Annotated in this window: 178 protein-coding genes, 1 tRNA gene and 1 pseudogene (2 of these 180 running past the window's edge); 88 read left to right on the plus strand and 92 right to left on the minus strand. The window is 62.0% G+C overall.

What is annotated here, in order from left to right; genetic code table 11:
• The 6 genes from flgG to flgB form a co-directional block, all read right to left on the minus strand.
• Positions 1–122 carry the 5' end (the start) of a flagellar basal-body rod protein FlgG gene (gene flgG, locus HA399_RS08915; RefSeq protein ID WP_054556613.1) on the minus strand. Its footprint begins 661 nt before the window's first position, so the window shows 122 of its 783 coding nt (coding positions 1–122); its start codon is at positions 120–122; its stop codon lies beyond the left edge, outside the window.
• Positions 123–148: 26 nt separating this feature from the next.
• The gene (locus tag HA399_RS08920) at positions 149–916 is read right to left on the minus strand and encodes a flagellar basal body rod protein FlgF (protein WP_404324711.1); all 768 of its coding nucleotides are present in this window, start codon (positions 914–916) and stop codon (positions 149–151) included.
• Positions 917–1,087: 171 nt separating this feature from the next.
• The gene (locus HA399_RS08925; RefSeq protein WP_317291989.1) at positions 1,088–2,488 is read right to left on the minus strand and encodes a flagellar hook-basal body complex protein; all 1,401 of its coding nucleotides are present in this window, start codon (positions 2,486–2,488) and stop codon (positions 1,088–1,090) included.
• Positions 2,489–2,620: 132 nt separating this feature from the next.
• Positions 2,621–3,310 (minus strand): flagellar hook assembly protein FlgD, encoded by a 690-nt coding sequence (locus HA399_RS08930; protein ID WP_131432086.1) that lies wholly within the window; start codon positions 3,308–3,310, stop codon positions 2,621–2,623.
• Between the two features lie 54 nt (positions 3,311–3,364).
• Positions 3,365–3,841 (minus strand): flagellar basal body rod protein FlgC, encoded by a 477-nt coding sequence (gene flgC / locus HA399_RS08935; RefSeq protein WP_054556609.1) that lies wholly within the window; start codon positions 3,839–3,841, stop codon positions 3,365–3,367.
• Positions 3,841–4,260, minus strand: coding sequence for a flagellar basal body rod protein FlgB (flgB, locus tag HA399_RS08940; RefSeq protein WP_404324712.1), 420 nt, complete (start codon positions 4,258–4,260; stop codon positions 3,841–3,843). Before flgB ends, flgC begins: the two co-directional genes overlap by 1 nt.
• Positions 4,261–4,613: 353 nt before the next feature.
• Between flgB and flgA the strand changes: the two genes are divergently transcribed.
• The 3 genes from flgA (at position 4,614) to HA399_RS08955 (ending at position 6,526) form a co-directional block, all read left to right on the plus strand.
• A complete protein-coding gene (gene flgA / locus HA399_RS08945) occupies positions 4,614–5,462 on the plus strand; it encodes a flagellar basal body P-ring formation chaperone FlgA (protein WP_404324713.1) in 849 nt (282 codons plus the stop codon).
• Between the two features lie 315 nt (positions 5,463–5,777).
• A complete protein-coding gene (flgM, locus tag HA399_RS08950) occupies positions 5,778–6,056 on the plus strand; it encodes a flagellar biosynthesis anti-sigma factor FlgM (RefSeq protein WP_404324714.1) in 279 nt (92 codons plus the stop codon).
• Positions 6,053–6,526 (plus strand): flagella synthesis protein FlgN, encoded by a 474-nt coding sequence (locus tag HA399_RS08955; protein ID WP_368449131.1) that lies wholly within the window; start codon positions 6,053–6,055, stop codon positions 6,524–6,526. Before flgM ends, HA399_RS08955 begins: the two co-directional genes overlap by 4 nt.
• A 188-nt stretch (positions 6,527–6,714) precedes the next feature.
• Here HA399_RS08955 and HA399_RS08960 read toward each other — a convergent pair whose 3' ends face one another.
• The 18 genes from HA399_RS08960 to fliD form a co-directional block, all read right to left on the minus strand.
• On the minus strand, positions 6,715–7,155 hold the full coding sequence (locus HA399_RS08960; RefSeq protein WP_404324715.1) for a flagellar protein FlhE: 441 nt from the start codon (positions 7,153–7,155) through the stop codon (positions 6,715–6,717).
• A gap of 232 nt (positions 7,156–7,387) precedes the next feature.
• Positions 7,388–9,484 (minus strand): flagellar biosynthesis protein FlhA, encoded by a 2,097-nt coding sequence (gene flhA / locus HA399_RS08965; protein ID WP_131432092.1) that lies wholly within the window; start codon positions 9,482–9,484, stop codon positions 7,388–7,390.
• 159 nt (positions 9,485–9,643) lie between these two features.
• On the minus strand, positions 9,644–10,984 hold the full coding sequence (flhB, locus tag HA399_RS08970) for a flagellar biosynthesis protein FlhB (RefSeq protein ID WP_404324716.1): 1,341 nt from the start codon (positions 10,982–10,984) through the stop codon (positions 9,644–9,646).
• A 235-nt stretch (positions 10,985–11,219) separates the two neighbouring features.
• Positions 11,220–11,978, minus strand: coding sequence for a protein phosphatase CheZ (cheZ, locus tag HA399_RS08975; protein ID WP_404326942.1), 759 nt, complete (start codon positions 11,976–11,978; stop codon positions 11,220–11,222).
• A gap of 143 nt (positions 11,979–12,121) precedes the next feature.
• Positions 12,122–12,511, minus strand: coding sequence for a chemotaxis response regulator CheY (gene cheY / locus HA399_RS08980; protein WP_131432094.1), 390 nt, complete (start codon positions 12,509–12,511; stop codon positions 12,122–12,124).
• 167 nt (positions 12,512–12,678) lie between these two features.
• The gene (locus HA399_RS08985; protein WP_404324717.1) at positions 12,679–13,887 is read right to left on the minus strand and encodes a chemotaxis response regulator protein-glutamate methylesterase; all 1,209 of its coding nucleotides are present in this window, start codon (positions 13,885–13,887) and stop codon (positions 12,679–12,681) included.
• A gap of 176 nt (positions 13,888–14,063) precedes the next feature.
• Positions 14,064–14,909, minus strand: coding sequence for a CheR family methyltransferase (locus tag HA399_RS08990; protein ID WP_279833766.1), 846 nt, complete (start codon positions 14,907–14,909; stop codon positions 14,064–14,066).
• Between the two features lie 71 nt (positions 14,910–14,980).
• The gene (locus HA399_RS08995; protein ID WP_404324718.1) at positions 14,981–16,777 is read right to left on the minus strand and encodes a methyl-accepting chemotaxis protein; all 1,797 of its coding nucleotides are present in this window, start codon (positions 16,775–16,777) and stop codon (positions 14,981–14,983) included.
• Between the two features lie 281 nt (positions 16,778–17,058).
• Positions 17,059–17,598 carry a chemotaxis protein CheW gene (locus HA399_RS09000; protein WP_404324719.1) on the minus strand — a complete coding sequence of 180 codons (540 nt, stop codon included), beginning with the start codon at positions 17,596–17,598 and terminating at the stop codon, positions 17,059–17,061.
• 75 nt (positions 17,599–17,673) lie between these two features.
• On the minus strand, positions 17,674–19,971 hold the full coding sequence (cheA, locus tag HA399_RS09005; protein ID WP_404324720.1) for a chemotaxis protein CheA: 2,298 nt from the start codon (positions 19,969–19,971) through the stop codon (positions 17,674–17,676).
• Between the two features lie 82 nt (positions 19,972–20,053).
• Positions 20,054–21,028 carry a flagellar motor protein MotB gene (gene motB, locus HA399_RS09010; protein ID WP_131432099.1) on the minus strand — a complete coding sequence of 325 codons (975 nt, stop codon included), beginning with the start codon at positions 21,026–21,028 and terminating at the stop codon, positions 20,054–20,056.
• 161 nt (positions 21,029–21,189) lie between these two features.
• A complete protein-coding gene (motA, locus tag HA399_RS09015; protein ID WP_176677172.1) occupies positions 21,190–22,059 on the minus strand; it encodes a flagellar motor stator protein MotA in 870 nt (289 codons plus the stop codon).
• A 299-nt stretch (positions 22,060–22,358) separates the two neighbouring features.
• Complete coding sequence (gene flhC, locus HA399_RS09020) at positions 22,359–22,925, minus strand: flagellar transcriptional regulator FlhC (RefSeq protein WP_054556600.1); 567 nt, start codon at positions 22,923–22,925, stop codon at positions 22,359–22,361.
• The gene (gene flhD / locus HA399_RS09025; RefSeq protein ID WP_348470909.1) at positions 22,925–23,353 is read right to left on the minus strand and encodes a flagellar transcriptional regulator FlhD; all 429 of its coding nucleotides are present in this window, start codon (positions 23,351–23,353) and stop codon (positions 22,925–22,927) included. Before flhD ends, flhC begins: the two co-directional genes overlap by 1 nt.
• A gap of 829 nt (positions 23,354–24,182) precedes the next feature.
• On the minus strand, positions 24,183–26,108 hold the full coding sequence (locus HA399_RS09030; RefSeq protein ID WP_404324721.1) for a hypothetical protein: 1,926 nt from the start codon (positions 26,106–26,108) through the stop codon (positions 24,183–24,185).
• Positions 26,109–26,299: 191 nt separating this feature from the next.
• A complete protein-coding gene (locus HA399_RS09035; protein ID WP_404324722.1) occupies positions 26,300–26,650 on the minus strand; it encodes a flagellar protein FliT in 351 nt (116 codons plus the stop codon).
• Positions 26,651–26,652: 2 nt separating this feature from the next.
• Positions 26,653–27,054: a flagellar export chaperone FliS gene (fliS, locus tag HA399_RS09040; protein WP_404324723.1), complete on the minus strand. Its 402-nt coding sequence runs from the start codon at positions 27,052–27,054 to the stop codon at positions 26,653–26,655.
• Between the two features lie 146 nt (positions 27,055–27,200).
• Positions 27,201–28,658 (minus strand): flagellar filament capping protein FliD, encoded by a 1,458-nt coding sequence (gene fliD, locus HA399_RS09045; protein ID WP_404324724.1) that lies wholly within the window; start codon positions 28,656–28,658, stop codon positions 27,201–27,203.
• Positions 28,659–29,090: 432 nt separating this feature from the next.
• Here fliD and rbsD point away from each other — a divergent pair, with 432 nt between their 5' ends.
• The 8 genes from rbsD (at position 29,091) to HA399_RS09085 (ending at position 38,746) form a co-directional block, all read left to right on the plus strand.
• Complete coding sequence (gene rbsD, locus HA399_RS09050) at positions 29,091–29,510, plus strand: D-ribose pyranase (RefSeq protein WP_303568072.1); 420 nt, start codon at positions 29,091–29,093, stop codon at positions 29,508–29,510.
• Positions 29,510–31,141: a sugar ABC transporter ATP-binding protein gene (locus HA399_RS09055; protein ID WP_404324725.1), complete on the plus strand. Its 1,632-nt coding sequence runs from the start codon at positions 29,510–29,512 to the stop codon at positions 31,139–31,141. The genes rbsD and HA399_RS09055 overlap by 1 nt, the downstream gene beginning before the upstream one ends.
• The gene (gene rbsC, locus HA399_RS09060) at positions 31,141–32,118 is read left to right on the plus strand and encodes a ribose ABC transporter permease (RefSeq protein WP_107334720.1); all 978 of its coding nucleotides are present in this window, start codon (positions 31,141–31,143) and stop codon (positions 32,116–32,118) included. The genes HA399_RS09055 and rbsC overlap by 1 nt, the downstream gene beginning before the upstream one ends.
• A gap of 145 nt (positions 32,119–32,263) precedes the next feature.
• The gene (gene rbsB, locus HA399_RS09065) at positions 32,264–33,169 is read left to right on the plus strand and encodes a ribose ABC transporter substrate-binding protein RbsB (protein WP_404324726.1); all 906 of its coding nucleotides are present in this window, start codon (positions 32,264–32,266) and stop codon (positions 33,167–33,169) included.
• 168 nt (positions 33,170–33,337) lie between these two features.
• Complete coding sequence (locus tag HA399_RS09070) at positions 33,338–34,357, plus strand: LacI family DNA-binding transcriptional regulator (RefSeq protein ID WP_404324727.1); 1,020 nt, start codon at positions 33,338–33,340, stop codon at positions 34,355–34,357.
• Positions 34,358–34,689: 332 nt separating this feature from the next.
• A complete protein-coding gene (locus HA399_RS09075) occupies positions 34,690–35,832 on the plus strand; it encodes an MFS transporter (protein WP_404324728.1) in 1,143 nt (380 codons plus the stop codon).
• Positions 35,833–36,144: 312 nt separating this feature from the next.
• A complete protein-coding gene (locus tag HA399_RS09080; RefSeq protein WP_279833538.1) occupies positions 36,145–37,356 on the plus strand; it encodes a dicarboxylate/amino acid:cation symporter in 1,212 nt (403 codons plus the stop codon).
• A 343-nt stretch (positions 37,357–37,699) separates the two neighbouring features.
• Positions 37,700–38,746, plus strand: coding sequence for a hypothetical protein (locus HA399_RS09085; protein WP_404324729.1), 1,047 nt, complete (start codon positions 37,700–37,702; stop codon positions 38,744–38,746).
• A 109-nt stretch (positions 38,747–38,855) separates the two neighbouring features.
• Here HA399_RS09085 and HA399_RS09090 read toward each other — a convergent pair whose 3' ends face one another.
• The 4 genes from HA399_RS09090 to HA399_RS09105 form a co-directional block, all read right to left on the minus strand.
• The gene (locus HA399_RS09090; protein ID WP_054556587.1) at positions 38,856–39,389 is read right to left on the minus strand and encodes a hypothetical protein; all 534 of its coding nucleotides are present in this window, start codon (positions 39,387–39,389) and stop codon (positions 38,856–38,858) included.
• Between the two features lie 355 nt (positions 39,390–39,744).
• Entirely contained in the window at positions 39,745–41,274 is a 1,530-nt protein-coding gene (locus tag HA399_RS09095; protein ID WP_404324730.1) for a c-type cytochrome, read from the minus strand.
• Between the two features lie 2 nt (positions 41,275–41,276).
• A complete protein-coding gene (locus tag HA399_RS09100) occupies positions 41,277–42,890 on the minus strand; it encodes a GMC family oxidoreductase (protein WP_192838864.1) in 1,614 nt (537 codons plus the stop codon).
• Positions 42,891–43,045: 155 nt separating this feature from the next.
• The gene (locus HA399_RS09105) at positions 43,046–43,594 is read right to left on the minus strand and encodes a sorbitol dehydrogenase family protein (protein WP_215822787.1); all 549 of its coding nucleotides are present in this window, start codon (positions 43,592–43,594) and stop codon (positions 43,046–43,048) included.
• Positions 43,595–44,174: 580 nt separating this feature from the next.
• Between HA399_RS09105 and HA399_RS09110 the strand changes: the two genes are divergently transcribed.
• From HA399_RS09110 to HA399_RS09125, 4 genes are all read left to right on the plus strand, one after another.
• Complete coding sequence (locus HA399_RS09110; protein ID WP_215822789.1) at positions 44,175–44,639, plus strand: carboxypeptidase regulatory-like domain-containing protein; 465 nt, start codon at positions 44,175–44,177, stop codon at positions 44,637–44,639.
• Between the two features lie 64 nt (positions 44,640–44,703).
• A complete protein-coding gene (locus HA399_RS09115; protein ID WP_279833526.1) occupies positions 44,704–45,438 on the plus strand; it encodes an AraC family transcriptional regulator in 735 nt (244 codons plus the stop codon).
• A gap of 190 nt (positions 45,439–45,628) precedes the next feature.
• Entirely contained in the window at positions 45,629–46,786 is a 1,158-nt protein-coding gene (locus tag HA399_RS09120; protein ID WP_404324731.1) for a DMT family transporter, read from the plus strand.
• Positions 46,787–46,946: 160 nt separating this feature from the next.
• Positions 46,947–47,939: a DMT family transporter gene (locus HA399_RS09125; RefSeq protein WP_404324732.1), complete on the plus strand. Its 993-nt coding sequence runs from the start codon at positions 46,947–46,949 to the stop codon at positions 47,937–47,939.
• Positions 47,940–48,083: 144 nt separating this feature from the next.
• Here HA399_RS09125 and HA399_RS09130 read toward each other — a convergent pair whose 3' ends face one another.
• The 4 genes from HA399_RS09130 to HA399_RS09145 all read right to left on the minus strand — a co-directional run bounded on the left by HA399_RS09130 (position 48,084) and on the right by HA399_RS09145 (position 53,150).
• Positions 48,084–48,413, minus strand: a complete 330-nt coding sequence (locus HA399_RS09130; protein WP_404324733.1) for a HigA family addiction module antitoxin — start codon at positions 48,411–48,413, stop codon at positions 48,084–48,086.
• A gap of 14 nt (positions 48,414–48,427) precedes the next feature.
• Complete coding sequence (locus HA399_RS09135) at positions 48,428–48,721, minus strand: type II toxin-antitoxin system RelE/ParE family toxin (RefSeq protein ID WP_248378087.1); 294 nt, start codon at positions 48,719–48,721, stop codon at positions 48,428–48,430.
• Between the two features lie 185 nt (positions 48,722–48,906).
• Positions 48,907–50,169, minus strand: coding sequence for a cytosine permease (gene codB, locus HA399_RS09140; protein ID WP_404324734.1), 1,263 nt, complete (start codon positions 50,167–50,169; stop codon positions 48,907–48,909).
• Between the two features lie 542 nt (positions 50,170–50,711).
• On the minus strand, positions 50,712–53,150 hold the full coding sequence (locus tag HA399_RS09145) for an FdhF/YdeP family oxidoreductase (RefSeq protein ID WP_404324735.1): 2,439 nt from the start codon (positions 53,148–53,150) through the stop codon (positions 50,712–50,714).
• A gap of 267 nt (positions 53,151–53,417) precedes the next feature.
• On the opposite strand from HA399_RS09145, the gene HA399_RS09150 reads away from it, so the two are divergent.
• Positions 53,418–53,858 (plus strand): hemerythrin domain-containing protein, encoded by a 441-nt coding sequence (locus tag HA399_RS09150; RefSeq protein ID WP_153635859.1) that lies wholly within the window; start codon positions 53,418–53,420, stop codon positions 53,856–53,858.
• Between the two features lie 356 nt (positions 53,859–54,214).
• On the opposite strand, the pseudogene HA399_RS09155 reads toward HA399_RS09150, so the two are convergent.
• Positions 54,215–54,895: pseudogene (locus tag HA399_RS09155) on the minus strand (spermidine synthase); the annotation flags it as partial.
• A gap of 443 nt (positions 54,896–55,338) precedes the next feature.
• Here HA399_RS09155 and HA399_RS09160 point away from each other — a divergent pair.
• Both HA399_RS09160 and HA399_RS09165 read left to right on the plus strand, forming a co-directional pair.
• Positions 55,339–55,692, plus strand: coding sequence for a hypothetical protein (locus HA399_RS09160; protein ID WP_248378081.1), 354 nt, complete (start codon positions 55,339–55,341; stop codon positions 55,690–55,692).
• 200 nt (positions 55,693–55,892) lie between these two features.
• A complete protein-coding gene (locus HA399_RS09165) occupies positions 55,893–56,747 on the plus strand; it encodes an SDR family oxidoreductase (RefSeq protein ID WP_404324736.1) in 855 nt (284 codons plus the stop codon).
• A 121-nt stretch (positions 56,748–56,868) separates the two neighbouring features.
• Here the strand turns inward: HA399_RS09165 and HA399_RS09170 are convergent, their stop codons facing one another.
• Positions 56,869–57,903, minus strand: coding sequence for an MBL fold metallo-hydrolase (locus HA399_RS09170; RefSeq protein ID WP_404324737.1), 1,035 nt, complete (start codon positions 57,901–57,903; stop codon positions 56,869–56,871).
• A gap of 229 nt (positions 57,904–58,132) precedes the next feature.
• Here HA399_RS09170 and HA399_RS09175 point away from each other — a divergent pair, with 229 nt between their 5' ends.
• The 3 genes from HA399_RS09175 to HA399_RS09185 all read left to right on the plus strand — a co-directional run bounded on the left by HA399_RS09175 (position 58,133) and on the right by HA399_RS09185 (position 62,728).
• A complete protein-coding gene (locus HA399_RS09175) occupies positions 58,133–60,040 on the plus strand; it encodes a TonB-dependent receptor domain-containing protein (RefSeq protein ID WP_404324738.1) in 1,908 nt (635 codons plus the stop codon).
• Positions 60,041–60,406: 366 nt separating this feature from the next.
• On the plus strand, positions 60,407–61,429 hold the full coding sequence (locus HA399_RS09180; RefSeq protein WP_404324739.1) for a patatin-like phospholipase family protein: 1,023 nt from the start codon (positions 60,407–60,409) through the stop codon (positions 61,427–61,429).
• Positions 61,430–61,642: 213 nt separating this feature from the next.
• Entirely contained in the window at positions 61,643–62,728 is a 1,086-nt protein-coding gene (locus HA399_RS09185) for a hypothetical protein (protein WP_404324740.1), read from the plus strand.
• A 52-nt stretch (positions 62,729–62,780) separates the two neighbouring features.
• Here HA399_RS09185 and HA399_RS09190 read toward each other — a convergent pair whose 3' ends face one another.
• Positions 62,781–64,322: a PLP-dependent aminotransferase family protein gene (locus HA399_RS09190; RefSeq protein ID WP_404324741.1), complete on the minus strand. Its 1,542-nt coding sequence runs from the start codon at positions 64,320–64,322 to the stop codon at positions 62,781–62,783.
• Between the two features lie 282 nt (positions 64,323–64,604).
• On the opposite strand from HA399_RS09190, the gene HA399_RS09195 reads away from it, so the two are divergent.
• The 8 genes from HA399_RS09195 (at position 64,605) to HA399_RS09230 (ending at position 74,542) form a co-directional block, all read left to right on the plus strand.
• Complete coding sequence (locus HA399_RS09195) at positions 64,605–66,098, plus strand: NAD-dependent succinate-semialdehyde dehydrogenase (RefSeq protein ID WP_213114896.1); 1,494 nt, start codon at positions 64,605–64,607, stop codon at positions 66,096–66,098.
• 109 nt (positions 66,099–66,207) lie between these two features.
• Positions 66,208–67,479, plus strand: coding sequence for a 4-aminobutyrate--2-oxoglutarate transaminase (gene gabT, locus HA399_RS09200; protein ID WP_404324742.1), 1,272 nt, complete (start codon positions 66,208–66,210; stop codon positions 67,477–67,479).
• Between the two features lie 457 nt (positions 67,480–67,936).
• Positions 67,937–69,361, plus strand: coding sequence for an amino acid permease (locus HA399_RS09205; RefSeq protein WP_404324743.1), 1,425 nt, complete (start codon positions 67,937–67,939; stop codon positions 69,359–69,361).
• Complete coding sequence (gene mmuM / locus HA399_RS09210) at positions 69,351–70,367, plus strand: homocysteine S-methyltransferase (RefSeq protein ID WP_303568090.1); 1,017 nt, start codon at positions 69,351–69,353, stop codon at positions 70,365–70,367. Before HA399_RS09205 ends, mmuM begins: the two co-directional genes overlap by 11 nt.
• 252 nt (positions 70,368–70,619) lie before the next feature.
• Positions 70,620–71,273 carry a DsbA family oxidoreductase gene (locus tag HA399_RS09215; protein WP_286989455.1) on the plus strand — a complete coding sequence of 218 codons (654 nt, stop codon included), beginning with the start codon at positions 70,620–70,622 and terminating at the stop codon, positions 71,271–71,273.
• Positions 71,274–71,412: 139 nt separating this feature from the next.
• A complete protein-coding gene (gene rihA / locus HA399_RS09220) occupies positions 71,413–72,354 on the plus strand; it encodes a pyrimidine-specific ribonucleoside hydrolase RihA (protein WP_404324744.1) in 942 nt (313 codons plus the stop codon).
• 110 nt (positions 72,355–72,464) lie between these two features.
• A complete protein-coding gene (locus HA399_RS09225) occupies positions 72,465–74,174 on the plus strand; it encodes a GMC oxidoreductase (RefSeq protein ID WP_404324745.1) in 1,710 nt (569 codons plus the stop codon).
• Between the two features lie 140 nt (positions 74,175–74,314).
• Positions 74,315–74,542 carry a glutaredoxin family protein gene (locus HA399_RS09230; RefSeq protein ID WP_107336525.1) on the plus strand — a complete coding sequence of 76 codons (228 nt, stop codon included), beginning with the start codon at positions 74,315–74,317 and terminating at the stop codon, positions 74,540–74,542.
• Positions 74,543–74,866: 324 nt separating this feature from the next.
• On the opposite strand, the gene HA399_RS09235 is transcribed toward HA399_RS09230, so the two are convergent.
• The 3 genes from HA399_RS09235 to HA399_RS09245 form a co-directional block, all read right to left on the minus strand.
• Entirely contained in the window at positions 74,867–75,385 is a 519-nt protein-coding gene (locus HA399_RS09235; RefSeq protein WP_404324746.1) for a hypothetical protein, read from the minus strand.
• Positions 75,382–76,419, minus strand: a complete 1,038-nt coding sequence (locus HA399_RS09240) for a hypothetical protein (RefSeq protein ID WP_404324747.1) — start codon at positions 76,417–76,419, stop codon at positions 75,382–75,384. The genes HA399_RS09235 and HA399_RS09240 overlap by 4 nt, the downstream gene beginning before the upstream one ends.
• A gap of 105 nt (positions 76,420–76,524) precedes the next feature.
• Complete coding sequence (locus tag HA399_RS09245) at positions 76,525–77,190, minus strand: GntR family transcriptional regulator (protein ID WP_404324748.1); 666 nt, start codon at positions 77,188–77,190, stop codon at positions 76,525–76,527.
• Positions 77,191–77,565: 375 nt separating this feature from the next.
• Between HA399_RS09245 and HA399_RS09250 the strand changes: the two genes are divergently transcribed.
• The 4 genes from HA399_RS09250 to madM all read left to right on the plus strand — a co-directional run bounded on the left by HA399_RS09250 (position 77,566) and on the right by madM (position 82,240).
• On the plus strand, positions 77,566–79,044 hold the full coding sequence (locus HA399_RS09250; protein WP_404326944.1) for a malonyl-CoA decarboxylase: 1,479 nt from the start codon (positions 77,566–77,568) through the stop codon (positions 79,042–79,044).
• Between the two features lie 100 nt (positions 79,045–79,144).
• Complete coding sequence (locus HA399_RS09255; protein ID WP_404324749.1) at positions 79,145–80,704, plus strand: malonyl-CoA synthase; 1,560 nt, start codon at positions 79,145–79,147, stop codon at positions 80,702–80,704.
• Between the two features lie 281 nt (positions 80,705–80,985).
• The gene (madL, locus tag HA399_RS09260; RefSeq protein WP_131432133.1) at positions 80,986–81,468 is read left to right on the plus strand and encodes a malonate transporter subunit MadL; all 483 of its coding nucleotides are present in this window, start codon (positions 80,986–80,988) and stop codon (positions 81,466–81,468) included.
• A gap of 10 nt (positions 81,469–81,478) precedes the next feature.
• Positions 81,479–82,240: a malonate transporter subunit MadM gene (gene madM / locus HA399_RS09265; protein WP_054556957.1), complete on the plus strand. Its 762-nt coding sequence runs from the start codon at positions 81,479–81,481 to the stop codon at positions 82,238–82,240.
• Positions 82,241–82,407: 167 nt separating this feature from the next.
• Here madM and HA399_RS09270 read toward each other — a convergent pair whose 3' ends face one another.
• Together HA399_RS09270 and HA399_RS09275 are read right to left on the minus strand one after the other, a co-directional pair.
• The gene (locus HA399_RS09270) at positions 82,408–83,259 is read right to left on the minus strand and encodes an alpha/beta hydrolase (protein ID WP_404324750.1); all 852 of its coding nucleotides are present in this window, start codon (positions 83,257–83,259) and stop codon (positions 82,408–82,410) included.
• Between the two features lie 104 nt (positions 83,260–83,363).
• Positions 83,364–85,535, minus strand: a complete 2,172-nt coding sequence (locus HA399_RS09275; RefSeq protein WP_404324751.1) for a TonB-dependent siderophore receptor — start codon at positions 85,533–85,535, stop codon at positions 83,364–83,366.
• Positions 85,536–85,818: 283 nt separating this feature from the next.
• On the opposite strand from HA399_RS09275, the gene HA399_RS09280 reads away from it, so the two are divergent.
• From HA399_RS09280 to HA399_RS09290, 3 genes are all read left to right on the plus strand, one after another.
• Positions 85,819–86,724 (plus strand): helix-turn-helix transcriptional regulator, encoded by a 906-nt coding sequence (locus tag HA399_RS09280; RefSeq protein ID WP_404324752.1) that lies wholly within the window; start codon positions 85,819–85,821, stop codon positions 86,722–86,724.
• 210 nt (positions 86,725–86,934) lie between these two features.
• Positions 86,935–88,260: an O-acetylhomoserine aminocarboxypropyltransferase/cysteine synthase family protein gene (locus HA399_RS09285; protein WP_404326946.1), complete on the plus strand. Its 1,326-nt coding sequence runs from the start codon at positions 86,935–86,937 to the stop codon at positions 88,258–88,260.
• A 413-nt stretch (positions 88,261–88,673) separates the two neighbouring features.
• Positions 88,674–89,801, plus strand: a complete 1,128-nt coding sequence (locus tag HA399_RS09290) for a hypothetical protein (protein WP_404324753.1) — start codon at positions 88,674–88,676, stop codon at positions 89,799–89,801.
• Between the two features lie 526 nt (positions 89,802–90,327).
• Here the strand turns inward: HA399_RS09290 and HA399_RS09295 are convergent.
• Positions 90,328–90,684: a putative quinol monooxygenase gene (locus tag HA399_RS09295; protein WP_404324754.1), complete on the minus strand. Its 357-nt coding sequence runs from the start codon at positions 90,682–90,684 to the stop codon at positions 90,328–90,330.
• 258 nt (positions 90,685–90,942) lie between these two features.
• Here HA399_RS09295 and HA399_RS09300 point away from each other — a divergent pair, with 258 nt between their 5' ends.
• The 8 genes from HA399_RS09300 (at position 90,943) to HA399_RS09335 (ending at position 100,799) form a co-directional block, all read left to right on the plus strand.
• Positions 90,943–91,854, plus strand: a complete 912-nt coding sequence (locus HA399_RS09300) for a LysR family transcriptional regulator (protein ID WP_404324755.1) — start codon at positions 90,943–90,945, stop codon at positions 91,852–91,854.
• 380 nt (positions 91,855–92,234) lie between these two features.
• Positions 92,235–93,212, plus strand: a complete 978-nt coding sequence (locus HA399_RS09305; RefSeq protein WP_347420987.1) for a DctP family TRAP transporter solute-binding subunit — start codon at positions 92,235–92,237, stop codon at positions 93,210–93,212.
• Between the two features lie 2 nt (positions 93,213–93,214).
• Positions 93,215–93,796 carry a TRAP transporter small permease gene (locus tag HA399_RS09310; protein ID WP_404324756.1) on the plus strand — a complete coding sequence of 194 codons (582 nt, stop codon included), beginning with the start codon at positions 93,215–93,217 and terminating at the stop codon, positions 93,794–93,796.
• The gene (locus HA399_RS09315; protein WP_054556959.1) at positions 93,793–95,082 is read left to right on the plus strand and encodes a TRAP transporter large permease; all 1,290 of its coding nucleotides are present in this window, start codon (positions 93,793–93,795) and stop codon (positions 95,080–95,082) included. Before HA399_RS09310 ends, HA399_RS09315 begins: the two co-directional genes overlap by 4 nt.
• A 3-nt stretch (positions 95,083–95,085) precedes the next feature.
• Complete coding sequence (locus HA399_RS09320) at positions 95,086–95,889, plus strand: aldolase/citrate lyase family protein (protein ID WP_404324757.1); 804 nt, start codon at positions 95,086–95,088, stop codon at positions 95,887–95,889.
• A 154-nt stretch (positions 95,890–96,043) separates the two neighbouring features.
• A complete protein-coding gene (locus HA399_RS09325; RefSeq protein ID WP_404324758.1) occupies positions 96,044–97,771 on the plus strand; it encodes a thiamine pyrophosphate-binding protein in 1,728 nt (575 codons plus the stop codon).
• Positions 97,772–97,911: 140 nt separating this feature from the next.
• Positions 97,912–99,282 carry a Zn-dependent hydrolase gene (locus HA399_RS09330; protein ID WP_404324759.1) on the plus strand — a complete coding sequence of 457 codons (1,371 nt, stop codon included), beginning with the start codon at positions 97,912–97,914 and terminating at the stop codon, positions 99,280–99,282.
• The gene (locus HA399_RS09335; protein WP_404324760.1) at positions 99,279–100,799 is read left to right on the plus strand and encodes an aldehyde dehydrogenase; all 1,521 of its coding nucleotides are present in this window, start codon (positions 99,279–99,281) and stop codon (positions 100,797–100,799) included. Before HA399_RS09330 ends, HA399_RS09335 begins: the two co-directional genes overlap by 4 nt.
• Positions 100,800–100,952: 153 nt before the next feature.
• Here the strand turns inward: HA399_RS09335 and HA399_RS09340 are convergent, their stop codons facing one another.
• A complete protein-coding gene (locus HA399_RS09340) occupies positions 100,953–102,035 on the minus strand; it encodes a LysR family transcriptional regulator (RefSeq protein WP_404324761.1) in 1,083 nt (360 codons plus the stop codon).
• A 187-nt stretch (positions 102,036–102,222) separates the two neighbouring features.
• Here HA399_RS09340 and HA399_RS09345 point away from each other — a divergent pair, with 187 nt between their 5' ends.
• The 5 genes from HA399_RS09345 (at position 102,223) to HA399_RS09365 (ending at position 107,770) form a co-directional block, all read left to right on the plus strand.
• Complete coding sequence (locus HA399_RS09345) at positions 102,223–103,650, plus strand: sodium:solute symporter (protein ID WP_404324762.1); 1,428 nt, start codon at positions 102,223–102,225, stop codon at positions 103,648–103,650.
• A 611-nt stretch (positions 103,651–104,261) separates the two neighbouring features.
• The gene (dctP, locus tag HA399_RS09350) at positions 104,262–105,251 is read left to right on the plus strand and encodes a TRAP transporter substrate-binding protein DctP (protein WP_192838901.1); all 990 of its coding nucleotides are present in this window, start codon (positions 104,262–104,264) and stop codon (positions 105,249–105,251) included.
• A gap of 10 nt (positions 105,252–105,261) precedes the next feature.
• Entirely contained in the window at positions 105,262–105,771 is a 510-nt protein-coding gene (locus tag HA399_RS09355) for a TRAP transporter small permease (protein ID WP_052384734.1), read from the plus strand.
• A 3-nt stretch (positions 105,772–105,774) separates the two neighbouring features.
• Complete coding sequence (locus HA399_RS09360) at positions 105,775–107,079, plus strand: TRAP transporter large permease subunit (RefSeq protein WP_054556964.1); 1,305 nt, start codon at positions 105,775–105,777, stop codon at positions 107,077–107,079.
• A 22-nt stretch (positions 107,080–107,101) separates the two neighbouring features.
• Positions 107,102–107,770 carry an RraA family protein gene (locus HA399_RS09365; protein WP_404324763.1) on the plus strand — a complete coding sequence of 223 codons (669 nt, stop codon included), beginning with the start codon at positions 107,102–107,104 and terminating at the stop codon, positions 107,768–107,770.
• A 152-nt stretch (positions 107,771–107,922) separates the two neighbouring features.
• On the opposite strand, the gene HA399_RS09370 is transcribed toward HA399_RS09365, so the two are convergent.
• Positions 107,923–108,174, minus strand: a complete 252-nt coding sequence (locus HA399_RS09370; RefSeq protein WP_404324764.1) for a hypothetical protein — start codon at positions 108,172–108,174, stop codon at positions 107,923–107,925.
• A gap of 473 nt (positions 108,175–108,647) precedes the next feature.
• Positions 108,648–109,154: an OsmC family protein gene (locus HA399_RS09375; RefSeq protein WP_404324765.1), complete on the minus strand. Its 507-nt coding sequence runs from the start codon at positions 109,152–109,154 to the stop codon at positions 108,648–108,650.
• A gap of 159 nt (positions 109,155–109,313) precedes the next feature.
• Between HA399_RS09375 and HA399_RS09380 the strand changes: the two genes are divergently transcribed.
• Positions 109,314–110,408, plus strand: coding sequence for a hypothetical protein (locus HA399_RS09380; protein ID WP_404324766.1), 1,095 nt, complete (start codon positions 109,314–109,316; stop codon positions 110,406–110,408).
• A gap of 189 nt (positions 110,409–110,597) precedes the next feature.
• On the opposite strand, the gene HA399_RS09385 is transcribed toward HA399_RS09380, so the two are convergent.
• The 4 genes from HA399_RS09385 to HA399_RS09400 all read right to left on the minus strand — a co-directional run bounded on the left by HA399_RS09385 (position 110,598) and on the right by HA399_RS09400 (position 115,239).
• The gene (locus HA399_RS09385; RefSeq protein WP_404324767.1) at positions 110,598–111,398 is read right to left on the minus strand and encodes a hypothetical protein; all 801 of its coding nucleotides are present in this window, start codon (positions 111,396–111,398) and stop codon (positions 110,598–110,600) included.
• A 210-nt stretch (positions 111,399–111,608) separates the two neighbouring features.
• Entirely contained in the window at positions 111,609–112,952 is a 1,344-nt protein-coding gene (locus HA399_RS09390; RefSeq protein ID WP_404324768.1) for a hypothetical protein, read from the minus strand.
• A 30-nt stretch (positions 112,953–112,982) separates the two neighbouring features.
• Positions 112,983–113,561: a hypothetical protein gene (locus HA399_RS09395; protein WP_404324769.1), complete on the minus strand. Its 579-nt coding sequence runs from the start codon at positions 113,559–113,561 to the stop codon at positions 112,983–112,985.
• A gap of 10 nt (positions 113,562–113,571) precedes the next feature.
• Positions 113,572–115,239 (minus strand): sigma-54 interaction domain-containing protein, encoded by a 1,668-nt coding sequence (locus HA399_RS09400; RefSeq protein WP_404324770.1) that lies wholly within the window; start codon positions 115,237–115,239, stop codon positions 113,572–113,574.
• A 413-nt stretch (positions 115,240–115,652) separates the two neighbouring features.
• On the opposite strand from HA399_RS09400, the gene speB reads away from it, so the two are divergent.
• The 4 genes from speB (at position 115,653) to HA399_RS09420 (ending at position 121,570) form a co-directional block, all read left to right on the plus strand.
• The gene (gene speB, locus HA399_RS09405) at positions 115,653–116,603 is read left to right on the plus strand and encodes an agmatinase (RefSeq protein ID WP_054556970.1); all 951 of its coding nucleotides are present in this window, start codon (positions 115,653–115,655) and stop codon (positions 116,601–116,603) included.
• Between the two features lie 340 nt (positions 116,604–116,943).
• Positions 116,944–118,260, plus strand: a complete 1,317-nt coding sequence (locus tag HA399_RS09410) for a YjiH family protein (RefSeq protein ID WP_216060727.1) — start codon at positions 116,944–116,946, stop codon at positions 118,258–118,260.
• A gap of 75 nt (positions 118,261–118,335) precedes the next feature.
• Complete coding sequence (locus tag HA399_RS09415) at positions 118,336–120,009, plus strand: 5-guanidino-2-oxopentanoate decarboxylase (RefSeq protein ID WP_404324771.1); 1,674 nt, start codon at positions 118,336–118,338, stop codon at positions 120,007–120,009.
• Positions 120,010–120,118: 109 nt separating this feature from the next.
• The gene (locus HA399_RS09420; RefSeq protein WP_404324772.1) at positions 120,119–121,570 is read left to right on the plus strand and encodes an aldehyde dehydrogenase family protein; all 1,452 of its coding nucleotides are present in this window, start codon (positions 120,119–120,121) and stop codon (positions 121,568–121,570) included.
• A 139-nt stretch (positions 121,571–121,709) separates the two neighbouring features.
• Here the strand turns inward: HA399_RS09420 and HA399_RS09425 are convergent, their stop codons facing one another.
• The 3 genes from HA399_RS09425 to HA399_RS09435 all read right to left on the minus strand — a co-directional run bounded on the left by HA399_RS09425 (position 121,710) and on the right by HA399_RS09435 (position 125,899).
• Positions 121,710–123,554: a SulP family inorganic anion transporter gene (locus HA399_RS09425; protein ID WP_404324773.1), complete on the minus strand. Its 1,845-nt coding sequence runs from the start codon at positions 123,552–123,554 to the stop codon at positions 121,710–121,712.
• Positions 123,547–124,902, minus strand: coding sequence for an FAD/NAD(P)-binding oxidoreductase (locus HA399_RS09430; RefSeq protein WP_404324774.1), 1,356 nt, complete (start codon positions 124,900–124,902; stop codon positions 123,547–123,549). Before HA399_RS09430 ends, HA399_RS09425 begins: the two co-directional genes overlap by 8 nt.
• 106 nt (positions 124,903–125,008) lie before the next feature.
• Positions 125,009–125,899, minus strand: coding sequence for an MBL fold metallo-hydrolase (locus HA399_RS09435; RefSeq protein ID WP_404324775.1), 891 nt, complete (start codon positions 125,897–125,899; stop codon positions 125,009–125,011).
• A 406-nt stretch (positions 125,900–126,305) separates the two neighbouring features.
• On the opposite strand from HA399_RS09435, the gene HA399_RS09440 reads away from it, so the two are divergent.
• From HA399_RS09440 to HA399_RS09490, 11 genes are all read left to right on the plus strand, one after another.
• Positions 126,306–127,709, plus strand: coding sequence for a sugar porter family MFS transporter (locus HA399_RS09440; protein WP_404324776.1), 1,404 nt, complete (start codon positions 126,306–126,308; stop codon positions 127,707–127,709).
• Between the two features lie 412 nt (positions 127,710–128,121).
• Complete coding sequence (locus HA399_RS09445; protein ID WP_054556976.1) at positions 128,122–129,123, plus strand: substrate-binding domain-containing protein; 1,002 nt, start codon at positions 128,122–128,124, stop codon at positions 129,121–129,123.
• Between the two features lie 143 nt (positions 129,124–129,266).
• Complete coding sequence (locus HA399_RS09450; RefSeq protein ID WP_054556977.1) at positions 129,267–130,535, plus strand: ABC transporter substrate-binding protein; 1,269 nt, start codon at positions 129,267–129,269, stop codon at positions 130,533–130,535.
• A gap of 205 nt (positions 130,536–130,740) precedes the next feature.
• Positions 130,741–131,589, plus strand: coding sequence for a carbohydrate ABC transporter permease (locus HA399_RS09455; protein WP_216060735.1), 849 nt, complete (start codon positions 130,741–130,743; stop codon positions 131,587–131,589).
• The gene (locus HA399_RS09460; protein WP_404324777.1) at positions 131,589–132,506 is read left to right on the plus strand and encodes a carbohydrate ABC transporter permease; all 918 of its coding nucleotides are present in this window, start codon (positions 131,589–131,591) and stop codon (positions 132,504–132,506) included. The genes HA399_RS09455 and HA399_RS09460 overlap by 1 nt, the downstream gene beginning before the upstream one ends.
• A 101-nt stretch (positions 132,507–132,607) precedes the next feature.
• Complete coding sequence (locus HA399_RS09465; protein ID WP_107334666.1) at positions 132,608–133,642, plus strand: ABC transporter ATP-binding protein; 1,035 nt, start codon at positions 132,608–132,610, stop codon at positions 133,640–133,642.
• A gap of 67 nt (positions 133,643–133,709) precedes the next feature.
• Positions 133,710–135,053, plus strand: coding sequence for an MGH1-like glycoside hydrolase domain-containing protein (locus HA399_RS09470; protein ID WP_404324778.1), 1,344 nt, complete (start codon positions 133,710–133,712; stop codon positions 135,051–135,053).
• Positions 135,053–136,339, plus strand: coding sequence for an AGE family epimerase/isomerase (locus HA399_RS09475; RefSeq protein WP_404324779.1), 1,287 nt, complete (start codon positions 135,053–135,055; stop codon positions 136,337–136,339). The genes HA399_RS09470 and HA399_RS09475 overlap by 1 nt, the downstream gene beginning before the upstream one ends.
• Before the next feature lie 347 nt (positions 136,340–136,686).
• Positions 136,687–137,982, plus strand: a complete 1,296-nt coding sequence (locus tag HA399_RS09480; protein ID WP_131432168.1) for a DUF3100 domain-containing protein — start codon at positions 136,687–136,689, stop codon at positions 137,980–137,982.
• 115 nt (positions 137,983–138,097) lie between these two features.
• The gene (locus tag HA399_RS09485; RefSeq protein ID WP_404324780.1) at positions 138,098–139,258 is read left to right on the plus strand and encodes a M20 aminoacylase family protein; all 1,161 of its coding nucleotides are present in this window, start codon (positions 138,098–138,100) and stop codon (positions 139,256–139,258) included.
• A 34-nt stretch (positions 139,259–139,292) separates the two neighbouring features.
• Positions 139,293–140,216, plus strand: coding sequence for an NAD(P)-dependent oxidoreductase (locus HA399_RS09490; RefSeq protein WP_404324781.1), 924 nt, complete (start codon positions 139,293–139,295; stop codon positions 140,214–140,216).
• On the opposite strand, the gene HA399_RS09495 is transcribed toward HA399_RS09490, so the two are convergent.
• Positions 140,188–141,114: a LysR family transcriptional regulator gene (locus HA399_RS09495; protein ID WP_404324782.1), complete on the minus strand. Its 927-nt coding sequence runs from the start codon at positions 141,112–141,114 to the stop codon at positions 140,188–140,190. The genes HA399_RS09490 and HA399_RS09495 overlap by 29 nt on opposite strands.
• 359 nt (positions 141,115–141,473) lie before the next feature.
• Here HA399_RS09495 and arfB point away from each other — a divergent pair, with 359 nt between their 5' ends.
• The 4 genes from arfB (at position 141,474) to HA399_RS09515 (ending at position 143,371) form a co-directional block, all read left to right on the plus strand.
• Positions 141,474–141,887 carry an alternative ribosome rescue aminoacyl-tRNA hydrolase ArfB gene (gene arfB / locus HA399_RS09500; RefSeq protein WP_043334927.1) on the plus strand — a complete coding sequence of 138 codons (414 nt, stop codon included), beginning with the start codon at positions 141,474–141,476 and terminating at the stop codon, positions 141,885–141,887.
• Between the two features lie 51 nt (positions 141,888–141,938).
• A complete protein-coding gene (locus HA399_RS09505; RefSeq protein WP_131432172.1) occupies positions 141,939–142,646 on the plus strand; it encodes an SIMPL domain-containing protein in 708 nt (235 codons plus the stop codon).
• 41 nt (positions 142,647–142,687) lie between these two features.
• Positions 142,688–142,990, plus strand: a complete 303-nt coding sequence (locus tag HA399_RS09510) for a helix-turn-helix domain-containing protein (RefSeq protein ID WP_043336855.1) — start codon at positions 142,688–142,690, stop codon at positions 142,988–142,990.
• A 78-nt stretch (positions 142,991–143,068) separates the two neighbouring features.
• Positions 143,069–143,371 (plus strand): hypothetical protein, encoded by a 303-nt coding sequence (locus HA399_RS09515; protein WP_404324783.1) that lies wholly within the window; start codon positions 143,069–143,071, stop codon positions 143,369–143,371.
• 387 nt (positions 143,372–143,758) lie between these two features.
• Here HA399_RS09515 and HA399_RS09520 read toward each other — a convergent pair whose 3' ends face one another.
• Together HA399_RS09520 and HA399_RS09525 are read right to left on the minus strand one after the other, a co-directional pair.
• Positions 143,759–144,043 (minus strand): hypothetical protein, encoded by a 285-nt coding sequence (locus HA399_RS09520; protein ID WP_404324784.1) that lies wholly within the window; start codon positions 144,041–144,043, stop codon positions 143,759–143,761.
• A 479-nt stretch (positions 144,044–144,522) separates the two neighbouring features.
• Positions 144,523–144,599, minus strand: a tRNA-Pro gene (locus HA399_RS09525).
• Between the two features lie 244 nt (positions 144,600–144,843).
• Between HA399_RS09525 and HA399_RS09530 the strand changes: the two genes are divergently transcribed.
• Positions 144,844–145,113: a hypothetical protein gene (locus tag HA399_RS09530; RefSeq protein WP_404324785.1), complete on the plus strand. Its 270-nt coding sequence runs from the start codon at positions 144,844–144,846 to the stop codon at positions 145,111–145,113.
• 278 nt (positions 145,114–145,391) lie between these two features.
• Positions 145,392–146,483, plus strand: coding sequence for a GGDEF domain-containing protein (locus HA399_RS09535; RefSeq protein WP_404324786.1), 1,092 nt, complete (start codon positions 145,392–145,394; stop codon positions 146,481–146,483).
• Positions 146,484–146,586: 103 nt separating this feature from the next.
• Here HA399_RS09535 and HA399_RS09540 read toward each other — a convergent pair whose 3' ends face one another.
• The 4 genes from HA399_RS09540 to HA399_RS09555 all read right to left on the minus strand — a co-directional run bounded on the left by HA399_RS09540 (position 146,587) and on the right by HA399_RS09555 (position 151,933).
• Positions 146,587–147,126, minus strand: coding sequence for a YaeQ family protein (locus HA399_RS09540; RefSeq protein WP_404324787.1), 540 nt, complete (start codon positions 147,124–147,126; stop codon positions 146,587–146,589).
• A 180-nt stretch (positions 147,127–147,306) separates the two neighbouring features.
• Entirely contained in the window at positions 147,307–148,566 is a 1,260-nt protein-coding gene (mtnK, locus tag HA399_RS09545; protein WP_404324788.1) for an S-methyl-5-thioribose kinase, read from the minus strand.
• Positions 148,567–148,781: 215 nt separating this feature from the next.
• Positions 148,782–150,209, minus strand: a complete 1,428-nt coding sequence (gene cls, locus HA399_RS09550; RefSeq protein ID WP_054556992.1) for a cardiolipin synthase — start codon at positions 150,207–150,209, stop codon at positions 148,782–148,784.
• 218 nt (positions 150,210–150,427) lie between these two features.
• A complete protein-coding gene (locus HA399_RS09555) occupies positions 150,428–151,933 on the minus strand; it encodes a fumarate hydratase (RefSeq protein WP_054556993.1) in 1,506 nt (501 codons plus the stop codon).
• 348 nt (positions 151,934–152,281) lie between these two features.
• Here HA399_RS09555 and HA399_RS09560 point away from each other — a divergent pair, with 348 nt between their 5' ends.
• Positions 152,282–153,250, plus strand: a complete 969-nt coding sequence (locus HA399_RS09560) for an N-acetylmuramoyl-L-alanine amidase (protein WP_404324789.1) — start codon at positions 152,282–152,284, stop codon at positions 153,248–153,250.
• A 264-nt stretch (positions 153,251–153,514) separates the two neighbouring features.
• On the plus strand, positions 153,515–153,829 hold the full coding sequence (locus HA399_RS09565; protein WP_404324790.1) for a hypothetical protein: 315 nt from the start codon (positions 153,515–153,517) through the stop codon (positions 153,827–153,829).
• Between the two features lie 204 nt (positions 153,830–154,033).
• Here HA399_RS09565 and HA399_RS09570 read toward each other — a convergent pair whose 3' ends face one another.
• The 8 genes from HA399_RS09570 to HA399_RS09605 form a co-directional block, all read right to left on the minus strand.
• Positions 154,034–154,735 carry an ABC transporter ATP-binding protein gene (locus HA399_RS09570; RefSeq protein ID WP_043336899.1) on the minus strand — a complete coding sequence of 234 codons (702 nt, stop codon included), beginning with the start codon at positions 154,733–154,735 and terminating at the stop codon, positions 154,034–154,036.
• A gap of 74 nt (positions 154,736–154,809) precedes the next feature.
• Positions 154,810–155,565 carry a high-affinity branched-chain amino acid ABC transporter ATP-binding protein LivG gene (gene livG, locus HA399_RS09575; protein ID WP_082388869.1) on the minus strand — a complete coding sequence of 252 codons (756 nt, stop codon included), beginning with the start codon at positions 155,563–155,565 and terminating at the stop codon, positions 154,810–154,812.
• A 127-nt stretch (positions 155,566–155,692) separates the two neighbouring features.
• Positions 155,693–157,018: a high-affinity branched-chain amino acid ABC transporter permease LivM gene (gene livM / locus HA399_RS09580; protein WP_082388855.1), complete on the minus strand. Its 1,326-nt coding sequence runs from the start codon at positions 157,016–157,018 to the stop codon at positions 155,693–155,695.
• The gene (gene livH, locus HA399_RS09585) at positions 157,018–157,938 is read right to left on the minus strand and encodes a high-affinity branched-chain amino acid ABC transporter permease LivH (RefSeq protein WP_043336883.1); all 921 of its coding nucleotides are present in this window, start codon (positions 157,936–157,938) and stop codon (positions 157,018–157,020) included. The genes livM and livH overlap by 1 nt, the downstream gene beginning before the upstream one ends.
• Before the next feature lie 293 nt (positions 157,939–158,231).
• Positions 158,232–159,332, minus strand: a complete 1,101-nt coding sequence (locus HA399_RS09590; protein ID WP_404326949.1) for a branched-chain amino acid ABC transporter substrate-binding protein — start codon at positions 159,330–159,332, stop codon at positions 158,232–158,234.
• Between the two features lie 652 nt (positions 159,333–159,984).
• On the minus strand, positions 159,985–162,012 hold the full coding sequence (gene uvrB, locus HA399_RS09595) for an excinuclease ABC subunit UvrB (protein ID WP_404324791.1): 2,028 nt from the start codon (positions 162,010–162,012) through the stop codon (positions 159,985–159,987).
• A gap of 66 nt (positions 162,013–162,078) precedes the next feature.
• Positions 162,079–162,513: an OsmC family protein gene (locus HA399_RS09600; protein ID WP_054556999.1), complete on the minus strand. Its 435-nt coding sequence runs from the start codon at positions 162,511–162,513 to the stop codon at positions 162,079–162,081.
• Between the two features lie 87 nt (positions 162,514–162,600).
• Positions 162,601–162,792, minus strand: a complete 192-nt coding sequence (locus HA399_RS09605; protein ID WP_054557000.1) for a hypothetical protein — start codon at positions 162,790–162,792, stop codon at positions 162,601–162,603.
• A 282-nt stretch (positions 162,793–163,074) separates the two neighbouring features.
• On the opposite strand from HA399_RS09605, the gene HA399_RS09610 reads away from it, so the two are divergent.
• Entirely contained in the window at positions 163,075–164,196 is a 1,122-nt protein-coding gene (locus HA399_RS09610; RefSeq protein WP_404324792.1) for a YgfZ/GcvT domain-containing protein, read from the plus strand.
• 132 nt (positions 164,197–164,328) lie between these two features.
• Here the strand turns inward: HA399_RS09610 and HA399_RS09615 are convergent, their stop codons facing one another.
• The 5 genes from HA399_RS09615 to HA399_RS09635 form a co-directional block, all read right to left on the minus strand.
• Positions 164,329–167,172: an EAL domain-containing protein gene (locus HA399_RS09615; RefSeq protein WP_404324793.1), complete on the minus strand. Its 2,844-nt coding sequence runs from the start codon at positions 167,170–167,172 to the stop codon at positions 164,329–164,331.
• 74 nt (positions 167,173–167,246) lie between these two features.
• On the minus strand, positions 167,247–168,014 hold the full coding sequence (locus HA399_RS09620; RefSeq protein WP_404324794.1) for a TatD family hydrolase: 768 nt from the start codon (positions 168,012–168,014) through the stop codon (positions 167,247–167,249).
• A gap of 139 nt (positions 168,015–168,153) precedes the next feature.
• On the minus strand, positions 168,154–168,636 hold the full coding sequence (gene mscL, locus HA399_RS09625) for a large conductance mechanosensitive channel protein MscL (protein ID WP_054557004.1): 483 nt from the start codon (positions 168,634–168,636) through the stop codon (positions 168,154–168,156).
• A gap of 387 nt (positions 168,637–169,023) precedes the next feature.
• A complete protein-coding gene (locus HA399_RS09630; RefSeq protein ID WP_153635928.1) occupies positions 169,024–170,613 on the minus strand; it encodes a peptide chain release factor 3 in 1,590 nt (529 codons plus the stop codon).
• Between the two features lie 132 nt (positions 170,614–170,745).
• Positions 170,746–171,576 carry a helix-turn-helix transcriptional regulator gene (locus HA399_RS09635; RefSeq protein WP_404324795.1) on the minus strand — a complete coding sequence of 277 codons (831 nt, stop codon included), beginning with the start codon at positions 171,574–171,576 and terminating at the stop codon, positions 170,746–170,748.
• Positions 171,577–171,781: 205 nt separating this feature from the next.
• Here HA399_RS09635 and HA399_RS09640 point away from each other — a divergent pair, with 205 nt between their 5' ends.
• Together HA399_RS09640 and HA399_RS09645 are read left to right on the plus strand one after the other, a co-directional pair.
• Complete coding sequence (locus HA399_RS09640) at positions 171,782–173,278, plus strand: Na+/H+ antiporter NhaC family protein (RefSeq protein WP_404324796.1); 1,497 nt, start codon at positions 171,782–171,784, stop codon at positions 173,276–173,278.
• 71 nt (positions 173,279–173,349) lie between these two features.
• Positions 173,350–174,081 (plus strand): aspartate/glutamate racemase family protein, encoded by a 732-nt coding sequence (locus HA399_RS09645; protein ID WP_404324797.1) that lies wholly within the window; start codon positions 173,350–173,352, stop codon positions 174,079–174,081.
• 82 nt (positions 174,082–174,163) lie between these two features.
• Here the strand turns inward: HA399_RS09645 and HA399_RS09650 are convergent, their stop codons facing one another.
• Positions 174,164–174,559 (minus strand): helix-turn-helix domain-containing protein, encoded by a 396-nt coding sequence (locus HA399_RS09650; RefSeq protein WP_404324798.1) that lies wholly within the window; start codon positions 174,557–174,559, stop codon positions 174,164–174,166.
• 167 nt (positions 174,560–174,726) lie between these two features.
• Here HA399_RS09650 and HA399_RS09655 point away from each other — a divergent pair, with 167 nt between their 5' ends.
• A complete protein-coding gene (locus HA399_RS09655) occupies positions 174,727–175,506 on the plus strand; it encodes a cation transporter (protein ID WP_404324799.1) in 780 nt (259 codons plus the stop codon).
• Between the two features lie 72 nt (positions 175,507–175,578).
• On the opposite strand, the gene maiA is transcribed toward HA399_RS09655, so the two are convergent.
• The 3 genes from maiA to hmgA form a co-directional block, all read right to left on the minus strand.
• A complete protein-coding gene (maiA, locus tag HA399_RS09660) occupies positions 175,579–176,229 on the minus strand; it encodes a maleylacetoacetate isomerase (RefSeq protein ID WP_404326950.1) in 651 nt (216 codons plus the stop codon).
• A gap of 145 nt (positions 176,230–176,374) precedes the next feature.
• Entirely contained in the window at positions 176,375–177,394 is a 1,020-nt protein-coding gene (locus HA399_RS09665; protein ID WP_404324800.1) for a fumarylacetoacetate hydrolase family protein, read from the minus strand.
• 109 nt (positions 177,395–177,503) lie between these two features.
• Positions 177,504–178,832, minus strand: coding sequence for a homogentisate 1,2-dioxygenase (hmgA, locus tag HA399_RS09670; protein WP_404324801.1), 1,329 nt, complete (start codon positions 178,830–178,832; stop codon positions 177,504–177,506).
• Between the two features lie 248 nt (positions 178,833–179,080).
• On the opposite strand from hmgA, the gene HA399_RS09675 reads away from it, so the two are divergent.
• The 5 genes from HA399_RS09675 to HA399_RS09695 all read left to right on the plus strand — a co-directional run bounded on the left by HA399_RS09675 (position 179,081) and on the right by HA399_RS09695 (position 183,411).
• Positions 179,081–179,599, plus strand: a complete 519-nt coding sequence (locus HA399_RS09675; protein WP_404324802.1) for a MarR family winged helix-turn-helix transcriptional regulator — start codon at positions 179,081–179,083, stop codon at positions 179,597–179,599.
• Positions 179,600–179,713: 114 nt separating this feature from the next.
• Positions 179,714–179,881 (plus strand): DUF2256 domain-containing protein, encoded by a 168-nt coding sequence (locus tag HA399_RS09680; RefSeq protein ID WP_082388858.1) that lies wholly within the window; start codon positions 179,714–179,716, stop codon positions 179,879–179,881.
• Positions 179,868–181,415 (plus strand): DASH family cryptochrome, encoded by a 1,548-nt coding sequence (locus HA399_RS09685; protein ID WP_404324803.1) that lies wholly within the window; start codon positions 179,868–179,870, stop codon positions 181,413–181,415. The genes HA399_RS09680 and HA399_RS09685 overlap by 14 nt, the downstream gene beginning before the upstream one ends.
• 155 nt (positions 181,416–181,570) lie before the next feature.
• Positions 181,571–182,842: an ATP-binding protein gene (locus tag HA399_RS09690; protein ID WP_404324804.1), complete on the plus strand. Its 1,272-nt coding sequence runs from the start codon at positions 181,571–181,573 to the stop codon at positions 182,840–182,842.
• A gap of 32 nt (positions 182,843–182,874) precedes the next feature.
• On the plus strand, positions 182,875–183,411 hold the full coding sequence (locus tag HA399_RS09695; RefSeq protein ID WP_043336058.1) for a response regulator transcription factor: 537 nt from the start codon (positions 182,875–182,877) through the stop codon (positions 183,409–183,411).
• A gap of 152 nt (positions 183,412–183,563) precedes the next feature.
• Here the strand turns inward: HA399_RS09695 and HA399_RS09700 are convergent, their stop codons facing one another.
• The 6 genes from HA399_RS09700 to HA399_RS09725 form a co-directional block, all read right to left on the minus strand.
• On the minus strand, positions 183,564–184,337 hold the full coding sequence (locus HA399_RS09700; protein ID WP_054557012.1) for a 3-hydroxybutyrate dehydrogenase: 774 nt from the start codon (positions 184,335–184,337) through the stop codon (positions 183,564–183,566).
• 224 nt (positions 184,338–184,561) lie between these two features.
• Positions 184,562–185,980 carry an ATP-binding protein gene (locus tag HA399_RS09705; protein ID WP_404324805.1) on the minus strand — a complete coding sequence of 473 codons (1,419 nt, stop codon included), beginning with the start codon at positions 185,978–185,980 and terminating at the stop codon, positions 184,562–184,564.
• Positions 185,977–186,639 carry a response regulator gene (locus HA399_RS09710; protein WP_215822920.1) on the minus strand — a complete coding sequence of 221 codons (663 nt, stop codon included), beginning with the start codon at positions 186,637–186,639 and terminating at the stop codon, positions 185,977–185,979. The genes HA399_RS09705 and HA399_RS09710 overlap by 4 nt, the downstream gene beginning before the upstream one ends.
• A gap of 147 nt (positions 186,640–186,786) precedes the next feature.
• Positions 186,787–187,677 carry a hypothetical protein gene (locus tag HA399_RS09715; RefSeq protein WP_215822921.1) on the minus strand — a complete coding sequence of 297 codons (891 nt, stop codon included), beginning with the start codon at positions 187,675–187,677 and terminating at the stop codon, positions 186,787–186,789.
• Between the two features lie 334 nt (positions 187,678–188,011).
• On the minus strand, positions 188,012–188,740 hold the full coding sequence (locus tag HA399_RS09720; RefSeq protein WP_054557016.1) for an LrgB family protein: 729 nt from the start codon (positions 188,738–188,740) through the stop codon (positions 188,012–188,014).
• Complete coding sequence (locus HA399_RS09725; protein ID WP_215822922.1) at positions 188,737–189,258, minus strand: CidA/LrgA family protein; 522 nt, start codon at positions 189,256–189,258, stop codon at positions 188,737–188,739. Before HA399_RS09725 ends, HA399_RS09720 begins: the two co-directional genes overlap by 4 nt.
• A gap of 313 nt (positions 189,259–189,571) precedes the next feature.
• Between HA399_RS09725 and HA399_RS09730 the strand changes: the two genes are divergently transcribed.
• Entirely contained in the window at positions 189,572–192,757 is a 3,186-nt protein-coding gene (locus HA399_RS09730; RefSeq protein WP_215822923.1) for an EAL domain-containing protein, read from the plus strand.
• 158 nt (positions 192,758–192,915) lie between these two features.
• Here the strand turns inward: HA399_RS09730 and HA399_RS09735 are convergent, their stop codons facing one another.
• From HA399_RS09735 to HA399_RS09760, 6 genes are all read right to left on the minus strand, one after another.
• Positions 192,916–195,018 carry an HlyD family efflux transporter periplasmic adaptor subunit gene (locus HA399_RS09735; RefSeq protein WP_404324806.1) on the minus strand — a complete coding sequence of 701 codons (2,103 nt, stop codon included), beginning with the start codon at positions 195,016–195,018 and terminating at the stop codon, positions 192,916–192,918.
• A gap of 3 nt (positions 195,019–195,021) precedes the next feature.
• Complete coding sequence (locus tag HA399_RS09740) at positions 195,022–196,320, minus strand: efflux RND transporter periplasmic adaptor subunit (protein ID WP_215822925.1); 1,299 nt, start codon at positions 196,318–196,320, stop codon at positions 195,022–195,024.
• 74 nt (positions 196,321–196,394) lie between these two features.
• Positions 196,395–197,207: an efflux RND transporter periplasmic adaptor subunit gene (locus HA399_RS09745; RefSeq protein ID WP_215822926.1), complete on the minus strand. Its 813-nt coding sequence runs from the start codon at positions 197,205–197,207 to the stop codon at positions 196,395–196,397.
• Between the two features lie 37 nt (positions 197,208–197,244).
• Positions 197,245–198,747, minus strand: a complete 1,503-nt coding sequence (locus tag HA399_RS09750) for a TolC family protein (protein WP_192838952.1) — start codon at positions 198,745–198,747, stop codon at positions 197,245–197,247.
• A gap of 256 nt (positions 198,748–199,003) precedes the next feature.
• Positions 199,004–220,165 (minus strand): VCBS domain-containing protein, encoded by a 21,162-nt coding sequence (locus HA399_RS09755; RefSeq protein ID WP_404324807.1) that lies wholly within the window; start codon positions 220,163–220,165, stop codon positions 199,004–199,006.
• Between the two features lie 281 nt (positions 220,166–220,446).
• Entirely contained in the window at positions 220,447–220,887 is a 441-nt protein-coding gene (locus HA399_RS09760; protein WP_404324808.1) for a low molecular weight phosphotyrosine protein phosphatase, read from the minus strand.
• Positions 220,888–221,249: 362 nt separating this feature from the next.
• On the opposite strand from HA399_RS09760, the gene HA399_RS09765 reads away from it, so the two are divergent.
• Complete coding sequence (locus HA399_RS09765; protein ID WP_404324809.1) at positions 221,250–222,632, plus strand: NAD-dependent succinate-semialdehyde dehydrogenase; 1,383 nt, start codon at positions 221,250–221,252, stop codon at positions 222,630–222,632.
• A 246-nt stretch (positions 222,633–222,878) separates the two neighbouring features.
• On the opposite strand, the gene HA399_RS09770 is transcribed toward HA399_RS09765, so the two are convergent.
• The gene (locus tag HA399_RS09770) at positions 222,879–223,745 is read right to left on the minus strand and encodes a cation diffusion facilitator family transporter (RefSeq protein WP_404324810.1); all 867 of its coding nucleotides are present in this window, start codon (positions 223,743–223,745) and stop codon (positions 222,879–222,881) included.
• 357 nt (positions 223,746–224,102) lie between these two features.
• On the opposite strand from HA399_RS09770, the gene HA399_RS09775 reads away from it, so the two are divergent.
• The 4 genes from HA399_RS09775 (at position 224,103) to HA399_RS09790 (ending at position 227,702) form a co-directional block, all read left to right on the plus strand.
• Entirely contained in the window at positions 224,103–225,032 is a 930-nt protein-coding gene (locus HA399_RS09775; RefSeq protein WP_404324812.1) for a DMT family transporter, read from the plus strand.
• A 95-nt stretch (positions 225,033–225,127) separates the two neighbouring features.
• Positions 225,128–226,234: an endonuclease/exonuclease/phosphatase family protein gene (locus HA399_RS09780; RefSeq protein WP_404324813.1), complete on the plus strand. Its 1,107-nt coding sequence runs from the start codon at positions 225,128–225,130 to the stop codon at positions 226,232–226,234.
• A gap of 87 nt (positions 226,235–226,321) precedes the next feature.
• Positions 226,322–227,086 carry a YiiX/YebB-like N1pC/P60 family cysteine hydrolase gene (locus tag HA399_RS09785; protein ID WP_404324814.1) on the plus strand — a complete coding sequence of 255 codons (765 nt, stop codon included), beginning with the start codon at positions 226,322–226,324 and terminating at the stop codon, positions 227,084–227,086.
• A 115-nt stretch (positions 227,087–227,201) separates the two neighbouring features.
• Positions 227,202–227,702, plus strand: a complete 501-nt coding sequence (locus tag HA399_RS09790) for a DUF1456 family protein (protein WP_054557257.1) — start codon at positions 227,202–227,204, stop codon at positions 227,700–227,702.
• Positions 227,703–227,792: 90 nt separating this feature from the next.
• Here the strand turns inward: HA399_RS09790 and HA399_RS09795 are convergent, their stop codons facing one another.
• From HA399_RS09795 to HA399_RS09810, 4 genes are all read right to left on the minus strand, one after another.
• Positions 227,793–228,128, minus strand: a complete 336-nt coding sequence (locus HA399_RS09795; protein ID WP_404326952.1) for a metalloregulator ArsR/SmtB family transcription factor — start codon at positions 228,126–228,128, stop codon at positions 227,793–227,795.
• A gap of 27 nt (positions 228,129–228,155) precedes the next feature.
• The gene (locus HA399_RS09800; protein WP_404324815.1) at positions 228,156–228,569 is read right to left on the minus strand and encodes an arsenate reductase ArsC; all 414 of its coding nucleotides are present in this window, start codon (positions 228,567–228,569) and stop codon (positions 228,156–228,158) included.
• 273 nt (positions 228,570–228,842) lie between these two features.
• Positions 228,843–229,859 (minus strand): substrate-binding domain-containing protein, encoded by a 1,017-nt coding sequence (locus HA399_RS09805; protein WP_404324816.1) that lies wholly within the window; start codon positions 229,857–229,859, stop codon positions 228,843–228,845.
• A gap of 488 nt (positions 229,860–230,347) precedes the next feature.
• On the minus strand, positions 230,348–230,686 hold the 3' portion of the coding sequence (locus HA399_RS09810; RefSeq protein WP_054557253.1) for a PA4780 family RIO1-like protein kinase. 525 nt of this gene lie beyond the right edge of the window; 339 of the gene's 864 nt are visible here — the last part of the coding sequence; its start codon lies beyond the right edge, outside the window; its stop codon occupies positions 230,348–230,350.

Genomic DNA, 230,686 nt, shown 5'->3' on the forward strand with positions numbered 1-230,686 from the left:
AACACCGCACGCGACTGCTTGAAACCATTGGTCGAGACGTTGGCCAGGTTGTTGGCCGTGACGTCCATCTGCATCTGCTGAGCTTCAAGGCCGCTCTTGGCTGTCCATAGGGCACGAATCATCAGGGGGCTCCGCCGTGATTACGGGGTCAGTCGGTACCAAGCAGGCTGTTGCCACGCTCGGCCATGCGCTCTGCCGTATCGATGCTCTTCATCTGCATCTCGAAACTGCGCGCGTTGTTGATCATGGCGACCATCGCGTCGGTCGCCGAGACGTTGCTGCTCTCCAGGGCGCCGGAGACGACCCGCACCAGCGGGTCGGCAGCCAGCGGTGGCGCGGCCTCACCCGCCGCAGTCGGCGGCTGACGGAAATAGCCGTCCTCGCCGCGCACAAGCGCCGGGCTGCCGGGAATGGCCTCGGGATTGACCAGCTTGAGCTGGGCCTGCAGCACCATGGTGTCAGGTGCATCCGCCGCCGAGCGCGCACTCACGCTGCCATCGGCGGAGATATGCACGATGGCGTTGAGCGGCAGCTCGATCGGCCCGCCATCGCCCATTACCGGCAAGCCGCCGGAGGTCAGGACACCATCGGCATCGATCTGCAGCGCGCCGTTGCGGGTGTAGAGCTCCTCGCCATTCGCGCCCTGCACGGCCAGCATGCCGGGGCCGTCCAGCGCGACATCCAGCGCGCGATCCGTGGTCTGGATCGTGCCCTGGGCCATCGAGGCTCCCGCGGTGGTCAGCTGACTGGAGACGCGTGTCGCCAGCCCTTCGCCCTGCACATCCACCGCCCGCGACAGTGTCAGCATCTCGCGAAAGCCGGTGGTCGATAGGTTGGCCAGGTTATGACTGGCGGCATCCTGAGCCGCCAGGCTGCGCTGGGCGCCGCTCATGGCGGTGTAGAGCATTCTGTCCATCCGCTATTCCCTCACACCTTGCCGTGTTGCCGTCAGCGCCCGCCCCTCAACGCCCGCTCTTGATGCGCTGGTTCGCCGCAGAGTACTGACGCTCGAGATGACCCGGTTCGCCTCGACATCTCTGCTGTTTTCATTGCAGAAGACGAACCGCGTCACATGTCAGGAGTGGCATTAGCGCATGTTGATGACGCTTTGCTGGACCTCGTCCTGGACCTTGATGGTCTGGGCGTTGGACTGATAGTTGCGCTGAGCGATGATCAGATCGACCAGCTCGGTGGTCAGGTCGACGTTGGAGGCCTCGACGACCCCGGATTGGACCTCACCGAAGACGCCCTCACCCGGCACACCGACCAGCGGAACACCCGAGGAAGCGGTGGCGACCCAGCCGTTGTCGCCATTGGGCTGCAGACCCTGCTCATTGGCGAAGTTGGCCAGCGCAATGGTGCCCAGTGTCTGCTTGAGTTCATTGGAGTAACTGCCGATCACGCGGCCATCTTCCTCGAAGGAGACGCCGACAAGACTGCCGGAGGTATAACCATTCTGGGACAGAGTTGTGACTTCAAAATCATTGGCATACTGCGTGCTGCCAGTGAAGTCGATACTGAAGCTAAGCTTTGCAGCACCATTATCAAGCTCATGATTTTGAAGTTGAGGCTCATAACTACTTAATTGCCCATTGCCTGCAAAACTTATTGTCTCAAGCTGTGGATCAAATAAAGCTGCTGCATCGGCCTCGGCCTGTTTAGCTTTTACAAGCTCTTCCTGCGCCTCATCCAACTCACTTTTCAATTGATCTACCAGGTCATCCAAGCCATTTTCTTCACCATCGGCAATACTTGCTTCCAGCTCTTCGACCTTCGCTTCTATAACAGTTAACTCATCAGATGCAGTTTGATACTCAGAAGCTTTGCCCGAAAAGTCCATTACATGGTGGACATCCCAGGAATTATTGCCTGTCTTGGCATAGAAGGACGTCACGACATGTTCATCGCCAAGACTGTCATACACCGTCATCGCCGAGGCGTAGTTGTAGGTCGCGGCATCCGTCGGATCAAAATCGGCAGTGGCCGGCTCAGGGTCCGCGGCATCCAGATTGAGCGCGACTTCAGCGCCATAGACCTCGAGAGCGATGTTGTCCTGCGTCGCTTTTGCCGCCAGAGGGGCTGTCGGAATCTGCAATACCACGGGTTCCCCGGTGACACCTTCACCGGAATAGCCTGTCAACTGGGCACCCTGGGCCGTGACGATATAGCCCTCGGCATCGATGTTGAGCTGGCCATTGCGCGAATAGACGATCTGACCACTGGTGTCCGAGAAACGCAGGAAGCCATCTCCGGAAATCGCCAGATCGAGATCGCGTCCGGTGGATTCCAGCGAGCCGGAAGTGAAGTCCTGGGCAACGGATGCCAATTGCACCCCGATCCCCGCCGCCTGTGAGCCGGCATAGATGTCGGAGAATTGCGCCTCAGAGGATTTGAAACCCACCGTTTCCGAGTTGGCGATGTTGTTGCCGATCACATCCAGATTGGTAGAAGCCGCACTCAAGCCGCTCAATGCCTGTGAAAACGCCATGGTCTGTCCCTTTGATCGCGATGAAGATGAAAGCCCGAGACCTGTCAGCGAGCTCGGGGGCGGCCAAACGGCCTGAAACTGGTGGCCCGTCCGGCGGGCTCGCTGGCGCTATCCCGACGCCATGGGCTCAACTCAAAGTACCTGACGCACGGCGTCCAGACTGACGACACCCAGCACCGGACCCAGGTCCAGCTGAGCACCGCTGTCGGTCTGGTTGACGCCACTGACCACGCCATAACTCAGCGTCTGCAGGTCGTCATAGCTCTCGCCTGCCCGCTCGGCCGTCACGGCCAGCTGGTAGGAGCCATCGGCGGCTTCAGTGCCATCATCCAGCAAACCGTCCCAGACGAAGCCATGAATACCCGCCTCCAATGCGCCCAACTCGAAGGTCTTGACCACACTGCCATCCGCGCCCAGCACCTCGACGGTGGCGTTGTCGACATCGTCGGCCAGCTCAAGGCCGAAGGGTGTCGAGGTCGCGTTGCCCACCAGCACCGCATTGCCGCCGACCAGCACGCCCTGATCGAGCAGACTGGCCGCCTGCAGCGCTTCACTGCTGGAAATCTGCGCCGTGATGCCCTCAAGCGTGGTGTTGAGTTCTTCGATACCACTGACGGTGCTGATCTGGGCCAGCTGCGCGGTAAGGTCGGAATTCGACACCGGGTCCATCGGGTCCTGGTTCTGCATCTGCGCCACCAGCAGGGTCATGAACTGATCATTGAGCTCCTCGGTACTGCTCACCGACTGCGTGCTGTCGGTAACGCCGGAGGTCGTGGTGGTCTGGTTGATGCTGTTGAGCACACTGGTGTCTAGCGTCGCCATGCGGTTACCCGAAATCAGAAGAAGCGGTCAGAAGGCCAAAGCCCTGAGCGAGGGTCATTCCCCCAGCGTCAGTGTCTTGCGCAGCAGGGACTTGGAGGTATTGAAGACCTCGACATTGGCCTCGTAGGACTTGGAAGCCGCGATCATGTCGACCATCTCGGCAACCGGATCGACATTGGAGAAGGTCACATAGCCCTGCTCGTCGGCGAGGGGATGATCGGGGCGATACTCCTGGCGCGCCGGGGCATCGCTCAGCTCCACCGAGCTGACCCTGACACCCCCGAGGCCTGCACTGCGTGACGCCATCTGTGTCGCCAGACCGCCACCGGCCAGATTGGCCGTCGCCAGCGAGGCATTGGCCTGACGCGCGAGGGGCGCGTATTCGAACACCACCTGACGCGCCTGATAGGGCTTGCCATCCGGGCCCGCCACACTGTCAGCGTTGGCCATGTTGCTGGCCACGGCATTGATGCGCTGCGACTGGGCCGCCATCGCGGAGCCCGCGACGTTGAAGATGCTGAACGCTGCCATCAACTGTTCTCCGATTGCATGGCCAGACGCAGGCCCTGGATCTTGCCGGTCAGAAGCTCAAGGCTGGCCTCGTAATGCAGACTGTTGTCCGCGAAATTGACCCGCTCCACATCCATGTCGACGGTATTGCCGTCCAGACTCGGCTGTGTGGGCACGCGATAGAGCAGGTCTGCGCCCAGCGACAGCCCCGCCCCGCTGGCGGCCTGGTGGCCCGACTGGGTCGTGTTCAGCGCAAGCGGCCCAGGCGCGGCATTGCCTGCCGTCGCCTTGGCCAGGGTGGCGGAGAAGTCGATATCGCGCGCCAGATAGCCCGGCGTGTCGGCATTGGCGATATTGGTGGCCAGCACCTGCTGACGCTCGGCGCGAAGGCCCAGCGCCTGCTGGTGAAAGCTCATGAGGGAATCAAGTCGATCAAACATGGAAGTGCCCCACTGTCGGCACCTCGCCCTGATGTGAGCGAGGGAACATCCATCGATCAGCTCACGCGTAGGGGAGCATGACGGAAAGCAGGACTGAGAATAGTCAGCCAGCGCCAGGATGAAGGTAAGAACAAGCCACTTTATCGCGGCTATTTCTGGCCATGCCGGTATCAGGGGCGGCTTACAATCTCTCGCGGCACTGATCCAGCGCCCTGTGCCTTGTGCCCTGAACCAGGGGCGCTTGACCCCGCCTTCCGCCCCGGACGCCACTCGCGATGAGAGACAGCATGCCGAAAATCAGCGTAGCGAAAGGCCTGACGGCGGCAAAAGCGCTGTCTTTTTCAAGAAGAGTGGTGACGGCAAAAGGACTGTGGCGCACCATCGCCAGCACCGGGCTGTTGGTCCTGCTGCCTGCGGGGGCCGCTGTGCATGCCAGCACCTCAGACGCGATCGGCTCTGCCATTCAGCCGTCTGCCGCCCAGGCATCAGCATCAGCCTCATCAATAGCCTCAACAACAGCGCTTTCAGCCAAGGACGCGCAGACACGCGCCGTCGAGGCCCTGCGCTGGCAATTGAGCGACTTCTTCACTGCCGAGGACAGCGGCCCCGTCAGAGTGCGCATGCCCGGCGAGCCGCCACTGAGCGCGCCCAGCGAGGCCTCCGTACAACTCGAGCTGCGTCGCCTGCCCGCCCGCCTGAAAGAATGCTCGGCGCCCCAACTGAGCCTCAACGCCGCGCTCAGTGACCTCCATGCACCGGGCCTCAAACGCCTGCTGCTGCTGTGCGCCAACGGCAAGCAACATATCGTCAGCGTTCGCATGGAACGCTACGCCTGGCGCCTGAGCACGCCACAGCCGCTTGCCAGCGGCACCCCACTGGCACCCGCGAGATTGACGTCGGTACTGACGCCGCTGGGCAAGTTGCGTGGCAATGGCTTCGAGAGCGCCGCGGCGCTGTCAGGCTTCGAGGTACGCCGCCGCCTGCGCGCCGGCGAGGTCATCACCCACAACAGCGTGCGCGCCATCCCGCTGGTAAACTTCGGCGATACCGTGACCTATCAGGTCAGCGGCACGGGCTTCAGCATGCAGCGCAGTGCGCGGGCACTGGAGGCTGGGGGGCTCGATGAGCGCATCCGCATCGAACTCGCTCCGGGCGACTGGGTGCGCGCCCGCGTCATCGGGCCACGGCGGGTAGCACCATGATGACTTCAGTTGAGATGAGATGAGCCGAGCTGATCCGCGCCGGGCCAACCCGAGTCATCCTGTTGACTGCGCACGTCCAGCCACGACACGCTGACGCACCGGAACGACACGCTGACGCTCGAAGGCCGAAATGCTTGATGCTGACAAGCCGCCACCCGCACCAGATACCTCATTCCTGAGGGACCATATTGCCTGTGTGGGGTAAAGCTTGTGCCGGCATGGCCGATAGTCGATTCAAGCGCGCAGATGACGCACGCAACCCATCCATGACAGGCTCGTCGTCGAGCCCGGCCCGACGGCCAGAGAGGACAGTCAATGAAGATTGAACATGGCGGCCCGATACAGCGCAGCGACACTCAAACCCCGCGCGAACTGCGTCCCGAGACGGCCAAGGACACCACCGCCACCACGGCGGCGACCTCCACGGCCGACTCCACCCAGGTCGAGCTTTCCAGCAGCGCGATCGATGCAGGCCAGGACATCGACCAGGCGCGCGTCGACAGCCTCAAGCAGGCCATCGCCGATGGCAGCATCAAGATCGATGTCGACCGCATCGCACAAGGGCTGATCGATGCCTTCGAAGGTGACGCATGACACTCGATGACGCCTCGACGGCCTTGCTGGGCGAGATCTTTTCCGGCCTCGAGCAGGAGCTGAATGACTTCATCGCCCTGCTCGAGGAAGAACAGCGCCTGCTGGGCCAACGCCTGCCGAGCGCGGCAGACCTTGAGGCCTCGCGCGAAGCCAAACTGGCCAACGCCGCCCGCCTGGAAGCGCTGGAGAGCCGCCGGCGCAGCTGGCTGAGCAACGCAGGACTCACCAATGACCCACTGGAACTGCATACGGTGCTCGCCAGCCAGCCGCTACTGGCTACCCAGTGGTGGCACCTGGTGACACTGACGCGCCGCGCTCAGGCACGCAATCGCCTGAATGGTGAGCTGATCGGTCAGCGCATGGCACTGCATAGCAAGATTCTCGACAGCCTGCATCAACGTGCGCCCGGCCATTACGGCGCCGATGGACGGCCTGCGGCGGGGGCCTCACGTCTGAACGTCTCGGCCTGAATGCCTAAGGCGTTAGGCTCGCGGGCTTCACACCCCGACTGTCTTTCCTTTTATTGACCCAGAAACACGCGAGGCCCGGCATTCTGCCGAGCCTCCACACACTGCTGCTGCACGCCACTCGCCAGCCAATCAGCCAGCGATCGTCAGCCATTCAAAGCCAGCCCCCCTTTCGCTGACAACGCTGCCAGTCACGCACCTTCCAGACTCTCGACGTCGATCACCAGCTGGATGTCATCCAGATGAGCCGCCGGCTTGAGTACGCCACGTCCATTGCGATAGACCTTCAGCGAGAATGGCGCCGTCGCCAGCTCTCGGGTGGGCAGGGTCAACTTGCCACGCCTCGCCGCAAGCATGGCGCAGCGCTCCTCCTGGCAGAGCATGACCTGCCATTCCCCCGGTGCCCGTGTGAGCGAATAGCGCCAATGAATCGCGGTGACGCGCGTCCTGTCAGGCGCCATCAGCCCTGAATCACGCACGGCATCTGCCACTGCCAGAGAGCGCATATACCAATGCCCTCGCTGAGCGATGGTCAGCGATTCGACGGACATCATCACCGCCGCGCTGGCGGCCTGCACCGGCGTGGACAGCGTCGCGGCCCACAGCGCTGCTGCCGTCATCAAGGCCGCCAACGGTGCCGTCTTGCATTTTGGCTCCGCACTCAGCTTCGCTCTCGACGCCACTCCCGCCCAGGCCTTCCTCCACCCTGTCGCCACTCGCTTTCTTCTCTGCACCGCTGACTCCTTCAGATCCGTCTTGCTGCAGACGCTCGACACACCCCTTGCCGGCGCCTTCCCTGTCGCACTTATCTGCCTTTGCGGCATGTTGTTGTCTTGCTCGGTGGTAAGCCGCGCTGCCCTGACGTCACGCCGCACGCCCTCCGATCATCTGGGTGACCCGCAGCTCGCGGTCATCGGGAATCTCTGCCTGGGACAGCACCGCCAGACTCTTGAAGCGACGACGCAGGAAGCGCCCCACCAGGGGTCGCAGCGCATGCCCGACCACCAGTACGCTGGGCTCGCCATTGGCGTCCTGCGCGGCGACGGCATTCTCGGCATGCTGCATCAAGGTATCGGCAAGGCCGGGTTCCAGCGCATTGCCGCTGCTCAAGGCCTGCATCAGCACCTGCTCGAGCTGCGCCTCCAGACCGATCACGCGCAAAACGCGCTCGGCGCCGAACCAGTACTGGGTGATGGCACGCCCGAGGGCGACGCGCACCATGGCAGTCAGGTCGTTGGGGTCCTTGCTGTGTGGGGCATGCTCCGCAAGCGCCTCGAGGATGGTACGCATGTCGCGAATCGAGACCTCCTCATCCAGCAGGTTGTGCAGGATACGCTGCAGGGTGCCCTGACTGATCAAGGCCGGCACCACTTCCTCCACCAGGCCACCATCCTGCGGGCCCAGCTTCTCGAGCAGCTTGCTGACCTCACTGCGCCCGAGCAGCTGATCGGCATGGCGAGTCATCAGGTGATTGAGGTGGGTCGTGATCACGGTCGGGGTATCGACCACCGTGTAGCCATAGACCTGGGCCTGCTCGCGGGTTTCCGGCTCGATCCAGGTGGCGGCCAGACCGAAGGCCGGCTCGGTGGTGGCCACGCCCGGCAGCTTGCCGGACACCTTGCCCGGATTGATCGCCAGCCAGCGGCCCGGATAGGCCTCGCCCCGCCCGACCTCGGCGCCCTTCAGGCTGATGACATACTGATTGGGCCCAAGCTCGAGGTTGTCGCGGATATGCACCACCGGCGGCAGGAACCCGATCTCCTGGGCGTACTTGCGACGCACTCCCTTGATGCGCGCCAGCAACTCACCGCCCTGACGCATGTCGACCATCGCGATCAGGCGATGACCGACCTCCATCGCCAGCGGCTCCACCAGTCGCACGTCATCCCAGCTGGCCTCGCTGACTTCCTGCACGGCCGCCGCAGGCGCGGGCGCCGCCTCTTCCTTCGCCTCGCTGCTGACCTCCTTCTCGCGCTGGGAGGCCCACCACCCAAGCCCCGCCAGCAGCAAGGTGAAGAGGATGAAGACCATGTTGGGCATGCCCGGCACCAGACCCAGCAGCCCCATCACGCCAGCCGCCAACCACAGTACCTGCGAGCTCTTGAACAGCTGGCCGATCATCTGCTGACCGACGTCTTCATTGGTGTTGACCCGCGACACCATCACGCCCGCGGCGGTCGAGATGACCAGCGACGGAATCTGGGCCACCAGACCATCACCGATGGTCAGCAGCGTATAGGTGCGCGCCGCATCGGACATGCTCAGGTCGTGCTGCCCGACCCCGATGATCAACCCGCCGATGATATTGACCACCATGATCACCAGCCCCGCCACCGCATCGCCGCGCACGAACTTGCTGGCACCGTCCATCGAGCCGAAGAAATCGGATTCCTGCGACACTTCCCGGCGGCGCTCGCGCGCCTGGTCTTCGCCGATCAGGCCGGCGTTGAGATCGGCATCGATCGCCATCTGCTTGCCGGGCATGGCGTCCAGCGTGAAGCGTGCGCCGACCTCGGCGATACGCCCGGCGCCCTTGGTGATGACCATGAAGTTGATGATGACCAGAATCGAGAACACCACCAGGCCGACGGCGAAGTTGCCGCCGACCAGAAACTGACCGAAGGCCTCGATGACCTTGCCCGCCGAGTCACCGCCGTTGTGACCTTCCAGCAGCACCACCCGCGTCGAGGCGACATTGAGCGACAGGCGCAGCAAGGTCGAGAACAGCAGCACCGCGGGGAAGGCCGAGAAGTCCAGCGGCTTCTGCGCAAACATGCTGACCATCAGGATCATGATCGACAGCGCGATATTGAAGGTGAACAGCAGATCGAGGATGAAGGGCGCCAGCGGCAACACCATCATCGACAGGATCATCATGATCAGCAGCGGACCGGCCAGCACCTTCAGCTGGCTGGAGGTATTGAGCCCCACGCGGTCAAACAGTGTCAGCAAGGTATTCATGCAAGCGGCTCATCGATCGTGGAGGGCGTTGCGCGTGCTGCGCAGCGGCCCGGGCTTGGGAAGCAGAAATGGCGGTCAGTCATGGGGTTCGGGCAGCAGCATCGGGCAGCAGGACGGTTATCAAGTTCGGGACTCAACTTCGATCATCCACGTCGGTCATCAACTTCCGACACGAGGATCCGTCGTCGCGTCACCGTCTGCCCCTGGCTTGGCGCTGGGCTGGAACACTGCCCCGGCATCGGCGTCATCAGAATCATGATCAGAAGACATCGCGCCTGCGGCTGATGCCTCAGCTTCGGCCGATGCCGCCCCATCATCGCGCTCGGCGCCTGGAGCACCAGCCTCCTCAGCCGCGCCTTGCGCCTCCTCGGGCACCTGATACTCATCGGGAACGGACAGATCTGCCGGCAGGCTCGGGCGCAGGCCACCCTGCTGGCGCGCCCGCTTGAGTCGCATCGCCCAGGCCAGCACCTCGGCGATCACTTGGTAGAGCGCAATGGGAATTTCCTGCTCGAGATCGACATGGGTGTGCAGGGCACGCGCCAGGGGCGGCGCACTCAGCATCGGCACCCCGTTCGCCTCGCCCACTTCACGAATGCGCAGTGCCACCTCATCACGCCCCTTGGCCACCACCCGCGGTGCGCGCATGTCGCCCTCGTGATAGACCAGCGCCACCGAGTAGTGCGTCGGATTGTTGACGATGACATCGGCAGTGGGTACGGCGCTCATCATGCGCGCACGCGCCATGGCCTGCTGCTGCTGACGGATGCGCGCCTTGATCTGCGGGTCGCCATCCGTCTCCTTGTGCTCGCGCTTGATCTCCTCGAGGCTCATGCGCAGCTTCTTGGCGTGACTCCACAACTGATACGGCACATCCATCAGCGTCGGCACGATCAGCATCAATATCGCCAGCGCCGTACAGCGCGCCACGATCGCCAGCGCATCCGCCATGGCGTTGCCCAGCGGCATCATCATCAACGCCATCAATTCCTGGCGCTGGGCATGCAGATACATCACCACCACGCCACCGACCAGTATCGACTTGGCGATGGTCTTGAGCAGCTCGGCCAGCGCCTGGGAGGAGACCATCCTGCCCAGCCCCTTGACGGGATTGAGCTTGCCCAGCGACGGCGCCAGCGACTTGGTGGAGAACATCCAGCCGCCCAGCAGCACCGGGCCGACCAGCGCCAGCACCATCAGCAGGGCGAACAACGGCAACAGTGCCAGCAAGGCCTCCTGGCCCAGCATCAAGGCATTGGCCAGCATCACGCGACTGTCGAGTGCCTGAGCGCGATCAAAGCCGAACGAGGCGCCCAGTACTCGCTCCAGGGTGTCGCCAAGCGGCCCCGCCAACAGCCACAGGCCTGCCGCACCTCCGCCCAGCAACAGAAAGGTCGCAAGCTCCCGCGAGCGGGGCACCTGCCCTTCCTCGCGGGCCTTCTGTATTCGGTGGGGCGTGGCGTCTTCTGTCTTGTCGTCGCTGCTCTGCTCGTCAGCCACCGGCTACTCCGCTTGCCTGGGATCGCATCTACCTGAACTGCCGAGGAGCATGACGCACGCTCACACTGGCGCGCACGGCGAACGCATCATGCCGAGAATGGGCCTCATTGTGCCAAGCACGGCAGGGATCAAAGCGCGGAATAGCGCCCAAAAACGCCCTTGCCCGCCACACGGGACGTGGACGGGCAAGGGGATGAAGCACAAGGACCAGCAGGTGCCACTACCGGGAAGACGGCTAGAAGCCGAGGCTATCCAGCAAGTCATCGACCTCATCCTGACTGGCGACCACCCCTGGTGCATCGGCTCGCACCTGAGGGCCATTGAGCAAGGCGCCAGTCTGGGCGCCCCCGTCGCCGGGGGTTGCCTGCTCATCCAACGCCGAGACTGAAAGCTCTGCTTCCGAAAGCCCCGCAGCGGCCGCCGTGGTGGCGGCCTGCCCGGAAGACGCCAGCGCCGAACGTGCATGGCCCTCCGGGACATTGTCGAGCAACAACTGCAACAGCTGCATCTCGATCTGCTGGATGACATCCATCATGCGCTTGATCACCTGACCGGTGAGGTCCTGGAAATCCTGCGCCATCATGATCTCGAGCAATTCGCTGTTGGTGGCGCTGGTCTGATCAGGCACCACGGCCAGATAGGCACGCGTATCGATCACCAATTCACGCGCCTGATCCAGAGCCACCGGCTCGGAAAACCAGGCATCCCAGCGCCCGCTGAGCGACTTCGCCTCACTGGCCAGAGCATCCTGCAGCGGCTGGGCCCGTTCACAGGCGTTGAGAGCACGATCTGCCGCCTGCTCCGTCTTGCTGGCCACGTAATTGAGGCGATCACGAGCATCAGGGATCGCCTCGGCAGCACGTTCGATCTCGCGATCCAGCCCCAGCTCACGCATGTTGTCGCGCAGCATGCGCGTCAGCTGGCCGATACGCCGAATCAGGTCTTCGCTGCTATCCCCCGTCCTGGCGAGGTCGGCTGCCCCATCGCGCGCCATCACACCAAGATCAGCGCCCGAGGATGACTGGGGTTCAGATGATGATTCCAGATGACTCATGACACCCTCCTTGATGTGACCAACTACGCTGACCGCGCCAGCCTTGCCTGACCAGCGCGGCCCGACCAGCGTGGCGCGATGGCTCAGAGGCCGTGTTTCTCGAAGACCTTGCCCAGCTTCTCTTCCAGCACCGCCGCCGTGAAGGGCTTGACCACATAGCCACTGGCACCGGCCTGGGCGGCGGCGATGATGTTTTCCTTCTTGGCCTCAGCGGTGACCATCAGCACCGGCAACGTGGCCGTGGCGGGATTGGCACGCACGCGCCTGAGCATCTCGAGCCCATCGAGGTTGGGCATGTTCCAGTCGGAGATCACCAGCTCGAAGCTGCCTTGATTCAGGAACTCCAAAGCCTGTTGCCCATCTTCGGCTTCCTCCACATTGGTGAAGCCGAGCTCCTTGAGCAGGTTGCGCACGATGCGACGCATGGTGGGAAAGTCGTCGACGACGAGGATTCGCAGGTTCTTGTCGGCCATCAGCGGTCGGGCTCTCTTCCAGAATCACATGAGGGAACGGCTGAAAATTCCAGCCTTGTGAGGGGGTTATCGGCCACGAGCCGGCAGACTTTACCCTTTGCGACCATCTTCTCCTTGCCGGCAACTCACACCCACTTAACCTCCACGCCCAGGCAGATCGAAGCGGTCTAGACGCGTTGCGAACGCCCGGCCAGCTGTACCAGGTGAAGCAGTTGCCCACTGATGCGACTCAACGGCAATACGCTTTGCGCGGCCCCGAGCTCGACGGCTTCCCGCGGCATGCCGTAGACCACGCAGCTTTGCTCGTCCTGGGCGATGGTGTGGGCGCCGGCTTCGCGCATCTGCAACAACCCCCGCGCCCCGTCGCGACCCATGCCGGTGAGGATTACGCCCACGGCGTTGCGACCGGCCACCCGCGCCACGGAATCGAACAGCACATCCACCGATGGGCGGTGACGATTGACCGGCGGACGCTGATCGAGGGTGACCACATAGTTGGCCCCGCTGCGCGACAGCGTCAGGTGGGCGTCGCCAGGCGCGATATAGGCGTGCCCGGGCAGGATGCGCTCACCGTGCGCAGCTTCCTTGACGGCGATACGACACAACCCATTGAGTCGCTCGGCGAACGAGCGCGTGAAGCCCGGCGGCATGTGCTGAGTCACCAGGATGGCCGGCGCATCCGCCGGCAACGACTGCAACACCGCGCGTATCGCCTCGGTCCCGCCGGTCGAGGCCCCCACCGCGATCAGCTTCTCGCTCGACAGCAATGGCCGGCGGCCGGCAGCAGCGGTCGCAGGCGGACTGACCGTGTCCTGACTGACCGAAGCGGCGACTGACCTGTCTGCCAGACTGGACTGATATGGATTGGACTGAGGCAAGCTGGACTGAGTCGGATTGGACAGGGTCGAATTGGACAGAACCGAGACGGCCTGTACACCGCCAGCCGATGGCGACGTCACAGCGCGACCCGCAGGGCGCACACGCGCCCGCGCGGCGGCGCGAATCTTGTCTGCAATCGTCTCGGCATACTCGAGCATGCCGCCACGTATGCCCAGACGCGGCTTGGAGACGAAATCCACCGCGCCCAGCTCCAGCGCGCGCAGCGTGATTTCCCCGCCGCGCTCGGTCAGCGAAGACACCATCACCACCGGCATCGGCCGCAGACGCATCAGGCGCTCGAGAAAGTCCAGCCCATCCATGCGCGGCATTTCCACATCCAGCGTCAGCACATCCGGCTCGTGACGCTTGATCAGGTCGCGCGCGACCAGCGGGTCCGGCGCGGTGGCCACGACCTGCATGTCAGGCTGGGCATTGATGATCTCGGCCATCAACTCACGAATCAGCGCGGAGTCATCGACACACAGCACACGGATCATGCGCCCGGCCCCGGCCTGGGGCGTGCCTGCGCCAGCAGCTGCACTTGAGTTCGAATCTGACCTTGAACCAGCATTTGAGCTTGAGACCGAGCATGACGATGAAGCGGGAGTAGGCATCCAGACACTCCTGGAGAGTGGGTAAGGGAAAGGAAATCATCACCAGCCATCACGACGCATCACGCGCCCTCCGTCCGGCGGCGAGACAGGGTATAGACCGTCTGGCCGCGCAGCGTGAAGGCATCATTGAGCCATGAAAAATTCTCGGAATGACCGGCAAACAACAGTCCATCGGGCTTGAGCATCAGTGCGAAGCGGTCCAGCAGACGTGACTGGGTCTGCTTGTCGAAGTAGATCATCACGTTGCGACAGAAGATCACGTCAAAGCCGCTACCGAGGTCCCAGTGGCTATCCAGCAGATTCAGGTGGCGAAAGCGCACCAGCTGCTTGATCTCCGGGCGCACCCTCACCTGCCCCTGGCGACTGCCGCTGCCACGCAGCATGAAGCGCTTGCAGCGTTGCTCACCCAGTTTGGCGATGCGCTCGAAGGGGTAGATGCCGAGTTCGGCTTCCCGCAGCGCATCCGTGTCGATATCGGTGGCGATCAGCTCGACCTGATTCGCCGCGGCCCCCAACACCTCGCGCAGCACCATCGCGATGGAATAGGGCTCCTCCCCGGTCGAGGCGGCCGCACACCAGATACGTAGCGGCGCTCGCTGACCCGACACCTGACGCTGCAGGCGCTCGCGCAGGAAGTTCTCAAGCATCACGAAGTGATGGGGCTCGCGAAAGAACGCGGTCAGATTGGTGGTCAGCGCATTGATAAAGGCAGGCCACTCGTCGTGATCACTGCGACTCAGGCTGGCCTCCAGCATGGTCAGATAATCATGGAAACGCGTCAGACCATGCACTCTGAGCCGGCGCGACAGACGGCTGTAGACCATCTCACGCTTGTGACGCGCCAGCACGATGCCGGCGCGCTGATAGATGAGGCGCGCGATGCGCTCGAAGTCGTCATCGGTCATCACCAGGTCCCGCCCGAGGGCGTGGGAAGCCGGTAACGGGGCGGACCAGACGGGTGGCGGCGTGAGATCTGTCACCGTCGCGGACCCTGTGAGCCGCCAGGCACCTGCGCTCGAGTCGCGGCCTGAGCGTGCTCAGAAGAAGACTGCTCGGCTGATGCGTCCCCCGGCAGGCGTGCGGGAATCTGCTCCGGCCCTTCGCCGCCAAAGCGGAAGACGTTGACCGCATGCGACAGCCCCGCGACCGAACGCTCGAGATCCTGCGCCAGATGGGCGCTGCTCATCACACGCTGGGCGTTCTGCTGAGTGGCCTGGTCCATCTCGTTGATGGCGGTATTGATCTGCTCGATGCCGCCGCTCTGCTCACGCGAGGCCGAGGAGATCTCGGCGATCAGATCATTGACCCGCGAGATGCCGGTCACGATCGCCTCCATGGTGCCGCGCGCCGCCTCGACCTGATCCCCGCCGTCGCTGATCTCCCGCTGGGTGGTGTCGATCAGGGCCTTGATCTCGCGCGCCGCCTCGGCGCTGCGAGAGGCTAGATTGCGCACCTCACCTGCCACCACGGCAAAGCCGCGACCATGTTCACCGGCGCGTGCGGCCTCCACCGAGGCATTGAGGGCCAGCAGGTTGGTCTGGAAGGCGATCGAGTCGATCACCTTGATGATGTCGGCCATCTTTTCAGAGGTGGCGGTAATCCCCTGCATGCGCACCACCACCGCCTGCATCGCCTCGCCACCTTCATTGGAGGAGCGCGTGGCCTGATCAGCCAGTTGCGAGACCTGGATGGCATTGTCGGCATTCTGGCGCACGGTGCCGGTCATCTGCTCCATGCTGGCCGCCGTCTCTTCCAGCGATGCCGCCTGCTGTTCGACCCGCGCCGAGAATTCCTGATTGCCGTGTGCCATGTCGCCAGCGGCAGGCCTGACCACATTGATGCCCGCATTGACCTCGCTGACGATGCCGACCAGCGACTTGCGCATGCTGTCCAGCGCTCGCACCAGGCGTGCCATCTCGTCATTGCCCGCCAGCGTCATCGACTGGGAAAGATTGCCCGCGGCGATCTGGCGCGCGAAATCCAGGGTACTGCGCAGCGGACGAACCAGGCTGCGGTAGGTACGCAGTGCCAACCACAGCGACACCACGCCCACGCCAGCGAAGGCGGCCCACAGCCCCCACTCCAGACGCGCTTGGCTCGCCTCAAGCGCTTGTTGGCGCTGCTCGAGCGTCGCCAGCTGCGCCGCGGGTAGCTCGGCAGACAGCTGGGCCAGCACGGTACGTGCATGCGCCTGGCTATCGGCCAGCACCTGCAGCAGCTCGCTGCCCATCAAGGCTCCGGCCACCAGCGGCAGTGCGGCCAGCAGCGCGATACGCGGCGCCATGCGCCACTGGGTGAGGCGCTTGAAGGCCCCTATGAGGCCAGCACGCACGATGCGGCCCTTGCTCAAGCGATAGTCGCGCTTGCCCTGCTTGAGGCCCGCGTAGACCTGCTCGGCCTGGTCGATCTGCTCGCGACTGGCCTTGACGCGCACCGAGGCAAATCCCATCACCTCGCCCTGCTCGATCAGCGGCGTCACACAGGCGTCGACCCAGTAATAGTCGCCGTTCTCGCGTCGATTCTTGACCAGCCCCTGCCAGCTTTCGCCTTGCTTGAGCGTCGACCACAGATTCTCGAAGGCGGCTTCTGGCATGTCGGGGTGGCGCACCAGATTGTGCGGCGCACCGATCAAGGCATCACGCGTGAAGCCACTGACCTCGATGAAGACAGAGTTGGCGTAGGTGATGCGTCCCTTGAGATCGGTACGCGAGATCAGGTAGTCATGCTCACCAATGGGGTATTCCCTTGCCGTCACCGGCTGATTGTTTCGCATTGCCCTTGCTTAGCCTCGTACTCGTCACAGCGTGATCGTCATTGACCCGGCGAGACCACTGACCGGCAGCATGACCGTCATTGTCCGGTACAGCCGCCCACGACCTTGTGGTGCACACCTTATCGGCCGCTGTCGGCCGTTCTTGAACGCAAGAGCGCCGCTGACCAGCAGGCCAGCGGCGCTCGAGACGAAACGGGTGGAAAATCTCGCGAGATCAGGCGAGCACACGCCGCAGGCAACATGCCGCCTATTGCGCCTGACTCATGCCGCGAGACAGCCGGTCATGCCGGCTGCGCCGCGGGCTCCATCAGCGCCATTTCATCACTGGTCATCATGTGCTCGATATCCATGATCAGCAGCATGTGATCATTGACGGTCGCCAGCCCCGCCAGGAAGTCACTGTTCATGCGCGCACCGAATTCCGGCGGCGGCAGCACCTGATCGGCCGCGAGGCTGATCACATCGGAGACGCCATCGACGACGATGCCGACCACACGCTCACCGATATTGATCACGATGACCACCGTCTGCGCGGTGTATTCGGCCTGACCCAGCTGGAACTTCAGCCTCAGATCGACGATCGGCACGATGACGCCACGCAGGTTGGTCACGCCCTTGATGAAGGCCGGTGCATTGGCGATACGCGTGACGTTCTCGTAACCGCGAATCTCCTGCACCATGAGGATATCCACGGCGTAGTGCTCCTCGCCGAGGCTGAATACCAGGTATTCGCCGCCGTCATTGACCTTGGAGGCGTGGTCCTGCGCCAGGCCGACATTGGACGTCTGCGCCGCGGCAACTTGAGTGTGAGACATGCTCATCTCCTGTCTGTGATGGGGTGGAGCTTCGCGCCGAGGCGCAAGGGGCGAGTGTGCGGCCGGTGAACGGCCATCGCCTCAGCTGACAATGGCGTCCCGGGGCATGATGGCGACCTGGGGCATGGCCAACTCAGTGACGGCCTCTGCCTGCCGCTGCACCGCTGGCATCTGGTTGGCGAGGCGATGCAGGTCCGAGACATCCAGAATCAGCGACACCCGCCCATCGCCCAGGATCGTCGCCGAAGAGACGCCCGGCACCTTGCGATAATTCCTTTCGAGATTCTTGACCACCACCTGCTGCTGACCGATCAGCTCATCCACCAGCAAGGCGTAGTGACGCCCCTTGCCCTGCACTACCACCACGATGCCCTGCTCGGGCTGGGTCTGGGCACCAGGCACCGCGAATACCTCATGCAAGGCGACCAGGCTCAGGTATTCGTCCCGCACCTTCAGCAGGCGATCATTGCCGACCATGCTGAACAGCATGTCGGCCTGCGGCTGCAACGACTCCACCACCACCGATAGCGGCAGGATGTAGATTTCCTCGCCGACGCGAATGGCCATGCCCTCGAGGATCGCCAGCGTCAGCGGCAGCACGATGCGTGTGGTGGTGCCCTGTCCGGTCACGGAAGCAAGCTCCACATGCCCGCCCAGCGCCTGGATGTTGCGCTTGACCACATCCATGCCGACTCCACGCCCCGAGACGTCACTGACCTGCTCGGCCGTCGAGAAGCCTGGGGCGAAGATCAGCTGCCAGACCTCGTCGTCGCTCATGCCATCGCTGACCGTCAGGCCGTTGCTACGCGCCTTGGCCAGAATACGCGCGCGATCGAGGCCGGCGCCGTCATCCATCACCTCAATGACGATATTGCCGCCCTGATGGCGGGCAGACAGCGTCAGGGTGCCGTGGGCGCTCTTGCCACTCGCCTCACGCTCGCTGGGCGATTCGATGCCATGATCGAGGCTGTTGCGCACCAGATGGGTCAGCGGATCGATGATGCGCTCGATCAGGCTCTTGTCCAGCTCGGTGTCATGCCCCTGGCTGACCAGCTCGACCTGCTTGCCCAGCCGCGAGGCAAGGTCGCGAATCAGGCGCGGAAACCGCGAGAACACGTAGTCCATCGGCATCATGCGCACCGACATCACCGCTTCCTGCAGATCTCGTGCATTGCGCTGCAGCTGGCTGATGCCACTGACCAGCGCCGCCTGATCCGGCGGCGTGGTCGCCGATGCCGTCTGCTCCAGCATCGACTGGGTGATGATCAGCTCGCCGACCAGGTTGATGATGGTATCGACCTTGTCGACGCCGACGCGAATGGAGCCCTGCTCAGTGGGCGCATCAGTGGCGCGCCGCCCCGGGTGGCTGCGTCGCTCGCCACTCGCCACGGCAGCGGAAGACGACTCTTCCATGCCAGCGGAGGATGATTCTGCCGCGCAAGCAGAGGAAAGTCGTGGCGACGAGCCTGTATCGACAGCCGCTTCAGCAGGCGCTGGCTGGTCAGCAAGTTCGACCGCTGCGTCTTCAGCCATGCCATCGGCGACGTCCTCGGCCTGCTTTTCAGTCAGCTCTTCAGTCAGCGCTTCAACCCGCCCATCCGCTACGCCGCCCACTACGCCGCCCACTACGCCATCAACTACGTCATCAACCTCCGCTGGGGGAACGGGTGTCGCGGGCTCGATCAGAATCTGCTCCGGCTCGATGACGAAGCACATTACTGCCTCGATATCCGCAGCGCTGACCGTGGTACTCACGATGACGCGACATACCTGCTCGTCACCACTGCTGGAGATGACCTCACCGAGGTTGGCCAGTTCTTCGATCAGCAGTTCACGCTCGCGGTCGGCGACGAACATCAGAGTGACCGAGAGCAACGGCACACTTGCGTCGGCGCTGGGCCGTGGCTCGAGCGCAGACGGCGTGGCCACATCGCTGCCAACTAGCGCAGACGCTTCGCCTGACGGCCCTGGTAGGCTCGGGGTATCCATCACCGACGGCTCCTCGCCCAGCTGCTTGAGCACCGCGACGATATGCGCGTAGGCCTCGGGGTCGGGGGACTGGGCATTGCGATAGGCCGCCAACTGGTCGTCGAGCATGTCCTTTGTCTCCAGAAAGCGATCGATATGCTGAATGCTCAACCGCAACTCGCCACGGCGGGCACGGTCCAGCAGGTTCTCGAGGTGATGGGTGGTGTCCTGCAGGACCGTGAAGCCGAAGGTCGCGGCACCGCCCTTGATGGAATGGGCCGCACGAAAGATGGCGTTGAGCTGCTCGGCATCCGGCGCCTCGACATCCAGCGCCAGCAGCAGGCGCTCCATCTCGGCCAGCAGCTCCTGCGCCTCCTCGAAGAAGGTGTCGTAAAACTCACTGATATCCATGCATGTTCTCGCTGGCTGTCATTGCGCTATCACACGGGAAGCGGCGCCGCTTGAGTTCTGACATGAGGCGCATTGAGCGCACTCAGCTGTCCAGCCCGGAGGCGACGGGGCTGTCGGTGACAGGACTGCCAGCGACGGGATTCGTCACGCGTACCGGGCTTGCCAGCTGCTCGAGACGCTCGCGCAGGCTGTTGATGTCCTCGGCGGGCCGGGGATTGACGCCGTTGCTGTCGGTGATATCGCGATAGGCCGACTGGCTGAGCACCATCAGGCTGATGCGACGATTGATGGCGGCCTCAGGGTTCTGGCTGTCAAGGCTGATGCGCGAGCCCATGCCGACCACGCGCACGATGCGCTCATAGGGCAGCCCACTGTTGCCCAGCACGCGGCGCGCGGCATTGGCGCGATCGGTGGAGAGCTCCCAGTTGCCGTAGCCGCCTTCGCCGACGAAGGGACGATTATCGGTATGCCCGGTGATGCTCAGATGATTGGGCAGCCGCTTGAGAATCGGCGCCAGCAAGCCAAGCAGCTGCGAGAGCTGTGGCGAGGGTTGCTTGCTGCCCAACGCGAACATCGGGTGCTGATCGCTATCGGTGATCTGGATGCGCAAGCCTTCGGAGGTCAGCTCGATCTGCAGCTGCTCACGCAGTTCGGCCAGGTCCGCATCATCGGCCATGCGCTGCGTCATGGTGGTGTCGATCTCGTCGCGAATGGCGGCCATGCGGGAATCATCGGCCAGCGCCTGGCGCTGCAGGCGTTGCAGATCAGCGCCCTTCTCGCCCTGGGTCTGCTCGGCCATGAAGCCGCCGCCGGGAATGGCACTGCTGGAGGCCGAATTGCGATCGCCCCCCAGCAGCGAGACTTCCAGCGGCGCACCGAAGTAGTCGGAGATTTCCCGCAGGTCGTCATCCGAGGCATTCGAGATCACCCACATCACCAGGAAGAAGGCCATCATCGCGGTCATGAAATCGGCGTAGGCGATCTTCCAGCCACCGCCATGATGCCCTTTGACGATACGCGGCCGCTTGATGACGATGGGTCTGCGCTCTTCACTCATCGAGACCTCCGAGCTTCAGTCCAGAGACACCCACTGCCTCGACCACGACAGCCAGCGACACCTCTGTCACTGACACGCAGGTGACGGGCGCGCTTGAGACTGCCGCACTTGTGAGTGATGCACTTGCGACTGACGCACTTGCGACTGACAGCAACGCCATATCAGCCCGCACCCTTGTTCTTGATCTCGCGCACATGCTCTTCCAGCTCGTTGAAGCTGGGGCGCTCGGCGGTGAACAACGCCTTGCGGCCGAATTCCACCGCGACCTGCGGAGCGTAGCCATTGAGCGAGGCCATCAGGATGACGCGAATGCACTGCATCATCTTCACGGCCTCGTGCACTTCGTGCTGGATCTTGTTGGCGACCGGCGTGACGAAGCCATAGGCCAGCAGGATGCCGAGGAAGGTGCCGACCATGGCATTGGCGATCAACACGCCCAGCTGGGCGGCGCCCTGGTCCGCCGAGGCCAGCGCATGCACCACCCCCATCACGGCGGCGACGATCCCGAAGGCCGGCAGACCATCGGCCACCGCCGAGAGGGAATGCACCGGAATCTCGGTCTCGTGCTTGAAGGTCTCGATCTCGTGCTCCATCAGCGACTCGAGCTCGAAGGGGTCCATGTTGCCGCTGACCATCAGGCGCAGGTAGTCGGTGATGAAATTCATCAGAATGGGGTCGGAGAGCAGGCGCGGATACTCGGCGAACAAGGCGCTTTCCTGCGGGTTGTCGATGTCCTGCTCGATCGCCAGCATGCCCTGCTGACGGGCACGCGACAGCAGCAGATACAGCAGCCCGATGACTTCCATGTACAAGGACTTGTTGTAGCCACGCGTGCGCTTCAACTTCGAGAATGCCTTACCGGTGGCCTTGATGGCCTTGCCGTTGTTGCCGGCCAGAAAGGCGCCGACGGCAGAGCCACAGATGATGAGCAATTCCGCAGGCTGCATCAGCACCGCCAGGTGCCCGCCCACCATCAGATACCCGCCCAGGGTGGACCCGATGACCACTAGATAGCCTATGAACAACAACACAATAACCCCCTTGGCATTCGGTCAACGTCGCATGAATCTGACTATCGGCGTCGCTGAGCATGTCTTTAGGGTCACGGCGGAATATTCGTTGAGGCAGTCGTTGTGTAAAGCACAATGGCCGAATGAGCCATGGTCGAAAGCACCATGGTCGAACAGTCGGCACAGAGACAGGCGGGCAATCAATGGTGCACAACGCAAGAAGGCTTGCCCGGGGATGGGCAAGCCTTCTGGTGTTTGCACGCTCGTCTTGCTCGTTCGCCTGGCGCCATCCTGGTGCCTTCACTGACACGAGACAGCTATCAGCCGAGACTGGCGACGGCTGCCGACTGCTCCAGTGCCAGTTCTTCACGGGCCTTGCGACGGGCGGCCGTCTTGCCGGCACGCGATGGCGGCTGGCAGATGCCACACACGTAATCGTGTGATGGCGTGTGGGCGTGCACCACGAAATGGCCACTGCAGGTCTTGCAGCTAGCCACTTCCAGCAGATCACTTTCGAAAAAGCGCACCAGCGTCCAGGCGCGCGTGAGCGCCAGCACCGGCTCGTCTTCGCCGACATGCTCCAGGTAGAAGCGATATGCCTTGACGAAGGCGTTCATGCGCGACGCGCCCTGCGCCTTGAGCCGGCGGTAGAAGCCGTGGAACAGCGACGCATGCAGATTGGGCTGCCAGGTCATGAACCAGTCGGTGGAAAACGGCAGCATGCCCTTGGGCGGCGAGACACCCCGAACTTCCTTGTACAGCTTGACCAGACGCGCGCGGCTGATCTCCGTTTCCGTCTCGAGCACCTGCAGGCGGGCCCCCAGTTCGATCAACTCTACTGCCAACTGCAGCTGTTGCAGTTCATCGACGAGACTTTTCTGGGTCATCAGCTGACTCCCCCCTGGCGAAGTCCAGCATCGTTCTGACGCGCATTCAGCAGCATGGCAGTGTGCATCGCGCTGAAATCCTGGTCGCGTCCGCCCTGCAATACCCCCTTGAGCTGCGAGGCATCATCCAACGCCAGCTCGCACAGCAGTTGATTGCAGGACGACAACGACACCAGCTGACTGACACTCATGCCAGACAATAGATCCGCCATCTCTTGATCGAGACCCAGGCGTACCAGCGCCATTTCCGTATCTTCGACCAACAAGCGCTGCACAAGCAGAAGATACGACAGATTGACACTCTGTATATCATTGAGCAGTGAGGACATCATGATTCCCTGAGTGGTCTGATCGTCCCGAGCTACCGCCAACCCTGGCGCTCGACCGTCATTCCTTATGGTTTTGATGTGATGAAACGAAATACTCAATGGCGCCGGACCAGTGGCGCCATGCGGGATAGCGGCTTCATGACCAAATGAGCCACCCACTTTAAGATGGCGATTCTAATGCTTAATCACGTAATGGACCAGACTCTTCATCAACATTTTTTTACATACCACTACGCTATATGCACAAAAGCTGCATCAAGCCGCCGAAATGGCAGCAAGGTGTGTCAGAAAAGCCCTCAATCTTGTCTTCAAGACGACTTGCATAATCACGATGCACCAGATTTGTCATACAAAGCAATAGCAAGCGGATGGTGCGCACAGTGTGTTTCATTTTCGTGAAAGGCAGGCCTGACCCTTTCCCGCCACCCGGGGCATGCCTTGTACAATATCGAGCAATTGCCCCGAACGGGCCGCCAACAGGCAGCAAGTTACCCCTGCGTAAAGGCGAGGAATAACGCAATGTCAGCACTTGCCCAGATTGGGCTATCTGCTATTTCAACGCTGTGAGAGGACCCGCCAGCGGCTCGCCCAAATGGGCTTCTCTCGCCGCTTCAACACAATAAAACACTGCATATGAGGGTTCTGGCACAAACAACATGCAGGATCGAGCTGCATTTACAGGGCGACCCTCGGCGGAGTTTCAATACCGTATCCACGCAAGCAGTTCGCCTGAGTGACGCTTTATTTAAATATTATAAATAAATTATATTTCTCGATATCCTGGCCTGTGGCGTGACGCCTGAAGTGTCACTTCACACCTCCACAGTCGCCATGCAGTGGCATGCCATAAAAACATTCGCCAGGACTCAATGAGCAAGGATCGTACAAGGATGAAACATCATCCTGCAGAGCGGGACATTCGAGAATTTTACTCGCAAGGTGTCTTCTGTGAGCGATGTCTCTCGGCCCATAGCTCGGCGATCTTGACGACGACCTGCATCAAGGCTGTGGGCAATTCCTTGCGTGCCGGCAGGCCGGTGGCCAGCATTTCGACCAGCTCGGGCATTTCATGCACGCTCAGACCCAGCGAGTTGGCCCGCTGCTGGATGCGCTGCCCCAGCCTCTCACCCTGGGTATGCATGAAATCCGTCGCTTGCTCTGCCGTGGCCCGAGGGGCATCGACAGTTGTGCCATCAGAAGACGCGGGCGCCTCATGATCAGGTACTGCATCGACGGGGCGTACGTGCACCCTGGGCGCTATCCCGGCCAGACCTTGCGCGAGCGCATGCTGCAGTTCGCGCAAGGCCGCATCACGCTGACCTGCATTGCTGGAGGGTTGCGTCAGTCGCTCTATCTCAACCACCAAGGCCACAGGCGCAGCGAGCTGATACCAGGTCAGGTTCAGTGCAAGCGTTGCCCGCGCGGCAGTCTCCCCTCTCTCACTGCTCCTGCTCTTCTCCCCCCTCTCACTTTCCGCACTTTTCACACTACCGGGCACTTGCATCTGCCCTTCGCCCTGCTCCGCATTGTCCTTCGCGGCAAGATTTTCCGGCTCGCAAGTCACCTGGGACTTGCGATCGCTACCCTCCTCGCCATCGCTGTCGCCTGCCACTAAGGTCAGCGACATCTTCCACTGCTGAGCCTCGCCGTGATCACTGCGGCGACTGTCAGGTGTGGCGTCATGCGCAGCCACGGGCGTCACGGCCAATGGCGCTGCACGTCGCTCCTCCTCATCCCGCGAGCGATGCCGATAAGGCGGCCCCGGGAAATAGAGGCTGAAGAAGACATGCAGGCCGGGCATCAACAGGCCCTGCCAATGGAAGGGCTGACCCAGAATCAACAACAGCTGTTGCTGCACCAGCCCGCTGGCAAGGGCGTCTGAGCCAATCGCCTGGCGAGACACATCAGAGGCGGCAGGTTGAGCGACGCCCAATTGCATGTTGGCGCGATAGGCACCCAGCGCACTGGCTTCATGAGCACTGGCACCTTGTCGGGCTACGTCCACACTACCCGGCGGCAACAAGCTGTCACCGCTCGGCCGTGCCATGCCCGGGCGCAACTCACGGCGCAGCTCTGCTCGCATGTCTCGCATGCGCCAGACAAAGGCGTCCTCGCGTGTCGCCTCCCAGGGGATGAAACGCGCCTCCGCCAGCACCGGCCATTGTCGCCAGGCCAACAGAGCCTCCAATCTGGTATTGGCGAGCTGCGGATGACCGGCGAGGTCGGCCAATCCCAGCCGATTCTCGACCCAGGCGAGCAGGTCCGCTTCGTAGAAGAGCCCGCTCTGGTGAATCTGCTGGCTCAAGGCCGCCGACAGACTGAGAAGCGATGCGCTGGACAACGCCATGGGCGCCAGAAGACCGGGCAAGGGCTGGCCGCGCGCCAGCAGAGACACAAATGACTGCCCTTCCGGCAGCGCCAACCCGACCCGCGCAGACGCTGAGCCGCTGGCCACCAGCTGTGACAGGGCATCGAGCAAACGCGTCATCGTCTGCGTCTGCGTCGTCAGTTCGACAGAAGCACCGGAGGATGGGAGGGAGGAGGAAGCTGACGCGAGGGCGCCAGTGGGAGAAGTGGAGGCTTGCGAGGCTGTCAGCAACGCTGCGCTGGCATTCAATGACGGGGCCGCAGGCCTTGCGCCTGATCCTGTTCCAACTCCCGTGCCCGTCTGGAAGAGCGGATTGGCGCCATTCTGGCCGCCACTACCCTTGCCGTCTTCCGCCCCCAGCCCCTGACGCGATAGGAGAGCGGAGGTCGGGAAGACGACACCGGAGTCCGCCGGCGGCGGGCGTTGTGCCGTCCTCCCCAACACCTGATGAAGCAGACTATCGATCAAGGGGTTGATGCCGCTCATGTCGTGCAATCCTCATTGCCAGGGAGGCCGTCAGGGAGACATGCGCGAGGCCTTGGAGGCTCAGCTCTCTCCATGCCCGATCAAGCCTGGCTCTGCTGAGCCTGGCCGCCCTGATCGTAACTTGCCTGACCTTGGTTGTTCTGGCCTCAGCTATTCTGATCTTGGCTGTTCTGGCCTTGGCTACTGTGGCCTCAGCTATTCTGACCGTAGCTGCCCTGGCCATAGCTGCGTGCCAGCTTGCGGCGCGTACCCACATCCCCGAGCACTTCCTGCAACTGACTCTGACGCGCCTTGAGCTGGACGGTCAGCTCTGATTCCAGCGTGGTCAGCGTGCGCAGGCGTTGTTCCAGCGCCCTGCGCGTCTCGGCGTTGCCACCTCGCGGCATGCGCAGCTGCTGCATCTTCTCGATATAGCTGGCCTGCCCGCCGAGTACCGCGGGCCAATCACCCAGGCGTGCTGAACGCAGCATGGCATTCATCTGCTCCAGCAGCTCATCGCATTGCTGGAAGGTGTCATCGGCGAGCAGTGCATTGCTGTCCATGGTCAGCCCATTCCCTTGTCGTGTACGGCAATCTGACGCCAGGCGTCTCCCAGCTCGTTGAGCAGGCGACGCGCCTCTTCGAGCTTTTCCGGGCTGTTGCCCAGGTTGGCCTGCATGATCAGGCGCGCGATGTAGTCATACATGCGATCGAGATTGGTCGCGACCTCATTGCCCTGCTCATGATCCAGACAGGCACGCAGACCTTCGGTGACGATGCTGGTCGCCTTGGCCAGCGACTGCCCCTTGGCGGCCACGTCGCCGGTCTCCATCTGCAGACGCGCCGCCGCCAGCGCGCGGTCTGCTCCCTCGAACAACATCACGATCAACTGGTGTGGACTGGCGGAAAGCACACCGGATTCCACGCCGACACGGGCATAGGCATTGGCGCCACGATAGCGACTCATGGTGATTTGGTTCCCTTGTTCATGGCGTTTGTCAGTATCTCTGTCAGATATGGAGCCGTCGTCGGCATGCCGTCTCGACTGCGGGCATCGCCGGAAGCATCGAATCTCGCAAGCGGATCGCGGATGGCCAAGGCATCAGCCACCGATCAGCCCGTCATGTCCCAGCTGTTTTCCAGCGTTTCCAGCTGACTGGTCAGGTAGTCACTGGTGGATGTCAGGTTGGCCACCAGGATGTCGAGTTCAGTGAACTGCTCCCGATAACGCTCGATGGTGGCCTCGATGGTGTCTTCGGTCTGCTCATACTGACTGGCGAGACTCTCCAGCGACCCCTCGATACCTTCCGTGGTGCTCTCCAGCGTACCGTCTTCTCCGACCACCTCTTCCAGCAGACTGGACATCTGGCTGGCGAAACCGCTGGTGCCCGCCTCATCATCGGAGATGAAGAACCCCGACATCGCCGCCAGCTGCTCACTGTCGGCGGCCTCGATCACGGCGCTGTCGAATTCGAGCTTGCCATCGTTGGTACGGCTCACTCCCAGCGAGGAGAGCGCATAGAAATCGCCCTCACTGGTGAAATTCAGCGCCGAGGTCAGACGACTCTCGATGGTGCGCAGCGTCGAATCGCCCAGCAGTTCCCCCGCGGTCCCTTCATCAGCATTGAAGGCGGTGTAATTGTCGATGGTGTCCTGAAGATCGTTGTAGGCATTGACGAAGGTTTCCATCGCCTTGCTTACCGACTCGGCGTTCTCCTTGACGGTGACAACGCTCGCAGTCGTGTTGGTCTCGCTCAGCGTCAGGGTCAGACCATCCACGGCATCATCGATGACATTGGAGGTGGCTTGCATGCCGATGCCGTTGACGCTGAATTCGGCATTGCGCGCCGCGACGACCTCCTCCATCCCGCTGGCTGAAGGATCATTGCTTGTCGCGTCATAGCTCGCCGGGTCATGGCTGAGCAGGCTATCGAGCTCTGCCACCTCGCCGCTGGTCGAGAGGCTCATCACCGCCTCGTTGCCCGTCTCGTCCGAGGTCATCACCAGGCGATACGGCGTGTCGGAGCCATCATTGACGATCGAGGCCGTGACCCCGAGCCCCGCCTCATTGATGGCATCACGAATGCCCTCCAGCGTGTTGTTGCTCTCGTCGATGACGATGCTGGCGCTGCGCTCGGCGTCCGCCGCATAGCTGCCGTCACTGGCCAGCGTGCCCAATGACAGCGTCAGCGTGGTCGCGGTGCCATCACCGATGGCCTCATCACGACTCGCCTGGCCCGTCGTCGCCAGACTCTGCGTCTGCGCCAGCTGGGTGACAGCCACCGAATAACTGCCCGCACTCACTTCCGAGGTTGCCGTGGCACTGACGCCCGAGCCACTGGCAGTGGTCGTCATGCCAGCATAGGTCTCGGCATCGGCCAGCGCCGCGGCGGCGGTATCCAGGGATTCCAGACGACTTTGAATCGTGCCCCAGGCCGACAACTCGGCCTCGTAACTTGCCTGCTGGGTCTCGATCGGCGTGAGCTTCTGACGCTCTGCCGTCTCCAGATCCGTCAGCAGACTGTTGAGGTCGAGCCCAGAGCCAATCCCCAGCGATGAAATCGTCGCCATATGCACCTCTCGATAGGGTGAAGGTATTTTCACATGCCCGCTGAGTCGCCATCAGGCGAAAAAGCACGCATACCGGGCGTATTTGTCTGTCTGAGTGTTGTGGCTATCGGCACAGGGTTCGTGAACTTGAGGGCTTTCTTGTGCAGACGCTTTCTGTGTGAGCGCCTTCTTCTTTCGATCACCTTCTTTCGACCACCTTCTTGATCACCTTCTTCTTTCGACCACCTTCTTTTTCGATCGCCTTCCTTGTTGATCACCTCCCGAGCGCACCCCGCATTGGACCTCAGACTACAGAAAGGTAGTCACCCTACAGCGCCTACGACGTATCGCTTACCGCACCGCAAACGTTTGCGGTTCATAATTGGCGCCATTGTGAACCAGCGGATTCAGACACTGGCTCGACTCATTCCTGCTTTACCCAAGGACTGCGACGTGAAACGACACGGCATCTTGAACGGACCTCTCAGTGGCCACCTCGCCCGTCTCGGCCATACCCACACCGTGGTGATCGCCGACGCCGGCCTGCCGATTCCCGAGGGCGTGCCCTGTGTCGATCTCGCGGTGGTCCCCGGCCTGCCTGCCATGCTGCCGGTGCTGGACGCCCTGCTGGCCGAGCTTTGCATCGAGGCCACGACCCTGGCCGAGGAGCTGCCGGTCAAGAGTCCCTCCTTCCACGACGCCATCGTCGAACGTCTGGACACCCTGGACCGCCTGTCCCTCGCACCGATTACCCGCCAGCAGCTCAGTCATGAAGCCTTCAAGGCGGCGCTGCCCGAGGCGAGCGTCATCGTGCGCACGGGCGAGTGCACGCCGTACGCCAACGTGATCCTGCACTGTGGAGTGCCCTTCTGATGCAGAGCCATGCACAACCGCGAGTGCTGATGGCACTCAAGGGCATCGACAAGGGTTTCTCCGGGGTCAGCGTGCTCAAGGGTGTCGACTTGACACTGCGCGCGGGGCGCGTGCATGCGCTGGCCGGCGAGAATGGCGCGGGCAAGTCGACGCTGATGAAGATTCTCTCCGGCGTCTATCGCTATGATGCCGGCACACTGTGGCTGCGTGACGAGGAAGTGGTCTTCACCACCCCGCGTCAGGCGATGGACAGCCGCATTGCCATCATCCACCAGGAACTCAATCTGGTGCCGGGCCTGTCCGCCGGCGAGAACATCTTCCTCGGCCGCGAGCCACGCACCGCGCTGGGCACCGTCGACTGGAAGCGCCTGCACCGTGATGCCCGCCAGCTGCTCGACCGCCTGCGCCAGTCGCTGGATTCGCGCACCGCCGTCAGCGAGCTGAGCATCGGTCAGCAGCAGATGGTCGAGATCGCGCGTGCACTGTCGCTGGACGCCGAGATCATCATCATGGATGAGCCCACCGACGCGCTGACCGACATCGAGACCGAGATTCTCGCCGAGGTCGTCGCGGAGCTGCGCGCCGAAGGCCGCTCGCTGGTCCTGATCACCCACCGCCTGAACGAGATCTTCAGCATGTGCGATGAAGTCGCCGTGCTGCGCGATGGCCAGATGATTCACCAGGGGCCGACGGCGGAGCTGGATGAGGACGGCCTGATTCGCCTGATGGTCGGTCGCGAGCTGGCAGAACGCTATCCTTACACGCCCGCCAGCCCTGATGGCGAAGTGATGCTTGAGGTGAAGGATCTCGAGGCGCCGGGCGTCAAGGGCATCAGCTTCTCTGCCCGCCGCGGAGAAGTGCTCGGCTTTGGCGGCCTGATGGGCGCCGGGCGCACCGAACTGGCCCGCGCCCTGTGCGGCGATACCCGTATCAGCGCCGGCAGCGTGCAGCTGCATGGCCAGCCGGTGCGCTTCGCCTCGCCGGCCGCGGCATTGGCCGCGGGCCTGGTCTATGTGCCGGAAGACCGCAAGCAGGCGGGCCTGATTCTCGCCCATTCGGTGGCCAGCAACATGTCGTTGAGCGCCCTGCCGAGTTTCTGTGGCGCGTTCGGGCGCATTCGCCATGGCGAGGAAGCCGCCGCCGTCGAAAGCTTCGTCAAGAGCATGCAGATCAAGGTCAGCAATACCGACCAGCCGGTCGATACCCTGTCCGGCGGCAACCAGCAGAAGGTGTCGCTGGCCAAGGCACTGATGCCGGCGCCGGAGCTGGTGATTCTCGACGAACCGACCCGTGGCGTGGATGTCGGCGCCAAGCGCGAGATCTACCTGCTGATCAACGAGCTCAAGCGCCAGGGCAAGTGCGTGCTGCTGATCTCCTCCGAGATGCCTGAACTGCTCGGCCTGGCCGATCGCATTCTGGTGGTCGCCGATGGGCGCATCTCCGGCGAATTCAGCCGAGAGAACGCGACCCAGGAAGCGATCATGACCGCGGCCTCGGGCCTCGAGAGCCCGCTCAGCGGCGACAGCATTTCGAAAACCAGCACTTCATCGACAAACGCTGCATCGCGCGCTACCGCCCGCCCGTCTTCTACCCCCGATTCCTCCGCTTCCCGCCACGAGATGCCGAACTGATGTCTACTCCTTCTTCCTCTGCCGCCAGCGGCCGCCGCCTCGACGTCATGCGCCTGCTGGTCGACAACAAGGCGCTGATTGCGCTGGCTCTGTTGATCGCCGTGAGTGCCGGCCTGTCCGACAACTTCCTGTCGTCCGACAACCTGCTCAACGTGCTCCGCCAGACCAGCATCAATGCCATCATCGCCATGGGCGTGACCTTCGTCATTCTCACCGCGGGCATCGATCTGTCCGTCGGCGCGGTACTGGCGCTTACCGGCGCCTTCGCGGCCTCGATGACCGCCGCCGGCCTCTCCCCCTGGCTGAGCGTGCCGGGCACCATCATCGCCGGTGCCGGCCTGGGTGCCATTTCCGGCCTGTTCGTCGCCTTCGGTCGCATCCAGGCCTTCATCGTCACGCTGGTGGCGATGACGGTGTTGCGCGGTGCCACGCTCGTCTACACCGATGGCCGCCCGGTCTCCATCGGCGTCAGCGAAGCCGCCGACAGCTTCTGGAATCTGGGCGGCGGTTACTGGCTCGGCGTGCCGATCCCGATCTACATGATGTTCTTCGTCTACGTGCTGTGCTGGGGCGTGCTGCATCACACCCGCTTCGGGCGCCACGTCTATGCGGTCGGCGGTGGTGAGAAGGTCGCGCGTCTGTCCGGCATCAACGTCAATCGCATCAAGATCAGCGTCTATGCCATCGCGGGTGCCTTCGCGGCACTGGCCGGTGCCATCCTCGCCGCGCGTCTGGGCTCGGCACAGCCGAATGCCGGCACCGGTTACGAGCTGGACGCCATCGCGGCGGTCGTCATCGGCGGCACCAGCCTGATGGGTGGCCGTGGACGCATCTTCGGCACCCTGATCGGGGCACTGGTGATCGGCGTGCTCAACAATGCGCTGAACATCATGGGCGTCTCCAGCTACTACCAGATGATCGCCAAGGGCGCCGTCATACTGCTCGCGGTACTGATCGACAGCCGCGCGCAGAAATAGAAGCGCAAGTACCGCAGAAATAGAAGAGCAAGTAAGTAACACACGACACGGTTTCATTCCCGGCAGCATCGAAGACCCTCGCCCCCGTGCGCCAACCACGGGGGCCCTCCAGCGGGTCGCCGACAACAACGAAAGGACCATCGCCATGAAGAAGAAGAACGGAAAACTGCTCACCTCCACGCTGACCACCGCCATCACTGCCGCAGGCCTGAGCTTGATGCCGGTGCAATCCGCCATGGCCGACAAGATCGCGCTGGTGGTCTCGACCCTGAACAACCCGTTCTTCGTCAGCCTCCAGCAGGGTGCCAAGGACAAGGCCGAGGAACTGGGCCACGAGCTGATCGTGCTGGATTCCGGCGATGACGCCGCGCGTGAGCTGTCCAACGTCGAGGACGCCCTGTCCCGCGGTGTCGATCTGCTGCTGATCAACCCGACCGATTCCGATGCCGTGGTCTCCAGCGTGCGCACCGCCAATGGCCGCAATGTACCGGTGGTGACACTGGATCGCAGCGCCAATGGCGGTCGGGTCGCGGCGCACGTCGCCTCCGACAACGTCGCCGGTGGCGAACTGGCGGGCAATTTCATCGCCGAGAAACTCGCAGGCAAGGGTGAGATCGTGCAGCTGGAAGGCGTCGCCGGCGCCTCGGCCACGCGCGATCGCGGTGAAGGCTTCATGAAGGCCATCGACGGCCAGTCAGGCCTCAGCCTGGTGGCCACTCAGCCAGCCAACTTCAACCGCACCCAGGGCCTGAACGTGATGGAGAACCTGCTGCAGGCGCATCCGGGCGTGAATGCCGTCTTTGCCCAGAACGATGAAATGGCGCTGGGCGCCCAGCGTGCCCTGCAGGCCGCCGGCAAGGACATCCTGCTGGTCGGCTTCGATGGCACCGATGAAGGCATCAAGGCCGTGCAGGCCGGCAAGATGGACGCCACTGTCGCCCAGCAGCCGGCACTGATCGGCAGCCTCGGCGTCGACACCGCCGACAAGCTGCTCAAGGACGAAGACGTCGAGAAGACCATCTCCGTGCCACTCAAGCTGATCACCGAATAAGCGCTCACACGGCTCACGCCGCCTGCATCGTGAGACAGGACGCCGGCCGCTGGCCGGCGTTTTTTCGTCTTTTTGCGCCTTTCCATCAATGGCGTGTCTTGCTCGCCTCGCAGGGCCAGTGACGCCCGCTCGACTTTCACCATCAGGCTCACCACCAGGGATAGAAAAGTGATTCGACTCAAGGATGTGGCGGCACACGCCGGAGTTTCGGTGACCACGGTGTCGCATGTCGTGAATGCCACCCGCCCGGTGGCCAGCGCGACCGAGGCGCGAGTACGCGAATCGATCGCCGCGCTCGGCTATCGACCGGACAGCGTCGCCCGTGCGCTGAAATCCAACCGCAGCCGCACCCTGGGGATGATCGTCACCAGTGCGCACAACCCCTTCTTCGCCGAGGTGATCCGCGGCGTCGAGGACCGCTGCTACCAGGCAGGCTACAGCCTGATCCTGTGCAACAGCGACGATATCGACGCCAAGCAGCTCAGCTATCTCGAGACGCTGCGGGATCGGCGCATCGATGGCCTGGTGGTGATGACCGCCGAGAACGGCGCGGGCTTTCTCGAGGCGCTCAGCGCCCTGCCACTGCCGACGGTGATGATGGACGCCGAGCCCCAGCCGGGCTGGGACATGACGGTAGTCAATGATGATTCACGCCTGGGGGGCAAACTTGCCATCGAGCACCTGCTGGCGCAGGGGATCGAGCGCATCGCCCTGCTGACCGGGCCTCGTGATCATGCGCGTTCCCGCGAGCGCCTGAGCGGAGCACTGGACGCTCTGCACGCCGCCGGTCTGGGGCTCGCCGAGGACTGGCAGATCGCGACCCAGTTGATGCTGGCCGACGGTCATCGCGCGGCCCACCTGCTGCTGGCCAATCCAGCCGACAGACCCGATGCCATCTTCGCCTTCAATGACCTGCTGGCGCTGGGCTGTCTGCGCGCCGCCCAGGACCTGGGCCTTGAGGTACCCAAGCAACTCTCCATCATCGGCTACGACGATATCGAGATCAGTGCCTACCTCTCACCCGCTCTGACCACCATCCGCCAGCCGATCTATGCGCTGGGCACCACGGCCGTCGATCAGCTGATCGCGCGCCTGGAAGGCACTCCCTTCCCGGGCCAGACCCAACTGGCCCCGAGGCTGGTGGAACGCGACAGTGTCGCGCGGCCAGGCCAGTGCCTCCACGTTTAAGCACAGCCAGGCTTGAGCGCAGCCACGTTTGAGCACAGCCAGGCTAGATCACAGATCTATACCGGATGAGCATCAAACATATCAAACAACAGCATTTCTCTTATGGGTGAACACTGCCTACTCTGCCCCTCGTGAATCACCGCTGCCACGGCTGGCAGCACTAACATGAGGACACCCAGGTGACAGGCACTTCCCCTTCAAGCACTTCCCCATCGGACACTGCGCGATCCGATACTGGCCGATCAGATACTGTCCAGTCAGGCACAGCCTCGCCGACATCGACACCAGAGGCCGACAGCACGCCCGCCATTGGCCGCGGGTTGTTGTTGCTGATGGCGATCGCGGTCGCCGCGACCGCCGCCAATCTGTACTACAACCAGCCGCTGCTGGCGGAGATGGCCCGCTCACTGGGCGTGAGCCAGGGCATGATCGGCCTGATTCCCTCCGCGACCCAATTCGGCTACGCCGCCGCCATCCTGCTGATCTCGCCGCTGGGCGATACCATGGACAGGCGCCAGCTGATCCGCAATCTGTCCATCACCCTGGCATTGGCCTCACTGGGCATCTTCCTGGCCCCCAGCTTCTGGCCGCTGTTGCTGGCAAGCTTCGTGGCCGGGCTGGGCGCCAACATCACCCAGCAGCTAATTCCGCTGACCGCCTCGCTGTCCACCCCCGAGGCGCGCGGCAAGAACATCGCCACCCTGATGACGGGGCTGACCATCGGCATACTGCTGTCACGCACCCTGAGCGGCAGCATCGGCGGATATTGGGGCTGGCGCAGCGTCTTCCTGGTCGCGGCCATCATCACCGTCATCATCGGTGTGCTGCTGCATCGTCACCTGCCCAGCCGCGCGCCTGCCGTGCAGATGGCCTACCCCAGACTGATCGCCTCGATGGGCACGCTGTTCAAGCAACATGCCCTGCTGCGGGAATCCGCGCTGACCGGCGCGCTGTGGTTCGCGGCCTTCAATGCCATGTGGGCGACGCTGGCCATTCACGTCACCGATGCGCCGTTTGACTACAGCGTCCAGCAGGCGGGGCTGTTCGGTATCATCGGGCTGGCGGGCATCTTCGGTGCCAAGGCGGCGGGCCGACTGGTCAATCGTGTCGGCGCGGGGCGTCTGATCAGCTTCGCCCTGGTGATGGTGCTGGCGTCCTTCGCGGTGCTCGCCATGTGGGGTGACAGCCTGGCCGGACTGATCGTCGGCATCATCCTGCTGGACCTGGGCGTCTTCGCGGCCCAGATTCCCAACCAGGTGCGCGTATTCTCGATCGACCCCAAGGCCCAGAGCCGCATGAACGCCGTCTACATGCTGTGCTACTACCTCGGTGCGGCAGCCGGTTCCGCCATCGGCGTCAAGATGATGAGCGTCTATGGCTGGCAGGGCATGTCGCTGTTCGGGCTGGCACTGGCAGCGGTGGCATTGATTCATCATGGTGTGAAGCAGCGCCGCTCGGCCTCTTCATCACAATGAGATCAGGACAGTGAGATCAAGACAGTGAGACGAGAGCGCAAGCGAAGCGCTGGGTGGGCAGGCGAGGCGCGAAGGAGAGAAAGCGCGAAAGTGATGAAAGCGAAGCGATGAACGGCTGAGAGCCTGAGATGGCGCCTGGTCAGCACGTCGAGTCATGGGCAATCACACCCCGTGCCACGGCAGCTGGCCAGGCGCCTGAAATGGTGGCGCAATTCAGGTAAACTCTGCGCGCCATTTCGGTGCGTCGCCGAGGTGGTACGCGATTCACGACCCGTTATCGGGGCAAGAACCCGTCAAACCCTCGAGATCCACATGAAGCTCATCGTCAAACTTATCCTCGGCATCATTGCCGGCCTGCTGATCGGCCTGATGGCCCCGGATGCCCTCGTACGTGCCGCGCTGACCGCCAAGGTCATCATCGGCCAGCTGATCAACTTCACCATCCCGTTGATCATCCTGTTCTACGTCATGAGCGGCATCGCGTCGCTGCCGAAGAATTCCGGCGCCATGCTGGGTCGCACCGTCGGCATGGCCTACGGGTCGACGATTCTGGCCGGCATCTTCGCCTTCCTGGTGGCCAGCAACCTGCTGCCCGGCATGCTGTCCGGCATGGCGCCGGTCGCTGAAGGCCGCGATGCCCTGACTCCCTTTCTCGATCTCGAAATCCCCGCTGCACTGCCGGTGATGACGGCCCTGGTGCTGGCCTTCGTGTTCGGCGTGGTCATCAGCCGCCGCGAACTGCCGACCCTGAAAAGCGCCGTCTTCGAATCGCGTGAAGTGGTCGAGGTGTTCCTCAATCGCGTCATCATCCCGCTGCTGCCCCTGTTCATCGCCGGCACCTTTGCCGAGATGGCCTACGAGGGCAAGGCGCTGTCGACACTGGATACCTTCTGGAAGGTGCTGGTGCTGGCGATCGTGATGCACTGGATCTGGCTGAGCACGGCCTATCTCATCACCGGCCTGATCCAGCGTCGTTCTCCGCTGGGCCTCCTGCGCAACATGCTGCCGGCCTACCTGACGGCGCTGGGCACCATGTCGTCGGCGGCGACCATTCCGGTCAGCCTGCGTCAGACCAAGGCCAATGGCGTCAGCGATGAAGTGGCCAACTTCAGCGTGCCGCTGTGCGCCACCATCCACCTGTCCGGTTCCACCATCACCATCGTCACCTGTGCCACTGCCGTGATGATGATGAGCCACAACCTGGCACTCGCAAGCCTCGGCGAGGTGATTCCGTTTCTGATCATGCTGGGCCTGACCATGATCGCCGCGCCCGGAGCACCGGGTGGCGCGGTGATGGCGGCGCTTGGCGTGCTGGGCAGCATGCTCGGCTTTGGCGAGGCGGAACTTGGCCTGATGATCGCGCTGTATCTGGCCCAGGACAGCTTCGGCACCGCCACCAACGTCACCGGCGATGGCGTGATCGCGCTATGGGTCGATCACTTCGCGCGCCGCGATGGCGTGGTAGCTACGCCTGCGTCAGATGCCGCGACCGGTGAAGCACCGGTGGCACGCTCACAGCCGTGAGCTGCCATATGTGCTGAGCCGTGAGCTGTCGCATGCTCTGAGCCGTGCAAGAAGTGAGCTGAGCCACCTGTGCTGACAGTCGTCAAAAGCCCCGCCTCCTTTCGGAGACGGGGCTTTTTCATGCCCGCGGTCATCCATACGGTCATCCATACGCTCATCTCCACGGTCTTCCTCACGATCATCCTCTCAATCACCCCGCAGGATGGCGTGCCGACGGGAGGTGAGACATGACGCCGCGCCGTGCCTGACACCCACAGGCCAAACGGCTACCATTGGCGCCCACGCGCGAGCGCTGTCATCGCTGCCGTACGCCATCACCCTGTTACCGTTGCCGGAGTGCCAGATGTCCCTGCTTCCCCCTGCACTGTTCTGTCCTTCGATATCACTACCGATATCTCGCCCGCGTCTGGCACGCATGTTCGCCACCCTGTCGCTCACCACTGCCAGCCTGACCCTTGCCCAGCACGCCAGCGCGCTGGAGATCGGCATGCCCGCCGATGGCGGCGTCAGCGTCAGTCCCGCCGTGATGCTTGAAGCCGAGGGCACCCTCGATGAGCAACTGAGCAGCCCGCTGTTGCTCAAGCAATTCTCAAGCCCTGAGGCCGTGGAGCAAGGGCTGAGCGATGGCAGCCTCGACGCCGCCTACCTGACGCCGCAGATGCTCAAGGCACTGACCGAAAGCGGCATGTCACTGCGAGTGCTGGACGGCGCGGATCTCGACGATGTCAGCCTGGTCGCGCGTGACGAGCTGATCCGCTACACCGAATTGTTCGAGCCGCAGGAGCTGCTGATCCGCTTCCTCAACGACACCACCCGTGCCGTGCGAGTGGTAATGAGCGATGACGATGCACGCTCGCATCTGGCCTTGAAGCAGTGGGTCGAGGTCAAGGTCGGCTCCAGCATGCAGCTGGTCAGCCCGCGCTCGCTGGAAGAGCTCGAAGGCGATGAATATGTCGGGGATGCGCCCCAGGCGCTGATCAACAGCCGCAAGATGCACGCTGCCTTCCTCAACGGCGATGACGCGACGCGTCTGGTGGCGCTGCATCCGCTGTCCAAGGACTGGCTGCCGCGCGCCGACATGCTCGACCTGCCGCGCATGCTGCTGGTCAGCCGCGCCGATATCCAGGATGCGAGCCTTGAGGCCGAGCTCGAGTCGCTGGCCGTGGAACACGCCCGCATGCAGCAGAGCCTGCACGGTGAGGAGCCGATGAAGCTCGCCTTCACGCTCAAGCAGGCCTGGCCGGCGGATGCCGGTGAGGCGCCGAGTCTGCCCAGGGTGGTGCATGCGCTGAACGGGCGCTCGATCCCGACGGCCGACATGCGCACCGCCCTCGAGGACTGGCTGGGAGAGCAGCAGTCAGCGGTCAGCTGGCCTGAGCTCCAGCAGTAGACCCAGCAGTAGACCCAGCACTAGATCCAGCGGTCATGCCCGCCACAGGGCGAATGACAGACACAAAAAAACCCGCCGATTGGCGGGTTTTTTCGATCAACGGCAACGATCAGGCGTCGAGGGCTTCTGCGATCTGGGACTGAGCCTTCGGGCCGATGCCCTTGACTTCAGAGATCACGCCATCGGCGTGAGCCTTGCGAACCTTGGCGACGTCGTCGTAGCCAGCGTCAGTCAGGGCACGGATAGCGGCAGCGTTGAGGCCGAGGTCTTCCAGAGAGGCCGCATCGGCTTCTTCGGTCGCTTCCTCGACGGCTGCGCCCATCGGCATCATGCGAGACTGGGCGATGGCCTGTTCGCGTGCCAGACGTGCCTTGTACTGCACCAGCTTCTGGTTGAACTCGTGTTCGACCTGCTTGCGGTGCTTGTCAGAGGCTGCGGCTTTCTCGCTCAGGCGTTCGTTACGAGCGCGCAGGTCTTCGACTTCCTTCTTTGCCTTGTCACGGGCATTACGGAGCTTGTCGGCTTCTTTGCTGGCTTCACGCAGCTGACGCTCCAGCTCCTTGATGCGGGCGTTCTGGTCCTGCTTGGTGTCCTGCTCCTGAAACAGGGATGCAAGCTGGTCGTCAAGATTAGCGTCGGTCATACTGCTATGTTGCCTCGAATAATTGATAAAGAGCTAAAGTCTGGGCGCACATTCTACCGCAGTTCTTCAGTTTGTGCTGCATTTGAGCGCAACCCGAGCGGGATGAATGTGAATCGGGGATCCTGCATGGGGCAATATTACCCCAATTGTGTGACATCGCCAGTCACGGATGATCCAGTCACGGATGAAACTGTGCGCAGGATGAGACAGCACTGAACGCACACGACAACCACACTCTCTGCGCCATGGCGCAGGTCACGGAAAAGACAGCCCGCTTTCATGGGCTGTCTTTTTTTCGCGGTTACCCGGCACTTGCGCAGGCCTGTCAGCACAGATCTCAGCACCCGCACCGGACTCAGTGCTTGCGCCAGTCCTCGAGCTTGTCGCTCAGCTGCTGACGACGCGTGTCGGGTGATGCCAGCGTCTCGGACTGATGACCTTCCCCGAAGCGATTCTCGAGATAGTCCATCAGGTTGATCAGCTCATCATCGGTCAGGCTGTCATCGAAGGCCGGCATGAAGACACTGTGGCCATTGTTCTCACGCTGCACGCCATTGAGGATCGCCTGAGCCAGATTGTCCGGATAGACACTGCCGGTCACGCTGTTGTGGAACAGCGACGGATAGTAGCCATCCTGGGTGCCGGCACCATCCGCGCCGTGACACATGGCGCAGTGGCCCAGATACAGACGCACGCCCGGCGTGGCGTCGGTCAGCTGACCGATCAGGTCTTTATCATCGGGGCGCTTGTCCAGCGGCTGACCGCGCAGCAACAGCACGTCATCGGCCGGTGCGCCCTGATTGAAGCGCGTGGCGACCTGCGGCTCGCTTTCGGCCTCGCGATCGCCATCATTGACTGCCTCGCCCTGCTCGCCCTTGCCATCCACCGCCGGAATCGACTTCAGATAGACCGCGATGGCGCGCAGGTCATCTTCACTCATGTGACGCATGGAGTGCTCGACCACATCCGCCATCGGGCCGCCAGCCTGCGCCTTGCCCTTGAGGTTGCCGGTCGCCAGATAGGTCTGGATATCCTGCTCGCTCCAGCTGCCCAGACCATCCTGCATGTCCGGCGTGAGGTTGAAGGCGCGCCAGCCTTCGATCATCGCCCCGCCGAGATAGCCTTCTTCATCACCGGTCAGTGCCGTTTCCTGGAAGGCGAAGCCACGCTCGGTGTGGCAGCTGCCACAGTGGCCCGGCCCCTGGACGAGATAGGCACCGCGGTTCCAGTCGGCACTCTTGTCGTCATGGTCCTGCCACGGCTCCAGCGGCGAGAAGATCTCTTCCCACAGCGCCATCGGCCAACGCATGTTGAGCGGGAACGGAATCTCGCTTTCGCGGTTGGGCGTGCTGCTCGGCGTCACCTCATGCATGTTCCAGGCGTAGAGCGCCTTGATGTCCTCATCCGTCAGACGGGCGTAGGACGGGAACGGCATCGCCGGATAGAGGTTGTGGCCGTCGGCAGCCTCGCCCTCGCGCAGCACACGGGTGTACTCCTCGAGGGTGTAGTTGCCGATGCCGTGCTCGGTGTCCGGAGTGATGTTGGTGGCGTAGATCTCGCCCACCGGGGTCTCGAAGCCGAGGCCACCGGCGTATTCATCGCCGTCCTCGGTGCTGTGACAGGCCGCGCAATCGCTGGCGCGCGCCATGTACAGACCCTTCTCGATCAGCGCGGGGTCATTGGTGGCGGCCTTGTCGGCTTCCACCTGGCTGGCGTGCTCGTCCTCGCCGCTACCACAGGCGCTGAGCAACAAGGCACTGGTGCCCGCAATGGCGGCCAGGCGGACGGCACGGGTCAGGCGTGCGGGGCGAAAGATCGGGCGGGCACCACGACCTTTCTCATCAATGGCATCACGGGTGCCAGCAGTACGGACGTGCGGGACCATGCTTATATTTCCTGTTCGAGCAGATCGGCAATACGCAGAGACAACGCCGCGATGGTCAGGGTGCAATTGACCGACCCGACGGTGGGCATGCTGCCGGAGCTGGCGACAAACAGGTTGTCATGGCCATGCACTCGGCAATCGCGATCCACCACGGAGTCTTTGGGGTTGTCTCCCATCAGGGTCGTACCGCAGATATGCTGGTTGTTGGAGAACTCATCACGGAACGCGATGTCGGTGCCTCCCATCAGCTGAGCGATACGCGCATATTGTTCACGGGTATGCGCGGCGCTGCGCTTGACGTAATCATCGATAGCATAACGGAATTCCGGGCGCGGCAGGCCGAGAGCGTCACGTTTTTTTGACGGCGTGATGCGATTGGCGGCCTCTGGCAACAGCTCGTGGAAGCTGTCGAACTGCACATAGCGGCTGGCGCGGTTATCGATCTGCGCCTGCAGATCCGCGCCGAGCCTGAGCGGTGTTTCCGACAGCACCTCCGTGGTCATCTGTTGCGTGCGAGCAATGTTGGACAGATGCAGTTTCTTGGACGCGAAGTCCTTGCGGAAGTCGCCGTCGCGCCAGGTGATGATCGAGGTCATCTCCTGAGGGCCACGCCCGGCCCACAGCGGCTCATCGGCCAGAAAGCTCACCCCGGTGCCGGGATGGTCCATAAGATGCCGACCGACCATGTCGTTCTGGTTACCCACCCCATCGGGGGTATGGGCGTTGACCGACATCTGCATCAGCTTGGGCGTCTCGATGCCATTGGCCGCCAGCACCACCCGCGCCGCACTCAGGCGATGCTGCTTGCCGTCGGGGTCCAGATAGCGCACCTCGCGAATCTTGCCGCTGGCATCGCTTTCCAAGTGATGCACGATGGCATTGTCGATCAGCCTGGCGCCGGCACGTTCGGCCTTCTCGACATGGATGATGCCGGAATACATCGCGCCGATCGGGCAGATGGGCATGCAGTTGTTGTTGCCACAGCAGGTCGGGCGCTCATCATACGGGCGGCTGTTGCGCGCCACTGGCTCGGTGACCATGTCGAAGCCGTGGGGATTGATGCGCTCGCTGACCCGCCGCTCGTTCCACGACAGCGGCAGAGGCGCCATCGGATACTCGGCGCTGCGCGGGCTGCCCAGATCGACATCATTCGGCCCCCAGACACCCAGCGCGACCTCGGCCCGGAAGTAATAGTCTTCCAGATCGTCATAGCCGATCGGCCAGTCGCGCCCGACGCCATACTCGCTCTTGAGCACGAAATCGCTGGGCAGAAAACGCCAGGAAGACGCCGCCCAGTGCCAGGTAGTGCCGCCGACCGCGCGAATGTATTGGGCGTCGTAGGCCTGCTCGCCCTTCTGCACCAGATAGTCGGCATTCTCGCCGTAGAGCATCGGGTGGGGCGCTGCCTTGCTGGCAGGATAGGGCCCCATGAAGTCCATCTTGTTGGCCTGGTTGCGGAAGCGCTCGACAATCTGCCAGCGCTGCATGCGCGGGCCGGCTTCCAGCATGATGACCGACTTGCCGGCCTCGGCCAGGCGATGTGCGATCAGGGCACCGGCGACACCAGACCCGACCACGATCACATCGGCATCATACGCACGGGATTCCTCGGCCATGCAGGATTCTCCTCGGGAAATTGGGAACAGCAACAGGGGCGGTCAGGACGCCCCAGGAAGGTCTGGCATGCAGGCGATGTCAGGAGCTGATGACCAAGCACGGACTCAAGGCCCGCCCTCCGCCACGCACAAGCCTGGGGAGAAAGCGTGACCACTCAGGCCTTGGGTGCCTCTGCCCAGAACCCCGGGCGATTGGGGCAATAGGTACGCACCACCTGCACATCGCGCGGCCCGGCATACATGCCAGCGCGCTCGAAGGCGATGACCTCGGCGGCAGGGTCACTGATCGACTTGCCGACCGTGCCCAGCATCCAGGCCTGCAGCAGACGGCGCACCAGCGCCATCTCGCCGTCACTCAGGTCTTCCTTTTTCACGTACTCTCGCGACTCGCCCAGGGCCAGCAAGCGGGTCTTGAGGGCCGGCAAGCTGCCGACACCGGGCACTCCCTCGGCCGGAATTCTCGCCAGCGCCTCGAAGTAGCGCTGGCCCAGCCGCTCATCCAGGGTCTTGTCGCTGAGCAGCCAGCGCGACAGGACCATGAACGTCGCGAAGGCACTGTCATCCTGCGTCTGTTGCTCGTCAGCGACTGTCTCGGCCAGGGCCTGAAGGGACAGGCCGCCGAACACGGCAATGCCTGCCCCACCGAGCCCCAGCTTCAACAGCTGGCGACGTGAAGGATCAGTAGCGCTCTGGGATGTCGACATGCGGCCCTCCCGGACAATGAATGGTTCACCCGACGCCAGCGCACCGCGTGCTAGGCGGTAATGCCATCTGAGCTGCACTCGAATAGCACACAAGCAGACCTCGAACGGTTTTGAACAGCTCTTGCGCAGCCCTTGCACAGGGTTTGATGAGTTGCATGGTAACAAGCGCCATCACGTTATAGACAAACGTATAATGAACAAGGAGTTCCTATTTAAGCAACTCCAGAGACATGCTTTGCGCAACCCAGCGCGCTCACGGGCAAACGCTTGCTGCTGGCCTACTGACAAGGGTCGGTCGAAACCGCGAGAGTTACCAGCGGATGCCCACGGATGCCGATGCCTGACGGAAGAGTCACCCGCGCCTGTCTCCCGCTCACCGGCAGTTCCCTGACTGTGCTCGGCGCAGTAGGATGTGGGGCAAAGGCAGCAGCTGTGGCCAGACTGGCTCGCTCACGAGCCGACGCCCGCGCCACCCATCACTCGACTTCAGGGAAGACTCGCCATGCTTCGTCACTTGCGTACTCCACTCGCTCTGCTCATGTGCACCGCCGTTCTTGCCGGGTGTGAAAGCGCCTCGCGCATGGCCGACAGCATTTCGCTGCCGGACTTCGGCTCCTCCTCGCAGACCGAACAGGGCGAGCAACGCGTCCAGCGCACCGTCGCCTTCCCGGAGGCGGAGTACGCCAAGCTGGACAAGACCGGCACCTCGGTGATCAAGGGCCGCATGTCCTACGAGTGGCAGGGCCAGACGATCTACGCCAATCGGGCGGGTATCTCGATCGCACCGGTCACCACCTACTCCGCAGAAGCCGCGGAACTGGCACTGGCAGGCAAGACGGCGTCTCGCGCCGACCCGCGCGCCCAGGCCTACACCCACATCGTGCGCACTGACAGCAATGGCTACTTCAATGCCACTGGCCTGCCATCCGGCACCTTCTATGTCGCCGGTGTCATCCAGTTGCCGGACGGCACACGCAGCCCGCTGATTCTCAGTCAGGTGCAGGTAGGCCGCGGCCAGACCCGCAGCATCGAGCTGAGCCGCTGAAAGCCTGCGTGTTCCTCTTGCTCTGCTTGCTGCCCTTGCATCGCCGGATGATGGCCACCGCACCATGACGACACTCTCGCTGCGCGCCTATACCCCGCAGGCCACGAGTCATGACCACGACCACCACCAGCTGGTGCTGCCGATCCGCGGCCATCTCGATATCCAGGTCGGCAGCCATCACGGCACCGTGGTCACCGGCGAGTGCGTCATCATTCGCCCCGGGGAGTCGCACCTGTTTCATGCCAAGGACGCCGCGCGTTTCATCGTCGCTGACCTGGACTACCTGCCCGACAATCTCGCGGCGTCGCAACGCGTGGTGTTCTCGATCAGCACCCTGCTGATGAACTACCTGCTGTTTCTCGAAGCGCAGCTGCAGGGTGAGGTCGACAAGCACATCGATCAGCTCTCCATCGCGCTGTTTCTCGGTCTGCTGGAGAAGCAGACCTGTGATCAGCGCGTCGATCGTCGTCTGCTCAGAGTGCTCGACGTCATGAACGCGCAGCTGGCCCAGCCCCACGATGTGGCATCACTGGCCCGACTCGCCCACCTGAGCCCGACCCAGTTCCACAAGGTGTTCCGCGACAATCTGGGCGTCAGCGTCAAGCAGTACCTGACTGCCAGACGCATGGAGCGCGCGCGGGCGCAGTTGATCCATACCGATCTCAGCGTCCAGCAGGTCGCCGAGGCCGTCGGCTATCAGAACCTCTCCGCCTTCTCGCGGCGCTTTTCCTGCTACTTCGGCCAGTCGCCACGCGAGATGACGCGCCAGTATTCGAGCCTCACTCCCCCGAATGACTGAATAAGCGACTGACACGATCATCTGAACAACCGATTGAGCACCCGAACCCAGCAGTCAATCACCGCACTCCGGCGGTATATGACGTTTTGCTTCTCCTGGCAGATCAGAGCGTAGTTTCAGCACAATATATTCTCGCGATGAGGCGTAATCTCGTGCACACCGAGACACACTTCATTGCGAGCCATCCACCATGCAGCACTCCTTCTCCCGGACGCCCTTCCGCCCAGCGCTGGAACGCCAGATCGGCAATCTTTCCGTCCTCACGGCCGCCCTGCTATGGGGCACGACCGGCACCGCCGCGCACTTCAATCAGGATGTCAGCCCGTTGGCCACCGGCGCCTTCGCCATGGGCTTTGGCGGCATTCTGCAGGCCGTGCTGTCGCGACGAATCCTCCATGAGGAGCTGGCCGCCCTGCTGGTCCACAAGCATCTCGTGCTGTGGGCAGCGCTGTTCATCATCGTCTACCCGCTGGCCTTCTATTCGGCCATGGAATACACCGGCGTCGCGATGGGCACCGTGATCACCATCGCCACGGCGCCGTTGGCGGCAGCGGTGCTGGAATATGTGCTGGATCGCAAGCGCGTCAGTGCGCGCTGGTACGCGGCGCTGATGCTGGGCATGGCCGGTGTGGGGTTGATGGCCATGGGCGAGACACGCCTGGCAGACACGGCGGCAAACGCCACTGCCAGCGGCGTTGCCAGCGAGAGCCGCAAGCTCATCGGTATCGGGCTGGGCGTGCTGGCCGGCGCGAGCTACGCCACCTATTCGCTGCTTGCCAGACGCATGATGCTGCTGGGCGTCCATCGCCGTGCGGCCATGGGGGCAATGTTCGGCTGTGCCGGCGTCCTGCTGTTGATCGGCCTGGCCATCAGCTGCCTGTTCCTCGATCCACGCCTGTTCGCCACGCCGGTGAATTCGGCGGTCGCCATCTACATGGCGCTGATCCCGATGCTGCTGGCCAGCCTCATCTTCGGACGCGGGCTTGCCAGCGTGCCCATCAGCCGGGTGACGGTACTGACCATGTTCGAGCCGCTGGTGGCGGGCCTGTTGGCCGTCATCGTGGTCGGCGAGCAGTTCACGCTGATGGGCGCCATCGGCATGGTGCTGATCATGACCTGCCTGATGCTGCAATTGCGTCCGCAGGCAACGCAGGCGCCGATGGCCAGCCCGCAGGCAGACCTCGCGGCCTGGACGACGCCTGACACGGCCTGCGACGCTCAAGCTGATACACACGGCGACACTGCTTACTGGGGTGAGCGTGATCCGTGGAGCGATACCGAGCATGGCCGCGATGCCAAGCAAGGGCCGGAGCAAGGGTCGGAGCCATGGCAGCGTCACGACGCCTGACGGCGATGAGGGAATTGAGGGCAAGTCACAGTGTGTACTGAGCGGCAGCCAGCTGTCGCGGCAACTCACTTGCCCGAAAGTGGTTTCAGCACACTTTTGCCAGCGCTTATGCTGCGACTGAAACGGCCAAGGGATTGGCAAGACACGCAAGGACATCACCATGACAACCACCCGCCCCGATATCGCCGGGTCTGCAAGGTCGACCGACATGGGAAGCCTGGCCGTCCTGTTTGCCGCGCTGCTGTGGGGCACCACCGGCACGGCGGCCCACTTCAATCAGGATGTCAGCCCGCTGGCGACCGGCGCCTTCGCCATGGGCGTCGGCGGCTTGCTTCAGGCAGTGATCGCACGGCCCAATATCATGGGCTGCCTGGGACTGTTGATGGCGCAGAAGCGCTGGGTATTGCTCGGCGCCATGTGTGTCGTCATCTATCCGCTGGCCTTCTACTCCTCGATGCATCTGGCCGGCGTCGCCATCGGCACGGTGATCACCATCGCCACGGCGCCACTGGCCGCGGCGATTCTGGAGCGCCTGTTCGGCCATCACCGACTCACGCTGAGCTGGTATATCAGCCTCGCGCTGGGCATTGCCGGTGTGGTGATGATGGCGATGGGCGAAACGGCCACTCATGGCGGAGACATTGCCGCCGTCAGCGCCGGCGGCGACCCGATGGCGACAGGGTCAGGGAGCGTGCCTGACGCTGACTGGCAACGCCTGGGCGGCATCGTGTTGGGCATCATCGCCGGCACGACCTACGCCGCCTATTCGCTGATCGCCCGGCGCATGATGGACCACGGCACCCACGCCCGCGCTGCCATGGGCAGCCTGTTCGGCGTCGCCGGTATCGCGCTGATCGCGGGCCTGGGCCTCAGTATGCTGGTGGCAGACCCGCGCCTGTTCGCCACCCCCGGCAACACATCGGTCGCGCTCTACATGGCGCTGGTGCCGATGTTCCTCGGCTATATCGCCTTCGGCTACGGCCTGAAGACCGTCGCCGCCAGCAAGGCCACCCTGCTCACACTGTTCGAACCGCTGGTCGCCGCGCTGCTCGCCGTCACCATCGTCGGGGAACATATCGCACCGCTCGGCTGGCTGGGCATGGCGCTGATCGCCGCCTGCCTGGTGATTCAGGTGAAGCCAGCAACCGCCTGATCAACGCGAGCGGCACGACGAGGTGTTACCGAATGCGAAAAGCACAAAGCCCCAGCCTGAGTTTCAGGCTGGGGCTTTGCATTGCTGGGCATGAACTCACGGGCTCACGCCATCTCAATCACTCGCCGTGGAGAGCGCGCAACGTCAATGCGAGGCAAGCTCGGCGGCCTCAACGCGCGGCGTTATCCGGCGTACGCCCTTGGCATCCTGCGCGTAGGCACGATGACGCACATCCCAAAGCTCCACGGCATGCTGGATGTTGAGCCAGAACTCCGGCGTATTGCCTAACGCAGCCGCCAGCTTGATGGCCATCGGGGCCGTCAAGGTGCCCTTGTCATGCACGATACGGCTCAGAGTATTTCTGTGCACTCCCATCGCCTCGGCCAGGGTGCGAATGTCGATGTTCATCGGCTCCAGAAACTCTGCCGTCAACATCTCTCCTACCGTCAGTGGGCGCCGCTGGGTGTTTCTCATCACTGCTACCTCCTCTAGCCCTTGTAAGCATGCGGGTCTAGATATGTTTGATGGGCAATCCCTGCCTCCCATCGAAAGATGAGTCGATACTGCTTGTTGACACGAATCGAGCAATAACCTGCGAGATTGCCCTGCAGATGCTCGAACCGATTGCCCGGTGGAATCCTCAGATCAGACTCCTGACTTGCGGCATCGAGAATCTGCAACTTGCGATAGAGCGAACTGGAGAGCGCCGCAGGTATCTTGCGGTGGCCAACATCTTGCTCGTAGAAGCTCTCGAGCCACACATCCCTGAATTCCACCGCCATGGCAGCACCTTTTTCCCTCATTCTATGCACAACCATGTTGTGCATCAAGTGACTCTGCCCTGAAGTGGCTCTACCCTGAAATTTCTCTACCCAGACGCTTCTCCCCCCATGAAAAACGCCCAACGAGTCCAGGACTCGTTGGGCGCTTCATATTCCTCTCCCCTTCACATCAGACGCTCAGCCATTCAGGCCGCCGTCTTGTTGGCGAGTTCGACCTTGGCAAGCTTGATCAGTCCACCGTAGACGACGAAGGCGACCACGACACCCACGACGGGCGGCATGAAGGGTGAGCTCCAGGCGCACAGGCAGGCGATGGCGTAGGCGGCGAGGCCCGGCCAGTGGTAATCGACCCTGGGCATCTCGGCGAGACGCGGATACTGCCCTTTGTGACCGAGCCAGAAGTTGGCCATGATCACGCCGCCGATCGGCGGAATGAAGGTGCCGAGCAGAATCAGGAACGGAATCAGCCATTCATACATGCCGAGTACCGCCAGCACTGTGCCGATGGCCCCGCCGCCCAGGGTGACACGCTGACGATGCGGGGTGCGCAACAGATTGCAGCCGGCGATCGCGAAGTTGTAGATGGTGTTGTCCTGGGTGGTCCAGATATTGAGGAACAGCATCAGGACGGCGAGGCTGACCAGCCCCTGGGCGATCATCACGTCGACGATATCGGCCTGCTGGTAGATCATCGCGCCGAGCGCGCCGGTGAGCACCATCAGGCCATTGCCGACGAAGAAGGCCGCCAGGGTGGCAATGACGGCGATCTTCGGCGAACGCGCGAAGCGGCTCCAGTTGGTCGCCTGGGTGCCGCCACTGATGAAGGTGCCGATCACCGCGGTGATGGCGGCCGTCCAGCTCATGGAATCCGTCGGCGTCAGTGCCGCAAGGCCTGCCACGCCACCGACATCGGCCATGCCGGTATAGAGACTGAACAGGATGAACAGCAACATGGCCGGCACGGCGATGCGCGAGAGCATATCCAGCCCGCGATAACCGATCATCGCCGTCAGACAGAAGGCGAAACCGAAGATGACCATCAGCGGCGTGGTCAGCCACTCCGGCAAGCCGAGCGTCTTGACCAGCACGATGGCGATGGTCGCGGTACCCCAGGCGTACCAGCCGATCTGGGTGAACCCGAGCACGAAGTCAGACAGGCGGCTGCCCTTCTCGCCAAAGCATAACCGTCCCATCAGCACCGAATTCAGACCGCTCTTGCAGGCGATATAGGCCAGGGCGGCAGCGTAACCGCCGAGCAGCAGATTGCCGATCACGATGATCCACAGCAGTTCATTGAGCGCGAACGCGGCACCCAATGACCCACCCGCCCACATGGTGGCGGTAAAGAAGGTGAAGCCGAGCAGCACCATCGAGGTGGAAAGCAGCCCACGCCGTGCCGAGGCGGGCACTTCGCTCAAGGGATAATCATTGCCGGATTCGCCTGCCATCGATGTCTGATCTGATGCATGGTCTGAGGCGCGGCCTGATGCGTGAGGTGAGGAGTGTTCTGCCATGAGTGCCTTCCTGGAGCTCGGTCGTGAGTCGTCGAGTCTTGTGGTGGTATCAGCCTGCCTGAACGCCGGCCACCGCCCCCTGCGGGCGAGGTGGCAGGCAGGGCGGCGGTCGCTACCCTACCACCACGCAAGATTCACGCCACCCATCCTCAAGCCCTGCAATAAGCCAGCTCGCCGCCTGTGCCATGAAGCTGACACAGGCGTCAGGATCCGGCCTGGCTACAGGCGCGGTTGGGCGCAAGACCGCCGCCAGAAATGATTTTGCGACAAGTCCGGCGCAGCACCTACGAACCCCTCAGGTACGCCGACGTTGGCATCAACTTGACCGCCAGACACAAGAACGCCACGCGGCGCACTCTTTCAGTGCAGCGCGTGGCGTGGCTCTCACCCTCCTTCACTGACATCAAAACCTGACGCCGAGTACAGGATGCAAATTTTTCAGCCTTTTCTTGTTTAGCGGTTCATGCTGAAGCCCTTCAGCTGCTCGCCAGCACCCCTTCGCTGGCATTGATCTCTTCGCTGTCCATCAGGCGCAACCGGACCGGCACCGATTTCGAGGCGGGCGTATTGCTGCGCGCATCGCGATGATCCAGCGGAATCAGATCATTGGTTTCCGGGTAGTACGCTGCCAGACAGCCGGTCGGGATGTCGTATTCCTTGAGCTTGAAGCCCGCCATGCTGCGCTCGACGCCGTCTTCGCTGACCGTTTCCAGCGTCACGCGCTGACCCTCGCTCAGGCCCAGCGTCTCGAGATCCTGCGGGCTGATCATCACCACCATCCGCGTGCCATAGACGTCGCGATAGCGGTCGTCATTTGAATAGACGGTGGTATTGAACTGGTCGTGACCGCGCATGGTGATGAGCAGGAAGGTGCTATCCATGTTCAGGGTCTCATGGGTGACCTTGTTCAGCCCCTCCTCATCGGTGCCCAGCCCCTCGGGGAACAGGAAGTTGGCACGTCCCGAGTCGGTATGCCAGATGCGCTCGCGCGGGGCGATGCGGATATGGAAGCCGCCCTGAGCCAGGCGCGCATTGTAGTCAGGGAAGATCTGCGGGAAGACCTCTTCGATGCGATCACGGATGCGCGCGTAATCCGCCTGCAGCCAATCCCAATCCAGGGTCGGATGCGGCGGCAACGTCGCCTTGGCCAGCTGACAGGTGATGGCGATCTCGGAGTGCAGGCTTGGGTCCGCCGGTGCCATCACACCGCGCGACGGCGTCACATTGCACATGCCGTCCTCAGCGCTGGAGACCTGCTCCGCGCCCTTGCCATCGGCACCCGCCTGCAGGTCACGCTCGCTATGGCCGATCGTGGGCAGCACCCAGCCATGCTTGCCGGGATGCAGGTGGCTGCGATTGAGCTTAGTGGCGATGTGCACCGTCATGTCCATCTCGTGGACCTTCTCGACCACGCGCTTCTGATCGGGAATCGCGCGGAAGAAGTTGCCGCCCATGCCGATGAAGGCGCGTACCTCGCCGCGCAGAATCGCCTCGCAGCATTCAGCGACATCATGGCCGTTCTCGCGCGGACACTTGATGTCGAAGACCCGATCGAAGGCATCCAGCATCGCGTCATTGGGCAGATTCTCGATGCCGACGGTGCGATCGCCCTGCACATTGGAATGGCCGCGTATCGGGCAGGCCCCCGCGCCGGGCTTGCCGATATTGCCGCGCAGCAGCAACAGATTGATGATCTGCTGGATGGTGTCGCCGCCGCGCGCATGCTGGGTGATGCCCATGCCCCAGCAGCAGATCACGCGCTCGGCCTCCAGATAGGTCTGCCCCGCCTGTTCCAGCGATTCACGTGACAGGCCGGACATGGCGACCAGGTCCTGCCACTCGAGCTTGCGGCAATGCTCGGCGAAGGCATCAAATCCGTGGGTGTGCTGGGCGATGAAGTCGTGATCCAGATAGCCCACCGCATGCGGATTGCGCTCGCGCAGCGCGTCGTCAGCCTCGATCACGTACTTGCACATCGCCTGCACGGCGGCGAGGTCCCCGCCGATGCGCAGCTGATGATACTGACTGCTGATCTCGACACCCTTGCCGCTCAGCATGTCCTTGGGCGACTGCGGGTCGGCAAAACTGACCAGCGCCCGCTCGCGCAGCGGGTTGAAGCTGACCACCTCGGCCCCGCGGCCACGCGCCTCGTGGAGATCACCCATCATGCGCGGGCTGTTGGTGCCGCTGTTCTGGCCGAAGATGAAGATGGCATCGGCCTGCTTGAAGTCCTCGAGATTGACCGTCGCCTTGCCGATGCCGATGGACTCCGGCAGCGCCCGCGAGGTGGTCTCGTGACACATGTTCGAGCAGTCCGGGAAGTTGTTGGTGCCGTACATGCGCCCGAACAGGGAAAACAGGAACGCCGCTTCATTGGAGGTGCGCCCCGAGGTATAGAACTCGACCTGGTTCGGGTCCTCATAGCGCTTGAGGCGCTGGCCGATCTCGGCGTAGGCCGCTTCCCAGCTGGTGATCTCGTAGCGGTCCGTCTGGGCGTTGTAGCGCAGCGGTCGCGTCAAGCGCCCTTCCTTCTCCAGATGGTGATCCGACCACTCGCGCAGCTCGCTGAGCGTATTGTTGGCGAACAGCTCATCACTGACACGTTCGCGTGTCGCCTCCCACGCCAGCGCCTTGGCACCGTTTTCGCAGAAGTTGGCACCCTTGGGCTTGTCGCCATTCGGCCAGGCGCAGCTCGGGCAATAGAAGCCATCGGGCTTGTTCATCTTCATCAGGCTGCGATGGCCCTCGATGGGCAGATGCTCCTGCCAGATGAACTTCTCGACCGCCTTGATCGACGGCCAGCCACCGCCCGGCGGCCGGTCCAGCTGACTGCCGGACAGCGACGCCGATAATGCCGGCGCGTGGGACCCCTTGGGGCTGAAGGAATCGACTGGCGAGGTCTGGTCTTGGGACATGTCGGGGCTCCTGACGGTGGCGGCCGGCAGCTGGCATCGATCAGACACCGTCGCGGACACGCCACCGAGCAAAGAATTCAAGGGTCACCCTTGTTTCCTTGCCTCGCGCCAAGGCTTTTTCAAGGCCGATCGGCGTTGCGCACTTGAACTTCCGCCGATCCGCCACCAGAGTTGTACAGACCTGACACAAGCAAGATCGCACTTGAGCAAGACCGCACACAAGCAGACCCGCCACTCAACACGCCAGACATGATGAGGAGCTGGAACATGACCGTATTTGAAGCCCTGCGCGAGACCCACGACGAACAACGCCGCCTGCTGGACATGCTGCTGCAGACCGAAGGTGACAGCGAGCCGCGCGATGACCTGTTCAAGCGCCTCAAGGAATCGCTGACCAACCACGCCGGCGCTGAAGAGCGCGCGCTCTACATGCCGATGATGGAGCACGACATGACGCAGGAGAAGGCGCGTCACAGTGTCGCCGAGCACCATGAGATCGATGAGCTGGTCGAGAAGCTCGAGGCGACCGACTACAGCTCACCGGGCTGGCTGGCCACCGCCAAGCAGCTCGAGCACCTGGTGACCCACCACCTGGATGAGGAAGAGCAGGAAGTCTTCCAGCTGGCAGGCCGCGTCTTCGATGACGCCACTAAGAAGCGCCTCGCCGAGGAATATCACCAGGACATGAAGGCGCGTGAAGCCGCCTGAGCCAGAAGCCAGCATCGAGCCAGGCCGAAAGCACTTGGCACTGTGACAGGCTGAACGCTATCGATAAGCGCCGATGACGCACACCAAAACGGGCTGACCACATCATGTGGCCAGCCCGTTTTGGTGTGCGTTCGCCCTGCGGTGAAGGCGATGCCGTCTCTCACAGCGTGTGTAAGCTCAGGAGGCGAAGAGTCATCCATCACGTCATCAGCAACGAGACACTCAGCTTACTTGCGGCGCGGCGGGCGTGCGGCACCCTTCGATGCCGGCTTTCTGCTCAGGCTGCCTGAGCGTTTGCCATTGCCTTTTCCGGCCTTCGTCTTGTCATCAGGCTTCTCCGCACGCCCCACGTAACGCGCGATCCAGATGGTGTGCTTGGCTCCCGAGGTGCCATGCGCGTAGACCTGACGTGCCTCGGCCTTGAAACCGGCCCGCGACAGGCGCTGCGAGAAGCGCGCATCGGCCGTGGCCGACCACACCGCCAGAATGCCCGCCGGGCGCAAGGCCTTGGCACACACCGCCAGCCCCTCAGCACTGTAGAGCCAGTCGTTGTCATCCGCGGTCAGGCCTTCCGGGCCATTGTCCACATCCAGCATGATGGCATCGAAGCCGCCGGGCGCTTCACGCAGCACCTCGGCCACATCGCGATTCTCGACTGTCGTGCGCGGATCCCGAATCGGATAGCCCGCCTTGGCCCCCAGCGGGCCGTCATTCCAGGCCACCACTCCCGGCACCAGCTCGGCGACGACCACCTCGGCATCGGCCTTGAAGTGCTTGAGTGCGGCGGCCAGCGTGAAGCCCATTCCCAGCCCGCCGATCAGAACGCGCTGCGGCGCCGAGGCCGTACCGCGACTCTTGAGCAGACCGGCAGGAATCTCAGCCAGCGCATCTTCCGAGCCATGCATGCGGGTATTCATCAGCTGCCCGCCCTTGCCGCTCTCGATCTTGATGACGAAGTCCTCGCCATACTCGAACAGACACAACGAATCCGTCGTGCCGGGGATCGGCGCGGTATCGAGCAGCACAAAGCGTTTCATGGCACATCCATAGAAGGAAAAATGATCATCTGTCAGGTGGCTTCGTGGCCATCCTGACTATATTCAACATGACGGACATCTGTACGACATGGGGGAGCGTTAGTCTAACAGTCAGAACCCCGTGGCAGGTATCCGCCTGCGCGAAGGCATGAAGTTTCGCGAAAGCACGATAAAAATGAGAGCATGCGCGCATCAAGGCTGGAAGATATTCGCGAATTCTCTAATACTAGCTTTTGAAGAACGCAACACCGTCGTAAAGCAAAGACTCTCAGCACGAACACTCTCAGTACGAACTGTCACCTCAAGAGCAATGACCGCTGCGCCAAGGAAAGCGCAACGGTCACGCCGGCAGATGGGCAAGCCCCACCGCCGTCGAGGCAGCGTGACACCTGAAGAAGCACTCAAGATTCCGACTCATCGGAACCCGAAAAGAGGATATTTCGATGCCGCATACCCACCCGGAGCGACTCGCGACGATCAGTGCCAGCCAGGTCGAGGAACACTTTCGCGATCTCCATCCCATCGTGGCGTTGGTCTCAGCCACTCGGCTGCTGCAATTCCTCGAACGGGAAGGTCTGACACTGCATGCACACCGTGCCCTGTGCGCCAGCATCATTCGCAAGGCATTGCCCAGCCTCGAAACCGGTCCCGGGCATGATCCTGCCAATCTGCCGAGCCTGCACGGAATAGAACAGACCGAGGAAAGCGAGCCGCGTGTTCCGCTCGCACAGACCATGGCAGCGGGCGCCAGTACGCCAGCCACCATGCATGACAAGCATGAGGATATCGCCTCCTGACAACCGTCAGGCTTGCCGATGACGAGACATTCTGACGCCCAGCTCCGTTCACACGGGGCTGGGCGTTTTTATATCGCTAAACAAGAAAATCATGATTCAGGGGGTTTAATCCTCAACGATCGTCCACAGATCTGTGGGGAGACGTTCAGCGTCTGAACGCGCAGCAGCGCATTCACGATCAACGAACCGGAGGTGACGGCATGACTCAGCAACAGCCCCCACAGCATCAGAACCATCAACCGGGCGATGAACATCGCATGGACCCCAAGCCCGAGTACATCCGCGAGAGCTATCGCGGCAGCAGCAAACTGCTGGGCAAGGTGGCAGTCATCACCGGTGGTGACAGCGGTATCGGTCGCGCCGCCGCCGTGCACTTCGCACGCGAGGGTGCCGATTGTCTGATCACGCACCTAGGCAGTGAAGAAGTCGATGCCCAGGAGACCATCCGTCTGATCGAAGCCGAAGGCAGACGCGGACGCCGCATCGCAGGGGATATCGGCGACCCGGCCTTCTGCCGCAAGGTCGTCGAGGGCGCGATGGAAGAATTCGGACAGCTCAATATTCTGGTCAACAATGCCGCTGAGCAGTACGACTGGGATGACGTGACCGAGATCGATGACGAGCAGATCGAGCGTACCTTCAAGACCAATCTGTTCAGTCACTTCTACATGATCAAGGCCGCCGTGCCGCACCTCTCCAAAGGCGATTCCATCATCGCCACCTCGTCCGTCAACGCCTTCAAGGGCAATGACAGCCTGATCGATTACAGCGCCACCAAGGGCGCCATCCAGGGGCTGGTACGTTCACTGTCCGGCACGCTGATGGACCGCGGCATTCGCGTCAATGCCGTCGCGCCCGGCCCGGTGTGGACCCCCTTGATCCCCGCCAGCTTCGAGGATGAGAAGGTCGCCAACTTCGGCCAACAGGTACCGATGGAACGCCCCGGCCAGCCAAGCGAAATGGGCCCGGCCTACGTCTATCTGGCCAGCGAAGACTCAAGCTACATGACAGGCCAGACGATTCACCTCAATGGCGGCGTCGTGCTCAACACCTGATCGCAGACCTTCAACACACACCTGAGCAAGCCGAGTGTGATGCGACATGCTCGACACGAAACAGGCCGCCCCATCTTGGGCGGCCTGTTTCGTTTGTCGCGCGCAATGTCCGCAGGATGACTCAGCGTGCGGCGCGCAGGCGCTCGGCCTGGGCCAACGTGCAGTCACTGAGCAGATCCAGCGCGCCCAACGCCTGGCCTCCGGTCACGAAGGGATGCGCTTCGCCTGGCTTGCGAGTCTCAAGCGCCGCGATTCGTCCGGGTGTGCCGTCACGCTTGGGGTGATTGGACAGGAAGACGTCTACGCCGGCTTGCTGCGCGATCTGATGCATGCGTGACGCCGAGGCAGAATAGCCACGCAATCTGGCCTCATCCGGCCCGAAGTTGAAACCAGTGCCGCCCCACAACACGGCGTGATGCACTTCATCGCCATCCTTGACCGGGAACACCAGCGACAGCGTGCCGGGGGTATGGCCGGGCGTGATGTACATGCCGAGCGTGGTGTCACCCAGCGTCAGCCTCTCATCGTCGATGACCTGATGGTCCCGCTCTGGCGGCTCTCCCCAGCGCGGGTTGTCGATGCGCTGCTCGGGGTCATCCAGCATGTCCCAATCGATCTGGGTCATGATCACCTCGGGCGCATACTGCTCCACGATCCAGGACTGGCCGCCGTAATGGTCGCCATGGCCATGGGTAATCACCAGATAGCGAATATCGGCAGGGTCCAGACCCAGCTCGCGCATGCCTGGCGCGATGATGGTCTCGGCCTGATTCGGAGTGTTCATCGCATCGATGAGAATGATGCCCTCGGAGGTGGTCAAGGCCCAGCTCGACACCTGGCCATTGCCGACGAAGTAGAGATTGTCGAATACCCTGTGCGGCCCCAGCGACTTGCGCTTGTCAGCGGAGGGCTTCGATCTGGGTCTGGGCTTGGCTGTTTCGTCCTCGGAGTGTCGGTGGCGCTTGCCCGCGTCAACCAGGGGTGCCTCGAGGCTACACAGGCTGTGCAGGCCGGGATACCCCGCACCCGCCGCCAACCCCCGTTGGGCAAGCTGGGTCGCAAGCGGCGACATCGCCGCAGCAGGAGCATCAGCTGGCTGCGATGCCGCGCTGGCCAAGGCGACACCTGACAGCGGCAGGCCGATCAACCCTGCCAAGAGTCCTGCCGTTACTAGCCGAGAATTCCCCATAGATAGCCCTATCTCACCAAGATGAATGGATTCAGCGTCGAAGATTGTCACCAACGTCACATTTTCGCAACAGTGCGTTGCACTTCGCCAATGCAAAGCATTATCATTCAAAAAGTGCACGAATGATGCACAAACATAACGATAATCTCGGGAACTTCAATCGATGCCAGCGCACCCTCCTGCACCTCACCGCCCCATGGCCTCACGCTCAGCCGTCTTGTTGGCCCTGGCGGCGCTCCCCTCTCTGGTGGTACTCCCGAGCCATGCCTCCGACCAGCTGGAAGACATCGTCGTCACCGCGTCCGGGCATGATCAGATGGTCAAGGATGCCCCGGCCTCGATGAGCGTGATCACGCGCGAGAGCCTTGAGGGCCGTCATTACAGCGACCTCACCGATGCGCTGCGCGGCTTGCCCGGCGTGACGGTATCCAGCGGCGGATACTCCAAGGACATCAGCATTCGCGGCATGCCCGGTGAATACACGCTGATTCTGGTGGATGGCCGCCCGATCGACAGCCGTGATACGCGACCGAGCGGCAGTGGTGGCTTCGAGCAGGATTGGCTGCCGCCACTGGAAGCGATCGAGCGTATCGAGGTGGTACGTGGCCCGATGTCGACGCGTTATGGCTCCGATGCCATCGGCGGGGTCATCAACATCATCACCCGCAAGACGCAGGAGGAATGGGTCACCAATCTGCACTATGACACCTTCATCCCCCAGCACAGCGTGTCGGGACATGAACGCCAGAGCCGCATTCGCACCTCGGGCCCGCTCATCGATGGGTTGCTGGGCCTGAGCGTCAGCGCCGGACAGACCACGCGCCAGGAAGATGACATCACGCGCGGCTACCCACAGCGCAAGCGTCAGGACCTCGACACCAAGCTCAGCCTCACGCCGGACGACAACCAGCGCATCGAGGCCGAATTCGCCTACCATGACCAGAATCGCCAGACCGAGGAAGACCGCAGTCAGGGCCAGGACAGTGATCGTGATTGGGATACTCGCCGCTTCAGCCTGAGCCATCAGGGTGACTGGGCCAGCGCCAGCACCAATTCCTACGTCCAGTACGAGACGTCACGCAACGATAGCCGTGACATCACGCTGAGCAATACCAAGGCGAGCAGCAACGTGCTGATTCCGCTGGGCGATCACCTGACCACCCTGGGCGTGAGCTTCGAGGAGGAGCACCTCGAGGACAACGACACCAACGCTCTGAGCGAGATCAACGAGATCCGCAACAGCCGCTGGTCACTGTTCGCCGAGGACGAATGGCTGCTGACCGACGGCTGGGCGCTGACCGGCGGCGTGCGTCTGGATGAAGACGAGAACTACGGCAGCCACCTGTCACCGCGTCTTTACAGCGTCTATCAACTGGCCGACAGCTGGACGCTCAAGACGGGCGTGGCGACCGGTTACAAGGCGCCGAGTCTGCGTCAGGTCGCCGACAACTGGGTACAGGACAGTCGCGGCGGCGATATCTACGGCAATCCGGATCTGGAAGCCGAGACCTCTCTGAGCCGCGAGATCGGCCTGCTGTATGACAATGCCAGAGGCACCCAGGCGGGCGTGACCCTGTTCCGCAGCGACTTCGATGACAAGATCGTCACCGAACTGTGCCCGGATGGCGCCTGCGCCGGCGCCGCGGATGATGCGCGCTGGTACAACAACGTCGACAGTGCCGTCACCCAGGGCGTCGAGCTGAGTCTCAATCAGGAGCTGCGTCACGACCTCGCGCTGGCACTCAGCTACACCTATACCGATTCCGAGCAGACCAGTGGCGAGAACAAGGGCCAACCGCTGACCCAGATTCCCCGCCACCAGGCCACGGCTCAGCTGGACTGGCAGCTCAACCATCGCCTCAATCACTGGACACGAGTCGACTGGCGTGGCGAAGAGACTCAGCCCGCCACCGGTGTCACCAGTCGTACCGTCATCGCGCCGTCCTACACGATCGTCGATACCGGCGTCAGCTTCGATGCCACCACTCTGCTGACGTTGAGCGCCGGCCTCTACAACCTGTTCGACAAGCGCGTGCGCTACGATGACTTCGGCTACGTGGAAGATGGCCGCCGCCTGTGGGTCGGCGTCGACTACACCCTCTAACACCGACTCCGGCTGCCAACGGCTTGCCTCCCATGCAGTGAGCGATCAGCCCGCTGCATGGGAGGTAATCGCGGCTTTCCTCGCCACGCCTCTCTTCTCTCCTGCTCCCCTCTCTCCTCTTTTCTCTCCTCTTTTCTATCTTCTTTTCTCTCCTCTTTTCTCTTCTCTTTCCGCCTTCCCCCTTTGTCTCGTCTTCAGTGCCTCGCTGGCCTGTCACCTCTGCTCTCCCTGCCAGTATCAGGCCCTGCTGTTTGTCCGCATCAGTCATTTCAGTCGGCTGAAAGCCAGTGGCCTCGCTATTCTGGTAGCAGCCACAGGCGTTGCCGTGGACAGGACTGAGCGTTACCCGCTCTGCAGGAGGCAAGCATGTCCAAGCTGATTCTTTCACTGGATGGCGGCGGCATACGCGGGGCGGCCACCGCGCAGTTTCTGATGCGTGTCGACGCGACACTCAGAAATGACCACCAGACCAGCCTGCGTGAGCGGGTCGATTTCTATGCGGGCACCAGTACCGGCAGTCTGATCGCGCTGGCGCTGGCGACCACCAACATGAGCCTCGAGGACATAAGCGGGCTCTACAGCGCGACCAGCGCCAGGCAGATCTTCGCCGACAACCGCGGCTGGTTCGAACTCGATGGCATCAATGCGCCCAAGTACGAGGCCAAGGGCAAGAGCACGATGCTCAAGAAGCATCTCGGCCAGGCCAAGCTCAGGGATGTCCCCGCTGGCAAGCAGGTGCTTGTCGTCACCTACGGCATCGAGCGACGCCGCCCGCATGTCTTGAAGTCGAGCAAGCGCGAGCATCACAAGCTGCTGGCCTGGCAGGTCGCGGACGCCTCCAGCGCGGCGCCCACCTACTTCCCGACCCGTGACATGAAGCTTGGGCCGGACAACGAGCAGACCTGGCTGATCGATGGCGGCGTCATCGCCAACAACCCCACCATGTGCGCCATCGCCGAAGCCTGTCGCCTGTGGCCGCATGAGCCACGTCGCGTGCTGTCGATCGGCACCGGAACACGCACGCGCAAGATCAATGGCCCGGATTCCCAGCACTGGGGCGCAGTGCAGTGGGTACTGGAAGGCAGCCTGATCGACGTGCTCTCAGATGAGAAGGTGGTCGGCTATCAAGCCATCACCATCTCGCCGCCAGGCAGCTACATCCGCGTCAACGCCGAGATGCGCCAACAGCCCGGCATGCTCAAGGCGCCTGATGACGCGATGGACGACATCAGCACCACCAACATCAAGCATCTGAAGGCCATGGGCGATTTCTGGTTCGAGCAATACGGTGACGCCGTGGTGGCCCTGATCACCGACCGCTACCAAGGCCCGTCGCTGGATCGCATCGACCCTCTCACCGGCCGGCCACAAGCCTATCAACCGCACTGACCAAACCTTTCACACATTGCACTCGGAGACGTCTGTCAGCGATTTTGCTACTCTGCGCTGCCGTGCTTCACGCTGACCCGAGTTTATTTAATGACACATGGCACACCGCAAGACACTCGCATTCGCCCCGCCACCTCAACATGGCGAATGCTGGTAACTCTCACTTTATCTCTGGCGATTCTCGTACCCACTACAGCGCAGTCAGACGATGATATGCGCTTTGACCAGCCGGAAGCCTTCGCCACCCTGAAGAAGGCGGTCAGCTATTTCGATGAAATGGACACCTTGCCAGAAGAGGCCTGGATCAGCCGCGATCAAGCGTCTGCGCGCAGCGATATGGACGAGATGATCGAGGAGGCCATGCAGGCCCTCGACATGCCACAACTCTCGACACTGCGCAGCACCTATCGCCAGGTCGAGGACAAGATTCGCGAATCGCGCGGCGAGATTTCCGAGTTGAAGGAAAAGCGCATCCTCGCGCCGGACACCGATGTCTCGACGCTGACGCGCCTCACGCCCACCGATACCCTGCGCGAATTCACCGCCAGCACGCGCGGCGATTATGATCTGCTGATCGCCGCGCATGAGAAGAACATCGCCGCCTACCAGGGCGAGCTGACCACGCTGGAAGGCAAGCTGGCCGCGCGACTCGAGGAGATCGGCATCACCCTGACGCCGGACCAGGTGCAGGTGTGGCTATCCTCGGTGGTCGGCGATGATGTGCTGACCATGAGTGTCGTGTTCGCCAGCATCAAGTCGGTGGCCCAGCAGCTCGCCGAGCTGACCCGCGACAGCGGCGAGAACCTCGACTACGCGCGCCGTTATTACGGCATGGTCGTCATGCTTCACCGCATGATCGTGACCATGCAGCAGGACTTCATCACGCGCGTGAATGACGAGGTATTGCCGCAACTGCAAGGCTTCGCCGACGAAGCCGAGGCCACCACGCGTGAAGCTCGCACGCTGATCAAGCAAGGCGGGTCACGCGAGAGTCTGGAGAACAACATCCGCGCCAATGCGCTGACGCTCAAGACGATCAACCTGTATCGCTCGCTGGTGTCCGAGCAGCGTGACCGCGTCACGACCTCTCTGACCAAGAGCCAGCGCGAGCTTGCGGTGGCGACCAATACCTATCGCACCGTCAAGCTCAGCGCCCACGTCGCCGACCTGATCCGCCAGGGCGTCAAGACCTTCGACACCTTGGCCGGCCTGCAGGTACCGGTCGCCACCAGCTTCGAGAACAGCGCCATGCGCGAGGAATTCCGCAAGCTCACCGAGCGCATGCAGCAGGCAAAATAACGCACGCATTCAGTGTCGATACCGCGCCTTCGCCTGTCCGGCGGAGGCGTTTTCAGTTGTGGCGGCGAATATCCCGCATGCTCAGGATGCTCTCCAGCGTGCGCCTCAGGCGCGCCACCTCACTGACCAGACTCTCGCCCGCCAGCATGCCGACCCCCAGCACCAGCCCGCGCCGCGAGTCCTCGCTGCTGCAGACCATGCTCAGTGGCCGCACGATCAGATGCTCCTTGACCATCAGCTGCGCGACGCGCTGGTCATCGATCTCGGGGGCGAACTGCACGCACAGGCTGATGCCGCGCGACGGCGGCGAGACGCTGATCACGCCCTTCACCTGACACAGCTGGTCGTGCACCACCTGCTGCCGGCCGAGATAATCGCGCTGGATGCGCTGATACCAGGCGTCCAGATCACCATCGGCGATGAACTGTGCCAGCACCGCCTGATCCAGCATGCGCCCCTCGCGGAACACCTCGCTGCGCAGGCGGTTCATCGGCCCGGCCAGTGCGCGCGGTACCACCAGATAGCCCAGCCGCAGCCCGGGGAACATCAGCTTGGAGAACGATCCCACCAGCAGGCGATTGCCGGAATCGGGATCAAACAGCAGCTCGCCGTGATCATCACCGCTGAACTCGTAATCATCCTCGAGGATATAGGCGGGCTGACAGGCCTCGCACAGTCTCTGCTTGTCACGCCGCGAGGTGGGCACACTCAGCGGATAGTGGTGCGAACCGGTAAAGTAGGCGATCTGCACCGGCCCGTCGCCAAGCGAGGTGAGATCGTGTCCTGCCTCACTTGTCGTATCACTCGTCGTATCGCTCACCGGCCGCCAGGGAATCTGGCGGGTCTCGAGGCCTGCGGCCAGAAAGACATTGCGCGCGCCCCAATAACAGGGCGACTCCATCACCACCCGCTGCCCGGCATCCGCCAGCGCCAGCGCGCACAGCTCGATGCCGTGGTGGGTGCCCTCGGTGATGATGATCTGCTGGGTATCGCAATCGATATTGCGCCAACGACGCAGAAAATCGCGGATCTCACGCTTGAGCGGGCCATAGCCGCCGCTGGAGTAGGACAGCAGCAGCGCGTTGTGCGGTACCGTCACGCTGGCATACAGCTGACGCCACTTGCGCATCGGAAAGCGCGCGATGTCCGGAATGCCCGGCACGAAGGCACCACTCTGGATCAGACTCGCCCCTTGCCCGCCCAGCACCTTGCGGGCCCGAGCCGACAACGGCAGCGGTGCCGGTGCTGCCCCCGCCGCGATCGCCCCTGATTCACCCGGCCCTAACTCCGCCGCCCCGAACTCCCCCGACCCCGCGCTTGTCCTGCGCGCATGCGGGCGACGCGTCCAGGTGCCCTGCCCCTGGCCGGTGTGCAGATAGCCCTCCTCGATCAGCGACTTGATCGCCAACGCCAGCGTATTGCGCGCCACCCCCAGCGCCTCACACAGCTTGCGGTGCGGCGGCAGCCGCGCGCCCAGCGGCCATTGCTCACGAATCACCTCGAGCAACGCCTGCTCCAGCCGTACCTGCTTGCCCAACGTCTCGGACTGGCGGCGATAACATTCGATCAGCGGCTCCAGCGCGGCCAGTTCCATCGCGGTCTCCCGTTGTCGTTGCCGTTGTCGTAGTGCTGTCACGCAGCTTCCCGAGGTCGTCCATCCCTCTTCAGCCACCCGCCTGAGGGGCGGCGCGCAACGCCCATTCAGCCCTGATTATCCGCAGCCCCTGCCGATTGGTCCAGTCAAACGCCAAATTGGTCTATTCGCCATCGGGCATGGCGCTGGTAGCGTGTGTTTCATCAGTCAGGCGGGTAGCGCAACCAACCCCGCAGCCTCGTATTCGTGTCCCACGACCATCGCCAGCAGCAGGAGCTTCACATGTCCCGTTCCGCCCTCCCGATCAGCGACTTCCTGAAGCGCTACGTCAACTCGGAAACCAGCAGCGACGTCTTCGTCCCGGCGCTCATCGGTACCGAGCACCGCGAGACCGGCACCACCTTCAACGTGACCAATCCGGCCACCGGCGAGCAGCTTGCGCGTGTCGCCGAGGTCAGCGCCGATGACACCCGTGACGCCGTCGCCGCAGCCGAGATCGCCGGCAACGCCTGGAAGAAGGTGCCGGTGAAGGAGCGTTCCGCGCTGCTGCGTCGCTGGTTCGATCTGGTGCTGGCGCACCGTGAAGACCTCGCCCAGCTGATGACGCTGGAACAGGGCAAGCCGATGGCGGAGTCGCGTGGCGAGGTGACCTACGGTGCCTCCTTCATCGAATTCTTCGCCGAAGAAGCCAAGCGCATGGCCGGTGAGACCCTGCCGTCCCACGGCGCCGACAAGCGCCTGATGGTGCTGCGCGAGCCGATCGGTGTGGTGGCCGCGATCACGCCGTGGAACTTCCCGCTGGCGATGATCACCCGCAAGTGCGCCCCGGCGATCGCCGCAGGTTGTGCCGTGGTCATCAAGCCGGCCGAAGCCACGCCGCTGACCGCACTGGCATTGGCGGACCTGGCGCTGGAAGCCGGCCTGCCCAAGGGCCTGATCAGTGTCGTCACCGCCATGAAGCCGATCGCCATCGGGGAAGTGCTGACCACCGACCCGCGCATCCGCAAGGTGTCCTTCACCGGCTCCACACCGGTGGGCAAGACGTTGATGGCGCAGTGTGCCTCCACGGTCAAGAAGACCGCGATGGAGCTGGGCGGCAACGCACCCTTCATCGTCTTCGATGATGCTGACCTGGATGCGGCCGTCGATGGCGCCATCGCCTCCAAGTTCCGCAACGCCGGCCAGACCTGCGTGTGTACCAACCGCTTCCTCGTCCAGGACGGTGTCTACGACGCCTTCGTCGAGAAGCTCGCGGCACGTGTCGAGAGCATGCAGGTCGGTGATGGCCTGGTCGAAGGCAACACCATCGGCCCGCTGATCAACGATGCAGCGGTCAACAAGGTACAGAGCCACGTCGATGATGCCGTCAGCAAGGGCGCGCGCCTGGTCACCGGCGGCAAGAAGCACGCTCTCGGTCACAGCTTCTTCGAGCCGACCGTGCTGGCCGATGTCACTACCGACATGGTCGTCGCGGATGAAGAAACCTTCGGCCCGCTGGCGCCGGTGTTCCGCTTTGGCAAGGACGAGGAAGCCATCGCGATGGCCAACGACACCCCGTTCGGGCTGGCCGCCTATTTCTACGCCAACGATTACCGCCGCATCTGGCACACGCTGGAAGCGCTGGAATACGGCATGGTCGGCGTCAACGAAGGCCTGATCTCCACCGAACTCGCGCCCTTCGGTGGCATCAAGGAATCCGGTCTGGGTCGCGAAGGCTCACACCACGGTCTGGAAGAGTTCACCGAGCTCAAGTACGTCTGCATCGGCGGCCTCTGAGGCGCGGCACGGCAACTCTCGACAAGATCCCCGCACGCCACGGCGTGCGGGCCCCGAACAGTGACAGGCGTGCACAGTGCAGGCCGATGAAATCCGTACGGAGAACAAGATGAACAACGCTCAACTCGAAACTCTCAAGAAGAAGTACGTTGCACGTGGTGCCGCCACCGCGACTCCGCAGTCTGCCGACACCGCACTGAACGCGGAAATCTGGGACGCGGATGGCACCCGCTGGATCGACTTCGCCGGTGGTATCGGCGTGCTCAACCTGGGTCACCGTCACCCGAAGATCGTCGCCGCCGTCAAGGCGCAGCTCGACAAGCTGATGCACACCGCCGCTGGCGTGATGTCCCACCCGCTGTACGTCGAACTGAGCCAGAAGCTGTGTGAACTGACGCCGGTGCGTGGCCCCGAGCGCAAGGCACTGCTGATGAACTCCGGCGCGGAAGCGGTCGAGAACGCCATCAAGATCGCGCGTGCCGCCACTGGCCGCAGCGGCGTCATCACCTTCGACGGCGCCTTCCACGGCCGCACCATGATGACCATGGCCCTCACCGGCAAGGTCGTACCGTACAAGGGCGATTTCGGCCCGATGCCGGGTGACGTCTACCGCGCTCCCTACCCGAACGAGAAGCACGGCATCAGCGAAGAGCAGTCCCTGAACGCCATCCGCACCCTGTTCAAGACCGACATCCCGGCCAGCCGCACCGCTGCCATCATTCTGGAGCCGGTGCAGGGCGAAGGCGGCTTCTACATCGCCTCGCCGAGCTTCCTGACCGCGCTGCGTGAGCTGTGTGATGAGCACGGCATCCTGCTGATCGCCGATGAAGTGCAGTCTGGCTTCGCGCGTACCGGCAAGCTGTTCGCGATGGAGCACAGCGGTGTCGAAGCCGACATCATGACCATGGCCAAGAGTCTGGCCAACGGCATGCCGCTGTCTGCAGTGGTCGGTACCGCCGAGGTGATGGATGCCTCCGGCCCGGGCTCACTGGGCGGCACCTACGGCGGCAACGCCCTGTCCTGCGCCGCGGCGCTGGCCGTCATCGACGTCATCCGTGAAGAGAACATCCTCGAGCGCAGCACCCAGATGGGCGAGCTGCTGGCCGCGCGTTTCGCCAAGTGGGAAGAGCGCTTCGCGCATGTCGCTCACCCGCGCAACCAGGGCTCAATGGCCGCCTTCGAGCTGGTGGACGCTGATGGCAAGCCGGATCCCGCCGCGACGGCGGCCGTGTGTGCCAAGGCCAAGGAGCTGGGGCTGATCCTGCTGTCGTGTGGCTTCTACTCCAACACCATCCGTATCCTGGTGCCGCTGACCGTCGAGCCGGAAGTGCTCGAGGAAGGTCTTGCCATCATCGAGCAGGCGCTGGAAAGCCTCGCCTGATCGCTTGCCTGGCGCAGAACGTCTAGCGCAGGCATGCAGAAAAACAGCGGCCACCTACGGGTGGCCGTTTTGCGTTTTCTGCAACCTGCCATCGCACAACATGACACGAGAAAAGGCGGTGACATCATTGTGAAAAGACTGACGATATGCGCCGAGACGCCGTTTCAAGGCGTGAGGCGAATTATCACGCCAAGCCCTGCCACTGCGGGGTTCTTCAACCACCAATCGCGCACTTCACCGTTAGTTGCCCATCTAAATATATAGCCAATCGGCTTGATGATTCGTTGGGATAGACTTTATCGCTCATTTATCATATCCGGCCTGTTTCCCTCCCACCTCCAGCCGGTTTCTGCCATGCCACATGTGTCCATCCATCCGCCCTGCCTGTACGAGCGTTGCCTGCGCGGGCAAGCTCTGATCGCCAGTCAGATCATCAGCTCCACGAGTGACACCCACCATGTCTGACAGCAACGCCACCGACTTCAAACGCAGCATGCAGCAGCGCCATCTGGTGATGTTGTCACTGGGCGGTGTCATCGGCACCGGCCTGTTTCTCAGCTCCGGCTATACCATCCAGCAGGCGGGCCCGGCGGGTGCGGTACTCGCCTATCTGATCGGCGGCCTGGTGGTCTATCTGGTGATGATGTGCCTCGGCGAACTGGCCGTGCATCACCCGGAACCCGGCGCCTTCAGCGCCCACGCCACCCGCTATCTTGGCCCTGCCACCGGCTATACCGTGGCCTGGCTCTACTGGCTGACCTGGGCCGTGGCGCTGGGGTCGGAATTCACCGCCTCCGCCGTGTTCATGGGGCGCTGGTTCCCCGGTGTCGAGCCATGGGTCTGGTGCGGCATCTTCTCGCTGATCGTGTTCGGCATGAACATCGTCTCGGCGCGCTTCTTCGCCGAATCCGAATTCTGGCTGTCGCTGATCAAGGTCGCCGCGGTGATCGTGTTCATCGCGGTGGGCGCCGCCGCCATGTTCGGCTTCACCCCCCTGGCGGGTAACGTCGAGGCGCCGGGCGTCACGCGCATCCTGCAGGAAGGCGTGTTCGATCACGGCGTGATGCCGATTCTGATGACGCTGCTGGCCGTCAGCTTCGCCTTCTCCGGCACCGAGCTGATCGGCATCGCCGCCGGCGAAAGCGAGAATCCCGAGAAGAACGTGCCCCTGGCGATCCGCGCGACCCTGTGGCGCCTGATCATCTTCTTCATCGGCACCATCATCGTCATCGCCGCCCTGTTGCCGCAGGACAGCGCCGGCCTCAAGGAAAGCCCCTTCGTGGCGGTCTTCCAGCTCACCGGCATTCCCTACGCGGCGGATATCATGAACTTCGTGATCATCACCGCGCTGCTGTCGGCGGCCAATTCCGGCCTCTACGCCGCCTCGCGCATGCTGTGGACCCTGGCGGACCAGAAGACGCTGCCGCGCGTATTCAGTCGCGTCAACCAGCGCGGCATTCCGGTGCCCGCACTGCTGATCACCATGCTCGGCGGCCTGCTGTCGCTGCTCTCCAGCGTGTATGCCGAGGACACCCTCTATCTGGCGCTGGTGTCGATTTCCGGACTTGCCGTGGTGCTGGTGTGGATGGCGATCGCCGCCAGCCAGTTCAGCTTCCGCCGCCAGTGGCTGAAGGCCGGCCATAGCGCCAGCGAGCTGACCTACCGCGCGCCGCTGTATCCCGTCGTGCCGATTGCCGCCTTCCTGTTCTGCGCGCTGGCCTGCATCGGTATCGCCTTCGATCCCAACCAGCGCATCGCGCTCTACTTCGGAGTGCCCTTCGTGGCGCTGTGCTATCTGGTGCACTATCTGACCCATCGCACATCTGGTGACGCCGCGAAATCTGTAAACCCGACCCCGCAGGAGGCCCTCGATGCCCGCTGATGCCACCCGCAATCCGCTGAGCGCCATCACCGCGCGCCAGCCCTTCATGATCGTCGATGGCGCCCTGGCCACCGAGCTTGAGCGTGCCGGGTTCGATCTCAACGACTCGCTGTGGTCGGCCAAGGTGCTCGCCGATGATCCGCAGGCGATCGTAGATGTCCACCGCGCCTACTTCGAGGCCGGTGCCGATGTCGCCACCACGGCCAGCTACCAGGCAACGCTTGAAGGCCTGATGGCACGCAGCCTGAGCGAGACCCAGGCCAGCGCGCTGATCCAGCGCTCCGTGACCCTGGCGGCGCAGGCCCGCAGCGACTATCTGGCCGCGCACCCGGAGCGTCTGGACTGCCCGCCGCTGGTCGCGGCCTCCGTCGGCCCCTATGGCGCCTGGCTCGCCGACGGCAGCGAATACCGTGGCGGCTACGCGCTGGACCGCGCCGGCCTGCGCGACTTCCACCGTGCCCGCCTCGCCACGCTGCTCGATGCCAAGCCGGACGTGCTCGCCGTCGAGACGCTGCCCTGCGCCGAGGAAGCACTGGCCGTGTGTGACCTGCTGCGCGATGACTTCCCGACGGCGCGTGCCTGGATCGCCTTCAGCGCGCGCAATGCCACCGAATTGAGCGACGGCACGCCGATCCGTGACGCCGTGCGCGCCATCGCCGACTGCGAGCAGGTGGTCGCCATCGGCGTCAACTGCACCGCGCTCGAGCACATCGAATCGCTGGTGCGCGAGATTCGCGGCGAGACGGACAAGGACATCGTCATCTACCCGAACTCCGGTGAGGTCTATGATCCGGTCACCAAGACCTGGTCTGCCGCCTGCGCCGTCTCAGATGCTGATGGCCACGGCTCTGAGCATGGCTCTGAACATGGCTATGACCACGACCATGACCTCGCCGGCTGGACACCGCGCTGGCTGGCCGCCGGCGCCACGGCCATCGGTGGCTGCTGCCGCACCGGCCCGGACGACATCCGCGCCCTGGCGGATCTGCGCAAGGCGCTGAGTTGATTGAGGTGCTGAGCTCGGTGCAGTGAATACGCAGCGCTGAGCACGAACGCCCTGTCCGGTCATGTCACATGATCGGTCAGGGCGTTTTCGGTAGCGTCCCACGCCCAGAATCTCTAGGATGGCAGGACACTGATGAGCGATTGCTCAAAATCATTTCGACGTGCTTGTTTGGACGTACACTTTTCGACGTGCTCTCACGGTGGCCTTCACGCTGTAGTGAAGAGCGCTTGAGAGATCAGCAGGAGAATCCCCATGTCACAGCTCGATATCCAGGTCGCCTACGACGTGGTCTGCCCCTGGTGCTGGATCGGCAAGCGCCATCTCGATGACGCCATCGCGCAACTCGACTTCAAGGATGAGGTGCGCGTGAACTACCTGCCCTTCCAGCTCAATCCGTGGGTGCCGCGTGAAGGCATGCTGCGGGCCGACTACCGCGCGCAGAAGTTCGGCAGTGTCGAGCGCGGCGCGGAACTGGATGCCCAGGTGGCCCAGGCCGGCGCGCAGAGTGGCGTCACCTTCCGCCATGCCCTGATGGAGCGCACGCCCAACTCCACCGATGCCCAGCGCATCGTCTGGCGCCAGCAATCCAGGGGCCTGGCGGAGCGCCCGCTGCTGGAAGCCCTGTTCACTGCCTACTTCCACGATGGCAAGGACGTGGGTGACCGGCAGGTACTGGCCGAGATCGCAAGCCAGCACGATGACGATCTGAGCATCGAGCAGGCGCTGGCCTTCCTTGATTCCGACGCGGGCGAACAGGAAGTCGCCGCCCAGCAGGAGGCACTGCGCAACGCCGGTATCCAGTCGGTGCCCAGCACCATCGTCGGCCAGTACTACGTGCCCGGCGCGCAGCCGGTGGACGTGCTGGTGCAGATGCTCAATGAGGCACGTGCCCAGCAGGCGGGTTGATCCGCCCCGCATTACCCGATTGCCCTGACAGACGACACGCCCTTCGCAAGGATGGCGTGTCGTTTTGCGTTCAGGCATAAAGGAAAAGCTTATAGAGGCAAGCCACGACAACAAGACGACTCACGACAAGGACTGCTGCATGCCGCGCCCCATCATTCTCGATTGCGATCCCGGTCACGACGATGCCATCTCGCTGATTCTGGCCCTGAGCTCAGACGCGCTCGATGTCCTGGCCGTCACCACCAGCGCCGGCAATCAGACGCCCGACAAGACACTCAACAACGCGCTGCGGGTGCTCACCCTGCTGGGCCGCCACGATATCCCGGTGGCGGGCGGTGCGCCCAAGCCATTGGCGCGCGAGCTGATCATCGCCGACAACGTGCATGGCGAAAGTGGCCTGGATGGCCCTGAACTGCCAGAGCCCGGCTTTGCCCCCGTCACCCAGAGCGCCATCGAGCTGATGGCCGAGAAGGTCCGCGCCTGTGAGCAGAAGGTCACGCTGGTACCCTCCGGCCCGCTGACCAACATCGCGCTGTTTCTCTCAGCCTACCCTGAGCTGCACCCGCGCATCGACAGCATCGTGCTGATGGGCGGCGCGGCCGGTGTCGGCAACTGGACGCCCGCCGCCGAGTTCAACATCTTCGTCGACCCCGAAGCCGCCGACATGGTGTTCAAGTCCGGCCTGCCCATCGTGATGTGCGGGCTGGATGTCACCCATCAGGCGCAGATCATGGATGAGGACATCGAGCGCATCCGCGCCATCGACAATCCCGTCGCCCAGTGTGTCGCGGAGCTGCTCGACTTCTTCATGATCTACCATCGCGATCCGAAGTGGGGCTTCAACGGCGCGCCGTTGCATGATCCCTGCACCATCGCCTGGCTTCTGGCGCCTGAGCTGTTCACCACGGTAGCGTGCTGGGTCGGCGTCGAGACACAGGGCGAGCACACCCAGGGCATGACGGTGGTGGACCGCTATCAGCTCACCGGCAAGCCGCACAACGCCAGGGTGCTGTTCGATATCGACCGCCAGGGCTTCGTCGACCTGATTGTCCGGCAGCTGGCGCAGCATTTCCCTCGCTAGCCCCCTCGCTAGCTAGCCCGTTCGCCAGCATTCCTGAGGCAGTCGCCCAGCCAGCGCCGTGCGAAGGGGTCTTTCCTGCTGAGAGCAGCGCTTCCCTGAAGAGAGCCGCCATGTCAGACACCGATCGCCATGCCAATGACACCGCGCAGCAGACACACGCCCATAAGCACGAGCATAAGCACGGCCATAAGCACGAGCATGACTACGACTACCTCATCGTGGGCTCGGGCTTTGGCGGCTCGGTGTGCGCGCATCGCCTGACAGAGAAAGGCTATCGCGTGGCGGTCATGGAACAGGGCAAGCGCTGGACACCGGACAACATGCCGCGCTCCAACTGGCGGCTGAGTCGCTGGCTGTGGCGGCCGATGCTGGGCCTGCGCGGCTTCTTCACCATGAGCTTTTTCCGCCATGTCATCGTGCTGCATGGCAACGCGGTGGGTGGCGGCTCCATCACCTATGCGCAGACGCTGCTGGTGCCGCCCGACAGGGTGTGGGACAACGGCCAGTGGGCGGGGCTCAATGACTGGCATGCGGTGATGCCGGCGCACTACGCCACGGCGAAGCAGATGCTCGGCGTGACGACCAATCAGATCATCGCGCCAGCCGATCACCACCTGAAACGCATGGCGCAAGTCGCCGGCTGCGAAGACACCTGGTACCCCACCGAGGTCGGCATCTTCTTCGGCCCCGAGGGAGAAAGCGCCACGCCAGCCGCCGGTAGCGCGCATGCTGACCCCTACTTCGCTGGCGAAGGCCCTGAAAGACACAGCTGCATCGGCTGCGGTGGCTGCATGATGGGCTGCCGGCATGGCGCCAAGAACAGCCTCGACAAGAACTATCTGTATCTGGCCGAGAAGCACGGTGCCAAGGTGCACGCCGAGACCAAGGTGATCGATGTCGTGCCGCTCAATGGCAAGGCGGATGGGGCCGATGGCTATGCGGTGACGACGGTGCCCTCCACCTTCGCCGGCCTCTATCTTGGGCTGGGCAAGCGCCGCGTCACCTGTCAGTCCATCGTCTTTTCCGGCTCGTCGCTCGGCAGCCAGGAGTTGCTGTTCCACCTCAGGGACAAGGGTTCATTGCCGAACATCTCGAACGCGCTGGGCAAGCGGGTGCGCACCAATGCGGAGTCATTGATCAGCTGTCGCATACCGGACAGTCACGATGACATGTCCAAGGGCATCGCCATCGGCTCCGGCATTCATATCGATGAGCACACCCATATCGAAGCCACGCGCTATCCGGCGGGCTCCGATTTCATGGGGCTGCTGTTCACCGCGATGGCCAGGGGCAAGCCCGGCTGGTCTCGCCCCTTCTCGTGGCTCAAGGCCATGGCAAAGGTGGTGGCGGCCAATCCGCGCCGCGCGCTGAAATTCCAGCTGCCGTGGGGCTTCTCGAAGGAGACGATCATCTTTCTGTGCATGCAGACGGCGGATGGCCACCTCAACATGCAGCTCAAACGCCTGTGGTACTGGCCGCTGCGCAAGGCGCTGGTCACCGAGGGCAAGCGCATCCCGACCTTCATCCCCGAGGCGAATGACTTCGTCACGCGTGGCGCAGAGGCCATCGGCGCCATCCCCGGCAGCAGCATCCCCGAGATACTCTTCAACATCCCGACCACGGCGCACTGCATGGGCGGCGCAGCCATGGCGGCCTCCCCCGAGGACGGCGTCTGCGATGGGCAAAATCGCGTCTTCCATTACCGCAACATGCTGATCTGTGACAGCTCGATGCTCGCTGCCAACCTGGGCGTCAATCCCAGCCTGACCATCACGGCACTGGCAGAACATGCGATGAGCCATATCCCGCGCAAGGGCTGATCTTCATAACGCCCAGTTTTGAAAGTGCTGGTGCAGGAAGTGCTGGTGTAGAGAGAGAACGACGGCTGGTATCATTGCCCGCCAGCAACTCAGGCTAGATGCGTACAACGCGCGGGACCGATCAACACGGGAGCACAGCAATGAAACGGGTGTCACTCTTCACCATGGCAAACTGCCCGCACTGCAAGACAGCCAAGCAGTATCTGGAGCAGCAGAAGATCGGCTTCCGCCTGGTGGACGTCAGATCCCCTGCGGGACAGAAGGAATTCGCCAAGACAGGCTTTCGCAGCGTGCCGGTCCTGAAGATTGGCGATCAATTCCTGAAGGGGTTCAGCGTCAAAGGCTTTAATCAGTTGTACAAGGGTTGAGTTGGGTGATCTTAGCAACATAATTTCTTATTGATATTTCTCTCTACCCCAAAGATCTGTCAGTACAGGAAGAATATAAAACGAGCTCATAGAAAGAAAGACGCACTCTCTTATTGCTTTACATAGCAAGGCACTGCTACTGACGCCCTATATAACACTACACCTCGAACCAATCATATAAATTAAATGATACAGCGATGTTGAACTGTATGAATAATCTTACTAAATTTAAGCTTACATAGATTACCATAAACAAAGAGATACTTACAGCGCACATGGAGTGCAAGTATCCCCTATCAACGTTAGTGTATAAGCAACTTAATTTTAGAGATTTTTATTACTACCATAAGCTTCATCGTTCTCTTCATCAAGCTCTTGGCGATCTGAAGCCTCTTTAAGAATTAAAGCTGGCACTAATGTAACGAGTACAGTCCATATTTGCCACAAAGTTAACAAACATAGGAGTGAGTATGAAATTTTCCTAAAAACAAGCTTGTGGACGACAACAAAATCCATACCTTTGATCAAGGGAGCCAATACCCCTATTAGCAATATAATACATAAAATGACTGTAGAGTGTACAATAGGAGAAAACAACTTACCTAGCCCCTTACTAGTACTAGCCTGTATCGATGGCGAACTACTTAACACTCCTTTCATTCTTTCTGGATATATAATAGCAAACCATGCTCCTACAACTGCAAATATTATTGCAGCTGTATTTCGCAAGGCTTCAAATAGTGGCCACTGTTCTGCAAAAGATACATTATGCCCATAAAGCCAACCTAGGCAAGCACCACCTATTAAAAACAAAAATGAGCAAATCCTAACAAGGATAATCACTGCGCGACCTTCAATATAGCATCCCTATTAGCCTCAAGCGCTTCGATAAGGCTAGCTGAATCAACTATTTCATCATTTTGCCTAATAACGTTAAGATCGAGAGTAGTTTTAGCTAGTGAATTACTTAACCAATATGTCTTATCCATCTCGCCTTTGATTTTGAAACCATAATCATCCCACTCATTGGAAAGTGAGTTGCCGGTACTTTTCCAATCGTCAATAATGTCTTCTAAATCAGATTTAGGCATACTGATAGGAAGTTCGTAGTTTATATTAACATAACTAACAGGCTGGACATAATTAATCCCTTTAACACGCTGTATGCCTTTAACAAGAGTATCAAATAGTTTCTTATCAGGCTTGTTATTCATTTTTATACTCGTCTTCCTAATTATTTTCTCGATTTTGCTATAATTATTCAAAATGTAGTCTATATTACCCTGCTTTCTCAAAATAGTAGCCCTGAACCTCGATGATAGCTTATCGTAACTACTGCTACCATCGGTATACTTAACCACATTATATCCTTTCTTAGGCACTTTGGCAAAAGCAACATATCTAGAAAATGGATCAATAAAACTCTCAACATATTTACACATGGTTTTCCGAGCTATATTAGTATGCTGAAAACGAATACAAGCAAAAACATCTAGCGAGGGAATAAACCAAAAATAAGTAGCATAGCCTGGAATAGTACCGGATGTTAGCTTATTCATACTGACCTTGACAGACCCCACATTTGAACTAGGGTCCACGGAAGCTACGCGACCTTTTGTCGAGGGAGATTCGTTCCAAATAGTAATCAAAAAAGAATCTGGCTTTTTTGATATATCAAAAAGACAGGAAGGATTTAATTCACTATCCGATGAAACTTGATATGTAGCAGTCTGAGCAAGAGCCTTACCAGAGACCCATCCAAACAAATCTTCTAAAATCTCAGTTAAATTACCAAAAATAGGCTTATCTTGACCATGCTTATATAAGCCAGCCTGGGTCATAGAATAAAACACAATGTTAGCTTGTTCTGGTTGCATGAAGAACTCACGATATAAATATTATAAAGCATAATGTTCCTATAATTTAGCCTTAACGTCTATAGCCATGAGCACAATAGATCATATCTCCAGTACAAAATGCTGCTACCCAACCTCATGCAACCTCTCAATATTCGCCACTAGATCAGTAAACCTCTCCCCCTGGATATGAACGTGATCCTTCAGTGCCTGTTCTGCAGCAGCGGCGTCGCCGGCTTCAATGGCGGCGACGATGGCTTCGTGTTCAGCGTAGGAGCTGTGCATGCGGTAGCGGACGTGAAGTTGCAGGCGACGGTAAGGCTTGAGAATGGCGTGCAGGCGCGTGGCTTCTTCGGTGAGGAAGGCGTTGTGGCTGGCGCGGTAGAGGCAGTGATGAAAGAGGCCGTTCTCGTAGTAGTAACCATTGGCGTCGTCGGCTTCCAGGCGTTCACGGCAGGCGGCGTGGGCGTCCTTGAGTTCAGAAAGCTCCTGCGTGGTGATGCGCCGCGCGGCGAGTCGACCGCACATGGCTTCCAGTTCTGCCATGACTTCAAAGCGTTCCACCAACTCCGAGACCCCCAGCTGCGTCACGAAGGTGCCGCGCTTGGGCACCACCTTCACCATGCCGGAGGCGGCCAACTGCTGCAGCGCCTCGCGGATTGGCGTGCGTGAGCATTGGTACTCGCGCCCCAGGGCCTCGGGATCGAGCTTGGTCCCCGGCGGGAAGCGCCCTTCGACGATGGCATCTTCGAGCAGATCGCGAAGGCGCTGGGTGTGGGACATCTTGATCATCTGCGGCGTCCTTTTACTGATGCTGAGCACTGATGCTGAGCACTGGTGCTGATGCATTGCGGCCATGTTGCGGTGACGATGGCGCCAATTCCTGCCGACCTCCACCTCAATCCCCTCACAGACATGCCAACCGGCCATGAGGCCAGTCGCTGCCTCGTCCCCTTGCCTTCATTGAACAGGGGAAGTGGCCGCGCAGGAAACTGACTTTAGTCGTGTCTGGCATGCCAGGACTTGACGCTAACACACCAGACGCCTATCTGTTGTATACAACAAGACGAAGCCAAATATTCATTCCTCAGACGCCATACTGAGCAATGGATATGAATCCATCATCACAGCTTCGCGTCTCGCGCCTTGAGGAAGACCGCCATGAACATCAATCTGAGTTTTCTGCAGGATCTGCTGACCCATGTCGGCCAGCGTGCCCGCCAGCAGGTCGGCCTTTCGCCTGGCGCCGGCAATGAAGGCACCGCCCTCGCCCGTCTGACCGAGAGCTGCCACAACCTCACCGAGAGCAGCGGTGAAGCCTCGCGCATCATGATGGCCCAGCGGGCGCTGGAGGATTATCAGCAGCTGGACCACGAGCAGCGCCTCGCCTTCTTCCATGTGCTGGCCGAGCACTACGCCGCCGATGAAGCACGCATTCACGCCGCCTACGCGGCCTATCGTGAATCCCCGGACAACGCCAACCTGAGCACGCTGTTCGCCGCCAGCGAACCCAGGCGCCAATCGCTGCTGCGCCGTCTGAATCTGTGCCCCGGCGGCACCTATGAAATCGTGCGCATGCGCGCCGACCTGCTCAAGCTGATCAAGCAGCACCCGGAGCTGAAACCGCTGGATGCCGACTTCGCGCACCTGTTCGCCTCCTGGTTCAATCGCGGCTTCCTGATGCTGGAGGCCATCGACTGGAACACCCCCGCGGCGGTACTGGAGAAGATCATCCGCTATGAGGCGGTGCATGCCATCCAGGACTGGAGCGACCTGCGCGGGCGCCTCGACCCCGAAGACCGCCGCTGCTACGCCTTCTTCCACCCGGCCATCGGCGATGAGCCGCTGATCTTCGTCGAGGTGGCGCTGTGCAAGGGCGTGCCCAACAACATCCAGCATCTGCTCGCCAACAGCGGTCAGACCACCGAGCGCGAGGCGGATACCGCCGTCTTCTACAGCATCAGCAATTGCCAGAAGGGCCTGAAAGGCATCTCGTTCGGCAACTTCCTGATCAAGCAGGTGGTGCAGGAGCTGCAACGCGAACTGCCCAATCTCAGCCGCTTCGTCACCCTCTCGCCGGTGCCCGGTTTCAGTCAGTGGCTCGAACGTGCACGTGACGAGGAAGGCCTGGAAGTCTCCGATCTGCTGGCCCATCACCTGCAGCACGATGACTGGATGAATGACGAGGAGGCCCAGCAGAAGATGGCGCCGGAGCTGCGTGCCCTCGCCGCCCACTATCTGGTCAACGTCAAGCATCGCAGCGGCCAGCCGATGGACCCGGTTGCCCGCTTCCACCTCGGCAACGGTGCCAGCCTGCATCGCCTCAACTGGCCAGGCGACACCTCGCCCAATGGCCGACAGCAGGCTCACGGCCTGATGGTGAATTACCTCTATGAGCCGCACCGCATCGAGCAGAACCACGAGGCCTTCAGCCGCAACGACAGCGTGGTGTGCAGCAGCGAGGTCAAGAAGGAATCGAAAGCCAACAAGGAACTGGCCAAGGCCCCCAGGCGCGAAACTAAAAAGGAAACCGATTCCCTGTCCAGTTCGCACCTGTCACCCAAAACAGCCGAACAGCCGCCCGCGCCAAAGTCGGCTGCTGATGCCAATGACAGCAAGCAAGCGCCTGAGTCTTTGGAAGAATGAGCCGCTCAAAGAATAAGCCGCTCGAAAAATGCTTCGCCCGCCAGGCACGCCGCCTGCCGGAGCACGCCTCACTACAAGAACAACGCCATTGGAGCCAATGATGTCTCACGCCAACCACGACAATCTCTATCTACAATTCGCGCGCAACTTCGATGAGCGCCCGGATGCCACCTTCCTCGATACCGTCGAAGGTCACGGCTACACCTTCGCCCAGACACGTACTGCCGCCGGCCAGATGGCCAGTGCCCTGCGCGAGCTGGGCGTGGCACCGGGCGACCGCGTCGCGGTACAGATCGACAAGAGCTGCGAGACCGTCATCCTGTATCTGGCCTGCCTGCAGGTCGGGGCGGTCTATCTGCCGCTGAACACCGCCTACACCGGCGAGGAAATCCGCTACTTCCTGGGCGACGCCGGCCCGCACCTGTATGTCTGCCAGCCCAAGGCGCTGGAGACGGCACGCGAACTCGGCAAGCAATGCGGCGTGCCGCGCGTCGAGAGCCTCGGTACCGAGCAGGACGGCAGCCTGATGGAGCAGGCGCGCCAGTGCAGCGCGAGCCACGAGGTCGAGCCACGCGCCGCCGATGATCTCGCCGCCATTCTGTATACCTCCGGCACCACCGGCCGCAGCAAGGGCGCGATGCTGACCCACGCCAACCTGGCCTCCAACTGCCAGGCACTGGCCGAGACCTGGCGCTTCAGCGCGGACGACCACCTGATCCACGCCCTGCCCATCTTCCATACCCACGGCCTGTTCGTGGCCTGCAATATCGTGCTGACCGTCGGCGCTTCGATGACCTTCCTGCCCAAGTTCGATGCCGAGCAGATTCTCGATCTGATGCCGCGTTCCAGCGTGCTGATGGGCGTGCCGACCTTCTATACGCGCCTGCTGGAATCCGAGCGCCTCAACCGCGAGACGACCGCCAGCATGCGCCTGTTCGTCTCCGGTTCCGCGCCGCTGCTCAGCGAGACCCACAGCGAATTCAGCGCACGCACCGGCCACGCGATTCTCGAACGCTACGGCATGACCGAGACCAACATGAACACCTCCAACCCCTACGACGGCGAGCGCCGTCCGGGCACGGTGGGCATGGCGCTGCCCGGCAGCGAGGTACGCGTCACCGACCGCGAGACAGGCGCCATCCTGCCGCGCGGCGAGACCGGGCTGATCGAGGTGCGTGGGTCGAACGTCTTCAAGGGCTACTGGAAGATGCCGGAGAAGACCGCCAGCGAATTCCGCGAGGATGGCTTCTTCATCACCGGCGATCTCGGCCATATCGATGCCGATGGCTATCTGTGCATCAGCGGCCGCGACAAGGACCTGATCATTTCCGGCGGCTACAACATCTACCCGAAGGAGGTGGAGCTGCTGATCGATGACATGCCCGGCGTCAACGAATCGGCGGTGTTCGGCGTGCCCCATCCTGACTTCGGCGAAGGCGTCTGCGCAGTGGTGGTGATGCAGCCCGGCCATCAGGACAGTCTCGATGAAGCGGCGGTGCTGGTCGCCCTCAGCGACAAGCTGGCCCGCTACAAGCAGCCCAAGCGCGTGTTCTTCATCGACAGCCTGCCACGCAACGTGATGGGCAAGGTGCAGAAGAAACAGCTGCGCGAGGAGTATGCCGAGCTGTTCGCACCTGAACCGGCCCGTTCACACGGCTGAGTCACCACAGCCAGGCCTGCCCCCCGATACATTCGTGCCACCGGCATGGCGTGACGCCATCACGTCATGCCGGTGGGTTCACTCACCCTCAAGCCCTGCCAAGGACAGGCAAAGGACAGGCAAAGGACGCGCAATAGTCAGACACAAGACACCTAAAGCCAGGCTAGCCAACCTGGACAGTCCAACCTGGATAAAGAGATAAGTTAGATAAATCAGATAGACGACAAGACGCCACACTGATTCACCACCACTTCACCACAACAACAAGAAGGTATTACGCCATGGTGATCTACGGAGTTGCCCTGCTGGCAGGGTGCATGATGGCCGGTCTCGTGATCGGTGATCTGCTCGGAGAAATGCTCAATATCGATTCCAATCTCGGCGGCGTCGGCATCGCGATGCTGCTGCTCATCTTCATCACCGGCGTGCTGAAGGACCGCGGCAAGATGGCCGACAGCACCGCCAGCGGCATCAATTTCTGGAACGCGATGTACATCCCCATCGTGGTCGCGATGGCCGCCAGCCAGAACGTGGTCGCGGCCTTCAGTGGCGGCATGGTCGCGCTGGTGGCGGGCGTGCTGGCCGTGGTGCTGGGGCTGGCCCTCGTGCCGCTGCTGACCGGCAAGCGCCCCGAGAATGCGCTGGAAGATGACCCGCTCGCCGGCGAGACCCGTTATACGCCGACCAGAACCTCAGTGACGACGGGTGCCCCGGTGCTGGACCGCAGCCGCCACACCTCCTCCACTCCTGCGCACAAACACTGAGGGCTGAACCATGATCGAGTCACTCGTCCAACTGTTCGACAAGTATCATCTGGTCGCCGCCTTCGCCGTGATCGGCCTGGCGATGTATGTCGCCTACTGGATCAGCAACAACCTGACCCACGGCAAGCTGCACGGCTCCGCCATCGCCATCATCCTCGGCCTGGTGCTGGCCTATGTAGGCGGCGCGACCACCGGCGGCAGCAAGGGGCTCTCGGATGTCACGCTGTTCTCGGGGCTTGGCCTGATGGGCGGCGGCATGCTGCGTGATCTCGCGATCATCGCCACCGCCTACGGGGTCAACCTGAAGGAAATTCGCCAGACCGGCTTCCGCGGGGTCGTGGCGCTGTTCGTCGGCGTGCTGATCTCCTTCATCGCCGGTGGTGGTGTCGCCATCGCCTTCGGCTATACCGACCCGGTCGATATCACCACCATCGGCGCGGGCGCGGTCACCTACATCGTCGGCCCGGTCACCGGTGCCACCCTGGGGGCAAGCTCCGAAGTGGTCGCGCTGTCGATCGCGGCCGGACTGGTGAAGTCGATTCTGACCATGGTCGCCACGCCGATGACGGCGCGCCTGATCGGGCTCGACAATCCACGCTCCGCGATGATCTTCGGCGGCCTGATCGGCACCACCAGCGGCGTCGCGGCCGGTCTCGCCGCCACCGATGCCCGCTTGGTGCCCTACGGCGCGATGACGGCCACCTTCTACACCGGCCTGGGCATTCTGCTCGCCCCGACGGTGCTGTTCCTGGCGGTACGTGCGGTGATGTAAGCGTTGCTCTGCAATTAGTAAGTAAGGACTGCACCAAACCAGACACGACGGCGGCATCAGCAAGGACAAAACGTCCCACGCTGATGCCGCCGTCGTGTCTCTACTGTCTAGCTGCTTCCTTTCAACTGCACGTACGCGCTTTCGCACTTTCGCGCAGGCAGGCCTGATCAGCGCTCCCCCAACAACATCTCCATCACCGAGCGCGCTGCGGGCCACATCACACTGCCGTGGTCTTCGCCTTCATACAGCTTCCATTGCACCTCGGTCTGCGGACAGCGCTCGCCCAACTGGCGGGCATACGTATGGGCGTTGTCGATCATCGCACGCTGGACACGCAGCCTGTCTCGCTCTGGGTCATTGCGCTGTGGCTGCGGCGATTGCTCGCGTCCGCCAGCGGCAATCAATACCGGGCCCGCCGCCTCGGAGCAGGCAAGACGCAGCGGCCAGTTGGCCTGGTCATTCTCCTGCAGCCACCACAGCGACGGGCTGATCGCGAAGATCGCGCCAAACGCCTCAGGCTGTTGTTGCTGGGCATGGAGTGCAAACAGGCCGCCGAGTGAGTGGCCGACCAGTGCAGGCCGCTTGAGATCGAGCGGATAGCGTGAGGCCAGTTCAGGCGGCAAGGATTGCGTCAGATAGGCCAGGAACTGCGCCCCGCCACCCGTGCCTTCAGGTGCGGTGCCGCTGGTGAGCGGTGGCGTGAAGTCCTTGTAGCGCAGTGTCGTGACGGTGGTACGCGTCGCCTCTGCCTGCTCGTCACTGCCCGCATAGCCGACCGCGACGATGGCGAGATTCGCCGGCGCCTTGTCAAAGCCACGGCGACCCAGCACATCCCGCGCCGCCGTGAACAGATCGAGATGGCGATTGCCGTCCAGTACCAGCAGCACGGGATAACCTCCCGGAGGCGGCGCGACCTTGGGCAATGCCACCTGGATCAGATAATCGTGCCCCGTGAGGCGCGAATGCTGGGTGAAGGAGGTCGTGGTGCCTGCCAGCGCCTCATCAGCGGCGTGAGTCATGGCAAGGGCCGTCAAGCTGACAGTAGCGGATGTCAGCATGATGAGCCCCCATGCCTGTAGCCGGGCGAATAGCCTCATGCGCGCACGCAATCCGAGACTCACCATCAGAACTCATACTTCATGGTGGCGACGGCGCTGGCCGGGCGTCCCACGAAGTTGAAGACACTGGCAGAACCGGCGCGCACGTAGTATTCGCGGTCGAACAGGTTGTAGACGTTCAGCTGGCCGCTGAGTCGTGGCGTGAACTGGTAACCGAGCATGGCATCGAATACCGCATAGCCCGGTGCATGAATGGTGCCCTGGGTGTTGTCGAAATCACTCAGCGCCGTCATGCCGGCACCGACGGATACGCCGTCCAGCAGGTTGCCTTCGAAGCGATACTGGGTCCACAGATTGACCATGTTGTTGGGCATCAGCATCAGCAAGGTATCGGAGCTGCCGGCCTCCAGCACTTCGGAGTCCATGTAGGTGTAGCCGAAGATGACATCCCACTGCGGCGTGATGTTGCCGGCCAGCTCCAGCTCCGCACCGGTGATGCGCATCTTGCCGGAATCCACCGAGTAATCGACGCTGCTGTCGGTGGAGGATGCCGCGCGGTGGCTGTCGGTCAGCTGGAAGCCGCTGATGCGCGCATTGAGGGCGCCATCCAGATAGCTGCCCTTGATGCCGATCTCGTATTGCTCGCCTTCCCGCGGGTCGATCAGGTCCCCGTCCTCGCCTTCACTGCTCTGAGGCTCGAAGACCTTGGAGTAGCTGGCATAGACGGAGTGATCGGCATCCAGGTCGTACACGAGTCCGCCGTAGGGCGTGACAGCCGTGTCCTGCATGTCGCTGCTGCCGCCATTGATCCTGTCTTCGGAATCCGCCGAGAAATGGCTGACCCGCGCGCCCAGTATCACGGCCAGCGGCGCCACGGGACGCAGCGTCACCTTGCCGTACAGGCCCTGTTCTTCGAGAGTGGTCTTGGTGCGCGACAGGCTGTAGCCACTGACGCCGTCACGCGCGTTGCCGAGAATGTCGACATAGGCCAGGTTGTTCAGCTCGCTGATGCTGGCGCTGGAGCCGGTCAGATTGCTGGTGCGCGCTGCGGTGGTGTCCGCCTCTGAGGTCTTGTAGTCGACCCCGACCACGAATTCGTTCTGGTTGCCGAAGGCATCGAAGCCCTGGGTGTAGCTGGCATCCACGCTCACCGAGGTCTCATCGGTGAAACCGGCATAGCCCGCGACACTGCTCATGTCGCCGCTGTCACTGAGCGCGGAGCCACTGTAGGCGTACTCGTAATCGGCATTGCGATCACTGTAACGCGCCGCCAGACGTCCATAACCGCGCGAACTGAAGTGGTGCGTCAGCTCGGCGATGACATCGGCGGAGTCGCTCTCGAAGCTGTTCCAGTCCGCGCCATAGAAAGCCGAACTTCGTCCGTAGGTGAAGTCGCCATCGCTGCCCACCGGCTGACCCTGATTGACGGTGATGTCCTTGGTGTTGTGGATCACGCCCAGTGACAGCTCGGTGTTCTCATCCAGATCGATATCCAGCGCGCCATAGAAATCATTCAGCGTGTTGTCGTTGTCATCGACCCACTGCGCCTGCTCCGTGGAGCGGGTCACCAGGCGCCCGCGGATACGGCCCTGCTCATCGATGGGCCCGGAGATGTCGACGCTGACGCTTCTGTCTTCCAGTGTACCGACGCTGCCGCTGATGGAGCCCTGGAAGGTATCGGTCGGACGCTTGCGCACCAGATTGATGACGCCGCCCAGCTCACTGGTGCTGTTGAAGAGGCCAGACGGCCCGCGCATGACCTCGACCCGATCGATAGCGGTCAGCGAAGGCACCGAGCCCGTCAGGCTCGACATCGGCGCGGACAGGCCATCGATGCTGTAGGCATCGTACTCATAGCCACGCGCGAAGATGGACGAGCGGCCACTGTCGTTGTTCAGCACCCGCACGCCCGGCGTACGCGCCGCCAGCTGATCCAGGGTGATGAAGTTCTGGTCCTCGATGGCGTCATGGGTCACGACGCTGACGGACTGCGGGATGTCGCGCAGCGAGGCCGGCACCTTGGAACCCACCGTGGCGGCATCGACACTATAGCCACCACTTTCTTCACTGGAGGCCATGTCATACAGACGCAGACCAGTGACCCGCTGCGTCTCCAGCACCAGCGTCGATTCATCCGCCTGCGCCGGCAGACTGACCAGCACCACGCCCGCCCCGAGCATCAAACGACGCGCCCCTGCCCCACACAGTCCGCGTCCTTGAGTGTGCTTCTTGTTCATCGTGTCCCCTTGCCTTGTTTCGTTATCCATTGCCACTAATGATAATTATTTGCATCTGATGCATCGACGGGGCATTTTGGCACTCAATGACGGCAAAAACCTTTGCTGAACGCTTCTTCATGTTTGCAGGTGCGACAAGATGCATGTCCGGTCACAACGTGGTGTCCCTCTCCTACCCAAAGCCACTGCTTCATCCCCCTCGTCCTCTGACAGAGCGCCTCTCGACAACCTTCGTGGCGACAGCGCCAGACAGCGGATCATCGAGCTGGAACACGTCCACCGCATGGCGCGCGCCCTGACCAGCGACCACCAGTGCGAGCCTGCCGAGGGCCAGTCCGGCGATGGCGCGCTGATCGGCAACATGCATCTGCACGAGGCTCAGCCCGGGTTGTTCATGCGCCTCAACCGTGTGCGCAAACGTGCCGATCTGATGATTCGCTCCCGTATCGAGCCGTCCCTCAAGATCGCCGTGGTGTGGCGCGGGGAGCCGAAGGTCAGTTTTGGCCCGGACAGCCATGCACTGGCACCGGGGCGCGCGCTATGCATCGCCCTCGATGAGGTGACGGAATTCGCGCTCAAGAGCGTGAAAGGCACGCAGGAGCACAGCGCTATCCTGTCGCTGACGCCGGCGTGGCTGAAATTGCATCTGGGGGTGTCACGCGCCAGCCAGCTGATGCCCGAGGCGCGGCATCTGGCCCATTACGCCTGGCAGCCGTCTGCGCGTCTGATCGAGCGACTGGAGGAATTCAGCCGCCAACGGCCGGGGACGCTGGCGCTGCGTCTCGGCATCGAGTCATTGGCATTGGAGGTGATCAGCGAATGCCTGGCGGCCTCCACCTCTCTTTCTCATCCGACTCCCGAAGGGCTTGGCGATCACTGGGCGGCAAGGTTGGAAGACTGGATACACAGCGGGGAAGCCGCCTATCTGAGCCAGGCGGAGATGGCGGCGCGGCTGGGCATGAGCGTGCGCCAGTTGCAACGCCGCTATCGCGACGCCTACGGCCAGACCCTGGCGCAGGACCTGCGGCGGCGGCAGCTGACCCGAGTGGCGCACCTGCTGCAGGACCGCAAGCTGACGATTGAAGCCGCAGCCGAACTGGCGGGTTATCGCAGCGCGGCCAACTTTGCTACCGCCTTTCGCCGCCAGTTCGGCGTGCCGCCCAGTCAGCGGCCGGTGGTGCCGGCGTGAGCGACGCTTGGACTTGGCGATGACCCGTTGCTAATGTTGAGCGTCGTCGCGGCATGCGCCCTGCTGGCGGTGCAGGCAGACCGCAGCCGCATACGGACGAACAACAACAGCACGCAAAAACAGCACGAACTGAACATCACGAAGAACAGCACGACACAACAAGATCTCGCCACGCTCTCGCACAAGGACACTGTCATGTCGGTTGACAACATGAAGCTGGAATCCCTCGCCCTGCATCACGGCTATACCTCGGAAGCCACCACCAAGGCGGCGGCGGTACCGATCTACCAGACCACCTCCTACACCTTCGATGATACCCAGCACGGCGCGGACCTCTTCGATCTCAAGGTGCCGGGCAACATCTACACCCGCATCATGAACCCGACCAACGACGTGCTCGAACAGCGCATGGCCGCCGTCGAGGGCGGAATCGCGGCGCTGGCGGTGGCTTCCGGCATGGCGGCGATCACCTATGCCATCCAGGCGCTGGTACAGGTCGGCGACAACATCGTCAGCACCAGCCAGCTGTATGGCGGCACCTACAACCTGTTCGCCCATAGTCTGCCGCGTCAGGGGGTCGAGGTGCGCATGGCGGCCTTCGATGACTTCGCCGGCCTCGAGGCACTGATCGATGACAAGACCCGCGCTGTCTTCTGCGAGTCCATCGGCAACCCGGCCGGCAACATCGTCGATCTCGCGCGCCTGGCCGAGATCGCCCACAAGCATGGCGTGCCGCTGATCGTCGACAACACCGTCGCCACGCCAGTGCTGTGCCGCGCCTTCGATCACGGCGCCGATATCGTGATCCACTCGCTGACCAAGTACATCGGCGGCCATGGCACCACCGTGGGTGGCATCATCATCGATTCCGGCAAGTTCGACTGGGTCGCCAACAAGGAGCGCTTCCCGATTCTCAACGAGCCGGACCCCTCCTACCACGGCGTCGTCTACACCGAAGCCTTTGGCCCGGCCGCCTACATCGGGCGTTGCCGCGTGGTGCCGCTGCGCAATACCGGCGCGGCGCTGTCACCGCAGAGCGCCTTCCTGCTGCTGCAAGGCCTGGAAACTCTCAGCCTGCGCATGGAGCGCCACTGCAGCAATGCGCTCACGCTGGCCGAATATCTTCAGCAGCACCCGAGCGTCAGCTGGGTCAACTACGGCGCGCTGCCGGATAGCCCCTATCACGCCACCTGCCAGAAGATCACCGGCGGCAAGGCCTCCGGCATCGTAAGCTTCGGCATCAAGACGGACGCGACAGGTGACGACAAGGCCGAAGCCGGGCGCATCGCCGGCGGCAAGTTCATCGATGCGCTGCAGATGATTCTGCGCCTGGTCAATATCGGCGATGCCAAGTCGCTGGCCTGCCACCCGGCCTCCACCACTCACCGCCAGCTCAACGAGGAAGAACTGGCCAAGGCCGGCGTCTCGGCGGATCTGGTGCGCATCTCGGTGGGGATCGAGCATATCGATGACATCATCGCCGATGTCAGCCAGGCGCTGGACAAGGCCACTGTGCAAGGACTGAGCAAGGGTTGAGTAAGGGGCTGACCGCCTCCCTTCGCCCGGCATGCGTTGCACACGACATGATCTGATCGGCTTGCCAGCAGTGGCACGCCATCCCACGTAGGGCCGCTTGTGTCGAGCACAGTACGGCCGCCTGTTTCGAGCGCATCTTGAGGATGCTCCCGAGACAGGCGGCCGTCTGGTTTCAGGTCAGACGACACCCAGGCTTGCGGCTGTGGCGGCCGTCGAGAACCTGATTCTCTTTTCCAGCAATAAAGTGATTCTTCCCGGCTCGCGTTGATCGGGTCATGGCCGCTCCCTAACCTTGTCGTCATGCAAGGGCATCGTCAGGTGACAGGTTTTCAAAGGCCCCCGCCATGAAGAGAACCTGCCCCTGAGCGTGCTCCAGATGCCCTCTTATTCTCCTGTAGACGAGACTCGACGACATGCCCAAGACACTTCCCTGGTTGGCCGCCGTAACACTGGGCGTGAGCCTGACAAGCCACTTGGCATTGGCTGCTGACAATTCGGCACCCAAGGCGCAAGAGACTGCCGCGACTCATGCCTTCATTACCGTGCCCAATACGTTCAACTCCCCGGCCAGCAGTGCAGTGGATAGTGCGGGTAACCTCTATTTCACTTCGCCGAACTTCAACAATGATGGCCTGGTGAAGTCAGGCGTGCTCGCGCAGCCTGCCCCGCCCGCGATCGGCAAGGTGGCGGCGGACAATACCTTCACCTCCTGGTACACCTTCACGCCGCAGGACATGGCCCCCAGCACCGGCAAGCTTGCCCCGATGGGCATCGCGCTGGGGCCGGATGGCAATGCGTATGTGGCCGACATGCAGTACTGGTTCGACAAGAACCACCAGTCGCGCATCCTGCGAATCGTGATCGAGAACGGCAAGGCCGTACGCAGTGAAGTCGTCGCGACCGGACTGCTGTTCCCCAACGGACTGGCATGGAAAGGCGATGACCTCTTCATCAGCGAGACCATTCTCAGCGCCGAGGAAGGTGACACCCTGAGCGGTGTCTACAAGGTCAATCTCGCAGAACTGGATGCCGCCGCACCGCTGGCGTTAGCCCCCTTTACTCCCGGGGATTCCCACGACGCCCACCTGCTGGAAACCTTCCACTCCAACGGCAGCCTGAGCTTCGGAGCGAATGGTGTCGCGTTCGATGACAACGGCGATCTCTACACCTCTTTGATGGAAGACGGCAGTATCGTCAAGACACGACTGGATGCTGACAACAAGGTGATTTCCAGCGCCGTATGGGCGGATGGCATGGTCGCCACCGATGGCATGAAGTGGGACTCACGCAGCCAGCGCATCTATATCGCCGACCTGTTCGACAACGCCATCTACTCCATCGATCCCCAGGGCAACAAGACGCTGATGGCACGCAATGGTGCCACCGATGGCGCCAACGGCGAGCTCGATGCCCCGGCGGAAGTCGCGATTCGCGGCAACGAAGTGATCACGACCAACTTCGACGCCACCTTCGATGATCCGCGCATGGTCAACCGCACGGCGGGAGCTCCCTTCACGCTGTCGATCCTGCCGATTGAATGATGCAGGTAGCTGAATCGCCGTCGATAGATGAGAAGCCAAGCTCCAGCGGCTAGCGACATGCATCACCGCCGTGGCTGAAATGACAGATTGCACCAACGGCCCGCCTCTGCGGGTCGTTGGTGCATACGCCAATCAAGCGCAGAAAACATCAAGCACGAAGTGGTGAACAGAGAAAGCATCACACGGGATATGGGCAGTAAACGCCATGTGAAAATGCTGATCGAAGCAAAGACAGCTGGCGTCTTATTCCCGCTAGTGTGATGAACCAATACTGCTGAAAATCTTGAATACCTCTGTACCAAGCAGCCTCTTGTCGCGTAACAGCTTCACGCAGACAGGCGCCCGTCGCGGGCTTCATCATTCACCATCAGCGAATTTCAGCAGCGACTCTTCCTTGACCCTGTCATCTGCCTGCATCCTCTGAACATGTTTCCGGGATACGCAACGCAAGATGCCCGTGTCTTCACGTTGAAGACACGGGCATCGTATCGAATGCATACTCTCGATGAGGATCGAGAGTGCTCGATCAGGCCTGGCGCTGGAAGCCACCGAACGGGCGCAGCCACAGGGGTGACAGCTCCGCGTGACGATCACGCAGGTCCTGCGGCAGCTCGCCAAGGTGCATCATGCGGGTGGGTTCTGCGGCGGCCACCCAACGTTCGGCGAAACGGTCCCAGGTGTCGATGTGAGTGTGAGCCGCCTGCGCATTTGCGAAACGCTCGTAGACCATCACATCACCGTCGTCGGAGAGGTAATACTGATAGTTGAGGGTGCCTTCCTCCGTGGAGGTTTGCGCCACGATCTCTTCCATCAAGGTGCGGAATTCTTCTTTCTTGCCTTCGCGCAGCTTGCCTTCGACGATCCAACCGATATTCTCGAACATGGTGTTTCCTTGCGATTCAATACAGACAGTGGGCCTGTGAAAAAGGTTTCGGGTTGCAGGCTTTCAAGGTGCAATTCACTGAGTGACGTATGCCGTCGTAGCACCTGTATCACGGCTTGTGATATCCAGGTTTTCTTCGATATCACCTGGCAAGATACTGCGTGCCTCAAGCCGATGGATGTAGAGTAATGACTCGCGGCAATGAGAAAAACATGACCCGAAAACAAACACTTTATCTTTGAAATTGGGAATCGCCTGATGAATATCGATTACCTCCATCTGTTCATGCGCCTGGTCAGCACTCACAACATCAGTCAGGCCGGACAAGACCTTGGCCTGTCACCTGCCGTGGCAAGCTCTCACCTGCGTAAACTGGAGGCCGATCTCGGTGTGCGACTTTTCCACCGCACCACTCGTCAGGTCACACTCAGTGAGGAAGGACGGACGTTTCTGCCGCATGCCGAAGAGATTCTTGCCAGCATCGAATCAGCCCGTGCCGCCATGGGAAGCGGTCGACAGACCCCCCGCGGGACATTGCGTGTGACGGTATCGGCCTCTTTCGGGCGCATGCACCTGCTGCCGGGTCTGCCGGGCCTGATGGAGCGCTACCCCGAGATGGATCTCGACCTGCGCCTGAGCGACACCATCGTCGATGTGGTCGAGGGCGGCTTTGATATCGCGATCCGCAATTCAGAGCTCAAGGACTCCAGCATGATCGCGCGGCGTCTGGCGCCGGACCGACGCCTGGTCTGTGCCTCTCCGGCCTACCTGGAGACACATGGCGTGCCACAGACGCCGAGCGATCTCAGCCATCACCGCTGCCTGAATCTGCTGGGACTGGATCAATGGGGCTTCATCACACCAGCGGGCATCGAGACAGTACGCGTCAACACACGTTTGCGAGTCGACAACGGCGAGGCAGTCCGCGATGCCTGTGTTGCCGGGCTGGGTATCACCACCATCTCGACGTGGAGCGCCTACCAACATCTCTCGCGCGGCGAGCTGGTCGAGATACTCGCCGACACGCCGCTGCAGAGTTCGACCGATCTGTGGGCGATCTATCCCAGCACCCGCCAGCTGGCGCCCAAGGTGCGTGCCTTCCTCGACTACTACCTCGAATATTTCGGCACGCCGCCCTATTGGGATGCAGCGCTCGCGCGCGAGGAGTGAGCGCTATGAAAGCCTGGCCCTTTCCGCCCTCGTATTGCCACGTCTTGCTAAGTCTTGTTCCTTGCACACCTCCCAGCCTGAAAGCGTTCGGCACGCCAGTAAGATAACGGTATAAATAAGGAAGCGTGATCTCAGAGCCCCGACGTACCTGCGTCCTCAATCTCGAAGAGGCATCCTTTCGCAGCCTGACCGCGCATCAACCATGGTCTGTGGCGGCGGATGACAGCACTGACATCGGGTCTCGCAGACCCAGCATAAATCTGGTTAATACCAAGAATAAAAAATCGAAACTACCGAAATACACGAACAGAACACACTCTTGGATCAAGGCGCACACAGAGGCGCCTGTCACAACGATAACAACTCCAAGAGGTGTCCCGATGAAGCGTACCCTGCTGACCGCTGCAATTGCCGCTACCGTTATCCTGCCGCTGAGCGCCGCTCAGGCTCAGGATATCAAGCTCGGCCACGTGCTGGCGCCCACCCATAGCTGGAACATCGCTGCGGAAGGTTTTGCCAAGGATGTCGCCGAGGCCACTGATGGCCGCGTCAATTTCCAGGTCTTCCCCAGCGGACAGCTCGGCAACGAGAAGACGGTCGTGGAAGGCATGCAGATCGGCAGCGTGCCGGCTGGCGTGATCGGCTGTGGCTCCTTCCAGCCGCTGGATGCCCGCTTCGGCATCGTCGAACTGCCCTACTCCTGGCCGGACCGCGAACACGCCTACGCCGCCTACGATGGCAAGCTGGGCGATGCGCTCGAGGATGTCGCCGACGAGCACAACATGAAGATCCTGTCGTGGTGGGAAAACGGCTTCCGTCACGTCACCAACAACCGTGGCCCCATCACCACCCCGGAAGACCTCGCGGGCCTGAAGATTCGCGTCACGCCGGACAAGATGCGTCTGGACACCTTCACCGCACTGGGTTCAAGCCCAGCGCCGCTGTCCTTCGGTGAGCTCTACTCCGCGCTGCAGCAGGGCGTGTTCGATGCCCAGGAAAACCCGCTGGCCATCATCTATTCCTCTTCCTTCAGCGAAGTGCAGGACTATGTCTCCCTCACCGGTCACGTCTGGGCACCGGCGTGTCTGACCATCTCCAACTTCACCTGGAATCAGCTCTCCGAGCAGGATCAGGCCGCGGTGCAGAAGAGCGCCGACGAATGGCGTGACAAGCAGCGCGCGATGACCCAGAAGGATGACGCCGAGCTGGTCGCCAAGCTGGAAGAGGCAGGCATGCAGGTCAACGAGGTCGACACCGCGCCCTTCAATGCCAAGGTGCAGGGTGTCTGGGCCGAGTACACCGACGTCTTCGGGCCTGAGCTGATGGGCCTGGTCGAGCAATACCGCAAGGGCGAGTAACGATGTCTTCCGCCTCTCCCTCCGTCAAGCCGCTGGCCGTGTTGTGTGCCGTGCGTACCTTGATGATCACCCTCTCACGTTGGAGCTGCCGGGGCTGTCTGGCCCTGGCTGCCAGCGGAGTCGCCGCGCTGTCGGCACTGGTGATCTGGACCGTCTTCATGCGCTGGGTCATGGGTCAGCCGCCGCACTGGGCCGAAGAGTTGCCGCAGCTGGTGCTGGTATGGACCACCCTGCTGGCCGCGGTGTCCTGCACCCGCAACCGCACTCACCTGAGTGCGGGCCTGCTGCCGCTGCTGGTGCGCTCGGTGCGTATCCAGCGCATCACCGGACGCATCACTGACGCCATGATCCTGATCATGCTGCTGTTGCTGGCCAAGGCAGGCATGGACCTGAGTGCCATCACGATGCGTCAGACCACCACCGCCCTGCAGATTCCGGCCGGTATCGTCTATCTGTCCGTGCCGCTGTGCTGCACCGCGATGGCACTGGTACAGCTGGAGCACCTGCTGACGCCGACCGCAACCTCCCGTGACCCCCTGGCCGATGACGCCACGTCATCCCCACGCCAAGGAGATGCCTCATGACTCTCGGCGCCCTGGCTCTGCTCGGCGTATTCGCGCTCGGCATCCTCATCGACATTCCCATCGCCTTCGCGCTGTTGATGTCGGCCCTCTTCTACCTGCTGGCCTTCGGTGCTGCGCCCATGATGGTCTCGGCGCAGCAATTCGTGGCCGGGATGGAAAGCTTCACCCTGCTGGCGATCCCGCTGTTCGTGCTCGCGGCCCAGTTGATGAACCGCGCCGGTCTGACCGAACGCCTGGTACGCCTGTGCATGGCGATGGTCGGTGACATCCGCGGCGGCCTGGCGGTGGTCGCGGTGCTCGCCTGCATGATGTTCGGCGCGCTGTCCGGCTCCGGCGTGGCGGACGTGATCGCCATCGGCAGCATGCTGCTGCCCACCATGGCCCGCAACGGCTATGACAAGGGCTTCAGCAGTGCGCTGGTCGGTACCGCCAGCTCCATCGGCACCGTGATTCCGCCCAGCATCGTGATGATCGTCTACGGCACCACCTCCAATACCTCGGTGGGCCAGCTGTTCATGGGTGGCATCATCCCCGGCCTGATGCTGACCGTCGCGCTGGTCGGCGTCGCCCTCTACATGTCACGCAAGCATGGCTGGTCGGGCGGTGTCGCGGCCCGTGTGCCCGGCGAGCGTCGCCGCGCCCTGCTCAGCGCCATGCCGGCCCTGATGGTGCCGGTGATGATCATCGGCGGCATCCGCTTCGGGGTCTTCACGCCCACCGAAGCCGCCGCCTCCGCGATTCTCTACGCCATCATCATCGGCACCTGTGTCTATCGCAGTCTGACCTGGCGCGGCTTCCTGGACAGCGTCCGCGCAACCGCCGAGACCACCGGCGCCATCCTGCTGATCATCGGTGCGGCCGGCATGTTCGCCTGGGGCCTGACCTACGAGCAGGTGCCGCAGGCCATCGCCCAGCTGATCGGCGAATTCACCGACAGCCGCATCAGCGTCCTGCTGCTGCTGACCGCCGTGCTGCTGGTGCTGGGGTCCTTCATGGAAAGCGTGGCGATCATCATCATCGTGACGCCCATCGTGATGCCGCTGCTGGCGCAATACGGCATCAGCCCGGTGCACTTCGGGGTACTGCTGACCGTCAATCTGGCCATCGGCGCCAATACGCCGCCGCTGGGGATCGATCTGATGGCCGCCTGTCGCATCGCCGGCATCAACGTCAGCGATTCGCTGCGACCGCTGGGCCTGATGCTGGGCGCGATGCTGACCGTGCTGATGCTGATCACCTTCATTCCGGAACTCGTGCTGTTCCTGCCCAACCTGATGGAGGGCTGAGTGATGACCACCGCCATGGACCACAAGCTTCCCCAGCGCTGGCTGTTCGTGCCGGGTGACGATGCCGCCCGTCTGCAGGCCGCCCTCACCAGTGGCGCCGATGCCATCGTGGTCGATCTCGAAGAGTTCACCCCGGCCGCCGGACGCAAGCTTGCCATCAGTCGCTTCGCCGACTTCGCCAGACGCGCCCGTGCCCTGAAGGTGTGGCCGTCCGTGCGCCTCAACCTGCTGGAGCACGGCGGTCGCGAAGAGCTGGCAGAGCTGATCAGCACCACCCTGGGCGATCCCACTGGCACGCCCGCCGCCATCTTCCTGCCCGCCGTCGAGCAACGCGCCCAGCTGGCCGCGCTGGATGACGCCCTCGCCGAGCAGGAAGCCCTGCATGGCCTGCCACGGGGCAGTCTGAAGAGCGTCGCGACGCTGGAAAGCCAGGCCGGACTGCTGGCCGCCGAGGAACTGCTCGCCGCGGGCGATGACACGCCACGCCTGCTGGGAGCGCTGATCGGTACCGGGGACCTGGCCACGGATCTGGGCCTGATGCCCGACCAGCCCGCCGCCACCATCACCGAGACGCTCAAGCCGTGGCGTCAGCGGCTGGCGCGGGCCTGCAAGACCCATCGCCGACTGGCCATCGATGGCCCGTGGCGCTGGAAGCACGGGCTGGGCACCGACCAGCACTGGGCCAATCAGCAGGGGCTGCAGGCACGTTGCGTCATCTACCCCGAACAGCTCGAGGCGCTGTATGACCTCATGCCCGCTCGCGGCGCTGACCTGATGCCCGTCGACAGCACCGCGCCTCAGACCTGAGCCGCTGCCCTGCTGAGCGCCGCACCGAATTCATTACCGCGTCAAGAGTACCGACGTCTCAACACCGATTTCTCAACATCCGATTTCTCAACATCCGATTTCTCAACATCCGAATTCTCAACACTGATTTCTCAACAACAACGAGAGCACTCCCATGACTCAGGCCGCGAACACTTCCTCCGCTTCCACTCTGCCGCTGCGCAATGGCGGACAGATCCTCGTCGACCAGATCCGTCTGCACGGCACCAAGCGTGTCTTCCTGGTGCCGGGCGAAAGCTATCTGCCGTGCATCGATGCGCTCAATGAGCACAAAGGCGCCATCGAGCCCATTGTCTGCCGCCAGGAAAGTGGCGCAGGCTACATGGCCGAAGCCTACGGCAAGCTGACCAACGAGCCCGGCGTGTGCTTCGTCACCCGTGGCCCGGGCGCCACCAACGCCTCCATCGCCGTGCACACCGCCTATCAGGATTCCACGCCGATGATCCTGTTCATCGGTCAGGTCGGGGGCGACTTCATCGAGCGCGAAGCCTTCCAGGAAATCGATTACCGCCGCATGTTCGGCGAGATGACCAAGTGGGTCGCGCAGATCGACGACACCTCGCGCATTCCGGAATACATCGCGCGTGCCTATCAGGTGGCGCGCAGTGGCCGTCCGGGGCCGGTGGTGCTGGCACTGCCCGAAGACACCCTGTGGGGCGAAGCCCAGGTCGCGGACGTCAAGCCGCACCCGCGTCTGGCCACCTACCCGGGTCAGCCGCAGCTCGATGAGCTCAAGAGCCTGCTCGCGACTGCCGAGCGCCCCTTCCTGCTGGTCGGCGGCAGTGGCTGGACCCGCGATGCCCAGGTCGCGCTGGAAGGCTTCGCCGAGCGTTTCGATATCCCCACCGGTGTCGCCTGGCGCCGTCTGGAGTGCGTCGATGCCGAACTGCCGCAATTCGCCGGTCACGTCGGCATGGGCATGCATGACGCGCTGCGTCAGCAGCTGGTCGAGAGTGATCTGGTGATCGCCGTCGGTACCCGTATCGGCGAAGCCACCAGCGAAGGCTACAGCTGGATCCAGTCGCCGGTGCCGACCCAGAAGCTGGTGCACATCTACGCAGACCCGGAAGAGCTGGGCCGCGTCTATCAGCCGACGCTGGCCATCAATACCGACGTCAACGGCTTCGCACTGGCGCTCTCCACCCTGTCCCCGGATAGCGCGCCGCGCTGGTCCGGCATTACCCGCGAGGCGCGCGCCGCCTATCTGGCCACGCTGGAAGAGCAGCCGTCGCCGGGCCCGCTGAGCCTGGACAAGGTCAGCCTGACCGTCGACCGCATTCTGGATGGCAAGGGCTGCATCAGCGTCGGCGCCGGCAACTACGCGCTCTACGCACACCGCTACGTGCGCTTCCGTGGCCTGGGTAGCTCGCTGGCCCCGACCGTCGGTTCCATGGGGTACGGCCTGCCCGCCGCCATCTCCAGCAAGCTGGAATTCCCGGAACGCCCCGCCGTCTGCTACGCCGGTGATGGCTGCTTCCAGATGAACCTGCAGGAACTGGGCGTGGCACTGCAGTACCGCCTCGGCGTCGTGGTGCTGGTGTTCAACAACGGCATGTGGGGCACCATCCGCGCCCACCAGGAAAACGACTTCCCGGGCCGCGAGATCGCGCTGACCTTCACCAACCCGGACTTCGCCGCGCTGGTCACCGCCTACGGCGGCCTGGGTCAGGTGGTGGAGAAGGACGAGGACTTCGAGGGAAGCTTCAAGCGCGCCCTGGAATTCGCCGACCGCGAGCGTCTGCCGGCCCTGATCGAGCTGCGCTATGACCCGGACGGCATCGCCCCGGGCAAGCTGCTGAGCGGCATCCGTGAAGATGCCCTCACGCGCAACGCGGCCGAGTAAGTCACAGGGAGGCGCTCCTTCCCGCCTTCGGACGACCTTCCCGTCGCCCGAAGGCGGGAAGGTCGCCAGTCAGAACAGTTGAACCGTCAGAACAGTTGAACCATGCCGCCAGAGCGCGACGACAGGAGTCATACAACAACATGTCCACTACCACTACCCCTTCAGCTCCCTCTGCCAACGCCGCACAGACCCAGCTGATTCTGGATAGCCTCGCCCTGCGCGTCGATGGCAAGCGCCTGTGGGACGCGCTGATGACATTGGCCGAGATCGGCGCGACGCCCAAGGGCGGCAACTGCCGTCTGGCCCTGACCGAAGAAGACCGCGCCGGCCGCGAGCTGGTCACCGGCTGGCTCGAGGCCGCGGGCCTGACACTGCGCGTCGACGAGATCGGCAACATCTTCGCCCGTCGCCCGGGCCGCAATGACAGCCTGCCGCCGGTCGCCACCGGCAGCCACATCGACACCCAGCCCACCGGCGGCAAGTTCGACGGTTGCTACGGCGTGCTGGCCGGCCTGGAAGTCATGCGCGTGCTGGATGAGCGCGGCATCGAGACCGAAGCCCCGCTGGAAGTGGTGATCTGGACCAACGAGGAAGGCAGCCGCTTCGTGCCGGTGATGATGGGGTCCGGCGTGCATGCTGGCTTGATCCCGCTCGAGAAGGCCCTGGCCGCCACCGACCGTGACGGCGACAGCGTTGCCGCGTCACTGGCGCGCACCGGCTATGCCGGCGACGTGCCGGTGGGCAGCCATGATTTCGGCGCCTATTTCGAGGCGCATATCGAGCAGGGCCCGGTGCTGGAGCAGGAAGAGATCACCATCGGCGCCGTCACCGGCTCGCTGGGTCTGCACTGGTTCGACGTGGTGGTCAGCGGTCAGGAAGCCCACGCCGGCCCGACGCCGATGCCCTACCGCCGCGATGCGCTCAAGACCGCCTGCGCGCTGGTCAGTGACATCCTGACGCTGGCCGATGCCTACCAGCCCAACGGTCGCGTCACCTGCGGCGAATTCAATGTGCATCCCAACTCGCGCAACGTGATTCCGGGCCAGGTGCGCTTCAGCGTCGACCTGCGTCACCTGGAACCGGCGGTGCTCGCCGAGATGCACGACCAGCTCAAGGCGCTGTGCCTCAAGCATCACGCCGCCAACCAGAGCGGCAGGCAACGCGTGGACATCGAGCTGATCGAGGTCCAGCACATTCCGCCGACGCCCTTCGCGCCGGAACTGATCGAGATGGTGCGCAGCGCAAGTCAAGAGCTGGAACTCAGCTACCGCGACATGGAAACCGGCGCCGGTCACGACGCCGTGCAGATCGCCGGCATCAATCCGGTGGCGATGATCTTCGTGCCCTGCGAAGACGGCATCAGCCACAACGAGAGCGAGAACGCCGAACCGTCCGATCTCGAGGATGGCGCCAACGTCCTGCTGCTGGCGATGCTCAAGCGTGCCGGCATCGTCAGCACCAACACTGACGACGCCAATGCGACCCACAACACCGCGGAGAACGCCCAATGAGCACTGCCACATCCGCCCCGCTGACGCATGCCGACTGGCAGCAACGCGCCGCCGCGCTGACCTTCGAGACGCGTGCCTTCATTGATGGCGCCTATACCGAAAGCACCGGCTGCGACACCTTCCCGGCCTACAATCCGGCCACCGGCGAAGTACTGGCGCATATCACCGCCTGCACCGAGCAGGACATCGACCGCGCCGTGATGGCCGCGCGTCGCGCCTTCGAATCCGGTGTCTGGTCGCGTCAGTCCCCCCAGGCCCGCAAGGCCGTGCTGCAGCGCTTTGCCCAGTTGATCAGCGACAATGCCGAAGAACTGGCGCTGCTGCAGACGCTGGAAATGGGCAAGCCGATCGGCGACAGCCTGGGCTTTGATCTGGCGGAAACCGCGCGCTCGGTAGCCTGGTACGCCGAGGCCATCGACAAGCATTACGACGAGATCGCGCCCACCGGCGAGAACGTGCACGCCACCATCACCCGTGAAGCGCTGGGCGTGGTCGCGGCGGTGGTGCCGTGGAACTTCCCGCTGATGATCGCTTCCTGGAAGTTCGCGCCGGCGCTGGCGCTGGGCAACAGCGTGGTGCTCAAGCCGGCCGAAGCCTCAAGCCTGAGTGCGCTGCGTCTGGCGGCACTGGCCGATGAAGCCGGCATTCCGGCGGGCGTGTTCAACGTCACGCCGGGCTTGGGCGCGGTGGCGGGTCAGGCGCTCGGCCTGCACATGGAAGTCGATGCGCTGGCCTTCACCGGCTCCACCGCGACCGGCAAGCGCTTCATGCGCTATGCCAGCGACTCCAACCTCAAGCGTGTGTGGCTGGAGTGTGGCGGCAAGTCGCCGCATATCGTGTTCGCCGATTGCCCGGACCTGGACCAGGCCGCACGTGCCGCCGCCGATGCCATCTTCATCAATCAGGGCGAAGTCTGCATCGCCGGTTCGCGCCTGTATGTCGATGAGGCCATCTTCGATGACTTCATGCCGCGCCTGATCGCCTGCGCCCGCGCCATGCCGGCCGGTGACCCGCTCGACCCGGCCACGCGCATGGGCGCACTGGTCAGCGCGGACCACCACGAGAAGGTGCTCGGCTTCGTCGAGACGGCGCTCTCGGAAGGCATGACGCTGCACCAGGGCGGCCAGGCGATCGCGCCCAGCGATGCCACCGCCGGCGGCTGGTATCTGGAGCCGACCATCGTGGAAGGCGGCCAGAACAGCACCGTGATGCGCGAGGAAATCTTCGGCCCGGTACTCGGCGTGACCCGCTTCCGCGGCGAGGAAGAGGCCATCGAACTGGCCAATGATTCCATCTACGGTCTGGGTGCTGGTCTGTGGACCCGCGACCTGGCGCGTGCCCATCGTGTCTCGCGGCGCCTCAAGGCGGGTCTGGTGTGGGTCAACTGCTACGCCGATGGCGACATCAGCGTGCCCTTCGGTGGCGTCAAGCAGTCCGGTTTCGGGCGTGACAAGTCGCTGCACGCGCTGGACAAGTACTCCGACCTGAAGACCACCTGGATCAATCTCGCCTACTGAGGCCAGTGACGACCCACCCACGGCACCGCTGTCATCCGATGTTGCAGGATGGCAGCGGTGTCGATGGTGGTAGTCGAGAAATGACGTTGGGAAGCGCTTGAGAAGAGTCTCGAGAAGGCGCTTGAGAAAAGGGGATGGAAACTGAGGTTCGGTCTAGTGAGTCTCGGCCGCGCCCTCGCCCTCACCGGAATCAGGCCGTTCAGCATCAAGATCAGCATGCACGGCGGCAAGCGGGTCGCGACTGGCCGGCACGCCGTCGGCTGCGGCAGAGGCCGCGGCGGGCTGCATTTCCAGCCCGCGATGCAGACGCTCTTCCAGCGGCACCTTGGCCAGCGCGTTGTGCATGAAGTTGACGAAGGTGGATTCGGCGGCACTGAAACGCGCCTCGCGGTGCCACATCAGGTGCAGGTCGATATCGGCCACGCCACCGTAGGGCGGCAGGGGCCACAACTCTCCTTCCGCGACTTCACGGCGCACGATGTGTTCGGGCATGCAGCCGATGCCCCAACCGGCCAGCACCATGCGGCGGATTTCCTGCAGGCTGCTGGACTGACCGATCACCGGACCCTGCACGCCTTCGCGAGCACGGAACATCGCCAGCGGTGACAGCACGCCATCGAGCTGCTCACTGCCAAAGGAGACATAGCGTTCATTGCGCAGCGCATCCATCGGCAGGTTCTGCTGACCGAACAACGGATGCATGCGACCACAGAAGTAGCGGTAATTCTGGCGCGCCAGCACCTGGGACATCAGCTGTTCAGGCGTCTGCTGGGCCAGACAGATACCCAAGGCCCCCTGGCGCTGCAGCAGGCCCTGCTGCACCTCGTGACTGGACATTTCCTGGATCGAGAAGGTGACCTGGGGGAAACAGCGGTGAAAGCGTGCGAACACGCTATCAAGGAAACGGCATTCAATGCCGGTGATGAACAGGAGCGAGACATGTCCGGAAATCTCCGTATGACTATTGCCCACCTCAGAGGCGAGACGCGCCACATTGGCGTAGATCTCCACCGCCTCGCGATAGACCACCTGCCCCGCCCCGGTCACGCGAAAACTGTGACTGTCCCGTTCGATAAGACGCTGCCCCAGGCGCTCTTCCAGGCGCTTGAGTGACAGACTCACCGCTGGCTGTGACAGGTAGAGACGCGCCGCGGCCCGACTGACGCTTTCCTCCTGGACGATGACGATGAATGTTCTCAGCAGGTTCCAGTCCAGCGTGTCATGTATGGGTCGCATGGCGATTGTTCCTGTCCCGAAAGTGGCGCGACCGGCAAGAGCGCAATGAAATGCACTCTCGGTGGTACGCCAGATGGTAATAAAGTCAGCACCGCGTCACCAACGTCTGCCCTCGAGTGATATATTCCCCCTCGCTCAAGACACTAATGACGATCAATACAATATCAATAAAGCGGAAAACACGACGATGTTCGATACCCGAGAAACCTTCATTCTCTCGATCATGATCATAGCATGTGGCGTATTTCTGATGGGGCTTTCGCTCTATTTCTTCCGTCGCATCAAGACCTATGATGATTACAATGTCGCAGGCCGTTCCACCTCGACCTTCCCGCTGATCTGTACGCTGATCGGTACCGCCGTCGGCGGTTCTACCCTGCTGGGCTTCGTCTCCAAAGGCTACACCTTCGGCATGGGCCAGCTGTGGCTGCCGGTGGGCATGACCTTCGCAGGCATTGCGCTGTACTTCTTCATCGGCAAGATCCACGCCGAGGGCGAGCGCCTCAACATGGTGACCCTGGCCGACTTCCTGGTCAGTCGCTTTGGCGAAGGCGTCAGGGTGCCGACCCTGCTCAGCATCCTGTGTGCCTACGCGGCCATCACCGGCATGCAGTTCGTGGCCGTGGCCACGGTGCTCAAGCTGGTGTTCGGCCTGGCACTGCCGGTGGGCATCCTGCTGACTTGGGCACTGCTGACCGCCAAGACATGGCTGGGCGGCCTGATGGCGGTCATCTGGTCAGACGCCATCCTCGGCACCCTGCAGACCCTGGGCATCTTCTTCCTGCTGGTCACCGTCTACTACGCCAGCGGCAGCTGGGAATTCATCAGCGCGGCACCGATGCCCGAAGGCAACCCTGACTTCCTGAGCCTGACCGGCATATCCGGGCATGAACTGGCGGTCTACATGCTGACCATCGGCGCCTATCAGTTCGTGCGCCAGGACCTGTGGCAGCGCTTCTGGGCCGCGCGCAGCCTCAAGGCGGCACGCACCGGCTACGCCGTCGCCATCGTCTTCACGCTGCTGGTCGGCGGTGCCGTGGTCATGATCGGCGCCTTCGCCAAGCTGGGACTGGATATCGCGGTCGCCAATCCGGACCTGTCCTTCTACGCCATCATCAAGGCCACTCTGCCGTTGCCGCTGATGGTCAGCATGGTCGTCGTGCTGCTGGCGACCATCATCTCGTGCGCCGATTCGTTCTTCATCGCCGGTGCGTCCTCCATCGCCAACGACATCATCAAGCCGCGCATGAAGGGCCGCGATGATGCCTTCATGCTGCGCATGAGCCGTCACTCGGTGGTCGCCATGTCCTTGATTTCGCTGGGTCTGGCGCTCTACGCACCGCGTCTGCTCGATATCTGGATTCTCGGCAGCGCGATGCTGGTCTGCGGTGTGCTGGTGCCGACGGTGGTCGCGCTGTGCCGTCGCACGCCAGACCCGCGTGGCGGGGTGATCATGATGTGGGGCGGGCTGGCCACCGCCGTGCTGTGGCAGGTGCTGGGCCATCCCTTCGGCCTGCACCCGGTGATGATCGGCCTGCCGGTCTCGCTGGCACTGATGCCGCTGGCGCTGCGCAAGCCGAGCCTGAGCCTCTCGACCGAGTCCGCCACGCGCTGAGGCGACTTCTCGGCCCGCTGGCCTATCGCAATGGCCCAGCGCGCTGACTGGCCGAGCTGACTGACTGAGAGAAAAGTTGCGCTCAGTGCGTCTCAGGCAGTGATGCACTACCCGAAAGCCCCCGTTGCCGATGACCTCTTGAGAACATCGGCAACGGGGGCTTTCCCGTGTTCAGGATCCATCGCTCTGCGGGTTTCCTGCTCGCCACTCTGATAGCCATTCTGATAGCCACTCTGATGGCTATTCTGCTGATCGAGCAGATGGCTTCAGGCAGGTTTTTCGTGAACGACTGCCCGCTATCCTTGCGATGAATTGCCTGGCTGTTCTGCCATCAATCGGCCAATTTCTCATCGCAATCCCCGCATGTTGTCACCGCACAATACACACATATTTTCTTACATAAATTTGGCAAATACTGCGTATTGAAATTTGAAAGCCCAAAAGGCTGATGATTCGTTGACCGCGAAGGGAGGGCCTCATAGATTGAAGGCGTACCATCACAACAAGAAGCAGGGACAGGTACCGCATGCATCTCCCGGACGCAGCATCATGGTCACGAGAGGTCCCGCATGCACTGCCCCGCTCACAATAACGATAACGTGGATACTGCTATGAAAACCCTCAAGCCCGCTCTGTTGCTCCCGCTGCTCGCTCTCCTCCCGGCCACCCAGTCCATGGCCACCGAATTGCGCATGCTGTCCAGTTACGACCAGACCACTGCCTACTCCCGCGAGATTGCCCAGCGCTTCATCAAGGAAGTCGAAGCCAACAAGGCCGCCGACCTCACCATCAAGCTGACCGGCCCGGATGTGGTGCCGCCCTTCGAGCAGCTGCAGCCTGTCGCGGCCGGTGTCTTCCAGCTGCTGTATACCCACGCCGCTTATCACACCAACACCACCGGCGTCGGCGCCGCGATGGATGGCGTGGCGGTGAATCCGGAACAGACGCGTGAATCCGGCCTGTGGGACATGGTCGATGAGCACTACAACGGCCTGGGCCTCAAGCTGATCGCGATTCCGCCGCTGGGCAGCCACGGCTTCCAGTACGTGCTGAAGGAGCCGATCACCGGTACGCCGGGTCTGGATGGCCGTCGTCTGCGCGGCAGCCCCACCTATACCAACGTCACCAAGGGCCTGGGCGGTACGCCGGTGCTGATGTCCAGTGGCGATGTCTATTCCGCGATGGACCGTGGCGTGATCGACGGCGCGGCCTGGGGCCTGAATGGCGTCAAGGACATGGGCTGGCAGGAAGTCGCCGGTTACTACTCCAAGCCGACCTTCGGTCAGACCTACAACTTCGTGCTGATGAACCTGAACGCCTTCAACACCCTGTCGCCGGAACAGCAGCAAGTGCTGCTCGACGAAGGGCGTGAGCTGGAAACCGAAATCGTCCCGATCCTGGATGAGCTGGCAGTCGAAGAGTGGAAGGCGCTGGACGAAGCCGGCATGCAGGCCACCGAATTCGCACCGGAAGACGCCGAGCGTCTGGATGCCCTCGTCACCGACGGTATCTGGCAGCTGGGCATCGACAAGACCCCGGACACGGTGACCGCCATGCGTGAACTGGCGATCGAGAAGAACCTGACCACCGTCAGCGAGTAAGGAATCCACCATGCTAACCCTGCTTGCACGTGTGCATGACGGCGTGACGCGAGCAGGCTTCCTTCTGGGCGGTGTCACCTTGTGTGGCATCGTCCTGTGCTTCTGGCTGGAAGTCATCGCGCGCTACTTCTTCAACTCTCCCACCCTGTGGTCCGGCGCGATGGTGGCTTACCTGCTATGCCTCTCGATTTCGCTGGCAACGCCGGAACTGGCACGCACCCATGGCCATATCGCCATCACCGTGCTGCCGGAGCGCCTCGGCCCTGCCGCGCGCGCCTTCTATGATCGTCTCCTCGCCCTGGTGACCGGCGCCGTCTGCGCCGTGGCCGGTTGGATCTGCGTGCAGGAAAGCCTGCGTCAGTTCAACTACCACACCACCACCGCCATGGGCCTCGACATTCCCAAGTACTGGGTCTCCAGCTTCATCGCCTACGCGATGATCAGCGCCGCCCTGTACTTCCTGCGCCACGCCTTCACCCGCGCGACGCCCCCGGCTACCGCCGCCAGAAAAGGACCCTGAGTCATGGAATGGTATACCTCTCTGGGCCTGGCCATCGCCTTGCTGATGGGCCTGTTCGCCCTAGGCATTCCCGTCTTCGCCGCCTTCCTGACCATCAACGTGCTCGGCACGCTGTGGTTGATGGGCACCGCCGGTTTCGGCATGTTCGCCAACAGTGTCTACGACAGCATGACCTCGGAGACGCTGACCACCATCGCGCTGTTCGTGCTGATGGGGGAGCTGCTGTTCCGCTCCGGCTCCATCGATGTGATCTTCGACTCGCTGGATGCCCTGATGGGCCGCATGAAGGGTCGCCTCTACTTCTTCGTCGTCGCCCTCTCGACGCTGTTCGGTGCCCTGTCCGGCTCGGCACTGGCCGTGACCGCCATGCTCAGCCGCTCGGCGCTGCCGACCATGCAGGAGCGCGGCTATGACGACAGGCTCTCCATCGGCCTGATTCTGGGCGGGGCGAGTCTCGCGCCGATCATCCCGCCGAGTCTGTTGGTGATCATCATCGGCTCGATGGTGGATGTCTCCATCGCACGCCTTCTGATCGCGGGTATCCTGCCCGGCATCCTGCTGGCCGCACTGTTCATCCTCTATGTGAAGGTACGCATTACGCTGGACCCGCGCCGCGCGCCGCCCGTCGATGAAAGCGGTGGCGGCACGGCCCAGGAAAAGCGCCGCGCCGTGATCAACATGCTGCCGTTCACCATCATCATCTTCGCCGTGCTCGGCCTGATTCTGCTCGGCATCGCCACGCCGTCCGAATCTGCCGCTACCGGCGTGCTGGGCTCGCTGGTGGTCGCGGCCTACTACCGCAAGTTCTCGTTCAAGATGGCCGGCGAGGCGGTGATGTCCTCGCTCAAGGTCAGCACCATGATCATCCTGATCCTGGCGTGTTCGAAGCTGTTCTCGCAGCTGTTGAGCTTCACCGGCGCCACCAGCGGTCTGGTGAGCAGCGTGACCGGGCTGGACCTCGACCCGGTGTGGATGCTGCTGATCCTGATGCTGATTCCGCTGATCGCCTGCATGTTCATCGACCAGATCGCCTTCATGATGGTGGTGATTCCCATCTACGCGCCGCTGGTCAAGCTGTATGGCTTTGATCCGGTGTGGTTCTGGACACTGTTCTTGATCAACATCTCGGTGGGCAGTCTGACCCCGCCCTTCGGCTACAACCTGTTCGCGGTGAAAGGCGCCGCCCCGGCGACGCCGATGCAGACCATCTACGCCGCGGCCTGGCCGATCGTCATCTGCTTCCTGTTCGCGATGCTGATGCTCTACTGGGCCCCGTGGCTGACGACCTTCCTGCCCAGCCTGATCTGACCGACCACGACGAGAGACTTCCATGTACCAACTCAATGACATGCCAGCGCAGGTCGCGCCTGAACGGCTGGAACAGCTCCGCCAGTGCGAGACGGCCACCATCGGCCACTTCCACACCCGCGGCTTCGTCGAACCGGCGATTGCCAGCATGCTGCCCGAGGTGCGCATCGCCGGTACCGCCGTCACCGTCTCGCTGCCGCCGGAAGACGGCACCCTGCTCAACCACCTGATGCGCCTGGTGCGTCCGGGCGATGTGCTGATCGTGCATCGTCAGGGCGATCGCCACCGCGCCTGCTGGGGCGGCGTGATGACGGAAGTCGCCTCGCGCCTCGGCGTGGCAGGCGTGGTGATCGATGGCATGGCCACCGATGCGCTGACCATTCGCGACAAGCAGTTCCCGGTCTGGAGTCGCGGTGTCGCCTCGCTGACCACCCGCTTCGCCGGTATCGGCGGCGCGCTCAATGTGCCGGTCAGCATCGGCGGTGTCATCGTCAATCCGGGCGATGCCATCCTCGCCGATGAAAGCGGCATCATCGTCATGGCGCCCGAGGAAGTCTCGGCCATCGCCAGCCACGCCATCGAGGTGCAAGAAGCCGAAGAAGTGCTGCTGGCGAAGATCGCCGACGGCGCCTGCCTGCCGGACCTCACCGGCTCCAGCAAGCTGATCGAGGAAGTGAATGCACGCGGCTGATCCACCCTTCTGATTCGCCCGCGAGACGCTGATTCTTTGGAAAGACGCTGAAACCCAAAAAGGCCACCAGATTGCTCTGGTGGCCTTTTTAGTTAAGGCAGCATTGGGCTACAGGAAAACATCCAACACTTGACCTCTAGGCGTGAGCTATCTCACTTCCCAAATTCTGCTTTTAGCACTATCTTATAACCACTCAAATCTTTTTCAAGCTCAGCGATTCTTTCCTTGAGCTTCTTAATTAACTCTTTGGCTTTTTTGAGCTCTAGCTCAGTGCTTTGCTCAAGATTTAAATGCAAATTTTCCATTCCGGCTTTTTTTAAGTGTTTTTCAACAGTTGACACACCATAGCCCGTAGCTTGGGCTATCGACAGAAGACTGTCCCCTCGCTCTTTCCTTTTTACCATATCAACTCTTTCATCACTCGTAACGTATTTTCTAACCAAACCTACACCCCTTCAACAGAAATAGTCATGTGGATTACTTACTGAAGCGGCATCATCTAAACAGCTCAAACGAAGCAAATCAAGGAATTTTAACCATAAATATTTATTATGTACATTTGCGCATTTTAGTATGCTCGCCTAACCGCAAAAACACATAACGAAAAGTTTACAACAGGATGTAAATGAATAAAAAACTGTTGCCATCATTGTTTCGTTCATTATTTATTTAAATAATGAAGTACGTACGTACGTATCTTCTGAAGGCCCCATGAAATGGGACTTCTACCTCATCCTGCGCACAAGAATGCTAGAAACAGAGCGCAGAAACCAAAAAAGGCCACCAGATTGCTCTGGTGGCCTTTTGGGTTCTGACACGGTCAGTCTGACACGGTCGGTCGGACACGGTCAGTCCGACGCGGGCTGAGGGCTGCCCATCACTGATGGGTGATCATCGCCTCACAGCTGACCGGAAAATTCAGCGAATTGGCGATGAAGCACAGCGCATGCGCTCGGTGGTGCAGCTCATGGGCGAGCGCGATATCGTCACCGGCGGCCAGCGTGATCTCGGGGCGCAGCACGATGGAGGTGAAGCGCCCCGCCTCGCCCTGGCTCTCAGCCTGAGTCTTGTCATCGGCGGCGGGCGCGCCTTCCTGCATCGTGCCCTCGGCGCGGTCGTGATAGCTCATGACACGAATGCCGGCCTCAGCACACAGGTGCAGATACCACAGCTTGTGGCAGGCCGAGACCGAGGCCACCAGCATGTCTTCCGGATTCCAGCGGCCAGCGTCGCCCCGAAAGGCGGGGTCGGCGGAGCCTTCAAGACTCGGCTTGCCACTGACACGGGCCACGAAATCACGCTCATAGGCGGTGTAATGGCGGGTGCCATCGCCGCGATTGCCGGTCCACTCAAGTTCAACCGAATACTGGTGTCGTCTGGACATCGTTGTCTGCTGCTCTCTCACAAGGGAAACCGCGTGCGCCGCATGACGCGCAGTCTGATACTTCTGCCTGATTAGGCATCTGAACAGCGTCAGCACGCAAGAAGTCACCGTAGGCCGATGATAGGATTGAATCGATCGCACTCTGACAGGATGTCACGCATGGCGTTTGCCGTAACACGCTCCTTTGGGGCAATTCCCGGGCTGGCTGCCGCCGCCCTGACGCTCGGACTGGGCCTGAGCCTGGGCTTATGTATTACCCCCGGTGCCTCGGCACGCGCCGAAGCCGCACAGTTTCGCCCCACGCCCAAGGTCATCAATACGCTGAGCAGTACCTACGGCTTCGTCATCGCCCAGGACATCACCCTGTCACGCATCGCCGATGAGTATCCTGGCCTCGCGCCGGATGCGGAACTGGCCTCCGCCTACTTCAAGAATGCCTTCCCGAATATCACCCATCGTCTGGCGGAAAACCTCGCCACCCTGATGGGCAAGGACCACGCACGTGAAGTGCTGGAGGGCATCCGCCGTCAGATAAAGAAGGAGCTGGATTCGCAGCTTACCACCGACAAGCTGACCAGCGACTTCGCGGCCCGCTTCATCGAGGCCATTCATCTGCGCGCCCAGGGGGAATACCTGCCCTCGCCGTTCAAGGAATTTTTGCTGGCGACCAAGTATCAGATCGAGCCGGTATACGAGCTGTACGACGGCTATTTTCAGGAATTCCACACCAAGGGCCACGCCAAGTCGCTGGGCATCAACCTGGCACTGCACCTGCCCGCCTCGTGGTCTGCCGCCGAGGGCCGCCTGCCGCATATCGTGCAGAAATGGCAGAGCCAGGCGGGTACCGGCACCGACATGATCATCCTCGAGATCTATGATCTGCATGGCGACACCGTCAGTGACGCGCAGCTCAAGGTAATGGCCGCCACGGACCAACTGGCGCAATGGGCGCCCATCAACAGTCGGATGCTCGACTCAGGCCTGACCCGAGTGGATCACCGTCAGGTCTACTGGTTCGATATCGCCATGACACAGCGACACCAGGGCATGCCCATCACCTCGCAGACCCGCGAATACGGCCTCTTCCTCGACGACAAGCTGATCCGCTTGCACTGCACCAGCTACCACCCCACCGCCGACGGCACCACCTACGCCAAAGCCAAGACAGACCTCACCGTCGATGACGGATTCAGCGAGATCAAGCCACTATGTGAAGGGGTGATGGGGAGTCTGGTGGTGATGGAAAACAGCTAGCGTTTATAGACTTATCCTATATCGTAAAAATTCAGCCCTACGACCTTAATTAAAAACAATGATATTTATCTATCAATAATTAATAGAAGTTCAATTTATTTCTCTAATAACTTATAATTAGGTTAATCATGCGCAAGAAAATAAAAACAATATATCTAGCTTGCTATTCTCTTTGTAACGGCTATCGAATTACACTTCATTAACAGAGTATTGCTCAGACCTATAATTATGATCAGAAACTTTTATAGCAAGCTCGGCAAGTGTTTTTTCACGTAACTGTTCATCTTTTATCCTTGAGGCAACCACACTTGAAAGGAGAATTTGATCAGTTTTAACTAGCCTTGAATGAAAGTTCCCCAAGTGACCTGAAGCTGCTCCGTGCATTTTTAAAAAAACTCTCCCTACATATGTAGCAAGGAAGGTGCCTATTGCTCCTAACAAAGCTATAACAGTTTGGGACTCGATACTTATACTAGAAAAAACAATTAGGTAAATTATCATAATGATAACTAAAAAACCTGAAAACACACAAGCCGAACCAATTATAAGCATCCATAGGTTATTAGTTAAATTTAACCCATAGTATTTTTGAAGAATTATATTATTATACCGATAGGATCTTTCTGCATTTTTTTCATCCTTAGTGGTCTCTAAGACAAGTGTATCTATATCATATTTCAGTTTCTCTGATTCATATTTTTTTAAAGCTATCTCTGACCTATTAAAAATAAAACCGATAAGAGGCATGGAAAGATACGCAAGTATAATCGGATATATAGTAATAACAGGCCAAGAACGAATGTCTTTTTCTCCCAAATAGAATATATTTAGCTTTTCCGGATTAATAATCAAAAACGCGGCCACTAAAGATAATAAAACAAAAGTCACGACTAACACATGTTTTATCAGATATAATTTTTTCATCTGCTTATCTATTTCTTCACTTCTTAACACCAAACTAGCAACTTTACTATTAACGTCCATAATCACTATCCTCCTATAAAATCAAACCAATAACTTACTATCTTTCGGTCATCAGAATTATATTTAAATCAATTAGCCTTATGCTCTACTAGGTATTCTCTATAGACTAGCTCTGTCAGCTAATAGCAGAATCTCCACATCTATCCCATCTTTCTTGCTAAGACGGGTCTTATTCGCTGCTCCCTTAAACAACTGTTCTATAGCAAAAATCAAAATTTATAGGCAACCGTCACCAAAATCGGTAATAAATTTATTCTTAACAGAAAGCTCATCAAACATAATGTCAACATTATAGTCTTTGAACACACTATCTTCTAACGGAAAAAAGTTATGTTGATTGAGATCCCCTAAGTATACCGAAGGTAAATGGAGAGTATTCATAGGAAGTGAATCAACGTATTTATTTATAACTCCATGATTTTTTCTTCCAGCAACTGACAATCGGACGATAGATGGCATATTACTATTCATTAGAGCATCATTTAACTTATAAAACTGATCATCCGAATTCCTGAAATAATCATTAATATCTATACCATAAGACTTCATAGATAGCTTTATACCATCTTGCATAGCTCGAGCGCTGCTAACACTGCCTTTTGGTAACAGAATAACTAATAAGTAATATAATGCACCGTAATTGAGATTTTTGAGAGATCTCTTCAACTCACGAACAACCTCATCATCATTTCTTAAGCGGAATTTTTTAATATATACACTTAAATTAGATCTCATCCTCGTAAAGACGCTATCTGGAGCATTAAGAACTATTCGTGCCAACATCGCAGCCGATTTTAAGGATACACCTACATCCTCGCAGCCCTGCGTATTTGCAAGAAGATGAGTACATACTGAATACTCAGTTAATTCCGGGTCATAAATATATTCAAGAGTTTCTCGTTCAAGTATCGCTGCCTCTGCTTCTCTACCTTCTCTAAGCTGGTTTATTAGGCGAGACTTTGCATTAAACTCTTGAGCCATAGCAGTCGTTTCTAAAAGAGAAAGAATAGACAATGGCTTTCTTACGATTTCATTATCAGACAATGTTAGAAACCGAACAAATAGTATCGGCTTATCCGTAATTTTTCCGTGGTGTCCAAATTCACGACCACATGTTAGCGACCATTTCCAAGATATACTCGTGCCATTACTCTTATTGACCACGTTGTAATAGTCAGGAAAACTTAAGCGCTTAAAGTGATCGAATAGAAGCTTGCATTTATATAGATCACCTTCCCTTCCTTGAGTTGCAGCATAGCCATCGTTAATCAATGTCATATGCTTGGCGCCCCACAATGTAGATGTAGCGTCTATAAAGTGAGTGAACTCATGAATTATAAGCGGCAATAATCTTTTTGCCTTAAAATAATCATCACTAGAAATCTCTTCATGAAGGTTAAGGTAAATGCCTTCGTAATCTATACTTTCTATATCTCTAAGCTCAATATTCTCCAAACCAATGGTAAAGGAAGATAAACTAAACACCCCTTCAGTATCTATTTTTGAAAAACAGTTCCAACGATAACTTTCTTTTTTCAAATCATCAAAATCTTCAACCATTATAACCTCACGTTTTATCTAGATTCATGATCACTCAGAGACTTTAGGCCGACCTATAGTATCCACCTTATATTTACTATTACTAGTATAACTAAGCCATAACATCTCTAAATTAGTAGCTGACTTCTCAAACTTCTCCGCATTACTAATAGATGAAAATGACATGATAGTTTTATCAGAATCAGGAAACTGAGGTAATATATGAACAAACTTTTTATCAATATTATAATTTTTTGAAGCTTTTCTAGGTTTAGCATGAACTAATGTATTTCTGAATTTAACCATTGTAGCTAGGGATTGCCAAGGCTCCTCAGAAAAATCAACCTTAATCTCTAAAAACTCACTTATCATTGTAACTTTGCCAATCAATGACATAGACTCAAAATGTTTCCAATGCTGGAACAATTGACTTCCATATATATTACATAGTGCTTCCACTCTGAATACTGAAAAGGCCATTGACGGAATTATCCATCTGAATCTATATCCTTCTTTTTCAGATTTTGCATTTTCTAATTGATTTATCGCTATAGCCTCTAGAGAATTATGCTCATAAATAGTCCTCGTGTACTTTACAGCTCTTAAATTTATTTCTTTTTCCTGAGACATAGAAACCCCATCAATCGACACCGGTTAAATTAATATATTTTAACTTCCTCACTACTGAAGGCTGGCTAATCCCTGCCCTCTTGGCTATCGCATAGGTGCTGGGCAACTCAGCAGCCATCTCGCGTAGCCATTGTGCTTCGATGCGTGCCAGGCCTTCCTTGAGGGTTTCGTTGGGGCCGAGCTTGGGGGTTGGCATGGCTACCGCCCCCTCAGCGGCAGGCTCTGAGAGGGAATTATGACTATGTAAGGTATTGGCAGTGGTAAAACTTTCAGTAACGCCCATGTTATTAGATTTGTCATTACTGAAGCCAAATGAATTGCCTAGTCCATTAGCGTTATTCGTGGAACAAGTGTTGATCAGGGCTTTCACTGAGTCGCTGTCGATGACATCACTGGGGGCGCTGAGCCAGGCGCGTTCCAGCCAGTTTTCCAGTTCGCGGATATTGCCGAGCCAGTCCTGGCGCATGAGGATGGGCCATAACGAGGCGTCGAGAAGTTTGCGGCGACCGTGACGTTGATTGAGGCGGGAGAGGTGTTGCTCGATCAGGGCGGGAATGTCTTCGCGGCGTTCACGCAGCGGCGGCAGGCTGACGGGGAGCACATTGATGCGGTAGTAGAGGTCGAGGCGGAACTGGCCCTGCTCCACGCGGGCGGCGAGGTCTTGATTGGTAGCGACGACCAGGCGGAAGTCGGCGCGGCGGGTGGTGGTGTCGCCCAGGCGGGTGATCATCCCGTCCTGAATCACTTTGAGCAGCTTGGTCTGGGTGGCCAGCGGCAGCTCACCGATCTCATCGAGGAACAGGGTGCCGCCTTCGGCCTGCTCCATCAGGCCCGCCTTGCCACGGTTGCCCGCGCCGGTGAAGGCACCGGCCTGATAGCCGAACATCTCGGACTCGAACAGGCTCTCGGGGATGGCGCCGCAGTTCACCTCGATGAAGGGGCCGTCGGCGCGTTGGCTCCAGCGATGCAGTTGATGGGCGAAGGCCGTCTTGCCGACCCCGGATTCGCCCAGCATCAATACCGTGGCGTTGGTGGGCGCGACCCGCTTGAGCAGCAGCGCTATCTCGCGCATCACCGGGCTTCTGACCTGCAGCTCACCCAGCTCCAGCGCGGCGTCTTCGCACTCGGCCTGCTCTCGTGCTGATTGTTCACGTTGCCGCTGTTCAACCTGGCTCTGTGCATATTGCTCAGTGTCGTGGACTGATTGCCCTGCCCCCGCCATTGCCCAATCACCCTCTGCCTGACTGACGCCACCCAGCTCACCGCCGCGCGAGTTACGACGCAGGTGATCACTGAAGCGCTGCTGGAGCACCGCGTATTCCTGCTGCAACAGCTGGATATCGGTGAGATCCATCGAGCGGCTGACCACGCACTCGAGCTTGCCCGCGACGAATACCGGATGCGCCTGTGCCACCACCCGCCGCCCGGTGGCGGTGAGCTGCATCATCTGCAGCGTGCGCCCCGTGCGCAGCACCTTCAGGCTGATGGAGGGCTTGAGCACGCCGCTGGCTTCCAGCTCATGCACGTTGGCGGTACATAACTCCTCGCGGGTCATGCCATAGACCGCCGCGGCGCCGGGACTGACATCCATCACCTGGCCATCCGCATTGACCACGAAGTAGTGATCGTGAGCGGTGTCGATGATGGTCTTGAGAATCTGACGGTCGAGCTCTGACATGGCGGGCACCTCATGGTCGAGCCTGTGAATCGGGCGGGCTTTATAGCAGGTCTTTCTACTGCTTCTTTCTATCGCTTCTTTCCAGCAGGTCTTTCCAGCAGGTCTTTCTCGCACGGCGCTGAAGACACTCTCGATGATGCCCGAATGTGATCCACAAATGAATCAGCGATCCATTTTTGAATCATTAATGGCACACGAGTGATCCAGAAATGAATCACTCAGCCACCACCCTCAAATAAAACTCAATAAAATCAATAGACTAATAATTGGCATGGTTACTGCAATGCTGGGGTATGCGCCAAGGAAGATCGCCGGCTTTCATGACACTGTCCGGCCAGCCGATCAGGCGAACAATCACAATACCCCGCTCGCCGTCACGCTAGCGCGAGCGACTCAAGACTCTGGAGAGACAGATGAGCGAGTTCAATCAGCCGCTGGGCGGCAACGACATGCCACGTTTCGGCGGCCCGGCCACCATGATGCGTCTGCCGGCTCAGGAAACCGCGGAAGGCCTGGACGCCGCCTTCATCGGCATTCCGCTGGACATCGGTACCTCCAACCGTCCGGGCGCACGTCTCGGCCCGCGTCAGATCCGCGATGAATCGCGCATGCTGCGCCCCTACAACATGGCCACCCGCGCCGCGCCCTTCGACAGCCTGCAGGTGGCGGACATCGGCGATGTGCCGATCAATACCTTCCACCTGCCCAAGAGCATGGACATCATCGAGCAGTTCTACGATGAGGTGCTGCGCCACGACTGCGTGCCGCTGACACTGGGCGGCGATCACACCGTCACCCTGCCGGTGCTGCGCGCCATCGCCAAGAAGCACGGACCGGTCGGCCTGATCCACATCGATGCCCACGCCGACGTCAACGACCACATGTTCGGCGAGCCCATCGCCCACGGCACGCCGATTCGCCGCGCCCAGGAAGAAGGCCTGCTCGACAGCAATCGCGTGGTGCAGATCGGCCTGCGTGGCACCGGCTACTCCGCCGATGACTTCGACTGGTGCCGCCAGCAGGGCTTCCGTGTCGAGACCGCCGAGATGTGCTGGTTCAAGTCACTCGCCCCGCTGATGGCCGAAGTGCGCGACATGATGGGCGACCGTCCGGTGTACATCACCTTCGACATCGATGGCCTGGACCCCTCCGTCGCCCCCGGCACCGGCACCGTGGAAGCCGGCGGCCTGACCATGCCGCAGGGCATGGAAATCGTGCGCGGCGCGCGTGGCCTCAACATCGTCGGCGGTGACCTGATGGAAGTCTCCCCACCCTACGACACCAGCGGCAACACCGCGTTGATGGGCGCGACCCTGCTCTACGAGATGCTGTGTGTACTGCCGGGCGTGCAACAGCGCGACTGATCCACGAACGACCCACGAATGACCCGCTGTCCTGCTGTACCCGCGCCGGGGGCCCGTCCCGCCCTCGGCGCACACAGAATCACCCGAGACGATACGGCATGATGCATCACACAATGCTCGGCTAGAGCCTGACCATTACAACAAGATCTAGGTGACCCGAATGACAACCAGCATCGACTCCGCGGCGGACCATACGCCGCACCGCGCTATTTCTGACTCTGTCTCAAGTTCCGTATCAAGTTCTGGCTCAGGTGCTGAACAGCCTGAAACCGCCAAGCCACACAAGGCGCAGAAAGACCTCATCGCCACCCGCCCCGTGCCGCTCACGGCCAGGGGACTGATGAAATTCCTGGTGCCGTCACTGCTCGGCGTCAGCTTCTTCCTGGTGCCGTTCAGTGTCGGCGACACCATCAACATCGGCATGGGCCTGATGGCCGATTGGCTCAAGGCCACGCTCGGCAGCGCCTTGCCCGCCATCGCCGTCGCGGTGCTGTGTCTGTCGGTGATCCTCACCGGCTTCGTCAAGCTCGCCAAGCCGGCCTGGGCACGCCAGGGCTCGGCGCACGAGCTGTTCGACGTCTCGCCGGTATGGTTCGCCATGCGCGCCCTCGGCGCCATCTTCGCGTTGATGACCTACTTCCAGTGGGGGCCGACCCAGGTCACCGCGGCCTTCACCGGCGGCGTGATGCTCAATGATCTCGCGCCGGTGCTGCTGACCTTCTTCTTCTTCGCGGCCATTCTGCTGCCACTGCTGGTCGACTTCGGCTTCATGGAATTCATCGGCAGCCTGGTGCGCCGCCCGTTCCGCGCCATCTTCAATCTGCCCGGGCGCAGCGCCATCGATGCCACCGCCTCGTGGATGGGTTCCGGCACCGTCGGCGTGCTGATCACCACCCAGCAGTACGAGCAGGGCTTCTACAGCAAGCGCGAAGCGGCGGTAATCGCCACCAACTTCTCGGTGGTCTCGATCGCCTTCGCGTTGCTGGTCACCAGCTTCATGAACATCAATCACCTGTTCGTGCCCTTCTACCTGACCGTCGTCATCGCGGGCCTGATCGCCGCCGTCATCGTGCCGCGTCTGCCGCCGCTGTCGCGCAAGCGTGATGATTATCATGAGCCGGTCGGCTGTCAGATCAGTGAAGAGAACCAGAGCGACTGTGGCGTGCTGCGCTACTCACTGGGCATGGCGGTCGCGCGCGCCGAGCATGCGCCGGGCCCGCTCAAGCTGGTGAAATCGGCCGGCTTCAACGTGGCGGACATCTTCCTCGGCCTGCTGCCGGTGGTGATCGCCATCGGCACCGTGGCGCTGATGCTGGCCGAGTTCACGCCGGTGTTCACCTGGCTCTCCTACCCGATGATTCCGCTGCTGGAACTGCTGCAGATTCCCCACGCGGCAGAGGCAGCCCCGGCGACGCTGGTCGGCTTCGCCGACATGTTCCTGCCGGCGGTGCTGGCCAAGGACATCGACAGCGAACTGACCCGCTTCGTGATCGCCTGCCTGTCGCTGACCCAGTTGATCTACATGTCCGAGATCGGCGCCCTGCTGCTCAAGTCGAAGATTCCGCTCAAGATCTGGGAACTGGTAGCCATCTTCGTACTGCGCACGCTGATCACCCTGCCGATCATCGCCGGTATCGCGCATCTGTTCGTGTTCTGAGCCAAGCGGGCACTCAACTTGTTTCTCATCTCATACGGGAGCACCACGGTGCTCCCGTCATTGGAATAACCTGCCATGACCTGTGCTGAACTCCTGATCCGACTGCTGCGTGACACCTACGGCGTCGACACCGTCTTCGGTATTCCCGGCGTGCATACCGTCGAGCTCTACCGTGGCCTGGAGCCGGATGCCGATACCGCCGCGCGCACCATTCGCCACGTCACCCCGCGCCATGAACAAGGCGCCGGCTTCATGGCCGATGGCTATGCCCGCAGCACCGGCAAGGCCGGGGTGTGCTTCATCATCACCGGCCCGGGGATGACCAACATCACCACCGCGATGGGCCAGGCGCTGGCCGATTCCATCCCGATGCTGGTGATCTCCAGCGTCAATCGCACCGACACCCTCGGCCGTGGCCAGGGGCGTCTGCACGAACTGCCCAGCCAGCAGCAACTGGTGTCGGGCGTGGCGCGCTTCAGCCACACGCTGCTCGACCCGGCCGCGCTGCCGGAAGTGCTGGCCCGCGCCTTCGCGCTGTTCGAGGGTGCCCGCCCCGGCCCCGTGCATATCGAGATTCCCATCGACCTGTTCAATGCCGAGATCGCTCCGCCCGCCGGTCGCACCACGCATGACTTCACGCGCCCGCGCATCGGCCGCCTCGCGCCGGACCCGGCCCTGCTCGCTGAGGCCGTGAGCCTGCTGCAGGGCGCCGAGCGGCCGCTGGTGCTGCTGGGCGGTGGCTGTGTCGCCGCGCCTGAAGCAGCCCGCCAGCTGGTGGAGGCGCTCGATGCCCCCACCGTCACCACCATCAATGCCAAAGGCCTGCTGGGCGGCGCCCACCCGCTGGACCTCGGCGCCAATGCCGCGCTGCCTGCGGTACGCGAACTGGCGCGCGACGCCGATGTGGTGCTGGCGATCGGCACCGAACTTGGCGAGACCGACTACGACGTGGTGTTCGATGATGGCTTCGTGATCGGTGGTCAGCTGATCCGCATCGATATCGACCCCGAACAGCTGGCGCGCAACCAGCAGGCGACACTCGCCATCGTCGCCGACGCCGGCCTGGCGCTGGAGACTCTCGCCGCGAGCGTTGCTGATAGCCTGGGCGAAACCTATGACAAGACGGCTGACGAGGCAGGCAAGACACGCGGCGCGCAGATCACCGCCGCCACGCTTGAGGCCCTCGCGCTGCCGACTGACCCGGCCTTCGCGCCCTACGTGCCGCTGTTCGATACCCTCCAGCAAGCGCTGCCGGAGGCGATCTGGGTCGGCGATTCCTGCGCGACCGTCTACGCCGCCAATCATCTGCTGAGTCAGCCGGCACCGCGCCGCTACTTCAATGCCTCCACCGGCTACGGCACGCTCGGCTACGGCCTGCCCGCCGCGATGGGCGCGACCCTAGGCCGCCCGGACCTGCCGGTAATCGCGCTGGTCGGCGATGGCGGCATCATGTTCACGCTCTCCGAACTCGCCTGCGCGGTGGAAGAACAGCTGCCGGTGGTGATCGTGCTGTGGCACAACCAGGGCTATGAAGAGATTCGCCGCTTCATGGACAACGCCGGCGTCACGCGGCTGGGCGTCGACATCAAGGCCCCCGACTTCCAGCTGCTCGCCCAGGGCTTCGACTGCGCCGCCGTGGCGATCGACTCCCCCAGTGAGCTGGCGACAGCGATCAGCGAGCGCGACGCAAGTGCCCCGCTGCTGGTGGAAATCGACGCGGCGGCGTGGCAGCGCTCAATCGCACAGTGAGTCTGGCTCGCCGCTTAGCGCCACAACACTGAACAATGCCCGCCTGTGACCCTGTGGTGGCAGGCGGCATGGAACTCTCATGCCAGAAACTCACATGTCAGGAATGTCCATGCACAAGCTCGATCATCAGTTCATCAACAACGAGTGGGTCAAGTCCCACGGCGAGCGTCGTCTGGCGGTCACCAACCCCTTCGAGGAGACCGTCATCGCCGAGGTGACGGCGGGTGATGCGCGTGATGTACAGGCCGCCGTCGCGGCCGCCGCCGAGGCCTTCGAGGGCTGGCAGGCACTGAGTGGCGCCGAGCGTGCGGTCTATCTGGAGGCCTTCGCCGAGGGGCTGACGTCACGCCGGGAAGCGCTGGTGGAGATGTCGTGTCGCAACAACGGCAAGATTCGCGCCGAGGCCGAGATCGATCTCGATGACGCCATCGGCTGCTACCGCTATTACGCTGCCCAGGCACGCGCGCTGGATGCGCGTCAGGGTGCGGAGGTCGCGCACGATGTCGAAGGCTATGCCGCGCACACCTATCACGAACCGGCAGGCGTGGTGGGACTGATCACGCCGTGGAACTTCCCGCTGGTCACCAGCGCCTGGAAGGTCGCGCCGGCGCTCGCCGCGGGCTGCACCCTGGTGATCAAGCCGTCTGAAGTAACGCCACTGCCGGAGCAGGTGATGGCCGAGATCGCGCTGGAAGCCGGACTGCCGGCGGGCGTATTCAACCTGCTGCACGGCGATGGCGAGGGTATCGGCGCGCCGCTGACCCGTCATCCGCGCATCGACAAGATTTCCTTCACCGGCAGCAATGTGGTCGGCGAGAAGGTCATGCAGGCCGCGGCCTGCGGCACGCGCGGTGTCTCTCTCGAGCTTGGCGGCAAGTCGCCGATCATCGTGCTCGACGATGCCGACGTCGAGGAAGCCGCCGACTGGGTGATGGCGGGCATCTACTTCAATGCCGGTCAGATCTGCTCTGCCACCTCGCGCCTGCTGGTGCATGAGGCCATCGCCGATGAGCTGCACGCCGCATTGGCCAGCCGCATCGATGCGCTGGTGCTGGGTGACCCGCTGGACGCCGCGACCCAGATGGGCCCGATGACCAGCGCCCGCCAGCGCGACACCGTGCTGAGCTATCTGAACGTGGCGCGCGAGGAAGGCCTGACGGCGCTGCGCGATGGCACCCATCGCAGCCTGCCAGGCAAGGGCTATTTCGTGGCGCCGACCCTATACACCGATGTGCCGGTGACAAGCCGTCTGTGGCGCGAGGAGATCTTCGGGCCGGTGCTGTGCACGCGCCGCGTCGCCGATGAGGCCGAGGCGATTCGCCTCGCCAATGACTGTGATTTCGGGCTGGTGGCCACGGTGGTCAGCGGTGATGCCAAACGTGCCCAGCAGCTCGGTCGTCGCCTGCGCGCCGGGGTGGTGTGGTACAACAGCGAGCAGCTGCCGCTGGTGCAGGCCAGCTGGGGTGGCTTCAAGCGCAGCGGCATCGGCCGTGAGCTGGGGCCGTGGGGGCTGGCGGGCTATCTGGAGGTCAAACACATCATCGGCCCAGCACTTGATTGAACGTATTGACTGAACGTATTGACTGATCGTATTGACTGAGCATCTTGTGTGACCAGATAAGAAAACGCCCCGCCTCGGCAATCACCGAGGCGGGGCGTTTTCGTTTACGGCTCTTTCTTGAAACCAGCGCCTGCTCCTATCAGCCGACCGCCGCCGTCTGGCTGATGCCGTCCCGCGCGCAGGACTGGCCGCAGTGGCTGCCGTGAATGCTCAGCGCCTGCCAGGCATCGAAGGTGCTGAGATAGATGTCGCCACCGAGATTGGCCGGCAACTCCGAGCACTTGAGGCGGTCCATCACCGGGCCCTTCACTTCACTCAGGTGCAGTTTCACGCCAGCAGCGCTCAGGCGCTCATTGATGACTTCCAGGCTTTCCAGTGCCGAGGCATCGATCAGATTGACCGCCTGACAGGCCAGCACCAGATGCTTGAGCGAGGGGCGTTCGGCCATCAGCGCCAGCACCGTGTCTTCCAGATAGCGTGCATTGGCGAAATACAGGCTCTCGTCGATGCGCAGAATCGCCAGTTCGGGGTCGGTCTCCACCTCATGGCGCTCGACATTGCGAAAGTGCTCGCTGCCGGGCACGCGCCCGACCAGTGCACTGTGCGGCTGGCTGGTGCGCTTGAGATAGAGCCCGAGCGACACGGCGATGCCGACGATGATGCCGCTCTCCACCCCATGCGCGAGAGTGATGATCAGCGTGATCATCAGCGCCGCACCGTCACCTTTCGAATAGCGGAAGGTGCGCTTGATCGCCGCGATATCGATCAGGCTGGTGGTGGCGACGATGATGATCGCCGCCAGCGTCGCGCGCGGCAGCCACGCCAGCCAGTCGGTCAGCCACAGGCTGGCGAGCAGAATGCCAATGGCGGTGAAGGCCCCCGCCAAGGGCGTGGCGGCGCCGGCATCGAAGTTGACCACCGAGCGCGACAGCCCGCCCGAGATCGGCATGCCACCGCTGACGCCTGCGCCCATGTTGGAGACGCCCAGCGCGATCAGCTCCTTGTCGGGGTCGATGCGCTGACGGCGCCGCGCGGCGAGGGTCTGGGCCAGCGCCAGCGATTCGACGAAGCCGACCACGCTGATCAAGAGTGCCGAGATCAGCAGACCCGACCAGTCATGGCTGACAAGGCTTGGCAGGCTGAGATCGGGCAGCCCGCCGGGCACGGCACCGACCAGCGCCATGCTGCTTTTGCCCTGCTCAAGCTGTTCGCCCTGAACGAGAGGATCACTCAGCCCCCAGGCCAGCAGGCTGGAGACGATGACGGCGATGATCGGCGTGGTCTTGCACAGCATGCCCGCCGCGCTCTCGCTCATCCGCAAGGCCATCAGACCGTGCTTGAGATGGCGGCGTGCCAGGATCAGCCACGCCAGGCAGCCCAGCCCGATGGCGAGTGTCGGCCAGTGCAACTCTTGCGCGCCTGCCGACAACGATTCGCCCATCGCGATCAGATTGCCGCCGCTGAGGCTCAGGCCAGTGATGGGCCCGAGCTGACTGGCGATGATCAGGATGCCCGAGGCGGTCATGAAGCCCGAGATCACCGGGTGGCTGATGAAATTCACCAGCACTCCCAGGCGCAACAGCCCCATGGCGATCAGCATCGCGCCGGAGAGAAAGGCCAGCAGCAGCGCGGCGGCCAGCAGCTCGGGCGTGGAGAGCGCCGCACCATCGGTGCCGCTCATGCCCGCGATCGCCGAGGCCGTCATCAGCGAGATGATCGCCACCGGTCCCACCGCCAGGGTGCTGCTGGTGCCGAACAGCGCATACAGCACCAGCGGCAACATGCTGGCGTAGAGGCCGACCTGCGCCGGCAGCCCCGCCAGCAGTGCATAGGCCAGCGCCTGCGGCACCAGCATGACGCTGACGATCACCGCCGCCAGCAGATCACGCCCGAGACTGTGACGGTCATAGTGGGCAAGCCAACCCGCCAGCGGCAGCCAGCGGGCAAGCGACGTCCCCCTTGCCTCTCGAACCGGCTCAGACATCGCGTGACGCCGGACGCGCCAGCCATTCGTGGCCCTTGAGCATCAGGTTCCAGTAGATGAATGGCAGCCCCCGTGCCTTGAGCTGCCAGGCCAGGCGAGTCGGACGCGTACCGTCATTGACCCACTTGGGGAAGGTAGGCTGCAGTTCGCCGCCGTAGCCGAATTCCGCCAGCACGATGCGGCCGTTCTCCACCGTCAGCGGGCAGGAGCCATAGCCCCGATAGCCCGCCGTGAGCGCGCCACCGGTCAGCGTGGCCAGCAGGTTCTCGACCACCACGGGGGACTGCTTGCGCACCGCCGCGGCGGTCTTGGCATTCGAGGTGCCGCTGACATCGCCCAGCCCGAAGATGTCGGGATGGCTCATGTGCTGCAGGGTCTCGGGTTCGAGATCCAGCCAGCCAGCGGCGTTGGCCAGCCCGGATTGTGCGATCAACGCCGGTGCCTTCTGCGGCGGCACCACATGCAGCATGTCGAAGGACTGCTCGACGATCTGTGGCTCGCCGCCCTCCTCGGCTGCCGGCACCTCGAAGCGTGCCGTCTGCGTCTTGCCATCCACCGCGACCAGCCGCTGATGGAACCTGACATCGATGCCATAGCCCGCGACCGCCTCTTCCAGCGCTGGCACGTAGGCCGGCACGCCGAACATCACGCCGCCGGCGTTATGGAAGCTGACCTCGAGCTGCGACAGCACGTTCTCGCGCTGCCAGTGATCGCAGGCCAGATACATCGCCTTCTGCGGCGCACCGGCGCACTTGATGGGCATCGGCGGCTGGGTAAACAGCGCCTTGCCGCCCTTGAGGGTCTGCACCAGCTGCCAGGTATAGGGCGCGAGATCATAGCGATAGTTGGAGGTGACGCCGTTCATTCCCAGCGTCTCCTCAAGCCCGTCGATGGCGCCCCAGTCCAGCTCCAGCCCGATGGCGATCACCAGGCGCTCGTAGCGCAGACGATGGCCATTGCCGAGCGTGACTTCATGCGCCTCGGCATCGATGCTGGTGGCCGTATCGCGATACCAGTGCACGCCCTTGGGCATCACCGAGTGCATCGGCTTGCGCGTGAATTCCGGCGTGAAGATGCCGCCACCGACCATCGTCCAGCCCGGCTGATAGCTGTGCTGCTCAGCGGGCTCGACGATGGCGATGTCCATGCCCGGCTGGCGCTTGAGCAGACTGGCCGCCACCGCGATTCCGCCGGCCCCGCCACCGATGATCACCACCTTGTGGGCGTTGGGTGCCAGGCGGTGATTGGCGGCGCGGGTCGCTTCCGCGGCCGAATCAGCCCCCTGATTGTCACAAGGCGTCGTTGCAGAATCCGAAACTGGCGGGGTCTGTGGCGTGCTCTGGCTCATCGATAAGGCTCCCATCGCGGAAAATCGTCCATTTGAGTCACAAAATTACGTAAGCAAGCTACATAGGCAAAGCGCCTGGACATACTCCCTGCCGGCATGGCAGCCATCACAGCTGATCAAACGGCAGGTTGAGCGGAATCTTGAGATAGGCGCGGCCGTTGTCTTCCGCCGGCGGCAGCTGGCCGGCGCGCATGTTCACCTGCACCGCCGGCAGCATCAGACGCGGCATGCCAAGCCCGGCATCACGCTTGGTGCGCATGTCGACGAAGGCCTGCTCATCGATGCCGTCATGCACATGGATATTGTGCTCACGCTGCTCACCCACCGACGTCTGGCAGCAGAAGCCTTCCCGCCCTTCGGCCGAATAATCATGGCACAGGAAGATGCGTGTGCTGCCGGCTAGCGAGAGCACCTTGTGAATCGAGCGATACAGCGTACGCGCATCGCCGCCGGGGAAATCGCAGCGCGCGGTGCCGTAATCGGGCATGAACAGGGTATCGCCGACGAAGACGGCGTCGCCGATCACGTAGCTTATGCAAGCCGGCGTATGGCCCGGCGTATGCAGTACGCGGCATTCAAGCCCCCCGATCGCCAGGCTGTCGCCCTCTTCCAGCAAGCGATCAAACTGGCGGCCATCACGCGCGAAGCCCGCCTCGGCGGCGAAGATATCGGCAAAGATGCCCTGCACTTCGCGTATGCGCGCCCCGATCGCCAGCTGGCAGCCCAGCTTGCCTTTCAGGTAGGCGGCCGCTGACAGATGGTCGGCGTGCACGTGGGTCTCGAGAATCCACGCCACCTCGAGGGACTCGGCCTCGATATGCGCAAGCAGAGCATCCGCTGAGCGGGTGCTGGTGTGGCCTGCGGGATAATCGAAGTCGAGCACGGGATCGATGATCGCGCACTGGCGGGACTGCGGGTCGCGCACCAGGTGCGTGAAGGTGTTGCTGTCTTCGTCGAAGAAGCTCTCGACCTGGGGGCGCTGTGTTGAGGTTGCCATCTTCCGACCTCCTGCTTCGCTCAAGGATTGATGCCTCAAGCCTACGCCTGAAGCGGCAACAACGCAAAAATGAATAACGTTAAAACCATAAAGAATAACAATAAGGCGATTTCAATAACCTGCTGTTCTAGCGAGGGTATTTCTGAGTCGAGGCCGAGAGATGGCGGCTGCTGGGGCGACTCTCCCCCTAAGGTATAGCGGATGGCACGCCGTAGGGCAGATAGGCTGACATTGTCAGGTGACACGATTCATCTAAGCCAATCCAAGGCATATCCGGGCGAAATGATAGCTAAAGACGCTTATCTGCGCCTGCAGAGGTCATCAGCATGATGGCTCGGCTGCGCCTGTCTTTCGCCGCTCACGCCAACGCCTTTTCTTCCAACCGCCCTCAAGGATGAGACACGCCATGCCACGCATACTTCAATGGTCGATCACGGTTGCCCTCGCCGGCTTCCTGTTCGGTTTCGATACCGCCGTCATCTCGGGGGCGGATACCTCACTGCAGAGCCAATGGGGTCTGAGCGATCTCAATCACGGCCTCATCATCATGTCGATGGCCCTGTGGGGCACGGTGATCGGCGCCATCTTCGGCAACTGGCCGACCGATCGCTTCGGGCGCCGCGCCACGCTGATCGGCATCGGTATCCTCTATCTGGTCTCGGCGCTGGGGTCGGCGCTGGCCACTGACCCTTATGTATTCTCGTTCTTCCGTCTGCTGGGCGGGCTGGGCGTGGGGGCCTCATCCGTCGCGGCGCCTATCTACATCTCGGAAATCGCACCGCGCAAGCGGCGTGGTGCGCTGGTCGGGCTCTATCAGTTCAATATCGTCTTCGGGATTCTGATCGCCTTCGTCTCCAACTACTTCATCGGCTTCATCGACGGTGAGAACTGGCGCTGGATGCTGGGCGTGGAAGCCGTGCCGGCCGCCCTCTATCTGCTGATGATCTGCAAGGTGCCGCGCAGCCCGCGCTGGTTGATCCTCAAGCGCAACGATGAGGCGGCCGCCGCCGAGATCATCGCGCTGATCAACCCCAAGGCCGACATCGCCGAGGAAATCGCCATCATCCGCGGCACCGAAAGCGAGGAAAGTGCCAAGCAGCACACCCGTCTGTTCGCCTGGCGCTATCGTCTGCCGGTGCTGTTCGCCTTCCTGATCGCGGCCTTCAATCAGCTGTCCGGCATCAACTTCATCATCTATTACGCGCCGCGCATTCTGGCCGAGGCGCAGCTGGAAGCGAGTGCTGCCCTGCTTTCGACGGCGGGCATCGGGGTGATCAATCTCGTCTTCACCCTGCTGGGCATGACGCTGATCGACAAGCTGGGGCGCCGCACCCTGATCAAGATCGGCTCTGTCGGCTATCTGGTGTCGCTGTGCCTGATCGCCTGGGCCTTCCATCTCGAGGACTTCTCCGCCATGGGCGGCTATGGCGTGCCGGTGCTGCTGGGCGTGTTCATCGCGGCGCATGCCATGAGCCAGGGCACGGTGATCTGGGTGTTCATCTCCGAGATCTTCCCCAACAAGGTACGCGCCATGGGCCAGTCCTTCGGCAGCTCCGTGCACTGGATCTTCGCGGCGCTGATCGCGCTGCTGATGCCGACCATCCTCAGCCACTTCAGCGGCGGGCCGGTGTTTGCCTTCTTCGCCGTCATGATGCTGCTGCAACTGGTGTTCGTGCTGTTCTTCATGCCCGAGACCAAGGGTGTCTCGCTTGAGGACCTGCAGGGCCGTCTGATCCGCCCTTCGAGCAAGGAGAAGGAGGAGGAAAAGCAGCAGGAACAGGCCGCGGCACTCGCGCCACAGGGCAACTGAGGCTCTTGACGATCGGGCTTTGAAGCCTGACTCGAGTAACGCTCTCCAGACGCCGACACCCCGCCCTGTGCGGGGTGTCGGCGTTTATGGCTCTGGCAGCCATGCCCGTCAGGAGCCCCCGCCGAGCGTCGCCTCACGACATGAGAGCGGCTCCGCTACCCACAACGCACATGGCTTGCTGCCCTCCTCCTGCGCTGACGCGCGCCAGATCGCTACGTGCAAATAGCGTGGTATCGTCGCCGGCTCAATCGCCAGCCTGAGCGGCGATTTTCAGCGCCATATGTCGGGATTATTACGGATATATTCTTTGGTCTCGTCATTCTTGCCAAGCTAATCAAAACAGTGAAAAGATCGCTTCCGAAACGTTTCGGGTAACGGTTTCCGCTCACAGTTACCGCAAAGGAAAAGTGCCATGCCGCCGAACATCACACTCAAGCATCTCGCCAGCCAGCTGGGCCTGTCGGTCACGACGGTCTCGCGGGCATTGGGCGGATTCGAGGATGTCAGCGCCACGACCCGTGAGCGGGTGCAGGCCTACGCCAGTGAAGTGGGCTACAAGCCCAATCAGAGTGCACGCCGCCTGAAGACAGGCCGCACCTCCTCGGTGGGCTACATCATGAACGGCGCCCAGGGCGACTTTCGTGATCAGTTCAACACCCGCCTGCTGGTCGCGCTGGGCCAGGCGCTGCACGACGCCGCACCGGAACATGACCTCATCGTCACCACGGTGCCCGAGGACCGCGACGAGCTGGACACCTACAAGCGCTTCATCGATGGCGGCAAGGTCGATTCCTTCGTGGTGGCCCGTACCCGCATTCAGGACCCGCGCGTCGACTTCCTGCTCGACAGCGGCATCCCCTTCGTCACTCACGGTCGTACCGGCCGCGCCAGCGAGCACGACTGGGTCGACATCAATGCCGCCGACGGCTTCATGCGCGCCACCCGCCATCTGATTGGCCTGGGCCATCGCAACATCCTGTTCCTCAACTTCTTCAGCGACCTCTACACCGCCGTCGAACGTGAGACCGGCTATCTGCAGGCGATGCACGATGCCGGCCTCGCGCCCAGCTCGCGCCATTGCCCGCACGGCTATGCCAGCGCCTATCAGGTCGCCCATGAAGCGCTGTCCGGGGCCAACGCCCCCACCGCATTCGTGTGTGCCAGCGACATCTTCGCCTACGGCGTGATGGAAGCGGTCAGCGCCTGCGGCCACACGCCCGGCGAGGACATCGCCATCATCGGCGCCGATAACCTGCCGCCGCAGATGTACCGCCAGCCCAGCCTCAGCACCCTGGACATCTCGTTCGAGACCGTCAGTCAGGCGCTGATCGAACTGGTGCTGGCACCGCAGGATGGCGCGCCACGCCATCGCTGCTTCGATTACGACCTGCTGCTGCGCGATACCACTGCCTGAGCACACATGCCTGAGCACACAGGATCATCGACTGACCTCACGACGCCAGACGCCTGACCGCAAAACGCCTGATCGCAAAACGCCATCGCCAGAACGTGGTCAGCGTGACGCCAGAAAAACAACACCCGACCGGGGAGACCTCCATGCGCAAGATGCCAACCGCCCTCGCTTTGCTGGCGCTGCTGGGCAGTACGTCCGCCCTCGCTGACATCACCTTCTTCAGCACCCAGGCCAGACCGCTGGAAGAGGCCCAGCAGATGCGCGAGATCGCGCTGGCACCCTACGCCGAGGCCATCAATTACATGCCGCAGGAGACGGGCACCTTCCTGTCGCGTCTCGAGGCGGAGAAGACCAGCCCCGATGGCGCGCTGGATCTGCTCGGCGGGCTGCACGGCGAACTGGGGTCGCTGACGCCCAGCATTCTGGCGCCGCTGGATGACCTGCAAGGCTCACTTGCGGACGCGGGCATCAGCCAGCAGTACATGACGCTGGGCAAGCTGGGCGGCGACCAGCAGCGCTACATTCCGTGGATGCAGGCGACCTACATCATGGCCGCCAATCGCAAGGCGCTGCCCTACCTGCCCGAAGGCGCTGACCTGAACGCGCTGAGCTATGACGAGCTGCTGGCCTGGGGCCGCAACATGCAGGAGGCCACCGGCAGCCCCAAGCTGGGCTTCCCGGCCGGTCGCAAGGGGCTGATCCACCGCTTCCTGGAAGGCTATCTCTACCCGTCCTTCACCCACTCGGTGGTGCGTGAGTTCCGCAGCGATGACGCCGTGGCCATGTGGCAGAAGTTTCGCGAGATCTGGGCGGTGACCAATCCGCGCTCCACCGCCTACGGCTTCATGCAGGAACCGCTGCTCAATGGCGAGGTGTGGGTCGCCTTCGATCACACCGCGCGCTTGAAGGATGCCTTCAACAAGCAGCCGGATCAGTACGTGGCCTTCCCGGCTCCTGCCGGCCCCAGCGGACGCGGCTACATGCCGGTGGTCGCTGGCCTGGCAGTGCCTGCCAATGCCACGAATCCCGATGCCTCGCGCAAGCTGATCCGCTATCTGATGACGCCGGAAGCACAGATTCGCACCCTGCGGGCCACCAACTTCTTCCCGGTGGTGGAGGCTGAACTGCCCGATGACCTGCCCGCCAGCATTCGCATGTCCGGCAAGGCGGTCGCGGCCCAGTCCTCCGCCGATGACGCCGTGCTCTCGCTGCTGCCCAGCGGCCTGGGCCAGCAGTCGGGCCTGTTCAACAAGATCTACCGCGATGCCTTCGTGCAGATCGTACTGCGCGACGCCGACATCGAGGAGACGCTGGATATCCTCGCCCCGCGCCTGCAGACGCTGATCAACACATCAGGCGCAGGCTGCTGGCTCCCGGATACGCCCAGCGACGGCCCCTGCCCGGTCAAGTAAGCCGCTGACGCCAGAACGCAACACTCAAGAACGCATCACTCGCCACACACGCATCACTCGCATCACTCGCAGCACACGCAACATAGCAGCAGCAACGGCACCCCCCGACGGGTCGCCATGACGGTACGCCAACCCCTGTCATGCCGACCCTGTGCCACCAAACCATTCCGACAAGCCATCACAACAACGCCAAAGGTGAGCAAAGATGAAGCACGATCGCTGGCTACCTTATTACCTGATCGCCCCCAGCCTGCTGTTCATGGGTGCCTTCTTTCTCTATCCGTTCATCCAGATCTTCGCCGAGGCCTTCACCGGCAGTGACGGCAACGTGGGCCTGGCCAACTTCACGCGCATCTATCAGGACTTCAACTTCTGGCCGTCACTCAAGAACACCCTGCTGCTGACCGGGGTCGTGGTACCGCTGCAGCTGGTGCTGGCCATCGGCATGGCGCTGATGGTCACCAAGATGAACAAGGGGCGCGACAGCATCCTCTACATCTGGACCATCCCGCTGGGCATCTCCGATCTGGCCGCCGGCATCATCTGGCTGGCGATTCTCGAGCAGTTCGGCTTCCTCAATAGCTTCCTGAGCGCGGTCAGCGTGATCGATGCGCCGGCGTCCTGGCTCAACTATCAGAATGCCTTCGCGCTGTTCCTGGCCGTGGTGGTCGCCGAGATCTGGCGCGGTACCGCCATCGTGCTGGTGATCCTGGTATCGGGCATGGGGCTGATCCCCAAGGAATATGACGAGGCCGGTCAGGTGTTCGGCGCCAGCTACTGGCAGCGCCTGTGGAAGATCACCCTGCCGATGCTGCGCCCCAGCATCCAGTCGGCGCTGATTCTGCGCACCCTGCTGGCACTCGAGGTCTTCGCGGTGGTGATGATGCTGGGCGGCAGTGACATGCCGGTACTGATGAGCGAGACCTTCGACTGGCAGTTCCTCTACCAGCAGACAGGTGCCGCTGCGGCCTACGCGGTGTTGATCATGCTGATCTCGGTGGTCATCACCGGCTTCTACATCAAGTTCCTCAATGTGCCGAAGGAGGCCCGCTGATGAAATCCTCTTCTTCCGAGGCCGTCATGCCGTCATCGCTTTCGTCACGCTCAGGCGACTCCTCAGCCGACTCCTCACGCCAGGTGGCACAGACCGCCCACAAGCCATGGCGCAATGACATGGCCTGGAAATGGCTGTTCCGGGCCGGTGTCTCGATCCTGGTGCTGTGGGTGCTGGTGCCCATCGCCCTGCTGATGCTCAACAGCGTCAGCACGCCGGAGCAGATCACCGGCTGGCCCAAGACCCTGGCCCCGGCGCTGAGCTTCGAGACCCTCGACTTCTTCTGGCACTACCAGGGCGTGATCAGCGCGCTGGGCAACTCGCTGCTGGCCGCCGTCTTCACCATGGTGATCGCCATCGTGCTCGGCGCACCGGCAGGCTATGCGCTGGCCCGCTTCGTGTTCCCGGGCATGAATGCCTACCGCATGATCATCATCCTGTCGCGGGCCTTCCCGATGCCGCTGCTGGCGCTGCCGCTGGCCGTCATCTTCATCCAGGTCGGCATCGATGACTCCATCCTGGGTCTGGCGATGGTGCACGCCACCCTGGCACTGCCGTTTGCGGTACTGATCACCTCCAGCCTGTTCATGGGCATTCCGGTGGAACTCGAGGAAGCCGCCTGGCTGATGGGCTGCAACCGCTGGCAGGCCTTCCGTCGCGTGGTGCTGCCGCTGGCCGCCCCGGGCATCACCGCCTCGGCCGTGTTCGCCTTCGTGATCTCGTGGAACGAGGTGTTCGCCTCGGCAATTCTCACCGTCGAGAACCGCACCCTGACCGCCTTCCTGGTGCAGAGCCTTTCCGAGTCACCTGCCGAGATCAAGTATGCCGGTGGTCTGATTCTGGTCGTCCCGGCGCTGCTGTTCCTGTTCGCGATCAGGAAGTACCTGTTCAGCATGTGGGGCATTTCCAACCGCTAACGTACGCCCGCTCATCAGGCCAATGACCGGCGGCGATCTTCATCGTCTCTCGCAAGCGAGTTCACTTCCTCGCCGCCGCTCTCGATCAAAGGAGTCAGACCATGTCAGCCATCCAAATCAGCGCCGTACGCAAGCAGTTCGGCAAGCAGGAAATTCTCAAGTCCATCGATCTCGAGATCCGCGACAAGGAATTCACCGTGCTGCTCGGCCCGTCCGGCTGCGGCAAGTCCACCCTGCTGCGCATCATCGCGGGGCTGGAATACGAGAGCAGCGGCTCGATCCGCATCGGCGAGCGTGAGATCACCTCGCTGGCACCGCGCGATCGTCGCATCGCGATGGTGTTCCAGAACTACGCCGTCTTCCCGCACATGACCGTGGCGGAGAACATCGCCTTCGGCCTGCGCGTGCGCAAGGACAGCGAGGCGCATATCCAGCGCAAGGTGAAGGAAACCGCCGCACTGATGCATATCGAGGACCGCCTCGATCACTACTCCGGTCAGCTCTCCGGCGGTCAGCGTCAGCGTGTCGCGGTCGCGCGCGCCCTGGCGATGGAGCCGGAAGTGCTGCTGATGGATGAGCCGCTGTCGAATCTGGATGCCCTGCTGCGTCTGGAGATGCGCGCCGAGCTCAAGACCATTCTCGCCGCCTCCGACACCACCACCATCTACGTGACCCACGACCAGGTCGAGGCCATGAGCCTGGCGGACCGTATCGCGGTCATGAAGGGGGGTCAGATCGAGCAGTACGCGCCGCCCTCCGAGATCTACCACTACCCGGCGACCGAATTCGTCGGCAGCTTCATCGGCAACCCGCCGATGAACTTCATCCCGCCGGATGCGCGCTGGAATCACCCGACCCGACCCGAGCAGTCGAGCCAGCAGGTGCACAAGTGCGGTATTCGCCCCGAGGACTTCGAGGTGCGCTTCGAGCCCACCGAGAACTTCGCCCCGGTGCGCGTGCTGGTCTCGGAATTACTGGGGTCGCACAAGCAGCTGACCGCGCGTTTCGGTGACGAGATGATTCGCGTCAATGTGCCGAGTGATCTCGATGTCGGCAATGGCAGCGACATCCACATCCGCCCGCTGGCCGAGAAGGTGCGCTTCTACGACCACAGCGGCCACCTGATGTCGGCGTAAGGCACCCCGACTCCTCTCTAGCCAACCTTTCAGCCCAAACCTTTCATCCCGAACGGAGCCGACTCACATGAATGCCAAGCTCGACGCGCTCAGCGCTCACGACGTTCTCAAGCTCAACGACCTGGGCGGCTACACCGTGCCCACGCGTGGCCTCTACCCCTTCCAGTGGAACTGGGACGCCGCCATCACCGCGCTGGGCTGGCTGGCCGCCGGTGACGAGGCGCGTGCCTGGCGTGAGATCGAGCGCCTGCTGGAAGGTCAGTGGGACAACGGCATGGTGCCGCACATCGTCTTCCACGGTGACGCGGAAACCTACTTCCCAGGGCCGGAAGTCTGGGGCGTCAAGCACAGCCCGTCGACCAGCGCCATCTCCCAGCCGCCGGTGCTGGCCAGCGTCATGAAGCTGCTGTTCGAGGAAGGTCGTGATCGCCGGCTTGCCGAGGAAAAGCTGGCCGCCACCCTGCCCGGCGTCATCCGCTACCACCTGTGGTTCTACCGCGATCGTGATCCGGAACATACCGGCCGCGTGTGCAGCTATCACCCGTGGGAATCGGGCATGGACAACAGCCCCCAGTGGGATGGCCCGCTGGCTGGCGTGCCGCCGGTCGATGCCGAATACGTGCGTCGCGATACCGGGCTGGTCGATCCGTCCGAGCGCCCGCACAAGTACGAATACGATCGCTACATCTATCTGGTGAAGTTCTTCCAGCAGAACGAGCACGACGCCGAGGTGCTGTATCGCGACTGCCCGTACCGCGTCGAGGACATCAGCCTGATCTCCATCCTGCACCGTGGCACGCGCGACCTGATCGCGCTGTGCGAAGAGGATGCCGCCGGTCTGGGGCTGGTCAACACCCACGGCGAGGCGCTCTTCAGCCTCAAGCAGTCGCTGGCGCGCACCGAGGAAGGCGTGCAGGCGCTGTGGAGCGATGAGCTGGGCTGTTTCCTGAGCCGCGATGCGCGTGCCAACGTGCTGCTGGAGCACGTCACCACCGCCGGCATTTTGCCGCTGTTCGCCGGGGTCGCCAGCGGCGCCCAGGCGCAGCGCATGGGCGGTCTGCTCGAGGAATGGCTGGAACAGGCGCCCTTCGGTGTCGCCTCCACCCATCCGGCCAGCACCCGCTTCGAGCCGAAGCGTTACTGGCGCGGACCGAGCTGGCTGCACATCAACTGGATGCTGGCCATCGGCTGCGAGGAATATGGCATGTCCCGCGAGGCCGACCAGATCAAGCAGGCCAGCCAGAAGTGCATCGAGGCCGCCGGCTATTACGAGTACTTCAACTCGGTGACCGGCGAAGGCTGTGGCGGTCGCGACTTCTCCTGGACCGCGGCGATGGACCTCTACTGGCTCAACCCGCTGGAGAGCTTCACCGCCAGCAAGGCGGCAGCCGGCGTCGTGGAGGCTTCCTGATGACTCAGCACGCCTCTCAGAAGCAGTCTCAACAAGCCTCTCCACTGGCGCAGGCACCGCAAAAGGCACCGCTGTCACGCCAGGCAGTACCGCCCATGCCGGCAACGTTCGCCAGCCGCGGCTTTCTGGGCGAGCATATCCGCTCGATCATGGACTTCTATCTGCCCAAGGCGATAGATCATGAGCGCGGTGGCTACTTCCAGGCATGGCGCGACGACGGCACGGTGTATGCGCCCGCCGCGCGTCATCTGGTCAGCAGTACGCGGATGGTCTTCAACTTCGCGATGGAATATCTGCGCAGCGGTGATGAGCAGTGTCTGGCCGCGACCCGTCACGGCATCGACTACCTGCGCGATGTCCATCTCGATCCGCAGACCGGTGGCTATCTGTGGTCGCTGAGTGAGCAAGGCGAGGCAGACCACACCAACCAGTGCTACGGCCTGGCGTTCGTGATGCTGGCCTATGCGACGGCCTGGCGCGCCGGCATCGAGGAGGCCCGCGGCTGGCTCGAGAAGACCCGCGCGCTGATGGAAGACAAGTTCTGGTCGCCGGAGGCGGGGCTCTATGCCGACGAGGCCAGCGCCGATTGGCAGACGCTGTCCGACTACCGTGGCCAGAACGCCAACATGCATGCCTGTGAAGCCATGCTGGCCGCCTTCGAGGCCACCGACGAGGCGCACTATCTGGAGCGGGCCATGACCCTGGCCAGCAACATCTGCCAGCGTCAGGCCGCCAAGGCCGATGGCCTGATCTGGGAGCATTACGATCGCGACTGGAACGTCGACTGGGACTACAACCGCGACGACCCCAGGAACCTCTATCGTCCGTGGGGCTTCCAGCCGGGGCACCTGACGGAATGGGCCAAGCTGCTGCTGATGCTCAAGCGTCATCGCGATGACGACTGGCTGCTGCCGACCGCGCAGCGTCTGTTCGATACCGCCGTGGATCTGGCCTGGGACAGCGAACGCGGCGGCATCTACTACGGCTTCGCGCCGGATGGCACCATCTGCGACGACGACAAGTACTTCTGGGTGCAGGCCGAGAGCCTGGTGGCCGCGGCGCTGCTGCACGAGGCCACCGGCGATTCACACTACGCCGAGTGGTACGAGCGCCTGTGGGGCTACGCCTGGCAGCACTTCATCGACCACCAGCACGGTGCCTGGTATCGCCTTTTGAATGCCGACAACCAGCGCTTCGATGACCTGAAGAGCTCGCCGGGAGCCAAGTGTGACTATCATAGCCTCGGCGCCTGCCATGAGCTGTTGCGCGTGATCACCCGCGACTGACTGCCCGCCGGGCCGTGAATGGCGGCCCGCAGCCAGTCTCGATACTCCTTACACACCCTACACGTTCGATACACCCGACACGTTCGATACACCCGACGACCCGACACGCCGCCTCCCGCGGCGTGTCGGGTCGTTGCGTTGTGGGCGTCTGGTTTCGTGGCAAGAACGACCCGCGCTATTTTTTCGAACACCCTCCGTGTTTCTTTAGAGCACCGCTCCTGACAATACTGGATTGCGCTGACCGCCCCGGCAGAGGGTGGCAGCCGACAGCCGCGGGCATGCCCCGAGGCGCTGCATTCCAGACGTTTCATCAGCTGAAGAAACTACAATAACAAGCGGAGTCCCACATGCCCCTTTCTCAACTCCTGGACTGGCGGTTGCACCTGCTGGTCGTGGTGCTGTCTCTCGGCGCCGAACTGATCGGTATTCTCAAGTTCCCGCTCGGCCCCGGCACCTTGCTGCTGTTGCCGCTGTTCTATGCCTTCATTGCCGCCGTACTGTGCAATCCGCACCTGTTCAGTGGTACCAGGCGCTTCATCCCGCCGGTGGTCAGCGCGGCGGCAGGGCCGGTCATCCTGCTGTCGATCATGCCGTTCATCGCCCGCTTCGGTTCCACCATCGGCCCGGCCATCGAGCAGCTGATCTCGGCGGGTCCGGCGCTGATCCTGCAGGAACTGGGCAATCTGGGCACCATGCTGATCGCGATGCCGATCGCGGTGGTGGTGCTCAAGATGGGCCGTGAGGCGATCGGTGCGACCTACTCCATCGCGCGTGAACCCAATATCGCGATCATCTCCGACAAATACGGCCTCAAGGGCCCGGAAGGCGTCGGCGTGATGGGCGTCTATGTCGTGGGCACCATGTTCGGCACCCTGTGGTTCGCGCTGATGGCGGGCTACCTGACCTCACTGGACATCTTCGACCCGCGTGCACTGGCCATGGCCTGCGGCGTCGGCAGCGGCAGCATGGTGGCGGCGTGTTCCGGCGCCATCGCCGGTGCCCTGCCGGAGATGGGCGAAGAGCTGCTGGCCTTCGCCGGCGCCAGCAACCTGCTGACCTATGCCACCGGCCTCTACGTCTCGCTGTTCATCGCCCTGCCGGTCGCCGAACGCCTGTTCCGCTTCTTCAGCCGCAAGCGGGCCGGCAGCGATGACGCCATGAATGACGAGGAAGCCAAGCTCGCCTCAGACGCGCTGGTTGAAGACCGCCCGGAGAACCAGCTGGGCAAGACAGCCATGGTCGTCGCGGCCGTCTGCGTGGTCGGCTGGGTGGTCAACACCATCAATGGTGCCAGCCTGATCGACGCCGCCCCCGGCATGCTGATCCTGTACGTGATGACCATGCTCGGCCTGCTGGTTGCCCGCGTCATGCCCTTCTACCTGCCGGCCATCGCCTGGGTGTCGCTGGTCAGCATCCTGATGACGCTGCCGTGGTTCCCGGGCAGCGGCTGGATCACCGAGCAGCTGGGCTTCGTCAACTTCCTCGCCATCGTCACGCCGGTGCTCGGCTATGCGGGTCTGGCGCTGAGCAAGCGCGAGTTCAGCATGTTCCGCCAGGCGGGCTGGAAGCTGGTGATCATCTCGCTGCTGGTCTTCACTGGCACCTATATCGGCTCGGCGGTCGTGGCTCAGGCACTGCTCTGATCACGCGGGCTTCGGGCTGTACCTTTCGCATTACCTTTCGCTTCTCACTTTGCTACCCCCTTCTCATCACTTTCACGCCGGCACTCCAGGGTGCCGGTTTCCACAGGAATTCAGCATGCAACTACCCGACAAGATCGACGAGGCACTGCTGCGCAGCTGGCGTCATGAGTTTCATCAGTATCCCGAGACGGCCTTCGAGGAGCACCGCACCTCGGCGCGCGTCGCCGAGATCCTGCGTGCAGCGGGCCTGGAAGTCACCACGGGACTCGCCGAGACCGGCGTGATCGCGGTGCTCGACGGCAAGCTGGGCAAGGGCCAGACCATCGGCCTGCGCGCCGACATGGATGCGCTGGATGTCACCGAGGCCAACGCTGTCTCACATTGCTCGCACACGCCGGGCAAGATGCATGCCTGCGGCCATGATGGCCACACCACCATGCTGCTGGGCGCGGCCTGTGAACTGGCGCGCGACCCGGACTTTGCCGGCCGCGTGGTGTTCGTGTTCCAGCCGGCCGAGGAGAACGAAGGCGGCGGGCGCCGCATGGTCGAGGACGGCCTGTTCGAGCAGTTCCCGATGGATGCCATCTATGGCCTGCACAACTGGCCGGGGCTGGCGCTCGGCGAGGCGGCGGTGCATGAAGAGGCGGTGATGGCGGCCTTCGATGTCTTCACCCTGACCCTGAGCGGTCACGGCTGCCACGCCGCCATGCCGCATCTGGGCAAGGACACCATCCTGGCGGCCTGTCAGCTGGTGACCCAGCTGCAGGGGCTGATCAGCCGCGAGACGCCGGCGCATCAGACCGCGATTCTCAGCATCACCCAGTTCCATGCCGGCGACGCCTTCAACGTGATGCCGGAAGAGGTCGAACTGCGCGGCACCCTGCGCTGCTTTGACCCGGCACTGCGCGCGCATCTGCAGCAGCGCTTCCATGACGCCGTCGATGCCATGGCGACCTTCCACGGTCTCAAGGTCAACTTCGACTATCAGCCACGCTATCCCGCGACCCTCAATGCACCCGGCCATGCCGAACGCTGCGCCAGCGTTCTCGAGCAGCTGCCGAGCATCCAGCGGGTCCATCGTGATCTGCCGCCCTCGATGGCCTCGGAAGACTTCGCCTATCTGCTGCAGGAATGTCCGGGTGCCTATATCTGGCTGGGCAACGGCGAAGACAGTGCCTCGCTGCACAACCCGCACTACGACTTCAATGATGCTGCCACGCCCATCGGCGTCAGCTACTGGACGTCGCTGGTGCGTCAGCTGCTGGCCGCCGCCTGAGGCCAGGTGAACAAACCCTCGAAGGATGCTCAGCATGAAGATCTGCGTGATTGGCGATGCGCCCATTGGCACTCGGGCCATACAGACGCTTGCGCATGCCGGAATTGAGGGCGTCATGGCAGTGGCAGCGCCCGAGGGGCAAGTCGCGAGTCATTCGTCCTTCAGCGCCGAGGTCTACCTGATGGCGCTGGCCACATCGCAACAGGTGCAGAAGGTACTGACGGGCAAGCAAGGCCTGCTGCGCAGGGCGCCGCCCGGCAGTACCGTGATCGATCTATGCAGTGGTGACGTCACGCTCAGCCGCGAACTGGCCGTGCAGACACGCCTTGCCGGCCATCACTGGCTGGAAGCGGCCACCAGTCGCAATCCGGCCGATGAGGCCAATGATAGCCTGACGCTGTTGATCGGCAGTGATGAGGCGACAGTGACGCGCATGACAGCGCTGCTCGACATCATCAGCACGCAGCATCTGCACGTCGGGGACGCCGGCTGTGGCCATGCCGCCGCCCTGGCCAGCGATTATCTGCATGCCGCGCACCTGATCACCACTGCCGAGGCGGTCGCCATGGCCTATCGCGCGGGCGTGACACCCCAGGCGTGCATCGATGCCATCAACCTGGGCGCCGGGCGTAGTGCCGTGAGCGAGGTGAATTTTCCGCGCTGGGTGCTGCCGGGCCGCTATGACTCGGGGATCTCCACCGGTCAGCTGCGCCGTGACCTGCGCCTGGCACGCAGTTTCGTCACCACGCTCAACCTGCCGGAAGGCTTGATGAAGGCGGTCTTCGAGCGCTGTCAGCCACCCGAGCTGTGTCCGGCGGACGAGGATGATCTCCATCATCTGTGCGATCGCTGGCTGAGCAAGGTGCCCGCTCAGCTGCACCCGCCGCGACTGACCCAAACCAGATCCCCTAGACCCCAAGCCCTTGCTATCAGCGCGCTGCCTGACGCGGACCACTGAACGCCGCGATCCAGCGTTCAAGATGGCGCAGCAGCTGCAGGCTGGCACGCGGCATGCGCCGCCCGACCCGCGTGATGATATGTGCGCGGGCCTGGCGGAAGCTGGCGCACTCCACATCCCGCGCGATCAACACGCCTTCCTGAAGCTCACGCGCCGCGGCGAAGGCCGGCAAGAGCGTGATGCACAGTTCGGAGCGCGCCGCTTGCTTGAGCACTTCCATGGAATTGGTCTGCACCACCATATGCGGGCGCACTCCTGCCTCACGAAACCCATCGTCCATCAGCTGACGCACGCCGTGGCTCGGCCCCCACAGCGCCATGGGATGCTGTGCCACTTCCTCGAGCGTCAGCGCATGGGACTCGCTCGCCAGCGGATGCTCCGGTGACATGATGGCCACCAGCGGCTGCGGGCTCGAATGCCAGAAGCGCAGCTGGGGATGGACCCGCTCGTGATACATCAGGCCGATATCCGCCTCATCCTCGATCACGCTGTCGATGATGCTCTGCATGCTACCGGTATCGACCTTGAGCGTGATGCCGGGGTACTGCTTGCGAAAGGCCCGCAGCGGGCTGTTGATGATGTCGCCGACGAAGCCTTCGCCGATGATCAGGCGAATTTCCCCGGTTTCCAGCCGCTGATAGGCATCGAGGCGCTCGCCGAGGTTCTGGTCGAGCTTCTCTCGCTGCAGGATGTAATCCAGCAGCATCTCGCCGACCCGCGTCGGCTGCACGCCGTCACGGGTACGCTCGATGAGCGAGGCGGCCATGGCCTCTTCCAGCAGACCTATCTGACGACTGACAGCTGAAGGGGCGATGTTCAGACGCGCGGCGGCACGCCGGATGGAGCCGGCTTCGACGGTGACCTGAAAATAGACGAGACGCTGATGCGGGATATCCATGAGGCGCTCTGCAAAGGATGGGAGAGTGGCTAAGAAAAGCGGAGAGTCTTCACACAAGACGCAGCCAGCAGAGTACCCGATATTCGAGCGCCTCGGGCAGCGCGCGGTTGAACTCATCCTCCCTCAACGCCATATCAGAATGAATCGCCTCCTCGCCTCTCCTCCTCTTCATGACAGTTCTCACAGCTCTCGGCGCTGTGACACGAGGGCAGACGATCAGCGTCGCGAGCTGACCGAATGGAGGGGCAGACACAAGCGCCATTCTGAAGCCAGTGCGCGAATAGGCTAAGATGGACCATCGCTTCACTGACTGTGCCTGCGTGACAAACCACACAGTCCCAAAAACAAGGAGATTCAATATGCTGACCATCTCCAATTCGGTAGCGCTGGCCGACTGGGAAATCGACCTCACCCAGATTCGCGCCCAGGGCAATGGCGGCCAGAACGTCAACAAGGTCGCCTCCGCCGTCCACCTGCGCTTCGATGTGCAGCGCTCGACGCTGCCCGGCTTCTACAAGGAGCGCCTGATGCAGCTGTCGGACCAGCGCATCAGCAAGGAAGGCGTCATCATCATCAAGGCGCAGAGCCATCGCACCCTCGAGCTGAACAAGGAAGATGCGCTGGCCCGCCTCAAGGCGATGATTCTGGAAGCCGTCAAGGTACAGAAGGCGCGCCGTGCGACAGCGCCCAGTAAGGGGGCCAAGCGTCGCCGGGTCGACAGCAAGACGCGCAAGGGCAAGATCAAGGCCATGCGCGGCAAGGTACAGGACTGACCCCGCCACAGGCGGCGGCCAGCTCACAGCTCACGTCAGGGGCGACAATTCATGCGCAACATCATCAGCTCGGCCGTGCTGGGCGGCCTGCTGGCCGTGGGAATGGTCTGGAGTGGCAGCTATCTCAAGCAGGCCGCGCAGGTGTGGGAATCTTCCAGCCGCGTGGTCACGGTCAAGGGGCTCGCGGAGCGTGAGGTCAAGGCCGACCTGGCCCTCTGGCCGCTGCACTTCAGCGTCAATGCCAATCAGCTGACCGGCCTTCATGAGGCGCTGGCCAATGATGAGCGCAAGATTCGCGCCTTTCTGACCGCCCGGGGCTTCCCCGCCGACCAGGTCAGCGTGACCTCACCCCAGGTGACTGACCTCTACGCCAACAGCTACAACGCCCAGCGTCCGGATGAGCGCTATCGCGCCGAAGCCACGGTGCTGGTGCGCTCGCCCAAGGTCGACCTCGTCAAGCAGAGTGCCTCACTGACCGGTGAGCTGGTGCGCGAGGGTATCCTGCTCTCGGCTGACTATGCCTATCGCACCGAATTCCTGTTCACGGGGCTTGAAGCCATCAAGCCCGACATGATCGCGGCCGCGACCGCGGATGCCCGGCGCGCCGCCCAGCAGTTCGCAGAGGATTCCGGCAGCACGGTCGGCCACATCAAGCATGCCAGCCAGGGCTATTTCTCGATCTCGGATCTCGACAGCTATACCCCTGACATCAAGAACGTCAGAGTCGTGACCACCATCGACTACACCCTGAGCCATTGATCACCTCTCGACAGCCCCCTTCTTCGCCGTATGGAGCCCCCATGTCCGACACCCCGCTGAGCAAGACCCAGACGAGCTTCTATCGACGCCTGTTCGTGGCCCACCTCATCGCGCATGACATCGCCAGCGTACCGGCCATCATCGCGGCCACCGGCATGCCGCGGCGCACCGCCCAGGACACCATCACCGCCCTGGGTGAGCTCGAGATCGTCTGTGAATTCCAGCGCGAGGAAGGCCAGCGCAACAACATCGGCCACTACGTGATTCGTGACTGGGGGCCGATCAATGCCCAGTGGGTCGCCGACAACGCCGAGCGCCTGCAGAAGGCGCTGGGCTATGCGTGAGAGGCGCAAGCTTGATCGAACAACCAGGGCCGAGAAATGACGGTCGCGGGATGAGGATCGAGAAGTGAAGGTCGAGAGATGACCGCCGAGATTCTGAACAGTGCCGTTCAGCACGGCGTGATCGCCGTGCTGATCCAGCTGGCGCTATGGCCGCTGTTTGGCGTGTGGTCAGCAGGCGCCATCGCCGTGGCCCTGTTTGTGGGCCGCGAGATTGCTCAGCACGAATACAAGGGCGACGGCCCCAAGGCAGAGAGCTGGGACTACGGCCTGCTGCAACACTGGAATCTGGATTCCTGTCTCGATGTCGCCCTGCCGCTGCTCTGCTGTGTAAGCCTGGCCAGTACGGTCTGGGCGCTCAGCCGCTATCGGGCCAGAACATGACCCTGCGCGCGCCTTGCGAATAAATGAGTCGCGCACATGCACGGCGAAGAGCAGATGCACGGCGAAGAGCAGATGCACGGCGAAGAGCAGATGCACGGCGAAGAGTGAACGTCGTAAAAAGCCTGTACCGCAAAAGCCCGTGCAGCAACAGTGTGCGCCGTAAAAAGTGAAAAACCTGCGCAGTCTTCTCTGAACGGCTCCCCTTCCCCAGTGCTGCGTTCTACCCTTCCTTGCCCTGCTGGTTTTTCTTGTCTTTATAGTCTTACTGGCTGTCTTTCTGGCTGTCTCGCTAGCCCTGCGCTCGCCTGTCTCTTGCCTACATCTGGCCTGCTTTTCACCTCAGCACGGCGCAACGACATTCGCTGAAGAGCGTCGCCTCAAGCATCATCAGCCAACGGCAACGCTGGTGACACTGCGCCGTGCGGCGCCCGACGCAGTGGCGGAAGGCGCAGAGGCTGCGCGACGACGTAGCGGATGTCGGGCGCGATCCTGCAGGTAGGCCGAGAGCGTTTCCGGGCGAATGCCGGGATGCTGGAAGACGTAATCCTCGGTGATGATCGACAGAAATTCAGCACTGCGTGCACCCGCGACCTCAAACCCCAGGATGAAATGCCGCGACTGAGAGACCTCGAAGCAGTAGTTCTCGGCGGCCACCGCGCAGGTCTGCACCACATAGCCTCCGCCCAGCTGTTCTCTGAGGATGGATCGTTCGGGATTGAATCGAGATGCCGTGTAAATGTCTATGATTTTCATTATCACCCCCAATATCGACTGGCGCAGTATATACGAAAACTCTAATACTTACATGCTTAGAGAACTCATCCTGCCTGCCCCGCCCTTCGAACCGACAGAAAATTGATCCACATCAACTCAATCGGCAGCGTTTTCAGGGCCATATGTCAGAGGCATCTGCCTGGATCAACACAAAAGAACTTGCGCGAGCACAGTGCTGATTGAGCTGAGGCGCCAGGAAAGTGAGCAATACGGGCAAAGGCGAGATGCGTGAGGCAGGCTGGTGGTCGCAAGAAGGGAAATGAGAAGCGGAAAATGAAAAGAAGAGCGCAGAGCGAACAGTAAAGAGGCAGGTATCTTTCGGACATGCGAAAACGCAAAAAGGCCATCCGTTTCCGGATGGCCTTTTCACTTGAATCTGGTCGGGACGACAGGATTCGAACCTGCGACCTCTGCAACCCCATTGCAGCGCGCTACCAAGCTGCGCCACGTCCCGACAGTGTCCGGAAGAGCTTCCCCCTCAAGACGAGACGTAATGTACCGCATTGATCTCAAAAAGAAAAGCAGGAATCTCACATTTCTTTACCTGCGTCGTGATCTGGTGTCGCAGTGACACCTGAATCCGCCGTCGGCATTGCAAAATGCCCGGGTGCGACGCATGTTCATGAAGCAGGCATTCATTGCGCACCTTCGAATGCAGCGCCCCATGAACGACAATCGTCCTGAGGAGTTCACGACTGATGATCCAATTCACGCTTACCACCACGCTAAAAGGCGGCACCAGCGTCAGCGGTGACCCCATCAAGGTCAGCGCCGACAGCCCCCCTGCCGCCGGCAGCCAGATCACCAAGGGGCAATGGCCGGCACTCGATGCCCTGTCACCCAACTTTCCGGTGACAGTCACGGGAGTCGAAGAGGATGACGATGGCAATACCCTCGTGCGCCTCAAGGAAGCCGACAGTCCGGATGCCAACGACCCCGACAGCTACCGCTACACGCCCTGGAAGTAACGGAGCGGTGACGCAAATCACTGGGAAGGGATCAGGAGTTATCGCGCCAGCGTCGAACAGGCAATATATTGCGGATCACGCGCAAGATCGACCCACGCCATTGCGCACAGTGGTGAATGAGGCATTTTTAACCCGCCATGCGTTAGCATAGGGTTTGCGCGCCTTTCGTTGGCTCTGGCGAGCTGTGGCTGATGATGAGGTGGTGTATCATCCGCCTTTCCCGGTTGGTGCCTGGCGTGCACTGACATCTCGATGCCCGAGGTCACATGGTCAGCCCATTGAAATTGATAGTTACCTCCTGGCGTTGGCTGGTCGGCAAGAGCGGCTCCGCCCGCGAGATACTCCATCATGGCTTTCTCGTTTCCGCTGTCTTCATCGGGTTGATTTCGGCCCTCTTCAACTCCCTGTTTGACCTCACCCTGCCGGCGTACAACATCGTGCTGGTCATCACCAGCGCGTTCATCGCCCTGATGTGGTATCGCTCGCGCTTTCATGGTGAGTTCCAGCGCATGGCCTGGCTGTTCTGTGCGCTGGTCACCTTCGTGATGCTGCCGGGCAACTGGCTGTTCAATCATGGCGCGACCGGCCCGACCCTGCTGTTCTACCTGATGGCGTCGGCCTATGTGCTGGCGGTACTGCCCGCCAATCCCAGACGCCGAGGCATCATCATCATCGGCCTGATGTTCATGCCGTGGGCACTGCTGGCCTTTGAGCATGCAAGGCCAGGGCTGGTCAGCAGCTATGCTACCGAAGGCATGCGCTTTCTCGATATGGGCTTCAGCTACACGCTGGCCTTCGGGCTGCTCAGCGTGGTGATCGCAGGCTATGCCCGACGCATCCATGAAGAGCGCGATATCGCCAATGCCTATGCGGCACGGCTCGAGCGCCTCAGTCTGCTGGACAGCCTGACCGGCCTCTACAATCACCGCGCCATCCATGAACAGGCCGAAGCCTGGATCAGGCGTTCGCAAAGCGCCTGCCTGCTGATCTGCGATCTGGATCACTTCAAGATGATCAATGACAACCACGGGCACCCGTATGGCGACACGGTACTGGAAGAGTTCTCACGCCATGTCAGCCAGCTGACGCAGGAGTTCTCGGGGGAAGCGGGACGCTATGGCGGCGAGGAGTTCATGATCCTGATCCCCGGCACCCTGGCGACGGCTCGCCAGTTCGACAGATGCCTGCGGGAGCGCTGCGAAGCCTCGCCCCTGCTGCACGGCGTGATCCTCTTCAGCACCGGCGCCAGCGAATTGCACTCCGACGACACCCTGTCGAGCTGGGTCAAGCGCAGCGATGACGCCCTCTACCACGCCAAGGAAAATGGCCGAGGCCGCCTGATGGTCGACAAGGACCTTAGCGTCATCTGAGCCGCGGCAGCTCCGGCTGAGCCATCCCCAACGACAACGCCCCCGCAAGCATGGCTTGCGGGGGCGTTTCGTGTACCGCATGACATCAAGCAAACGCTATCGCTCAGCGCTCGCCCTTCAGCCACTCGAGGTTGATCTCGTGCTGGCCGTTGTCATCGGTGATGAAGATGGTGCCTTCGGAGATCATCACGGTCCACTTGATGTTGCGTGGCAGCGAATCGGTGATGGCGTCCAGCGAACCTTCCGGTACGGCCGCGATGTTGAGGTTGGAAAGCCCCGCCACCGCCGGCACGACCTTGGTTTCCCACACGCGCAGGCTGCCATAGGCCAGCAGCGAGGTACGCTCGGTGCGTCGCGAGCACCAGGTCAGGCGCTCGGCATCCGGCTGACCGACTTCGATCCAGTGCAAGACACGGCCATCGAGGCTCTTTTCCCACAGCGCCGGCTCATCGACATCGGACAGGCCGCGACCGAACGCGATGTTCTCGCTGTACCACAGGGCGTGGCCCAGCAGGCGCACGCAGAGACGCAGTTCGGTTTCGGAGGGATGACGAGCCACGGTGAAGCGCAGGGTCTCGTAGACGCCGCGGTCCAGGTCGGTCAGCGACAGATCCACCTTGTAAGGCGTGGAAGACAGGGCCATGAAAATCTCTTCTTGAAAAGGCAGACGTCTTGGAAAGGCGATGGCAGGCAGTCACTCTGCCGATAAAGCACCATGCTCCTCGACTGAACCACGCGCATGACAATGCAAGCGCGTGGGTGCGGAGCGCAGAGTCTACCCTAGCCGGGCCCTGAACGCCCGACTCCTGCCTGGCGCGCGCCCTCAGGCGAGGTGACGCGCCACCAGGGCATCGATGGCATCAATGGAATCGATATCGCTCAGGCTTTCGCGCACCATGATCAGCTCGCGCCCGAGCGCCAGCGCCCGCCGCTCGGCACGCGCGCGGGTGGCCTCGTCGCTGATGGATTCGAGTTCTAGAATATGCGCAAGCCCCACGGTGCGGCGGATCAGCTCACAGCCGGCGTAGCCGAGTGCGTCACGCAACATGCGAGCCAACAGACGCTCTGCCACGCCCGGCGCAGCGAAGCTGGCATCCGGCGTGTCGGCGGCCTGCTCACGATACTCACGAGCGAAGCTTTCCCAGCTGGCGACCGCCTGGGCACGCAGCTGCGCCACGTAGTCACGCTTGTCGCCCTGCTCGCCCTCAAGCTCGGTATGTGCACAGGCCGCCAGCCACAGTGCCGCCAGCCAGCTGCCGATATCGAAGCCCGCCGGGCCGAAGAAGCCGAATTCGGGATCGATGACCTTGGTGCTGTCTTCAAGCACGAAGATCGAGCCGGCATGCAGATCACCATGCAGCAGCGCCTCGGGTGCGGACAGGAAACGCTGCTTGAGCTCGGCCACTTCGACCTTCAGGGCGGCGTCCTGCCACAGGGCTTCGGCATCCGCGCGCAGCGCCGGATTGATGCTGTTGCGCTCGTGATCACAGAACGGATCGATGAAGAACAGGTCTTCGGTGATCTTGCACTGATCGGGATTGATGAAGCGTGCGACGCGCGCCTTCTTGTCGTGGGCATCGAGTGCCAGATCGCTGCTGCGATACAGCGTGGTGGCCAGAAAACGTCCCATCTGCTCGCCCAGCCGCGGCAATGACGCACGCTCCAGGAAGGCATGGCGCAGATTGCGGTGATCGCCGATATCTTCCATCACGATCGCCGAGCGAGCTTCATCGAAATGATGAAGCGCCGGTACCAGGTCCGGCGCGCAGTCGGCCTCGAATTGCAGGGTTTCCGCCTCGATGCGCACACGCACCAGCGACAGCGGCCAGCTTTCACCGATGATGCGCACCCAGGGCAGGCCCTGCTTGACGATCACCGAGGCGGAGCGGTCCGGCGTGCAGACGCGATAGACATAGTTGATGTTGCCATCGCCGATCTCTTCGACCTGAAGTTCTTCAGCGGTCGCGAAGGCCGGATAGCGTGCGCCGACGTGCTGGCGCGCGAAGGCGATCACATCCGCATCATCGCGAAACTGATAGTCGATGGAGGGTGCAGTGCTAGCGGTGGAGTCTTGAGCAGTCATGGCAGGTCTCAGCGCTGAGTCATGAAGTCGCCGGCCTCGGTGGCGCTTGGCGTGCATGGCACGTGAAGCACCTCAAGGCTCTCACTTTATTCTTTACAGAAATAAGAAGGCGATCAGTTATAGCGAGAAGATGCCTGCTGGCGCGGCGATTGGCAAGACCTGCCGAGTGAGTTTTGCTCAGCTCGGCAGGCGCTTGTCGCATGCAGAATGCTGCATTACTGGATGGGTGCCAGCAGATAGGCCGCGCGCGAGACCAGCTTGCGCCACATCGGCCGCGCATCCAGCTCTTCGCAGCTGATTTCACGACAGTGGCGGAAGTCTTCCTCAAGCATCGCCTCCACTTCCGAGGCGAACTGGTGATCGGGCACGAACGCCGTGATCTCGAAGTTGAGGCGGAAGGAGCGATTGTCGAGATTGACGGTGCCGATGGTCGCCGTATGGCTGTCCATCAACATCACCTTCTGATGCAAAAAGCCTGGCTGATAGCGGAAGACACGCACGCCGGAGCGAATCATCTCGGACAGGAACGAGAACGCCGACAGGAATACCAGCAGGTGATCGGGACGCTCAGGAATCATCACCCGCACATCCACCCCGCGCAGCGCAGCGATCTTGAGCGCATCCTGCACGCCCTGGTCCGGCACGAAATAGGGGCTGGTGATCCAGATGCGACTGACCGAGGAGTGAATCGCCTGCTGCACCAGCAGGCTGGCCGTCTCGCGGCGGTCCGCCGGGCCGGAAGGCACGATCACCACATGCTGACATTCGTCACAGCTGATCTGCGGCTGCCATTCGAGCGACAGCACCTCACCGGTTGCCCAGTGCCAGTCTTCCCAGAAGGCTTCCTGCAGGCCCATCACGCTGGGCCCCTCAAGCTTGAGGTGGGTATCACGCCAGGCGCCATAGCGCTCGGAATGGCCCAGATATTCATTGCCGACATTCAGCCCGCCGACGAAGCCGACGCGGCCGTCGATGACGGTGATCTTGCGGTGATTGCGGAAGTTGATCTGGAAGCGATGGCGCCAGCCGCGCGAGGAGTTGAAGGCGCTGACCTCACACCCCGACTCCAGCAGATCATTCAGATAGCCATCGGGCAGCTTGCGCGAGCCGATCTCGTCATACAGGAAACAGACCCGCACGCCGCGTTCGGCGCGGCGCATCAACTTCTGCTTGAGGCGCACCCCCAGCTCATCGTTACGCACGATGAAGAACTGGATCAGGATGTAATCCTCGGCGGCGTCGATGGCGTGAAACAGCGCATCGAAGGTGTGCTCGCCATTGATCAGCAACTTGGCGCGGTTGCCAGTGGTGACCGGCATCATCGCCAGACGCTCGATGGCATCCAGATGGGTGGGATTGCCGCCCAGCGGGCGTGACAGCCACGGCGACAGCTTGGGCCGAAAGCGCATCAGCACGCGACGCATGGTCGAATCACGCTCCTCACGAGCGCTGACGTAACCATAGAAGCGTGGACGTCCGAACACCCAGTACAGTGGCAGCGCCACGTAGGGGAATGTCAGCAGACACAGAATCCAGGCGATCGCCCCTTGTGAAGTGCGGCTCGACATCAGGGCCATGACGGCGGACATGGCACCGAGGATATGACTGGTCAGCAGGAGAAAGCCGAGTAGCCAGGCGGTCATTGCAACTCCATTGCAGGCGTCAGGGTTGCCAGAGTATGCCACAGCAGCGCGCGCGACGATGCCGTTGCGTTGGCGCTCGGGAAGATGTCTTGAGCGCCGCAAAGCCAAGAACCCCGCCGATGAGCGATCACGGGCGGGGTTCTTCAGGTCATCTCACAAGGACACTTGCCACAAGGACGCATGCCACAAGGACGTGACGATTCATCACTCGGCCGTCATCAGGCGCGGCTGGCGATGATTTCCTTCCACTTGGCCGGGCCCGTCTGGTGCACGGAGACGCCCGCGCTGTCGACGGCCACGGTCACCGGCATGTCTTCGACCTCGAATTCGTAGATCGCTTCCATGCCCAGGTCTTCAAACGCCAGCACGCGCGACTTCTTGATCGCCTGGGCGACCAGGTAGGCAGCGCCGCCGACGGCCATCAGGTAGCTGGACTTGTTGTCACGGATGGCGTCGATCGCGGTCGGGCCACGCTCTGCCTTGCCGACCATGCCCAAGAGGCCGGTCTCTTCCAGCAGGGTGCGCGTGAACTTGTCCATGCGGGTCGCGGTGGTCGGGCCAGCCGGACCGACGACTTCGTCACGGATCGGGTCGACCGGGCCTACGTAATAGATGAAGCGCCCCTTGAGGTCGACCGGCAGCTGCTCGCCGCGCGCCAGCATCTCGGTCATGCGCTTGTGAGCCGCATCACGGCCGGTCAGCAGCTTGCCGTTGAGCAGCAGGGTGTCGCCCGGCTGCCAGCTCTGCACTTCCTCAGGCGTCACGGTGTCGAGATTGACACGCTTGACGCTGTCGCCCGCTTCACGGGTGATTTCCGGCCAGTCCTCGAGCTTGGGTGCCGGCAGTTCTGCCACACCGCTGCCATCCAGGGTGAAGTGCACGTGACGGGTCGCCGCACAGTTCGGAATGATCGCCACCGGCTTGTTGGCCGCGTGGGTCGGGTAATCCATGACCTTGATGTCGAGCACGGTGGTCAGACCGCCGAGGCCCTGAGCGCCGACGCCAGTGGCGTTGACCTTCTCGAACAGCTCGAGACGGATCTCTTCGGCGCGGTTGGAGGCACCACGCGCCTGCAGTTCCTGGATATCGATCGGCTCGAGCAGGGACTCCTTGGCCAGCTGCATCGCCTTCTCGGCGGTACCGCCGATGCCGATGCCCAGCATGCCGGGCGGACACCAGCCAGCACCCATCTTCGGGATCTGCTCCAGCACCCAGTCAACCACGGAGTCGGACGGGTTGAGCATCGCGAACTTGGACTTGGCTTCGCTGCCGCCGCCCTTGGCCGCGACGTGGATCTCGACGCTGTCACCCGGCACCAGCTTGTGGTGAATGATGGCAGGCGTGTTGTCCTTGGTGTTGGCACGCTTGCCGTCCGGATCTGCCAGCACGGAGGCACGCAGCACGTTGTCCGGCAGCAGATAGGCGCGACGCACGCCTTCGTTGACCATGTCATCCAGGCTCATGTCGGCCTCGAAGCGCACGTTCATGCCGACGTGAACGAAGACGGTGACGATACCGGTGTCCTGACAGATGGGACGATGACCCAGGGCACACATCCGGGAGTTGATCAGGATCTGCGCGATGGCATCCTTGGCGGCAGGATTCTCTTCACGCTCGTACGCCGCGTTCATGGCGTCGATGAAATCCTTCGGATGGTAGTAGGAGATGTACTGCAGCGCGTCGGCGACGCTCTGGATCAGGTCATCCTGGCGGATCACGGTCATCAGGATCGGCTCCTCAAGGGCAAGCGATGGGAAAGACAGACACACTGGCGCGCAGGGCACAGGGGCGATTACTGTTGTCAGGCACGGCAATCGCGCCGCCACGGGGCGAGCGTCAGGTCAGGTGCGCAGGATTATACCTCATGCGAGCACGAGGCGGCAGAGCGAATCCTGCAACCCGCAAGTCATGAGAATTCAGCAGGTTATGGCCCAGTCTGCGTGAGGCTCTCCCGCCCGGAGCCGTCTGCTTCGCTGCCGGCAGTCGCTTGCATCGCGAGGCGACTGACGCCGTCCCGTTGCGGTACCGTCTTGTCATGCAGCCTCTCCTTTTTTAACCACGATGACCGCTCAATGACGCCACGCACCTGTTCACCACGCCCCTGCTCGCCACCCTCCTTCTCGTCACGCTTCTTCTCGAGACGTCTGCTGTCACTGGCCGCTGCCACGCTCACTGTGTTGCTGGCAGGCTGTGGCACCCAGCCGGGTTCTGGCGCAGGTGACGGGAGCGATACCTTCGACTGGGTGACGTCCTCCCCCCACGGCAAGAGCAATTCGCGGGTTCGCCATCTGGTGTTGCACTACACCGATGATGATCTGCGCGGCTCCCTGATCAGCCTGACCGGCTCTCAGGTCAGCGCGCATTATCTGCTGTCGGCGCCGATGCCCGCGACCGGCCTGCCGCGCGTCTATCCGCTGGTACCGGAAGCGCGCCGCGCCTGGCATGCCGGGGTCAGCCAGTGGGGTGAGCGCAGCAACCTCAATGACACCTCCATCGGCATCGAGATCGTCAATGCCGGGCCGCTGGCACTGGTGCCACTGCAGGCAGGCGAGCAGGAAGACGCCACGGCGGCGGTCGCCAGACGCTGGTCCCCCTCGCGTGACTTCGCGCCGTGGAGCGAGGCGCAGAACAGCGCACTGATCACGCTGCTCAAGCCCATCATCGCGCGCCATGGCATCAAGGCGGTGGATGTCGTCGGGCATTCGGACATCGCCCCTGAGCGCAAGACCGACCCCGGCCCGCGCTTCCCCTGGCAACGCCTGCATGACGCCGGTATCGGTGCCTGGCCACGCACCTCTGACGTGCTGTGCTTCCAGCGCCAGCTGGCAAGCGAGGGACTGCCATCACAGCAGGTTCTGCTCACGGCGCTCACGCATTACGGCTATCCGGTGGACGCCGCACGTCCCGAATTGGCGATTGCCGCGTTCCAGGCGCATTTTCGTCCCGGGGCGATCAGCGGGGCCTTCGATGCCGAGAGTGCCGCGATATTGCTGGCGCTCAACTCACGTTACCGCCAGTCGCCGGGCTGCCAGCCGACCTGAGGCCGCCAGGCGTGGGGCCCGAGCAGTCATCTAAATGTCATTTCTCTGTCACATTCCTGACGCAGCATCGGTTCGTCCTTGACGCGTTAAACAGATTTGCATGGCAGTTTGACGACCGCCGTCTACTCTGGGATGAGGCATGACCAGAGAGGGTCATGGACAGACAAGCTAGCGACTGGCTCGGAGAAGCCGGAATACCCCAACACTATGAGGTTCATCATGGCTGACAACATTCTCAGTGCAGTACCTGATACGGCAGCAGACATGACAATACCCGCCACATCCCCCGGCGCTCTCGGATTCGTCGTCTGTGATGACACTCGTATCTACGGCGCGGGCATGAGCGAAGAAGACTGCCTCGACAACGCCCTCGAGTGCCTGTGTGGTTACTGTGAGCGCAGCGCGCTCAAGAAGATGCTGGAACTGTGCCAGACCGGCGTGCGCTACCCCTTGCGCCAGCTTCCCGCCAGCCAGGCATGCGTCAACAGCTGCCAGGCCTCGGGCCCCACCGATCATTTCCGCATTCATGACGGCGTCGCCTACATGCCCGAAGAGTTTCCCGAATCGCTCTCTGCCTGACCTCTGCACACGCAGGTCACTGGTACCGATAAAGGGACTGGCACGAGCAGCACACCACTGACCGAGCCAGCCTTTTCCCTCTTCTCCCCACACTTCCACCTCATTCCCATCTCGAGAGCGAAACAAGACGCCGCCCCCGGCACTGACGATTCAGTGCCGGGGGGCGGCGTCCTGGTGTGGTGAACCCGATCGACCTGCGAGCGATCAGCCTCCGAGATAGGCGCGGCGTACATCGTCATTGGCCAGCAGCGCCTTGCCGCTGTCCGCCAACACCACTCGACCATGCTCCAGCACATAACCGCGATCGGCGATCGACAGGGCACGATGGGCATTCTGCTCCACCAGGAAGATGGTGGTGCCCTGCTCGCGCAGCTGCTCGACGATCTCGAAGATCTGCCCGATCACGATGGGCGCCAGCCCCAGCGATGGCTCATCGAGCAACAGCAGCCGCGGCCGACTCATCAGGGCGCGCCCGATGGCCAGCATCTGCTGCTCTCCGCCGGACATGGTGCCGCCGCGCTGTTGGAAGCGCTCCTTGAGACGCGGGAAGAGCCCCAGCACGTGCTCGATGCTGCGCTCGTTCTCCTCCTTGCTCTGGTAATAGCCACCCATGGCCAGGTTTTCCTCCACCGTCATGCCGGTGAAGATGCGGCGACCTTCCGGCACCACCGACAGTCCACCGCGCATCACGCGCGCCGTGGGCGTGCCGGTAATCTCCTCGCCCTCGAACCACACCCGCCCGCTGGTTGGCCGCGGATCGCCACAGATCGACATCAGAAGCGTCGTCTTGCCGGCGCCGTTGGCACCGATCAGCGTCACGATCTCGCCCTGGCCGACGGCCAGCGAGACATCATTGAGCGCCTGCACCGGCCCGTAGTGGGTGGTCAGATGCTCGAGGGCCAGCATGGCCTCCCGGGGCGCGAGCTCCTCACCGGCAAGCGTGGCCTCGGGCGTCACGTCTTCGACATGCTCACTCATGATCACTCTTCCCCCAGATAGGCCTTGATCACGGCATCATTGCGCCGTATGTCCTCCGGACTGCCATCCGCCAGCGGCTGGCCCTGATTGACCACGTAGATGTGGTCCGAGATGCCCATCACCAGGCTCATGTCATGCTCGATCAACAGCACCGAGATGCCCTCATCGCGGGTCAGGCTGACGATCAGATCATCCAGATCACGCGTCTCGTTGGGGTTGAGGCCCGCCGCCGGCTCATCCAGCATCAGCAGCCGCGGCCTGGCGACCATGCAGCGCGCGATCTCGAGTCGACGCTGCTGGCCATAGGCCAGATTGCCGGCCTCGCGGTTGGCGAATTCGAGCAGACCGACTCGCTCCAGCCAGTCGCCGGCATGCTGCATCAGCGCCTTTTCACTGCGTCGATAGCCCGGCGTCTTGAACAGTCCCTTGAGAAGATTGCGTTCGGCGTGCATGTGCTGCGCCACCAGCAGGTTCTCGATGACGGTCATCTCCTTGAACAGCCGCACGTTCTGGAAGGTGCGCACCATGCCGGCCTGGGCGATGCGATAGCCCGGCAGTCGATGCATGGCGCGATTCTGGAAATACACCTCGCCGCCGGTGGGCTGATAGAAGCCGGAGATGCAGTTGAAGACAGTGGTCTTGCCCGCACCGTTCGGCCCGATGACCGACACCACCTCGCCCGGATGCACCTGAAGCGTCACGCCGTCCACGGCCTTGAGGCCACCGAACTGCATGGTGAGATCGCGCACATCCAGCAATGGCGCTCCGCCCTCGGCGCGCGCCTGACGACGCGAGGAGGCGACCGGTATCGGATTGTCGTGGTCTTGCCTGTCGCGGTCCTGCTTGTCACGGACCTGCTTGTCGCGGACCTGCTTGTCATGTGTATCAGCCACGGTCGAGCTCCATCTGCGGTCGTTTGAGCGGCACCAGGCCCTGAGGACGCCAGACCATCATCAACACCATCATCAGTCCGAACAGCAGCATGCGATATTCATTGAATTCGCGTGCCAGCTCCGGCAACAAGGTCATGGCGATCGCCGCCAGGATCACGCCCAGCTGCGAGCCCATTCCGCCCAGCACCACGATGGCCAGAATGATCGCCGACTCGATGAAGGTGAAGGACTCGGGGCTGATGAAGCCCTGACGCGCGGCGAAGAAGGCGCCGGCGAAACCCGCGAAGCTCGCGCCGATCGTGAAGGCCGAGAGCTTGATGCCGGTGGGGTTCATGCCCAGCGAGCGACAGGCGATATCATCCTCACGCAGCGCCTCCCACGCCCGCCCGATGGGCATGCGCAGCAGGCGGTAGATCACGAACAGCGTGATCAGCACCAGGATCAAGGCCAGCAGATACAGGTAGATCACCTTGAGGGCCGGGTCGTAGTCGATGCCGAAGTACTCATGGAAGGCGATGTTGCCCTCGTCGGCTCGCCGCGAGAACTCGAGGTTGAACAAGGTCGGCTTGGGAATGCGCGCGATGCCATTCGGGCCACCGGTCAGCTCGGTCCAGTTGTTGAGCAGGATGCGGATGATCTCCCCGAAACCCAGCGTCACGATGGCCAGGTAATCCCCGCGCAATCGCAGTACCGGGAAGCCGAGCAGATAGCCGAACAGCGCCGTCATCAACCCGGCGATGGGCAATGCCTCCCAGAAGCTGAAGCCCAGATAGCTGTTGAGCAGCGCATAGGTATAGGCCCCGACGGCGTAGAAGCCCACGTAGCCGAGATCCAGCAGCCCGGCGAGCCCCACTACCACGTTGAGCCCCAGGCCCAGCATGATGTAGATCAGCGTCAGGGTGGCGAGATCCACCGCCGAGCGGTTGGAGAGGAACGGAAAGATCAGCAGCGCGCCGATGGCCAGCATGATCCACAGTTGACGCTTCTGGCCGCTCATCACATCGGGGACGCTGAAACGTGAGGGTTTGCGGGTACGCGCCCGCCACTCCTCGATCTGCGGGCGTACCAGCTGATGCAGGAAGACGGCCAGCGCCGCAGCCAGCAACCAGCCCCAGGTGTCCATGCCCATCAAGCGCACCGTGGTGGTGATGCCGGTGGATTCGAGCTGCACCCCCAGCACCGAGCCGCCCAGCACGAGGGTCAGCACGGCGGCCGCGAGCGCCGACCACCAGGGACGCCGATAGGCAGGCTGGGGCGGCAACGTCTCGGCAGGCGAGGTGCCCGCCTTCTTCAGAGTCTGTTTCGCAAGCTTGGGCATCAGATCTTCTCCACTTCGGGCTTGCCGAGAATCCCGGAGGGACGGAACAGCAGAATCAGGATCAGCAGTCCGAAGGCCACCACGTCCTTGTATTCCGTGGACAGGTAACCGCCGGTCAGCGCCTCCGCGACCCCCAGCAGCAGTCCGCCCAGCATCGCGCCGGGGATGCTGCCGATCCCGCCCAGCACCGCCGCCGTGAACGCCTTGAGACCGGCCAGGAAGCCGATGTAGGGATTGACCACGCCGTAGTACATGCCGAGCAGCAGGCCCGCCACGGCGGCAAGCGCCGCCCCGATCACGAAGGTCATCGAGATGATCATGTCGGTATTGATGCCCAGCAGACGCGCCATGCCGGCATCCTGCGAGCAGGCACGACAGGCACGCCCCAGGCGGGAGCGCGAGATGAAGGACGACAGCAGCAGCATGCACACCAGGGTGACGCTGAAGATGATCACCTGCATGTAGGAGAGATTGACCGCGAAGCTTTCCAGCCCGAACTCCCAACCGCCCGGAATCAGGCTGGAGATCGCCATGTCACGCGAGCCCTGGGCCAGCCGCATGTAGTTCTGCAGGAAGATCGACATGCCGATCGCCGAGATCAGCGCGATCAGACGCTTGGAGCCACGTACCGGACGATAGGCCACCCGCTCCACGGCAAAGCCGTAGGCGCAGGACACCAGCACCGCCACCAGCAAGGCGGCCGCCATCAGGAAGAAGGGGTTGGCGATGCCCAGCATGCCCAGCGCCGCGATGACGATGAAGGTCACGTAGGTGCCGATCATGTAGATCTCGCCGTGGGCGAAATTGATCATGCCGATGATGCCGTAGACCATCGTGTAGCCGATGGCGATCAAGGCATAGGTACTGCCGATGGTCAGGCCATTGATGACCTGTTGCAGGAAGTAGAGGATGTCTTCCATTGAAACGACCCTTGGCCGCGACTGTCTTCGGCTTGTGGCCGGTGACCGTCAGGGAAATGCCGCATGCGCGGCGACAACGGGAAGGCACGGCGATATTGCATCACCGTGGACTCGACCGAACGGAGAAGCCCGCCATGCCAGGAGGCATGACGGGAAGCGTCTCGGGGTTGATCCACCACGGCCACAAGAGGTCTCGAACAAGGTCTCAAATGATCGCTCAAATGAGGTACCGAATGAGATGTCACATGGCCGTGGCGAAGGCTGGGCTCAGACGAGCAGAGGCCAGCCGATGATCAATGTGCCGCTTCGCTCTTGGTTCCGTCGGCGTGCCAGTTGTAGACGACGAAGTTGAAGTCCTTCAGATCGCCCTTCTCGTCGTATTCGACCTTGCCGATGGGCGTGTCGAAGCTGTTGGCGCGCAGATATTCGGCGACGTCATACGGGTCGGTGGAATCGGCGCCCTTGATGCCATCGGCGATCAGCTCCACCGCGGTGTAGGCCGGCATGACGAACGGGCCGGAGGGGTCCTGATCCTTGTCCTTGAAGGCCGCGACCAGGTCGGCGTTCTTCGGGTCTGTCTCGAAGGCCGGCGGCAGCGTCACATAAAGCCCTTCGGAGGCCTGACCGGCGATCTTGGAAATGTCCGGGTTGCCGACCCCTTCCGGGCCCATGAAGGGGGCATCGAAGCCCAGCTCACGCGACTGACGCAGCAAGAGGCCCAGTTCCGGGTGATAGCCGCCGTAGTAGACGAAGTCGACGTTCTCCTTCTTGAGCTTGGAGATCAGCGCCGAGAAATCCTTGTCGCCCGCCGTGATGCCCTCGAACAGCACCACATCGATGCCCGCCTCCTCGACGGTGTCGCGCACGCCGGTGGCGATGCCTTCCCCATACTGCTGCTTGTCGTGGATCACGGCCATGTGCGTGGGCTTGATCGTCTCGGCGATATAGCGCCCGGCGACCGGCCCCTGCAGGGAATCCAGGCCGATGGTGCGGAAGACCAGCTCATAGCCCTGCTCGGTGATGGTCGGGCTGGTGGACGCCGCCGTGACCATCATCACGCCTTCCTCGGCGTAGATGTCCGAGGCCGGCTGGGTCGCGCTGGAGCACAGGTGACCGATCACGTACTGGACGCCATCATTGACGATCTGGTTGGCCACCGCCACCGCCTGCTTGGGATCACAGGCGTCGTCGTATTTGACGCCCTTGAGCATCTCGCCGTCGACGCCACCGGCGGCATTGATCCGTTCGATGGCCATCTCGGCACCGATGAACTGCATGTCACCGTACTGGGCGACCGGCCCCGTGACCGGGCCTGCCATGGCGATGGTGATATCGGCCTGAGCCTGGGTGGACATCGCTGCGGCGATACCGAGAGCGAGAAGAGACCTGCGCATCATGATGAGAATTCCTGTTCCCGATTATTGTTGTACTACGGCCGGGCAGACCTGACTGACGCCTGGTGGCAGCGCTGGGCTGACCGAAAAAGGCTGGCGACAGTGTCTGTCATTCGCTGACCTTGTGCGCCGCTGCCAGCCTGCAGGCAGGGGGTCGACACTTCAGGAATGCCTTGAAAGCATTATTGGCAGCAGCGAATACGCATGTAAAGTGACCGTTTGGGCGCTCATGAATGCGGCTCGGCAGCCTGCCAATAGCGAAAAGCACCACGCTTTCCAATGTGGCCAGACAATCCTCGGAAAACCCGATCAAAGCCAGTCATTGGCACATGCCAACACGCGGATAACAGGATTTCCCTCTCCTATTGCACCATCAGGACGCACCGCACCCCCCTGCCCGGCTACGCCCAAGGTTGTAAGAGAAGCAATCCTGCCGCCCTCCCCGAGCAACCGCCTGCTCCTGAGCCATGCACTGAGCTGCAATGAGACGAGTAGTAAGGCAACAGGTAAGATAACGGGATAACTTGTTGATGGCACTTCCCCGTCAGATACCCGCCAGCCCTGAACGCCACGCGCCCGACGATGGGTGACATCGTCGGGCGCGCAGGGTCATGCCTTTAGCAACGCGAATGCTGGGGGGTGGAGAGTAGCGTCAGCCCAGCGCGATCAGGCGATTGCGGACATCGTTGATCTGGTCGCGCAGTCGACCGGCTTCCTCGAACTCGAGGTTCTTGGCCGCGGCAAACATGGCATCTTCGAGACGGCTGATCTCCTTCTCGAGCGCCTGAGGGCCTTCGGCCGCCAGCGCGGCGTAGTCAGGCGTCTCTTCCGCCACCTGACGCTCGCTGCCCTTGCGACGGCTGCTCTTGCGGCCCGGCGCCTGGGCGCCTTCCATGATATCCGCCACCGACTTGGTGATGGTGCGCGGCGTGATGCCGTGCTCATCATTGAAGGCCATCTGCTTCTCGCGACGGCGTTCAGTCTCGGCAATGGCCCGCTGCATGGAATCGGTGATGCGATCCCCGTACAGAATGGCCTTGCCGTTGGCATTACGCGCCGCGCGACCGATGGTCTGGATCAGGGAGCGTTCCGAGCGCAGGAAGCCCTCCTTGTCGGCATCCAGGATCGCCACCAGCGAGACCTCCGGAATATCGAGGCCCTCACGCAGCAGGTTGATGCCGACCAGCACATCGAACTTGCCCAGACGCAGGTCACGAATGATCTCGACGCGCTCGACGGTGTCGATGTCGGAGTGCAGATAGCGCACCCGCACGTCGTGCTCGCCCAGATACTCGGTCAGGTCTTCCGACATGCGCTTGGTCAGCGTGGTGATCAGCACGCGCTCGCCGACCTTGGTGCGCGCGCGAATCTCCGAGAGGACGTCATCCACCTGGGTCGAGGCCGAACGTACCTCGATGACCGGATCGAGCAGCCCGGTGGGACGTACCACCTGCTCCACCACCTGGCCGGCATGCTCTTCCTCGTAGGGGCCAGGCGTCGCCGAGACGAATACGGTCTGCGGCAGGATGCTCTCCCACTCCTCGAATTTCATCGGGCGGTTGTCGAGGGCCGACGGCAGGCGGAAGCCGTACTCCACCAGCGTTTCCTTGCGCGAGCGGTCACCACGATACATGCCGCCGACCTGCGGCACGCTGACGTGGGACTCATCGATGAAGACCAGCGCGTCCTTGGGCAGGTAGTCGAAGAAGGTCGGCGGCGCATTGCCGGGATCACGCCCCGACAGATAGCGCGAGTAGTTCTCGATGCCGTTGCAGTAACCCAGCTCCATCATCATCTCGATGTCATAGAGGGTACGCTGCTCCAGGCGCTGGGCCTCGACCAGCTTGTCGTGCTTGCGCAGGTAATCGAGACGCTCGACCAGTTCTTCCTTGATGTGATCGACCGCAGCGACGATGGTCTCGCGCGGCGTCACGTAGTGACTCTTGGGATAGATGGTCATGCGCGGTACCGACTCGGCCACTTCACCGGTCAGCGGATCGAACAGCCAGATGGAATCGATCTCGTCATCGAACAGCTCGACACGCACCGCCTGCTCTTCGGAGTCGGCCGGGAAGATGTCGATCACGTCGCCGCGCACCCGATAGGTACCGCGCCGGAAATCCATGTCGTTGCGGGTGTACTGCAGCTCCGCCAGACGCCTGAGGAAGCCGCGCTGATCGATCTGCTCGCCACGATTGAAGTGCAGGCGCATCTTCAGGTACTGGTCCGGGTCACCCAGGCCGTAGATGGCCGAGACGGAGACCACGATGATCGCATCGCGGCGCTCCAGCAGCGCCTTGGTCGCCGACAGACGCATCTGCTCGATGTGGTCGTTGATCGAGGCATCCTTCTCGATGAAGGTGTCCGAGGAGGCGACGTAGGCTTCGGGCTGGTAGTAATCGTAATAGGAGACGAAATATTCGACGGCGTTGTCGGGGAAGAACGACTTGAACTCGCCGTATAGCTGCGCCGCCAGCGTCTTGTTGGGGGCCATGACGATGGCCGGGCGCTGCAGGCGCTCCACGATGTTGGCCACCGTGAAGGTCTTGCCGGAGCCGGTCACGCCCAGAAGGGTCTGATGCGCCAGGCCCGCGTCCAGGCCGGTGATCAGCTTCTCGATGGCCGCCGGTTGGTCACCGGCCGGCTGAAACTTGGAATCGATGCGAAATGGTTTACTCATGCGCTCTCAATGGTGGCAGTCAGTCGGGTCTTCAACTGACGACAGGCAGATGATTGCCCGGCGGCATCATTCGCTCGCGGGCGCTTCTCGACTGGTCACCGAGACCCGGGTGCTGGTCATCAGGCGATGGATGGGGCAACGCTCGGAGATCTCGATCAGACGCGCGCGGGTCTCGGCGTCCAGCTCATGGCCCTCCTCGGCCAGAAACTGCATGCTGACCGTGAGACGATATTCGCTGTTGCTGCCACGGCGCTCGTCGCTGTCGTCCCGGTCCACCGTGGTGATGATCCCTGCCAGCGGCAAGCCCTTGCGCCGGGCGTACATCTGCACGGTGATCGACTTGCAGGCCCCCAGCGACAGGTCGAAGTAGTCATGCGGGTCCGGGGCGCTCTCGTCGCCACCGACCACCGCCGGCACATCGACCAGCAACTCATCAAAGCTTGCGACCTGTACCCGTTGCACGAAACTGCCTGACCGACGGCTGATTACCTCGATGCTCATTCGTCACCTCCCTGTCGCTGATCTATCCGTGATCCCGCTCGTGAGACCTTGTCTGCTTGTCGCCTGTCCCGCGTCACCGCACTGCGGTCACTTGACCTTGTAACCGGCCTTCTCGACCGTCTTGACCAGCGCGTCATAACGCACCTGACCGTCGACTTCGGCAAAGCCACGTCCGACCTCGGCTTCCTTGACGCCATCCATCATCATCAGCGCCGTGGTGACCTTGTTGACGTCCTTGACGCTCTCGACGCCGATCAGAGTAAGAGAAAAGCTGGCCATCGTGTCATTCCTGTCATGCAGTAAAAAGGGGCGCCGCGGCGCATTGCAGCCGTCAAGAATAGCACGGTTGCCTGACAGTCAGCGCGCATCAGACTCGTCGCGAGCCAGGCCGCAGAAACGGCTGACAGGACGGGAACACTGATTTGCCCGTTCTTTTCTGCCACTTGGGGCACAAGGGGCTGACAGCCGCCAGCTGGCGCGTGACAATGCGGGCATCCGACATGCCGCATGGTTGCCAGTGCGCAACCGGCAGTTCACTCCTTCGCAACAGGATGGTGGTAGATGAATCCCTTGAAGACCCTGATGCAAGACCACGGCTACCAGCTCGGCGAGGACGGCCGCCTGACGCTGGGTGAGCCAGCCGACGCCTCCATGCCACTCGCTGACATGACCAAGAATGTACTGACCGAAAATGTGCTGACCCCGCTGGACAATTTCGAGGTACTCGAGGTCTGCGGCAAGGATGGCGAACGCTTTCTGCAGGGACAGACCTCACAGCAGCTGAGCCTGGTCGATGGCGAGCTGGCGCCGCTGACGACCTTCTGCACCCCGAAGGGACGCATTCTGGCCATGGCCCAGCTGCTGCGCGTCAGCGAAGAGCGCCTGTGGCTGGTGATGCCGGCTGGCACCGCCGAACCGCTGCGTGCCCATCTGGCCAAGTTCGCGCCCTTCTACAAGGTGACGCTGGAGGTGTCGAGTGAGCTGAGCGTGCTCGGCCTGCTCGGCGAGCAGACTCTGGCGGCCTGTGCCGACGCCCTGGCGGCACCTGCGCTGGCCGGGCATGACCTGGCCATGCGCTCGGTCCTCCCGTCGCCCCTGCAGTCGAGCGAGGACGATGAACCGCAGACCTGCGCGCTGGCGCGCCAGCCGTCAGGCAATACCCCGCGCGCGATACTGGTCGGCCCGCATGCCGCCCTGGCAGACCTCGCGACGGCGCTTTTCGCACGTGATGTGGCCGCCAGCGATGACACCCGCTGGTGCCTGGAAGATATCCGCGCCGGTCTGCAATGGGTCACCTCCGCGCAGACTGACAGCTGGCTGCCGCAGATGCTCAATCTGGAAGCCCTCGCCGCGATCAGCTTCAAGAAGGGCTGCTACACCGGTCAGGAAGTCGTGGCCCGCGCCCACTTCCGCGGCCAGGTCAAGAAGCGCCTGCAACGCCTGACGACGGCGCAGCCGGCCGACTTGCCGGCGGTGGGCAGCAAGGTCACAAGCCCCGACGGCAAGTCCCTCGGCGAAGTGCTGCAGGCAGCCCATGATGAGCAGGGTCGCCTGGAGCTGCTGGCCGTGATCAGCCTGCGCGATGAAGAGATCGCATTGGCATTGGAAGATGGCACCCAGCTTGAGCGCAGCGCGCTGCCCTATGCCGTCGAGCGTCGCGACCCGGAGCAGCTCAAGGGCTGAAGGGTACGGCTTGAAAGGCTGATCGCCCTGAGGGACTGATCGCTTGAAAGCCGCCACAGGAAAGCCCCGCACGTGCCAACGTGCGGGGCTTTCGTCTTTCACGGATTGCAGACCTCACGCACCTGCCGGGGCTCACAGCCCTTCCGGCAGCCAGCCATCTCCTGCGATCAGGTGCTCGATCAGCTCCTGCACCGGCATCGGTCGTGCATAGAGATAGCCCTGATGCAGCGAGCAGCCATGCGCGAGCAATTCGGCTCGCTGCTCCGGCGTCTCGATGCCTTCGGCCACCACTGCAAGATGGAAGGCCTCCGCCAGCCCCAGCATCGCTTCGATCATGGCCTGCCCCTTGCTGGAGCCCAGCGCCGTCACGAACTGCCGATCGATCTTGAGCTTGTCGAACGGTAGCCGCTGCAACTGTGACAGCGAGGAGTAGCCCGTGCCGAAATCGTCCAGTGCCAACGCCACGCCGTGAGCCCGGATGGCCTGGAACAGCACGGCCAGGGCCTGGATATCTTCCGGCAGCTGGCTCTCGACTAGCTCAAGCGTCAGACGCTCACACAGCTCCGGATGCCGGAACAACATGTCCAAGTCTGACAGGAAGCGCTTGTCCATCATGTGGCGCACGGTCACGTTGACGCTCAGATGCAGCTCATGGCCGCTCTCGTGGACGCGCATCAGGGTCGCGATGCTCTCCTTGAGCACCCAGCGCCCCAGCGCGACATCCAGGCGGGCGGACTCGACGATGGCCATGAAATCCGCCGAGCCCATCAAGCCATGTTCCGGGTGCTGCCAGCGAATCAGCGCCTCCGACAGCTGCAAGCGGCCGGTACGCCCGTCGACGATCGGCTGCACGAAGAGCCTGAGCTGATTCTCGCGCAGCGCGACGGTGAACTCGGCCTCCAACTGCTTGAGGCGACGCAACTCACGCTCCGCCTCCTCATCGAAGAAATGCCACTCGCGTTGGCATTGCTGGGTATCGTGCAAGGCACGTTCAGCGCGATAGACCAGCGCATCCACCTGATGGCCATCCTCGGGATAGCGCGTGATGCCCAGGCTCGGCTGCAGATAGATCACCTCATCATTGAGCGTGACCTTGTCGCGCACGGCATTCAGCAGGTTGTCCAGCCAGCCGCTGATACCGCCACGCGTCGCTTCCAGCAGCCGGCGCTGGACCATGATCAGCAGCCTGTCGGTCTCGAGGCGCGCCACATCGCCGGAATTGCCCAGCAAGGGAGCGATACGCTTCTGGACCTGCTCCAGCTGGTGATTGCCCGGCTCGGCGCCGGCATGATCGTAGAGCACCTGCAAGCCGCCGATCCTAAGCGCCATCAGCACGAAGCCCTCCATCGGCGCGACCTCGCCCAGCTGGTCAATCCGCACCTTGATCAGGCGCAGCATGCCTTCACGACTGAGCAGACCGGTATCGAGATCCGTCTCGCGCTCCTCGAGCAACTGGTGCTGGAGCAGCACACGCTCCTGCTCCAGCCCTCGTACCACCAGCGTATCGAGGGTCATGTCCAGCAACGGCATCATCTCGGTGGCGTTGAGTCGATGGCCGCGACTGGCCACCAGCAGCAATTCGCTGCGTCCGGGATGCGGCGAGACCGAATAGCCCATCAGCTGGCTGGCGCCCAGTCGCTGACACAGCAGCAGCGCGCGATCTTCCTGCTCATCGACACTTTTGTCGACGCTCCCATCGCCATCGCGTCGCGAGCGATCACCGGCTGACACGCACACGCGCCCCACCGGCAGGCGCCAGAGAGGATCACGCCGCAACGATGCTTCACTCAACCACTCACGCTCATCATGACTCTGCAGAATCAGGTAGCCGGCGTTGGGATTTCCCACCTCACGCCGATAGATGATGATCTCTGCCCCCAGCATCTCGCGCACGCGCTGCAGGTAGCGGGTGAGAGAGGCACGCGCATTCTGCGGCGTGTGGGTTTCATAGGGGACGCTCAGGAATTGCTGGTTGAGAATGCTGTGGCGCTGGTATTGATGCTCGAGATAGGCGCCATAGGCCCGACTCGCCCTGCGGCGCCGACTGTCGCGCACCAGCATGCCGATGGTGCCCATGCCCGCCAGCACAATGATCAACAACAGCACCGCCAGCGGAGTGCCCATCTCCTGCAGCAACTGAGCGACGCGATTTTCATCCTGCCAGCAGGCCTTGGCATGGTTGTAGCGATCGGCACGACCAGAAGCGGGCAAGGCCACGCAGACCTGCTGCGTCGCTATGGGCTGTGGCATGGCGTTGCTGATCACCTGCAGACCCTTCAAGCCCAGCACGGCCGCCTGCTCGTCCAGCAGGTCTGTCGTGAGCGGCATGCCCAGAATCAACAGCCCCTGCTCATCCTGCGCTGGCAAGGCCTCCTCATCCTCGTAGAGCCCCTGCATGCCGATCAGCCATGGCTGGTTGTCGACGATCAACCAGGCCAGCTGAGGTTGTGTCGGTGACTGGCGGGCCGCCTGCATGACGGGGGCGAGTGCACGTCGCCAGCTCACCGGCTGCTTGCCCAGCCAGTCGGCCCCCGGCGACCCGGCGTTGTGCTGCACCCAGGCGGCCACCTGCCCATCGCCACGCACGGCAGAGATCAGATGTATGCCGGTATTGATGGCGAACTCGGGGCCATACATGTACTCGAGCCAGGTCGTGTCGAGCTCGGGCTCGCGCAGAAACCTGGTCACGGCTTCTTCCCAGTAGCCGTTCTCCTGCAACTGTCCCGCGAGCAGGCGCTGTTCACTCTGGACCCACAAGGCCAGCCGCTGCCGGTCGGACTCACGATCCGCCTCGCGGGATTGCGTGATCTGGCTGGCCGTCAACCAGGCGGTGGCCAGCAATGCCGCCAGCAACAGCAGCGGCAGCAGGTACATCCGATAGCGGGGGCCAGCAGGCAGGGAGGCGTGCGCGAAGACAGCAGAAGACTCGTGTGCCGGCACACGAGAGGAGGAACGCGATGCTGAAGAATCTGACATTGATTTACCGATGATGAGGCGACCTCCTGAACCGGGTCGGCAGGCTGTCGCCTGGCCTTTGAGGTCAGTCTAGATCAGACGTTCAGTTGAAGAATACGCTGCACATTCGTCATGGTGGATAACGCGATATCGTGGCGACTGCTCGAACGCAGTTCCGCCACCACATCCGCGACCTTGGCCACTCGCGATGGCTCATTGCGCTGGCCCTGAAATCCGCACAGCGGCATGTCGGGGCTGTCGGTTTCCAGCACGAAGCCATCGTCGGGCAGTGACGCCACCACTCCGCGCAGCTTGTTGGCACGCGGGTAGGTCACGCTGCCGCCCAGCCCCAGCACGAAGCCAAGCTCGAGAAAGCGCTCCGCCTGCACCTGACTGCCCGCGAAGGCGTGGATGATACCGCCACGGGTGAGTCGTGCCTGCTTGATACGCTTGGCGACTTCGTCATTGGCGCGCACGCAGTGCACGATGACAGGCAGGGAGAATTCGCGTGCCATGCTCAGCTGGGCCTCGAACAGCTGCCATTGGGCGTCATGATCGGCCAGTCGCGCATCGAAGCCACATTCGCCCAACGCGACGATCTGGCCAGCATGCTGATCGAGGGCCTGATGAAGCGCTGCCAGCGCGCCCTCACCATGCTCGGACAGAAAATAGGGATGCAGTCCCAGGGAGCCGAAGATACGCGCCGATGAATCCGCCAGCGCCAGCACTGCCGAAAAGCTTGCCACCGTGGTGGCGGGCACCACGAAGGCCGAGACGTCTTCCTGCTCGGCACGCGCGATGACCGCCTCACGATCCGGCGTGAAGTCAGCGAAATCCAGATGACAATGGCTGTCGATCAGCATGGAATCTCCCGGTGATGGTCGTACAGCCATCGTGCTATATCCGCGTGTGTCAGACAAACGAAGGGACCGGCCTGGTGGCCGGTCCCTTGAGGACGAGTGTCGATATTGCTTGCCAGTCGTCGTGACTGACGCAGATGGCCTAGGCCGCCTCCACCGGCGCTGCCGGCGCCAGCTCGGAGGTGCAATGACCACAACGAGTCGCCGCCAGCGGCACCTTGGAAAGACAATACGGGCAATCCTTGTCGGTGACCTCTTCCGGCGCTTCCTCGGCTTCCTTCTTGAGCTTGTTGATCTGGCGGATCAACACGAATACCGCCAGCGCCACCAGGGCAAAGCTGATGATGGCATTGATGAACAAGCCATAGTTCAGCGTGACGGCTCCCGCTTCCTTGGCCGCCTCGAGACTGGCATAGGGCGCGGCCTGAGCGCCTTCCTTGAGGACGACAAAGAAGTTGGCGAAATCGACTCCGCCGATCAGCAGCCCAATCAGCGGGTTGAGCATGTCACCGACCAGACTCTTGACGATCAGTGTGAATGCCCCGCCGATGATGATGCCGACCGCCATGTCGACGACGCTTCCCTTGACGGCAAAATCACGAAATTCCTGCATGAATCCGGACATCTGTCATCTCCTGTCACTCGCTAACCATCCGGTGGATTGCCACGCATCATGCATGGCCCGCACTGAGACACATCCCACGCCATTGTTGTTGTCATTGTCTGCGCCCTACCGACCTTCGCCCCAGCAAGCTTCATCACACGGATGCCAGCAAGACAACATGACCCGAACATTATGCCGTGCTGATGCCGCGCCATGGGTTGGCTGTGTAAACGTAGGGTTACACGCATGTCTGGACACAAAAAACGCCACCTTTATCTGGGCATAAAAAAACGCCACCCCGAGGGGTGGCGTTCTTCATGGCGTGATCGACAGTCTGGCTATCGCAGCACCATTACAACATCGCCGCTAGAGCAACGCCGTTGTGGCAACGCCGTTGCGGCAACTATCTCAGTGCTCACGGGTCGCGCGGAAGGTGATGTCCGGCCAGCGCTCCTGGGTCAGCTGCAGGTTGACGCGGGTCGGCGCGATGTAGGTCAGCCAGCCACCGCCGTCGTAGGCCAGGTTGGCACTGGCCTTACGCTTGAAGTCTTCCAGCATCTTGGTGTCATCGCAGTAGATCCAGCGCGCGGTCTGCACGTTGATCGCCTCATAGATGCACTCGACCTTGTACTCTTCCTTCAGGCGGTGAGCGACCACGTCAAACTGCAGCGTACCGACAGCACCGACGATCAGGTCGTTGTTGTCGAACGGCTGGAAGACCTGGGTCGCGCCCTCTTCGGAGAGCTGCTGCAGACCTTTCTGCAGCGCCTTCATCTTCAGCGGGTCCTTCAGGCGCACGCGCTTGAACAGTTCCGGCGCGAAGTGCGGAATGCCGGTGAAGCGCATGTCCTCGCCGATGGTGAAGGTATCACCGATCTGGATGGTGCCGTGGTTGTGCAGGCCGATGATATCGCCCGGCCAGGCCTCTTCCACGTGGGAGCGGTCCGCCGCCATGAAGGTCAGGGCATCAGGAATCTTGACGTCCTTGTTGATGCGCACGTGTCGCATCTTCATGTTCTTCTCGTACTTGCCGGAGCAGACACGCAGGAAGGCAACACGGTCACGGTGTTTCGGGTCCATGTTGGCCTGGATCTTGAACACGAAGCCGGTGAAGCGCTCATCGTGGGCCGTGACTTCGCGGGTATCGGTATCGCGCGGCTGGGGCGGCGGGGCATATTCGACGAAGCCGTCGAGCATCTCGCGCACGCCGAAGTTGCCCATGGCGGTACCGAAGTAGACCGGCGTCAGTTCACCGCGACGATAGGCCTCGAGATCGAACTCGTGAGAGGCGCCGCGCACCAGCTCGACTTCCATGCTCAGCTCTTCGATCAGGTCTTCGCCCAGCACTTCGATGGCTTCGGGGCTGTCGAGGCCCTTGATGCGCACGTCATCGGGGATGCGGTTGCCCTGGCCCTGCTTGTAGAGGTGGATCTCGTCATTGAGCAGGTGATAGACGCCCTTGAAACCCTTGCCGACGCCGATCGGCCAGGTCATCGGCGCACACTGGATGTTGAGCACCGTCTCGACTTCGTCCATCACCTCGATGGGGTCACGCGTCTCGCGGTCCATCTTGTTGACGAAGGTCAGGATCGGCGTGGTGCGCAGGCGGCAGACTTCCATCAGCTTGATGGTGCGGTCCTCGACACCCTTGGCACCATCGATGACCATCAGCGCCGAGTCGACGGCGGTCAGCGTCCGGTAGGTATCTTCGGAGAAGTCCTCGTGCCCGGGGGTATCCAGCAGGTTGACCATGCGGTCCTTGTAGGGGAACTGCATCACGGAGGTGGTCACGGAGATGCCACGCTCCTGCTCCATCTTCATCCAGTCAGAGGTTGCGTGGCGATCGGCCCGCTTGCTCTTGACCGAGCCGGCCATCTGGATGGCATTCCCGAACAGCAACAGCTTCTCGGTAATGGTGGTCTTACCGGCATCCGGGTGAGAGATGATGGCGAATGTACGGCGCACATCCGCCGCCTTGGCAATCTGGGAATCTGACATGAGCTGAAAGGCATCCGGCCCGACGTGAGGCACGCCGCGCGCACTGTTGGGTGAATAGCAGAACAAGACGAATGGCGCGCATTGTAGCGGCTGGCGCGGCGCGGCAACAGAGGCGAGCGCGATCAGCGGCCTTCAGTCATCCTTGCGCGCGCGAAAATGCCAGGGCCCCTCGCCCACCGGGGCCTGATCATTGAGGATCTCGTGGCGGATGGCATCCTCGATCTCGTCGCTGTCCAGGGGATAGAGGCCGCATTGCTTCAGCGCGCAGCGAACCCGGATGTCACGCCCGAGATATTCGAGCAGCACGCGGGTACTGGCCGGCGTGCGATCACCACTTGCCGATACCCCGATCCGCAGCCCCTTGAGGCGCGACACACGGCTGGTGAAGGTCGGGTAGAGGATGGTCTGGGTGATCTCATTGCCGGTCATCGACTCGTAGTCGGTCATGAAGATGCGATCGCTCAGATAGAACGCCATCCCCTGATACTTGCAGTGTGACACGCCGACGCCGGACGACTCGCGCTCGACCAGGCGCTCAAGACGCTGGTAATAGACGCCATCCTCGCGCTGGATGATGGACACCAGCCCCCGCAGTATCCGCCCCGGCGACGACGTCGACAGATAGTACTCATAGTAGTGGCCCACATAGCGGCTCAGCTCGGAGGCGCCCGAGCGTCTCAGCTGCGCCAGCGGCTCGCTCTCCACACGCGTGGCGTGACTCTCGCGCGGCTTGGGGCGCACCTGCACCAGACGCTGGAACTGACGATTGGGCAGCAGGATCTCGTGCTCCTCCACCCCGAAGAACTCGCAGATCCGTCGCAGCGTATGCGCAGCGGGCCGGTACTGACCGCTCAGATATCGATTGAACTGTGGCCGACTGATCTCGAGCCGCCGACTCACCTCGGCGATGGATCGGTAGTAGCTGCACAGCAGCCGCAGATTGAGGGCCAGGTCTTCGTTCATGGGTCTGTCTCGCGCCGGGATAGAGCCTCAGTCTACGCCGCTCCCCCGCCATGACCCAGAGTACATCAGGCGCAGTCTGTATCAGATAGTGCGTCTGAGTGCGCCACCTTGAGTCAGGTCGTCAAATTCCGCGCCTCACGAGTGAATGATGCAATGCAGAAGTCCCTCACACGCAGATAGTAATAACCATAAAAGAGGCTATCGCATGACTCCTGCATCCAAACTCACGTTCCACGGCGGGCCCTGGGTCTCGTTCCTGCCCATCCTGTGCTTCATCACCACGGCCATCCATGTGGCCACCAGCCTGGAGGAGCCGACCATCCAGGGCATGTGGGTCGGCATTCTCGCCGGCCTGCTGGTCACCTTCCTGTTTGCCCGTGACAAGTCCGTCTACAGCGACACCATCATGAAGGGCATGGCCAGCAAGGTGGCCATCGCCCCGGTGGCGGCGTGGATCTTTGCCGGCATCTTCGCCACGGTTCTGCGCTCCTCGGGACTGGTGGACGGCATCCTGTGGGCGGCCTATCACACCGGCGCCACCGGCACGGCCTTCCTTGTCGTGACCTTCCTCGCCTGCGCCCTGTTCGCCACCGCGGCAGGCACCGGCTTCGGCACCATCGCCGCGGGCATGGGCGTGCTCTATCCCGCAGGCGTCATGCTGGGCGCCGACCCGCTGCTGCTGGCAGGGGCCATCGTGGGCGGCGGCGCCTTCGGCGACAATCTGGCGCCCATCTCCGACACCACCATTTCCTCGGCGGCGAGTCAGGGCGCCGACATCGGTGGCGTGGTTCGCTCCCGACTGCCCTTCACGCTGGTGGCCGGCAGCATCACGCTCGTGGTGATGGTGCTGATCAGTCTGACGCAGCAAACCACGCCGCTGGTCATCGCGCATGAACAGCTGGCCGAGCACATGGACCCCAAGGGCCTGGTGATGTTGCTGCCCGCCCTGGCCGCCATCTACGTGGCCATGAAGAAAGGCGATGTGATCTTCGCCACCACCGTGGGAATCCTATCCGGCATGCTGGTGGCGATGCTCACCGGCCTCAACACCCTGAGCGGTTTCGTGTCGGTCGAGAATGGCGCGCTGATCAATGGCGTGGCCGGCTGGATGGCAGACCTGTCGATTCTGGTGATCCTGCTGTCGGCGGGCATTCGCCTGATGCTCGATGGCGTTGGCAGTGAGAGGCTGATCAATGCGCTCAAGGGGGTCGTGCGCACACCGCGTGGCGCGGAAGCCTCCTCCGCCGGGCTCTCGCTGCTGATGTCCTCGCTGATGAGCATCAATGCCCCGGCGATCCTCGCGGTCGGCCTGTCCTACGCCAAACCGGTCGGTGAACGCTTCGGCCTGAGCCCTTACCGTCGCGCCAACATCATCGACAGCATGTCCTGCACCCTGGTCTATTCGCTGCCCTGGTCCGCCGCGCTGCTGTTCGCCTCCGGGCTGTCCGTGAAGGCCGCCGAGACCTTCCCCGGCGTGCCGGCCCTGATGCCGCTCGATCTGACGCCCTGGGTGCTCTACGCCTGGGTCCTGCTGGCCGTGATGAGCGTCTCCATCGCCACCGGCTGGGGCCGTCGTTTCAGCCCGGCAGGCCAGGCGAGCGCGCAGGACGAAGATACCGGCGACACGCCCGCTGTGCGCTCCTCGCTGTCAGCGTCAGCCCCAAGTTCAGTCTCAAGTTCAGCCCCAAGCTCAGCCAACTGATGTGCCCCTGACTGAGCTGCCCTCGACTGAACCTTCACTGCCTGCCCCGCAACATGACGACGGACACCGCCATGCAAGATACTGAGCTGCGCCAACGCAACGTGATCGGCATCCTCACCGGCTCCGGCCCGGATGCCGGACTGGATCTCTGGAACAAGCTGCTGATCGCCAACAAGGCCCGTATCGGGCCTGGCTATCGGGGAGATCTGGATGCGCCACATGTCCACCTGATCTCCCAGCCGGCGCTCGGGCTGTCCATGGAGCTCGAGACTCATGACCAACAGGTCTGGGAGGCACTGGCCGACAGCGCCCACAAGCTCGCCGAGCATGTCGACTACTACGCCATCGCCTGCAATACGCTGAACTACTATCAGCCACAGCTTGAGGCCCTGAAATTGAATGCCCAGCTGGTGTCGTTCAGCGATGTCGTCATCGACAGGGTGCGGCGCGACGGCTTGAGCAAGGTGGCGCTGCTGGGCGCGAAGTCCGTGACGGACATGGGGGACTGGTCACCCTATCGGGCACTGACGGAGGTGGTGGAAGTCGAGGTGCCCGCCGACCCACACCTGCTGCATCAGATCATCTATGACGTGAAGGCGCATGGCGGCGATGACCCGAGCGTGGTCCAGCGCTTTCATGCGCTGCTGGAGAGCCTGTCGGCAGACACCGTGCTGCTGGCCTGTACCGAGCTGCCACTGATTCCCGTCAGCTCGTCAGGCAACGACGCAGCCCCCGCCAAGACACTGATCGATGTCACGGAACTGGTCGCGGAGGAACTCGCCCGCAAGTCCTGCGGCGTCTGACCCCGCTTGGCACCGCCTGAACCCGCCTGATTTCCCCCTCCTTGACCCAGCCCTGGCAACAGAGGAACTGCCTGCCAGGGCCTTACTCCTCGCTCTCGGACAGTGACTCGATGATACGGCACTGCGCCACCACCCCGCCGGCGCAGCAGTGTGTCAGGCGCTGCAACTCCTCCTCCATGACGGCGAGATCGCGCTGACGCTTGCGCACCTCGGCCAGCTGCGCCTCGATGCGCGCGTCTATCTGATCGCACGGCAACGCCTGCTGATCCGCCAGCCCCAGCAAGGCGCGGATATCGTCCAGCGAGAAACCCAGGCGCCGACAACGGCGGATGAAGGTCAACCGGCGCAGTTGTGCATTGCCATATTCGCGATAGCCGTTGGCCGCACGCCGCTGCGGGGCCAACAGCCCCTGCTTCTCGTAGTAGCGGATCGTCACCGCCTGGACGCCTGAGGCCTTGGCCAGCTGGCCGATGCTCATCGCCCCTGTGACAGCCTTTATGTCAGACCTTGTGCAAGCCGCTGAGCTTTGCGGGTCTTGCGCTGCTGTTCCCGGCTCGCGCTCGGATCCTTGTGTCATGAGGCTTGACCTTATAGTGACTATAACCTCCATGCTGTCAGCAATACGACAGGAGGCCAAGACCCCTTATGAAAAGCTGTTGCGAAAGCAAGTCCGGCGAGCTGGCAGAGCTCAGAGCCTCTCAGGGCAAGGTGCTCAAGATCCTTTTGGCACTGAATGCCAGCATGTTCTTCATCGAATTCACCGCGGCCTGGTGGCTGGGCTCCACCGCGCTGCTGGGGGATTCACTCGACATGTTCGGCGATGCCAGCGTCTACGCCCTGACCCTCTACGTCCTGCACCGCAGCGTGCGTGAACGTGCGTTGAGCGCGCTGGTGAAAGGCATTGTGATGCTGGCACTGGGTGTGATCGTCCTTGGCGAGGCGGGCTATCAGGCCCTCCATGGCGTCGCCCCCGCCGCACACGGCATGGGTGCCTTCGCCCTGCTGGCGCTAGCCGTCAATCTCGTGTGCTTCGGCCTGCTGTGGCGCTTCAAGTCGGATGATCTGAACATGCGCTCCACCTGGCTGTGTTCACGCAATGACATCATCGCCAATGCCTCGGTCTTCGGGGCCGCGCTACTGGTAGGCTGGACAGGTTCCCGCTGGCCGGATGTGCTGCTGGGGGCGGCGATTGCCGCACTCTTCCTGCAGTCCGCCTGGCAGGTGATTCGCGATACGCGATTTGAGCTTGGCGAGGCCAAGCAAGCCGAAAGCGCGCAAGCTGCGCATGAGCAAGACGCAAGCTCGCAAACCTCTGACGCTCCGCCATCATCCTGCGCCACTCGCGGTTGTTGCGCGCCATCCACGGCTGCCGTGGTGGTCGAGCAGACACCCGCCAGCGGCGGCTCCAGCAAGTGTTGTCGTTGAGACGATGACCTGAAACGACAGCGACCCACCGTTTCGGGTGGGGCGCTGCTTGCTGCCTTGAAGCCATGCGCGTCAGGCCGCCGGACAATCTGGCTGACGCTCGGGGTGGGCCTGCTGGAAAGCTTCCAGTGACTGACAGGCCGCCTCGATGGCCAGAATCCTCGGGTAGTCCTTGAGTTCACACTCGAAGCGGCGCGCATTGTAGAGCTGGGGCATCAGGCAGGCATCCGCCATGCCCGGGCTATCTCCATGGCAGAACCGCCCTGCACTTTCCGCCAGCATCACTTCCAGACGCGCGAAGCCCTCGGCGACCCAATGTCGGTACCACTCAAGGCGCTGCTGCTGGGTGACCTCAAGCCGATCGGTCAGATAATTGAGCACGCGCGGATTGTTGAGCGGATGCATCTCACAGGCCATGAACTGGCACAGTGAGCGCACCTTCGCACGCGCTTCCGGCACTGAGGGCAACAGCGCCGGGGTGGGCCAGCGCTCCTCCAGATATTCCATGATCGCGAGCGACTGGATCAGGGCCACCGGTGCGGGGGTATCTCCCACCATCAGGGTCGGCACCAGTCCCTGGGGGTTGATGGCCAGATAGTCCTCGCTGCGCTGTTCGCCCTTGAGCAGATTGACCGGCACCTGAGCGACCTCTATCCCCTTGAGCGCCAGCGCGATTCTTACCCGATAGCTGGTAGATGAACGGTAATAGCCATACAGGCTCATTGAACTCATGCTGCACTCCCCTGTGACGCGGTTGGATGCCGGCCGCCCCTTCGCACTACCTCGCACCCAGTTGGCTTGAGGCTTACCGGCACACGACGTCTTCCCGAGACGTGTCTCTGAGAAGCTCTACCTCACGACGCCGCCCTCAGGCGTCCAACTGCGTCACCTGCTGATCAATGGCGCCGAAGATGCTCTGACCATCGCGATCGAACATCTCGATGCGAATGCGATCACCGAAACGCATGAAGGGCGTGCGAATCTCATCGAACAGGATCTTCTCGACCATGCGCACTTCCGCCAGACAGCTATAGCCCACGCCCCCTTCGCTGATCGGTTTGCCGGGGCCGCCATCCTTGCCGGGATTGGACACGGTGCCTGAGCCGATGATCGCACCGGCGCCCAGGGGGCGAGTCTTCGCGGCGTGCGCCACCAGCTGCGGGAAGCTGAAGATCATGTCTGGCCCGGACTCTGGCTCACCGAACTTCTCACCATTGAGATGCACGCTCAGCGGCAGATGTACGCGCCCCTGCTGCCAGGCATCCCCCAGCTCGTCCGGCGTCACGGCGATGGGCGAGAAGCTTGACGACGGCTTGGCCTGGAAGAAGCCGAAGCCCTTGGCCAGCTCGCCGGGGATCAGCCCACGCAGACTGACGTCATTGACCAGCATCAACAGGCGAATGTGGTCCTCGGCCTGCTCCGGACTGACGTGCATCGGCACATCATCGGTGATGACGGCGATCTCGCCTTCGAAATCAATGCCATGCTCCTCACTGACACATACGATATCGGCGCTGGGGGCCAGGAAGCTGTCGCTGCCGCCCTGATACATCAGCGGGTCATGCCAGAAGGTCTCGGGCATCTCGGCGCCACGCGCCTGACGCACCAGCTGGACATGGTTCAGATACGCCGAGCCGTCTGCCCACTGATAACTGCGCGGCAGCGGGGAATGCAGCGCCTGACTTTCCAGCGCAAAGGCGTCCGTCAGCGTGCCATCATTGAGCGCCGCGTAGCGTTGCTCGAGCCCGGGCGCCAGCGACGTCCAGTCTTCCAGCAGCGCCTGCAGGGTCGTGGCGACATCCGCGACCTTGACGGCGCGGGTCAGATCACGGGAGACCAGCAGCAGCGTTCCATCACGGGAACCATCCTGGTAGGTAGCGAATTTCATGGGTGCCTCCTTGAAGAGCAACGTGAGCAATAATGCAGGAATTGCCTGGGGTCGGATGACGATGAACAGTCAAAGGTCATCACTGATGCAGGGTGAATTAAGGAGTGAATCAAGGGGTGAATTGAGGAGTGGTGTGAGGCGTGAAGTGAGACGCGAGCCCCTGCCAGACCGAGCCGTAGTCGCGCTGCCGAGCGCTCGACGACAGGGCCTGTGGGGTGGGCTGGAACAGATAGCGACTCTCGAACATGAAGGCGAGCGTATTGCCCTGATAGCGGGGGGCAAGTTCCGCCTGACTGGCGGCCTCGAAGGTGGCAGCGTCGGGGCCATGCGGGGTCATGGCGTTGTGCAGACTCGCGCCGCCCGGACGGAAACCTTCGCGCTTGGCGTCATATTCGCCATGGATCAGCCCCATCAACTCGCTCATCAGGTTGCGATGGAAATACGGCGGCCGGAAGGTGTTCTCGGCGACCATCCAGCGTGGCGGGAAGATCACGAAGTCGAGATTGGCGACCCCGGCAGTGTCAGACGGTGATGTCAGCACGGTAAAGATCGAGGGGTCAGGGTGATCGAAGCTGACCGTATTGATGGTATTGAAGGTCGCCAGATCATATTTGTAGGGCGCGTAGTTGCCGTGCCAGGCCACGACATCCAGCGGTGAATGATCCAGGCTCGCGCGCCAGAAACGCCCGCCGAACTTGGCCACCAGCGTGAAGTCACCGGCTTCGTCCTCGAAACGTGCCGATGGCGCGAGGAAGTCACGCGGATTGGCCAGTCCATTGCTGCCGATGGGCCCCAGCGAGGGCAACTCGAGAGGCGCGCCATAGTTCTCGGCCACATAGCCTCGACAGCCCTCCGCGTGCCCCGCCAGCGGATTGAGCTGGAACTTGATACCACGCGGAATCACGACGATCTCGCCGCTGGCGACTTCCAGCAGGCCCAGCTCGCTGCGCACCTCGATGGCACCCTGCTGCGGCACGATCAGCAATTCGCCGTCAGCATTGTAGAAAAAGCGCTGCTGCATGCCGCGAGAGAAGGCGTAGAGATGCGTGGCACAGCCCTGCTGCGCCTGGGCATCCCCATTGACTGCCAGCGTGATCAGGCCTTCCAGAAAATCGCCAGCGCAGAACGCGATGGGGTCCCAGCGCATCGGGTTGGGATCCGGCATTCCCTCGGCCAGCGGTGCGGTGGCGACCTGCGGCATCTCCATGAGCTGATAGGCGCCCTGCACCACCGAGGGCCGAATGCGGTAAAGCCAGCTGCGCAGGTTGTGGCTACGCGGCGCGGTGAAGGCCGAGCCGCTCAACTGCTCCGCGTACAGGCCATAGGGGCAACGCTGGGGAGAGTTCTGGCCCTGCGGCAAGGCGCCAGGCAACGCCTCGCTGGAGACATGATTTCGAAAACCGGCGTGATAATGACACTCAGCATTGCGCTCGCGCATGACGATTCATCTCCTTGTGGGCTCGCGGCTCCTGATGACCTGGGGCATCCACGGCAAGACATGCCGCCACCGCCCTCAAGTAGTTACATATGAAACCATATAGACAGATTCATACCTTGGCAATCGCTCAATTGCTCGACTTTTGTCTTGCTCGCTGTCGAAAGTGGTAACATCGGTAACCTTATCCGACCGCCATGCACTGTCGTGACAACGCTGGTCAGCCCTCTCACCGAGACAGGTAACTCTCGATGCAACGCACTGATGACACTCCCGAAGCACGCGATGCCCTTGATGGGGAAGCCTCACAGGACACGCCCCGCTGCGAGCTGGATCTTGACCAGTTCCTGCCCTATCGCCTCAACCGACTAGCCGAGCGCACCAGTGAGGCGATGTTCGCCCGCTATGGCGAGCGCTTCGCCATCAATGTCGCCGAGTGGCGTCTGCTGGCCTGGTTGAGCCGTGGCGTACCGATGACCGCGCGGGAAGTCAGCCTGCGCACCCACATGGACAAGGTACGCGTCTCGCGCGCCGTCAAATCACTGGAGAGCCGTGAACTGATCCTGCGTCGTCCGAGCGAGCAGGACCAGCGTGCGCAGCTGCTCGTTCTCACCGCCGAGGGCGAGGCCATGCTCGCGGAGCTGATTCCCGAAGCGCGGCGTTTCGAGGATGAGCTGCTCGGCGCCGTCAATGCACGCCAATACCGTGATCTGCTGCTCACCATGCAGACTCTGGAGCGACAACTGGATCAATTGCCGGGCAGCGACTGAGGCAGTCACACAAGGCGCTCATCAACTGAATGACAGGGGATTGCCTGGCCGCCATTTCGTGCGACGTACAATTATGGTATAGGTTATGTACTGCTTTTAAGGAGCCTTGCCAGCATGCATCGCAAACCGTACCTGCCCAGCAAGCCATGTCAGACCTGCCAGCGCCCCTTCACGTGGCGAAAGAAGTGGCAGGACTGTTGGGACGACGTACGCCATTGCAGTCAGCGCTGTCGTCGCAACGCACGCCAGCTGGCACGGGAGGCGCGCGATGACGTCCACTGACCCCTGGCTGGTATGGTTGAACGAGGACCTGCGCCTGGATGACAACCCGTTGTGGCAAGCCGCGCTCGAGGAGCAAGCCTCGCACCTGCTGGTCGTGCATGTGGTGGCGGAGACGACCTTTCAGCCCTTCGGCAGCGTCAGCCCCGGGGAGCCACGCCTGCAGCCGCTCAGCACGGGACGGCAACATGCCCTGCTCGGGAGCCTGGAATCGCTGCGCACGCGACTTCAGGCGCTGGGCAGTGACCTGCTGATCCTCCACGGCGACGCGGCACAGCTGATTGGGCAACTGGCAAGGCAATATGGCTGCCGGGGCGTCATCACGCGCCGCGCCACGGGCGTGGTGGAACGACGCCAGCAACGCGCGGTGGCAAGCCAGTGTCGCCTGCGGCAATTGAACAGCGGTTTGCTGCTGGACGAAGACGAGCTGCCGGAACCACTCGCCGCACTTCCCGAGAGCTTCAGTGCCTTCCGGCGCAAGCTGGAGAAGGCCCGCCCGAGCCTCCCCGACATGCCCGCCCCGCTGGACGCACCATCTACGCTCCCCGGTTGGCCAGAGGCCGCCCCTCGCGGCTTTCAGGGCACGGCCAGGCACCTGCTCGAGGCTCGCCACTGGCAGGCCGACACCCGTGGCGAATACACCTTTGCCCCCGGAGAGCACGCCGGCTTGCAGCGCCTGCAGGATTACCTGAGCCCGGCCTTCGCCGGCCAGTACAAGACCACCCGCAATCGTCTCAGCGGCGCGGATTTCTCGACCCGCTTCTCCGTGTGGCTGGCACTGGGCTGTCTGTCACCGCGGCGGATACTGGACGCGCTGCACCGCTTTCAGACCACGCTACCCGAGCACTGCGAGCATCCGCAGGCAGCCTTCAAGGACAGCGACTGGATCCGCGTCGAGCTTTTATGGCGCGAATACTTCCATTGGGATGCACGGCGGCTGGGCAGACACACCTTCACGAGCGAGTCCCCAGGCCACGACGCGGCTCAGCCGCGCAGCCATGCGCAGACGTCGGAAGCGCTTGAACGCTGGCAGGCCGGAATGACCGGGGTGCCATGGGTCGATGCCGGCATGCGTGAACTGGCGGCTACCGGCTGGCTGAGCAACCGCATGCGCCAGAACGTGGCGAGCTTTCTGGTCAAGGACCTTGGCGTGGACTGGCGCCAGGGAGCAGCCTGGTTCGAGCATCAGCTACTGGATCACGACGTCGCCTCCAACTGGGGCAACTGGCGCTATCTGGCGGGTATCGGACGTGATCCGCGCGGGGATCGGCACTTCAACATGATGAAGCAGGCACGCCAGCATGACCCTCTCGGTCATTACGTCAGCCGCTGGATACCGGAGCTTGCGACACTGCCCGCCGGCATGCAGCGCCATGCGCCCTGGCTCGCCTGGTCAAGCAGCACTGGCCGCGACAGATCAGCGGGCCACTACCCGCGCCAGCCTCTCACGCATGTCGAGGGTTGGGAGGCCCATCTGGCCGACATCACACCGACACGCGTGACGCCCTGGCTGAGTGGCTCCTTCGAGCGAGGCTGACAAGCGTTGAACCACGAAGAGAGCGCCACAAAGCGGGCACAACGAAGAGAAAGCAACGCAGGGGATTGCATGGCGCCTTGGCGCTAACTGGCCGTCAGGGCTGCACTTTATGAGCCTTATTCACTATCATGGCCGCATTCCTCGCAGGAGTCGTCATGAATCAGCCGCTACCGCCACCACTGTCCACGCCGCACCGCAATCTCATTCGTCTGACCATCGCGCGCGGCATCACCTGGACCGGCTTTCTCATCCTGATCATCTTCGGGCTCGAGATCATCGGCTTTCAGCTCAATGTGCTGCCCGTCATCTCGATCATCATCGCGATGGGGCTGGTCAATGTCGCGACCTGGTGGCGCCTCGGGCAGTCGCATCCCGTCACCGACACCGAGAACCTGATTCACCTGCTGGTGGATATCGCCGGTCTGACGATGCTGTTCTTCCATACCGGTGGCTCCACCAACCCCTTCGTGCCCTATTATCTGGTGCCGGTGACCATGGCGGCCGCAACGCTCCCTTGGCGTTATGCCTGGGTGATTGCCGCGGTCGGCATGGGCTGTTACAGCTTCCTGATGGTGTTCTATGAGCCGGTGCCACAGCTGGCGACCTATGAACTGGGCGGACGCATCAGCCTGCATGTCATCGGCATGTGGCTGAACTTCGGCCTGTCGGCGTTGCTGGTGACCTACTTCATCTACAAGATGGCCCATGCCCTGCGCACCCGGGATCAGGCGCTGTCCACCACGCGTGAGGCCGCCCTGCGCAGCGAGCAGGTATTGGCGGTGGCCAGCCAGGCCGCCGGCACCGCGCATGAGCTGGGCACCCCGCTCTCCACCATGGCGGTGCTGCTGAGCGAGATGCGCGAGGATGCCAAGGACAGGAATGACCCTCAGCTGGAGGATGATCTTGCCCTGCTGCGCAGTCAGGTCGACACCTGCAAGCAACGCCTGCAGGCGATGGTGGCCGCAGCCGACCGCCGCCGCATGGAGCAGCCTCAACCCATCAATGCTGCCCAGTGGCTGGAGGAAATCGTGCAGCGCTGGCTGGTGGTGCGTCCGGATGTGCAGCATAGCGTCGAGGTGACGCCCGGCGCTGAACAGGCCTCCATGCTGGTGGATACCACGCTTGAGCAGGCGCTGATGAACCTGCTCAACAATGCCGCCGACGCCTGCCCGGATGATATCGAGATCACCCTGGAGCAACGCGATCAGGAAGTGCTGATCGACATCCGCGATCATGGCGATGGCGTGCCCATGGCGGTGGCGGATCAGCTCGGCGAGACCTTCATCTCCACCAAATCCAAGGGCATGGGCATCGGCCTGTTCCTCACGCATGCCACCATCAACCGGTTCGGTGGCGGCGTCAGTCTGTACAACCACGAAGATGGCGGCACCTTGACGGAAGTGCGCCTCCCCCTTCATCTGACATGATGGCGGCAAAGACCGCCCAAGCGAGAACCCTGATGAGCGATGCAACCCGACTGCTGATCATCGACGATGATGAATTCTTCTGCCAGGTCACGGCGCGCGCCATGACGCGCCGCGGCTATGAAGTGGAAGTGGCCCGTGATGAAGCCCAGGCACTCAGCGTGGCACGCAGCCACCGCCCGGAGTTGATCACGCTGGACCTGAAGCTGGAGCAGAGTTCCGGCCTCAAGCTGCTGCCCGAGCTGATCGCCCTGCTGCCTGACACGCGTATCGTGGTGCTGACCGGGTATTCCAGCATCGCCACCGCGGTGGAAGCCATCAAGCTTGGCGCGGTCAACTACCTATGCAAGCCCGCCGATGCCGACGAGATTCTCAACGCCTTCAACCGCGAAGGCGGCGACCCTGCCGCCGAGATCTCCGACAACCCGCCGTCGGTCAACCGCCTGACCTGGGAGCACATCCAGAAGGTGCTCAACGAGCACGATGGCAACATCTCCTCCACCGCCCGCGCCCTGGGCATGCACCGCCGCACCCTGCAACGCAAGCTGCAGAAGCGTCCGGTCAAGCGCTGAGACATCGGCGCTGCCCTAGTCTGCATCCCAGGCGACACTTCGCTGCCGGCCAAGCAAAAGCCCTCACCATCCTTGCTCGCAAGCGCGAATCGATGGTGAGGGCTTCGTGTCTCTGCATTGTCTGGAATGAGCCGTTGCTCAAGGGTACGCCGTTACTGCGCCGTCCACCCCAGGTCCATGTTGAAGCTGGAGCCGGTCACTGAGCCTGCCTTGTCGGAGGCCAGCCACACCGCCATGTCCGCCACTTCGGAGGGATCGATCATGTGCTTGATCGCCGCGCCCTTGAGCATGATCTTCTCGATCACTTCATCTTCGGGCATGTCATTGAGCTTGGCCTGCTCGGCGATCTGCTTGTCGACCAGCGGCGTGCGCACGTAGGCCGGGCAGATGGCATTGGCGGTGATGCCGCTTTCGCCCCCTTCCAGCGCAGCGGTTCTGGTCAGCCCCATCAAGCCGTGCTTGGCGCTGACGTAGGCCGCCTTGCCCGGTGACGCGACATGGGCGTGAATGGACGCCATGTTGACGATGCGCCCATAGCCATTCTTCTCCATATGCGGCCAGGCCGCCTGGATCAGCGTGAATGGCGCACTCAGCATCAAGGCGATGATCTGATTCCACTTGGCTTCGGGGAAGTCCTTGATGCGCTCGACATGCTGGATGCCGGCATTGTTGACCAGGATATCGAGGCGCCCGAAACGGGACACGGCTTCATCCACCGCCGCGCGACACTGCTCGGCATCCGTCAGGTCGGCCTTGAAGAAGGCAGCCCCTGCCTTGTCGGCGACCTCTGCCCCCTCATCACTGAAATCGACCGCCAGCACCTGATGCCCGGCATCGCACATCGCCTGCATGATGGCGGCGCCGATACCACTGGCGGTGCCGGTCACCAGTGCAACACGGACAGGGGAAGACTGTTGTTCACTCATGCGAATCTCCTGACAGAGGGGAATGTCATGCTGCTCTGCAACATATAATGAAGATAGCGCTAATCTAGCCGTCTTTGCCACCCGACCATCGCCGAGTTGCACTCCCCGCTGGCATTATCGAGCGCCAGCCAGCATCACAGCCGCATGATGCATTCGACGCAATCATTGGCCTCCGCTGACGCAACCCGGCCGACAGGCACTATTCACGACGAGAAGCGAACCTGCTATGACGGGAAGCGAACCTGCACCAGCAGCCCCGGGGCCTGCGGCGTTCCCAAGGGGCTCTCCTTCAGCGCCAGCGCTGCGCCTAGACGTTCGGCGAGCTCGCGCACGATGGAAAGGCCCAGCCCGGAACCTTGAGTCCTCTGGCCGGCCAGACGCACGAAGCGTTCAAAGACGCGCTCGCGTTCACGCAGCGGGATTCCGGGGCCCGTATCGGCCACTTCCATGCGCCATCCAGCGTCGTCGCGGCGGATATCCAGACGCACCTCTCCGTCTTCTGGCGTATAGCGCAGCGCATTGTCGAGCAGATTGCGCAGCAGCACGTAGAGGCCGTTCTCGTGACTGACCAGCTGAGCGCCGGGTGCAACCTCGATATGCAGCTTGATGCCTCGCTGGCGTGCCATGGGGCCCAGGTCCCTCGCCAGCTCATGGGTCAACTGGGCGAGATCGACCGGACGACGCGGTGCCTCTGCACCGCTTTCCAGCCGTGACAGGGTCAACAGCTGCTCCACTACCCGCGTCATGCGATTGACGCCATCCACGATCATGCGTGCCGAGCGCCGCGAGGCCTCATCCCTGGCATCGGCCTCCAGATTCTGGGCATGCACCTTGATGCCCGCCAGGGGAGTCCGCAATTCATGGGCGGCATTGGCCGTGAAGCGCCGCTCCTTGTCCAGGGTGTCTGCCAGACGCGCCAGCAGTCCATTGAGAGCATCCACCATGCCGCGTATCTCGTCCGGTGCCTCGCTGGCATCCAGCGGCTCAAGGTACCCGGGTTGACGGGCCGTGATCTGATGACTGATGCGCAAGACGGGACGAAAACCGCGCGAGACTGCCACACCGATCAGCAAGGCAATCACGAGCAGCCCGGCCACCAGCGCCAGCACGTTGTGCAACGCAATCTGGCCAGTCAGTTCATCGCGCACATCTTCACGCTGGGCCGCCGTGACCCAGATGCCACTCTCGGGGAAATACAGCGTGAAGGTGAACCAGTCATGGTGATTGTCATGCTGCCTGCCATAGCCGGGCACCGGCAGATAATCGAGCGCCACGGAGCGTGACGAGAGGCCAAGCAATGGCTGGCCCAGCGCATCCCACATCTGGAAGATCAGCTTGTCTTCATAGACATGTCCCAGCGGGGATTTCTCATGGCCATCGGCAAAGCTCAAGGAGGGCGGACGCAGGCTGAACTGGCCCGATGTCATCTGCTGCAACTTTTCCTGACGCTCGACCGGTGTCAACGACGCGAGTCGGGACTGATAGAGTCGCCCCAGCATGCGTGCATTCTGGGCCAGCTCAGCATCGAACAGCTCATCAATCTGCTCGCGGGAATCGAAATAGCTCCAGGCGGCGGCCGTCCCCAGCACGATCACGACGCCACCGATCAGGTTGCGCCGCAGGAAACTGCGGATGGATTTCACGTGAGTTCACCCAGCCGATAGCCCACACCGCGCACGGTCTTGACCACCCCGGTGCCGAACTTGCGGCGCAGATGGTGCACATGCACCTCGATGACATTGCTCTCGACATCGCCATCCCAGCCATAGAGCTGCTCGACGAGCTGATCCCGGCTGAAGACACGACTGGGGTGCAGTAGCAGGAACTCCAGCAGATCAAACTCGCGCCGCCCCAGGCCGACCTCACTACCGGAGAGCGTGACAGTGCGACCAGCCTGATCAATGCGCAACGGCCCCAGCTGCAGGCAACCGCTGGCCTGCCCGGCATGGCGCCTCACCAACGCACGCAGACGCGCCACCAGCTCGGCAATGTCGAACGGCTTGACCAGATAGTCGTCCGCGCCGCCGTCCAGACCACGTACCCGGTCGCTGATGTCATCACGTGCCGTCAGGATCAATACCGGCAACGTCTGGCCCTGACGGCGCAGGTGACTCAAGACCTGCAGACCGTCGAGATCCGGCAGGCCAAGGTCCAGCACCAGCACATCAAAGGGCGAATGCTTGAGCGTGGCGGCGACGTTGGCGCCCTCCTTCAACCATTCAGTGCTCATGCCTTCGCGGCGCAGGGTATGGCTGACCCCCTCGCCCAACAACGGATCATCTTCGACGAGCAGAACTCGCATCTGGACTCCTTGAAATCGTTCTGATTCTGCCATGTCATATCGGGACATGAGGGGACATGAGACAAGACGTCCGCCACCGAAAGGTGACGGACGTTGCAAGCATACTGCGGGATAGCACATCGCCTGTATCGATGGATCAGCCAGCCATTACACACCGCTGCGTGCGCGACGCCCCTGGTGTCGAGCATGGAGCCACCTGGCCAGACGCGCCGTCAGCAGCATCCTCTGCTCGCGCAGCCCGAGCGCGCCACGCTCCAGCATGCGGCGCGGCCCGCCGATGACACGCCGCAGTGCCTCACCCGCCATCAACCAGCCATACGCGAGCGGGTGCCTGGCTCGCGCCAGCCGCAGTCGGAAGATCAGTTTGCGCGCCTGACGCCCCACACTGACAGGATGATTGCCCTGATGACGCGCCAGGCGCATCAACAGAGGGTCCTCTTCACCGGTGATCAGCGCCGGGGTATGCAACCGGATACGTGAGTGCTTCGCTGTCGGCAACGGAACGAAAAAGTCGCCGTCTGCCTGCACGATCAGCTCCAGCAGCGCGCGTCGGCCATCCGCCGAGCCATGAAGTTCAAGACACTCCAGTACCTTGGCGCGCACCTCGGCCGGCCATCCCCCACGCTCGAGCACATGCCAGGCGCGGCCACTCTCCAGATGCCAGCGGCCATCGCCCGGCAGGCTCAGCAAGGTATCGGGGCGCTCCGAAGCCGGGATGTTGCGCAGTTGCGTGCATAGCGCATCACCCCTCACATCTGCGTGCGTCAGTGACAGGCGGCGGTGTTGCTGGCCATTCGGGGTGGGCAACAACCTGCACAGCAAGGCAAGGTCATCCCCCTCTCGCTCGACCAGAATCAATGCAGCCCCTGCCGCCGCCAGCTGCCAACAGAGCTCTCGACAGCTGGAGGCCATCGGCGCCTCGACCAGTACACGATGCCCGGCAAGGCCAGCGGGCTTGAGATTTGCAGCGGTGTGGGCAAGACCAGTGCGGGCCAGACCAGTGCGTTCAAGAACTGTGCGTGCAAGAGAGGTGAACATGAGGGCTTTCCTTGGGTCGAGGCATTGCCAGCCACAGAGGCGCGAGTGGATGACACGCCTTGTGGAACTGCGTAGGAGCATGATCGATCAGCTCACTGACAGACATGTGGCAACGAGGTGACATCTCCACAAGACGTGCTGGCGATTGCCATGGCCAACACGCAAGCGCTGAGCTGAACCATGGAGTGATCACCAGCATGAATGGCTGCGCTTAACGCAAACTTAAGCTCTCACAAGACGATGCCACGATAGCGCCGGCCTTCCTGTTTCTTGCTCGCCGCTTGCTCGCCGCTTGCTCACCTCCAGCTCGACTCTCCACCAATGCCCCTCATGCTCAGAAGCCGAACAGCCTGACGATAGGCGGCACGATGAAGGCGGTCAGCAGACCGGTCAGCCCCATCGACATGCCAGCGAAGGCGCCCGCCAGCGTGCTCACCGACGAGAAGCAAAAGGCAGTACCGATGCCATGCGCGGACAAGCCCATGGTGAAACCCTTGACGGTATCGTCTCGCGCCCCTGCCAGTCGCATGACAACGGGGCCTACCACACAACCCAGGGTGCCGGTCAGCAGTACCAGCCCTGCCGTCAGCGAGGGAATACCGCCCAGTTTTTCGGCGATCCCCATCGCGATCGGCGATGTGACGGATTTGGGCGCCAGGCTCAAGGCCACCTGGGTATGTGCCCCCAGTGCCAGCGCCAGCCCAAGGGTAGTGGTCACGGCGGTGACGATGCCGACGCAACAGGCTGTCAGCAGTGGCCACAGCATCTGCTTGACCCGATCGAGATGATCAAACAGCGGTACCGCCAGCGCGACGGTGGCCGGCCCGAGCAGGAAGTGAATGAACTGGGCCCCTTCGAAGTAGGTGGGATAGTCGGTGTCCGTCAGCCACAGAAACCCGATGATCAGCGCGATGGAGACCAATACTGGATGCGCCAGCGATGCCCCCCGAGCCAGACGGTTGATCGCCGTCGCCAGCAGAAAGGCCACCAGCGTCAACAGCAGATGCAGCAACGGAGAAGCGCTCAGGTACACCCACAGGGCGTCAAGCGGGGCCAGATTCATGAAGACACCTCATCGGCGCTGGGTGACTTGCCCCCTGCTCCACTCGGTGTCGCAGAACCTCGATCGATCAAGCGCTGCAACAGCCACGCCGTGACGAATTGGGTGACCGCGATCGACGCGACCAGCGTGATGGCGATGGCGGTGAGATCGCGTGCGATGAGCTCGAAATGGACCATCACGCCAACGCCCGCGGGCACGAACAGCAGCGACAGATGCGAGAGCAGGCCATTGCTGGCAAGCCTGAGACTGGCAGGCACACGTTCCCGCAGCAGCGCTCGGGCCAGCTGACGTTGACCGAGGTCTCGATCCGCATTCTCGTCAACACGCAGCACTCCTTCCCCCTCTCTGTCCGGGGCAGGCAACAACCGTTTGCGCAGCCGCCCTCGCAACATCAACCCCAGCAGCAGGAACAACATTCCCAGTACCGGCCCCGGCACCGGAAGCAACAACGCACGCCCCGTCACCTCGCCGAGAAACTGGCAAAGCAGCAAGATGCAGAACCCCTTGATCAACGCCATTTCCTTACAGACTCCTCTTGACCGTGTCAGCCCGTCAGGCCGTCATGCTGACAATTATGTCACAGCCATCCCTGACGCCCTTGCCTCTCCCACCCGGCATCCTCATGACCCCGGCGCCCTTGCTGCCCTCAGTGCTCTCAACGCCAACAACGGTGAGGCAACGCTTTACTGTGATAATCTGCGATCTTGATCCCCCATCACCGTTACAGACAGGGAAGGCTGCGACACGATGCCAGATTCTCTCGGGCTTGATACATCCATTATTCCCAATTGGATCAAGACATTGCGGCATGAAGAGGATCATCAGGCTCTGATGATCCTTGAACTGGCTGCCGACCTGGCTGGCGCTCCCATGGCGATGATCAACCTGCGTGATGGCGAGCAGCTCAAGCGCTGGTTGAGTCTGGACGACAATGTGCATGAGTCCGTCCCCATCAACGATGCGCTGTGTGGCGCAGCGGTACTGCAAGCCAGTCCCCTCATCACGTGTGACGCCCGTCGACAACCGGAACTCGCCGGTTGCAGTTCGGTCCTTGCCGACGGCATTCGTTATTACATCGGCTTGCCCCTCAAGGCAGACAATGGCGAGATAATCGGCTGCATGAGCCTGGCGGACGCTGAGCCGCGGCAACAATTGCCCAGCCCGGACGTCCTCGTCCGGCTGGACAAGCTCGCGAGCCTGGCGACCGAGGCGCTGAAACGCCAGGTCAATCAAAGCTACCTCAATGCAGAGTTCGCAGACAGTCAGTCGCGGGCCAGCTGGATATTGCGCAGCATTTCCGATGGCATCATCGAATGGAAAACAGGCAACGAGAGATTGACCATCTCTACCCGCCTGGAAAACCAGTTGGGGTATGAAGCCGGCACACTCGATACCGCACTCGAGGCGTTGCATGAGAGAGTCGCGCCCGACATGCGTGACGACTTCAAGGCCTTGATCAACGCCAAGCGACTGAGCGGGACGCCTTTCAATTGCGAGTTGCTGATCCGCACCCAACAGGGAGATCATCGCTGGTTTGAGCTGCGCGCTCAATTCGAGGTCAGAAACGGAGCGCCCTACCGCTTCATCGGCTCATTGCTGGATATCCATCAGCAGCATCTGGCCAAGGATGCCCAGGCCGACAAGCTGCGCCGCTATGAACGTCAGCAGGCGGCCTTGATCGAGCTCGGCAACACCCGCCACGATGAGAACGCGCAGCTCGACAGCCTGCTGCCGTGGTTATGTGAGCAAGTCGCCAAGGGCCTGCAGATACGCAAGGTAAGCTTCTGGTACATGAATGAAGACCGCGACTGCCTGTCGCTGGCCCATGTCCATGATGCGTGGGTCCCCCCGCCGCACGATGCCACGCATAGCACAGTTCCCACTCGCCTCACCCGCACCCAGAACCGGGTCTATTTCGAGGCTCTGGATGCCGGTCATGCTCTCGCCCTGGCCGATGTGACCAAGGCCAATCAGGAATTGCTGTTTGATGGCACCTTCCGCTGCAGCGTGAAGGCCATCATCGACAGCCCGATCCGTGTGGCAGGCCAGGTGGTGGCCGTCATCTGCTGCACGGAAAGCAATGCCCCACGCGAATGGGCAGATGATGAGCAGGCGTTTCTGGCCTCGGTGGCGGATCACGTCTCACAGCTCATGACCGAATTCGAGCAACAGGCCTCTCAGAAACGCCTGCGTGCCAGCGAGCGACGCTACCGCGCCACCTTCGAGCACTCCGCTGTCGGCATGGCGCACCTGAGCACCAGTGGCCAGCTGTTGCGCGTCAATCAACGAATCGAGAGCATCCTAGGCTACACCGCCGCCACCTTGTCGCAGAGTGTGATACGCGAACTGATCGAGCCGGAAGACCTGGAGAGCTTCCTGCAGCAACATCAGGCCCTGATCGAGCAGCGCAAGGATTTCTTTACCCAGCAATGTCGCTTCATCCATGCCTCCGGCAACTCGGTGCATGCAGAGATCAGTGTCTCTGCGGTCGAGGCGACGCCAGACCAGGATGGCTATACGCTGCTGGCGCTGATCGACAATACGCTCAATCACACCATGTCGCAGCGCATGGCTCACGAGGCCAATCACGACAGCCTGACGGGCTTGCTCAATCGCGGCGCCTTCAAGCGTGAACTGACGACACTTTGCGATGATGCGCGCGCCACCCGCACGCTACATTGTCTCGCCTACATCGATCTGGACCAGTTCAAGGTCGTCAATGACACCTGCGGCCACTCGGCCGGCGATGCGCTATTGATCCAGCTGGTCGACGTCATTGCCGCCGGCTTGCGCAAGCAGGATCGTCTCGCACGCCTGGGAGGGGATGAATTCGGCTTGCTGATGCCCGACATGTCGCTGGACGCCGCCGAAGCGCTGCTCGAAGAGATGCGCCAGTCCGTCACCAACTTCCGATTCATGTGGGAAGACAAGCTGTTCACCATCAGTACCAGCATTGGCCTGGTGAGCATCGACAGCAATCACAACGACCCACACCAGCTGCTGAGTGCCGCCGATGCTGCCTGCTATGAAGCCAAGGATGCCGGGCGCAACCGCATTCATCGCCACAGTGAATCCGGTGACGAGGTAGCTCGGCGCATGCAGGAAATGCACTGGCTGACAGAAATCACCGCGGCCATCGAAGAACAGCGCCTGGTGCTTTACCAACAGCCGATTGTCAGCACCCTCGCCACTGCACAAGCTGACAACGCAGAGCCAGCCAACGACCCGCACTGCGAGCTGAACTGCGAGCTACATTACGAAGTGCTGGTGCGCTTGAAAGGCAGGGATGGCACCATCATTGCGCCGGGCGCCTTTCTGCCTGCGGCGGAGCGTTATGGCCTGTCAGCCGCCATCGATGAACATGTCATTCGCCAATACCTGAGCTGGCTGGCAGCGCACCCTGCGCATGCCCAGCGACTGACCATGGTGTCACTCAATCTCTCCGGGCACTCCATAAGCAGCCCGAGCTTTCGCGACCTGCTGGTCACGCTGGTCCGCGACAGTGGCATCCCGGGTGACAAGCTGTGTTTCGAGATCACCGAGTCCGTCGCCATCACGCGGCTGGGCGACGCTCGCGCCTTCTTCGAGGCACTCGGCGCACTCGGCTGCTCCTTCGCGCTGGATGACTTCGGGAGTGGCGTGTCGTCCTTCGGCTACCTGAAAAACCTGCCCGTCGACTTCCTGAAGATCGATGGCGCCTTCATTCGCGACATGGACACCAACCGCGTCTCCTACTCCATCGCCCGCGCCATTGCCGAGGTCGCGCGTGAAATGGGCATGAAGACCGTGGCGGAATTCGTGGGGAGTGCGCAAGTGCTCGCCTCCGTCGCCACCATCGGTGCCGACTATGTGCAGGGCTATGCGCTGGGCATGCCGGAGCCACTCGAGACACTCGCCATCTGCTCCAATACCAATGACGGCCACAGCAAGGGGCATACCGGCGACACAGACTCCAGCCCGACCTCACGGGTCAATGACGCTCGGGTGGCGCAGCCTCTTGCTCCTAAAGCTGGCTGAATCAGAGGCTTGCCGAATAAAGGCGAAGCGCCCCATAGAGCAGAGCGCGACATTTCCTCAAGACCACACAAGAGAAGCCCAGCCTCCGATCGGCAAACGCCACTCGTAAGCTGGGCTTCTGTTCTCTTATTCAAAATGCAGGATGCAGAATAACGGTATCAGAAACCGGATTCGCGACGCCAGACCCCCACCACTTCACGCCAGGTTCGGCTCAACAGGCTGCGCGGCTCAGTCTCGACGTTGACCATGCCGCGCCGGCCAGGCATCGAGAGTGCCAGCGCCTGTGAGAAGTCCACTGGCTCAAGCGTGACCCGATAGAGGCTGCGCATCAGTTCCAGCTGCCCTTCCTCGCCCTCGCGAACCTTCAACTCCCCACCATAGGGCGCGGCCATTTCCGGCTGCTCAAGCACTGCCACTGCCTGAGGTTCGACGCTGACCACGCGCATTTTCAGCGGCTTGCCTACCGGCGCCAGCGGATAGAACCAGGCAGTGGCACCTTCATCGACACGCAGCACCTCTTCCTCTTCCACCCAGGCCGTCAGGGTCACCTGCCGGGGATTGCGCAGCGTCATCACCCATTCCCCTTCACCGACCCAACCCCCTTCTCGCAAGGCAGGGTTGAGCGAGTGCACCTTGCCGGCGAATGCCGCCTCCAGCTGACCGGTCGCCTGCTCGGCTTGCAGCGCGCTGACCCGTTGGCGCTGCACGTCAAGATCGGCCTGCACCACCGGGCTATCCTGCAGCAGCCTGCGATCCAGACCACTGGCGGAGCGACGCCAGTCCAGCTGCTCCACGCGACGCTCGGCACTGGCAAGCCGCTGGGCGACTTCCGGGGCACTGATGGTCGCCAGCGCTTGACCGGCGCTCACCTCGTCACCCTGGGCGACATCGAGACTCAGTCGGCCACCGAAGGGGGCTTCGAGACGGGCCGAGGGTTGCTCCAACCACCCCGGCAGGCGCAGCTCGCTCTGCCAGGGCCAGACCAGCAAGGCCCCCAGCGCCACGATGATCATCCCGGTACGCAACAGAGCCAGATTGGCGCGTGGCTTGCGACCTTCACTGAACCAGCGCCGAATTTCATTCACGATTGGCCGCATGATGAAGTACCAGATCTCGACGGCGAACAGCACGATGCCGAGAAGCTTGAAGAAGAAGTGATAGACCGCCAGGGCGATCCCGAGAAACAGCAACAGGCGATACACCCAGACGCCCACCGCGAACAGCACCAGGGCACGCTGCGGACGCTCAGGCGGCGCTTCCTTGAAGGCGAACAGCCATTCACGCAGCTGCCAACGCGCCAGCGCCTGGGAGCGCGGTTCAAGGTTGGGCTGCCGCCAGGCATCCGACAGCAGGTAATAGCCATCGAAACGCATCAGAGGATTGAAGTTGACCAGCGCCGACATGATCCAGGTCGTCGTCGCCAGCCAGAAACACAGGGTGCGCGGCAAGCCTTCCGGCAACAGATGCCAGCACAGCAAGGCCAGTACCGCGATCGAGAGCTCGACCGCGACACCCGCGATATCGACGCCAACTCTGTCCCGGGCCTGGGTGAGTCGCCAGGCATCACTGGTATCGGTGTAGAGCACCGGCCAGCCGACGATGAAGGCCACCCCGATGGTCGGGACGCGCGCGCCCTTGGCCTTGGCAACGAAGGCGTGCCCCAGCTCATGCAGTATCTTGACGAAGACCAGCGCCAGCCCCAGTGTCAGCCAGCCACCGACAGCGCCCAGTGCCGCGAAGCTCGCGATGAAGGTATCCAGCTGGCGTACCGTCAGCCAAAGGCCCACCAGAAACATGACCGCCAGGCTCCAGAAGAGGCCCCGGCTACCCAGCCAGCGTACCTTGTTGACGTGCCGGCTCAGCCAGCGATCCGGATTGGCCAGCGGAATGCGCACGAAGAGATAGTGATGCATCAACCACTTGAGCCCCGTAGGACGCGACTCAAGACGGCGTTGGTAGCGTTCCTGCTGTCCGGGATCCCCGCGCACCAGATCATGCTGACGCAGAAATTCCGACAGGGCGCGTAACTGCTCGCCAGGCACTTCACGACCGAGACTGGCACTCGCCTGTTTGGCGGCTGCCGCTTCCTGACCACCGCGAATGAAGGGCAGCAATTCGATGGCGGCCTCGCCCAGTCGATAGAAGCGCTGGGCGACCGGGTCATGCAGCAACCAGCGCCGCTTGCCATCGCGATCCTGCTCGACGGGGTGCAACTTGAGGTCTTCACGCAGCACGGCCAACGGGAGAGTCTGTGAGATCATGCCTTACCACCCGGTCCAGCTGCGCAGCGTGGCCCACGGGCGACGGAACAGGTAATAACCCAGCGTGACCTGTTCCCCCTCGACCTTGGCCGTGCCCCGCCAGCCGACGCGCGGCAGGTTCTCGGCATCGCTCAACACGGCGTGCGCGCGGTAGGCGAGCTCGCCATCCGGTGCCAGTTCGGCCCGATAATTGACGTGCGTCAGCCGTGCTTCACGAACCTGGGAAGGGTCAACATTCAAGAACAACGAGACCTCGGCACCTTCCGGCAGCGGAATGTTGTCGGCACTCGGCAGCCAGATTTCCACCTCGGCGCCCCGAGTGTCGGCCACTTCCAGCAGACGCTCACCCAGCCTGACCGGACGCCCGGCCCAATCGCTGGTATCGCCGAGGATCGCGACACCCTCACGTGGCGCTTCAACGCGCACACGCGTCAGTTGTGTTTCAAGGAAATCGACGTCGGCACGCGCCTGGTCCACCCGCGCCCTCAACAGCGGCACCTCGGCACTGGCCTCACGCTCGGTGAAGGAGCGCTGCCGGGCACGCGCATATTCCGCCTGTGCCACCGCCAGAGCCTGATTGGCTTCGGCCAGTCGCCCCTTGAGCTCGGCATCATCGAGACTCGCCAGCAACTGGCCCTTCTCCACCACCTGATTGGGCGCCACGGACAAGTCCTTGAGCACGCCATCCAGGGGTGAGCGGATGATACTGCTGACCTCTGGCACCACCTCCGCCTGCCCCAGCACGGAAAGGCGTACCGGCACCAACATCAGCAGACCGATCACCACCAAGGCCGCGCCCCACAGCAGGCGCTTGCCCACCGGCTGGCGCCTGCGCCCCGAATGACGTGCCAGCACGTTCTCGGCACCTTGCACCCAATGGGTCAGCAGGCGTTGTTCGGCTTCATTCCAGGGTTTTTCGCGCAACAACAGCAAGCCACCCTCGATACGGCCTCGCCATACCATGGGCACCCAGAGTCCTTCTCGTGGCCAATACTCACTCCAGTCTTCGGCAAGAGATGCATCGCGTTCCTTGAGGCGCTCCGGCGTCAGTGACATGACCTGCTCGGGCTTGGCCGCCCGGGAGTCACCTGCCTTGTCGGAGACGACCTGACGATCGAGATCAAACGCCTTGATGACGCGTCTTGCCCAGTGCAGATAGGGACTCTGCTGCTCGACATCCGTGGCGCCGGAGTGTGACGAGAGCTTGCCATTGCTGACCAGCAACATCTGGCGCGCGGGAAAGAGGTAGCCTGTGTCATTGACCAGCACATACTCTGCTTCCTTGCGCCCCTTGGCGCTCATCAAACGCTTCTGCAAGGTGATGAGGCCCGCCAGGCGATCTGTCGTGACATTGCCTGGCATTTCGACCCGCCGATTCATTGTGCCGCCTCTCCGCTATCCACATCCTCGACGGTGGAAGGACTCAGAGAAGGAAAACGGACCTCGCCACTCATGCCGGGCTTGATGCCGCCATCCGGCTTGGCATCCGGCCGTGCGATCACCTTGAGGGTCTGGCTGACCGGGTCAATGTTGTCGACGACGCGCACGATCTTGCCGGCAAGTTCCGCCCCCGTGGCATCTGCGGTGAAGGTCATCGGGGTATCCGCGCCGACCTGCCCCAGCCACATGGCGGGAATGACGGCCTCGATCTCGAGCTCGTCGGAACTCACCAGCTCCAGCATCGGCTCGCCATTGGAGACGAACTGATGAGGATTGACGGCACGCGAGACCACTTCCGCGTCGAAGGGTGCCGTGATGGTGCAATCGCTGAGATAGACATCCGACAGCTTGACCGAGGAACTGGCCTCATTGACCGCCGCTCGCGACAGATCCACGTCCAGCTGGCTGACATTGTCATAGCGCGCCAGCTGCTTGTTGACCTTGTACTGGGAGCTTGCACCGGACAGACGCGCACGCGCGACTGCCCGCTCCGCCTTCAGCGAACGGCAATCGAAGCGCACCAGCACATCGCCCTTGTTGACCTCTTCCCCGACACGCCGATTGACTTCCAGCAGGCGCCCCGACAGGGGCGCCGCCAGAATGGTGGAATTGACAGCACTGACCTGACCGCGAACGGTCGGTTGATCCGCCCCGTGAGCGGCATTCATCAGCCCGGGCAGCATGGCGACCAGCAGGGTTCCCCCCAACCTCGCCATGCGGCGATTGATACCTTTACCAGCGATCATCATCGTCAGCATCCCTGTTGAAATATGGCGGGAGGCTAGCTTACAGACTGGCCTGACCGTCCTGTGCTTGGGTTGTCTCGGACTGGGCTTCCAGCCAGAGTGCCGGGTCCTGCAATGGCAGGCTGCCGCCAGACCACTGGCGGAAGGAGGCATCCAGGTTGCTGGCCAGCGTATCGACGTCGTAACGCTGATAATCCTCGGGGACCGGATTGAAGCCCAGGCTGAACAGGAAGCCGCCATAGGCGTCCTGTGCATCGGCGTAGGCCAATGAATTGCTCAGCACGGAGTTCAAGGCCTTGGCCTGGTTGAGCAGGGATTGCGTTCCCGAGATCGCACGGCTTGCCCGCGCCTGCTTGCTGAAGTCCGCGATCTGCTCATCCAATGCCTGGAAGCGCTGCGCGATCGCCAGGCTATCCAAGGAGTTGTGGTACTGCTGCCAGCCCAGATTCACCCGTGCCAGCGTCGCCATGTTGCTGGCGAGACGACGCGCTTCGACCATCTGGTCACGCGCCTCGTTCTGAGCCTTGATCTCATCGATCGCGAACAGCCGGAAGATATTCCAGCTGACCCGCACACCCGCCTGTGCCCAGGTGTCGTTGTACAGATAGCTGTTACTGTCGTAATTGGCGCTGTAGGAGAACTCCAGCCCCGGCAACAATCGCACCATGCTCTTGCGCGCTTCACGTTGCGCGATGCGCGCATTGTATAGCTGACCGACGTATTCCCCGCTGTTGGCCAGCGCGACACGCTCCAGCACATCCAGGTCGTTGGAGGGCAACGGAGGAAGTTCCGGCAACTCACTCGGCGCCTGCAAGGGGATCTCGACATTGGGGGCCTGATTGATCAGGCTCGCCAGTTCGATCTGGGAGGTCTCGACGGAACGCTGCAAGCTCTTGAGATTGCGCATGATGGAGAGCAGCTGGCGCTGCTCCTGCAGGACATCCAACGGTGCCCGCAGTCGTTCGCGCTGGATCTGATCCAGCTGCGCGAGCGCCTTTTCGGTGTCTATCAGCAAGGCATCGATGCGCGGCTTCAACTTCTGCGTCACCGCAGCCTTCCAATAGGCGCTGCGCGTCTGCTGAAGCAGCTTGGCCATGATGTCACGCCGGGCGTTCTTGACGATCAGGAAGCGGTCCGCCTCCTGCTTGGCCTTCAGGTAGCTGACACCGAAATCCAGCACGTTCCAGGAAAGGCGCAGATCGGCATCGGTGCGGTCCTTGTCGACAGAGGTCGACTGGGCAAGGCTTTGCACGCCGGTACGCACGTTCTCGCTCGAGGAGGCATCTTCATTGTTGCGGCTGGTGAAACCGGCATTTGCCGCCAATACCGGCAGCATGTCCATCTTGGCCAGATTGAAGCTCTGCTCGGCCAACGCCTGCTCCATCAGCTTGACGCGATTGTCGAGGTTGTACTTCAGCGCGCGCGCCATCGCCTGATTGAGATTCAGCGGCTCGGTGATGGCCGGCGTCATCTGCTCGAAGAGCATCTCATCGCTCTGGATGGCGGTCGCGATATCCTGACGATCCAGAGGCTCAGGTTGCACGGTGCCGCATGCCGACAAGGCAATGCCCGCGGCGCTTATGGCAACCATCGTCGCCAGAGTCTTGAGACGACCCCGCCCGCGTGATTCAGGCAACGCCCGGGCGGTTTCCGTTTTTTCGTTTCCCGTCATGATATCGCCTCGTTCCCTTGCTCTTGTTCACCCGCCCCGTGGTATGGGGGCAGGCGGACACCTTGTATTGGATAAGCTCACTTTCGCGCCATGGAGAGCTCGTTGCGGTTTATTCTATTAACGATAATCAAGAAATTTCTGAATCATCGCTCAACAACGCCATCAAATCGGCCAGCACATCTGCATGGTCGTGACTGAACCCGTCACGTCCGGCCACCTTGAGCATCTCGGAGAGTGGCACGGCACCCGGTACGCTGGCCTGATCCTCACCGTTTTCGAGATCAGGTGTGCCAGTGACTTCAGTGCTCGGCTCGGCTTCGTCTTCCTGCTGCCCTTCTGCCGGCGGCTTCTCTTCACCGTCGTTGGCGAGGTTGCGGTAATACTCGAGGCTCTCTTCCTCTTCCTGCTCAGGCGTCAGGTAGATGACGAAGGTGGTACTGGCCTCATTGCCGGACTCGTCGCGACCGATGACCTTGACGTCGACTCGCTCAACGCCGAGAGACAAGGCCAGCGCCCGATTGACACGGAAGTTGAGGGAATCACTGTCGAAAGCGACATAGTCGGGCAACGGCGACCCGTCGGTTCTCGTCGCTTCAACCTTGATCTCTTCATTGTTGGTGCTTTCAAATGCGCCCGCCGGCAGCGCAAATTCATACACGGCTTCATTGGCCACGACGTCACGCAGGATGATGGTCAACTGCACCGGCTGAATGCTCGGAATATCCAGCAAGGTGGAATCGCTGAGCGGTTGGAAGAGCTCTCCATCAGACTCCGGAAGGAAGGTTGCTTCGCCCTCATCAGATCCAGCATTCGCTCCGCCCGCCGGGGAACCATTACCAGAGGAGCCTTCGACTGGCGTCACCGGCACCACGGGTTCCGGAACAACGTTGTCGCTGAGACCAGCCACCCGGATCGTCAACTCACCGACTGCCGTGCCCCCTTCTCCATCACTGACCACGAAGCTGAAGTCATCCGTCACCTGCTGACCATCGTCGAGGGACTGGACGGCATCACCGTCGTTGTCCAGCACATAGTTCCAGGTGCCATCAGCAGCGATGATCAACTGACCGTAAGTGCCCTGGATCACTGTGTCGCTGTCAGCGACGGCCTGACCATTGACGCTCGCAATGAGCAGTGAATCGCCATCGCCATCGACAGTCACCGGCTCGCCATCAGCATCGACCAGCAGGCTGCCCTCAGCCGTCGTCACTCCATCCTCGGAGACGTCCGCGCTCTGATCCAATGCCTGCGGCGCCGGATTCCCTACCTCGAAGGTGAAGGTCGTGGTGACATCCAAGCCATTCTCGTCGGTGCCCGTCAGCGTGACGGTGTAGATGCCGTCGTTGTTGTCACCGCCGGTAGAGGCATCCGGTGACAGCGTGCCGCTGATCTCGCCGGTAGTCGGGTCAATCACCAGGCCGTCCGGCAGGTTGTCGACGCTGTAAGTCAGCTCCGCACCCTCATCGACATCGGTGAAGGCATCGGCAATGGTGAACGGTGTGATCACGTCGCCGTCATTGGCAGCCTGATCGGCCGGCTGCGCCCCATCGACCAGCACCGGCGCATCGTTGGTGCCGTTGATGGTGACCGTGAGCAGTGCCGTGTCGGTGCCGCCCTGGCCATCGGAGATCTCGTAGGTGAAGGTCTCGGTGATCACCTCGCCTTCGGCCAGCGCCTGCACCGCCGCGTTGCTGTTATCCAGCGCGTAGGTGTAGCTACCGTCTTCGGCGATGGTGACGCTGCCGTAAGTGCCGGTGACCGGCGTACCCGCGGCGGTGTCAGTGCCGGCATTGGCGCCAGCACCGATGCCACTGACGATCAGGGTATCCGTGTCGTTGCCACCATCGGTGTCGGTATCGGGCTGCGCATCACTGAGCACGTTGCCGGTCGTGGTGCTGGTGTCGCTGGTGGCGACGCCCTCGTCCAGCTCGGCAGTGTTGTCGAAGGCTTCCGGCGCCACGTTGGCGACAAAGAAGTTCAACGTGACGTCAGCCGATTGGCCTTGTTCGTCCGTGGCTGTCACGGTCACGGTGTAGCGACCGTCCGTCGTGGTGTTGCCTGACTGAGAGGCATCGTCGGCAAGTGTGCCGCTTATGACGCCCGTCACCGGATCAATGACCAGACCACCTGGCAGGTTCTCGGCCGTATAGCTCAGCTGAGCGCCGCTATCGACGTCCTGGAAGGCATCCTGGAGGCTGATCGGTGCAATCTCTTCCCCGTCACTTCCCGTCTCCACCTGCGGAGCCCGAAGAGTCGCGATTGGCGCATCATTGGTGCCGTTGATGGTAACGGTGAGCAGTGCGGTGTCCGTGCCGCCCTGGCCATCGGAGATCTCGTAGGTGAAGGTCTCGGTGATCACCTCGCCTTCGGCCAGCGCCTGTACCGCTGCGTTGCTGTTGTCCAGCGCGTAGGTGTAGCTGCCGTCTTCCGCGATGGTGACGCTGCCGTAGGTGCCGGTGACGGGCGTACCTGCGGCGGTGTCAGTCCCGGCGTTGGCGCCAGCGCCGATGCCACTGACGATCAGCGCATCCGTGTCGTTGCCTCCATCGGTGTCGGTATCGGGCTGCGCATCGCTGAGCACATTGCCGGTCGTGGTGCTGGTGTCGCTGGTGGCGACGCCCTCATCCAGCTCGGCAGTGTTGTCGAAGGCTTCCGGCGCGACGTTGGCCACGGTCCAGGTGAAGGTCGTGGTGACATCCAAGCCATTCTCGTCAGTACCAGTCAGCGTGACGGTGTAGATGCCGTCATTGTTGTCACCGCCGGTGGAGGCATCCGGGGACAGCGTGCCGCTGATCTCGCCGGTGGTCGGGTCAATCACCAGACCGTCCGGCAGATTGTCAGCCGAGAAGCTCAGCTCTGCGCCGTTGTCGACGTCGGTGAAGGCATCAGCGACGCTGAACGGCGTGATGGGGTCACCATCGTTACCGTTTTGTTCAACCGGCTGTGCCCCATCGACCAGCACCGGTGCATCGTTGGTGCCGTTGATGGTGACGGTGAGCAGTGCCGTGTCGGTGCCGCCCTGGCCATCGGAGATCGCGTAGGTGAAGGTCTCGATGATCACCTCGCCTTCGGCCAGCGCCTGCACCGCCGCGTTGCTGTTATCCAGCGCGTAGGTGTAGCTGCCGTCTTCGGCAATGGTGACGCTGCCGTAGGTGCCGGTGACCGGCGTACCCGCGGCGGTGTCAGTGCCGGCGTTGGCGCCAGCACCGATGCCACTGACGATCAGCACATCGCTGTCGTTGCCGCCATCGGTGTCGGTATCGGGCTGCGCATCGCTGAGCACGTTGCCAGTCGTGGTGCTGGTGTCGCTGGTGGCGACGCCCTCATCCAGCTCGGCAGTGTTGTCGAAGGCCTCGGGGGCGACGTTGGCCACCGTCCAGGTGAAGGTCGTGGTGACATCCAAGCCATTCTCGTCAGTACCAGTCAGCGTGACGGTGTAGATGCCGTCGTTGTTGTCACCGCCGGTAGAGGCATCCGGTGACAGCGTGCCGCTGATCTCGCCGGTAGTCGGGTCAATCACCAGGCCGTCCGGCAGATTGTCAGCTGAGAAGCTCAGCTCCGCGCCGTTGTCGACGTCGGTGAAGGCATCAGCGACGCTGAACGGCGTGATGGGGTCACCATCGTTACCGTTTTGGTCAACCGGTTGCTCACCATCCACCAGCACCGGCGCATCATTGGTGCCGTTGATGGTGATCGAGACGACCTGCTCGGCGGTCGCGCCTTGGCTGTCGGTGACGACCACGGTGTAGTCGAGCACCAGGCTCTCGCCCACTGCCAGATGATCAAACGCCTCGCCTTCGACGCTGTTGCTGTCGAAGGTCCAGTTCAGAGTGCCGTCGTTGTTGGCACCATCGATGATCGCGTCAGCATCGACGTAGAGCATGCCCAGCAGCTCGGCATTGCTCAGGCCATCGGTGTCGCCGGTGGCGGCTACGGCCGTGACGCTCGGGGTGACTTCATCGGTGGTATCCAGATCGCTCACGGAGAGCGTGCCGGCGGTGGTCAGCGGTGCGTCGGTTTCCGTGAGAGCTTCCGCCGCGCTGTCGTCGCCTTCGATGGCAATGACCGGCGTGTCATTGGTGCCGTTGATGGTGATCGAGACGACCTGCTCGGCGGTCACGCCCTGGCTGTCAGTGACGACCACGGTGTAGTCCAGCATCAGGCTTTCGCCCACTGCCAGATGATCGAAGGCTTCACCGGCGACACTGTCGCTGTCGAAGGTCCAGTTCAGGGTACCGTCGTTGCTGATACCGTCGATGATGGCGTCGGCATCGACGGAGAGCATACCCAGCAGCTCGGCATTGCTCATGCCGTCGGTGTCGCCGGTGGCAGCCACGGCCGTGACGCTCGGGGTCACTTCATCGGTGGTATCCAGATCGCTGACGGAGAGCGTACCGGCGGTAGTCAGCGGTGCATCGGTTTCCGTGAGAGCTTCCGCCGCGCTGTCGTCGCCTTCAATGGCAATGACAGGTACATCATTGGTGCCGTTGATGGTGATCGAGACGACCTGCTCGGCAGTGGCGCCCTGGCTGTCGGTGACGACCACGGTGTAGTCGAGCACCAGGCTCTCACCCACCGCCAGATGATCGAAGGCTTCACCGGCGACGCTTTCGCTGTCGAAGGTCCAGTTCAGAGTGCCGTCGTTGTTGGCGCCATCGATGATGGCGTCGGCATCGACGGAGAGCATGCCCAGCAGCTCGGCATTGCTCAGGCCATCGGTGTCACCAGTGGCGTTCACTGCGGTGACGCTCGGAGTGACTTCGTCGGTGGTGTCCAGATCGCTGATGGAGAGCGTGCCGGCGGTGGACAGCGGTGCATCGGTTTCTGTCAGTGACTCGGCGGCGCTGTCATCACCTTCGATGGCAATGACAGGCGTGTCATTGGTGCCGTTGATGGTGATCGAGACGACCTGTTCGGCAGTCGCGCCCTGGCTGTCGGTGACGATCACGGTGTAATCCAGCACCAGGCTCTCACCCACCGCCAGATGATCAAACGCCTCGCCTTCGACGCTGTTGCTGTCGAAGGTCCAGTTCAGAGTGCCGTCGTTGCTGACACCGTCGATGATGGCGTCGGCATCGACGGAGAGCATGCCCAGCAGCTCGGCATTGCTCAGGCCATCGGTGTCACCAGTGGCAGTGACGGCCGTGACGCTCGGCGTGACTTCGTCGGTGGTATCCAGATCGCTCACGGAGAGCGTGCCGGCGGTGGTCAGCGGAGCATCGGTTTCTGTCAGTGACTCGGCGGCGCTGTCGTCGCCTTCGATGGCAATGACAGGCGTATCATTGGTGCCGTTGATGGTGATCGAGACGACCTGTTCGGCAGTGGCGCCCTGGCTATCGGTGACCACCACGGTGTAGTCGAGCACCAGGCTTTCGCCTACTGCGAGGTGATCGAAGGCTTCACCGGCGACACTGTTGCTGTCGAAGGTCCAGTTCAGGGTGCCGTCATTGTTGGCACCATCGATGATCGCGTCAGCATCGACGGAGAGCATACCCAGCAGCTCGGCATTGCTCAGGCCATCGGTATCGCCAGTCGCGGTAACTGCGATGACGCTCGGCGTGACGACATCGGTGGTATCCAGATCGCTCACGGAGAGCGTGCCAGCGCTGGTCAGGGTACCGTCCGTCTCGGTCAGTGACTCGGCGGCGCTATCGTCACCGTCGATGGCAATGACAGGGACATCGTTGCTGCCGTTGATGGTGATCGAGACGACCTGCTCGGCGGTCACACCCTGGCTGTCGGTGACGACCACGGCGTAGTCCAACACCAGGCTCTCGCCGACGGCCAGATGATCGAAGGCTTCACCGGCGACACTGTTGCTGTCGAAGGTCCAGTTCAGGGTGCCGTCGTTGTTGGCACTATCGATGATGGCGTCGGCATCGACGGAGAGCATGCCCAGCAGCTCGGCATTGCTCAGGCCGTCGGTGTCGCCGGTGGCGGCCACGGCCGTGACGCTCGGAGTGACTTCGTCGGTGGTGTCCAGATCGCTGACGGAGAGCGTGCCAGCGGTGGTCAGCGGTGCGTCGGTTTCTGTCAGTGACTCGGCGGCGCTGTCGTCGCCTTCGATGGCAATGACCGGCGTGTCATTGGTGCCGTTGATGGTGATCGAGACGACCTGCTCGGCAGTGGCGCCCTGGCTGTCGGTGACGACCACGGTGTAGTCGAGCACCAGGCTTTCGCCCACCGCCAGATGATCAAACGCCTCGCCTTCGACGCTGTTGCTGTCGAAGGTCCAGTTCAGGGTGCCGTCATTGTTGGCGCCATCGATGATCGCGTCGGCATCGACGGAGAGCATGCCCAGCAGCTCGGCATTGCTCAGGCCGTCGGTGTCGCCGGTGGCATTCACTGCGGTGACGCTCGGGGTGACTTCGTCGGTGGTGTCCAGATCGCTGATGGAGAGCGTGCCGGCGGTGGACAGCGGTGCATCGGTTTCTGTCAGTGACTCGGCAGCGCTGTCGTCGCCTTCGATGGCAATGACCGGCGTGTCATTGGTGCCGTTGATGGTGATCGAGACGACCTGCTCGGCAGTGGCGCCCTGGCTGTCGGTGACGACCACGGTGTAGTCGAGCACCAGGCTCTCGCCCACTGCCAGATGATCAAACGCCTCGCCTTCGACGCTGTTGCTGTCGAAGGTCCAGTTCAGAGTGCCGTCGTTGTTGGCACCATCGATGATCGCGTCAGCATCGACGTAGAGCATGCCCAGCAGCTCGGCATTGCTCAGGCCGTCGGTGTCACCAGTGGCAGTCACGGCGGTGACGCTCGGGGTGACTTCGTCGGTGGTGTCCAGATCGCTGATGGAGAGCGTGCCGGCGGTGGACAGCGGTGCATCGGTTTCCGTGAGAGCTTCCGCCGCGCTGTCGTCGCCTTCGATGGCAATGACCGGCGTGTCATTGGTGCCGTTGATGGTGATCGAGACGACCTGCTCGGCGGTCACGCCCTGGCTGTCAGTGACGACCACGGTGTAGTCCAGCATCAGGCTTTCGCCCACTGCCAGATGATCGAAGGCTTCACCGGCGACACTGTCGCTGTCGAAGGTCCAGTTCAGCGTGCCGTCGTTGTTGGCACCATCGATGATCGCGTCAGCATCGACGTAGAGCATGCCCAGCAGCTCGGCATTGCTCAGGCCGTCGGTGTCACCAGTGGCAGTCACGGCGGTGACGCTCGGGGTGACTTCGTCGGTGGTGTCCAGATCGCTGATGGAGAGCGTGCCGGCGGTGGACAGCGGTGCATCGGTTTCCGTGAGAGCTTCCGCCGCGCTGTCGTCGCCTTCGATGGCAATGACCGGCGTGTCATTGGTGCCGTTGATGGTGATCGAGACGACCTGCTCGGCGGTCACGCCCTGGCTGTCAGTGACGACCACGGTGTAGTCCAGCATCAGGCTTTCGCCCACTGCCAGATGATCGAAGGCTTCACCGGCGACACTGTCGCTGTCGAAGGTCCAGTTCAGCGTGCCGTCGTTGTTGGCACCATCGATGATCGCATCAGCATCGACGGAGAGCATGCCCAGCAGCTCGGCATTGCTCAGGCCATCGGTGTCACCAGTGGCAGTGACGGCCGTGACGCTCGGCGTGACTTCGTCGGTGGTGTCCAGATCGCTCACGGAGAGCGTTCCGGCGGTGGTCAGCGGAGCATCGGTTTCTGTCAGTGACTCGGCGGCGCTGTCGTCGCCTTCGATGGCAATGACCGGCGCATCGTTGGTGCCGTTGATGGTGATCGAGACGACCTGTTCGGCAGTCGCGCCCTGGCTGTCGGTGACCACCACGGTGTAGTCGAGCACCAGGCTTTCGCCCACTGCGAGGTGATCGAAGGCTTCACCGGCGACACTGTCGCTGTCGAAGGTCCAGTTCAGGGTGCCGTCGTTGTTGGCACCGTCGATGATGGCGTCGGCATCGACGGAGAGCATGCCCAGCAGCTCGGCATTGCTCAGGCCATCGGTGTCGCCGGTGGCGGCTACGGCCGTGACGCTCGGCGTGACTTCGTCGGTGGTATCCAGATCGCTGACGGAGAGCGTGCCGGCGGTGGTCAGCGGAGCATCGGTTTCTGTCAGTGACTCGGCGGCGCTGTCGTCGCCTTCGATGGCAATGACAGGCGTATCATTGGTGCCGTTGATGGTGATCGAGACGACCTGTTCGGCAGTGGCGCCCTGGCTGTCGGTGACGACCACGGTGTAATCCAGCACCAGGCTCTCGCCCACTGCGAGGTGATCGAAGGCTTCACCGGCAACGCTTGAACTGTCGAAGGTCCAGTTCAGGGTGCCGTCGTTGTTGGCACCGTCGATGATCGCATCAGCATCGACGGAGAGCATGGCCAGCAGCTCGGCATTGCTCAGGCCGTCGGTGTCGCCGGTGGCGTTCACTGCTGTGACGCTCGGCGTGACTTCGTCGGTGGTGTCGATATCACTGACCGACAAGGTTCCGGCGGCACTCAGGGTTGCATCTGTTTCCGTCAGAATCGCAGCCGCGCTGTCATCGCCATCAATGTCGATGACAGGCGCATCATTGGTGCTGTTGATGGTGATGGTGAGCAGTGCCGTGTCGACACCACCCTGCCCATCGGAGATCTGATAGGTAAAGGTCTCGTTGAGGCTTTCCCCGACGGCCAGTGCCTGAACATCAGGATTGGTGTTGTCCAGGGTGTAGGTGTAGCTGCCATCTTCCGCGACCGTGATGCTGCCATAGGTGCCGGTCACGTCAGTATCGACCGCACTTGCCGTACCGGCGTTGGTGCCAGCACCGATACCACTGACGATCAGTGCATCGCTGTCATTGCCGCCATCGGTGTCGGCATCCGGTTGCGCATCATCGAGGACATTGCCTGTGGCAGTGCTGGTATCGCCGGTGGCGACACCTTCTTCGAGATCCGCCACGTTGTCGAAGGCCTCGGGCGCGACATTGGCCACGGTCCAGGTGAAGGATGTGGTGACAGTGGCGCCATTCTCGTCGGTCGCGGTCAGGATCACGGTGTAAGTGCCGTCATCGTTATCACCGCCGATGGATGCATCCGGCGACAAGGTGCCACTGATTTCACCGCTGGTCGGATCAATCTCGATCCCGTCCGGCAGGTTGTCAGCCGAGAAACTCAGCACGGCATCATTGTCGATGTCCGTGAAGGCATCCGCGACGCTGAACGGCGTGATGGGGTCGCCATCATTGTCGGTCTGATCAGCGGGCTGCTCGCCGGCAACCAGTACCGGTGCATCATTGGTGCCGGTGATGGTGATGGTCACCACCTGCTCCGCTGTCGCTCCCTCGCTGTCAGTCACCTGCACGGTGTAATCCAGCACCAGCGTCTCATCCAGTGCCAGATGATCAAACGCTTCCGGCAGGTTCGCGCTGTCGAATGTCCAGTTCAGGGTACCGTCGTTCTCGGTGTTGGCGATGATCGCGTCGGCATCCACACTCAGCATGCTCAGCAGCTCAGCATTGCTCAGGCCGTCGGTGTCGCCATCAGCAGCGACAGCCGTGACGCTCGGAGTGACGTCGTCGGTGGTGTCGAGATCACTGACGGACAGGGTGCCGTCGGCGGACAGCGGTGCGTTGGTCTCGGTCAGGTCGGCGCTGTCGCTGTCGTCGCCTTCAACGGCAATGACAGGTGCATCGTTGGTGCCGTTGATGGTGATCGAGACGACCTGCTCGGCGGTCGCGCCCTGGCTGTCGGTGACGACCACGGTGTAGTCGAGCACCAGGCTTTCGCCGACGGCGAGATGGTCAAACGCCTCACCGGCGACACTGTTGCTGTCGAAGGTCCAGTTCAGGGTGCCGTCGTTGTTGGCACTATCTATGATCGCGTCGGCATCGACGGAGAGCATGCCCAGCAGCTCGGCATTGCTCAGGCCGTCGGTGTCGCCTGTGGCGGTCACGGAATCAATACTGGGCGTGACGCTATCCGAGGTATCCAGATCGCTGACGGACAGCGTGCCAGCAGTGGCAAGCGTGTCGTCAGTCTCGGTCAGCGTTTCGGCCGCGCTGTCATCGCCTTCAATCGCGATGACCGGAGCATCATTGCTGCCATTGATGGTGATGGTGAGCAGTGCGGTATCCGTGCCGCCCTGACCATCGGAGATCTGGTAGGTGAAGGTTTCGCTGAGCACCTCGCCCTCTGCCAATGCCTGGACATCTTCATGGGCATTGTTCAGGACATAGGTATAGGTGCCGTCTTCATTGATGGTGACGGCACCATAATTGCCCTCGACGTCACTGCCGGCGGCGGTGAAGGCGCTCGGGACCGCCCCGAAGGCCAGGCCACTGACGACGATCGCATCCGAGTCGTTGCCGCCATCACTGTCTGCCTGGTCATTGACACCGGCACCCGCAGCGGCAAGGACATTGCCACTGACGTCACTGCTGTCACCGGCATCAAGTCCTTCCGTCACGAAGGCAGCATCGTTCTCGGCTTGCGGGTCGACGTTGGCCACGCTCCAGGTGAAGGTCGTCGTGACCTCGGCACCGTTTTCATCCGTGGCCGTCAGGGTGACGGTATAGACACCGTCGTCTCCGCCGATGGAGGCATCCGGTGACAGGGTGCCGCTGATCTCGCCGGAGTCGGCATCGATCACCAGGCCCGGGGGCAGATTGTCAGCCTCGAAGCTCAACACTGCCTCGTTATCGACGTCAGCGAAGGCATCCGCGACGCTGAACGGCGTGATCGCATCGCCGTCATTGTCAGACTGATCTTGCGGCTGAGTGCCTGCGACCAACACCGGCGCATCATTGGTGCCGGTAATGGTCAGCGTGATGTCCTGTGTGTCGGTGCCGCCGTTGCCATCCGCGACATCGACCTGATACGTCAGGGTCAGCACTTCCCCCTGCTCGAGATGATCAAAGGCTTCGGGAAGCGCGCTGCTGTCGAAGCCCCAATTCAGGGTGCCGTCGTTGGCAGTGCCGTCGATGATGGCGCCACCATCCACGCTGAACATCGCAAGCAGAGCGGCATCCGACAGGCCATTGACGTCCCCGTCGGCGACCACCGCCTCGACCGTGGGCGTCACGCTGTCGGAGGTATCGACATCGGTGACCGTCAGGGTGCCATCCGCGTTCAAGCCGCTATCCGACTCTGAAAGCGCGGCGCTGATGCTGTCACCGGCCGCAATCGTGATGGCCGGCGTATCGTTGGTTCCGTTGATGGTGATGGTCAGCTCGGCGGTATCCGAGCCGCCCTGGCCATCGGAAATCGCGTAGGTGAAGGTCTCGGTGACACTTTCCCCCACTGCCAGTGCCTGAACGTCCGGATTGGTGTTATCGAGGGTGTAGTCGTAATCGCCGGCACTATCGAGTGAGATACTGCCGTAGGTGCCCTCGGCAGTTGTCGCCGCGTCCACCACGCTCTGACCCGCCCCGACACCGCTGACACTCAGGGTATCGGTATCATTTCCTCCGTCCGCGTCAACACTGGCATCCAGCGCTGCGTCAGTCAGGACATTGCCGCCTGTCGCACTGGTGCTGGTAGTGTCGAGCCCTTCCGACACACTCGCGATGTTGTCCTGCGCCACCGGTGCCACGTTGTCCACATTCCACACGAAGGTGGTGGTGACGGTCGCGTTCTGATCATCGGTCGCCGTGACCGTCACGGAATGTGCGCCGTCGGTGCCGCCCTGGGAGGCATCGCTGGTCAGCGTTCCGCTGATCACACCTGTTTCCGGATCGATGGTCAGGCCGTCCGGCAGGTTCGCTGCGCTATAGGTCAGCACGGCATCGCCATCGACATCCGCGAAGGCGGTGGAGACATCCACCGGCGTCACTTCATCGCCATCCGCATCGTTCTGCTCGACGGGTTGAGCGTTGTCCACCAATACCGGGGCATCATTGGTGCCGTTGATGGTGAGTGTCAGCAGAGCAGTCGCAACGCCACCCTGGCCATCGGAGATCTCGTAGGTGAAGGTCTCGACCAGACTGTCGCCGATATCCAGCGCCTGAACCGCTGCGTTGCTGTTGTCCAGCGTATAGGTGTAGCTGCCGTCCGCTTCGATCACGACGGCGCCATAGGTGCCGGACACCTCGGTATCAGCTGCAGACCCCGTGGCGACGTTCTCGCCGAACCCGACACCGCTGACGACAATGTCATCGTTGTCGTTGCCGCCATCACTGTCCGTGCCGGCGTCGTTGATCACGTTCCCCTGAGCCTGGCTGACGCTGGTGTCTGCCACGCCTTCATCGAGAGAATCGCTGTTGTCCTCTGCCACCGGCACCACGTTGGCCACGGTCCAGGTGAAGGATGTGGTGATCACCCCACCGTTGCCATCGTCCGCAGTGAGCACGACGGTATGTACCCCATCACCCTCAGTACCGCCCTGAGAGGCATCGCTGCTCAAGGTGCCGCTGATGACACCCGTCTGCGGGTCCAGGTTCAGGCCGTCCGGCAACTGTGCGGCGGTGTAGGTGAGCTCGGCACCGTTATCGACATCCTCGAACAGGTCGGCCACCGAGAACTCGGTAATCGCCTCGCCATCTTCATGGGCCTGGTCACCCTGGGTCGCGACGACGGTCGGGGCGTCATTGATGCCAGTCACGGTGATGGTCAAGGTGCTGCTGGATTCGGCACCGTTATCATCCTGCACCGTGTAGGCGATGGTGGTGGTGGCGCTCTCGCCGGCAGCCAGGGTGTCGAAATCGGTCCCCGGCGCGAAGGTGTAGCTGCCATCCTCGGCGATGGTGATGCTGCCGCCCCCGGTCATGTCGACCGCGGCATCCACGCCGGCGGCGGTGCCCGCGACCTGACTGACGACGCTTGTGGAGCCTATGTCGATATCGGTGTCATTGCTGAGCACACCCTCGACGGCGTCCACCACCAGGTTGGCATTTTCGGCCGTGGTGCCGGTATCCGCTTCGGCCACCGGCGCATCGTTCACGCCGGTGAGGGTGATAGTGACCGTCGTGGTGGTCTCGCCATCGGCGTTGGTGACCGTGAAGGTATCGGTCAGCTCAACGCCCTGGTTGAGCTGCTGCACGGCATCTTGCGCATTGTCTGCGCTATAGGCCCAATTGCCATCGGCATCGACCGTCAGCTCGCCATACTCCCCGGTGAGGGTAGCGGCGGTGAACTTGTCTTCGCCTGCATCACCGCCGCTACCTGCCGCCAGAGTGCCGGCAGCCACGAGGTCTCCCTCACCATTGACCGCTGTGTCTTCCGTGACGTCGCCAGTGGCCGGCGTCAGAGTCGGCACATCGTCAACGCCATTGATGGTCACGCTGACCGTGGCGGTGGAGACACCGCCCAGGCCATCGCTGACCTGATATGTCAGGGTGGTGACAGCGCTTTCGCCGCCCTTCAGCGCTTCGAAATCGCCGCTGGGATCGAAACTCCAGCTGCCGTCAGCATTCAGGGTGAAATCACCACCCCCACTACCGGTAACCGGCTGACCGACATTCGCACCACTGCCATTGACCTGACTGACGACAAGTGCGGAGTCAGCGTCCACATCAATGTCATTGACCAGCACATTGGTCGTGTCGGCCGTGGCCAGCGCAGTGTCTTCATCAGTGGTTGAGGCATCATCGGTCGCGACCGGAGCATCGTTGGTGCCATTGATGGTGATCGTCAGCAGCGCTGTATCGGTGCCACCCTGGCCATCGGAAATCTCGTAGGTGAAGGTGTCGGTGAGACTGTCGCCGACATCCAGCGCCTGGATGACGGAATCGGTGTTATCGAGCGTATAGGTGTAGCTACCATCCTCGGCGATGGTCACGCTGCCGTAGTCACCTTCGACCGGCGTACCGGCCGCAACATCCGTGTCCTGATTGGCGCCCGCCCCGACTCCGCTGACGACGATGGCATCGTTGTCATTGCCACCATCACTGTCGGTACCGGCGTCAGAAATGACATTGCCGGCGGTCGTGCTGACGGAATCAGTGGCAAGTCCTTCAGAGATATCGTCGCTATTGTCCTGCGCAACGGGGTCCACATTGGTCACGGTCCACGTGAAAGTCGTGGTGACAGGCGCATTGTTTTCATCCATCGCCGTCAGCGTGACGGTGTGAACGCCCCCGCTACCGCCCTGGGAGGCATCACTGGTCAGCGTGCCACTGATCACACCGGTATCCGGGTCGATGCTCAGCCCGTCCGGCAGGTCCGTTGCCGAGTAGGTCAGCACCGCGCCGTCATCGGCATCCGCGAACAGATCCACCACATCAAAGGGCGCGATGGCCTGACCATCGACGCTGTCTTGAGCAGCCTGGGTCTCCACCACGGTCGGCGCATCATTGGTGCCGGTCACGGTAATCGTCAGCGTATTGCTCGACTCGGCGCCATTGTCATCAATGACCGTATAGGCAACGGTGGTCGTGGCAGACGCGCCCTCGGCGAGATAATCGAAGTCAGTCCCCGGCGCGAAGACATAGCTGCCATCCTCGGCAATGGTGACAGTACCGCCCCCTGCCATGGCGACCGCTGCCCCAACGCCCGTCCCCGCGCCAGCCACCTGGCTAACCGCCTTGGTGGAGCCGATATCGATATCCGTGTCATTGGCCAGTACGCCATTCGCAGCCGCGACGCTCAGATCGAGGTTTTCCGCAGTCTCGCCAGTATCGGCGACAGCGACCGGCGCGTCATTGACACCGGTGAGGGTGATGCTGACGGTGGTCTGGGTGACACCATCAGCATTGGTGACCGTCAGGGCATCCGTCAGCGTGGCGCCCTGATTGAGCTGCTGAATGACATCCTGAGTATTGTCGGCACTGTAGGACCAGTTGCCATCGGCATCGACCACCAGCGCCCCATAGGAGCCCGTGACTGTCTCAGCCGTGAACTTGTCTTCCCCGGTGTCGCCGCCAGTGCCCGCGTCAAGCGTACCGCTGGTGGTCAGATTGTCGGAGGTGACATTGGTATCTTCGATGACATTACCGGTATCCGGGGTCAGCGTCGGGGTGTCATTGATACCATTGACGGTCACGCTGACGGTGGCGGTCGAGACGCCGCCCTCGCCATCACTGACCTGGTAGGTAATGGTGGTAACCGCGCTCTCACCATTGGTGAGGCCGTCGAAATCAGCGCCCGGATCAAAGCTCCAGGTGCCATCGGAATTGACCGTGAAGGAGCCGCCCTCGCTGCCCGAGACAGCTGAGCCTACCCCGCCAGCATTGCCATTCACCTGGGTGATGGTGAAGTCATCAGTGGGGGTATCCAGATCCGTGTCGTTGTCGAACAGATTGGGGGTGTCAGCGGTGGTCAGCGCCACGCCTTCGTCGGTGGCATCGGCATCATCATTCGCGACAGGGCCGTCATTGGTATCCACGACTTGCAGATAGCCGGTCAGGACATTGCTATCCAGCCCGACACCATCGATTTCGGCCAGACCGTCATTGTTGCCGTCATTGACGACTACGGTGTAGGCACGCGTATCGGTGTCCGGGTCATCGCTGGTGTTCTGATAGGTCAGCGAGTCAATCAGCGCCGAGACCTGAGCCGCCGTCGCGCCGGAGCTCAGCGTCACCGTCAGGGTGCCGTCAGCAAGAGAAGCACCGGCGAAGCCCGCCAGAGAGTCATCAACGGCAAACACATCGGCAGCCGTCGCGGCATCGATGGAAACCGTGATGGTGCCACCACCGAAGTTGTCACCGACCAGTGCAGTGTCGACATCTGAGAGCGAGGCCCCGGCTACCAGCGAAACTTCGTTGGTTCCGGTGCCTTCACCGCCAGCCTCGACAGCTGAAATCGGGAAGGCTTGCGCAGCCGTGCTGCCGGTGAGCACCGGCGCATCATTGATCGCATTGACCGTCGTGTTGAGGGTGTCGGCATCGGCCACGCTTGACCAGATACCGGTCTCGTCAAAGGTGGAGACATCCACGGTGGTTTCAGACGTCACGGCTCCACTACTGTCATCCGCCACGACGTAGGTCAGGCCAGCCGGATCACCGTGGTAGTTCTCCGCCGGCAGGAAGCGCACTGAGTCAGTCGTCGACAGCACCAATGCATTGCTGTCACTGACATCAGCAGGGACATCGATCCAGGAATCGCCGCCGTCAGTGGAGTACTGCCAGGTCCCCTCGCTGTCATCGGAGGGGTTGGAGGTGATGGCGATACCTGCCAACACATTGGCAGAACTGCCATTCAGGCCATTCTCATCGATCTGATCAACAGTATCGTCGAAGTTATCGCCCACCAGCCCCGCGACGGTGGCGCCAGCCGGATCGGTATCGTCTTCATTGATGGCCGCGAGAGTGACACTGTCATCAGGTGTCGTCGGGGCATCATTGACGGCAGTGATGCTGGTGTTGATGGCAATGGTGCTGCTTGACCAGACGCCAGTCTGATCGCCGAGGCTGCCATTGGCATCATCGCTCAGGTCGATCGAGTCAGTCGCGGAATCACTGGTGTCGATAGCAGCATCGCTGTTATCGCCAAGGCGCACGGTCAATGCGCCCGGGACACCATTGAAGTCACCGGCAGGTACGAAGCGGATATCAGTATCAGCGGCGACGACCAGTGCCTCGCTGTCGGAGACGTCAGTCGGAATATTGATCCATCCAGATGCCACCAATACCTGCCAGGTGCCCTGGGCAGGGTCAGAGCTGTTGCCAGTGATGGCAACGTAGCTCAGGTCAGTCTCGGTGGTGGCATCGGTATTGCCATTCTCATCGGTCTGATCATCGGTGGTGTCATCGTACTGATCGACCAGCAGCGTATAGAGATCCGTGCCGGCGATATCATCTGCCGCGGTGTCTTCTGCAACGGAGGCCACTGTTTCCGCTGTACCGGCGGCAAGCGGACGGTCATTGACCGGGGTTACGGTGAGAGTGATATCACGGCTCGCCTCCTCTGCACCGCCCTGGCCGGTATTGCCGGCATCATTGAAAACGATGTTGAGGGTAACTTCACCGTAATAATCATCAGCAGGTGTATAGACCTCTGTATCCAGGGCAGTCTGCAGCTCAGCAACAGTACCAGTGAACGTTATGGTTTCAGAGTCATTGCTGAAGGTGCCGTGATCCACCGTCAGCGTCAGCGTCAGGTTGTCAGCACCGAAATCATCAGCATCATCAAGGGTCACCCCGAGCGCTGACAGCGTGAGACTGCCATCTTCGACCAGCGTGGTAGTGCCGGTCGCTGCAGAAATGGTAGGTGCATCGTTGGTGCCGGAAACATTGACCGTTATGGCGGTGGAGACAAGGAAGGCATTGGCTAGAGCCAAGTTACCATTAGCATCATCACTGAACTCGACATCAAGTATCACTGAGGTATCTGCGTTCACTTCAGCGGCAGTCAATACGAGGTCATCAAGCGCGGCATTGATTTCGCTGAGCGTCCCCGTCAGGGTCACCTCGCTGGTACCGTTGCCAGTGGCACCGGTCGCATTCATATTCAAGGTGCCGCCTGTTTCACCCGTGGCGCCGCCTCGCACAGACACTGTAACGGTCTGGCTATCTTCGAAGACTTCTTGACCGACATCATTGATGTCTGCGACGGACAGGCCAGTGATGGTCAAGGGCTGACCATCATCCATCGTTTGCACCGGTGTGGTGGAAGTCAGTACCGGCTCATCATTTACCGCCGTAACGGTAATATCAGAAGTTGTTGAGCCGGTTTCAGCAGTCCCTGAGCCATGCAGTTCGGAATCTGTCGCAGTGACTGTCAGCGCTACTGTGCCGTTGTCATTGGCCGTCGGTCGGTATTGCACCTTGGCGAGTGCCGCATTGACGTCATCCAGTGTGCCAGTGACAGTAATGGTGCCTGAATTATTGCCACTGACCGTAGCATCACCAGCATTGGCGGCCGTGATCCGGACCCTTCCCTCGGCCACTGTCACTTCTACAGTTATCTCTTCATCGAAACTGTCGGGATCCGCGACAGAAATACCTGCAAGTGTGTTCCAGTTGGAGTCCTCGACGACAGTCAGCTCGCCAAGGGCCGGTAGCGTCACGACTGGGACATCGTTCTCGGTTGAAGCGAGCAGTTCAATGCTCTCGGTAACAGTGTTGTTCTCGTCACTGATTGCATCGCCGCCTTCATTTCCTTCACCGCCATTTGCGGTAGTTGAAGACAAGCGATCATCGACCGTGGCGACGAGATTGAGTCGTGTATTCAAGTCATTATTCACGACAGCAGTCAGCGTGGTGAGAGCCTCTTGAACCGCTGAAATCTCACCAGTCAGCACAAGCCGAGTATCAAGACCAGACACACCTTGCGTCAGGTCAACACCCACGATACTCGTGATATCGACTGCAAGTGCGCCATCACCACCGACTCCACCGGCCAACTGGTTACCATCAGCGTCATTGAGAACCAGGGTGATGCTGATCTGATCCACTTCATCAGGCGCATCGATATTGCCATCGTCAATATCGACATCGGCAATCGTGAAGGCATTCCCCAGAGCCAAGGGAACACTGGTGACCAGGTTCGGATCAGGCTGCAGAGCTGTCAGCGCAGGAGCATCATTCAGCGGGGTAATATCAATGCTGAACGTCGCAACGTCGGTCGTCAGCGGACCATCACTGACAGTAAAGGTGAAAGCATCAGAGTGGATTTCCCCGCCATCATGCTCATAGGACAGTGCCCCACTGTCGATGTCGGCCTGGGTGAAGGAGCTACCGACGCGCAGAACCTTGCCATTCACCGTCAAAGTGCCGTTCTCCGGCAGGCTCGTGATCACGAAGGTCGACTGACGCGTGGTGTTGTCGCTGTCCACGGCCTGTAGCAGGCTATTGTCGATGACTGCCGATTCCCCTTCACCAAGGGTCAGCACATTGTTGGCGGAAGTGGTCGACTGATCCAGCGCATCAATGACCGTCTGATCCGCAGCATCGAAGGACAGCGGAATCAGAGGGGCATCATTGAAGGGCGTTACTTCGATAGTGACGTTGCCGACATTGGAGACGACACTGGTATCGTTCCCATTGTCTACCGGAGTAGAGGAATCCGTCGCGAAGGGATCTGACGGCGCTGTCAGATCATCGCGCACGATGAAAGTGAAGCTATCGTTCAGGGAGTCGACACTTTCACCACCGTCGTGAACGTAGCGCAATCCCCCCGTCTGACCATCCGCCTGCGCGGTCAGAATCGCCTGGGAGTACCAGACATCGGTGGAGGCTGCCTCCCAGCTGTCGCCATCCCAGACTTCGAGTGATCCACCGCTCAGCTCGGTGCTGGTGATCTGGAACCAGAGATCATCACTTTCCCCCTCGCCGTCCAGATTCTCCAGACTCCCATCCACATCCGACATCACCAGATTGGTGATACGAACGATGCCGTCCGTCGTATCGGTCTTCTCGAGCAAACTGACGTTAGAATCACCCGCGACGGGCGCGTCATTGACTGGCGTCGCATCAATGGTGAAGACAGCGGTAATGGGGTCGAGCGTGTCCGGATCCTTGTCGATGTCCGTCGGCAGGATGGTGAACGTGAAGCTGGACTCATGATCTTCGCTGCCATCGTGCAGGAAGGTGACCAGCCCGTTATCGATGTCTTCCTGGGTGAAGCTGCCGAAGTCGGAAATCGGCTGACCATCCAGGAATAGCGTTCCGTTGGTCGGTATGTTCGTCACGGTGTAGACGATCTGGGTCGCAGGCAGCACGTAGCCGTCCAGCTCGGCGCCATACTTGAGCATATCGTCTGTGATGACCACCGCGGTGGAAGCAGGATCGGACGTGCTTTCGCTCACGATGACGCCGGTATTGTTCACTTGCTCGGCGTAGATGGTTTCCTGTTGCTGCTCCCCGGGGCCACCGGCCACATTGTCAATCAGGAAATTCAGCGTACCGACGGTCGGTGAATCCGCGCCGCCCCAGGTCCCTGCGTCTCCTGCCTCTTCAAATGCCTTGAATTCGGAATCCACCAACGTGAAGGTGAAGTCGTCCGCCGTGCCTCCAGTGCCATCCACGAGGGTCTGTTGATAGCGGACCTCGCCCGCCGTGACCTGCGCCTGCGAGAAGGTGCCACCCACCGGCAGCTTGACCCATTCAGTCCCATTGAGAATCTGGATCTCACCAAAGCTCGGCAAGGTGTCGATCTTGTAGCTCAGCTGATCATCGGTGCTGTCCGGGTCTATCGCGTTCAGGGCAGATGCATCAATCAGGACCGCCCCATCAGTAGCGTCCAGCACCTCTGTGGTGGGCGTCAGCGTCGGGTCATCGTCATTCTCGAGGATGCTGATCTCGACGGTACGCTCACTGGAAAGCTCATTCCCCGCCCCTTCACCGCCACCGGCGTCGGTCACCTTGATGGTGAAACTGGGCAAGTCATCGACAATCGGCTCGTCCCCATCATGGGCGAAGGACAGATACTGGAGCTTGTCTGCCGTGAAACTGGCAGCCGCATCCGACGTGTCGGAGATGATCTCATCAGTGTCTGCGATACCGTCCTGGTTGAGATCCAGATAGAGGGTGCCACGCTCCGAGAGATTGCCCAGATCCGTGATTTCCACCGTTGCATTGGCCGCCGCATCGGCATGCCCGGACTCTTCATCGGTGTAGCTCAGGCCCAGCGAGGTATTTTCGCCCTCGAACTGCTGCGGGTCGCCCGTGATGGTCGGCGCGGCATTGTCAGGGATCAGCTCGATATTGAGGGTATTGGAGGCCTCACCACCCGCGCCATCCACCACCGTGATGGCGAAGCTGTCACTGTCTCCGACGGCCACGTCGCTGCCGCCATGGGTATAGACCAGCTTGCTGAGCTGGTCTGCATCGAAACTCGAGCCAATTGCCACCGGAGATCCATTGAAGGTCAACGAGCCTCCCGTCGGCAGGCTGTCGATCTCGATGATCAGCTGGTCGGTATCCTGCTCGCCACTGGCAATATCCGGATCACTCAGACCCAGCGCCTCAATGGAGAAGGTGAAACTGCCCGCCTCGGTCACCGTCGCACCGCTGTCCCCGAACACCGGGTCATCGTTGACAGGCGTCAGAGTGGCGACGAAATCGAGGCTGCCTCGGTCGGTATCCACCACCCCGTCTGTGGTTTCGGTGAGGCTCAGGCTCAAGGTGATATCGGCGGTGTAATCGTCCCCCGGGGTGACCACGAGGCCGGCGAGCTCATCGGTGATCTCCTGGGCTGTGCCCGTCAGGGTCGCGCTGCTGCCGCCGCTACTGAACTCCGCTCCGGCATCGGCGGCTGCCTGATCCAGATTCAGTGTCAGCGAGTACTCATCCGTGGCGTTGCCCTCATCATCCACGTTGCCACTGTCCGTGACACTCAGGCTCGAAAGCGAGAATTGCGTATCTTCGGTACCCGACAGCGAAGCACCAGTATTGGTGGCCGACACCGTGTCGCCGTTGCTATCGGCGCCCTCGGCAATGGTCACGGCAGCAGCGGCATCCAACAGCAGACGGGGCTCAAGGGCCTGAAGATCGAGTTCGCGCATGGGCGGGCACCAGTGTAATTGTGTTTAGACAGACAGTAACAAAAATATACATTGAGAAGCACATTCCCGCAAACTTCTTACACAGATCCGACTGAGTGCTTTCAACCATAAGAATTAATTCATATCATCATAATATGCAAACTTTCTTGCTCAACGACTAACCCCATGAAGCAACACAGCATTTACGGGCATAAAAAAAGGAAGGAATGCTGTTGGCAGCATTCCTTCCTCTTGAGCTATGAAAAATCTCGAAACATTATTTTACATACAGATGCACGCCGTCACTTGAGCTTGGCAACCCACAGCTCAGCCGCTTCCACCAGCTTCTGGTGCGCATGGCGAAAGGCCTCTTCGCTCTTGCGATAGGGATCAGGGATCTCTTCCCCCTGGGCGCCCGCCAGCCAGCGACCGAACAGCATCGTCTTGCCACTGACCTGCGGTGCCATCTGATTGATGGCGCGGCGATGGCCATCGCTCATGACCAGAATCAGGTCTGCAGCCGTCAGCATCTCGACCGACACCTGGCGCGCACGATGCTCATCGACCTCGAGCCCTGACTCGACGGCGAAGCGTGCTGCCGTGGGCTCGACCGGGTGATCGACCAGTGCGCCCACGCCCGCCGAGTGCACCGTCTTGCCAGGCAACGCCTGTTTCAACAGTGACTCGCCAACCGGACTGCGACAGATATTGCCGGTACACACCACCAGAATATTGTTGAACACGCTGACTTCCTCTTCCTTGTGACGCTTGCACTCATGTTGATGGCCCGGCGCGCGGCAAGCTTGGCCCCGCACGGACGTCAGACGCCCATTGTCGCATGCTGGCAGCCTGTTCGGCAGGTTCACATTCGACCGCTTCGCGATCGAGCACTGATGACACCTTTGGCTTTTCAAGGGCCAGCAGCGTGCTCATATGGCAACACTGAGGTGACCCGACGCAATAGCCCCCTTCCCCTTGAAGACCTCAGGCAATATCTCCAAGTCCTGATGTGTAGCCAATGAAGTGACTGGCTCAAGGGCCGATCTCGACCCCTCGCGATCCCCATTCAGTCACTTGCTGAACCAGCACCCACCAGGGAGGCAAGATGAGCAACAAGACACTGACCGCGTCCAATCCGGCCAATGACAAGGTTCTCAAGGAATACGCCACGCTGAGCAAGGAAGAGGTTCAGCAGAAACTGGAGCAGACGCGCAAGGCGTACTCGAGCTTCAGCCAGACCACCGTGCAGGATCGTGCGCAGCGCCTCACCGTTCTGGCGGACCTGATCGATGAGCATCAGAAGGAAATCGCCACGCAGATCGCCCATGAGATGGGCAAGCCCTATGATCAGGGCATCAGCGAGACGCAGATTTCCTCCAGCATCGCGCGCTTCTATGCCGACAACCTGCCCAAGCTGATGGAAACCGAGCAGCGTGATGTCGACGGCGCCGTGCGTGCCAAGATCGTCAAGGACCCCATCGGCGCCGTCCTCGGCGTGATGCCGTGGAACTATCCGCTCTATCAGGTCATCCGCTTCGCGGCTCCGGCTCTGGCGGGCGGCAATGTCTGCCTGATGAAGCACGCCTCCAATGTCCCGGGCTGTGCCGATCTGATCACTCAGCTGTTCCACAAGGCCGACTTTGAAGAGGGTATCTTCACCTGGTTGCCGGTGGGCTCGGAGATGATCGAAGACATCATCAATGACCCTGTCGTCCAGGGCGTCACCCTGACCGGCAGTGAAGAGGCGGGTCGCAAGGTCGCCGAGCAGGCAGGCGCGGCGCTCAAGCCAAGCGTGCTGGAGCTGGGCGGTATCGATCCGCTGATCGTGCTGGATGATGCCGACATCGAGCGTGCGGTGGACCTCGCCATCGCCGGGCGTTTCGACAACACCGGCCAGAGCTGCGCCGCGTCCAAGCGCCTGATCGTCGACAAGTCCCTCGCCGAGGACTTCTCCAAGCGCCTGATCGAGAAGGTCAAGGACATGCGCATGGATGACCCGATGAGCGAAGGGGTCGATATCGGCCCGATGTCTCGCAAGGACCTGCGCGATGACCTGCATGACCAGGTCCAGCGCGCCATCAAGGCAGGTGCCAAGCTTGAGTGCGGTGGTGAGATTCCGGATCGCGACGGTGCCTGGTATCCGCCGACGGTGCTGACCAATGTCACCCAAGGCAATCCGGCCTTCAATGAAGAACTGTTCGGTCCGGTCGCCTCCGTGGTGGTCGCCGACAACGAAGCGCATGCCATCGAGCTTGCCAACGACTGCCCCTATGGCCTGGGCAGCACCGTGGTGGCCAAGGACGACGAACGGGGTGAACGCGTCTCTCGTCAGCTGCAGGCCGGCATGAGCTTCGTCAACCGTCCGACCACGCCCTTCGCCCAGCTGCCCTTCGGTGGCGTCAAAGGCAGTGGCTATGGTCGTGAGCAGAGCGAATATGGCTTCGGTGCCTTCATGAACATCCGCACCGTCTATGTCGCTGAGCACTGAGTCGCTGAGTATTGAGTCGCTGAGCACAGACTCGTTGCGCGTCTAGGCGTAACGCGACACCAGCGACACTGCACAGCTGAAGAGACTGAACAGCTGAAGAAACTGCAGCGGATGATTCACCCAAAATCATTCGCGGCAACGAACAACGCCCCGCTTTTCAGCGGGGCGTTTTGCGTCAGGGATTCGCATGCTTGGCCTTGCGATATCCCCCCTCCCTCATCCATAGCGCTGATCGCACTCATCACATCAGCGCGTCACGCAGCCCTGCAGGCATGCCTCGCCTTCCAGCTGAACCGTGACGTGCGAGATGTCATGACCGTCGCGCAGATAGTCCTGAACACGCTCCAGCACATCGCCGGGTACGCTGGTGGCGGCCACGACGACGTGCAGGCTGGCAATCGGCGACTGAGGCGTCAGCCCCCAGAGATGCAGGTCATGTACGCTCTCCACACCCTCAAGCGCCAGGACGCCCGCCTGGATATCGGCATGATCGAGCTGCTCAGGCGTGCCTTCCAGCAAGGTGTGCGCCGACCGCTTCACCAACGACCAGGCACCGCGCAATATCAGCACCGCCGCGAGCACTGACAACAGCGGGTCAGCCTGATTCCAGCCGGTGGTCATGATGATCAGCGAGGCGACGATGGCCGCCACCGAGCCGAGCAGGTCCCCCATCACGTGCAATACCGCGCCGCGCAGATTGAGGTTGTCCTGATCGCCCTGATGCAGGATACGAAATGCCGCGATATTGACGACAAGTCCGAGCACGGCGATGGCCAGCATCGGCCCCGCCAGTACTTCGGAGGGCAGCCAGAGCCGCTTGATGGCGGCCACCACGATCGCCGCCCCGATCACCAGCAGAGTCAGGCCATTGACGAACGCGGCCAGCACCTGAAAGCGTGCATAGCCGAAGGTCAGCTTGCGGGTCGCCGCCCGATGCCCGAGGCGAAACGCGCCCCAGGCCAATGCCAGCGACACGGTATCACTGAGCATGTGCCCGGCATCCGCCAGGAGGGCCAGTGAGCCCGCGACCAGCCCGCCAACCACCTCCGCCAGCATGAAGCCGCCCGTCAGATACATCGCCAGCTTGACGCGACGCTCGCTGTCGGCGGTCACCTCAGGCGCATGATCATGGTGGTGCCCGTGATGATCATGTGAATGACCGTGTGAATGGCCATGCGAGTGACCGTCTGAAGGGTCGGAGCCATGGGAATGATCGTGAGCGTGCTGCCCGGAAGGCTCATACGAGGGTTCGCGAACCTCATCTTGCGGTGTCGATGCCATTCAACCTCCGGCCATCTAATGAAAAAAGAAACGTGTCTGCATGATGCGCAGCGTAACGTCGAAAGTCGCGCGGCTTTCAAGACGCATTGGCGGATTTTCGCGTTCCGATAAAGGCCAGCAGCCACTGCGCCAGCTTGATAGGATAGTTATCACTTGCGAAGCAACGAATAAAGGATTCCCGCCTTCCCCATGAGCCTCTCCTCCGAGACGACCCCCTCCCGCTCGCCTTTCAAGGCCGATCTGCTGCTCCTGCTGGTCACCATCATCGCCGCCGCCGGCTGGATATTCTCCAAGGAGGCAATGGCCGGCATGCCCCCTCTGCTGTTCATCGGCAGTCGCTTCCTGCTTGCGGGGCTCATTCTGGCCATCTTCGATGCGCGCTCACTGGGCCAACTGTCCACCGCGCGCAAGCTGCGCGCCAGCGGCGTCGGTGTCCTGTTCGGGGGTGCCATGGCCTGCTGGTCACTGGGGGTCGCACTGTCTGATCAGCTGGGCGTGATCGCCTTCATCAACAGCTTCGGCATCCTGATGGTGCCGGTACTCGCACGACTGCTGTTCAAGGACAGACCGCCGCTGAGCACCTGGATCGCACTGCCCACCGCCCTGCTCGGCTTCGCCCTGCTCGGCATGGGCCAGCCCGGCGCGACCGATGGCTTCACCATCGAGCCCGCTCAATGGCTCATCTTCGGCGCCGCCTGCCTGTTCGCACTGGTGTTCAACTTCAATTCACGCCTGGTGCGCAATATCCCGGCCCTGCCGCTGACGGCCATCCAGCTGATGACCACCGGCGTCACCTGCCTGATACTCTCGGCGCTCAGCGAGAACTGGCCCGCCGGCATCAGTCTGGACATCCTGAGCTGGTTCCTGGCCAGCACCCTGATCGCCAGCACCCTGCGCTTCTTCCTGCAGATCTACGCACAGGGCCTGACCACCCCCAGTCACGCCTCGGTCATCCTGATGCTGGAAGCGGTCTGGGCCGCCCTGATGTCGGCTGCCTGGTTCGGTGAGCGCATGACCCTGATCCAGATGACCGGCTGCGGCCTCATCTTCACCGCCCTGTTGATCAATCGCTGGCAATGGATCTCACGCCTGTGGCGTCAGCGGCGGGCTGCCTCGTGAGAACAGCGTCCTGACTTGAGTGTCAGGCATGTCGCCACCATGTCTGACGCTTGAGCGTTCGACTTCCCGCCCCATTCTCTGCCACCGGAGCCACCATGATCCCCACACTACTCGGCGTACTGACGCTGCTGATGGCAGCCTTCACCCTGCTGCCACTGACGCGTATTCGCCATTGGTCGGTGCGCATCATGGATTTCCCCCGTCTGCAGCTGGCCGCCTTGTGGGCGATGCTGTTGATCGCCGACCTCGCGGTGTCCGAGCTCTCCTTCGGGCTCAGGGTTTCACTGGCCGTGATCGCCGTGGCCGGGCTTGTCTATCAGGCACACTGGATCGTGCCCTATACCCGCCTCTTTCCCTGCGAGTCCGCGCGTACCAGACAGCACGACCGGCAGCGTCAGGTCCGCCTGCTCACCGCCAACGTCCTGACCAGCAACCACGACAGTGACAAGTTGCTGGCCATCGTCGAACGCGAACAGCCCGACGTGCTGGTGACGCTGGAATCCGATGACTGGTGGCAGCAGCGGCTCGACGTGCTCGAGGCGGATAGCGAGCAATACGGCTATACGCACACCCTCAAATGCCCGCTGGACAACCTCTACGGCATGCATGTCTATTCACGCCTGCCACTGCATGACGCCAGCATCGACTACCTGGTCGAAGAGGATGTGCCGTCGATGCATGCGCAACTGGAGCTGGCCAGCGGTGATCGCGTGCGGGTGCACTTCCTGCACCCGGCGCCGCCCAGCCCGACCGAGAATGACGAGTCATCCGAGCGGGATGCCGAGCTGATCATCGTGGCGCGCAGCGTCGCCGACAGCCAGCAACCGGTGATCGTCACCGGTGACCTCAACGACGTGGCCTGGTCTCGCACCACGCGCCTGTTCCGCAAGCTGTCCGGCCTGCTGGACCCCCGCGTCGGCCGTGGCATGTTCAACACCTTCCATGCCAACATTCCCCTGCTGCGCTGGCCGCTGGATCACCTCTTCCATAGCGAGCATTTCAGTGTGGTGCGCGTGGCGCGCATGGAAGCCTTCGGCTCCGATCACTTCCCGCTGCTCACCGAACTGGCGCTGACGCCCGCCCAGGACACCGACGAGACGCTCGATGCCCCGGAACCGGACGCCGACGACCAGGCCGAGGCCAGCGAGACCGCCAACGACGAGAATGTCAGCCAGCAGGACGTGCCGAAACCGGGTCGCTGAGCGCGACACGACTGAGATGGCATTTGGCTGAATTCTCCAAAAGGTCCCAGACTGGCTGATGAGGCTTGAGCCATACGGGAGGCAGGCATGCGAGGACTCGACTGGCTTGGCACGCGACTGGCGCGTCATCTCACGGCGCCGGGCAAGCTGCCGGCGCATCGCGCCACGTCATCACCGGAAAAGCTGGCTGCCACCCTGCGGCGCGGCGATGTCCTGCTGGTCGAGGGTTCCTCGCGTATCAGCACCGCCATTCGCTACCTCACCCAGTCGACCTGGTCTCACGCCGCGCTCTGCGTGCGCACGCCGCTGGACAGCAGAGGACGCCCGGTCAGGGGCGACTGCCTGTTGGAAGCGGACGTCACCGCCGGGGTGCGCCGCGTCCCCCTCAACCATTACTGGCATCAGCACACGCGTATCTGCCGCCCGGTCGGACTCACGGAGGAGGAGATCAGCGCGTTGATCGCCCATGCCGAGGCGCGCCTGGGCCATCAATATGACCTGCGCAACATCGTCGATCTGGCTCGCTATCTGATTCGCACACCACCGGTGCCAAGCCGCTATCGGCGCCGCATGCTGGCACTGGGCAGCGGCGACCCGACCCGCGCGATCTGCTCATCGCTGATCGCCGAAGCCTTCCAGGCCGTGCGCTATCCCATCCTGCCAGACAGTGACGTCCTGCCCTCCAGCGACCCGGCATGTCTGCACTGCTATGAGGAGTTGCTGCATATTCGCCATCACAGCCTGTTTGCGCCCTGCGACTTCGATATCTCGCCCTACTTCGACATCATCAAGCCGACCCTGTGCGCCGGATTCGATCCCCATCGCCTGCAGTGGAGCGAACCGCCCGCCTGATCTGGTATGCTGCGCGCCATCCGCGGCCTTGCTGGCCGGCACCTGTGCATCAGTTCTCCTGTGCCACTGAGCCGCCTGCCGCCCTTTGACACTCTTCACGACCGGAACCACGCCCGTGACCAATAACGACATCATCCGTCGCCTGCGCTACGCGCTGAATCTCTCCGACACCGACATGATCAACACCTTCGCTGCCGCGGACCACGAGGTCTCACGCGCCCAGATCAGCGATTGGCTCAAGCGCGATGATGATGAAGCTCAGCAGCGCATCAAGGACATCGACCTGGCCAGGTTCCTCAATGGCCTGATCAACGTGCGTCGCGGCAAGCGCGAAGGCGCCCAGCCAGCGCCTGAAAAGCGTCTCGACAACAACGTGATTCTGCGCAAGCTCAAGATCGCCTTCGAACTCAAGGATGACGACATGCTCGAGCTGCTGGCACTGGCCGGTTTCGAGCTGATCACCAAGTCCGAGCTGTCTGCCTTCTTCCGCAAGCCCGATCATCGCCACTACCGCGAGTGCAAGGACCAGATCCTGCGCAACCTGCTCAAGGGCATCGAACTGCGCCATCGTCGCCATGACCCGGAGACCGAGCAGCACGCCGTCGATCCGGTCTGATCAGACCCTGATGTGCCGCCATACAACAACGCCGCCCCGGAATCCGGGGCGGCGTTGTTGTATGGCGGCAATGGCGGTACCAACAGCGGCTCAGCATTCGCGGTTGGGGCGCCCTTCCATGGTGGCCAGGCGCGCCAGCAACGGCGCCATGCGGTGCTGGCTCCCTTCCGCCGCCGCGGCCAGCGCCGGCAATACCCAGGACGGCAGGTCAGGCATCAGACGGTAGTAGACCCATTGTCCCTGGCGGCGATCCAGCAGCAGACCGCAATTGCGCAACTGGGCCAGATGCCGTGACACCTTGGGCTGCGACTCCTGCAACACGTAGGTCATCTCGCATACGCAAAGCTCGCCTTCTGCATGGATAAGCAACATCAGCACAAGGCGTGTATCGTCGCTGAGGCATTTGAAAAGACGTGTCGGGGTCAGAAGAGACAATGCAGAATTCCACCTGATTCAATGATGTGAGCGTGCCGCCAACCACAGCTGCAAGCGCGTGCGAATTTCGTTCAAGGCGCGCCCATAGGACACCGCAGTATCCTCATTGCGCGGGTCTTCGATATCCCAGAACAACAGCTCATCGGTCTGGCCATCCCACTGGCGACACTGCTGCTGTGCCTTCTGACACAGCACGATGACGGCATCGAAGGACTGAGAGCGGTAGCGATCGATCGACTCGCTCGCCAGACCTGAATTATCCACCCCGGCGCGCGCCAGAGCGTCCAACGCATGCTGTTGCGGGGCATCAGGCGCGACACCGGCACTGAAGGCGTCAAACTCGTCCCCCGCCATATTGCGCAGCAATGCCTCCCCCATCAGGGAGCGGGCAGAATTGGCATTGCACAGAAAAAGCACTCGCTGTTTGGGCATGACTCATCTCCAGAGCTGCAATTTTACCTTACCATAGGGTCGCATATCAGAAGTACCGCGCTTGTATAACAAACTGATGTCAGTAGCCTTTCAGGCCTCGGCGCCCCACCTTCAGATCACTTTCTGCAACAAACCCTGTAACAACACCTGCAACAGACGCGAACGGGCCGGCGCAGTGACCGGCAACTGCCAGGCACACCACACCAGCCCGCGAAGATCGCCACTCGCTGCGTTCACGATGCGCTCGACCGCCGCACCGCGTGGCTCACGTCATCAGCCCTGCAGGTCCGAAAGCGTCAGGGTCTTCTTGTCGGCGACGGCTTGACGCGCCGCCTTGCGCGCTTCTTCGTGTGCCGGAATCAGGCCGATGCCTTTCAGGTAACCCAGGTTGCCGACCATCTTCTCGCTCATGAACAGATCCGCGTAGTCATACATGACCGGCGCTTCTTCCGCGTGCTGATTCTTGATGTAGAAGAACATGGTACGTGCGACCGGGTAGGTCTCTTCCGAGATGGCCTCGGGAGACGGGGCGATGCCGTCGATGGACGCGCCGCTCAGCGAGTCTTCGTTCTCCTCGAGGAAGGAATAACCGAAGACGCCGAAGGCCTCGGTGTCTTCCGACAGCTTCTGCACGATCAGGTTGTCGTTCTCACCGGCCGGCACGAAGACGCCATCGTTGCGCACCTTGGAGTAGCCTTCGCCACCATAGCCGTCCATCTCTTCGGTAGCCGCTTCCAGCACCAGCTCTTCAAAGGAATCGCGTGTCCCGGAAGTGCTGGGCGGCCCATAGATGGTGATCTTGCGGTCCGGCAGGCTGGAATCGATCTGGTTCCAGCGGGTATAGGGGTTGGCCACCAGCTTGCCATCGACCGGCACCTGGGCTACAACCGCCAGCGCGATCTGCTCCAGCGTGAAGGCGGCAGGATCGTTGGTGTTGGACTGCGCGAAGGCGATGCCGTCATAACCGATGAAGGCTTCGGTGATGTCGGTCACGCCATTTTCCTGGCAGCGCTCGAATTCGGAGGCCTTCATGCGGCGCGAGGCGTTGGTGATATCCGGGGTGTTGCTGCCAACACCTTCACAGAAGAGCTTCATGCCGCCACCGGAACCCGTGGCCTCGATGACCGGAGTGGGATGATCCGTGGTGACACCGAACTCTTCCGCCACATAGCTCGAGAAGGGATAGACGGTGCTGGAACCGACGATGCGAACCTGGTCACGTGCTTGTGCACTGGACACGATAGCCGCAGAGGCGATCACGAAAGCGAGCTGCTTGAGAGGGCGATTCATTACGGTGCTCCGATGCATTGATTTATATGAATAAGCATATATTTAGTGGCGAAATCCCTCACGACTCCGCTACCCCGATTGGCGCGACACCTCGCCAATCGCCACACGCCAGTGATGAGAATCACCCTCGGCATGCTGAACACGTATCTCGATGACAGGCATGTCGACGAATACGCATAGGCATATATAAGCATCAATTTATTGCAGTCGCGTGACATCTCCGCTGAGAATCCTGCCGCGGCTGCCTTGCCTCTCTATCCCTTCCTCTATTCCTTCCCCTTCCCCTTTCGCCTCTCTGCTTTACCTTCGGCCGAGACAAGGCCCCAACAGAAATGGCCTGATCTCCCCAGCCACTCGCGGGAAGATCAGGCCATCGAACCGGCAGCGTGCGTGACAGGGCATCACTCGCTTGCCACTGGCGAGCCCCTCCTCAGCGCTTCTGGCGGGAGCCCAAGGCCTGGCTAGCGGCCAGCAGCTAAAGGTTCCTGCTAGTCATCATCGCCCTCTTCGGCACTCTTCTGGCGCGCCTTGCGCTCCTGCTCTTCTTCCATGGCCGCCATGATGTTCTCGAGCAGCGCATCCACGTCCGGCGCTTCGGCGTCGTCCTCATAAAGGCCTGTCAGCTCGACATCCGGGTCCATGTCGCCGGCCTCGAACAATGCCCAGATCTCGTCGGCGTAGCGTGTCTGTGCCAGCTCAGGCGCGAACATCGCGTAGTAGGCGGTGATATTGGCGACATCACGCGCCAACATGCTCTTGGCATTATTGTTGGCCGCGGCATCGACCGCCTGCGGCAGATCAATGATCACCGGGCCATAGTCATCGAC

Origin of the sequence: Cobetia sp. UIB-001, assembly GCF_044789135.1 — a bacterium.
Classification (GTDB): Bacteria; Pseudomonadota; Gammaproteobacteria; order Pseudomonadales; family Halomonadaceae; genus Cobetia; species Cobetia amphilecti.

Coding starts and splice junctions, on each gene's coding strand:
- HA399_RS08920 (WP_404324711.1), bottom strand. CDS start 916: ATGGACAGAATGCTCTACACCGCCATGAGCGGCGCCCAGCGCAGCCTG.
- HA399_RS08925 (WP_317291989.1), bottom strand. CDS start 2,488: ATGGCGTTTTCACAGGCATTGAGCGGCTTGAGTGCGGCTTCTACCAAT.
- HA399_RS08930 (WP_131432086.1), bottom strand. CDS start 3,310: ATGGCGACGCTAGACACCAGTGTGCTCAACAGCATCAACCAGACCACC.
- flgC (WP_054556609.1), bottom strand. CDS start 3,841: ATGGCAGCGTTCAGCATCTTCAACGTCGCGGGCTCCGCGATGGCGGCC.
- flgB (WP_404324712.1), bottom strand. CDS start 4,260: ATGTTTGATCGACTTGATTCCCTCATGAGCTTTCACCAGCAGGCGCTG.
- flgM (WP_404324714.1), top strand. CDS start 5,778: ATGAAGATTGAACATGGCGGCCCGATACAGCGCAGCGACACTCAAACC.
- HA399_RS08955 (WP_368449131.1), top strand. CDS start 6,053: ATGACACTCGATGACGCCTCGACGGCCTTGCTGGGCGAGATCTTTTCC.
- flhA (WP_131432092.1), bottom strand. CDS start 9,484: ATGAATACCTTGCTGACACTGTTTGACCGCGTGGGGCTCAATACCTCC.
- cheZ (WP_404326942.1), bottom strand. CDS start 11,978: ATGGCGCGCGATGGGGCAGCCGACCTCGCCAGGACGGGGGATAGCAGC.
- cheY (WP_131432094.1), bottom strand. CDS start 12,511: ATGGCCGACAAGAACCTGCGAATCCTCGTCGTCGACGACTTTCCCACC.
- HA399_RS08985 (WP_404324717.1), bottom strand. CDS start 13,887: ATGATCCGTGTGCTGTGTGTCGATGACTCCGCGCTGATTCGTGAGTTG.
- HA399_RS08990 (WP_279833766.1), bottom strand. CDS start 14,909: ATGACCGATGACGACTTCGAGCGCATCGCGCGCCTCATCTATCAGCGC.
- HA399_RS08995 (WP_404324718.1), bottom strand. CDS start 16,777: ATGCGAAACAATCAGCCGGTGACGGCAAGGGAATACCCCATTGGTGAG.
- HA399_RS09000 (WP_404324719.1), bottom strand. CDS start 17,598: ATGAGCATGTCTCACACTCAAGTTGCCGCGGCGCAGACGTCCAATGTC.
- cheA (WP_404324720.1), bottom strand. CDS start 19,971: ATGGATATCAGTGAGTTTTACGACACCTTCTTCGAGGAGGCGCAGGAG.
- motB (WP_131432099.1), bottom strand. CDS start 21,028: ATGAGTGAAGAGCGCAGACCCATCGTCATCAAGCGGCCGCGTATCGTC.
- flhC (WP_054556600.1), bottom strand. CDS start 22,925: ATGACCCAGAAAAGTCTCGTCGATGAACTGCAACAGCTGCAGTTGGCA.
- HA399_RS09030 (WP_404324721.1), bottom strand. CDS start 26,108: ATGAGCGGCATCAACCCCTTGATCGATAGTCTGCTTCATCAGGTGTTG.
- HA399_RS09035 (WP_404324722.1), bottom strand. CDS start 26,650: ATGGACAGCAATGCACTGCTCGCCGATGACACCTTCCAGCAATGCGAT.
- fliS (WP_404324723.1), bottom strand. CDS start 27,054: ATGAGTCGCTATCGTGGCGCCAATGCCTATGCCCGTGTCGGCGTGGAA.
- fliD (WP_404324724.1), bottom strand. CDS start 28,658: ATGGCGACGATTTCATCGCTGGGGATTGGCTCTGGGCTCGACCTCAAC.
- HA399_RS09055 (WP_404324725.1), top strand. CDS start 29,510: ATGCAGAGCCATGCACAACCGCGAGTGCTGATGGCACTCAAGGGCATC.
- rbsC (WP_107334720.1), top strand. CDS start 31,141: ATGTCTACTCCTTCTTCCTCTGCCGCCAGCGGCCGCCGCCTCGACGTC.
- rbsB (WP_404324726.1), top strand. CDS start 32,264: ATGAAGAAGAAGAACGGAAAACTGCTCACCTCCACGCTGACCACCGCC.
- HA399_RS09075 (WP_404324728.1), top strand. CDS start 34,690: ATGGCGATCGCGGTCGCCGCGACCGCCGCCAATCTGTACTACAACCAG.
- HA399_RS09080 (WP_279833538.1), top strand. CDS start 36,145: ATGAAGCTCATCGTCAAACTTATCCTCGGCATCATTGCCGGCCTGCTG.
- HA399_RS09085 (WP_404324729.1), top strand. CDS start 37,700: ATGTCCCTGCTTCCCCCTGCACTGTTCTGTCCTTCGATATCACTACCG.
- HA399_RS09090 (WP_054556587.1), bottom strand. CDS start 39,389: ATGACCGACGCTAATCTTGACGACCAGCTTGCATCCCTGTTTCAGGAG.
- HA399_RS09095 (WP_404324730.1), bottom strand. CDS start 41,274: ATGGTCCCGCACGTCCGTACTGCTGGCACCCGTGATGCCATTGATGAG.
- HA399_RS09100 (WP_192838864.1), bottom strand. CDS start 42,890: ATGGCCGAGGAATCCCGTGCGTATGATGCCGATGTGATCGTGGTCGGG.
- HA399_RS09105 (WP_215822787.1), bottom strand. CDS start 43,594: ATGTCGACATCCCAGAGCGCTACTGATCCTTCACGTCGCCAGCTGTTG.
- HA399_RS09110 (WP_215822789.1), top strand. CDS start 44,175: ATGGCCGACAGCATTTCGCTGCCGGACTTCGGCTCCTCCTCGCAGACC.
- HA399_RS09115 (WP_279833526.1), top strand. CDS start 44,704: ATGACGACACTCTCGCTGCGCGCCTATACCCCGCAGGCCACGAGTCAT.
- HA399_RS09120 (WP_404324731.1), top strand. CDS start 45,629: ATGCAGCACTCCTTCTCCCGGACGCCCTTCCGCCCAGCGCTGGAACGC.
- HA399_RS09125 (WP_404324732.1), top strand. CDS start 46,947: ATGACAACCACCCGCCCCGATATCGCCGGGTCTGCAAGGTCGACCGAC.
- HA399_RS09130 (WP_404324733.1), bottom strand. CDS start 48,413: ATGAGAAACACCCAGCGGCGCCCACTGACGGTAGGAGAGATGTTGACG.
- HA399_RS09135 (WP_248378087.1), bottom strand. CDS start 48,721: ATGGCGGTGGAATTCAGGGATGTGTGGCTCGAGAGCTTCTACGAGCAA.
- codB (WP_404324734.1), bottom strand. CDS start 50,169: ATGGCAGGCGAATCCGGCAATGATTATCCCTTGAGCGAAGTGCCCGCC.
- HA399_RS09145 (WP_404324735.1), bottom strand. CDS start 53,150: ATGTCCCAAGACCAGACCTCGCCAGTCGATTCCTTCAGCCCCAAGGGG.
- HA399_RS09150 (WP_153635859.1), top strand. CDS start 53,418: ATGACCGTATTTGAAGCCCTGCGCGAGACCCACGACGAACAACGCCGC.
- HA399_RS09160 (WP_248378081.1), top strand. CDS start 55,339: ATGCCGCATACCCACCCGGAGCGACTCGCGACGATCAGTGCCAGCCAG.
- HA399_RS09165 (WP_404324736.1), top strand. CDS start 55,893: ATGACTCAGCAACAGCCCCCACAGCATCAGAACCATCAACCGGGCGAT.
- HA399_RS09175 (WP_404324738.1), top strand. CDS start 58,133: ATGGCCTCACGCTCAGCCGTCTTGTTGGCCCTGGCGGCGCTCCCCTCT.
- HA399_RS09180 (WP_404324739.1), top strand. CDS start 60,407: ATGTCCAAGCTGATTCTTTCACTGGATGGCGGCGGCATACGCGGGGCG.
- HA399_RS09185 (WP_404324740.1), top strand. CDS start 61,643: ATGCGCTTTGACCAGCCGGAAGCCTTCGCCACCCTGAAGAAGGCGGTC.
- HA399_RS09190 (WP_404324741.1), bottom strand. CDS start 64,322: ATGGAACTGGCCGCGCTGGAGCCGCTGATCGAATGTTATCGCCGCCAG.
- HA399_RS09195 (WP_213114896.1), top strand. CDS start 64,605: ATGTCCCGTTCCGCCCTCCCGATCAGCGACTTCCTGAAGCGCTACGTC.
- gabT (WP_404324742.1), top strand. CDS start 66,208: ATGAACAACGCTCAACTCGAAACTCTCAAGAAGAAGTACGTTGCACGT.
- HA399_RS09205 (WP_404324743.1), top strand. CDS start 67,937: ATGTCTGACAGCAACGCCACCGACTTCAAACGCAGCATGCAGCAGCGC.
- mmuM (WP_303568090.1), top strand. CDS start 69,351: ATGCCCGCTGATGCCACCCGCAATCCGCTGAGCGCCATCACCGCGCGC.
- HA399_RS09215 (WP_286989455.1), top strand. CDS start 70,620: ATGTCACAGCTCGATATCCAGGTCGCCTACGACGTGGTCTGCCCCTGG.
- rihA (WP_404324744.1), top strand. CDS start 71,413: ATGCCGCGCCCCATCATTCTCGATTGCGATCCCGGTCACGACGATGCC.
- HA399_RS09225 (WP_404324745.1), top strand. CDS start 72,465: ATGTCAGACACCGATCGCCATGCCAATGACACCGCGCAGCAGACACAC.
- HA399_RS09230 (WP_107336525.1), top strand. CDS start 74,315: ATGAAACGGGTGTCACTCTTCACCATGGCAAACTGCCCGCACTGCAAG.
- HA399_RS09240 (WP_404324747.1), bottom strand. CDS start 76,419: ATGCAACCAGAACAAGCTAACATTGTGTTTTATTCTATGACCCAGGCT.
- HA399_RS09245 (WP_404324748.1), bottom strand. CDS start 77,190: ATGATCAAGATGTCCCACACCCAGCGCCTTCGCGATCTGCTCGAAGAT.
- HA399_RS09255 (WP_404324749.1), top strand. CDS start 79,145: ATGTCTCACGCCAACCACGACAATCTCTATCTACAATTCGCGCGCAAC.
- madL (WP_131432133.1), top strand. CDS start 80,986: ATGGTGATCTACGGAGTTGCCCTGCTGGCAGGGTGCATGATGGCCGGT.
- madM (WP_054556957.1), top strand. CDS start 81,479: ATGATCGAGTCACTCGTCCAACTGTTCGACAAGTATCATCTGGTCGCC.
- HA399_RS09270 (WP_404324750.1), bottom strand. CDS start 83,259: ATGACTCACGCCGCTGATGAGGCGCTGGCAGGCACCACGACCTCCTTC.
- HA399_RS09275 (WP_404324751.1), bottom strand. CDS start 85,535: ATGAACAAGAAGCACACTCAAGGACGCGGACTGTGTGGGGCAGGGGCG.
- HA399_RS09280 (WP_404324752.1), top strand. CDS start 85,819: ATGGCGCGCGCCCTGACCAGCGACCACCAGTGCGAGCCTGCCGAGGGC.
- HA399_RS09285 (WP_404326946.1), top strand. CDS start 86,935: ATGAAGCTGGAATCCCTCGCCCTGCATCACGGCTATACCTCGGAAGCC.
- HA399_RS09290 (WP_404324753.1), top strand. CDS start 88,674: ATGCCCAAGACACTTCCCTGGTTGGCCGCCGTAACACTGGGCGTGAGC.
- HA399_RS09295 (WP_404324754.1), bottom strand. CDS start 90,684: ATGTTCGAGAATATCGGTTGGATCGTCGAAGGCAAGCTGCGCGAAGGC.
- HA399_RS09300 (WP_404324755.1), top strand. CDS start 90,943: ATGAATATCGATTACCTCCATCTGTTCATGCGCCTGGTCAGCACTCAC.
- HA399_RS09305 (WP_347420987.1), top strand. CDS start 92,235: ATGAAGCGTACCCTGCTGACCGCTGCAATTGCCGCTACCGTTATCCTG.
- HA399_RS09310 (WP_404324756.1), top strand. CDS start 93,215: ATGTCTTCCGCCTCTCCCTCCGTCAAGCCGCTGGCCGTGTTGTGTGCC.
- HA399_RS09315 (WP_054556959.1), top strand. CDS start 93,793: ATGACTCTCGGCGCCCTGGCTCTGCTCGGCGTATTCGCGCTCGGCATC.
- HA399_RS09320 (WP_404324757.1), top strand. CDS start 95,086: ATGACCACCGCCATGGACCACAAGCTTCCCCAGCGCTGGCTGTTCGTG.
- HA399_RS09325 (WP_404324758.1), top strand. CDS start 96,044: ATGACTCAGGCCGCGAACACTTCCTCCGCTTCCACTCTGCCGCTGCGC.
- HA399_RS09330 (WP_404324759.1), top strand. CDS start 97,912: ATGTCCACTACCACTACCCCTTCAGCTCCCTCTGCCAACGCCGCACAG.
- HA399_RS09335 (WP_404324760.1), top strand. CDS start 99,279: ATGAGCACTGCCACATCCGCCCCGCTGACGCATGCCGACTGGCAGCAA.
- HA399_RS09340 (WP_404324761.1), bottom strand. CDS start 102,035: ATGCGACCCATACATGACACGCTGGACTGGAACCTGCTGAGAACATTC.
- HA399_RS09345 (WP_404324762.1), top strand. CDS start 102,223: ATGTTCGATACCCGAGAAACCTTCATTCTCTCGATCATGATCATAGCA.
- dctP (WP_192838901.1), top strand. CDS start 104,262: ATGAAAACCCTCAAGCCCGCTCTGTTGCTCCCGCTGCTCGCTCTCCTC.
- HA399_RS09355 (WP_052384734.1), top strand. CDS start 105,262: ATGCTAACCCTGCTTGCACGTGTGCATGACGGCGTGACGCGAGCAGGC.
- HA399_RS09360 (WP_054556964.1), top strand. CDS start 105,775: ATGGAATGGTATACCTCTCTGGGCCTGGCCATCGCCTTGCTGATGGGC.
- HA399_RS09365 (WP_404324763.1), top strand. CDS start 107,102: ATGTACCAACTCAATGACATGCCAGCGCAGGTCGCGCCTGAACGGCTG.
- HA399_RS09370 (WP_404324764.1), bottom strand. CDS start 108,174: ATGGTAAAAAGGAAAGAGCGAGGGGACAGTCTTCTGTCGATAGCCCAA.
- HA399_RS09375 (WP_404324765.1), bottom strand. CDS start 109,154: ATGTCCAGACGACACCAGTATTCGGTTGAACTTGAGTGGACCGGCAAT.
- HA399_RS09380 (WP_404324766.1), top strand. CDS start 109,314: ATGGCGTTTGCCGTAACACGCTCCTTTGGGGCAATTCCCGGGCTGGCT.
- HA399_RS09390 (WP_404324768.1), bottom strand. CDS start 112,952: ATGGTTGAAGATTTTGATGATTTGAAAAAAGAAAGTTATCGTTGGAAC.
- HA399_RS09395 (WP_404324769.1), bottom strand. CDS start 113,561: ATGTCTCAGGAAAAAGAAATAAATTTAAGAGCTGTAAAGTACACGAGG.
- HA399_RS09400 (WP_404324770.1), bottom strand. CDS start 115,239: ATGTCAGAGCTCGACCGTCAGATTCTCAAGACCATCATCGACACCGCT.
- speB (WP_054556970.1), top strand. CDS start 115,653: ATGAGCGAGTTCAATCAGCCGCTGGGCGGCAACGACATGCCACGTTTC.
- HA399_RS09410 (WP_216060727.1), top strand. CDS start 116,944: ATGAAATTCCTGGTGCCGTCACTGCTCGGCGTCAGCTTCTTCCTGGTG.
- HA399_RS09415 (WP_404324771.1), top strand. CDS start 118,336: ATGACCTGTGCTGAACTCCTGATCCGACTGCTGCGTGACACCTACGGC.
- HA399_RS09420 (WP_404324772.1), top strand. CDS start 120,119: ATGCACAAGCTCGATCATCAGTTCATCAACAACGAGTGGGTCAAGTCC.
- HA399_RS09425 (WP_404324773.1), bottom strand. CDS start 123,554: ATGTCTGAGCCGGTTCGAGAGGCAAGGGGGACGTCGCTTGCCCGCTGG.
- HA399_RS09430 (WP_404324774.1), bottom strand. CDS start 124,902: ATGAGCCAGAGCACGCCACAGACCCCGCCAGTTTCGGATTCTGCAACG.
- HA399_RS09435 (WP_404324775.1), bottom strand. CDS start 125,899: ATGGCAACCTCAACACAGCGCCCCCAGGTCGAGAGCTTCTTCGACGAA.
- HA399_RS09440 (WP_404324776.1), top strand. CDS start 126,306: ATGCCACGCATACTTCAATGGTCGATCACGGTTGCCCTCGCCGGCTTC.
- HA399_RS09445 (WP_054556976.1), top strand. CDS start 128,122: ATGCCGCCGAACATCACACTCAAGCATCTCGCCAGCCAGCTGGGCCTG.
- HA399_RS09450 (WP_054556977.1), top strand. CDS start 129,267: ATGCGCAAGATGCCAACCGCCCTCGCTTTGCTGGCGCTGCTGGGCAGT.
- HA399_RS09455 (WP_216060735.1), top strand. CDS start 130,741: ATGAAGCACGATCGCTGGCTACCTTATTACCTGATCGCCCCCAGCCTG.
- HA399_RS09460 (WP_404324777.1), top strand. CDS start 131,589: ATGAAATCCTCTTCTTCCGAGGCCGTCATGCCGTCATCGCTTTCGTCA.
- HA399_RS09465 (WP_107334666.1), top strand. CDS start 132,608: ATGTCAGCCATCCAAATCAGCGCCGTACGCAAGCAGTTCGGCAAGCAG.
- HA399_RS09470 (WP_404324778.1), top strand. CDS start 133,710: ATGAATGCCAAGCTCGACGCGCTCAGCGCTCACGACGTTCTCAAGCTC.
- HA399_RS09475 (WP_404324779.1), top strand. CDS start 135,053: ATGACTCAGCACGCCTCTCAGAAGCAGTCTCAACAAGCCTCTCCACTG.
- HA399_RS09480 (WP_131432168.1), top strand. CDS start 136,687: ATGCCCCTTTCTCAACTCCTGGACTGGCGGTTGCACCTGCTGGTCGTG.
- HA399_RS09485 (WP_404324780.1), top strand. CDS start 138,098: ATGCAACTACCCGACAAGATCGACGAGGCACTGCTGCGCAGCTGGCGT.
- HA399_RS09490 (WP_404324781.1), top strand. CDS start 139,293: ATGAAGATCTGCGTGATTGGCGATGCGCCCATTGGCACTCGGGCCATA.
- HA399_RS09495 (WP_404324782.1), bottom strand. CDS start 141,114: ATGGATATCCCGCATCAGCGTCTCGTCTATTTTCAGGTCACCGTCGAA.
- arfB (WP_043334927.1), top strand. CDS start 141,474: ATGCTGACCATCTCCAATTCGGTAGCGCTGGCCGACTGGGAAATCGAC.
- HA399_RS09505 (WP_131432172.1), top strand. CDS start 141,939: ATGCGCAACATCATCAGCTCGGCCGTGCTGGGCGGCCTGCTGGCCGTG.
- HA399_RS09510 (WP_043336855.1), top strand. CDS start 142,688: ATGTCCGACACCCCGCTGAGCAAGACCCAGACGAGCTTCTATCGACGC.
- HA399_RS09515 (WP_404324783.1), top strand. CDS start 143,069: ATGACCGCCGAGATTCTGAACAGTGCCGTTCAGCACGGCGTGATCGCC.
- HA399_RS09530 (WP_404324785.1), top strand. CDS start 144,844: ATGATCCAATTCACGCTTACCACCACGCTAAAAGGCGGCACCAGCGTC.
- HA399_RS09540 (WP_404324787.1), bottom strand. CDS start 147,126: ATGGCCCTGTCTTCCACGCCTTACAAGGTGGATCTGTCGCTGACCGAC.
- mtnK (WP_404324788.1), bottom strand. CDS start 148,566: ATGACTGCTCAAGACTCCACCGCTAGCACTGCACCCTCCATCGACTAT.
- cls (WP_054556992.1), bottom strand. CDS start 150,209: ATGACCGCCTGGCTACTCGGCTTTCTCCTGCTGACCAGTCATATCCTC.
- HA399_RS09555 (WP_054556993.1), bottom strand. CDS start 151,933: ATGACCGTGATCCGCCAGGATGACCTGATCCAGAGCGTCGCCGACGCG.
- HA399_RS09560 (WP_404324789.1), top strand. CDS start 152,282: ATGACGCCACGCACCTGTTCACCACGCCCCTGCTCGCCACCCTCCTTC.
- HA399_RS09565 (WP_404324790.1), top strand. CDS start 153,515: ATGACAATACCCGCCACATCCCCCGGCGCTCTCGGATTCGTCGTCTGT.
- HA399_RS09570 (WP_043336899.1), bottom strand. CDS start 154,735: ATGCTGGCCCTCGAGCATCTGACCACCCACTACGGGCCGGTGCAGGCG.
- livM (WP_082388855.1), bottom strand. CDS start 157,018: ATGCCCAAGCTTGCGAAACAGACTCTGAAGAAGGCGGGCACCTCGCCT.
- livH (WP_043336883.1), bottom strand. CDS start 157,938: ATGGAAGACATCCTCTACTTCCTGCAACAGGTCATCAATGGCCTGACC.
- HA399_RS09590 (WP_404326949.1), bottom strand. CDS start 159,332: ATGCGCAGGTCTCTTCTCGCTCTCGGTATCGCCGCAGCGATGTCCACC.
- uvrB (WP_404324791.1), bottom strand. CDS start 162,012: ATGAGTAAACCATTTCGCATCGATTCCAAGTTTCAGCCGGCCGGTGAC.
- HA399_RS09600 (WP_054556999.1), bottom strand. CDS start 162,513: ATGAGCATCGAGGTAATCAGCCGTCGGTCAGGCAGTTTCGTGCAACGG.
- HA399_RS09605 (WP_054557000.1), bottom strand. CDS start 162,792: ATGGCCAGCTTTTCTCTTACTCTGATCGGCGTCGAGAGCGTCAAGGAC.
- HA399_RS09610 (WP_404324792.1), top strand. CDS start 163,075: ATGAATCCCTTGAAGACCCTGATGCAAGACCACGGCTACCAGCTCGGC.
- HA399_RS09615 (WP_404324793.1), bottom strand. CDS start 167,172: ATGTCAGATTCTTCAGCATCGCGTTCCTCCTCTCGTGTGCCGGCACAC.
- HA399_RS09620 (WP_404324794.1), bottom strand. CDS start 168,014: ATGCTGATCGACAGCCATTGTCATCTGGATTTCGCTGACTTCACGCCG.
- mscL (WP_054557004.1), bottom strand. CDS start 168,636: ATGTCCGGATTCATGCAGGAATTTCGTGATTTTGCCGTCAAGGGAAGC.
- HA399_RS09630 (WP_153635928.1), bottom strand. CDS start 170,613: ATGTCAGATTCCCAGATTGCCAAGGCGGCGGATGTGCGCCGTACATTC.
- HA399_RS09635 (WP_404324795.1), bottom strand. CDS start 171,576: ATGAACGAAGACCTGGCCCTCAATCTGCGGCTGCTGTGCAGCTACTAC.
- HA399_RS09640 (WP_404324796.1), top strand. CDS start 171,782: ATGACTCCTGCATCCAAACTCACGTTCCACGGCGGGCCCTGGGTCTCG.
- HA399_RS09645 (WP_404324797.1), top strand. CDS start 173,350: ATGCAAGATACTGAGCTGCGCCAACGCAACGTGATCGGCATCCTCACC.
- HA399_RS09650 (WP_404324798.1), bottom strand. CDS start 174,559: ATGAGCATCGGCCAGCTGGCCAAGGCCTCAGGCGTCCAGGCGGTGACG.
- HA399_RS09655 (WP_404324799.1), top strand. CDS start 174,727: ATGAAAAGCTGTTGCGAAAGCAAGTCCGGCGAGCTGGCAGAGCTCAGA.
- maiA (WP_404326950.1), bottom strand. CDS start 176,229: ATGAGCCTGTATGGCTATTACCGTTCATCTACCAGCTATCGGGTAAGA.
- HA399_RS09665 (WP_404324800.1), bottom strand. CDS start 177,394: ATGAAATTCGCTACCTACCAGGATGGTTCCCGTGATGGAACGCTGCTG.
- hmgA (WP_404324801.1), bottom strand. CDS start 178,832: ATGCGCGAGCGCAATGCTGAGTGTCATTATCACGCCGGTTTTCGAAAT.
- HA399_RS09675 (WP_404324802.1), top strand. CDS start 179,081: ATGCAACGCACTGATGACACTCCCGAAGCACGCGATGCCCTTGATGGG.
- HA399_RS09680 (WP_082388858.1), top strand. CDS start 179,714: ATGCATCGCAAACCGTACCTGCCCAGCAAGCCATGTCAGACCTGCCAG.
- HA399_RS09685 (WP_404324803.1), top strand. CDS start 179,868: ATGACGTCCACTGACCCCTGGCTGGTATGGTTGAACGAGGACCTGCGC.
- HA399_RS09690 (WP_404324804.1), top strand. CDS start 181,571: ATGAATCAGCCGCTACCGCCACCACTGTCCACGCCGCACCGCAATCTC.
- HA399_RS09695 (WP_043336058.1), top strand. CDS start 182,875: ATGAGCGATGCAACCCGACTGCTGATCATCGACGATGATGAATTCTTC.
- HA399_RS09700 (WP_054557012.1), bottom strand. CDS start 184,337: ATGAGTGAACAACAGTCTTCCCCTGTCCGTGTTGCACTGGTGACCGGC.
- HA399_RS09710 (WP_215822920.1), bottom strand. CDS start 186,639: ATGCGAGTTCTGCTCGTCGAAGATGATCCGTTGTTGGGCGAGGGGGTC.
- HA399_RS09715 (WP_215822921.1), bottom strand. CDS start 187,677: ATGTTCACCTCTCTTGCACGCACAGTTCTTGAACGCACTGGTCTGGCC.
- HA399_RS09720 (WP_054557016.1), bottom strand. CDS start 188,740: ATGAATCTGGCCCCGCTTGACGCCCTGTGGGTGTACCTGAGCGCTTCT.
- HA399_RS09725 (WP_215822922.1), bottom strand. CDS start 189,258: ATGGCGTTGATCAAGGGGTTCTGCATCTTGCTGCTTTGCCAGTTTCTC.
- HA399_RS09730 (WP_215822923.1), top strand. CDS start 189,572: ATGATCCTTGAACTGGCTGCCGACCTGGCTGGCGCTCCCATGGCGATG.
- HA399_RS09735 (WP_404324806.1), bottom strand. CDS start 195,018: ATGATCTCACAGACTCTCCCGTTGGCCGTGCTGCGTGAAGACCTCAAG.
- HA399_RS09740 (WP_215822925.1), bottom strand. CDS start 196,320: ATGAGCGCCAAGGGGCGCAAGGAAGCAGAGTATGTGCTGGTCAATGAC.
- HA399_RS09745 (WP_215822926.1), bottom strand. CDS start 197,207: ATGATGATCGCTGGTAAAGGTATCAATCGCCGCATGGCGAGGTTGGGG.
- HA399_RS09755 (WP_404324807.1), bottom strand. CDS start 220,165: ATGCGCGAACTCGATCTTCAGGCCCTTGAGCCCCGTCTGCTGTTGGAT.
- HA399_RS09765 (WP_404324809.1), top strand. CDS start 221,250: ATGAGCAACAAGACACTGACCGCGTCCAATCCGGCCAATGACAAGGTT.
- HA399_RS09775 (WP_404324812.1), top strand. CDS start 224,103: ATGAGCCTCTCCTCCGAGACGACCCCCTCCCGCTCGCCTTTCAAGGCC.
- HA399_RS09780 (WP_404324813.1), top strand. CDS start 225,128: ATGATCCCCACACTACTCGGCGTACTGACGCTGCTGATGGCAGCCTTC.
- HA399_RS09785 (WP_404324814.1), top strand. CDS start 226,322: ATGCGAGGACTCGACTGGCTTGGCACGCGACTGGCGCGTCATCTCACG.
- HA399_RS09800 (WP_404324815.1), bottom strand. CDS start 228,569: ATGCCCAAACAGCGAGTGCTTTTTCTGTGCAATGCCAATTCTGCCCGC.
- HA399_RS09805 (WP_404324816.1), bottom strand. CDS start 229,859: ATGAATCGCCCTCTCAAGCAGCTCGCTTTCGTGATCGCCTCTGCGGCT.